217 protein-coding genes, 2 tRNA genes, 2 pseudogenes and 1 riboswitch (2 of these 222 running past the window's edge) are annotated in these 228,579 nt (G+C 62.7%); of the genes and pseudogenes, 102 read left to right on the top strand and 119 right to left on the bottom strand.

Annotated elements, in window-relative coordinates:
- A protein-coding gene (gene betA, locus LB545_RS11605) for a choline dehydrogenase (protein WP_140559420.1) crosses the window boundary here: on the top strand, nt 1-1,128 show its 3' portion. The gene continues 525 nt to the left of window position 1, outside the view; only the last 1,128 of its 1,653 coding nucleotides appear in the window; its start codon lies beyond the left edge, outside the window; it ends in the stop codon at nt 1,126-1,128.
- Between the two features lie 56 nt (nt 1,129-1,184).
- Nucleotides 1,185-2,648: a betaine-aldehyde dehydrogenase gene (gene betB / locus LB545_RS11600; RefSeq protein WP_224705050.1), complete on the top strand. Its 1,464-nt coding sequence runs from the start codon at nt 1,185-1,187 to the stop codon at nt 2,646-2,648.
- 30 nt (nt 2,649-2,678) lie between these two features.
- On the opposite strand, the pseudogene LB545_RS30835 reads toward betB, so the two are convergent.
- Together LB545_RS30835 and LB545_RS30830 are read right to left on the bottom strand one after the other, a co-directional pair.
- Nucleotides 2,679-3,973: pseudogene (locus tag LB545_RS30835) on the bottom strand (AGE family epimerase/isomerase).
- Nucleotides 3,955-4,890: a mannose-1-phosphate guanylyltransferase gene (locus LB545_RS30830; RefSeq protein WP_263493839.1), complete on the bottom strand. Its 936-nt coding sequence runs from the start codon at nt 4,888-4,890 to the stop codon at nt 3,955-3,957. The pseudogene LB545_RS30835 and the gene LB545_RS30830 overlap by 19 nt, the downstream one beginning before the upstream one ends.
- A 368-nt stretch (nt 4,891-5,258) precedes the next feature.
- On the opposite strand from LB545_RS30830, the gene LB545_RS11590 reads away from it, so the two are divergent.
- Nucleotides 5,259-5,335 (top strand) — tRNA-Pro (locus tag LB545_RS11590).
- Nucleotides 5,336-5,467: 132 nt separating this feature from the next.
- Here the strand turns inward: LB545_RS11590 and LB545_RS11585 are convergent.
- Nucleotides 5,468-6,586: a glycosyltransferase family 9 protein gene (locus tag LB545_RS11585; protein WP_224705049.1), complete on the bottom strand. Its 1,119-nt coding sequence runs from the start codon at nt 6,584-6,586 to the stop codon at nt 5,468-5,470.
- A gap of 303 nt (nt 6,587-6,889) precedes the next feature.
- Here LB545_RS11585 and LB545_RS11580 point away from each other — a divergent pair, with 303 nt between their 5' ends.
- The gene (locus tag LB545_RS11580) at nt 6,890-7,234 is read left to right on the top strand and encodes a hypothetical protein (RefSeq protein ID WP_224705088.1); all 345 of its coding nucleotides are present in this window, start codon (nt 6,890-6,892) and stop codon (nt 7,232-7,234) included.
- A 26-nt stretch (nt 7,235-7,260) separates the two neighbouring features.
- Here the strand turns inward: LB545_RS11580 and LB545_RS11575 are convergent, their stop codons facing one another.
- The 4 genes from LB545_RS11575 to LB545_RS11560 all read right to left on the bottom strand — a co-directional run bounded on the left by LB545_RS11575 (nt 7,261) and on the right by LB545_RS11560 (nt 12,680).
- The gene (locus LB545_RS11575) at nt 7,261-8,880 is read right to left on the bottom strand and encodes an ABC transporter ATP-binding protein (RefSeq protein ID WP_140674868.1); all 1,620 of its coding nucleotides are present in this window, start codon (nt 8,878-8,880) and stop codon (nt 7,261-7,263) included.
- Between the two features lies 1 nt (nt 8,881).
- The gene (locus LB545_RS11570) at nt 8,882-10,000 is read right to left on the bottom strand and encodes an ABC transporter permease (RefSeq protein WP_140494797.1); all 1,119 of its coding nucleotides are present in this window, start codon (nt 9,998-10,000) and stop codon (nt 8,882-8,884) included.
- Complete coding sequence (locus LB545_RS11565) at nt 9,993-10,916, bottom strand: ABC transporter permease subunit (RefSeq protein WP_140494801.1); 924 nt, start codon at nt 10,914-10,916, stop codon at nt 9,993-9,995. Before LB545_RS11565 ends, LB545_RS11570 begins: the two co-directional genes overlap by 8 nt.
- Before the next feature lie 171 nt (nt 10,917-11,087).
- Nucleotides 11,088-12,680 (bottom strand): peptide ABC transporter substrate-binding protein, encoded by a 1,593-nt coding sequence (locus LB545_RS11560; RefSeq protein ID WP_140494803.1) that lies wholly within the window; start codon nt 12,678-12,680, stop codon nt 11,088-11,090.
- A gap of 285 nt (nt 12,681-12,965) precedes the next feature.
- Between LB545_RS11560 and LB545_RS11555 the strand changes: the two genes are divergently transcribed.
- On the top strand, nt 12,966-13,412 hold the full coding sequence (locus LB545_RS11555; RefSeq protein ID WP_140580968.1) for a TadE/TadG family type IV pilus assembly protein: 447 nt from the start codon (nt 12,966-12,968) through the stop codon (nt 13,410-13,412).
- Nucleotides 13,413-15,182, top strand: a complete 1,770-nt coding sequence (locus tag LB545_RS11550) for a TadG family pilus assembly protein (RefSeq protein WP_224705048.1) — start codon at nt 13,413-13,415, stop codon at nt 15,180-15,182. It begins immediately after the preceding gene.
- Between the two features lie 20 nt (nt 15,183-15,202).
- On the opposite strand, the gene LB545_RS11545 is transcribed toward LB545_RS11550, so the two are convergent.
- From LB545_RS11545 to LB545_RS11500, 10 genes are all read right to left on the bottom strand, one after another.
- Nucleotides 15,203-16,837: an alpha-glucosidase family protein gene (locus LB545_RS11545; protein ID WP_140494807.1), complete on the bottom strand. Its 1,635-nt coding sequence runs from the start codon at nt 16,835-16,837 to the stop codon at nt 15,203-15,205.
- Nucleotides 16,830-18,833: a glycogen debranching protein GlgX gene (glgX, locus tag LB545_RS11540; protein WP_224705047.1), complete on the bottom strand. Its 2,004-nt coding sequence runs from the start codon at nt 18,831-18,833 to the stop codon at nt 16,830-16,832. The genes LB545_RS11545 and glgX overlap by 8 nt, the downstream gene beginning before the upstream one ends.
- 157 nt (nt 18,834-18,990) lie before the next feature.
- Nucleotides 18,991-20,619 (bottom strand): alpha-D-glucose phosphate-specific phosphoglucomutase, encoded by a 1,629-nt coding sequence (locus tag LB545_RS11535; RefSeq protein ID WP_140494811.1) that lies wholly within the window; start codon nt 20,617-20,619, stop codon nt 18,991-18,993.
- A gap of 3 nt (nt 20,620-20,622) precedes the next feature.
- Entirely contained in the window at nt 20,623-22,068 is a 1,446-nt protein-coding gene (glgA, locus tag LB545_RS11530) for a glycogen synthase GlgA (RefSeq protein ID WP_140494814.1), read from the bottom strand.
- Nucleotides 22,069-22,232: 164 nt separating this feature from the next.
- Nucleotides 22,233-23,498, bottom strand: a complete 1,266-nt coding sequence (gene glgC / locus LB545_RS11525; protein WP_224705046.1) for a glucose-1-phosphate adenylyltransferase — start codon at nt 23,496-23,498, stop codon at nt 22,233-22,235.
- A 2-nt stretch (nt 23,499-23,500) separates the two neighbouring features.
- Nucleotides 23,501-25,747 (bottom strand): 1,4-alpha-glucan branching protein GlgB, encoded by a 2,247-nt coding sequence (gene glgB, locus LB545_RS11520; RefSeq protein ID WP_224705045.1) that lies wholly within the window; start codon nt 25,745-25,747, stop codon nt 23,501-23,503.
- A 104-nt stretch (nt 25,748-25,851) separates the two neighbouring features.
- On the bottom strand, nt 25,852-28,320 hold the full coding sequence (locus LB545_RS11515) for a glycogen/starch/alpha-glucan phosphorylase (RefSeq protein ID WP_224705044.1): 2,469 nt from the start codon (nt 28,318-28,320) through the stop codon (nt 25,852-25,854).
- Nucleotides 28,321-28,452: 132 nt separating this feature from the next.
- Nucleotides 28,453-29,235: an ATP-binding cassette domain-containing protein gene (locus tag LB545_RS11510; RefSeq protein ID WP_224705086.1), complete on the bottom strand. Its 783-nt coding sequence runs from the start codon at nt 29,233-29,235 to the stop codon at nt 28,453-28,455.
- On the bottom strand, nt 29,232-30,293 hold the full coding sequence (locus tag LB545_RS11505) for an ABC transporter permease (protein WP_140494823.1): 1,062 nt from the start codon (nt 30,291-30,293) through the stop codon (nt 29,232-29,234). The genes LB545_RS11510 and LB545_RS11505 overlap by 4 nt, the downstream gene beginning before the upstream one ends.
- Nucleotides 30,294-30,449: 156 nt before the next feature.
- On the bottom strand, nt 30,450-31,427 hold the full coding sequence (locus tag LB545_RS11500) for a sugar ABC transporter substrate-binding protein (protein WP_404927863.1): 978 nt from the start codon (nt 31,425-31,427) through the stop codon (nt 30,450-30,452).
- Between the two features lie 269 nt (nt 31,428-31,696).
- On the opposite strand from LB545_RS11500, the gene LB545_RS11495 reads away from it, so the two are divergent.
- The 4 genes from LB545_RS11495 to LB545_RS11480 all read left to right on the top strand — a co-directional run bounded on the left by LB545_RS11495 (nt 31,697) and on the right by LB545_RS11480 (nt 35,927).
- Nucleotides 31,697-32,923, top strand: coding sequence for an ROK family protein (locus LB545_RS11495; protein WP_140514915.1), 1,227 nt, complete (start codon nt 31,697-31,699; stop codon nt 32,921-32,923).
- Entirely contained in the window at nt 32,924-33,370 is a 447-nt protein-coding gene (locus LB545_RS11490) for an RbsD/FucU family protein (RefSeq protein ID WP_140514913.1), read from the top strand.
- A complete protein-coding gene (locus LB545_RS11485; RefSeq protein ID WP_140580815.1) occupies nt 33,367-34,290 on the top strand; it encodes a carbohydrate kinase family protein in 924 nt (307 codons plus the stop codon). Before LB545_RS11490 ends, LB545_RS11485 begins: the two co-directional genes overlap by 4 nt.
- 494 nt (nt 34,291-34,784) lie before the next feature.
- Entirely contained in the window at nt 34,785-35,927 is a 1,143-nt protein-coding gene (locus LB545_RS11480; protein ID WP_140629351.1) for a DegT/DnrJ/EryC1/StrS family aminotransferase, read from the top strand.
- A 10-nt stretch (nt 35,928-35,937) separates the two neighbouring features.
- On the opposite strand, the gene cysQ is transcribed toward LB545_RS11480, so the two are convergent.
- The 3 genes from cysQ to cysD are packed head-to-tail and all read right to left on the bottom strand — an operon-like array spanning nt 35,938 to nt 39,585.
- On the bottom strand, nt 35,938-36,729 hold the full coding sequence (gene cysQ, locus LB545_RS11475; protein WP_181165144.1) for a 3'(2'),5'-bisphosphate nucleotidase CysQ: 792 nt from the start codon (nt 36,727-36,729) through the stop codon (nt 35,938-35,940).
- Between the two features lie 10 nt (nt 36,730-36,739).
- Complete coding sequence (gene cysN, locus LB545_RS11470; protein WP_181172223.1) at nt 36,740-38,677, bottom strand: sulfate adenylyltransferase subunit CysN; 1,938 nt, start codon at nt 38,675-38,677, stop codon at nt 36,740-36,742.
- Nucleotides 38,678-38,679: 2 nt separating this feature from the next.
- Entirely contained in the window at nt 38,680-39,585 is a 906-nt protein-coding gene (cysD, locus tag LB545_RS11465) for a sulfate adenylyltransferase subunit CysD (protein WP_140494839.1), read from the bottom strand.
- 483 nt (nt 39,586-40,068) lie between these two features.
- Here cysD and LB545_RS11460 point away from each other — a divergent pair, with 483 nt between their 5' ends.
- Together LB545_RS11460 and LB545_RS11455 are read left to right on the top strand one after the other, a co-directional pair.
- Nucleotides 40,069-41,346: an O-antigen ligase family protein gene (locus tag LB545_RS11460; RefSeq protein WP_140514968.1), complete on the top strand. Its 1,278-nt coding sequence runs from the start codon at nt 40,069-40,071 to the stop codon at nt 41,344-41,346.
- 17 nt (nt 41,347-41,363) lie between these two features.
- Nucleotides 41,364-42,311: an NAD-dependent epimerase/dehydratase family protein gene (locus tag LB545_RS11455; RefSeq protein ID WP_224705043.1), complete on the top strand. Its 948-nt coding sequence runs from the start codon at nt 41,364-41,366 to the stop codon at nt 42,309-42,311.
- Here the strand turns inward: LB545_RS11455 and LB545_RS11450 are convergent.
- Together LB545_RS11450 and LB545_RS11445 are read right to left on the bottom strand one after the other, a co-directional pair.
- The gene (locus LB545_RS11450) at nt 42,299-42,838 is read right to left on the bottom strand and encodes a sugar transferase (RefSeq protein ID WP_140494844.1); all 540 of its coding nucleotides are present in this window, start codon (nt 42,836-42,838) and stop codon (nt 42,299-42,301) included. The genes LB545_RS11455 and LB545_RS11450 overlap by 13 nt on opposite strands.
- A gap of 219 nt (nt 42,839-43,057) precedes the next feature.
- Nucleotides 43,058-45,040, bottom strand: a complete 1,983-nt coding sequence (locus tag LB545_RS11445; RefSeq protein WP_181165146.1) for a nucleoside-diphosphate sugar epimerase/dehydratase — start codon at nt 45,038-45,040, stop codon at nt 43,058-43,060.
- Nucleotides 45,041-45,582: 542 nt separating this feature from the next.
- On the opposite strand from LB545_RS11445, the gene LB545_RS11440 reads away from it, so the two are divergent.
- The 10 genes from LB545_RS11440 to LB545_RS11395 all read left to right on the top strand — a co-directional run bounded on the left by LB545_RS11440 (nt 45,583) and on the right by LB545_RS11395 (nt 55,625).
- On the top strand, nt 45,583-47,016 hold the full coding sequence (locus LB545_RS11440) for a phosphomannomutase (RefSeq protein ID WP_224705042.1): 1,434 nt from the start codon (nt 45,583-45,585) through the stop codon (nt 47,014-47,016).
- A complete protein-coding gene (locus tag LB545_RS11435; protein ID WP_140520768.1) occupies nt 47,013-48,428 on the top strand; it encodes a mannose-1-phosphate guanylyltransferase/mannose-6-phosphate isomerase in 1,416 nt (471 codons plus the stop codon). Before LB545_RS11440 ends, LB545_RS11435 begins: the two co-directional genes overlap by 4 nt.
- Nucleotides 48,429-48,508: 80 nt before the next feature.
- Nucleotides 48,509-49,597, top strand: a complete 1,089-nt coding sequence (gene gmd / locus LB545_RS11430) for a GDP-mannose 4,6-dehydratase (protein ID WP_140494852.1) — start codon at nt 48,509-48,511, stop codon at nt 49,595-49,597.
- Between the two features lie 2 nt (nt 49,598-49,599).
- Nucleotides 49,600-50,700, top strand: a complete 1,101-nt coding sequence (locus LB545_RS11425) for a DegT/DnrJ/EryC1/StrS family aminotransferase (protein WP_224705041.1) — start codon at nt 49,600-49,602, stop codon at nt 50,698-50,700.
- A gap of 67 nt (nt 50,701-50,767) precedes the next feature.
- Nucleotides 50,768-51,505 (top strand): ABC transporter permease, encoded by a 738-nt coding sequence (locus LB545_RS11420; RefSeq protein WP_263493875.1) that lies wholly within the window; start codon nt 50,768-50,770, stop codon nt 51,503-51,505.
- Nucleotides 51,502-52,254: an ABC transporter ATP-binding protein gene (locus LB545_RS11415; protein WP_140555895.1), complete on the top strand. Its 753-nt coding sequence runs from the start codon at nt 51,502-51,504 to the stop codon at nt 52,252-52,254. The genes LB545_RS11420 and LB545_RS11415 overlap by 4 nt, the downstream gene beginning before the upstream one ends.
- 18 nt (nt 52,255-52,272) lie before the next feature.
- The gene (locus LB545_RS11410) at nt 52,273-52,671 is read left to right on the top strand and encodes a glycosyltransferase (protein ID WP_140555896.1); all 399 of its coding nucleotides are present in this window, start codon (nt 52,273-52,275) and stop codon (nt 52,669-52,671) included.
- Nucleotides 52,668-53,279 (top strand): acetyltransferase, encoded by a 612-nt coding sequence (locus tag LB545_RS11405; protein ID WP_140897159.1) that lies wholly within the window; start codon nt 52,668-52,670, stop codon nt 53,277-53,279. Before LB545_RS11410 ends, LB545_RS11405 begins: the two co-directional genes overlap by 4 nt.
- Nucleotides 53,280-53,330: 51 nt before the next feature.
- On the top strand, nt 53,331-54,446 hold the full coding sequence (locus LB545_RS11400; protein WP_224705039.1) for a glycosyltransferase family 4 protein: 1,116 nt from the start codon (nt 53,331-53,333) through the stop codon (nt 54,444-54,446).
- 60 nt (nt 54,447-54,506) lie between these two features.
- Nucleotides 54,507-55,625, top strand: coding sequence for a glycosyltransferase (locus LB545_RS11395; RefSeq protein WP_224705038.1), 1,119 nt, complete (start codon nt 54,507-54,509; stop codon nt 55,623-55,625).
- A 76-nt stretch (nt 55,626-55,701) separates the two neighbouring features.
- Here LB545_RS11395 and rfbD read toward each other — a convergent pair whose 3' ends face one another.
- Genes rfbD through LB545_RS11365 form a run of 6 tightly spaced genes read right to left on the bottom strand, consistent with a single transcriptional unit; the run spans nt 55,702 to nt 61,431 of the window.
- Nucleotides 55,702-56,586 (bottom strand): dTDP-4-dehydrorhamnose reductase, encoded by an 885-nt coding sequence (gene rfbD / locus LB545_RS11390; protein ID WP_224705037.1) that lies wholly within the window; start codon nt 56,584-56,586, stop codon nt 55,702-55,704.
- The gene (gene rfbB, locus LB545_RS11385; protein ID WP_224705036.1) at nt 56,583-57,653 is read right to left on the bottom strand and encodes a dTDP-glucose 4,6-dehydratase; all 1,071 of its coding nucleotides are present in this window, start codon (nt 57,651-57,653) and stop codon (nt 56,583-56,585) included. The genes rfbD and rfbB overlap by 4 nt, the downstream gene beginning before the upstream one ends.
- 31 nt (nt 57,654-57,684) lie before the next feature.
- Nucleotides 57,685-58,239: a dTDP-4-dehydrorhamnose 3,5-epimerase gene (rfbC, locus tag LB545_RS11380; protein ID WP_140564241.1), complete on the bottom strand. Its 555-nt coding sequence runs from the start codon at nt 58,237-58,239 to the stop codon at nt 57,685-57,687.
- Entirely contained in the window at nt 58,240-59,121 is an 882-nt protein-coding gene (gene rfbA / locus LB545_RS11375) for a glucose-1-phosphate thymidylyltransferase RfbA (RefSeq protein WP_140514965.1), read from the bottom strand.
- A gap of 19 nt (nt 59,122-59,140) precedes the next feature.
- On the bottom strand, nt 59,141-60,595 hold the full coding sequence (locus tag LB545_RS11370) for an O-antigen ligase family protein (protein WP_224705035.1): 1,455 nt from the start codon (nt 60,593-60,595) through the stop codon (nt 59,141-59,143).
- Nucleotides 60,592-61,431: a hypothetical protein gene (locus tag LB545_RS11365; RefSeq protein WP_224656113.1), complete on the bottom strand. Its 840-nt coding sequence runs from the start codon at nt 61,429-61,431 to the stop codon at nt 60,592-60,594. Before LB545_RS11365 ends, LB545_RS11370 begins: the two co-directional genes overlap by 4 nt.
- A 54-nt stretch (nt 61,432-61,485) precedes the next feature.
- Here LB545_RS11365 and LB545_RS11360 point away from each other — a divergent pair, with 54 nt between their 5' ends.
- Nucleotides 61,486-61,761 carry a hypothetical protein gene (locus tag LB545_RS11360; protein ID WP_224646749.1) on the top strand — a complete coding sequence of 92 codons (276 nt, stop codon included), beginning with the start codon at nt 61,486-61,488 and terminating at the stop codon, nt 61,759-61,761.
- On the opposite strand, the gene LB545_RS11355 is transcribed toward LB545_RS11360, so the two are convergent.
- From LB545_RS11355 to LB545_RS11285, 15 genes are all read right to left on the bottom strand, one after another.
- The gene (locus LB545_RS11355) at nt 61,745-64,123 is read right to left on the bottom strand and encodes a GumC family protein (RefSeq protein ID WP_224705034.1); all 2,379 of its coding nucleotides are present in this window, start codon (nt 64,121-64,123) and stop codon (nt 61,745-61,747) included. The genes LB545_RS11360 and LB545_RS11355 overlap by 17 nt on opposite strands.
- A gap of 47 nt (nt 64,124-64,170) precedes the next feature.
- Complete coding sequence (locus tag LB545_RS11350) at nt 64,171-65,073, bottom strand: polysaccharide biosynthesis/export family protein (protein ID WP_224646752.1); 903 nt, start codon at nt 65,071-65,073, stop codon at nt 64,171-64,173.
- Between the two features lie 21 nt (nt 65,074-65,094).
- Complete coding sequence (locus LB545_RS11345; RefSeq protein ID WP_140494878.1) at nt 65,095-65,592, bottom strand: hypothetical protein; 498 nt, start codon at nt 65,590-65,592, stop codon at nt 65,095-65,097.
- A gap of 107 nt (nt 65,593-65,699) precedes the next feature.
- Nucleotides 65,700-66,185 (bottom strand): hypothetical protein, encoded by a 486-nt coding sequence (locus tag LB545_RS11340; protein ID WP_224705033.1) that lies wholly within the window; start codon nt 66,183-66,185, stop codon nt 65,700-65,702.
- Between the two features lie 339 nt (nt 66,186-66,524).
- Complete coding sequence (locus LB545_RS11335) at nt 66,525-67,694, bottom strand: glycosyltransferase family 4 protein (RefSeq protein ID WP_224705032.1); 1,170 nt, start codon at nt 67,692-67,694, stop codon at nt 66,525-66,527.
- Nucleotides 67,695-67,723: 29 nt separating this feature from the next.
- Complete coding sequence (locus tag LB545_RS11330) at nt 67,724-68,674, bottom strand: glycosyltransferase family 4 protein (protein WP_224705031.1); 951 nt, start codon at nt 68,672-68,674, stop codon at nt 67,724-67,726.
- 185 nt (nt 68,675-68,859) lie between these two features.
- Entirely contained in the window at nt 68,860-70,191 is a 1,332-nt protein-coding gene (locus LB545_RS11325) for a lipopolysaccharide biosynthesis protein (RefSeq protein ID WP_224705030.1), read from the bottom strand.
- The gene (locus tag LB545_RS11320) at nt 70,184-71,428 is read right to left on the bottom strand and encodes a hypothetical protein (protein ID WP_224617640.1); all 1,245 of its coding nucleotides are present in this window, start codon (nt 71,426-71,428) and stop codon (nt 70,184-70,186) included. Before LB545_RS11320 ends, LB545_RS11325 begins: the two co-directional genes overlap by 8 nt.
- A gap of 43 nt (nt 71,429-71,471) precedes the next feature.
- Nucleotides 71,472-72,722 (bottom strand): glycosyltransferase, encoded by a 1,251-nt coding sequence (locus LB545_RS11315; RefSeq protein ID WP_224705084.1) that lies wholly within the window; start codon nt 72,720-72,722, stop codon nt 71,472-71,474.
- The gene (locus LB545_RS11310) at nt 72,604-73,773 is read right to left on the bottom strand and encodes a glycosyltransferase (protein WP_224705029.1); all 1,170 of its coding nucleotides are present in this window, start codon (nt 73,771-73,773) and stop codon (nt 72,604-72,606) included. Before LB545_RS11310 ends, LB545_RS11315 begins: the two co-directional genes overlap by 119 nt.
- 144 nt (nt 73,774-73,917) lie before the next feature.
- Complete coding sequence (locus tag LB545_RS11305; protein WP_181168414.1) at nt 73,918-74,613, bottom strand: class I SAM-dependent methyltransferase; 696 nt, start codon at nt 74,611-74,613, stop codon at nt 73,918-73,920.
- A 103-nt stretch (nt 74,614-74,716) separates the two neighbouring features.
- Nucleotides 74,717-75,742, bottom strand: a complete 1,026-nt coding sequence (locus LB545_RS11300; RefSeq protein ID WP_140494896.1) for an NAD-dependent epimerase — start codon at nt 75,740-75,742, stop codon at nt 74,717-74,719.
- Nucleotides 75,742-77,016: a nucleotide sugar dehydrogenase gene (locus LB545_RS11295; protein ID WP_140494898.1), complete on the bottom strand. Its 1,275-nt coding sequence runs from the start codon at nt 77,014-77,016 to the stop codon at nt 75,742-75,744. The genes LB545_RS11300 and LB545_RS11295 overlap by 1 nt, the downstream gene beginning before the upstream one ends.
- A 41-nt stretch (nt 77,017-77,057) precedes the next feature.
- Nucleotides 77,058-78,335 carry a sugar transferase gene (locus tag LB545_RS11290; protein ID WP_140520791.1) on the bottom strand — a complete coding sequence of 426 codons (1,278 nt, stop codon included), beginning with the start codon at nt 78,333-78,335 and terminating at the stop codon, nt 77,058-77,060.
- Nucleotides 78,336-78,733: 398 nt separating this feature from the next.
- A complete protein-coding gene (locus LB545_RS11285) occupies nt 78,734-79,324 on the bottom strand; it encodes a biotin transporter BioY (protein WP_140494902.1) in 591 nt (196 codons plus the stop codon).
- 117 nt (nt 79,325-79,441) lie between these two features.
- Here LB545_RS11285 and LB545_RS11280 point away from each other — a divergent pair, with 117 nt between their 5' ends.
- On the top strand, nt 79,442-80,350 hold the full coding sequence (locus LB545_RS11280; RefSeq protein WP_224705028.1) for an MBL fold metallo-hydrolase: 909 nt from the start codon (nt 79,442-79,444) through the stop codon (nt 80,348-80,350).
- Nucleotides 80,351-80,360: 10 nt separating this feature from the next.
- Here the strand turns inward: LB545_RS11280 and LB545_RS11275 are convergent, their stop codons facing one another.
- Nucleotides 80,361-81,146: a DUF1499 domain-containing protein gene (locus LB545_RS11275; RefSeq protein ID WP_140494907.1), complete on the bottom strand. Its 786-nt coding sequence runs from the start codon at nt 81,144-81,146 to the stop codon at nt 80,361-80,363.
- 175 nt (nt 81,147-81,321) lie between these two features.
- On the bottom strand, nt 81,322-82,950 hold the full coding sequence (locus LB545_RS11270; protein ID WP_140494909.1) for a fatty-acid--CoA ligase: 1,629 nt from the start codon (nt 82,948-82,950) through the stop codon (nt 81,322-81,324).
- Between the two features lie 305 nt (nt 82,951-83,255).
- On the opposite strand from LB545_RS11270, the gene LB545_RS11265 reads away from it, so the two are divergent.
- Both LB545_RS11265 and LB545_RS11260 read left to right on the top strand, forming a co-directional pair.
- A complete protein-coding gene (locus LB545_RS11265) occupies nt 83,256-83,612 on the top strand; it encodes a hypothetical protein (RefSeq protein WP_140494911.1) in 357 nt (118 codons plus the stop codon).
- Nucleotides 83,613-83,751: 139 nt separating this feature from the next.
- Nucleotides 83,752-84,141 carry a DUF427 domain-containing protein gene (locus LB545_RS11260; RefSeq protein ID WP_140494914.1) on the top strand — a complete coding sequence of 130 codons (390 nt, stop codon included), beginning with the start codon at nt 83,752-83,754 and terminating at the stop codon, nt 84,139-84,141.
- Between the two features lie 38 nt (nt 84,142-84,179).
- Here the strand turns inward: LB545_RS11260 and LB545_RS11255 are convergent, their stop codons facing one another.
- Both LB545_RS11255 and ppdK read right to left on the bottom strand, forming a co-directional pair.
- On the bottom strand, nt 84,180-84,920 hold the full coding sequence (locus LB545_RS11255) for a polysaccharide deacetylase family protein (protein WP_140494917.1): 741 nt from the start codon (nt 84,918-84,920) through the stop codon (nt 84,180-84,182).
- A 144-nt stretch (nt 84,921-85,064) separates the two neighbouring features.
- Nucleotides 85,065-87,743, bottom strand: a complete 2,679-nt coding sequence (gene ppdK / locus LB545_RS11250; RefSeq protein WP_140494920.1) for a pyruvate, phosphate dikinase — start codon at nt 87,741-87,743, stop codon at nt 85,065-85,067.
- 214 nt (nt 87,744-87,957) lie between these two features.
- On the opposite strand from ppdK, the gene LB545_RS11245 reads away from it, so the two are divergent.
- The 3 genes from LB545_RS11245 to LB545_RS11235 all read left to right on the top strand — a co-directional run bounded on the left by LB545_RS11245 (nt 87,958) and on the right by LB545_RS11235 (nt 88,945).
- Nucleotides 87,958-88,302, top strand: coding sequence for a VOC family protein (locus tag LB545_RS11245; RefSeq protein WP_140494922.1), 345 nt, complete (start codon nt 87,958-87,960; stop codon nt 88,300-88,302).
- Between the two features lie 133 nt (nt 88,303-88,435).
- Nucleotides 88,436-88,510: transfer RNA gene (locus tag LB545_RS11240), tRNA-Gln, on the top strand.
- A gap of 66 nt (nt 88,511-88,576) precedes the next feature.
- On the top strand, nt 88,577-88,945 hold the full coding sequence (locus LB545_RS11235; protein WP_140494924.1) for a VanZ family protein: 369 nt from the start codon (nt 88,577-88,579) through the stop codon (nt 88,943-88,945).
- A gap of 78 nt (nt 88,946-89,023) precedes the next feature.
- Here the strand turns inward: LB545_RS11235 and smc are convergent, their stop codons facing one another.
- The 3 genes from smc to LB545_RS11220 form a co-directional block, all read right to left on the bottom strand.
- Nucleotides 89,024-92,482: a chromosome segregation protein SMC gene (gene smc, locus LB545_RS11230; protein WP_224705027.1), complete on the bottom strand. Its 3,459-nt coding sequence runs from the start codon at nt 92,480-92,482 to the stop codon at nt 89,024-89,026.
- A gap of 114 nt (nt 92,483-92,596) precedes the next feature.
- Nucleotides 92,597-93,340, bottom strand: coding sequence for a DsbA family protein (locus LB545_RS11225; protein ID WP_140494928.1), 744 nt, complete (start codon nt 93,338-93,340; stop codon nt 92,597-92,599).
- Nucleotides 93,341-93,482: 142 nt separating this feature from the next.
- A complete protein-coding gene (locus LB545_RS11220; RefSeq protein WP_140555929.1) occupies nt 93,483-93,983 on the bottom strand; it encodes a DUF721 domain-containing protein in 501 nt (166 codons plus the stop codon).
- Between the two features lie 250 nt (nt 93,984-94,233).
- Between LB545_RS11220 and mutY the strand changes: the two genes are divergently transcribed.
- Nucleotides 94,234-95,304, top strand: coding sequence for an A/G-specific adenine glycosylase (mutY, locus tag LB545_RS11215; protein WP_411971080.1), 1,071 nt, complete (start codon nt 94,234-94,236; stop codon nt 95,302-95,304).
- A complete protein-coding gene (locus LB545_RS11210; protein WP_140494934.1) occupies nt 95,297-95,908 on the top strand; it encodes an HAD family hydrolase in 612 nt (203 codons plus the stop codon). Before mutY ends, LB545_RS11210 begins: the two co-directional genes overlap by 8 nt.
- Before the next feature lie 66 nt (nt 95,909-95,974).
- On the opposite strand, the gene LB545_RS11205 is transcribed toward LB545_RS11210, so the two are convergent.
- Nucleotides 95,975-97,108 carry a site-specific DNA-methyltransferase gene (locus tag LB545_RS11205; protein WP_140494936.1) on the bottom strand — a complete coding sequence of 378 codons (1,134 nt, stop codon included), beginning with the start codon at nt 97,106-97,108 and terminating at the stop codon, nt 95,975-95,977.
- Nucleotides 97,109-97,273: 165 nt separating this feature from the next.
- Here LB545_RS11205 and LB545_RS11200 point away from each other — a divergent pair, with 165 nt between their 5' ends.
- Nucleotides 97,274-97,963, top strand: coding sequence for an HAD family hydrolase (locus tag LB545_RS11200; RefSeq protein ID WP_224705025.1), 690 nt, complete (start codon nt 97,274-97,276; stop codon nt 97,961-97,963).
- A gap of 29 nt (nt 97,964-97,992) precedes the next feature.
- Here the strand turns inward: LB545_RS11200 and LB545_RS11195 are convergent, their stop codons facing one another.
- Nucleotides 97,993-98,718 carry a hypothetical protein gene (locus LB545_RS11195; RefSeq protein ID WP_140494939.1) on the bottom strand — a complete coding sequence of 242 codons (726 nt, stop codon included), beginning with the start codon at nt 98,716-98,718 and terminating at the stop codon, nt 97,993-97,995.
- A 128-nt stretch (nt 98,719-98,846) separates the two neighbouring features.
- On the opposite strand from LB545_RS11195, the gene thrC reads away from it, so the two are divergent.
- From thrC to LB545_RS11175, 4 genes are read left to right on the top strand one after another with little or no spacing between them, the layout of a single operon-like run.
- Nucleotides 98,847-100,244 (top strand): threonine synthase, encoded by a 1,398-nt coding sequence (gene thrC / locus LB545_RS11190; RefSeq protein ID WP_140762695.1) that lies wholly within the window; start codon nt 98,847-98,849, stop codon nt 100,242-100,244.
- 14 nt (nt 100,245-100,258) lie between these two features.
- On the top strand, nt 100,259-101,551 hold the full coding sequence (locus LB545_RS11185; RefSeq protein WP_140494943.1) for a M16 family metallopeptidase: 1,293 nt from the start codon (nt 100,259-100,261) through the stop codon (nt 101,549-101,551).
- Between the two features lie 15 nt (nt 101,552-101,566).
- The gene (locus LB545_RS11180) at nt 101,567-102,163 is read left to right on the top strand and encodes a GNAT family N-acetyltransferase (protein ID WP_140494945.1); all 597 of its coding nucleotides are present in this window, start codon (nt 101,567-101,569) and stop codon (nt 102,161-102,163) included.
- A 3-nt stretch (nt 102,164-102,166) separates the two neighbouring features.
- Nucleotides 102,167-105,055: an EAL domain-containing protein gene (locus LB545_RS11175; protein WP_140564257.1), complete on the top strand. Its 2,889-nt coding sequence runs from the start codon at nt 102,167-102,169 to the stop codon at nt 105,053-105,055.
- Nucleotides 105,056-105,077: 22 nt separating this feature from the next.
- Here the strand turns inward: LB545_RS11175 and LB545_RS11170 are convergent, their stop codons facing one another.
- A complete protein-coding gene (locus tag LB545_RS11170) occupies nt 105,078-105,686 on the bottom strand; it encodes a YqgE/AlgH family protein (protein WP_140494949.1) in 609 nt (202 codons plus the stop codon).
- 168 nt (nt 105,687-105,854) lie between these two features.
- Between LB545_RS11170 and LB545_RS11165 the strand changes: the two genes are divergently transcribed.
- The 3 genes from LB545_RS11165 to LB545_RS11155 all read left to right on the top strand — a co-directional run bounded on the left by LB545_RS11165 (nt 105,855) and on the right by LB545_RS11155 (nt 107,711).
- On the top strand, nt 105,855-106,661 hold the full coding sequence (locus LB545_RS11165; protein ID WP_140559385.1) for a protein-disulfide reductase DsbD domain-containing protein: 807 nt from the start codon (nt 105,855-105,857) through the stop codon (nt 106,659-106,661).
- A gap of 85 nt (nt 106,662-106,746) precedes the next feature.
- Nucleotides 106,747-107,229 (top strand): peroxiredoxin, encoded by a 483-nt coding sequence (locus tag LB545_RS11160; RefSeq protein WP_140514835.1) that lies wholly within the window; start codon nt 106,747-106,749, stop codon nt 107,227-107,229.
- Between the two features lie 2 nt (nt 107,230-107,231).
- Nucleotides 107,232-107,711 (top strand): DUF2938 domain-containing protein, encoded by a 480-nt coding sequence (locus LB545_RS11155; protein WP_140520804.1) that lies wholly within the window; start codon nt 107,232-107,234, stop codon nt 107,709-107,711.
- A gap of 171 nt (nt 107,712-107,882) precedes the next feature.
- Here LB545_RS11155 and rnhA read toward each other — a convergent pair whose 3' ends face one another.
- From rnhA to coxB, 12 genes and pseudogenes are all read right to left on the bottom strand, one after another.
- Entirely contained in the window at nt 107,883-108,416 is a 534-nt protein-coding gene (gene rnhA, locus LB545_RS11150) for a ribonuclease HI (protein WP_140580785.1), read from the bottom strand.
- Nucleotides 108,413-109,375, bottom strand: a complete 963-nt coding sequence (locus LB545_RS11145) for a homoserine kinase (protein WP_140878873.1) — start codon at nt 109,373-109,375, stop codon at nt 108,413-108,415. The genes rnhA and LB545_RS11145 overlap by 4 nt, the downstream gene beginning before the upstream one ends.
- A gap of 5 nt (nt 109,376-109,380) precedes the next feature.
- Nucleotides 109,381-110,391: a 4-hydroxy-3-methylbut-2-enyl diphosphate reductase gene (ispH, locus tag LB545_RS11140; protein WP_140494960.1), complete on the bottom strand. Its 1,011-nt coding sequence runs from the start codon at nt 110,389-110,391 to the stop codon at nt 109,381-109,383.
- Nucleotides 110,392-110,478: 87 nt separating this feature from the next.
- Nucleotides 110,479-111,222 (bottom strand): SURF1 family protein, encoded by a 744-nt coding sequence (locus tag LB545_RS11135; RefSeq protein WP_411908937.1) that lies wholly within the window; start codon nt 111,220-111,222, stop codon nt 110,479-110,481.
- A 5-nt stretch (nt 111,223-111,227) separates the two neighbouring features.
- Nucleotides 111,228-111,614 carry a DUF983 domain-containing protein gene (locus LB545_RS11130; RefSeq protein ID WP_140494962.1) on the bottom strand — a complete coding sequence of 129 codons (387 nt, stop codon included), beginning with the start codon at nt 111,612-111,614 and terminating at the stop codon, nt 111,228-111,230.
- A gap of 3 nt (nt 111,615-111,617) precedes the next feature.
- Nucleotides 111,618-111,799 (bottom strand): annotated as a pseudogene (locus tag LB545_RS11125) (L,D-transpeptidase family protein); the annotation flags it as partial.
- Between the two features lie 74 nt (nt 111,800-111,873).
- Entirely contained in the window at nt 111,874-112,752 is an 879-nt protein-coding gene (locus LB545_RS11120; RefSeq protein WP_140494964.1) for a cytochrome c oxidase subunit 3, read from the bottom strand.
- A gap of 1 nt (nt 112,753) precedes the next feature.
- On the bottom strand, nt 112,754-113,386 hold the full coding sequence (locus LB545_RS11115) for a cytochrome c oxidase assembly protein (RefSeq protein ID WP_140564259.1): 633 nt from the start codon (nt 113,384-113,386) through the stop codon (nt 112,754-112,756).
- An 8-nt stretch (nt 113,387-113,394) separates the two neighbouring features.
- On the bottom strand, nt 113,395-113,556 hold the full coding sequence (locus LB545_RS11110; protein WP_140494968.1) for a hypothetical protein: 162 nt from the start codon (nt 113,554-113,556) through the stop codon (nt 113,395-113,397).
- A 2-nt stretch (nt 113,557-113,558) separates the two neighbouring features.
- Nucleotides 113,559-114,503 carry a heme o synthase gene (locus tag LB545_RS11105; protein ID WP_140663053.1) on the bottom strand — a complete coding sequence of 315 codons (945 nt, stop codon included), beginning with the start codon at nt 114,501-114,503 and terminating at the stop codon, nt 113,559-113,561.
- A gap of 72 nt (nt 114,504-114,575) precedes the next feature.
- Entirely contained in the window at nt 114,576-116,228 is a 1,653-nt protein-coding gene (ctaD, locus tag LB545_RS11100; protein ID WP_140494972.1) for a cytochrome c oxidase subunit I, read from the bottom strand.
- A gap of 38 nt (nt 116,229-116,266) precedes the next feature.
- Nucleotides 116,267-117,166 (bottom strand): cytochrome c oxidase subunit II, encoded by a 900-nt coding sequence (coxB, locus tag LB545_RS11095; RefSeq protein WP_140494974.1) that lies wholly within the window; start codon nt 117,164-117,166, stop codon nt 116,267-116,269.
- Between the two features lie 375 nt (nt 117,167-117,541).
- On the opposite strand from coxB, the gene LB545_RS11090 reads away from it, so the two are divergent.
- Nucleotides 117,542-118,087 (top strand): invasion associated locus B family protein, encoded by a 546-nt coding sequence (locus LB545_RS11090; protein WP_140494976.1) that lies wholly within the window; start codon nt 117,542-117,544, stop codon nt 118,085-118,087.
- Nucleotides 118,088-118,251: 164 nt separating this feature from the next.
- On the top strand, nt 118,252-119,664 hold the full coding sequence (tldD, locus tag LB545_RS11085; protein WP_140514821.1) for a metalloprotease TldD: 1,413 nt from the start codon (nt 118,252-118,254) through the stop codon (nt 119,662-119,664).
- Nucleotides 119,665-119,685: 21 nt separating this feature from the next.
- On the opposite strand, the gene LB545_RS11080 is transcribed toward tldD, so the two are convergent.
- From LB545_RS11080 to LB545_RS11070, 3 genes are all read right to left on the bottom strand, one after another.
- Complete coding sequence (locus tag LB545_RS11080; RefSeq protein ID WP_140494980.1) at nt 119,686-119,970, bottom strand: hypothetical protein; 285 nt, start codon at nt 119,968-119,970, stop codon at nt 119,686-119,688.
- A gap of 149 nt (nt 119,971-120,119) precedes the next feature.
- Entirely contained in the window at nt 120,120-121,355 is a 1,236-nt protein-coding gene (locus LB545_RS11075) for a class I SAM-dependent RNA methyltransferase (RefSeq protein WP_140685271.1), read from the bottom strand.
- Nucleotides 121,352-122,116: a TlyA family RNA methyltransferase gene (locus LB545_RS11070; protein WP_140514818.1), complete on the bottom strand. Its 765-nt coding sequence runs from the start codon at nt 122,114-122,116 to the stop codon at nt 121,352-121,354. Before LB545_RS11070 ends, LB545_RS11075 begins: the two co-directional genes overlap by 4 nt.
- Nucleotides 122,117-122,291: 175 nt before the next feature.
- Here LB545_RS11070 and LB545_RS11065 point away from each other — a divergent pair, with 175 nt between their 5' ends.
- A complete protein-coding gene (locus tag LB545_RS11065; protein ID WP_140655750.1) occupies nt 122,292-122,693 on the top strand; it encodes a GFA family protein in 402 nt (133 codons plus the stop codon).
- 25 nt (nt 122,694-122,718) lie between these two features.
- Here LB545_RS11065 and LB545_RS11060 read toward each other — a convergent pair whose 3' ends face one another.
- The 6 genes from LB545_RS11060 to LB545_RS11035 all read right to left on the bottom strand — a co-directional run bounded on the left by LB545_RS11060 (nt 122,719) and on the right by LB545_RS11035 (nt 127,684).
- Nucleotides 122,719-123,012: a hypothetical protein gene (locus LB545_RS11060; protein WP_140514815.1), complete on the bottom strand. Its 294-nt coding sequence runs from the start codon at nt 123,010-123,012 to the stop codon at nt 122,719-122,721.
- A gap of 149 nt (nt 123,013-123,161) precedes the next feature.
- Nucleotides 123,162-125,099 carry a 1-deoxy-D-xylulose-5-phosphate synthase gene (dxs, locus tag LB545_RS11055; RefSeq protein ID WP_224705024.1) on the bottom strand — a complete coding sequence of 646 codons (1,938 nt, stop codon included), beginning with the start codon at nt 125,097-125,099 and terminating at the stop codon, nt 123,162-123,164.
- A 77-nt stretch (nt 125,100-125,176) separates the two neighbouring features.
- Nucleotides 125,177-126,097 carry a pirin family protein gene (locus tag LB545_RS11050; protein WP_224705023.1) on the bottom strand — a complete coding sequence of 307 codons (921 nt, stop codon included), beginning with the start codon at nt 126,095-126,097 and terminating at the stop codon, nt 125,177-125,179.
- Nucleotides 126,098-126,137: 40 nt separating this feature from the next.
- Nucleotides 126,138-126,404 carry a DUF2277 domain-containing protein gene (locus tag LB545_RS11045; RefSeq protein ID WP_010914875.1) on the bottom strand — a complete coding sequence of 89 codons (267 nt, stop codon included), beginning with the start codon at nt 126,402-126,404 and terminating at the stop codon, nt 126,138-126,140.
- Nucleotides 126,405-126,502: 98 nt separating this feature from the next.
- Nucleotides 126,503-126,754 carry an exodeoxyribonuclease VII small subunit gene (locus tag LB545_RS11040; protein WP_140498064.1) on the bottom strand — a complete coding sequence of 84 codons (252 nt, stop codon included), beginning with the start codon at nt 126,752-126,754 and terminating at the stop codon, nt 126,503-126,505.
- 3 nt (nt 126,755-126,757) lie between these two features.
- A complete protein-coding gene (locus tag LB545_RS11035; protein WP_140520810.1) occupies nt 126,758-127,684 on the bottom strand; it encodes a histone deacetylase family protein in 927 nt (308 codons plus the stop codon).
- Between the two features lie 121 nt (nt 127,685-127,805).
- Nucleotides 127,806-127,986, top strand: a riboswitch (cobalamin riboswitch).
- Between the two features lie 48 nt (nt 127,987-128,034).
- Here LB545_RS11035 and bluB point away from each other — a divergent pair.
- Nucleotides 128,035-128,787 carry a 5,6-dimethylbenzimidazole synthase gene (bluB, locus tag LB545_RS11030; RefSeq protein ID WP_140564264.1) on the top strand — a complete coding sequence of 251 codons (753 nt, stop codon included), beginning with the start codon at nt 128,035-128,037 and terminating at the stop codon, nt 128,785-128,787.
- 45 nt (nt 128,788-128,832) lie between these two features.
- Here bluB and LB545_RS11025 read toward each other — a convergent pair whose 3' ends face one another.
- The gene (locus tag LB545_RS11025) at nt 128,833-129,438 is read right to left on the bottom strand and encodes a TetR/AcrR family transcriptional regulator (protein WP_140498058.1); all 606 of its coding nucleotides are present in this window, start codon (nt 129,436-129,438) and stop codon (nt 128,833-128,835) included.
- A 120-nt stretch (nt 129,439-129,558) separates the two neighbouring features.
- Between LB545_RS11025 and LB545_RS11020 the strand changes: the two genes are divergently transcribed.
- Nucleotides 129,559-130,782 carry an MFS transporter gene (locus LB545_RS11020; RefSeq protein ID WP_224705022.1) on the top strand — a complete coding sequence of 408 codons (1,224 nt, stop codon included), beginning with the start codon at nt 129,559-129,561 and terminating at the stop codon, nt 130,780-130,782.
- A 50-nt stretch (nt 130,783-130,832) separates the two neighbouring features.
- Here the strand turns inward: LB545_RS11020 and ribB are convergent, their stop codons facing one another.
- On the bottom strand, nt 130,833-131,933 hold the full coding sequence (ribB, locus tag LB545_RS11015; RefSeq protein ID WP_224705020.1) for a 3,4-dihydroxy-2-butanone-4-phosphate synthase: 1,101 nt from the start codon (nt 131,931-131,933) through the stop codon (nt 130,833-130,835).
- Nucleotides 131,934-132,058: 125 nt separating this feature from the next.
- Nucleotides 132,059-133,180 carry a chorismate synthase gene (gene aroC / locus LB545_RS11010; protein ID WP_224705018.1) on the bottom strand — a complete coding sequence of 374 codons (1,122 nt, stop codon included), beginning with the start codon at nt 133,178-133,180 and terminating at the stop codon, nt 132,059-132,061.
- 182 nt (nt 133,181-133,362) lie between these two features.
- Between aroC and LB545_RS11005 the strand changes: the two genes are divergently transcribed.
- The gene (locus tag LB545_RS11005) at nt 133,363-133,623 is read left to right on the top strand and encodes a DUF1344 domain-containing protein (protein WP_140498049.1); all 261 of its coding nucleotides are present in this window, start codon (nt 133,363-133,365) and stop codon (nt 133,621-133,623) included.
- A 106-nt stretch (nt 133,624-133,729) separates the two neighbouring features.
- On the opposite strand, the gene LB545_RS11000 is transcribed toward LB545_RS11005, so the two are convergent.
- The 4 genes from LB545_RS11000 to LB545_RS10985 form a co-directional block, all read right to left on the bottom strand.
- Nucleotides 133,730-134,317: a histidine phosphatase family protein gene (locus tag LB545_RS11000; protein ID WP_140559375.1), complete on the bottom strand. Its 588-nt coding sequence runs from the start codon at nt 134,315-134,317 to the stop codon at nt 133,730-133,732.
- 52 nt (nt 134,318-134,369) lie between these two features.
- Complete coding sequence (gene fabI / locus LB545_RS10995; RefSeq protein WP_140498045.1) at nt 134,370-135,188, bottom strand: enoyl-ACP reductase FabI; 819 nt, start codon at nt 135,186-135,188, stop codon at nt 134,370-134,372.
- Nucleotides 135,189-135,293: 105 nt separating this feature from the next.
- Nucleotides 135,294-136,241, bottom strand: a complete 948-nt coding sequence (locus LB545_RS10990) for a DnaJ C-terminal domain-containing protein (protein ID WP_140580765.1) — start codon at nt 136,239-136,241, stop codon at nt 135,294-135,296.
- Between the two features lie 98 nt (nt 136,242-136,339).
- On the bottom strand, nt 136,340-136,801 hold the full coding sequence (locus tag LB545_RS10985; protein ID WP_140498041.1) for an RT0821/Lpp0805 family surface protein: 462 nt from the start codon (nt 136,799-136,801) through the stop codon (nt 136,340-136,342).
- Between the two features lie 40 nt (nt 136,802-136,841).
- On the opposite strand from LB545_RS10985, the gene pdxH reads away from it, so the two are divergent.
- Nucleotides 136,842-137,459: a pyridoxamine 5'-phosphate oxidase gene (gene pdxH / locus LB545_RS10980; RefSeq protein ID WP_140498039.1), complete on the top strand. Its 618-nt coding sequence runs from the start codon at nt 136,842-136,844 to the stop codon at nt 137,457-137,459.
- A 140-nt stretch (nt 137,460-137,599) separates the two neighbouring features.
- Here pdxH and LB545_RS10975 read toward each other — a convergent pair whose 3' ends face one another.
- Nucleotides 137,600-138,349: a crotonase/enoyl-CoA hydratase family protein gene (locus LB545_RS10975; protein ID WP_140649075.1), complete on the bottom strand. Its 750-nt coding sequence runs from the start codon at nt 138,347-138,349 to the stop codon at nt 137,600-137,602.
- Between the two features lie 19 nt (nt 138,350-138,368).
- Nucleotides 138,369-140,138: an acyl-CoA dehydrogenase gene (locus tag LB545_RS10970; RefSeq protein WP_140649073.1), complete on the bottom strand. Its 1,770-nt coding sequence runs from the start codon at nt 140,136-140,138 to the stop codon at nt 138,369-138,371.
- 227 nt (nt 140,139-140,365) lie between these two features.
- On the opposite strand from LB545_RS10970, the gene LB545_RS10965 reads away from it, so the two are divergent.
- From LB545_RS10965 to LB545_RS10950, 4 genes are all read left to right on the top strand, one after another.
- Complete coding sequence (locus tag LB545_RS10965) at nt 140,366-140,614, top strand: hypothetical protein (protein ID WP_140498033.1); 249 nt, start codon at nt 140,366-140,368, stop codon at nt 140,612-140,614.
- A 38-nt stretch (nt 140,615-140,652) separates the two neighbouring features.
- Nucleotides 140,653-140,940: a DUF1778 domain-containing protein gene (locus LB545_RS10960; protein WP_224705016.1), complete on the top strand. Its 288-nt coding sequence runs from the start codon at nt 140,653-140,655 to the stop codon at nt 140,938-140,940.
- An 8-nt stretch (nt 140,941-140,948) separates the two neighbouring features.
- Nucleotides 140,949-141,440, top strand: a complete 492-nt coding sequence (locus LB545_RS10955) for a GNAT family N-acetyltransferase (RefSeq protein ID WP_224705014.1) — start codon at nt 140,949-140,951, stop codon at nt 141,438-141,440.
- 127 nt (nt 141,441-141,567) lie between these two features.
- Complete coding sequence (locus tag LB545_RS10950) at nt 141,568-142,683, top strand: glycoside hydrolase family 25 protein (RefSeq protein WP_140580949.1); 1,116 nt, start codon at nt 141,568-141,570, stop codon at nt 142,681-142,683.
- Between the two features lie 24 nt (nt 142,684-142,707).
- Here the strand turns inward: LB545_RS10950 and purD are convergent, their stop codons facing one another.
- The gene (gene purD, locus LB545_RS10945) at nt 142,708-143,991 is read right to left on the bottom strand and encodes a phosphoribosylamine--glycine ligase (protein WP_140520820.1); all 1,284 of its coding nucleotides are present in this window, start codon (nt 143,989-143,991) and stop codon (nt 142,708-142,710) included.
- A 159-nt stretch (nt 143,992-144,150) separates the two neighbouring features.
- Nucleotides 144,151-144,972 (bottom strand): phytanoyl-CoA dioxygenase family protein, encoded by an 822-nt coding sequence (locus tag LB545_RS10940; protein ID WP_140762440.1) that lies wholly within the window; start codon nt 144,970-144,972, stop codon nt 144,151-144,153.
- Between the two features lie 91 nt (nt 144,973-145,063).
- On the opposite strand from LB545_RS10940, the gene LB545_RS10935 reads away from it, so the two are divergent.
- Both LB545_RS10935 and ubiA read left to right on the top strand, forming a co-directional pair.
- On the top strand, nt 145,064-145,975 hold the full coding sequence (locus LB545_RS10935; RefSeq protein WP_140762443.1) for a LysR family transcriptional regulator: 912 nt from the start codon (nt 145,064-145,066) through the stop codon (nt 145,973-145,975).
- A 69-nt stretch (nt 145,976-146,044) separates the two neighbouring features.
- A complete protein-coding gene (ubiA, locus tag LB545_RS10930; protein WP_140558222.1) occupies nt 146,045-147,028 on the top strand; it encodes a 4-hydroxybenzoate octaprenyltransferase in 984 nt (327 codons plus the stop codon).
- A 75-nt stretch (nt 147,029-147,103) separates the two neighbouring features.
- Here the strand turns inward: ubiA and LB545_RS10925 are convergent, their stop codons facing one another.
- The 3 genes from LB545_RS10925 to LB545_RS10915 all read right to left on the bottom strand — a co-directional run bounded on the left by LB545_RS10925 (nt 147,104) and on the right by LB545_RS10915 (nt 150,268).
- Nucleotides 147,104-147,670, bottom strand: coding sequence for a DUF6101 family protein (locus LB545_RS10925; RefSeq protein WP_140498020.1), 567 nt, complete (start codon nt 147,668-147,670; stop codon nt 147,104-147,106).
- Nucleotides 147,671-147,852: 182 nt separating this feature from the next.
- Entirely contained in the window at nt 147,853-149,283 is a 1,431-nt protein-coding gene (locus tag LB545_RS10920) for an FAD-binding oxidoreductase (protein WP_140629214.1), read from the bottom strand.
- A gap of 10 nt (nt 149,284-149,293) precedes the next feature.
- The gene (locus LB545_RS10915) at nt 149,294-150,268 is read right to left on the bottom strand and encodes an L-threonylcarbamoyladenylate synthase (protein WP_140762446.1); all 975 of its coding nucleotides are present in this window, start codon (nt 150,266-150,268) and stop codon (nt 149,294-149,296) included.
- Nucleotides 150,269-150,430: 162 nt separating this feature from the next.
- On the opposite strand from LB545_RS10915, the gene LB545_RS10910 reads away from it, so the two are divergent.
- A complete protein-coding gene (locus LB545_RS10910; protein ID WP_224680888.1) occupies nt 150,431-150,880 on the top strand; it encodes a hypothetical protein in 450 nt (149 codons plus the stop codon).
- A gap of 87 nt (nt 150,881-150,967) precedes the next feature.
- Here LB545_RS10910 and glyS read toward each other — a convergent pair whose 3' ends face one another.
- Nucleotides 150,968-153,268 carry a glycine--tRNA ligase subunit beta gene (gene glyS, locus LB545_RS10905; RefSeq protein WP_224705012.1) on the bottom strand — a complete coding sequence of 767 codons (2,301 nt, stop codon included), beginning with the start codon at nt 153,266-153,268 and terminating at the stop codon, nt 150,968-150,970.
- Nucleotides 153,269-153,694: 426 nt separating this feature from the next.
- Nucleotides 153,695-154,093, bottom strand: a complete 399-nt coding sequence (locus LB545_RS10900) for an endonuclease domain-containing protein (protein WP_140623548.1) — start codon at nt 154,091-154,093, stop codon at nt 153,695-153,697.
- 229 nt (nt 154,094-154,322) lie between these two features.
- Between LB545_RS10900 and LB545_RS10895 the strand changes: the two genes are divergently transcribed.
- On the top strand, nt 154,323-154,502 hold the full coding sequence (locus LB545_RS10895) for a hypothetical protein (RefSeq protein WP_140580745.1): 180 nt from the start codon (nt 154,323-154,325) through the stop codon (nt 154,500-154,502).
- 2 nt (nt 154,503-154,504) lie between these two features.
- On the opposite strand, the gene LB545_RS10890 is transcribed toward LB545_RS10895, so the two are convergent.
- On the bottom strand, nt 154,505-155,425 hold the full coding sequence (locus LB545_RS10890) for a glycine--tRNA ligase subunit alpha (RefSeq protein WP_181165179.1): 921 nt from the start codon (nt 155,423-155,425) through the stop codon (nt 154,505-154,507).
- 210 nt (nt 155,426-155,635) lie between these two features.
- Between LB545_RS10890 and LB545_RS10885 the strand changes: the two genes are divergently transcribed.
- Nucleotides 155,636-156,097 carry a GNAT family N-acetyltransferase gene (locus LB545_RS10885; protein ID WP_140498002.1) on the top strand — a complete coding sequence of 154 codons (462 nt, stop codon included), beginning with the start codon at nt 155,636-155,638 and terminating at the stop codon, nt 156,095-156,097.
- Nucleotides 156,098-156,186: 89 nt separating this feature from the next.
- Here LB545_RS10885 and LB545_RS10880 read toward each other — a convergent pair whose 3' ends face one another.
- The 5 genes from LB545_RS10880 to LB545_RS10860 form a co-directional block, all read right to left on the bottom strand.
- Nucleotides 156,187-157,959 carry a tetratricopeptide repeat protein gene (locus tag LB545_RS10880; RefSeq protein ID WP_140514774.1) on the bottom strand — a complete coding sequence of 591 codons (1,773 nt, stop codon included), beginning with the start codon at nt 157,957-157,959 and terminating at the stop codon, nt 156,187-156,189.
- 159 nt (nt 157,960-158,118) lie between these two features.
- Entirely contained in the window at nt 158,119-158,586 is a 468-nt protein-coding gene (locus LB545_RS10875; protein ID WP_140497994.1) for a DUF1284 domain-containing protein, read from the bottom strand.
- An 8-nt stretch (nt 158,587-158,594) separates the two neighbouring features.
- Nucleotides 158,595-159,176, bottom strand: coding sequence for a biotin transporter BioY (locus LB545_RS10870; protein WP_140497991.1), 582 nt, complete (start codon nt 159,174-159,176; stop codon nt 158,595-158,597).
- A 105-nt stretch (nt 159,177-159,281) separates the two neighbouring features.
- Complete coding sequence (locus tag LB545_RS10865) at nt 159,282-159,950, bottom strand: GntR family transcriptional regulator (protein WP_140497988.1); 669 nt, start codon at nt 159,948-159,950, stop codon at nt 159,282-159,284.
- Between the two features lie 106 nt (nt 159,951-160,056).
- On the bottom strand, nt 160,057-161,073 hold the full coding sequence (locus tag LB545_RS10860) for a polyprenyl synthetase family protein (protein WP_140497986.1): 1,017 nt from the start codon (nt 161,071-161,073) through the stop codon (nt 160,057-160,059).
- 165 nt (nt 161,074-161,238) lie between these two features.
- On the opposite strand from LB545_RS10860, the gene LB545_RS10855 reads away from it, so the two are divergent.
- From LB545_RS10855 to LB545_RS10825, 7 genes are all read left to right on the top strand, one after another.
- Nucleotides 161,239-161,463, top strand: a complete 225-nt coding sequence (locus tag LB545_RS10855; protein ID WP_135901951.1) for a DUF2007 domain-containing protein — start codon at nt 161,239-161,241, stop codon at nt 161,461-161,463.
- Complete coding sequence (locus tag LB545_RS10850; RefSeq protein WP_224705010.1) at nt 161,463-162,263, top strand: methyltransferase; 801 nt, start codon at nt 161,463-161,465, stop codon at nt 162,261-162,263. Before LB545_RS10855 ends, LB545_RS10850 begins: the two co-directional genes overlap by 1 nt.
- A gap of 87 nt (nt 162,264-162,350) precedes the next feature.
- Complete coding sequence (locus LB545_RS10845) at nt 162,351-163,214, top strand: S49 family peptidase (protein WP_224705008.1); 864 nt, start codon at nt 162,351-162,353, stop codon at nt 163,212-163,214.
- 137 nt (nt 163,215-163,351) lie between these two features.
- Nucleotides 163,352-163,537: a hypothetical protein gene (locus tag LB545_RS10840; protein WP_140497980.1), complete on the top strand. Its 186-nt coding sequence runs from the start codon at nt 163,352-163,354 to the stop codon at nt 163,535-163,537.
- A 50-nt stretch (nt 163,538-163,587) separates the two neighbouring features.
- A complete protein-coding gene (locus LB545_RS10835; protein WP_224705007.1) occupies nt 163,588-164,466 on the top strand; it encodes a 4-(cytidine 5'-diphospho)-2-C-methyl-D-erythritol kinase in 879 nt (292 codons plus the stop codon).
- The gene (gene moaB, locus LB545_RS10830; protein ID WP_140564282.1) at nt 164,453-165,007 is read left to right on the top strand and encodes a molybdenum cofactor biosynthesis protein B; all 555 of its coding nucleotides are present in this window, start codon (nt 164,453-164,455) and stop codon (nt 165,005-165,007) included. Before LB545_RS10835 ends, moaB begins: the two co-directional genes overlap by 14 nt.
- Nucleotides 165,008-165,149: 142 nt before the next feature.
- Complete coding sequence (locus LB545_RS10825; protein WP_224705006.1) at nt 165,150-165,575, top strand: GFA family protein; 426 nt, start codon at nt 165,150-165,152, stop codon at nt 165,573-165,575.
- Nucleotides 165,576-165,723: 148 nt separating this feature from the next.
- Here the strand turns inward: LB545_RS10825 and LB545_RS10820 are convergent, their stop codons facing one another.
- Nucleotides 165,724-166,245, bottom strand: coding sequence for a glycosyltransferase (locus LB545_RS10820; RefSeq protein ID WP_224705082.1), 522 nt, complete (start codon nt 166,243-166,245; stop codon nt 165,724-165,726).
- 150 nt (nt 166,246-166,395) lie between these two features.
- Here LB545_RS10820 and LB545_RS10815 point away from each other — a divergent pair, with 150 nt between their 5' ends.
- Together LB545_RS10815 and LB545_RS10810 are read left to right on the top strand one after the other, a co-directional pair.
- Nucleotides 166,396-167,550, top strand: a complete 1,155-nt coding sequence (locus tag LB545_RS10815; protein ID WP_140514951.1) for a PA0069 family radical SAM protein — start codon at nt 166,396-166,398, stop codon at nt 167,548-167,550.
- Between the two features lie 142 nt (nt 167,551-167,692).
- Entirely contained in the window at nt 167,693-168,388 is a 696-nt protein-coding gene (locus LB545_RS10810; protein WP_140514759.1) for a ribonuclease HII, read from the top strand.
- Nucleotides 168,389-168,709: 321 nt separating this feature from the next.
- Here the strand turns inward: LB545_RS10810 and LB545_RS10805 are convergent, their stop codons facing one another.
- The 7 genes from LB545_RS10805 to LB545_RS10775 all read right to left on the bottom strand — a co-directional run bounded on the left by LB545_RS10805 (nt 168,710) and on the right by LB545_RS10775 (nt 174,326).
- Nucleotides 168,710-169,201 (bottom strand): F0F1 ATP synthase subunit B, encoded by a 492-nt coding sequence (locus LB545_RS10805; protein WP_140514758.1) that lies wholly within the window; start codon nt 169,199-169,201, stop codon nt 168,710-168,712.
- A 10-nt stretch (nt 169,202-169,211) separates the two neighbouring features.
- Entirely contained in the window at nt 169,212-169,811 is a 600-nt protein-coding gene (locus tag LB545_RS10800; RefSeq protein ID WP_140497966.1) for a F0F1 ATP synthase subunit B, read from the bottom strand.
- Nucleotides 169,812-169,905: 94 nt separating this feature from the next.
- The gene (locus LB545_RS10795; RefSeq protein ID WP_140497964.1) at nt 169,906-170,130 is read right to left on the bottom strand and encodes a F0F1 ATP synthase subunit C; all 225 of its coding nucleotides are present in this window, start codon (nt 170,128-170,130) and stop codon (nt 169,906-169,908) included.
- Between the two features lie 84 nt (nt 170,131-170,214).
- Entirely contained in the window at nt 170,215-170,973 is a 759-nt protein-coding gene (locus tag LB545_RS10790; RefSeq protein WP_140497962.1) for a F0F1 ATP synthase subunit A, read from the bottom strand.
- An 87-nt stretch (nt 170,974-171,060) separates the two neighbouring features.
- Nucleotides 171,061-171,459, bottom strand: coding sequence for an AtpZ/AtpI family protein (locus LB545_RS10785; RefSeq protein WP_140498124.1), 399 nt, complete (start codon nt 171,457-171,459; stop codon nt 171,061-171,063).
- A gap of 256 nt (nt 171,460-171,715) precedes the next feature.
- Entirely contained in the window at nt 171,716-172,897 is a 1,182-nt protein-coding gene (locus LB545_RS10780) for a cell wall hydrolase (RefSeq protein WP_140671794.1), read from the bottom strand.
- A 100-nt stretch (nt 172,898-172,997) separates the two neighbouring features.
- The gene (locus LB545_RS10775; protein ID WP_140781608.1) at nt 172,998-174,326 is read right to left on the bottom strand and encodes an MFS transporter; all 1,329 of its coding nucleotides are present in this window, start codon (nt 174,324-174,326) and stop codon (nt 172,998-173,000) included.
- 116 nt (nt 174,327-174,442) lie between these two features.
- Between LB545_RS10775 and LB545_RS10770 the strand changes: the two genes are divergently transcribed.
- Complete coding sequence (locus LB545_RS10770; protein WP_140497956.1) at nt 174,443-175,363, top strand: LysR substrate-binding domain-containing protein; 921 nt, start codon at nt 174,443-174,445, stop codon at nt 175,361-175,363.
- A gap of 74 nt (nt 175,364-175,437) precedes the next feature.
- Here LB545_RS10770 and der read toward each other — a convergent pair whose 3' ends face one another.
- Together der and LB545_RS10760 are read right to left on the bottom strand one after the other, a co-directional pair.
- On the bottom strand, nt 175,438-176,871 hold the full coding sequence (der, locus tag LB545_RS10765; RefSeq protein ID WP_140497954.1) for a ribosome biogenesis GTPase Der: 1,434 nt from the start codon (nt 176,869-176,871) through the stop codon (nt 175,438-175,440).
- A 3-nt stretch (nt 176,872-176,874) separates the two neighbouring features.
- Nucleotides 176,875-177,540 (bottom strand): tetratricopeptide repeat protein, encoded by a 666-nt coding sequence (locus LB545_RS10760; RefSeq protein ID WP_140514747.1) that lies wholly within the window; start codon nt 177,538-177,540, stop codon nt 176,875-176,877.
- Between the two features lie 190 nt (nt 177,541-177,730).
- On the opposite strand from LB545_RS10760, the gene LB545_RS10755 reads away from it, so the two are divergent.
- Complete coding sequence (locus LB545_RS10755; RefSeq protein WP_140818474.1) at nt 177,731-178,744, top strand: polysaccharide deacetylase family protein; 1,014 nt, start codon at nt 177,731-177,733, stop codon at nt 178,742-178,744.
- Between the two features lie 36 nt (nt 178,745-178,780).
- Here the strand turns inward: LB545_RS10755 and sbmA are convergent, their stop codons facing one another.
- The 3 genes from sbmA to LB545_RS10740 all read right to left on the bottom strand — a co-directional run bounded on the left by sbmA (nt 178,781) and on the right by LB545_RS10740 (nt 181,593).
- The gene (gene sbmA, locus LB545_RS10750; RefSeq protein ID WP_140497950.1) at nt 178,781-180,040 is read right to left on the bottom strand and encodes a peptide antibiotic transporter SbmA; all 1,260 of its coding nucleotides are present in this window, start codon (nt 180,038-180,040) and stop codon (nt 178,781-178,783) included.
- Nucleotides 180,041-180,155: 115 nt separating this feature from the next.
- Nucleotides 180,156-181,316, bottom strand: a complete 1,161-nt coding sequence (locus LB545_RS10745) for a YbfB/YjiJ family MFS transporter (RefSeq protein WP_140818325.1) — start codon at nt 181,314-181,316, stop codon at nt 180,156-180,158.
- A 76-nt stretch (nt 181,317-181,392) separates the two neighbouring features.
- Nucleotides 181,393-181,593 carry a hypothetical protein gene (locus tag LB545_RS10740; RefSeq protein ID WP_140520836.1) on the bottom strand — a complete coding sequence of 67 codons (201 nt, stop codon included), beginning with the start codon at nt 181,591-181,593 and terminating at the stop codon, nt 181,393-181,395.
- Between the two features lie 93 nt (nt 181,594-181,686).
- Between LB545_RS10740 and LB545_RS10735 the strand changes: the two genes are divergently transcribed.
- From LB545_RS10735 to LB545_RS10725, 3 genes are read left to right on the top strand one after another with little or no spacing between them, the layout of a single operon-like run.
- Nucleotides 181,687-182,679: a LysR substrate-binding domain-containing protein gene (locus tag LB545_RS10735; RefSeq protein ID WP_224705005.1), complete on the top strand. Its 993-nt coding sequence runs from the start codon at nt 181,687-181,689 to the stop codon at nt 182,677-182,679.
- Complete coding sequence (locus tag LB545_RS10730) at nt 182,676-183,932, top strand: aminopeptidase (protein ID WP_224705004.1); 1,257 nt, start codon at nt 182,676-182,678, stop codon at nt 183,930-183,932. Before LB545_RS10735 ends, LB545_RS10730 begins: the two co-directional genes overlap by 4 nt.
- Nucleotides 183,933-183,955: 23 nt before the next feature.
- Nucleotides 183,956-184,309, top strand: coding sequence for a DUF488 domain-containing protein (locus LB545_RS10725; protein WP_140629188.1), 354 nt, complete (start codon nt 183,956-183,958; stop codon nt 184,307-184,309).
- A gap of 186 nt (nt 184,310-184,495) precedes the next feature.
- Here LB545_RS10725 and LB545_RS10720 read toward each other — a convergent pair whose 3' ends face one another.
- The 3 genes from LB545_RS10720 to LB545_RS10710 all read right to left on the bottom strand — a co-directional run bounded on the left by LB545_RS10720 (nt 184,496) and on the right by LB545_RS10710 (nt 186,189).
- Nucleotides 184,496-184,849, bottom strand: a complete 354-nt coding sequence (locus LB545_RS10720; RefSeq protein ID WP_140623566.1) for an ArsC family reductase — start codon at nt 184,847-184,849, stop codon at nt 184,496-184,498.
- Between the two features lie 223 nt (nt 184,850-185,072).
- Entirely contained in the window at nt 185,073-185,426 is a 354-nt protein-coding gene (locus LB545_RS10715) for a nuclear transport factor 2 family protein (RefSeq protein ID WP_140497937.1), read from the bottom strand.
- Between the two features lie 130 nt (nt 185,427-185,556).
- Nucleotides 185,557-186,189, bottom strand: a complete 633-nt coding sequence (locus tag LB545_RS10710; RefSeq protein WP_140520841.1) for a 2'-5' RNA ligase family protein — start codon at nt 186,187-186,189, stop codon at nt 185,557-185,559.
- A 274-nt stretch (nt 186,190-186,463) separates the two neighbouring features.
- Between LB545_RS10710 and LB545_RS10705 the strand changes: the two genes are divergently transcribed.
- From LB545_RS10705 to LB545_RS10685, 5 genes are all read left to right on the top strand, one after another.
- Nucleotides 186,464-187,621 carry a fumarylacetoacetate hydrolase family protein gene (locus LB545_RS10705; protein ID WP_140671786.1) on the top strand — a complete coding sequence of 386 codons (1,158 nt, stop codon included), beginning with the start codon at nt 186,464-186,466 and terminating at the stop codon, nt 187,619-187,621.
- Between the two features lie 272 nt (nt 187,622-187,893).
- Complete coding sequence (locus LB545_RS10700; protein ID WP_140497931.1) at nt 187,894-188,829, top strand: substrate-binding domain-containing protein; 936 nt, start codon at nt 187,894-187,896, stop codon at nt 188,827-188,829.
- Nucleotides 188,830-188,948: 119 nt separating this feature from the next.
- Entirely contained in the window at nt 188,949-189,935 is a 987-nt protein-coding gene (locus LB545_RS10695; RefSeq protein WP_140558252.1) for an ABC transporter permease, read from the top strand.
- Between the two features lie 3 nt (nt 189,936-189,938).
- Nucleotides 189,939-190,730 (top strand): ATP-binding cassette domain-containing protein, encoded by a 792-nt coding sequence (locus LB545_RS10690; RefSeq protein WP_140497927.1) that lies wholly within the window; start codon nt 189,939-189,941, stop codon nt 190,728-190,730.
- Nucleotides 190,731-190,846: 116 nt separating this feature from the next.
- Nucleotides 190,847-191,869 carry a LacI family DNA-binding transcriptional regulator gene (locus tag LB545_RS10685; protein WP_140623572.1) on the top strand — a complete coding sequence of 341 codons (1,023 nt, stop codon included), beginning with the start codon at nt 190,847-190,849 and terminating at the stop codon, nt 191,867-191,869.
- A 336-nt stretch (nt 191,870-192,205) separates the two neighbouring features.
- Here the strand turns inward: LB545_RS10685 and LB545_RS10680 are convergent, their stop codons facing one another.
- Nucleotides 192,206-192,799: a TetR/AcrR family transcriptional regulator gene (locus LB545_RS10680; RefSeq protein ID WP_140497923.1), complete on the bottom strand. Its 594-nt coding sequence runs from the start codon at nt 192,797-192,799 to the stop codon at nt 192,206-192,208.
- A 246-nt stretch (nt 192,800-193,045) separates the two neighbouring features.
- Here LB545_RS10680 and LB545_RS10675 point away from each other — a divergent pair, with 246 nt between their 5' ends.
- The 10 genes from LB545_RS10675 (at nt 193,046) to LB545_RS10630 (ending at nt 206,661) form a co-directional block, all read left to right on the top strand.
- Nucleotides 193,046-193,294, top strand: coding sequence for a hypothetical protein (locus LB545_RS10675; protein ID WP_140497921.1), 249 nt, complete (start codon nt 193,046-193,048; stop codon nt 193,292-193,294).
- Nucleotides 193,288-196,464: an efflux RND transporter permease subunit gene (locus tag LB545_RS10670; protein WP_224705080.1), complete on the top strand. Its 3,177-nt coding sequence runs from the start codon at nt 193,288-193,290 to the stop codon at nt 196,462-196,464. The genes LB545_RS10675 and LB545_RS10670 overlap by 7 nt, the downstream gene beginning before the upstream one ends.
- A gap of 15 nt (nt 196,465-196,479) precedes the next feature.
- Nucleotides 196,480-197,634: an efflux RND transporter periplasmic adaptor subunit gene (locus tag LB545_RS10665; protein ID WP_140514731.1), complete on the top strand. Its 1,155-nt coding sequence runs from the start codon at nt 196,480-196,482 to the stop codon at nt 197,632-197,634.
- 176 nt (nt 197,635-197,810) lie between these two features.
- Nucleotides 197,811-198,503: a GntR family transcriptional regulator gene (locus tag LB545_RS10660; RefSeq protein WP_140497917.1), complete on the top strand. Its 693-nt coding sequence runs from the start codon at nt 197,811-197,813 to the stop codon at nt 198,501-198,503.
- Between the two features lie 29 nt (nt 198,504-198,532).
- Entirely contained in the window at nt 198,533-199,639 is a 1,107-nt protein-coding gene (locus LB545_RS10655; RefSeq protein ID WP_140559342.1) for a mandelate racemase/muconate lactonizing enzyme family protein, read from the top strand.
- The gene (locus LB545_RS10650) at nt 199,636-200,820 is read left to right on the top strand and encodes a mandelate racemase/muconate lactonizing enzyme family protein (protein WP_140649051.1); all 1,185 of its coding nucleotides are present in this window, start codon (nt 199,636-199,638) and stop codon (nt 200,818-200,820) included. The genes LB545_RS10655 and LB545_RS10650 overlap by 4 nt, the downstream gene beginning before the upstream one ends.
- A 233-nt stretch (nt 200,821-201,053) precedes the next feature.
- Nucleotides 201,054-202,718: an ABC transporter substrate-binding protein gene (locus LB545_RS10645; RefSeq protein WP_140497911.1), complete on the top strand. Its 1,665-nt coding sequence runs from the start codon at nt 201,054-201,056 to the stop codon at nt 202,716-202,718.
- Nucleotides 202,719-202,788: 70 nt separating this feature from the next.
- A complete protein-coding gene (locus LB545_RS10640) occupies nt 202,789-203,742 on the top strand; it encodes an ABC transporter permease (RefSeq protein WP_140649174.1) in 954 nt (317 codons plus the stop codon).
- Entirely contained in the window at nt 203,739-204,617 is an 879-nt protein-coding gene (locus LB545_RS10635) for an ABC transporter permease (RefSeq protein WP_140497909.1), read from the top strand. Before LB545_RS10640 ends, LB545_RS10635 begins: the two co-directional genes overlap by 4 nt.
- On the top strand, nt 204,610-206,661 hold the full coding sequence (locus LB545_RS10630) for an ABC transporter ATP-binding protein (RefSeq protein WP_140497907.1): 2,052 nt from the start codon (nt 204,610-204,612) through the stop codon (nt 206,659-206,661). The genes LB545_RS10635 and LB545_RS10630 overlap by 8 nt, the downstream gene beginning before the upstream one ends.
- 22 nt (nt 206,662-206,683) lie before the next feature.
- Here LB545_RS10630 and LB545_RS10625 read toward each other — a convergent pair whose 3' ends face one another.
- Nucleotides 206,684-207,586 (bottom strand): LysR family transcriptional regulator, encoded by a 903-nt coding sequence (locus LB545_RS10625; protein WP_140497905.1) that lies wholly within the window; start codon nt 207,584-207,586, stop codon nt 206,684-206,686.
- Nucleotides 207,587-207,700: 114 nt separating this feature from the next.
- Here LB545_RS10625 and LB545_RS10620 point away from each other — a divergent pair, with 114 nt between their 5' ends.
- From LB545_RS10620 to LB545_RS10590, 7 genes are all read left to right on the top strand, one after another.
- Nucleotides 207,701-209,356 (top strand): ABC transporter substrate-binding protein, encoded by a 1,656-nt coding sequence (locus tag LB545_RS10620; RefSeq protein WP_140649046.1) that lies wholly within the window; start codon nt 207,701-207,703, stop codon nt 209,354-209,356.
- A 173-nt stretch (nt 209,357-209,529) separates the two neighbouring features.
- Nucleotides 209,530-210,399: a DUF427 domain-containing protein gene (locus LB545_RS10615; RefSeq protein WP_140649045.1), complete on the top strand. Its 870-nt coding sequence runs from the start codon at nt 209,530-209,532 to the stop codon at nt 210,397-210,399.
- Between the two features lie 80 nt (nt 210,400-210,479).
- Complete coding sequence (locus LB545_RS10610) at nt 210,480-211,244, top strand: SDR family oxidoreductase (protein WP_140649043.1); 765 nt, start codon at nt 210,480-210,482, stop codon at nt 211,242-211,244.
- 449 nt (nt 211,245-211,693) lie between these two features.
- Nucleotides 211,694-212,668 carry an ABC transporter substrate-binding protein gene (locus tag LB545_RS10605; protein WP_140514717.1) on the top strand — a complete coding sequence of 325 codons (975 nt, stop codon included), beginning with the start codon at nt 211,694-211,696 and terminating at the stop codon, nt 212,666-212,668.
- Between the two features lie 76 nt (nt 212,669-212,744).
- The gene (locus LB545_RS10600; RefSeq protein ID WP_224705003.1) at nt 212,745-213,830 is read left to right on the top strand and encodes a glycine betaine/L-proline ABC transporter ATP-binding protein; all 1,086 of its coding nucleotides are present in this window, start codon (nt 212,745-212,747) and stop codon (nt 213,828-213,830) included.
- Nucleotides 213,827-215,809 (top strand): ABC transporter permease, encoded by a 1,983-nt coding sequence (locus LB545_RS10595; protein ID WP_140629163.1) that lies wholly within the window; start codon nt 213,827-213,829, stop codon nt 215,807-215,809. The genes LB545_RS10600 and LB545_RS10595 overlap by 4 nt, the downstream gene beginning before the upstream one ends.
- A 34-nt stretch (nt 215,810-215,843) precedes the next feature.
- Nucleotides 215,844-216,221, top strand: coding sequence for a GFA family protein (locus LB545_RS10590; RefSeq protein WP_140514715.1), 378 nt, complete (start codon nt 215,844-215,846; stop codon nt 216,219-216,221).
- A 6-nt stretch (nt 216,222-216,227) separates the two neighbouring features.
- Here the strand turns inward: LB545_RS10590 and LB545_RS10585 are convergent, their stop codons facing one another.
- Nucleotides 216,228-217,586 carry an NAD(P)-binding domain-containing protein gene (locus tag LB545_RS10585; RefSeq protein WP_224705001.1) on the bottom strand — a complete coding sequence of 453 codons (1,359 nt, stop codon included), beginning with the start codon at nt 217,584-217,586 and terminating at the stop codon, nt 216,228-216,230.
- A 262-nt stretch (nt 217,587-217,848) separates the two neighbouring features.
- Between LB545_RS10585 and LB545_RS10580 the strand changes: the two genes are divergently transcribed.
- Both LB545_RS10580 and LB545_RS10575 read left to right on the top strand, forming a co-directional pair.
- Nucleotides 217,849-218,571, top strand: coding sequence for a helix-turn-helix domain-containing protein (locus LB545_RS10580; RefSeq protein ID WP_140497887.1), 723 nt, complete (start codon nt 217,849-217,851; stop codon nt 218,569-218,571).
- A 112-nt stretch (nt 218,572-218,683) separates the two neighbouring features.
- Nucleotides 218,684-219,052, top strand: a complete 369-nt coding sequence (locus LB545_RS10575; protein ID WP_224705000.1) for an endonuclease domain-containing protein — start codon at nt 218,684-218,686, stop codon at nt 219,050-219,052.
- A gap of 121 nt (nt 219,053-219,173) precedes the next feature.
- Here LB545_RS10575 and LB545_RS10570 read toward each other — a convergent pair whose 3' ends face one another.
- The 4 genes from LB545_RS10570 to LB545_RS10555 are packed head-to-tail and all read right to left on the bottom strand — an operon-like array spanning nt 219,174 to nt 222,956.
- Entirely contained in the window at nt 219,174-220,214 is a 1,041-nt protein-coding gene (locus LB545_RS10570; RefSeq protein WP_140497883.1) for a heme-dependent oxidative N-demethylase family protein, read from the bottom strand.
- A gap of 9 nt (nt 220,215-220,223) precedes the next feature.
- The gene (locus LB545_RS10565; protein ID WP_140497881.1) at nt 220,224-221,189 is read right to left on the bottom strand and encodes a PDR/VanB family oxidoreductase; all 966 of its coding nucleotides are present in this window, start codon (nt 221,187-221,189) and stop codon (nt 220,224-220,226) included.
- Nucleotides 221,186-221,782: a dimethylamine monooxygenase subunit DmmA family protein gene (locus LB545_RS10560; RefSeq protein WP_140497879.1), complete on the bottom strand. Its 597-nt coding sequence runs from the start codon at nt 221,780-221,782 to the stop codon at nt 221,186-221,188. Before LB545_RS10560 ends, LB545_RS10565 begins: the two co-directional genes overlap by 4 nt.
- A 40-nt stretch (nt 221,783-221,822) precedes the next feature.
- Entirely contained in the window at nt 221,823-222,956 is a 1,134-nt protein-coding gene (locus LB545_RS10555; RefSeq protein ID WP_140497877.1) for an aminomethyltransferase family protein, read from the bottom strand.
- 283 nt (nt 222,957-223,239) lie between these two features.
- On the opposite strand from LB545_RS10555, the gene LB545_RS10550 reads away from it, so the two are divergent.
- The 9 genes from LB545_RS10550 to LB545_RS10510 all read left to right on the top strand — a co-directional run.
- On the top strand, nt 223,240-223,521 hold the full coding sequence (locus tag LB545_RS10550; protein WP_140514705.1) for a hypothetical protein: 282 nt from the start codon (nt 223,240-223,242) through the stop codon (nt 223,519-223,521).
- A 14-nt stretch (nt 223,522-223,535) separates the two neighbouring features.
- Nucleotides 223,536-223,913 (top strand): hypothetical protein, encoded by a 378-nt coding sequence (locus tag LB545_RS10545; protein ID WP_140497873.1) that lies wholly within the window; start codon nt 223,536-223,538, stop codon nt 223,911-223,913.
- 14 nt (nt 223,914-223,927) lie between these two features.
- The gene (locus LB545_RS10540; RefSeq protein ID WP_140514703.1) at nt 223,928-224,089 is read left to right on the top strand and encodes a hypothetical protein; all 162 of its coding nucleotides are present in this window, start codon (nt 223,928-223,930) and stop codon (nt 224,087-224,089) included.
- A 14-nt stretch (nt 224,090-224,103) separates the two neighbouring features.
- Complete coding sequence (locus LB545_RS10535; protein WP_140514701.1) at nt 224,104-225,507, top strand: APC family permease; 1,404 nt, start codon at nt 224,104-224,106, stop codon at nt 225,505-225,507.
- 43 nt (nt 225,508-225,550) lie between these two features.
- Nucleotides 225,551-226,240, top strand: a complete 690-nt coding sequence (locus LB545_RS10530) for a hypothetical protein (RefSeq protein WP_181170958.1) — start codon at nt 225,551-225,553, stop codon at nt 226,238-226,240.
- Nucleotides 226,237-226,566, top strand: coding sequence for a hypothetical protein (locus tag LB545_RS10525; RefSeq protein WP_140497867.1), 330 nt, complete (start codon nt 226,237-226,239; stop codon nt 226,564-226,566). The genes LB545_RS10530 and LB545_RS10525 overlap by 4 nt, the downstream gene beginning before the upstream one ends.
- Before the next feature lie 87 nt (nt 226,567-226,653).
- A complete protein-coding gene (locus LB545_RS10520; protein WP_140685240.1) occupies nt 226,654-227,550 on the top strand; it encodes a class II glutamine amidotransferase in 897 nt (298 codons plus the stop codon).
- Between the two features lie 4 nt (nt 227,551-227,554).
- Nucleotides 227,555-228,286, top strand: a complete 732-nt coding sequence (locus tag LB545_RS10515) for a GXGXG domain-containing protein (RefSeq protein WP_140551135.1) — start codon at nt 227,555-227,557, stop codon at nt 228,284-228,286.
- A gap of 6 nt (nt 228,287-228,292) precedes the next feature.
- On the top strand, nt 228,293-228,579 hold the 5' portion of the coding sequence (locus LB545_RS10510; protein WP_140514697.1) for an FMN-binding glutamate synthase family protein. The gene runs 1,042 nt beyond the window's last position; only the first 287 of its 1,329 coding nucleotides appear in the window; its start codon is at nt 228,293-228,295; the stop codon falls past the right edge of the window.

Below are 228,579 nucleotides of genomic sequence, written 5' to 3'. Positions count from 1 at the left end.
TCCAGGCAAGAGGGGTTCGGCCCGATGGAGCAGACCATTTTCGGCGGCCGCCGCTGGTCGGCGGCATCAGCCTATCTGAGGCCGGCGCTCAGGCGCAAAAACGTAAGCCTGGTCAAGGGCTTTGCGCGACGGGTGATCATCGAGAATCAACGCGCCATCGGGGTCGAAATCGAAGCTCGCAAACAGATTCAGGTCGTTAAGGCGCGACGTGAGGTGATCGTCGCGGCATCGTCGATCAATTCGCCGAAAATCCTGATGCTGTCGGGCATCGGGCCTGCAGAACATCTCAGGGAAAACGGCATCGCGGTGGTGGCCGATAGACCCGGCGTCGGCCGCAACCTGCAGGACCATCTGGAACTTTATATCCAGCAGGAATCGACAAAGCCGATCACGCTGAATTCGGTACTCAACCCGTTTTCCAAGGCGATGATCGGGGCGCAGTGGCTGTTCTTCAAGACCGGCCTTGGCGCTACCAATCATTTCGAGGCGGCGGCCTTCGTGCGCTCGCGCGCCGGGGTCGACTATCCTGATATCCAGTACCACTTCATCCCGGCGGCGGTGCGCTATGACGGCAAGGCGGCGGCGAAGTCGCATGGTTTTCAGGCGCATGTCGGGCCAATGCGCTCGAAGTCGCGCGGCTCGGTGACGCTGCGCTCGCCGGATCCGAATTCGAAACCGGTGATCCACTTCAACTACATGTCGCATCCCGACGACTGGAGCGAGTTCCGCCACTGCATCAGGCTGACGCGCGAGATTTTCGGCCAGAAGGCGTTCGACGGCTTCCGCGGCCAGGAAATTTCGCCCGGCAGCCATGTGCAATCGGACGACGACCTCGACATCTTCATCAGGGATCACGCCGAAAGCGCCTATCATCCCTGCGGCACCTGCCGGATGGGCCGCGCCGACGACGTCACGAGCGTCGTCGATCCGGAATGCCGCGTGATCGGCGTCGAGGGCCTACGCGTGGCCGACTCTTCTATCTTCCCGCGCGTCACCAACGGCAATCTCAACGCGCCGTCGATCATGACTGGCGAGAAAGCTTCCGACCACATCCTTGGCCGCACGCCGCTGGCGCCTTCCAACCAGGAACCATGGATCAATCCCCGCTGGCAGGCGTCCGACAGATAGAGCATGATCGTGCAACCGCACGATCGGCATGCCGCTAAGACGATTTGGAGAAGCCCATGCGCGCCCAGCCAACGGCATCGCACTATGTCAACGGACGCTACATAGACGACGAGCAAGGCGCGCCACTGCCGGTCATCTATCCGGCAACCGGCGAGACCATCGCCCTGCTGCGCTCGGCGACGCCGAACGTGCTGGAACTCGCCATCGAGGCTGCGCGTGCCGCGCAACCGGCTTGGGCGCGGCTGAAGCCGGTGGAGCGCGGCCGCATCCTGCGCCGCGCCGCCGACATCTTGCGCGCCCGCAACGCCGATCTTGCCCGCCTCGAGACGCTCGACACCGGTAAGGCGATTCAGGAAACGCTGGTGGCGGATGCGCCATCGGCCGCGGATTGCCTGGAATATTTCGGCGGCGCGGTTGCAGCTTACAATGGCGAGGCTGTCGATTTGGGCGGGGCCTTCGCCTACACGCGGCGCGAGGCGCTCGGCGTTTGCGTCGGCATAGGCGCCTGGAACTATCCAATCCAGATCGCCGGCTGGAAATCCGCGCCCGCGCTCGCCATGGGCAACGCCATGGTGTTCAAACCATCGGAAAACACGCCATTGTCGGCATTGGCCCTGGCCGAGATCTACAGCGAGGCAGGCCTGCCCGACGGGCTGTTCAACGTCGTGCAAGGCTATGGCGATGTCGGCGCCAGCCTGGTCAGCCACGATGTCGTGGCCAAGGTGTCGGTGACCGGCTCGGTGCCGACCGGCCGCAAGGTGCTGTCGCTCGCCGGCTCGAAGATGAAGCACGCGACGATGGAACTCGGCGGCAAGTCGCCGCTGATCGTCTTCGACGACGCCGATCTCGAGAATGCCGTCGGCGGCGCCATGCTCGGCAATTTCTATTCGACGGGGCAGATCTGCTCCAACGGCACGCGCGTCTTCGTCCAGAAGGGCATCCATGACCGCTTCGTCGACCGGCTCGTCGAGCGAACCAAGAAGATCCGCATCGGCGACCCACTCGATGCCGAAACCCAGATGGGCCCGCTGGCCAGCAAGGCACAGCAGGAGAAGGTCGTCTCCTACATCGCGGCGGGCAAGCAAGAAGGCGCCACGCTCGCCTGCGGTGGCAACGTGCCCTCGCTGCAAGGTTTTGAAGGCGGCTTCTTCGTCGAGCCGACGGTGTTCACCGGGGTGAGCGACAGCATGCGCATCGCGCGCGAGGAAATCTTCGGGCCTGTCATGAGCGTGCTGAAATTCGACGGCGAGGACGAGGTGGTCGAGCGCGCCAACGACACTGAGTTCGGTCTCGCGGCCGGCGTGTTCACGCGCGACCTGTCGCGCGCCCACCGCGTCATCGCCGAGCTGCAGGCCGGCACGTGCTGGATCAACGCCTACAACCTGACCCCGGTCGAAATCCCCTTCGGCGGTGTCAAGCAATCCGGCATTGGGCGAGAAAATTCACTGGCCGCGCTGGCGCTCTATTCGCAGATGAAGGCGGTTTATGTCGAGACCGGGGATGTGGTCAGCCCGTATTGAGCAAAATGTCGTCGGGACAGCGCCTCTTTCTCAGCCGCCCTTCTCGGCAGTCCCATCCAGATACTGCGTCAGCGCGCACACGAGATGATAAAAAATGCTGGCCGGCACATCTGATGCCCGCGAGCGGCCGCGCTCGTCGACGCGGTCGATCCACAGACCCTGCGGCGCCGGTTCGATGTGCCAGCGGAACAGCCGGCCTACGCGTTCCTCGATCTCCGGCTTGAGATCGGGTCCGCCGGAACCGTCCAACGCAATCGCCGCCTTGACCGCTTCGGCCTGTGGCCAACTACGCGAGATCAGGTCCAGCGGCAGACCTTGCCGGGAGACGGCGCCATAGGCAAGGCCTGTGGCGCGGTTGAGGCCATTGGCGATGGCCGAGGCATAGAGTTTCCTGGCGAAGCCACTCAGTTCGGCCTGGCCGCTACGAGCGGCGAAATCGACAAGCAGCGCGGCCCATTCGAAATGATGGCCGGGCTCGGTCCAGGTGCCCTTCTCGCCCGCCACGGGCCTCCAGCCGGCGTCGAAATATTCACCCAGCGTCCAGCTTTCGGGATCGAAGAAGTGGCTGCGGAACAGGTCGATGATGCGCGCCGCGCGGCGCAGATAAGCGCGCTCGCCTGTCGCCTGGTGCCAGGCGAGGAAGGCTTCCAGAAGATGCATGTGCGGATTGGAGCGCCGTGCCCGTCCGAGGTTTCGAGAAAGCCGGTCATGCGGCCATCCTCGAGATGGGCATCGAGGAAGGCGAAGGTCTCTTCGCCGAGCCGCAGCGCATCCGGATGGCCCGATATGTGGGCATGTGCCAGCGCCAGAAGCACGCAGGAATGATCGTAGGCGTCCTCGACCGGGTCGGCGACCGAACCGTCGATGTCGAGGGTGCGTACCCAGCCGCCTCTTGCCGTTCGGCCGCTTCCGGCCATGAAGTCGATGCCGTGGGCGATGAGCCGGTCGGCCGGGCCGTCCCAACCGCGTTGCTTGGCGACCGCGAAGGCGTAGACCTGGCGGGCCTGCGTGCGCATGCGCTTGGGCTTCATCAGCGGCGTGGCGTCGAAGCCAAGCGCCTCGTGGAAGCCGCCATAGCGTTCGTCGACGCCTGACGTCGACCACAGCGGAAGCGTCTCCTGAAACAGCCAGTGATGGACGCGGCGACGCCAGGCGCCGCTTTCGATGACCCGGTCGTGGGCAGGCGTGAAGCGGGTTTCCAGCCGGCCGGATTTTTCGAGCTGCTCGACGATCTTCTTGACGTGCTGGCTGTGGCTGACCGGGGCGACGAAGGTCGCGCCCGATGTCGAGACGATGGCGACATCTCTCATGCCGATGGCCCACAGCAGCCGGCCATCGCTGCGAATGTAGGAATTCTCGCAGTCGATGGCGACGACGTCGCCGGCGATGACATTGCCTTGGCTATCGGCAGGCCCGACATCGAGCAGCGACTGCCAGGAGTGGCCGGCACCATGGCGATGTCCTTTGCCCGCTCCATGATGGCGTAGTCGATCGAGGTCGAAGGAATGGCGCCGTAGAGGTCCAGCGGCATGTAAAAGCCGGAAAGGTCCGATGTCGCAGCCTTGTAGGCAGCTTCGGTCGCCTGCCAGATCTTCGGCTCGAAAGCTGCGAAGGCATCGCGCATGGCGCCGGCGCGAAACAGGAAGATGCCGGTGTTCCAGTGGAAATTGCCGGCTTCGAGATACGCCTGGGCGGTGGCAAGGTCCGGCTTTTCGACGAAGCGCGAGACATCGAACACGCCTGCTCTTTCGGCGGCGACCTCGATGTAGCCATAGCCGGTCTTCGGCTGTGTCGGCTTGAGGCCGAACACCACCAGCCGCCCGGCGCTGGCAGCGGCAGCGCCCGCCTCGACGCTCTGCCAGAATTGCCGCGCGGTCGAAATCTCGTGATCGGACGGCACCACCAGCACCAGTTCGTCGCCGAATTCGGCGAGCGTGCGCAGGCTTGCCAGCGCCACCGCCGCGGCGGTGTTGCGGCCGGTGGGTTCGAACAGCGGCCCACCGCCGGCAAGGTTTATGCCGGCGAGATCGGCATGGACGCGCTCGGCATGGCGTTCGGAAGCGATCATGAAGATGGGCGTATCGCCGCTGGGCCGTGACGCCAGCCGGCGCAAGGTCTTTGCCAGCATCGAGCCGTCGCCCGAAAGGTCGTGGAACTGCTTGGGATTGTCCTCGCGCGACAGCGGCCAGAGCCGCGAGCCGACGCCGCCGCTCATGACGAAACTGACGATGCGCTGGCTCATGATGCCCTTGTCAAAAGATCTGGTTGTAGTCGCCGACTTCCGGACTACGGCGCAGCACCGCGTCGAACGTCTGCCGGCGCCGCTGCGACGATACCGGGCTCTCCACCACCACGACAAGCTCCGGCAATCCGAAACTGTTGGGCCGTGCTTCGCCAACGATCCTGGGGTCAAGACTGGAAATCTCCGGGCGGCTGGAAACACAAATCGCGCAAACGTTTGCCGGGGCCCTACCACGGAAGCCCTTTAAGCGGCGTTTATTCGAGGCGCTGAAACAGGCTCGCGAAGAAAGCTGGCGAAATGCGACAGAAGTGCTGCCATTGACGCTTGCAGGAACCAGATGCGGCGGCTATAAGCCCGCGGTCTGGTCACGGAGTGTAGCGCAGCCTGGTAGCGCACCTCGTTCGGGACGAGGGGGTCGCAGGTTCAAATCCTGCCACTCCGACCAGAAAAACAAAGCGATACGCGTGTTTGTTGTTCCCGCTGCAGCGGCTCGATGTTTGATCGTCGCCTGCTCCAATTCATCGCTTTACGCAATTCCGGACGGAAAAAACCGCTGCGCAGTTTTCCTGGAATTGCTTTAGCTGACGCGTTCTATGAGTTCGATTGCCGCTTTGGTGACGTCGGCGGCGTCAAGCCGTTGAACGCAATAAACGCCCCCTGCATTGCCCACCTTGCAGAGGCCCGGCGCTATGCACTTGCATGGCATCGGAGGCTGCAGCGTACGGTTAGGAACGCCAAGAGGCCCCCAGATGTCAGGTTGGGTCAGACCGAACAGGCCAACGACGGGCGTTTTCATGGCCGCGGCCAGGTGCATGGGTCCGCTTTCGTTGCCCAGGAAGATCAGGGCCTCGCCCAGCAGGGGCAAAAGGGTGGTCAGGGGTGCCTGGCCAACGAGATTCACGATCGGCGATGTTGCCGCATCCAACACCTTGCCTGCGATACCTGCCTCGTCCGGGCCGCCAACGATGACCGCCCGGAGACCCTTTCGACGGTAAATCTCTCCCAGGACCGATGCGAAACGGTCAGGCTGCCAGCAACGGCCTGGGAAACTGGCGCCGGCATGGACGGCGACAAACGACTTCGTTTCCAATTCGTGTCGGGCAAGCAGCTGCTTTGCCTGACGCGAACCGGATTCGGTTGGCTTGAGGGACGGAATAGGATCGGTCACAGGAATGCCAAGGGCAAACAGCGGCGAAAGGTACCGATGCAGATAATGCTCGCCGCCATGGCCGTATGTGGCGGCAAAGATGTTGGCGCTTTGGCGCTCCCAGAATTTCAGGGGCTGCTCCGATGGAACATAGCCTACGCGAAAAGGCGCCTTGACGAAGCGCATCACAAGCCGTGATGTCTTGGAGTCGGACAGATCGATGATAAGATCATACTCCGACTTCCTCAGATCGTGCAGGAGCCTGGTCATTCCGGACATGCGCTCGAAAGGGGAGCCGCGCATTTTGCCGCGATCGAGCGAAACCACGCTGTCGGCGATGCCTTGCTCCAGAACGAATTTCGCCAGCGCCGCCTGGCATAGCATGGTGATCGTCGCGTTCGGAAACTCTGCCCGCAGATGCCTGACCAGAACCGAAGTTAGAACAACATCCCCGATAAACTTCGTCTGATTTATGAGTATTGATTGTACGTTGCCAGCCTTCGGCAGCGCCTTTGCCGGCTCTTTTGAATTCTTGATCCAACTTTTCATGGAATGACTATTCCATTTCAGCCAAAAAGAATCCAAAATTTTCGACAAACGATCGATGTAGGCAATAGCCGCGCAATGACAAGCTCGTTCTGTCCGCTGATATAGGATATCGCCTCAGCCATCAACCAACCAGGAATATTTGTCAACGCAGATGGGGCTCGCAGGCTCTCTTTCAAGGGTTCCGCCGAGGCCGAACTCGTGACCGTCGTGAATGTGAATGACCCCGTTCGTTTCGGCGTACGTACGGATACGGGCATATCGGAGGGTGGCCATGGTCGCTTACGCTGGAGTAAGGTCGTGGACATGAAATTGCAGTCGACCGCCAGCAGGCCGTTCATCCCCGTGCTCCTTCTCGCCCTTGTCGGAGGCTGCGCGTCGACCAGCGGATCGATCGACCCGGCGAATTACGACAAGATGACATGCGCCGAACTGAACAGCGCCATAGGCGAAACCGCCAAAGGCATCTCGCAGACAGCCATCACGCGGGGCAAGGTCGCCAGCACCAGTGTTCCGAGATGGCTGCTGGGCGGCTCAAGCGTCAAGGCCGCGGTCGCCAATCGCGAAACGACCAGGATCGACCGGCTGAAGCAGCAGCAAGCGGCCATGGCCGCCGCCAGGGCGCGCAGATGCCCAAGGCTTGGGAATTGAGCTGAGGCGCCGCTGCCGGGCTCGCCTCACGCACTCAAACGAAACCGCGTGACATCGATTGCGGCGCTCATCAGCGTCTGCGTGTAGCCGGCCTGCGGATTGCTGAAAATGTCTTCCGTCGGCCCTTCCTCGACGATCTTGCCCTGCTTCATGACGATGATGTAGTCGGCCATGGCGCGCACCACGGCGAGATCGTGGCTGATGAACAGATAGGACAGCTCATGATCGGCCTGCAGCTTGCGCAGCAACTCCACGATCTGCTTCTGCACCGAGCGGTCGAGCGCCGAGGTCGGCTCGTCCAGCACCACCAGCTTGGGCTTGAGGATCATGGCGCGGGCGATTGCGATGCGCTGGCGCTGGCCGCCTGAGAATTCGTGCGGATAGCGATTGCGCGAATTGGGATCGAGGCCGACTTCACGCAGCGCCTCGACGGCGCGCTGGTCGCGCTGCTTGCCCGAGAGGTTCGGTTCATGCACCAGCAACCCTTCGGTAATGACCTGGCCGATGGTCATGCGCGGCGACAGCGAACCGAACGGATCCTGGAAGACCAGCTGCAATTGGCGCCGCAGCGGCCGCATCGTCTGGCGGTCGGCGGTCGAGATATCGCGGTCGCCGAAGCGGATCACGCCATCGCTCGGCAACAGCCGCAGCAAAGCGCGGCCAAGCGTCGATTTTCCAGAGCCTGATTCGCCGACGATGCCGATCGTCTGATTGCGCCTCAGCCTGATCGAGATGTGGTCGACGGCGCGCAGCATCAGCGGTTCGCCGGCCAGAAAGCCCCCGCCGATACGGAAGGTGACCTCGACGTTTCTGCCTTCGAGCAGGACGGGCGCATTGGCCGGCGGCGGCGCCTTGGTTCCGGTCGGCTCGGCCGCCAGAAGCATCTTGGTGTAGGCATGCTGAGGACTGGCGAAGATGGCTTGCGCGTCCCCCTCCTCCACCACCTCACCGGAGCGCATGACATAGACCCGGTCGGCAAAGCGCCGGACGATGCCGAGATCGTGGGTGATGAAGACGATCGCCATGCCGAGCTTGCGCTGCAGCTCGGCCAGAAGCATGAGGATCTGCGCCTGGATGGTGACGTCGAGCGCCGTCGTCGGTTCGTCGGCAATCAGGATGTCGGGATCGTTTGCCAAAGCCATGGCGATCATGACGCGCTGGCGCTGGCCACCCGACATTTCGTGCGGATAGGATTTCATGCGCCGTTCGGGATCGGGAATATGCACCAGCCTGAGCAGGTTGAGCGCCTCCTCGCGCGCTTGCGCCGCATTCAAGCCCCGATGCCGGCGAATCGGTTCGATCAGCTGGTTGCCGATCGAATAGAGCGGATCGAGCGAGGTCATCGGCTCCTGGAAGATCATGCTGATCTTGCGGCCGCGGACCTTGTTCAACTCGGATTTGCTTAGCGCCAGAAGATTGCGGCCGCGATAATCGACACTGCCGGTGGCTTCTCCATTGGAGGCCAGCAGGCTCATCGCCGCCATCATCGTCTGGCTCTTGCCGGAGCCGGATTCGCCGACCACGGCGACGGTTTCGCCCGCCTTGACGTGGATGTTGATGCCTTTCACCGCCTCGACCGCGCCGTCGAGGGTGCGGAAGCGCACGCGAAGATCCTTTACGCTGAGAATGGTCTCTGCTGCGTCCATCTTAGCGGTCCTTGGGGTCGAGCGCATCGCGCAGGCCGTCGCCGACGAAGTTCAGGGCGAACAAGGTGGAGACCAGGAAGAAGGCAGGGAACAGAAGCAGCCAGTTTGCAGTGCCGATATTCTTGGCGCCGACCGAGATCAGCACGCCCCAGCTGGTCATCGGCTCCTGGATGCCGAGCCCGAGGAACGACAGAAAGCTCTCCAGGATAATGACCTGCGGCACCAGCAGCGTCATGTAGATCACCACCGGCCCGAGCAGGTTGGGAATGACGTGGCGCAAAAGGATGCCGCGCTGGCCGACGCCCATGGCCTCGGCCGCCTGGACATATTCCTGGCGGCGGATGGACAGCGCCTGGCCGCGCACGATGCGGGCCATGTCGAGCCACAGCACGGCGCCGACCGCCAGGAACATCAGCACGAAGTTGCGGCCGAAGAACACCACCAGCATGATGACGAAGAAGATGAAGGGCAGCGAATAAAGCACGTCGACGATGCGCATCATCACCTCGTCGACCCTGCCTCCGGCAAAACCGGCAGTGGCGCCATAGAGCACGCCGATGGCCACGGCCACGACGCCGGCGAGCAGACCGATGGCCAGCGAAACGCGCCCGGCCATCAGCGTCCGCGACAACAGATCGCGGCCGGTGTTGTCGGTGCCGAAAAGAAAATATTGCTGCTTGACCGAGGCGCTCATCGTCGCTTCGAGGCCGTCAGGCGACTTGCTTTCGATCCTGGTGTCGTCGAAGGCGTCGGACCGGTCGAGATAGCGGATGTTGCGGTCGTCGATCGCCTTGCTGGAGGTGACGGTGACGAAGACGCGATTGCCGTCCTGGCGCCAGTCCTTGATGTCGACACGCATGCGCTTGATCGCCTCATTAAGCGCGGTCTCGATCATGTCCGCCTTCGGATAGGCCGACAGGCTCGGCGGCGTACGCACATAATCACCATAGATGGTGGTGTATTGGTGCGGCACGAACCAGGGCCCGAACACGCTGATCACGGCGATCAGGATCAGATAGTAGAGGCTGAACATGGCAGCGCGGTTGGCCTTGAGGCGCGCCCAGGCATCGCCCCACAGCGAACGGCCGACGACCGGTGCGGCGATCGCGATATCAGTCATAGCGCACCCTCGGATCGACGACGGCATACATGACGTCGACGATCAGGTTGAAGACGATGGTGAAGATGGCGATGACCACCACCGTCCCCATCACCAGCGTGTAGTCGCGGTTGAGCGCGGCATCGACGAAGTAGCGCCCGACGCCGGGAATGGAGAAGATCGTCTCGACGATGATCGAGCCGGTGAGCAGGGCGGCGGCAGCCGGACCGGTGAAGGAGACGATCGGCAGGACGGCGCCGCGCAGCGCGTGCTTGACCACCACCGACCAGTCGGACAGGCCGAGCGCGCGCGCCGTGCGGATGTGATGCGAGCGCAGCGATTCGATCATCGAGCCGCGCATCAGGCGGGCGACGATGGCGATCTGCGGCAGGGCAAGCGTCAGCACGGGACCGATCTTGTTGATAAGCGCACCATCGCCCCAGCCGCCGATCGGCAACAGCTTCCAGGTCAATCCGAACACGAGCTGGATAATCGGCGCGATGACGAAGGTCGGGATGGTGCTGCCCGCGGTTGCCAGCGCAATCACCGTGTAGTCGCCAAGTTTGTTCTGGTTGAGCGCCGCAATGGTACCGAGCACGCTGCCGAGCAGCAGCGCCAAGATCAGCGCGGAGGCGCCGAGCTGAATGGAAATAGGCAAGCCCTTCGCGAAAAGCTCGGTGACGGTAAAGTCCGGCATATTGTAGCTCGGGCCAAAATTGCCGCGCAGGAGATTGCCGAGATAGTGGACATATTGCAGCCAGAGCGGGTCGGCGAGCCCGAACTGGGCTTCAAGATTGGCCCTGATCTCGGGGCTCAGGCCCCGCTCCTGGTTGAACGGGCCGCCCGGTGCGACGCGCATCAGGAAGAACGCCAAGGTCACGATGACGAATAGCGTTGGAATGGCGGTCAGAAGCCGCCTGAAAATGTAGCGTAGCATCGGCGGTGCCCTGCTTCGGCCAGGGTGACGGGCATCCAACCGGACGCCCGCAGCGCTCTGGCACCTCTCATCTTCGCACCATGGCCTGCGAAAATCGATTTCGACTTTCGGGCCCCATGCGACGACAGCTCGAACCGCCGTCCTGAACGGGCGGCGGGTCGATCAAGGTTTTCAATCCTTGGAGATGAAGCGGGACGGATGCACGTCCATGACGTTGTCGACGAAGCCGTGCAGCTTCGGGGAAACGATATCGTGGTAGCTATAGTAGAGAAGCGGGATCTGGCCGACGTCATCGACGAGGATACGCTCGGCGGCGGCGAGTTCCTTCATGCGCTCTTCCGGCTTGCCGCCGGCGGCGGCCGCCTTGTCCATGGCCGCCTCATATTGCGGGCTGTCATAGACCGAATAGTTGTTGCCGCTGGCCTTGCGCGAGATGCCCAGGAAGGTTTCGGGATCCTTGTAGTCGGCAATCCAGGCGGCGCGCGCAACGTCATAGTCACCCCTCTGCTCGAGGAAGGAGTAGTGGGTCTTGGTGTCGGTGTTGAGCAGCGTGACGTCGACGCCGAGCGGCTTCAGCTGTTCCTGGATGGCGACCGCGGTATTCTTGTGGTTCTCCGAGGTGTTGTATCGGATCTCCATCTTCAGCGGATGCTCCGGCGTGTAACCGAGTTTCTCGAGTATCTTCTTGGCTGCGTCCTCGCGGTCGATCTGCGACATGTCGGCATATTTGGCCATCGCCGGCGTGTAGCCCTCGATGCCCGGAGGGACCATCGAATAGCCTGGCAGCATTGAATTCTGCCAGACCTTTTCGGCAATGAAATCGCGGTCGATGGCCATCGAGATGGCATTGCGCAGCTCGACATTGTCCCAGGGCTTCTTGTCGGTCTTGATCGCGTAGTAATAGGTGCCGAGATACGGCCCCACCTTGATCTGATCACCGAACTTGGCCTTGAGGTCGGCGAGCTGCTCGGTCGGTAGATCGTCGTAGCTGTCGAGTTCGCCGGCCTCGAAGCGCTTCATCGCCGAGGAGCGATCCTCTGTCGGGATGTAGTTGACGACGTCGATCTTGACGCTTCCGGCATCCCAGAATTTCGGATTCTTGACCAGTTTCATATGATCGTTGGGAACCCACTCGGCCAGCGTATAGGGGCCGTTGGAAACGAGATTGCCCGGCTTGATCCAGTCGGCGCCGAGCTTGTCCATGGACGCCTTGTTGACCGGATAGGTCGCCTGGTGGGTCAGCATTTCGAGGAAATATGGCGTCGGCGCCTTCAGCGTCACTTCAAGGGTGGTCGCGTCGATGGCCTTGACGCCCATGTCCTCGGGCTTGCCCTTCTTGGTGTTGACTTCCTCGGCGTTCTTGACGGGATAGAGCATCGAGGCATATTCGGCGGCCGTCGCCGGGTCTTCGAGGCGGCGGAAAGCGAAGACGAAGTCTTCGGCCGTCACCGGGCTGCCGTCGGACCACTGGCCGTCCTTCCTGAGCTTGAAGGTGTAAACGGTACCGTCATCCGACACCGTCCAGCTCTCGGCGGCGCCGGGGATGACGTTGGCCTTCTCGTCCTGCATCACCAGACCTTGGAACAGGTCGCGCAAGACGTTGGCTTCATAAACCGTCGAGGTCTTATGCGGATCAACCGACTCGGATTCGGCAGCAGTGCCTCTGTTGTAGACGACCTCGGCAAAGGCCGGCGTGTAGAATGTTCCGGCGGCCAGCGCCATGGTTGTGGCGAATGCCGTCGCCTTCAGCATGTTTTTCAGCATGAAGTTTCTCCCTGTCGGCGCTGCCAACGGCGCGCCTTTGCGTGTTGACGCCCCGGGACCGATGTCTGGCCCCTTTGAGCGCGCCGCCGGTTCCCTCCGTCGGCTGGTGGCAGGAGACTAGACAGGCGGCAAGCTCTTTTCAACCGAGTACTGATTGACCCTAAGTCAATAGCCAGGAATCAAAGAAGCCGCGGCTAAATTAGCGTAGCTTTTCAATCATACACACTTCCAGGTTGCGCCTAGAGTTTTCGCTTTTTGCATGCGAACTTTGGCATGCTCGGCGGCATGGTTCAGAACCTCATTCGCCGGATCCAGGGGCGCCGATTCCAGACAGACACTTCGGCAACTTCGGCGATTGAGTTCGCTCTGCTATCACCGATATTCATCCTTCTCCTGCTCGGAATGGTTGCATACGGTATCTATTTCGGCGCGGCCAATTCAATACAGCAGATCGCGGCGGACGCCGCCCGGACGGCCATCTCGGGGCTGAACCAGACCGAGCGGCAGACGCTCGTGGCCTCGTTTCTCGCCAATAATGCCGGTGGATATCCCTTCGTCGACGCCAGCAAGCTGACTTATCGGGCCAATGACAGCACGGCGGACGGCAATCAGTTCGTGGTGTTGATCCAGTACGATGCCCGAAACCTGCCGATCTGGAATCTCTTTCCGGGCATAGCCATGCCGGGTACCACGATCAAACGCCAATCAACGATCAGGGTCGGGGGCATCTGAATGCTGCTCAGTTCGCGCTTGAAGATCCGCAGGCTTGCACGCCTGATGCTTGGTGACCAACGAGCGAATTTCACGGTGATGACGGCGTTGAGCGCGCCGGTCGCGCTGGCGCTGGCAGCAGTGGCGATCGACGAGGCCTCCATTTACACCGAGCGCCGAGAAGCACAGGCGATGGTCGACCTGGCAGCGATCACCGCGGCTTCGAACATCAACAACGTCCAGACCGCGGTCTTGACCACGCTCACCGACAACGGGATGCCAGGCGTCGTCGTTCAGGGCTCGGGTCAAACCATTCCCGCGGCGGTGGGCAAAACCGTCGTGACGGTCACGCGGGGCCGATATGCAGGGGCATCCTCGGTCAATGTGGATCGACGCTTCCAAGCAGGCGTAACCCCTTACAACGCGGTTCATGTGACCCTGCGCAAGATCCCCAACCGCTATTTCGCAAGCTCGCTGATCCCAACGCCCATCATTGGCACCGAAGCCAACGCCAGCATGACGCCACAGGCCACTTTCTCGGTCGGATCGAGGTTGCTCAGCGTCAATACCAGCAACAGCCCCATCCTCAACGCGCTTCTCGGCGGACTCCTGGGCGGCAACATCTCGCTCAGCGTCATGGACTACAACGGATTGATCTCCGCCGATGTCAGCGTGCTTTCCTTCGTCGATGCCCTGGCGGTGCAATTGAACCTGACGGGCGTGACCTATTCGGACGTTCTGGCCTCAAAGGCTACAGTCGGCCAGATCGCCACCGCCATGGCCAATGTTCCCGGGCTCGGCAACACGGCCAAGGTCGCCTTGCAAACCATGGCAAGCAAATCGACCAACACGGTCAAGATTCCGCTCAGCCATCTCATTGACCTCGGCCCCCTCGGCAGACTTGGCCTCGGGCAGAGGCCGGCCGGCCTTGGCGTTGACGCCAGCGCGATGGGAATGCTGATGGCCGCCGCCGAACTGGCAAACGGTTCGAAGCAGGTCGACCTCGGTCTCAGCACCGGCATACCGGGGGTGCTGTCGAGCACGCTCGCCATCGCCGTCGGCGAACCGCCGCAATCCTCGCCATGGCTGAAGGTTGGCGAAGTCGGCACCATTGTGCGGACGGTCCAGACCCGCATCAAGCTGGTGGTGAAGATCGGAGCCGGCAACAGCAATGTCGGAGGCGGTATTACCCTGGTGTCGGTCAGTCTGCCTCTGCATGTCGAAGTTGCCTATGCCGAGGCCAAACTCACCGACATAAGTTGTCCGACAGGCCCCAGCAGCATCAAGGTGACCATCGCCACCCGTCCCGGTATCGTCGAAGGGCATCTCGGCGACAGCAGCAGCGCCGGCTTTGCCGATTTCACCAACAAGGAGACGTTTTCCAACACGGAAATCGCGAGCGTGAAACTTCTGATCATCCCGGTGCTGTCGGTGGTAGGCTCAGCGGCGTTCGACATGGCCAACAACACGCTAACGACGTTGACTTTCAACAAGGCCGATATCGATGCCAAGACGATAAGGACCGCTTACACCCGAAATTTTACCCAGTCGTTGACTACGTCGCTGGTCAGCGATTTGTCGCTGACGGCGAATTTACTCGGTCTGCCGCTGCTGAATCTGAACACGCTGATCGCAACCGTAAGCCCGCCAGTGGTGGCACTTCTGAACAGCGTAACAGCTCCGGTCGACACGTTGCTTACCAATCTGCTCGGAGCTCTTGGCGTGCGTCTCGGTGAAGCCGACGTCCGGGTCACCGGCGCAACGTGCGGACGTGCCGTGCTTGTCCAGTAAGATGGCCGGCACGCGCTGATCTAGGCAAGGTGTCCAAGAAAGCATCCGAGTGTCGGCAGCAAAAGCACGGCTTCTCCGGCGAGCGAGGCATCGCCGCCAAGTTTCGCAACCGCTCCTAAGTCTTGCGGCAGCGGCCAGTTGGCCGGTTCCCCGGCGAAATTGAAGGCACAAAGCAGCCTCTCATCGCCATGCTCGCGGACAAAGGCCAGCACGTCGCCTTCGGCGTCGAGAAAGCGGATCGAACCGCCGACCAGCGCCGGATGCCGCTTGCGCAAAGCGAGTGCCGAACGGTAGGCGGAAAGTACCGATTGCTCATCGCCGCTCTGTACATCGACCGCGCGAGCGCGATGGCTTTCCGGCACCGGCAGCCAGGGTTTACCGGTGGAGAAGCCCGCATTATCGGCGCCGGACTCCCAGACCATGGGCGTGCGGCAGCCATCCCTTCCCTTCACACCGGGCCAGAAGCGGATGCCTACCGGATCGCGCAGGTCCTCATAGGCAAGTTCCGCCTCCGGCAAACCGAGTTCCTCGCCCTGGTAGAGGCAGATCGAGCCACGCAGGCAAGAGAGCAGCATGATCGAGAATTTGGCCACCACGTCAGGATCGCCGCCCGGCCGCGTCCAGCGGCTGACATGACGCATGACGTCATGGTTGGAAAACGCCCAGCAGACCCAGCCATCTACGACAGCGTTTTCGAAAGCCTCGACACAGCCGCGCACATGCGCCGCCGAAAATTGCGGGCCAAGCAGATCGAAGGTGTAGCACATCTGCAGCTTGTCGCCGCCGGAGGTGTAGGCGGCCAGCGTCTGTAGGGAGCGCCCCTCATCACCGATTTCGCCGACGGCGGCGCGATCCCCGTACTCGTCGAGCAGCGCCCGAAAGCGCCGCAGGAACGCTAGGTTTTCCGGCTGCGTCTTGTCGAACAGGTGCTCCTGGTAGAGGTAGGTGTTGGTCTCGGTGTTGGTGCCTGCAACGCTCGACGCCAAGGGCGGGTTGCTGCGCAGCCAGCGGTCGTGGACGTAGTAGTTGACGGTGTCCAGCCGGAAGCCGTCGACGCCGCGCTCCAACCAGAACCGCACTGTATCCAGGAGCGCGTCCTGGACCTCCGGGTTGTGAAAGTTGAGATCCGGCTGCGAAGCGAGGAAATTGTGCAGGTAGTACTGCCGGCGGGTCGCATCCCATTCCCACGAGGGGCCGCCGAAGACCGACAGCCAGTTGTTGGGCACACCACCATCCGGTCTGGCGTCGGCCCACACGTACCAATCAGCCTTTGGATTGTCGCGGCTGGCGCGGCTTTCGACGAACCATTCGTGCCTGTCGGAGGAGTGCGACAGCACCTGGTCGATGATGATTTTCAGGCCAAGCCGGTGCGCTTCGGCAACCAGTGTGTCGAAATCCTCCAACGTGCCGAACATCGGATCGACGTCGCAATAATCCGATACGTCGTAACCCATATCGGCCATCGGCGACTTGAAGAAAGGCGACAACCAGACGGCATCGGCGCCGAGCGAGGCGATGTGGGCGAGCCTTGATGTGATGCCGGCGAGATCGCCGCTGCCGTCGCCGGTCGTGTCCTGGAAGGAACGCGGGTAGACCTGGTAAATGACGCAGCCGCGCCACCAGTCGGCCGCTCGCTCGGCATTGTCGTCAGTCATCACGACCCTTTCCCTGTCTGGGCCCTTCCGTCCTGCGCTCGATCATGAAATTCACGCTGCGGCCCGGCAGCGCGCGAGAAAGATCAACTGCTTGCGCTTCGATGGCGGAATGCCATCGGAATCCATCTCGCGCGGGCAATGTGAAGATGCATTGGCGGCGATCGCCATTGACCATGACGGCAAGCCGGCCATCCACGCCGCCGAGCAGCATGACGAGGCGATGCCGGGCGGGATCGTTCCACTCCGCCTCGCCGAGCAGCGCCCCCGTCTCGGTGAGCCAGGCGACGTCGGCAGTGTCCGACCCGGCCAGCGGCTGGCCGGTGAGGAAATCTGTATTAGAGAGCGCCGGCACCGCGCGGCGCAAGGCGGCCAGTGCACGCGCGTAGCCTTCCAGCGCCTGGTCACGCCCCTTCCAGTCGAGCCAGGTGATGTTGTTGTCCTGCGCATAAGCGTTATTATTGCCTTGCTGGCTGCGGCTGAATTCGTCGCCGGCCGTCAGCATGATCGTGCCGCGCGAGGCGAACAGCGTGGCGAGCAGCGCACACTGGTCGCTGAAGCGCGCCTTCGCGATTGCCGCGTCGTCCGTCGCGCCCTCGACGCCGTTGTTCCAGGACAGGTTCTCGTTGTGGCCATCGCGATTTTGCTCACCATTGGCCTCGTTATGCTTCTCCTCATAAGCAACGATGTCGGCCAGCGTCATGCCGTCATGGGCCGCGATGAAATTCACCGTGCGGCTGGCGGGCTGGCCGCCCCTGCCGAAAATATCGGACGAACCGGCAAGTCGTGTCGCCAGCGTACCAACCATGCCGGCATCGCCGCGCCAGAAGCGCCGGGCATCGTCGCGATAACGATCGTTCCATTCCAGGAAGCGGGAGGGGAAGTTGCCGAGCTGATAGCCATCGAGACCGATGTCCCAGGGCTCGGCGATCAACACACGGCCGGCCAACAGCGCATCCTCGCGCATCGCCTCCAGCAACGGCGCTTGCGCTTCGAATGTGCCGTTGACGCGCCCCAGCACCGGTGCCAGGTCGAAACGAAAACCGTCGACGCCGGCATGGCGGACAAAATGGCGAAGCGTGTCGAGCACCATTTCCTGCACCGCCGGGTGATCGCAGGCAATCGTGTTGCCGGTACCGGTGTCATTGACCAGCCTGCCATCCGGCTGATGCCGGTAATAAGCCTGATTGTCTAGGCCGCGCAGCGACAATGTCGGACCGAGCCTGTCACTTTCGCCCGTGTGGTTGAAGACGAGGTCGAGAATGGTGCCGATGCCGGCCGCACGCAGCGCGGCAACGGTAACGCGCAATTCGGCTAGGCCGCCAGGGGCCAGGCGCGGGTCTAGTGCCATGAAGGTGACAGGGTTATAACCCCAGGCGTTGCTCAACCCGAGCGGCGGCAGATGCCGCTCGTCGATCGATGCGGTCACCGGCATCAGCTCGACGGCGGAGACGCCGAGCCTTCGCAGGTGCTCGACGATAGCCGGATGAGCAAGCGCGGCGGTCGTGCCGCGCTGTTTTTCCGGCACATCCGGATGCAGCTTGGTGAAGGCGCGCACCGGCACTTCGTAGATCAGGCCGCCGGGACGGAACAGCGGCGGCGGCACAGGCACAGCCGTGAGCAAGGCTTTCGCCACGGCCTTCGGCATCAGCGGCGCGGTATCGGCACCTTCGTTGCGCCGCGCGGCGAGACGCCAGTGATAGGCATAGGGCCGATCGATCTCGACGGCGTAGGGATCGGTCAGCAGCTTGTCGGGGTCGAACCAAAATCCGCGCTCGGGCGCGTAGTCGCCATCGGCGCGGAAACCGTAGCGGGTGCCCTCGGCAAGGCCGGAGACGAAGAGTGCATGCACCCCCTCTCCTTCCGGTTTCAGCTCCAGCCGGTCGAGTTCGCGGTTTCCCTGTTCGTCGAAGATCGAGACCCAAAGGCGACGGGCCGACGACGACCAGGCGGCAAAGCGGATGCCGTCCTGGGTGATGGTGGCGCCTAGTGAGGTCATCGGCGCGTCCTCCACCCTCCCCCTTGTGGGAAGGGTCGCGAACGAAGTGAGCGGGGTGGGGGGTGACGCCGGCAAAGCCCTCTACGAGCACCCCCACCCCGACCCGCTACGCGGATCGACCCTCCCCACAAGTGGGAGGGTGAAGCCACCGCCACGCTCAAGTAATCACGCTCGGCTTGTCACGGCCGGTATGGCTCCTGATTCCCGCGATGTCATCCGCTGCTGCGATCAGATCGGCGAGCGCCTTCTGCGTATCGAGATCGTGCCTGGCCTTGTCCGGCTCGTAGCGCTCGATGTAGACGCGCAAGGTGGCGCCCGAGGTGCCCGTGCCGGAAAGCCGGAAGACGACGCGCGAGCCGCCTTCGAACAGCACCCTGATGCCTTGATGTTCGCTCACCGAACCGTCGACCGGATCGTGATAGGTGAAGTCGTCGGCATTGGCGATCTTCAGGCCGCGCACGCTGGTGCCCGGCAGCGAGCCAAGCTTGGCGCGCAGTTCGTCGACCAGCGCATTGGCGCGCCCGCTCTCGACTTCCTCGTAGTCATGGCGCGAATAATAGTTTCGGCCGTAGGTCGCCCAGTGCTCGGTGACGATCTGCTTACAGCTCTCGCCGCGCGCGGCGAGGATGTTGAGCCACAAAAGCACGGCCCACAGGCCGTCCTTCTCGCGCACATGGTTGGAGCCGGTGCCCGCACTTTCCTCGCCGCAGATCGTCGCCATGCCGGCGTCGAGCAAATTGCCGAAGAATTTCCAGCCGGTCGGCGTCTCATACATGCCAATGCCGAGTTTTTCGGCGACGCGGTCGGCGGCCCCACTGGTCGGCATCGAGCGCGCAATGCCCTTCAGGCCTTCCTTGTAGCCCGGCGCCAGGCGGGCGTTGGCGGCGAGCATGGCGACAGAATCCGACGGGGTGACGAAAATGCCCTTGCCGATGATCAAATTGCGGTCGCCGTCACCGTCGGAAGCGGCACCGAAATCCGGGGCGTCCGGTCCCATCATCTCGTCATAGAGATGTTTGGCATGGACCAGGTTCGGATCCGGATGGTGGCCGCCGAAATCCGGCAGCGGCTTGAAGTTGCGGCAGGTGCCGTCGGGCGCGCCAAGCCGGTGTTCGAGGATCTCCTTGGCGTAGGGGCCGGTCACCGCGTGCATGGCGTCGAAGCGCATGCGAAAGCCCGACTTGAACAGTTTGCGCAGCGCGTCGAAATCGAACAGGCTTTCCATCAGCTCGGCATAGTCGACGACCGGATCGATGATCTCGACCGTCATGCCGGCGGCCTTGACGGTACCGATCGCGTCGATGTCGATCGGATCGATGTCGACGGTCTTGAAGCTGGAGATCGCCTTGGTCCTGGCGAAGATCGCATCGGTCAGCTTTTCCGGCGCCGGGCCGCCATTGCCGGCATTGTACTTGATGCCGAAATCCTCGTGCGGGCCGCCCGGATTGTGGCTGGCTGACAGGATAATGCCGCCGAACGTCTTGTACTTGCGGATGACATGCGAAGCGGCCGGCGTCGACAAGATGCCGCCCTGCCCGACCATCACCTTGCCGAATCCGTTGGCGGCGGCCATGGCGATGGCCTTCTGGATGACCTCGCGATTGTAGAAGCGGCCGTCGCCGCCGATCACCAGAGTCTTGCCCTTGAACCCGTCCAGCGCGTCGAAGATCGACTGGATGAAGTTCTCGGCATAGTGCTCCTGCTGGAACACAGGCACCTTCTTGCGCAGCCCCGAAGTGCCGGGCTTCTGGTCGGAATAGGGTTTGGTGGGAACGGTGCGTATCATGCTTCAAGCAACCCTTTTCGAAAGCAGCAGGCGATAGAGTTCAACGTATTTGTCAGCGCTTCGGTCCCAGGACAGGTCGGTCTTCATGCCCTGGCGCTGGATGGCCTCGAAGATCGCGGGGCTGGCATGGGCCTCGGCCAGGCGGCGGATGGCATGAAGCAGCGCGCCGCCGTCGCTGGGCGCGAACTGGAACCCGGTCGCCACGCCGGCGGCAATCGCCGCCTCGTTGGCGTCGATGATAGTGTCGGCGAGCCCCCCGGTGCGGGCGACCACCGGCACGCAGCCATAGCGCAGGCCATAAAGCTGCGTCAGTCCACAAGGCTCGAAGCGCGACGGGATAACGATGGCGTCGCAGCCGCCCTGCATGACGTGAGACAGGCCTTCGTCATACCCCACGACGACGCCTATACGGCCGCGGTGGCGTGCGGCGGCGGCGAGCAGCGCGCCTTCGAGGCCGGCATCGCCCGAACCCAGAATAGCCAGCCGCGCGCCCGTCGCAACGATGCCGTCGACCGCCGTCGCCAATATGTCCATGCCCTTCTGCCAAGTCAGGCGGCTGACGACGCAGACGATCGGGCTACCGTCGCGATCGAGGCCGAAACGGCCCTCGACAGCGGCCCTGTTGGGCGCGCGCGCCTTGAGCGAGGCGGCTGTATAGTTCGACACCAGATGCTTGTCGGTCTCCGGGTTCCAGATGGCGGTGTCGATGCCGTTGACGATGCCATAGAGATCGCTGGAGCGCATGTTGATCAGGCCGTCGAGACCCATGCCGAATTCCGGCGAGCGGATTTCCTGCGCATAGGTCGGGCTGACGGTGGTGATTGCCCAGGCAGCCTGCAGGCCGGCCTTGAGGAAGCCGACGCCGCCATAATATTCCACACCGTCAAGCGCCATCGCCGCCGTCGGCAGTCCGAGTTCGCCGAAGATGCCGGCGCCGAACTGCCCCTGGAAGGCGAGGTTGTGGACAGTCATCATCGACGGTGTGCCGACCGCCTTGCCATAGCGCATATAGGCCAGCGTCATCGCCGACTGCCAGTCATGGGCATGCACGATATCGGGCATGTAACCGGAGATGGCACCGCCGGCGATGTCGGCGCCGGCCTGGCTGAGCGCTGCGAAACGGCGCCAATTGTCCGGCCAATCGGCACCCGCGGCATTGCCATAAGGACCGCCGGGACGATCGAACAGATGCGGCGCATCGAGCACGAAAAGATCGAGCCCGGCAAGCTGGACAGAATGGACCGAAGCCTTGCCGCCCTGCAGCAGCGGATACTTGTAGACAGACTTTTTTTTCTTGAAGGCGTCCATCACCATGGGAAAACCGGGAATAAGCGTGCGCATGGTCACGCCTTTGGCGGCTAGCGCGACGGGCAGCGCGCCGGTCACATCGGCAAGCCCGCCGGTCTTGATCAGCGGAAAGATCTCGGGCGTGACCGACAGAACCTGCATGCGCTTACCGAACCGCTCCTGGTGCATGTAGCCCAAACCGTGCAGCGGTTCTGGGGCAAGGACATGCACAAACCACCCTAAAGTGACAGCTTGTTGATCAACCCGATCGGATTGACAACTTGTTGATCAACCCGATCGGATTGACAACTTGTTGATCAAACTGATCAGGTTGACAACTTGTTGATCATGTCCTGCGTGATCAGGCAGATGCCCTTTTCCGAAACGCGGAAGCGCTTGGCGTCGAGCACGGGATCCTCACCGACCACCAGCCCTTCCGGTATCCTTACACCGTGGTCGATGACGACGCGCTTCAACGTTGCGTTCCGGCCGACATGGACGTCGGGCAGCATGACGACTTCTTCCAGCGTCGAATAGGAATTGATGCGCGCGCCGGTGAAGATCAGGCTTTTCCTGAGCGTCGCGCCCGAGACGATGCAGTCGCCCGACACAAGCGAGGACACGGCCGAACCGCGCCGTCCATCCTCGTCATGCACGAACTTCGCCGGCGGCTTCAACTCGGCATAGGTCCAGATCGGCCAGTCGCGATCGTAGAGGTCGAGTTCGGGCGTCACGTCGGTCAGGTCGATATTGGCTTCCCAATAGGCGTCGACGGTGCCGACATCGCGCCAGTAGGCCTCATTTTCCGCGGTCGAGCGCACGCAGGACTTGGCGAAGCGGTGGGCGATCGCCTTACCGTGCTCGACGATATAGGGGATGATGTCCTTGCCGAAGTCGCGGCTCGAGCCGGGCTCGGCCGCGTCGCGGCGCAGCTGCTCCATCAGGAACTTGGTCTTGAACACGTAGATGCCCATCGAGGCCAGGGCAAACTCGGGCCTGTCTGGAATGCCGGGAGGGTCGGCCGGCTTTTCGACGAAGGCGATGATGTTGTCCTTGGCATCGACATGCATGACGCCGAAGGCCGTGGCCTCCATGCGCGGCACTTCGAGGCAGCCGACGGTGACATCGGCGCCGGCGTCGACATGCTGGCGCAGCATCAGCTCGTAGTCCATCTTGTAGATGTGATCGCCGGCGAGGATGACCATGTATTCGGGGCCATAGGCCTCGATGATGTCGATGTTCTGGTAGACCGCGTCGGCCGTGCCTTCATACCACTGGGTTTCCGACACGCGCTGGCTGGCCGGCAGGATGTCGAAGCTTTCGTTTCGTTCGGGCCGCAGGAAGTTCCAGCCGCGCTGCAAATGGCGGATCAGCGAATGCGCCTTGTATTGGGTTGCAACGCCAAGGCGGCGGATGCCGGAGTTGAGGGCGTTGGAGAGCGCGAAATCGATGATGCGCGTCTTGCCGCCGAAATAGACCGCCGGCTTGGCGCGCCGGTCGGTCAGTTCCTTGAGGCGGCTGCCGCGCCCGCCGGCCAACACATAGGCCATGGCGTCGCGGGCCAGCGGCTGGGTTCGTTTCGAGTTTGCCATTTCTACCCTCCCAAGTTACCCGGTCTCGACATGGCTTGTTCCGCGACCAGTTCAAGCATGATCGTCGACAGCGGTGGCAAGAGCATCGTTGCGGAGATGCCCCCTTCCTCCGCCCGCGCTTCGACGGCGCCGCCATTGCCCTTGCCGGATCCGCCATATTCGGAAGCGTCCGTGTTGATGATCTCGCGCCATGTGCCGGCTTTCGGCAGCGGCACGCGGTAGTTGTCGCGCGGCACCGGCGTGAAATTGGAGATGATCGCGACCGGATTGCCTCCCGGCGCGCTGCGCAGCCAGGCGAAGACGGAATTCTGGCTGTCGTCGACGATCAGCCAGGAAAAGCCTTCCGGCTCGCAGTCGCGGCCGTGCAGGGCCGGTCGCGAGCGGTAGAGATAGTTGAGGTCGCGCACCACCTGCCAGACACCGCGATGCGAGCGGAAACCGAGAAGATTCCAGTCGAGCGCGCGCGCCTCGCTCCATTCGCGGCGCTGCGCGAACTCCTGGCCCATGAACAGCAGCTTCTTGCCGGGGTAGCCCCACATGAAAGCGTAGTAGGCGCGCAATGTCGCGAATTTCTGCCAGTCGTCGCCGGCCATCTTGCCAAGCAGCGTGCCTTTGCCGTGCACGACCTCGTCATGCGAGAGCGGCAGCACAAAATTCTCCGAGAAGGCATAGACTAGGCCGAAGGTAAGGTCGTTGTGGTGGTGTTTGCGGAAGATCGGCTCCTTGGAGAAATACTCCAGCGTGTCGTGCATGAAGCCCATGTTCCACTTGAAGCCGAAGCCCAGCCCGCCTTCATGGACCGGAGCCGAGACCTTCGGCCACGAGGTCGATTCCTCGGCGATGGTCATGACGCCCGGATGGTGGCCGTAGAGCTCCTTGTTCATCTTCTGCAGGAAGCTGACCGCCTCGAGGTTCTCGCGGCCGCCCTTCTCGTTAGGAATCCATTCGCCTGCCTTGCGCGAATAATCGAGGTAGAGCATCGAGGCGACCGCGTCGACGCGCAGGCCGTCGACATGATATTTTTCGGCCCAGAACAACGCGTTGTTGACCAGGAACGACACCACCTCGCGGCGGCCGAAATTGTAGATCGCGGTGTTCCAGTCGGGATGAAAGCCCTGGCGCGGATCGGCATGCTCGTAGAGCGCAGTGCCGTCGAAATGGACAAGGCCGTGCTCGTCGACCGGAAAATGCGCCGGCACCCAGTCGAGGATGACGCCGACGCCGGCACGGTGGGCGCCGTCGACAAAGCGGGCAAAGCCGGCCGGGTCGCCAAAGCGCGCCGATGGCGCATAGAGGCCTGTCGTCTGGTAGCCCCAGGAGGGATCATAGGGATGTTCGGAGATCGGCATGAACTCGATGTGGGTGAAGCCGGTCTCGACGACATAGGGGATCAGCCGGTCGGCCAGTTCATCCCATGACAGAAACGTTCCATCGTCGCGAAGCTGCCAGGAGCCGGCATGGACCTCGTAGATGGAGATGGCCTCGCGCCGGGGATCGGCATTGCGCCAGAAACTGCGATGCGCCTCGTCGCCCCATTGATGGGCGGGCGACGCAGCGGTCACCGACGCGGTCGCCGGGCGCAGTTCGGACTTGAAGGCAAACGGATCGGCCTTCAGCGGCAATCTCACGCCATCGGGGCCGATGATCTCGTACTTGTAGGGCCTGCCAGCGCCGATATCGGGGATGAATACCTCCCAGATGCCGGTGTCGCGGCGGTCGCGCATCGAATGGCGGCGGCCGTCCCAGTCGTTGAAATCGCCGACCACCGAGACGCGCCTTGCATTGGGGGCCCAGACGGCGAAATGCACTCCGGTGGCGCCTTCGTGCTCGATGACATGCGCGCCGAGCTTGTCGAACAGCCTCAGATGCGAGCCCTCGGCAATGTAGTAATCGTCCATCGGACCGAGCACCGGGCCAAAAGAATAAGGATCCGTCAACCACCAGTCGCCCCCGGCATTCCTGGCGTGATAGCGCAATGGCTGGCGCTTCTTGATCGAAAGCTTGCCTTCGAAAAAGCCGCCATCGTCACGCCTGGACAGTTCACCAGCAATCATGCCGGTCAGCGTATAGGCGGTGACGAACTCCGCATGCGGAACGAAACAGCGGGCAAACAGGTTCTTGCCCACCTCATGGACGCCGAGGACCGCAAACGGATTGCCGTGCGTGCCGGCGACAATCGCCGCGACATCGCTGGCCGGGGCCGATCCGTCCGGCCCGCTTGTCGCAGCGGTCGCGCGCGGTTTCCTCATCGGGCAGTGTCCCTCCCCGGGCACCAAATGTTTGTTTTAAGGTATAAATTCGGCGTTTGAACTCACACCCCGGACTACATCGTTCGTGGCCTCATGCAATCACATCAGGCAGGTACGTTCCAGATGTCTTTCGCGTATTGGCGGATCGTGCGATCGGAAGAGAACCAGCCGACGCGCGCGACGTTGCGGATTGCCCTGGCGTACCAGTCCGGACTGTTGCGCCAGACGGCGTCGACGTCTCGCTGGCAAGTGGCATAGGCGTCGAAATCCGCCGCGACCATGAACCAGTCGCTGTCGTAGAGACCATTGATGAGATCGCGGTAGCGGTTGGGATCATCGGGCGAAAAGACGCCCGATGAAACGGCCGCGAGCGCCTGCGACAGTTCGGGCGATGCCTCGATGACGCCACGCGGATCGTAGCCATTGTTGCGGCGCTCGGCGACCTCCGCCGTGGTCAGGCCGAAGATGAAGATGTTGTCGTCGCCGACGCACTCCTTGATTTCGACATTGGCGCCGTCGAGCGTGCCAATGGTCAGCGCGCCGTTCAGCGCGAACTTCATGTTGCCGGTGCCCGAAGCCTCCATGCCGGCGGTCGATATCTGCTCGGAGAGGTCGGCGGCCGGCATCATGATCTCGGCGAGGCTGACATTGTAGTTCGGCACGAACACCACCTTGAGCAAGCCGCGAACGGCCGGATCGCGGTTGATGACCCTGGCGACGTCGTTGGCCAGTTTGATGATCAGCTTGGCATTGTGGTAGCTGGGCGCCGCCTTGCCGCCGAAGAATTTCACGCGCGGCATCCAGTCGCGCTCCGGGTGCGAGCGGATCTGGTCGTAGAGCGCGACCGCCTCGAGGATGTTCAGGAGTTGGCGCTTGTATTCGTGGATGCGCTTGACCTGGATGTCGAACAGCGCCGAGGGATCAAGCCTGATGCCGAGCCGGTCGGCGACGAGATTGGCCAACTTCACCTTGTTCTGCCGCTTCACTCCGGCGAATTTTTCGCGGAAAGCGGTATCGGCGGCAAAGGCATCGAGCCCCTTGATCGCGTCGATGTCATCCAGGAAGCGGTCGCCGATCGCCTCGCGGGCGAGTGCGGTCAGACCTGGGTTGCACTGGATCAGCCAGCGCCGCGGCGTGATGCCGTTGGTCTTGTTGTTGATGCGGTCGGGGTAGAGCGTGTGCAGGTCGGCGAATACCGTTTCCTTCATCAGCTCGGTATGCAGCGCCGAGACGCCGTTGATCGAATGCGAACCGACGAAGGCGAGATTGCCCATGCGCACGCGGCGGTCGCCATTCTCCTGGATCAGCGAGATGCGGCTGATCTGCTCGCCGGAGAACTGATTGGTGGCGCGCGCCTCGAGCAGCACCTGCGCGTTGATGGCGTAGACGATCTGCATATGGCGCGGCAAAAGCCGCTCGAACAGCGGCACCGGCCAGCTTTCCAGCGCCTCCGGCAGCAGCGTGTGGTTGGTATAGCCGAAGGTGCGTTTGGTGGTGTCCCAGGCCCGGTCGAAATCCATGCCGTGGACGTCCATCAGGAGGCGCATCAGCTCCGGCACGGCGATCGCCGGATGGGTGTCGTTGAGGTGGATTGCCGCCTTGTCGGGCAGCGACTTCAGGTCGCCATATTGGCTGAGATGCCGCTGCACGATGTCCTGCAAAGAGGCGGTGGAGAAAAAATATTCCTGCCGCAGCCTGAGTTCCTGCCCTGCCATGTGGGAATCGGCGGGATAGAGTACGCGCGACAGCGCGTCGGCCTTGTTGCTTTCGGCGAGTGCGCCGATGTGGTCGCCAGCATTGAACTTGTCGAGCAGAATCGGATCGACCGGCATGCCCGACCAAAGCCGCAAGGTGTTGACGCGGTTCCCCCGCCAGCCCACGACGGGTGTGTCGTAGGCGACGGCCAGCACATGCTCGGTCGGCTTCCAGACATGGCGTTCCAGCCGGCCATCCCTGGTGGTGACCGATTCCACCGAGCCGCCGAACCCGACCTCGAACGACCGTTCGCGGCGTTCGAACTCCCAGGGGTTACCGTGATCGAGCCAAGTCTCGGGCAATTCTACCTGCCAGCCGTCATGTATCTCCTGGCGGAACATGCCGTTGGCGTAGCGGATACCGTAGCCATGCGCGGGAATATCGACGGTGGCCATGCTTTCCATGAAGCAGGCGGCGAGCCGGCCGAGGCCGCCATTGCCAAGTGCTGCATCCGGCTCGAGCGTGGCGATGAGGTCGAGTTCCACACCCAGCGACGACAACGCCTCGCGCATGTTCTCCATCAGGCCGAGATTGGAGAAGGCGTCACGCATCAGGCGGCCGATGAGGAACTCCAGCGAGAGGTAATAGACGCGCTTTTCCTGCTGGGCGTAGGCCTCTTTCGTCGCCTGCATCCAGCGATCGACGATGCGGTCGCGCACGACCTTGATCGAGGCGGTCAGCCAATCGTACTGGGTGGCGACGGTGGTGTCCTTGCCGACCCTGTATTTGAGGGCCATCAAGACTTCCCTTGCGAGCGTCTTGGGGTCGGGATTTTCAAGCAGTGGCGGGAGGGGGTCGGATGTCATCGTGCGCGTCATGCTGCCTCTCGTGCGGTTGCCACGATCATACCGGCTTTCATCATTCATCCCAGCCCATGCTACCGCATTGCAGCAAACGTTCAATCGATTTAAGTAAGCCGGAGGCGACTTACCCAGCGGCAATTTGGCAGTTCAGGCCGCCAGCGCCGCCTCCGGCGGCGTCTTTGCCCCGGTCATGAAGGCGACGGCATCGGACATTGTATGTTGTTTGGGATCGATGACGCACAGCCGACGACCCAGCCGATGGATGTGGATGCGGTCTGCCACTTCGAAGACATGCGGCATGTTGTGCGAGATCAGCACGATCGGCAGGCCGCGCTTCTTCACGTCGAGGATGAGTTCCAGCACGCGGCGGCTTTCCTTGACGCCAAGTGCTGCCGTCGGCTCGTCCATGATGACCATCTTGGAGCCGAAAGCGGCGGCGCGCGCCACTGCCACGCCCTGGCGCTGGCCGCCCGACAGCGTCTCCACCGCCTGGCTGATGTTCTGGATGGTCATCAGGCCGAGTTCAGTCAGCTTGTCGCGGGCGCGCTTTTCCATCGCCGGACGGTCGAGCATGCGAAGCCATTGGCCGACAAAGCCGGGCTTGCGTATCTCGCGGCCGAGAAACATGTTATCGGCGATCGACAGCGCCGGCGACAGCGCCAGGTTCTGGTAGACGGTTTCGATGCCGGCTTCGCGGGCCTCCATGGGCGACTTGAAGGCGACCGGATTGCCCTCAAGCCGGATTTCGCCTTCATCGGGCACCACAGCGCCTGAAATCGCCTTGATGAGCGACGACTTGCCGGCGCCGTTGTCGCCGATAACAGCGAGGATTTCGCCGGGGTAGAGGTCGAAATCGGCATTGTCCAAGGCGGTGACGCGGCCGTAGCGCTTGACCAGTCCGCGAGCGGTGAGGATAGGGTCCTGGGTCATGCCGAAACCTTTCTGATCCATTGATCGACCGCCACGGCGCCGATGATCAGCACGCCGGTGAGCAGCACCTTCCATTGCGGATCGGCGCCCAGCATGTTGAGGCCCATGGAGACGACACCGACGATCATCGCGCCGAACAGCGTGCCGAGGATCGAGCCGCGGCCGCCGAAAAGAGAAATACCGCCGATCACCGTGGCGGTAATCGCCTGCAGATTGTAGTCGGTCACGGCGGCCGACGGCGAGATCGACCCATTGCGACCGATGGAGACCCAGGCGGCGAAAGCGGCGATCAGCCCGGCCAGGGTATAGACCGTCATGAGCACCTTCTTGGTCTGGATACCCGACAGTTTCGCCGCCTCCTGATCATCGCCGACAGCGTAGACATGGCGGCCCCATGCCGTGTGATTGAGCACGTACCAAAGGAGCAGCACGAGCGCGACCATCGCAATCACGCCGGCCGTCAGCACAGCGGTGCCGACCTTGAAGCTGAGCGCGAACAGATGCAGCAGCGGCGCCTGAACGTCGACGTCGGTGTCGCGGATCGTCTCATTGGCCGAATAAATGAAGTTCGTCGCCATGACGATGTTCCAGGTGCCGAGTGTCACGATGAATGGCGGCAGTTTCATGTAGGCGACAAGCACCCCGTTGAGCAGCCCGCAGGCAGCACCCGCGGCAAGTCCGATCGCTACGGCAAGGACGCTCGGCAGGCCGTAGCTGACGGCGCAATTGCCCATGATCACGGCCGAAATCACCATGATGACGCCAATCGAAAGGTCGATGCCGGCGGTGAGGATGACCAGGGTCTGGGCGGCACCCAGAATGCCGACGATGGCGATCTGCTGCAGGATCAGCGTCAGCGTGTAGGACGAGAAGAAACGCCCGCCAATGGTGAGGCCGAACACGATGATCGCCAGGACCAGAACGATCAGCGGCACCGCGGCCGGCGTCGAGTGCAGAAAATGCTGGATGCGTCTGACCGCCGATTTATGCTCGTCAAACGCGGCAACGCTCGTGTCGCTGCCCGAGAGAACCTTCTCGAATTCCTGAGCTTGAGACATGTTTCCTCCCCGTAGGGTATCAGCCACGCGGCGACACCCGTCCACGCCTTTCCGGTCTCCTGCCGGGATTGTTCGCGGTCACGCGACCATCGTCCACCCGAAGCGGCCGGGGATCAAGTCCGGCCGCTCCGTTTTTCGTTGCCAGTCAGACCGGCATCAGCCCCAGCACTTGGCGAGGCCTTCCTTGGTGTCGATGGACTTCACGCCATTGGCCGGCTTGTCGGTCACCAGATTGACGCCGGTGTCGAAGAAGTTCTTGCCTTCGGTCGGCTTCGGCTTGGTGCCGTCCTTGGCGAAGTTGGCGATGGCCTCGATGCCGAGCGCCGCCATCTGCAGCGGATATTGCTGCGATGTCGCGCCGATGACGCCTTCGGCCACCGACTTCACGCCGGGGCAGCCGCCATCAACGGAGACGATCAGCACCTGGCTTTCCAGGCCGACGGCCTTGAGCGCCTGATAGGCGCCGACCGCGGCCGGCTCGTTGATGGTGTGGATGACGTTGATGGTGTTGTCCTTCTGCAGAAGGTTCTCCATCGCCTTGCGGCCGCCCTCCTCATTGCCGTTGGTGACGTCATGGCCGACGATGCGCGCGTCATCCTCGTCGCCGATCTTGTTAGGATCCTTCACGTCGATGCCGTAGCCCATCATGAAGCCCTGGTCGCGCAGCACGTCCACGGTCGGTTGCGAGGGGGTCAGGTCGAGAAAGCCGATCTTGGCGTCCTTGGCCTTGTCGCCGAGCGTCGCGGCGGCCCAGGCGCCGATCAGCTTGCCGGCCTCCAAATTGTCGGTGGCAAAGGTCGCGTCGGCGGCGTCGATCGGATCGAGCGGCGTGTCGAGCGCGATCACCAGCAGGCCGGCGTCACGCGCCTTCTTCACGGTCGGCACGATGCCCTTGGTGTCGGACGCGGTAATGAGGATGCCCTTGGCGCCGTCGGCGATGCAGCTCTCGATCGCCGCGACCTGGCTTTCGCTGTCGCCGTCGATCTTGCCGGCATAAGTCTTGAGGTCGACACCAAGCTCCTTGGCCTTGGCGGTCGCACCCTCCTTCATCTTGACAAAGAAGGGATTGGTGTCGGTCTTGGTGATCAGGCAGGCGCCGACACCGGCCGCGGATGCGGACGAGGCGAATGCCATCAGGCCCAGAGCGGCCGCCGCAAAAACGGTGGACTTCAACAGTTTTGTATTGGTCACGATTTTCCTCCCAGTGGAACATTCCGGATGCCGGCCAACCGGCATCCGTACGGCATCCAAGCAACCTCTCCCGGTGGGGATGCCTGCCTCAAATGACACCAGACCAATCTCTCTGTCAATAATTAAATCACTCTTATTTATTATTGACAGCCTTGCGCCGTTCGCACATTCTGTTCCAAAAGCCTCGAGGGGAAATGACGGGAGGAACAGGGGTGGAGACGGCCACTGCCAGGCATGGTTCGCCCGAGGCGAATGAGAGCCTTATTCACCGTGGTACCAACCAGAGCGGCATGCGGGACCACAATGAGCGGCTGGTGCTGTCGCTGGTGCGCCAGCATGGCAGCCTGGCGAAGTCCGACATCGCCCGCATGACCGGACTGTCGGCGCAAACCGTCTCCGTGATCATGCGCGAGCTCGAGGAGGAAAGCCTGCTGCTGCGGCAGGCGCCGCTGCGCGGCAAGATCGGCCAGCCCTCCATCCCCATGGCGCTCAATCCCGAAGGCGCGTTCTTCATCGGCCTGAAGATCGGCCGCCGCAGCGCCGAACTCGTGCTGATCGATTTCCTCGGCAATGTACGTTCGATGCTGCAGCATTCCTACCGCTACCCTGCCCCGCGCGAGACGGTGGAATTCGTCACATCAGGCATGAAGAAGATGCGTGGCGAGCTTTCGCCCGCGCAGGACAAACGCATAGCGGGACTCGGCATCGCCATGCCGTTCGAGCTCTGGAACTGGGCCGATACCGCCGGCGCGCCGCGCGACGTCATGGACGAATGGCGCCATCGCGATATCCGCGCCGACATCCAGGCGCAATGCGATTTTCCGGTCTATCTGCAGAACGACGCCACTTCGGCCTGCGGCGCGGAACTGGTCTTCGGCCAGGCAGGCGCCCCGCGTGATTTCGTCTATTTCTATATCGGCGCCTTTGCCGGCGGCGGCATCGTCCTCAACGGGCGGCTCTTTGGCGGCCCGACCGGCAACGCCGGCGCGCTGGGCTCCATGCCGGTGCCCGGACCGGAGGGAAAGCCGACCCAATTGATCGACGTGGCCTCGATCGCCATGCTCGAAAAGGCGCTCAATGCGCGTGGCGTCGAGGCTTCGCATCTCTGGACGTCGCCCGACGACTGGGGCGAGATCGGCGCCGAGCTCGACGACTGGATCACAAACGCCTCGCGGGCGCTCGCCTATGCCATCGTCGCGGCGTCGTCCGTCATCGACTTCGAGGCGGCGGTGATCGACGGCTGGATGCCGACGCAGGTGCGCCGCAGGCTGGTCGACGCCGTCATCGCAACCATCGACACGATCGATGCCGAGGGATTGAAATTGCCAAACGTCCGCGAAGGCACCGTCGGTATTCACGCGCGCGCTCTCGGCGGCGCCAGCCTGCCACTATCCGAGCGCTTCCTGATCGGTTCGACCACGATTTCCAGGAGCATCTGAATGCTGATCGGAATTCCGGCGCTGCTCGGTCCGGAGCTTCTGGCGATCCTGCGTGCGATGGGGCATGGCGACGAAATCGCCCTGGTCGATGGAAACTACCCGGCCGAAGAGCAGGCAAAGCGGCTGGTGCGGGCCGACGGCCACCATCTCATTCCGGTGCTGGACGCCATATTGAGCGTGCTGCCCGTCGATGACGTCGTGCCGGAGGCGCTGTTTCGCGCCTCGGCCAAGGGCGACCCCTCGCTCGCCGATCCCGTGCATCATGAAATCGAAGTGCTGTGTGCAAAACGCGCGCCCGGGCGCAAGGTGGTTGCGCTGGCCGGTGCCGACTTCTATGCACGCGTCAGGGCCGCGCACGCCATCGTCGCGACCAGCGAACCCAGGCTCTACGCCAACATCATCATCCGCAAGGGCGTGATCCATCCGCCGGAGACGACAAGACAATGATCCTTTGCTGCGGCGAGGCCCTGATCGATATGCTGCCGCGCACGACGACGGAGGGAGAACGGGCCTTCGCACCCTATGTCGGCGGCGCGGTGTTCAACACCGCCATTGCGCTCGGCCGGCTGGGCGCTCCTGCCAGCTTCTTCTCGGGCCTGTCGTCGGACCTGTTCGGCGGCCAGCTCCGCGAAGCGCTCGGGGCGAGCAAGGTCAGTTCCACCTATGCGCACACTTCGCCCCGGCCGACGACGCTCGCCTTCGTGCGGCTGAACGATGGCCAGGCAACCTACACTTTCTACGACGAGAACACCGCCGGGCGCATGCTGACCGGCGAGGATCTGCCGCAACTTGGTCCGGAGATCGAGGCCATGCTGTTCGGCGCCATCAGCCTTATTTCGGACCCGGCGGGCGCCGCCTACGAGGAATTGATGAAGCGCGAGCATGGTCGTCGCGTCATGATGCTCGACCCCAACATCCGGCCGAACTTCATCCCGGACAAGGCAAAGCATCTGAAGCGTATCCGCGAGATGATGGCGATGGCCGATATCGTGAAACTCTCGGATGAAGATCTTCACTGGTTCGACGAAGCCGGCTCGCACGAGGATGTCGTGCGCAACTGGCTCGACCGCGGACCCAAGCTGATCGTCGTGACCCATGGCGCCGAAGGCGCCGTCGGTTACACCAGGGATCACATGGTCAGCGTGACGCCGCAAAAAGTCGAGGTGGTCGATACGGTCGGCGCCGGTGATACGTTCAATGCCGGCATCCTCGCCTCCCTGCACGAACAAGGCCTGCTGACGAAGGCGGCAATCTCCGGGCTGTCGCAGGACGCTATCCGCAAGGCGCTGGTGCTTGGTGCCAAGGCAGCGGCGGTAACCGTGGCGCGGGCCGGCGCCAATCCGCCCTGGCGGCATGAGATCGCCTGAGTGGCGCGCCAGAGGAACGAATCCGAATTAACAGGTTCCTTGGAACCTTCGCCGGCGCGCTGTTGATGAGGTAGTAAAGAAAACCCGCCTGTGCGGCGGGTCCTTGGCGCAACTCAGCACCATGGGCAAATATGTAGCATAGTTGCCTTCACCCAGTCAAGAAAAAATTCCTATCTTCGGATAGCTGCCGCACTGCGGACTGGCCGTTCTCAGGCCTTGGCTGACCCAAGTTCGGGCCGTGGTAAGGCCCAACATGGATTGAGCCGGCCGATCACTTTATGTTTAGCAGGGTCGACTCTGGGGTTATAAGGCCGTAATTGCGCCGCACGAATCCCGGATTTCCGGCATCCGGCTGACCGACACCGGAAAATGCGGTAACAGACTGCCACGACCGGGCAATTTGTCGCTCCGCGCGCCCGGCTTTCTCGGCAGGCGCAATTCTGATACCAGCGGGTCGAGGCCAGACCGCCCGGTTAAAATCGTTTGAGGACGACATGCAGTTCATCGATCTTGGCGCACAGCGCGAACGAATCCGCGACCGGCTGAAGGCCGCGATCGACCATGTCGTCGAGGACGGCCGCTATATCCTCGGTCCCCAGGTAGCCGAATTCGAGAAAAAGCTCGCCGCCTATGTCGGCGTCAAGCACGTCGTGGCCTGCGCCAACGGCACCGACGCACTGCTTTTGCCGCTGTTCGCCGCCGGGATCGGCCCGGGCGATGCCGTGTTCGTTCCGAGCTTCACCTTTGCCGCCACGGCGGAAGTGGTAGCGCTGGCCAAGGCCGAGCCGGTTTTCGTCGACGTCGATCCCAACACCTACAACATCGACATCGCCAGCCTCGAGGCGGCGATCACGATGGTCAAGAAAGAAGGCCGGCTGAAGCCCAGGGCGATCATTCCGGTCGACCTCTTCGGCCTTGCCGCCGACTACGATGCCATCACGGCGATCGCCCACCGAGAAGGCCTGATGGTGATCGAGGATGCCGCCCAATCGATGGGCGGTTCGGCGGACGGCAAGATGTGCGGGTCGTTAGGCACGGTCGGCTCGACCAGTTTCTATCCGGCGAAGCCGCTCGGCTGCTACGGCGACGGCGGAGCGATGTTCACCAACGACGACGCCTTGGCCGACAAGCTGCGCTCCTTCGCCTTCCACGGCAAGGGCGAGACGCAATATGACAACATCCGGGTCGGCATCAATTCACGGCTCGACACGCTGCAGGCCGCGATCCTGATCGAAAAGCTCGCCATTCTCGAGGACGAGATGGTTGCCCGGCAAATGGTGGCGAGCCGTTATGCCGAAGGGCTTGCTGATGTCGTCACGGCAGCCCGCAACCTGGACGGCAGCCGCTCGGCCTGGGCGCAATACGCCATCGAGACGCCCAAGCGCGACGGGCTGAAGGCGCATCTCGGCGAAAAAGGCATTCCGTCGGTCATCTACTATGTGAAGCCGCTGCACGAGCAGATCGCCTATCGCGACTATCCGAGAACGCCGACCGGCCTTGCCGTATCCGAGCAATTGCCCAAGCGCATCCTGTGCCTGCCGATGCATCCTTATCTCAGCGAAGCCGATCAGGACCGGATCATCGAGACGATCCGCAACTATATCGGATCGAACTCGGCGCAGGCCGCGGCCGAGTAACCAGCCGGCTTCAGGCGGAGCTTGCCCCTGCCCTGCCGCTGGCGATGAAATGCGGATTGGCAAAATCCGCATCGCCGCCCTGGTCTCGCTTGCCATACATCAAGGGCTGTCCATCCAACGTGCGCGTGATGCCGCCCGCGGCGCGCAGCACGGCATCGCCGGCTGCGGTATCCCACTCCATGGTACGACCGAAGCGCGGATAAATGTCCGCCTCGCCATTGGCGACCAGACAGAATTTCAGCGACGAGCCGACAGAGACGATCTCGGCGATGCCTAGGTCACGAATATAGGCTTCGGTTTCGGGCGTGTTGTGGGAGCGGCTCGCAACCACCGCCAGCGGCGTCGCAGCCGCCCTCACCGAAATCGGCCGGCGAGAGACGATGCGGAAGTCGCCATCTATTTCGAGGAATTCCGCCTTGCCCGGCAGCCCGGAAAAGAACCGGCCCGTGCAGGGCGCGAAAACGACGCCGACTTCCGGCACGCCGTGGCGGACAAGCGCGATGTTGACGGTGAAATCGGTGCGGCGATTGACGAATTCCTTGGTGCCGTCCAGCGGATCGATCAGGAAGAAAGCCCCGTCCAGGTCCGGCGGCACGATGCCGGCGGATGCTTCCTCCTCGGCCACGCAGGGAATGTCGGGAAAGGCCGCACGCAATCCGGCCAGAATGATCTTCTCGCTCTCGCGGTCCGCCTCGGTCACCGGCGAGGAATCTGATTTCTGGTCGACCGCGCAGCCGGCGTGGAACACACGCATGACCTCGCGGCCGGCCGCCAAAGCGAGCCCCTCGAAAATTTCGAGCATCGACCTGTCGTCAGATGCCGCCGCCATTGTCGTATTGGTCTTCGGCAATGTCACGCTCGTTCAGCCAGTGTTCCAGGGCATCTACCATCTCCTCGGCCGATTTGCCGAGCGTCTTCAGATGGATTTCCGGTTTTTCCGGCGCTTCGTAAGGCGAGTCGACACCGGTGAAATTCTTGATCTCGCCATTGAGCGCGCGGGCGTAGAGGCCTTTCGGGTCACGCCTGGCGCATTCCTCGAACGGCGTGTCGACGAACACTTCGACGAACTCGCCTTCGGCCATCAATTCGCGGGCCATGCGCCGCTCGGCGCTGAAAGGCGAAATGAAGGAAACGATGACGATCAGCCCTGCATCGGCCATGAGGCGGGCCACTTCGGCGACGCGGCGGATGTTTTCGACGCGGTCGGCGTCGGTAAAGCCGAGATCGCGGTTGAGGCCGTGGCGGACATTGTCGCCGTCGAGAATGTAGGTATGGCGCCCGGAGGCGAACAGCTTCTTCTCGAACAGGTTGGCGATGGTCGATTTGCCCGAGCCCGACAGCCCCGTGAACCAGAACACGGCGGGCCGCTGGTTCTTGATGTCGGCACGTACCCGCTTGCCGACATCGAGCGATTGCCAATGGATGTTCTCGGCACGGCGCAGCGAATGCAGGATCATGCCGGCGCCGACCGTGGCGTTGCTGATGCGGTCGATCAGGATGAACGCGCCGGTTGTACGGTTCTCGGCGAAGGTGTCGAAAGCGATCGGCGTGCGCGTCGAGATGTTGCAGATGCCTACTTCGTTCATCTCGAGCGACTTGGCAGCTTCACGGGCGAAGTCATTGACATTGACCCGGTATTTCAGGTCGGTGACCGTGGCGCTGGTCTGGTCGGTCTCGGTGCGCAGGATATAGGAGCGGCCCGGCAGCAGCGCATGTTCGTCGAACCAGACGATGTTGGCGGCGAACTGGTCGGCGACCTGCGGGCGTGCGGCAGGCGCCACCAGCATGTTGCCCCTGGAAATCTCGACCTCGTCATCGAGGACAAGCGTGATGGCCTGGCCGGCCACGGCCTGGGCGAGGTCGCCACCCTGCGCGACGATGCGCCTGACGCGGGAGGATTTGCCCGATTTGGCGACGACGACCTCGTCGCCTTGCGAGATCGCGCCCGAGGCGATCGTTCCGGCGAAGCCGCGAAAATCGAGATTGGGGCGGTTGACGTACTGCACCGGAAAACGGAACGGCAGCTCGGCCGCGGCCTCGTCGACCGAAACGGTTTCGAGATGTTCGATCAGCGTCGGGCCGGAATACCATTCCATCCTGTCGGAGCGGCCGGTGACGTTGTCGCCGTAGCGCGCCGACATCGGGATCGGCACGATGGTCTCAAAGCCGAGATCGCGCGAAAACTGCTGATAGTCCTGCGTGATCCGGTCGAAGACCGCCTTATCGAAATCGACGAGATCGATCTTGTTGACGGCCAGCACGATATGGCGGATGCCGAGCAGCGAGGCGATGATCGAGTGGCGCCTGGTCTGGCGCAGCACGCCTTGCCGCGCATCGATCAGCACGATTGCCAGGTCGGCGGTGGACGCGCCGGTCGCCATGTTACGCGTGTACTGCTCGTGGCCGGGCGTGTCGGCGACAATGAATTTGCGCTTTGGCGTGGCGAAGAAGCGATAGGCGACGTCGATGGTGATGCCTTGCTCGCGCTCGGCTTCGAGACCGTCGACCAGCAGTGCGAAATCGATGTCGTCGCCGGTCGTGCCGTGCTTGCGCGAATCGCGTTCGAGCGCGGCAAGCTGGTCCTCGAAAATCTGCTTGGTGTCGGAGAGCAGACGGCCGATCAGCGTCGACTTGCCATCGTCGACGGAGCCGCAGGTGAGGAAGCGCAGCAGCGACTTCTTCTCCTGCGCCGCCAGATAATCGCGGACGCCGTCGGTAGGTGCGAGGCTCTTTGCCATGATGTGGCGCATGGTCAGAAATACCCCTCGCGCTTCTTCTTTTCCATCGAGCCGGCTTCGTCCCGGTCGATCAGGCGGCCCTGCCGTTCGGAGGTGCGCGCGGTCAGCATCTCGCCGACGATAGCTTCCAGCGTGTCTGCTTCCGATTCGATGGCGCCGGTCAGCGGGTAGCAGCCGAGCGTGCGGAAGCGCACCAGCCGATTCTCGATCGCCTCACCGGGGCGCAATTTCATGCGATCGTCGTCCTTGAGGATGAGCATGCCATCGCGTTCCACGACCGGCCGCTGCTTGGCGAAATAGAGCGGCACGATCGGGATGTTCTCCTGCAGGATGTACTGCCAGATGTCGAGCTCGGTCCAGTTGGACAGCGGAAAGACGCGGATCGATTCACCCGTGGCGATGCGGGTGTTGAAGATCTTCCACATTTCGGGACGCTGGTTCTTCGGATCCCAGACATGCTGGGCGTTGCGGAAGGAAAAGATGCGCTCCTTGGCGCGCGATTTTTCCTCGTCGCGGCGGGCGCCGCCAAAGGCGGCATCGAAACCGTATTTGTCGAGCGCCTGGCGCAGCGCCACGGTCTTCATCACATGGGTGTGCGTGTTCGAGCCATGATCGAAGGGATTGATGTTGTCGCGCACGCCATCCTGGTTGACGTGAACCAGGAGATCGAAACCGAGTTTTTGCGCCATCTGATCGCGAAAGGCGATCATCTCGCGAAATTTCCAGGTTGTGTCGACATGAAGGAACGGAAAGGGCGGCTTGGCGGGATAGAATGCCTTCATCGCCAGGTGCATCAGCACGGACGAATCCTTGCCTACGGAATAGAGCATGACCGGCTTGGCGAAGGCGGCCGCGACTTCACGGAATATGTGGATTGACTCGGCCTCAAGCCGCTGCAGGTGCGTAAGCGCTGTTGTCATGGCCTGTCTAGCGTTCTCTCGTGCCTTCCGACAGAAGACCTGGCATCAAATCATCGGGCTTCCCGCCCGGTTCAAGCTTGCTTCTGGACAATGTTATTCTTGCGGGCGTTCTAGCAGATCGCCGCTGCCCAGAACAATGCAAGACGCGCCTGGCAAGGAGTGGTTCGGGAATGAATTTTCCATCCATGCGTCAAAATGCGGAAATTCCTGCTTGTCACGCCGGCGGCTGAGAAAATGCGGGGGAAAAAATTGCTTGATGAAAAGCACGCAGTCTTCGCCGCGCCCAAATCCGATCGTCTGCCAGCGACTACCGATTTTCGGTGGCAATCGGCCTTGATGCACTTTCAGAAAAAGACCCAAGCCGCTATACCGGCCCCTGAAAGCGGGCAGATGCACGATGCGACACGGGCAATTTCGGCAGGGCTATGTTCGCCGCCGTCAGACAATCCGCCGTGTGAAGCGTCCGAGAATGGTGAGCCGCCCTTGAGCCAGCTTTCATCGATAAGACGGCAGTTCTCGCCCGCGCGGATCAATATCTATTTTTCCATCGCTTGCTTCTTTTTTCCACCGGTCCTGGGGTCTGTGGTGAGCTTCGTGTTCAACGGCGGCGGCCTGTGGTCGGTTCTTTTGATCGCCTCGAAAAAGAGGCGCTTCAACATCGACCGGGCGATGATGGCGCTCACGATCGCGATCTATGCCTATTGCGCGGCAAATCTCCTGGCTTCGCTCGCCAATAACGCAATTGTCAGGGATGCGCCGCATCTGATCCCGCTCGTCACCTTCCTGTTTTTCCCCCTCTCCTATTCAACCTGGAGCATTACGCAGAAAACAACCCTTGTCCGGATCATAATCCTCAGCAGCATGGCCGCCTGTTTCGTCGCGCTGCTGTTGGCGATCATCCAGCAATATTGGATCGGGATGAGGGCGGAGGGCGGAGCGGGAAATGCGATCGTGTTCGCCACGGTCGTCTGCCTTGCAGTGATGGCCTGCGTGGCCGGTGCCCTGTCGGGCATCGAAAGGCACAAGAGTGCGCTGATCTGCGCAGCGCTCGGCGGAACGATCGCCATCATCTATTCCGGCACGCGTATCATCTGGCTGGCGCTGCTGATTTCCGGCATTGCCGTGCTGTTGATCAACCAGCATTGGCTGAAAGGGAAGAATGCCGTCCGTCTGCTGCTTCTGATGGCGGCGATCGGCGTCGCGGTCGCCGCTATCGGATTCCATACGATATCCGACAGATTTGATTTTCTGCGCTCTGATTGGGACGCGCTTGGGGCGCACGGCAATTCCGACACCTCGCTTGGAATACGTGTTGCCCTCTGGGACATCGGCCTGAAGGCATTTCGCGACATGCCCTTGTTCGGACACGGAGTGGGCGCCAACCAGCTCTTGATCAGGCAGGGCTTCCAAGACCTGTTCGCGAAAACGGCAGGTTTCAATCATTTCCACAATGGCTTCCTGACGGCATTGGTACAGGCGGGCATCCTGGGCGCCGTGACTTTGGCGGCGATCTTTGTCGTCGCCGGCAGAAACGCCGCCCTGGTCCTGCGCAACAGCGCCGACCCGATCGAGCGCTTTGGCGCCACCATGGTCGTCGTCATGGTGATCACCTACCTGACGGCTGGGATGACAGGCATCCTGATCGGCCAAGACATCCTGGATTCGGTGTTCATGGTCTTCCTGGTATCCGGGACCTATCTTGCGTCGGGACGTCAGGCCCCGTTGCCGGAAGAGATGCCGCTTCCGCCAGTCACGCAATAGCGGCTCCGGGCAAGGCAATGAAGGTCTTGGTCACAGGCGCATCGGGCTTCATCGGACGCCTTGTCGTGCAAAGGCTTTGCGAGGCAGGGGTGGAGGTTCGCCTCGCCTCGCGCTACCCAGAAAGGCTCGCTTCGGGCAGCGACACCGTTGGCTTGCCGCGTTTCGATGCGCCGGCCGAGGCCTTCCTTGCCATCACCCGTGACGTCACGGACGTCGTTCACTGCGCCGGCTTGAACAATGATCAAGGCGAGGCCACCGAAGCCGACTACCGAGCCGCCAACGCGGAACTGAGCGCGCGGCTGGCGCATGCGGCCGCCATGCAGGCAAGCGGACGCTTCATCCAACTGTCATCGGTTCGGGCCGTGATCGGCGCCCGCGTCAGCGCAACGATCGACGAGCATACGGTCCCCGATCCGCAATGCGCCTACGGGCGCTCGAAACGCGAGGGCGAGATCAGGGTCCTGGACGCCTATGCATCGCACGGCCGCGCCGACGCCGCCGTGCTGCGCCTGCCTGCCGCCTACGCAAGCGGCATGAAGGGCAATCTGGCAATGCTGATGCGCCTGGCCGATACAAGCCTGCCGCTGCCGACAGGTATTCTGACAGGAACCCGCTCGCTAGTGTCGGCCGACGCAGCCGCGCAAGCCGTGCGGCATTTGTTGACTCATCCGGGGCCGCTCAGCCCTGCCTATATAGCCAGCGACGTGCCTCCGGTGTCGGTGGCAGCCGTCGTAAGCGCCTTCCGTAAGGGACTTGGGCGGCCGGTGCGCCTGGCTGCCGTACCGGCCAGCCTGATGCGGATGGCCGCGGTGGCGCTAGGCAAGCGGGCGTTTTGGGAAAGCATGACGGCGACACAGATATGCGACCCTTCCCTGCTCGTCTCGCAGGGCTGGCTGCCGGAAACAGCGACGCTTGATCGTCTAAGCGAAATCGCGGCGCGCAGCAGGCAAGCTCAACCTGGATAAATCGTCGCAAGCAGGATGCGAAGATCAAGGCCGATCGACGCGACCTTGAGATAGTCGGCATCGGTTTCGGCCAATAGGGCCGGGTCCGACATGTCGATGCCCTTGACCTGAGCCAGGCCGGTGATGCCGGGAAGCGCCGATGAAACGCCCAGCCGTCGGCGGCACTCGATCAGCTCGGTTTGCGTCGGCAGACAGGGACGCGGTCCGACCAAGCTCATCTCGCCCTTCAGAACATTCCAGAACTGCGGCAGCTCATCGAGCTTGAACTTCCGCAGGGTCTTTCCGGCCGGCGTCACGGCATTCGCCGGCGCCTCGTGCGAAGGCAAGGATGGCGTGCCGACATACATCGTGCGCAATTTGTGACAGCGAAAGAGCACGCCATCGCGGCCAACCCGCGTTTGAGAAAAGATGGCCGGACCGGGCGACGATATACGAACAGCCAGGACAGCGAGCGCCAGGACTGGGGACGTGACCAGCAGCAGCAGCGCCGCGCCGGCAAGATCGAAGATTTGCTTGGCTGTCTTCATGAACCGCCGATAGTGCTCGTTGCCAAAACCAAAGACGAAAATACGAATCCGCTCGACGTAGCATGAGGCTATCGCTCGACCAAGCTCGACCCCTCGCCTGCTCGGATGCGCCCGCAGAGGAATACCAGCCAGCGCCCCAGGGTCCCGAAGGTCCGCCGATAAATGCCGCTCTTGCGCAGACTGCTCAAGCGCCGAAGAAGGCCAGGGTCTGTTGAAGCATCAGTTCGCCTGCCCGGCCGCTTTCGGGATCACGGCCTCAGGCACGTCCCCTCTTACCTTCTTGGTATGGTCAAGACCTGCAAGCACCGCGAGCGAGGATGCCTTGTCCTGGCTCTTCACGGATTGCTGCAGGGCCGCAAGCGCCGCCTGGACATCGGACCATTCCGCGACATCGGTGCTCAGGCCAAAAATCTTGGAAATGCCGAGTTCGACCAGCTCCTCATCCTCACCATGCAACGTTTCATGGAGTTTTTCACCGGGCCGGATTCCGGTGAAGCGAATGGGGATGTCCGTGTATGGGCTTTTTCCGGACATGCGGATCATCGTCTCGGCAACTTCGAGGATCGGCACCGGTTTGCCCATGTCGAGCATGTAGACGGCGTAGTCGTCGCCGGCTTTCCGCGAGGCGGCATCGGCAGCCGACATGATGACGAGGTCGACGGCTTCGGCCACGGTCATGAAATAGCGCGTCATGCGCCGGTCGGTTATGGTGACCGGACCTCCGGCCTCGATCTGCGCCTGGAATATGGTTGCGACCGAGCCATTGCTGCCAAAGACATTGCCGAACCGAACGGCTATGAACTTGGTGGCGGGGCGCCGCGCGCCGGGCTCGCCGGCGGGCGTTTCATGCAAGGCGCTGACGATCTGTTCGGCCGCCCGCTTCGTCAGGCCCAGCACGGATGTCGGGTCCACGGCCTTGTCGCTCGAAACAAGCACGAATTGCTTGACGCCGCATTTGGCGGCAACCTCGGCACAGACAAGCGTTCCGAAGACATTGGTCTGGATGGCCGAATCCCAGTTTTCCTCGAGCAAAGGCACATGCTTCAGTGCCGCGGCGTGGAAAACGATGTCCGGCTTGAACTCGGTGACGACACGCGTCATCTGGCGCCGGTCGGCGACATCGACAATGCGGACCTTGAGGCGGTCGTGGTCCTTCTCTTCGACATATTGGCTCAACTGGAAAATGCCGAACTCGGAATTATCGGCAACCAGCACCGCCTCCGCGCCCAGTTCCAGTGACCTCTTGACCAGGGTGCGGCCGATGGAACCGGCGCCGCCGGTGACCAGGACGCGCTTGCCGCCGACGAAGGCCCCGATCCGTTCGATGTCGGACGGAACCGTGGGGCGGCGCAGGATCGTTTCCATCTCGACCTCGTCGAGAACGAGCTTTCCTTCCTGGCCAAGCTGCGAAAGCCCCGAGAACTGCACCACCGCTATGTCGCCTTGCCGGGCAACACGGACGAGCTCCGAATACTCCTCGATCTCATGTTCGGCGCCGCTGCCGAAAATCAGCAGGTCCAGGCTTGTCGTACCCTTGGCGTATTCTTCCAGCACCTCGATCAGGCGGGGGCGGGTGGCCACGACGGGAACGCCCTGGATCCGAGTGCCCTGCGGAACACCGTGTTCAATCGCCATAATCCCTGCAATTGAATACTCTACAGGCTGCGTCGTGCGCGTGAAACGGATGATTACGTCGGCCTCGCTCAGCTTGCCGACAAACACCGCTCTCTTGGTCGAAGCCTTGCCGCGACTCAGAATGCGCCAGCTCGCGCCGTCGCGAAAGAACCGGTAGAAAATCCGGGGCGCCGAGATGATCGTGAAAGAAACCAGGAAGAAGACGATGAACTGGCGCTCATTGAGGCCCGCCACCGGCTGAAAGGAACGAACAAAAAGCGAAACACAGTAAAGGACGATGGTCAGTATTGCGCAGCCCTTCAGGATGTTGAAGAAATCCGGCGTCGAGGCGAAGCGCCACACAGTATTGTAGAGGCCGCAATATCTGAATAACAGATGACTAAGAATAATGATGCTCGCCCAGCAAGCGAAACCCGCTGGAGAGAACGCTTCGAACGACAGCCTCGACTGCGATAAAGTCAGGCTAAGCGCCACCGCCACCAAAACCATGGCGATGTCTTGAATCATGATGATGGCGCGACGCATTGTGGGCCGGAGTCCGGGTACAGCTTCTACATAGGATTTCATCGGACGGTACTGAACTCCAGGCGCGAAGACTTCAATACTAAAGTGGCTCTAGAGCGAATACCATCCGTCACCGGCGGCTTCTTTTTAGTACCAAATCTTCGGCCCCCGCCGCGTGTATCGCATAGCGTGGACTTGAAATCATCGCCAGAGATTTTTTCATAGGTTGGCGGGTGAAGAGAAAGTCCGTTTGATCAAGATCTTGCACATCAACTGCAAAGAGCCCTAGAGTCCGACAGCAACTCAGGATAGAGAGAGGGGTCGGCCGGAGAGGTCAATCCTTGACTACTCTTTGCCCTGGTGCGGTCTGCTCTCGACCTATGGCCTATGGTTCCGCAGATATCAAGCGGTTCGAGAATGCCGGCAGCGCGATCGTGAGGCCATCGCTCGGTCCTTGACGCCAGACGGCTCTCACCCTGTCGACGCGGCTGGGAATGCAGTGTGGATAGCTGGAAGGAAAGGTGAACCGCCCGAAGCGATTTTGCGGTTGACAGCCAAGTCTGCTGCAATATGACGGTCTTCCCTTTACCAGCCAAAGCGAAGTGATGAAGTTTGGATCAAGTGGCCTGCGAGGGTTGGCTTCAGAATTAGTCGGGAAACCCAGCGGCCTTTATACGGAGGCTTTCGCTTGGCGTCTCGTTGCCGATGGGGTCCGATCGAAGGCCAAGGTGTTCGTTGGTCGCGACTTGCGCGATAGCAGTCCGACGATCGCCGCCAACTGCATGGCTGCCTTGGCGGCAAGTGGGTTTCAACCGATCGATTGCGGTGCCATTCCAACGCCAGCCTTGGCGTTGTATGCCGGGCAGCATGACGCAGCGGCGCTCATGGTTACGGGTTCGCACATCCCTGCGGACCGCAATGGCATCAAGTTCTATAGCCCGCGGGGCGAGATCACCAAGGCCGATGAAGCCGCTATGGCACACTATGCTGCCGAACGGCTAGACGCCTATTGCCCCCCGCCGCCAATAGGTACGGCTTTGCCGGGGCATCACGACAATGCGATCGCCGCCTATCGCGCGCGCGCTGATGACATCTTGGAGCCAGGGTCCCTTTCGGGCCTGAGGCTCGGCGTCTATCAGCACAGTTCGGTCGCGGCGGATCTTCTGGTGGAGGTTCTCCGATCCTTTGGCGCAGATGTGACACCTGTCGGGAAATCGGAGACCTTCGTACCCGTCGATACCGAAGCCGTTGACGAAACCACAATTGCAAAGTTCAAGGGTTGGGCGCGAGAATTCCACCTCGACGCCATCGTGTCGACCGATGCCGATGCTGATCGGCCACTGATTGCCGACGAGAATGGTGACCTGTTTCGCGGCGACCTGATCGGCCTCGCCACGGCTCTGTTCCTGCGGGCTGACATCGTGGTGACGCCCGTGACTTCGAATTCAGGTATTTCGAAAGCCTTCGGTTTTACGGTTCTGAGAACGAAGGTCGGATCTCCCTTTGTTGTCGAAGCCATGGAAGCCTCACACCACCCCGGGAAAATCGTTGTGGGCTTTGAAGCCAATGGTGGCGTTCTCTTGGGGTCGGACTGTTCGCTACACGGCAAGACATTGACGGCATTGCCGACACGGGATTCACTGCTCCCCATCCTGGCTGTCCTCGGGATGGTCGCATCGACAAGAAAATCGCTGTCAGGTCTGCGCGCGTTGTGGAATCTTCCGGCTTGTGCAAGCGAACGCCTTGAGAATTTCCCGGTGGAGAGTTCGCGCAACTTGATGCGCCGGCTCGCGGATCGGGCTGCACTGCAGCGATTTCTGGCCCCGTTCGGAACTGTTGCTGAAGTTGACGAGACCGACGGCCTAAGGACACAGATGCTGACTGGCGAGATCATCCATCTGCGGCCGTCCGGCAACGCGCCTGAACTTCGCTGTTATTCGGAGGCAGCAGACCCAGGCAGAGCGAGAGCTATTGTGGCGCTGACGCTCGACAGGGCGCTGGCGATCGCATCCACAAACGAAGCAGAGGTCATTTCATGAAAGTGGTTCCCGTCATCATCAGCGGTGGAGCCGGATCGCGACTATGGCCTGCCTCAAGGCAATCGCACCCCAAGCCTTTTCTTAAAGTGGCGGACGGGCATTCGCTTATTCAGCACACAGTGCTGCGCGCCGCGTCGATTGAGGGCGTGGTGGAACTCGTGGCTGTAACGTCCGGGGACCACCTTTTCCTCACAAAGGACGACTTCGACGAACTGGATTCGGTTGTGTTGCCGCGTACGTTTCTGCTCGAGCCGGAAGGCCGGGATACGGCCGCTGCCGTGGCGGCAGCCACTGTCCATGCCAAGGCAACGCAGGGCCCTGATGCGATTCTTTGCGTCTTCCCGGCCGATCACATGATTGGCAACCTGCCCGCATTTCTAGACGTTATGGGCCGGGCCATCGAATATGCAAAACTGGGGCGGATTGCCACACTGGGCATCAGCCCAACCAGACCGGACACGGCATTCGGCTACATCGAAGCCGATGGTGAGAAAGTCGTCCGCTTCGTTGAAAAGCCGGATCTCGACACAGCCAAGGCCTATGTCGCCTCCAAACGCTTCTTCTGGAACGCGGGGATATTCTGCTTCAGCGCGCAACGCATGCTCGACGAGATGGCTTTGCATTGCCCCGAAGTGATCCAGACGGTTTCCGACAGTTATGAGAACGGCCGATTCAGTCAAGGCGAAGGCTTTGCCAAAATCGAACTCGCGCCCGAGCATTTTGGCTCCGCTCCGCGAATCTCTCTCGATCACGCGGTTATGGAGAAGGCAAACAATCTTGCCGTGGTTCCTTGCGACATGGATTGGAACGACATCGGATCTTGGAACGCCATGGCCGATTTGATCGCTCCTGACGAAAGCGGCAACAGGCTGCGCGGCGATGTTCATATGGTCGACACCACCGGCAGCTATGTAAGTTCCGACAAGCGCGTCATCGGCACGGTCGGGGTCAGCGATCTGGTGATCGTCGATTCTCCCGACGCATTGCTTGTCGCCTCCCGCGATCGCGTTCAAGACGTCAAGAAGTTATTCGAGGGCCTCAAGGCTTCCGGGCATGAGGCGCATTTGGTCCACAGCACCGTACATAGGCCGTGGGGCACCTATACGGTTCTGGAGGAAGGCGAGCGCTTCAAAATCAAACGCATCGAGGTGAAGCCCGGCAGACGTTTGAGCCTGCAAATGCACTACCATCGCTCCGAGCACTGGGTCGTGGTCAGCGGGTCCGCGAAAATAGTCAATGGCGACCAGGAGCTGTTCCTGGCGACAAACGAGTCAACCTACATCCCCTGCGGTCATAAACACAGGCTGGAGAACCCGGGCCGGATTGACCTGGTGATCATTGAAGTGCAAAGCGGCGATTATCTCGGCGAGGACGATATCGTGCGTTTTGACGACGTATACGGCCGCGCCTGACGATCCATTGGCTCACGGTGCTGGGGGCGGCAAAGCCTTAGGGGCTGGGCGGACACAAATCGGATACATCGAGAACATTGATGAAAAAAAAAGCACTGATAACCGGCATCACCGGGCAGGACGGCGCCTATCTGGCGGCATTCCTGCTGGAAAAGGGTTATTCCGTTCACGGCGTAAGGCGCCGCACATCCCTTTTTAATACGGATCGCATCGATCATTTGTATCATGATCCGCATGAAAAGGGTGTAGATCTGACGTTGCATCATGGCGATCTGACTGACTCATCAAGTCTGATGCGGATCATTCAGCTCGTCCAGCCGGATGAGATTTACAATCTGGCGGCACAGAGTCACGTAGCCGTTTCATTTGAGGAACCTGAATACACCGCCAACTCCGACGCTCTAGGAGCGTTGAGAATTTTGGAAGCCATCCGAATTCTCGGCTTGGAGAAGAAGGTCCGTTTCTACCAGGCGTCCACGTCTGAACTGTATGGGCTCGTGCAAGAGACGCCGCAAAAGGAAACCACGCCATTCTACCCACGGTCTCCTTATGCCGTGGCCAAATTGTATGCATACTGGATTACGATCAATTATCGCGAAGCATACGGTATCTATGCGTGTAACGGCATTCTGTTCAATCACGAGTCCCCAATGCGAGGTGAGACATTTGTGACGCGTAAGATTACGCGAGCGCTGGCACGGATCAAGCTAGGCATGCAAGAGAAGCTTTACCTGGGTAATCTAGATTCACTGCGCGACTGGGGGCATGCCAAAGACTATGTTGAGATGCAATGGCTTATGTTGCAACAGGAGGCGCCTGAGGATTACGTTATCGCAACTGGCGAGCAGCATTCCGTGCGCGAATTTGTGACCCTGGCGGCTGCGGAACTGGATATTGACGTAAGATGGGAGGGAAAAGGCGTCGACGAGAAAGGGTACGATAACAAAAGCGGTCAATGCATAGTGGCTGTCGATGCGGCTTACTTTCGGCCGACAGAAGTCGAAACGCTTCTTGGCGACGCCAGTAAAGCTCGAAAGAACCTTGGCTGGGAACCTAGGATTAAATTCACCGAGCTGGTCCAAGAAATGATTCGCGAGGACTTTAAGGGTGCCGAGCAGGAAAAGCTGCTTACAACGCATGGCTATCAACGCTTCACTCGCGCAGAATAACCATGGCACGAATTCCAGTATATGAGCCATACCTCAGCGGAAACGTATCGGCGTATGTCAATGAGTGCTTGACTACGGGTTGGATTTCCTCGCGTGGAGCCTTCATATCCCGATTTGAAAAGGCTTTTGCGGAGTATGTAGGCGCGAAAGACGCGACAAGCGTGGCAAACGGCACCGTAGCCATCCACCTTGTGCTGGATGCATTGGGCATCGGTGCCGGCGACGAGGTCATCGTTCCAAGCTTCACATACATAGCGTCGGTCAACACCATTTTGCAGACCGGCGCGACGCCGGTCTACGTCGATTCGTTGGAAGACACGCTGCAGGTGGATCCGCAGGCAATACGTGACGCTATAACCCCGAGAACCCGCGCGGTCATGGCGGTGCATTTGTATGGCCATCCTTGTGATATGGATGCGATCTCGGGCCTTTGCCGCGATCACGATCTTTTGCTCATCGAGGACTGCGCGGAAGGCTTCGGGACCCGGTGGAAAGGCCGGCATGTCGGCACGTTTGGTGATGTTGCCACCTTCAGTTTCTTCGGGAACAAGACAATCACAACCGGCGAAGGCGGAATGGTTCTGGCGCGATCGGCTGAGGTGATGGACAAGTGTCGGCGCCTGAAAAGCCAAGGTGTCTCGCCGACCCGCGAATACTGGCACGACATGCTCGCCTACAATTATCGGATGACCAATATCCAGGCCGCGATCGGGCTTGCCCAGATCGAGATGGCTGAAGAGATCATCCACCGCAAGCAGCAGATCGCAGAGATATACCGGACCCGACTGTCCGGGCTTCCCTTGAGGACCCATGATCCCGTGGGCGACGTTAATCATTCGCACTGGATGTGTTCGATTGTCGTTGACCACGTTGAGGATCGAGATCGGTTGCGTGCGCGTCTTGCCGACGACGAAATCGAGACACGCCCGTTTTTCCCCTTAGCCAGCCACATGCCGCACTGTTATTCTGACCGGGCCTTTCCGAATGGCGATAGCGTAAGCAAGCGTGGCATCAATCTGCCGAGCTACCCCGGACTGACCGAGGAACAGCTGAACCGCATATGTTCTTCGATCATCGGTTATTTCGAGGATCGACCGCGGTGACTTTGCGTTAAGGAAATGGCCTGTGAACGAGTATCTTAGGGGCATTTGGGCCGCGCGATATTTTTGGATGCATCTCGCGATGTCCGATCTGCGCGGTCGCTGGAGAAGGTCCTTCTTCGGTGTCCTGTGGTCGATTATCCAGCCTCTGGGCCTAACGATCCTTATCTCCATCGTGTTCAGTCGTATCTTCGATGCCGCGATCTCGGAATATGCGCCCTACATTCTCTCCGGGGTCATCATCTGGGAGTACATCGTCTTAAATGTAAGTGGAGGCGCATTGGCTTTCGTCCAGGCCGACGCGTACATCAAGCAGACACGTCACCCGTTAGCGATATATACGCTTCGAAACGTTATTTCCGGACTTATAGTGCTTGCCCTGGCCAGCATCAGTCTCATCGGTTGGGTGCTTGTCGTGATGCCGCAGAATTTCGGCTGGTCTTGGCTTGCCGCCCTCACGATTTTCCCGATCATCGGTCTGATTGTCTGGCCGTGGGCGACGATAATGGCATATTTTTCTGCCCGTTTTCGCGATCTCCCGCATGCGCTTGGCCTGATATTGCAAGCCGTATGGTTTGTCTCACCAATCTATTTCGAGACGTCGGTGTTCCGCAAAGGCAATTTGCATGTCCTGCTGGACTACAATCCGATCTATCACCTGCTCCAGATCGTACGCGCTCCACTCCTGCATGGTGAATGGCCCGTCGCTGCCAATTACCTGTGGTGCTTCGGGACTATCGCAGTGCTCGTGCTGATCGCAGCACTCGTGGGCAGGTCCGCCGAAAAAAGGGTGATCTTCTACCTATGACAAACCGGATTCACCTCGAGTCGGTAAACCTCCATTATGCATCCGTCGGCTTCAGCGAGCGGTCATTGAAATCCATGCTGGCGTCGCTGGCGACGTTGAACGGAGGAGGCAAGAAGATCGTCGACATCCACGCATTGAAGGATGTTAGCCTGAACATTGGTCCCGGCGAACGTGTTGGCCTTCTAGGACACAATGGGGCCGGCAAGAGCACGTTCCTCAAGATGGTGGCAGGATTATACCCGACATCTTCCGGGAAGCGCGTGGTCGAGGGGACCGTCCGGTCTTTGTTTGACCTGAGCTTGGGTTTCGAGCCTGATGCCACCGGCCGGGAGAACATCCTGTATCGCGGACTTCTCCTCGGTCTCTCGCCCAAATTCATGCGCTCGATAGAGGATGAGGTTGTCGCCTTTGCCGATATCGGGGAGTTTATCGACTATCCGATCAAAACCTATTCCGCTGGCATGCAGGTGCGCCTCGCCTTCGCGATTTCGACAGCGGTCGGCGGTGACATTCTCCTCCTCGACGAGGTGATCGGTGCCGGTGATGCGAATTTTATGGGAAAAGCGCGCAAACGCATCCTGGATCTTGTCGAGCAGGCGGAGATTCTGTTGCTCGCTTCACACGACTTTGGCACGCTGAGTTCCATTTGTGAGCGAGGTGTTGTTTTTCATCATGGAGCGGTTGCGTTTGACGGCGCAATAGGGCCCGCGATCAAGGCATACAAAAAAGTGAATGGATTGGCGCAGTGATGTCGATGCCCACCCAATCTGTCTTGGTCGGCGTTCATCCCGGGGTCCGGTAGAGCTTGCCGCCTCTACAAGTGCGCTGACCTTGCGGTAAATCCATCGCTTTCCGAAGGTGGAATGCCATTCACGATTACAGAGGCGTTGTCCGTAGGAACTACCGTTGTCATGGGCGACATTGAGGTGACCAGGGAGATTGTTGTCGATCCGGCGCTGCGAGAATCCACCTTGTTCGCCCCATATGATTGGAAGGCAATGGCTGACAAGATCGAATGGGCACTTCAAAACCGGGATGCCCTCTACGCTCAGCAGCGCCAATTTTTTGATGTTCTCGCGAAACGTACGTGGAAGGATGTTGTTAAGGAACATATCCGCATCCTTGATGTCATAGCCGAGCAGAAAGGCATGACGCCGTCACTATGAGCAAAGGTCTTTTCATTCTGGGCTTTGGCGGCCATGCGCGTAGCGTAGGGGATATAGCGCTGTCGTCAGGGTTCGATGATTTGATTTTCATCGATGACCAGGCAAAGGCCGGTGAGGAATTTGCGGGCTTTCCTGCTGTCGCTGTTCTTCCCAGCAATGCCGCCGGCGCCGGTTGGCTCATGTTTCCGGGCTCGGGTGACAATGCGCGGCGACGCGCGCAATGCGGGAGCGCGCTTCTTCCTCTTGCGACGCTCGTCGCACCGACTGCCTCTGTCGGGAGGCAATGTGAGATCGGGCAAGGCTCACTGGTCGCTCATCAGGCCCATTTGGGACCGCTTACAAAGATCGGGCCGGGCGTCATCATCAATAGCGGCGCAGTCGTTGACCACGAATGCGTGATCGGTGATTTTTCGCATATATCGGTCAATGCGACCGTTGCAGGCCGCTGCCGAATAGGCACACAGGTTCTGGTTGGCGCAGGTGCGACCGTGATTGATCGGATCAGCATATGTGACAATGTCATCATCGGCGCTGGCGCAACGGTCGTCCGAGACATTGAAGTGCCCGGCGTGTATACAGGCACGCCGGCCCGTCGAGCCCACGGCTAGACAGCGCCAGCCGCTTTCCTTTCAGGCTCGAACAGAAAAACGGCCCGATTCATGAAAATCGGCATTGATGCCCGCAACCTTGTCCACAATCTCACAGGCATCGGCCGCTATGTGCTGGAGATGTGCCGTGGGTTGGCGGAAGCCGGTCACGAAATCTTTCTGTATCTCCCGGAGCGACCGGTGTCGGATCTGTCTCGTCTATCGGGCGGAACGTTTCGGATATCTGGTCATGCAGGTAATTTCAGGCGCATGGTTTGGGGTCAAACCCTGTTACCCAAACAGGCAGCCCGCGACAAAATCGACATCTTTTGGGGCCCTGCACACAGATTGCCCTTTAGTTTGGATCCGGATATCCCCCGCGTTGTGACCATTCACGATCTCGTATGGCACCATGCGGCATCGACAATGCGTTTGCAGGGCTGGCTCGGCGATCGCTTCCTCATGCGACCTGCAATATTTTCATCGGATAAGATCGTCGCAGTCTCGCGCTCTACGGCCGATGCCATTCGAATGCTGTATCCACAGGTCTCCAAGAAGCTGCACGTGGTGTACCCTGGACTGACGCGCCTGGAGGATGGCGGGACCAACAGCGTGCTTGCGGACAAAGGCATCGACCGCGAATACGCCCTCTTTGTCGGCACACTTGAACCCCGCAAAAACTTGCCAAGTCTCCTGGAAGCCTATGCGCTGCTTCCGGAGCCGGTCAGGAAAAATCTGCTGCTCGTCATAGCGGGGGGTCAGGGGTGGCGTCTCGGCGACCTGCGCGAGCGCATGGTGCGCCTCGAAATCGAATCGGATGTGCGACTTACGGGATATGTCACGGACAGCGATCTCGCTGTCCTCTATCGCCGAGCGAAGTTTCTTGTCATGCCGTCATTATACGAAGGTTTTGGATTTCCAATTATCGAAGCAAATGGGGTTGGGGTGCCTGTCGTAACTTCAAACATGTCTTCCATGCCCGAGGTGGCTGGCGAAGCTGCCCTTCTTGTTGACCCGACCAACGTCCAGGATATCTCCGCCGCGATGGGCCGGATGGCGCTCGACAATGCATTGCGCTCGCGGCTGGCTGAGAAAGCGCCCCTGAACGCGCTCCGGTTCGACTGGAGAAAAAGTGCCTTAGACCTGGTTGCAGTGTTCGAATTGGCCATAACCGCAAGAAGGCGCTGACGTGGAAGGTATGCTTCAGATTTTTGAAGTGGCCATCGAGCGAAGACGGAAGACCAATCTTTGAAAGTGCTGCATTTCTTCAAGACATACTGGCCCGATACCTTTGGCGGGGTGGAGCGGACGATACATGCCATCGCTCAAAGCACCGCCAGCCGCGGCATTGAAACCGAAGTGCTCTCGTTGAGCCGTGCTCCGAACGAGAACACGCAGCATCTCGACGGGCACATGGCCCGAAAAGCCAAGCTGGATTTCGAACTGGCGTCGACCGGGTTTTCGCTCGAGGTCTTTCGGAAGTTCGGGGCGCTCGCTGGGAAAGCCGACCTCATACACTACCATTTCCCATGGCCATTCATGGACATGGTGCATTTTCAATCCCGTCACGGCAAACCGACCATCGTCACCTACCATTCCGACATCGTCAAACAAAGACTTTTGCTGCCTCTTTATCGGCCGCTGATGCTGCGCTTCCTCAGAGATGTGGACGCTATCGTCGCGACATCTCCGAACTATTTGAAATCGAGCCCCGTTCTCAGGGGCTTGGAGGGCAAATCGACGATCATCCCGATCGGCATCGATGAAACCGATTATCCCACGCCGACCGAAGCCGACAACAGATGGTGCCAAGCGGCAGTGGCGGAGCCTTTCGTGCTCTTCGTCGGCGTCCTGCGCTACTATAAGGGGCTGGACGTGCTGGTTCAGGCGGCCGACAGAGTCAGGTGCAAGATCGTTATTGCCGGATCAGGGCCTATCGAAGAGCGCCTGAAGCTTCAGGCCAAGACGTTGCGTCGCAACAATGTGATATTCCTCGGCGAGGTGGCCGAGCGGCACAAGATGGCGCTCCTCCACAACTGCCTGGGGTTCGTTTTTCCGTCAAACCAGAGGTCGGAAGCCTACGGGCTTTCTCTCGTCGAGGCTGCGATGTGCGGCAAACCGATGATCTCTTGCGAGATCGGAACGGGAACAAGTTATGTGAACAAAGCCGGCGAGACCGGGTTGGTCGTACCGCCTTCCGATCCAGCATGCCTTGCCGAAGCCATCAACCAGGTCGTCGATTCGCCGGTCGAGGCAGCGAACTGGGGGCGAGCTGCTCGCGATCGCTACGTTCGCCTCTTTACAGCTGACAGGATGGGAAAAGCATACGCCGAGCTCTATCACCAACTCGATAACCGCCGACGCTGAAATACGGCTTCGCGCTGCGGCAGCCGGTGAATCCCCCGCCGGTTGCTGGTTGTTGATGCAGTCAAAGCCCGTCAGGTCACCTGCTCAGGAGACGACGGACCACCTCCCGCGCCGACTTCTGCAGTACCGGCGCACTCCATCCAAACACGGAGGCAAACTTCGCGCTCGACAGCCGGGAATTGACGGGGCGGCGCGCCTTGGTCGGATAGTCCGTCGCAGCAATATCGCGCACCCGCGCGGAGGGGCCACCGAGCCCACCGCTTATGTCCAGGATATGGCGGGCGAAGCCGCTCCAGTTGGTCTCGCCCGTGCCGGCCAGATGATAGATGCCCCACGCGGCGAAACCCTCGTTGCGGTGCACCCGTGCCGCCGCATGCAGAATCGCGTCAGCAATATCAAGCGCGGAAGTGGGATTTCCCCATTGGTCGGCCACAACCGGTATCTCGTCGCGATCGCTGGCCAGCCTCAGCATGGTCTTGACGAAATTCTTGCCGAACGGGCTGTAGACCCACGCCGTGCGCAAGATCAGGTGGCGCGAATTGGCTGATGCCACCGCCTGTTCGCCGGCAAGCTTGGAGGCGCCGTAGACGCCAATCGGCGCGGTCGCGTCGGTTTCCAGATAGGGACCGTCCTTGGTGCCGTCGAAGACATAGTCGGTCGACAGATGGATGACGGGCACGCCGAGCCGAGCCGCCGCCTGCGCCACCTCGCCGGCGCCGGCGGCGTTCACCGCAAAGGCGAGCTCGGGTTCGTCCTCGGCCTGGTCCACCGCCGTGTAGGCGGCTGCCGACACGACGACATCGGGCATGGCGGCCGCTATGGCGTCGATCACGGTCCCGGGCCGCGCGAGGTCGAGTTGCGGCCGGCCGATGGCGATGACCTCGACGTCTTCGCACCCGCGCCCAGCCTCCAGAAGGCTTGCCGCGACCTGGCCCTCGCGTCCGGTGACAACGAGCCTCATACGGCCGCCTTGCGGGCTTCGCCCAGTCTTTCGCCGGCATAGCGCTGTTCGCGGATCGGTCCCCACCACCATTTGTTGTCCAGGTACCAGTCAACCGTCCTTGCCAGGCCGCTGTCGAAATTCTCCCTCGGCGCCCAGCCGAGCTCGCGGCCGATCTTGGAGGCGTCGATGGCGTAGCGGCGATCGTGGCCGGGACGGTCGGTGACGAAAGAGATCAGGTTACGATGGCTTTTGCCGCCGGCGCGGGGGCGCCTGGCGTCGAGCAGATCGCAGATCGTCTCGACGACGCCCAGATTGGTGCGTTCCGAACTGCCACCGACATTGTAGCTCTCGCCCGGCTGCCCCTTGGTGGCGATCAGTTCCAGCGCGCGCGCATGGTCCTCGACGAACAACCAGTCGCGCACATTGGCGCCGGCGCCGTAGACCGGCAGCGGCTTCTCGTCGAGCGCGTTGAGGATGACCAGCGGGATCAGCTTTTCGGGAAAATGGTAGGGCCCGTAATTGTTCGAACAATTGGACAGCACCACCGGCAGGCCATAGGTCTCGTGCCAGGCGCGCACCAGATGGTCGGAGGCCGCCTTGGAGGCGGAATAGGGCGAGGACGGCGCGTAAGGCGTCTCTTCCACGAACATGCCGCCATCGAAGGGCAGGTCACCGAACACCTCGTCGGTCGAGACGTGATGGAAGCGGAAACGGCCCTTCCTGTCGTCGGAAAGGCCGCGCCAGTATTCCAGCGCTGCATTGAGGATCCGGTAGGTGCCGACGATGTTGGTCTCGATGAAGGCGCCCGGCCCATCGATCGAGCGGTCGACATGGCTCTCGGCGGCGAGGTTCATGACGATGTCGATATCGCCGCGGCGCAATATGTCGAGCACCGCCCGCTCGTCGCAGATGTCGGCCTGGGCGAAGCTGTAATTTCGTGCATTTTCGATCGGCCGCAGCGAGGCCAGATTGCCGGCATAGGTCAGCTTGTCGAGATTGGTCACCCGGTAGGCCGGGTTGGCGCACAGATGCCGGCACACCGCCGAACCGATGAAGCCGGCCCCGCCCGTCACCAGAAAATTCATGCCGCTATCCCCGCGCATCTGGCAATGTTCATCAGGCAAACACCTCGGCGGCGGCGAGCAGCGGCGCCTTGAGGTCCTTGTCAGAAAGCTGAAACCCGCCGGCCGGCGGCGGCCATTCGATGCCGATGGCCGGATCATCGAAACGGATCGAGCGGTCGTGTTCGGGCGAATAGGTGTCGGTCACCTTGTACAGCACCTCGGTATCGGGCACGAGCGTCATGAAGCCGTGGGCGAAGCCCTTGGGCACCAGGATCTGGTTGCCCTTCTCGGCCGAGACCTCGAGGGCAACCCATTTTCCGAATGTCGGCAAGGAGCGGCGGATATCGACCGCGACATCAAGGACACTGCCTCTGACAACGCGCAGCAGCTTGTCCTGGGCGCGTGGCGGCAACTGATAGTGCAGCCCCCTGACGACACCGGCCGCGGCGGAATAGGAGTGATTGTCCTGGACGAAGGCGAGTTCGAGGCCGGCCTCGGCGAAGCGTGCGGCGTTCCAGGTTTCGGTGAAGTAGCCACGGGCATCGCCGTGCCGCTTCGGAATGATTTCGAGCAGACCTTCGATGCCAAGGGGTCTCACCTCCAGCATCTAGTCCTCCGACAACTCGACCACCCGGCGGCGCAGATAGGCGGCATATTCATTTTTTCCCAATCGGGTTGCGCGCTGCAATACTTCGTCAGCCCGCAGCCAGCCCTGTTCGAAGGCGATTTCCTCCGGACAGGCGACCTTGATGCCTTGGCGACGTTCGATTGTACGCACGAACGAAGAAGCATCGTCCAGGCTGTCATGAGTGCCGGTATCGAGCCAGGCATAACCGCGCCCCAACCTATGCACCTGCAACTGGCCACGCTCGAGGTAGGCATTGTTGACCGCCGTGATTTCGAGCTCGCCTCGAGCCGAGGGCCGAATCCTTGAGGCGATATCGACAACCTGGTTGTCGTAGAAATAAAGGCCGGTGACGGCCCAGTTGGATTTCGGCTTCTGTGGTTTTTCCTCAATCGTGAGCGCGGTTCCAGTGGTCTTGTCGAAGGACACCACGCCATAGCGCTCCGGATCCTCGACATGGTAGGCGAACACCGAAGCGCCGCTTTCGCGCGATGCCGCGGTGCGGCAAAGCTTGGACAATCCGTCGCCAAAATAGATGTTGTCGCCCAGTATCATCGAAACGCTGTCCGCGCCGATGAAATCGCGGCCGATAATGAACGCTTCCGCAAGCCCGTTGGGCTGCGGCTGCTCGGCGTAGGACAACTCAAGCCCGAATTCCGATCCATCGCCCAACAGCTCGCGGAAAACCGGCAGGTCCCGCGGCGTGGATATGACCAGAATCTCTCGAATCCCCGCAAGCATCAAAACGCTCAGCGGGTAATAGATCATCGGTTTGTCGTATACCGGGAGGATTTGCTTGGAGACCGCCAACGTTAGCGGATAAAGGCGCGTTCCACTGCCCCCAGCAAGGATAATTCCTTTCAAGAAACTCTCCTTGACATGCCTAAGTCCCCTCCCCTGACACAAGCCACCCGTGCTTAGGTTTCATGCCGTGGCTTGTCAATCTGGTGCCCGACGAAGGGGCCGAGCGAGTGTCCCCGGCCCCCGCCAACCGCCCTTGCCTTGCCGGGCCCGAGGTCCTGGCCGGGACAAGCAGATCGTCTTCATCGTGATGGCCTATCTCGCCCATCTCGCGCCTTTGGTTCAGCCGCTCGGCAAAACCCTTGTGAAAGACGATCGCATTCAAATAGGCAAACGTCATCGCGAGTGCTGCGGTTCGCAAGGGATAGTCGACAAGAGAGTGAACGAGCAAAAACGACACCGACAGAAATGCAGCCTTCTGTAACGGCTCCCGGCGAATCCGGACCGACGAGGCGAAAAGCAATATGGCATACACAATCATTAACAAAACGACCGGTATGCCGCCCTCAAGTGCCAATTCGAGGTAGTCATTGTGGGCATGATTTACATAAGTTCTGAAAATCATTCCGGCTTTTTCGTATATCTGATAGACCTTCGGAAAGCTGCCGAAACCAACGCCAGTCACCCAGTTCTCTTTCATTCCATCGATCGTGGTGCGAGCAAACTCCGCCCTGCCGAAAGCCGGATCGACCACTTTCGCATCGATCTTCGCCCATGCGCCGATCGTGTAGACGGAAAGCCCGATGAAAACCGCAAGAATGCCATATCCGCCCGCCCTTGAGCGAGCGGACAGGAAGACAACTGATATCGCGGTGATCACCAGTCCGATCAGAATGCCGGCGCGCGAGCCGGCTGCCAGAAGAAGCAGCAAGAGCATCGTCAGCCCAAGCGATCCGGACAGAAAATGTCCACGGAACAAGCCATAGTAGACCACGAATGGGATGGAGACGAAGAGCAAGGCCGAAAAGTGATTTTGATTGGCAAACAGGCCCGCATTGATCGTAAACGGCAGCAATCCTTCTATGGCGACGGTATCGGAGAGCGAATACTGGATCGCCGCGGCCAGGCCATTGCAGATGACGCCCATGAAAAAGAAGGGAACAAGGCCGTAGACCTCCTCGGTGCGCAGGCGGGTGACGCCGAGGAAAAATGCCGCGGCGGCGGCGAAATACAACATGCACTCGATCGTGCGCCCGACGCCGACGCTGACGAAGCGCGATTGCGTTTCACCATCCAGCCAGGGTCTGACAAGCAGCACCTCGGGCCGCAACCCGTCCAGCAAGGCCCCGGGCAGCGGAACGATCTGGAAGCAGAACACGGCTAGGCCGAGAGCAATCAGCCACAAGATCGCCCGGGGAATTGTTTGTCCGCTGGGCCGCGACAGGATGGCCGCGGCCGAGAGAATCGCCGCGATCTCGATCAGCGTTTCGGTGTAGAGGCCGCTCGCGGTGCCGCCGCCAATCAGCAGGGACAGGAAAAGAACCGACCCAAGCAGGTATTTGTCCCACTGCCCGGGCTGCCGTGACCGTGCTCTCACGACGACACCCTCTCGATGCTCAATCTGTGCATGACCAGCGTGCCGACGTATCGAAACCGCCAGCTCTCGGCAATTGCGGCTGTTTCCAGCCTCAGCAACTGTATCGGACACGCAGCCGGTCCGACGGTGAAATCCAGGCTCAGGCTTCGCCGGTTGAATGTGCCTTCCGGTATGTTGAAGCGCGCTATCTCGCTTGACGGGTCCGCGCATCTGACGGACCAGAACAGCTGCTTTGGCAGTTTGAGATTTGTTGCGGACACGGTCATGGACATCCGGTAAGAACCGGGGGGCAATTCGACATATTGCTGAAGCGCAGCGTTCTTGACCGGCGTGTTTAGAAATCGAACCGTCGCCCCGCTGTTGCTGTCGCTTTCACTTTCACCCGCGCCCTGCGATCCGGCAAAGGTGATCTCCAGCCCAGATCGGTCGTGTATCACCCAGTCGAACGGCTTGCCGCTGAAGAGCGGCTCGAAGCCGCCATTGAAGATATAGCCGCCCAGCTTCCGCTCCCGATCGGACAGGCTGAAAAGAAACAGCCGATAGGCCGGGCCATAGTCCTTCTGCTTGATGTAACCGGTGATAACGGCGGACAATTCGCTGGATTTCGGGGGCGCATCCGTGCGTCCGAGATCGAGCAGCAGCTGGTTTGCAGGTCCCAGGCTTTGCGGGTTCTGGCCAAGGGCGAGAAAAAGCTTACCACGCCACGGCGCCTCTGCCTCCAGGGCTGCCAGCACGGCCTGATAGCCGTCGGAATTGGAAAGGATGGCAGGCCAGCCTGGGGCGATGGCCGAAAACTGGTCTGGCCACCGGCGCAGCAAGGTGTCGATCTCGCCCACGGCCCTCGCCAGATCGCCTGCCGCGATCGAGCGATCGATGGACCTCTGCAGCGCATGGATTTCAGTCTTGGACAGTTTTCGCGCCTGGTCGAAAAGTTCGAAAGCCTGGGCCTGTTCGCCTTGCCGATATCTGATCTCACCGATCAGGCTGTAGAGACGGGCGTCCGCGACATTGAAGCGAAGCGCATTCTTGGCCTTGGCGGCCAAGGCGCCGAGATCGACGCTCGTTTCGTTCAGCTCGCCGGCAATTTCGTCTATCAAGGCATCTGCGTTCAGCGGGTCCAGTGCCAGAGACACGCTCGGCGTTCCCTCCTCAAGGAGCCGACTTAGCCCGATCGACGAAGCCATCAACACCAGAACGGAGGCGACGAACCAAACGCTTGAACGCAGGAGATTTTGCATGAGAGGGCTGGCCTGCTCCGTCATCGACTTTGCCCTCAATCTTCGGCGTGCCCGCGCCATGTTCGTAATATTGGTAGTTCATGTATTTATAGGCGTAGTTGTAGTCGAACTTGTTCACCGCGAATTTCGACATTGCCGCCCCGATCACGTTCGCTCCGGCTGCGCGCAGGCGTTTCAGCGCCGTCTTGGCCGCCTTGCGCGTCACCTGGTTCGTGGAAATGACCACCAGTGTGCCCTCGGCAAGCCGGCTGAGAATGGGCGCATCGGACAGGCCGACGATCGGCGGAGCGTCGATGATGACGAGATCGAAACGCTTGCCGAGATTGGTGACGATCAGCGCCATCTTCGGCGATGAAAGCAGATCCGCAGGGTTGGGCGGGATCGTTCCGGACGTCAGCACGGTCACGTTGGGATATTTGGTCGTCCTGAATATGCCCGCCACATCTTCCTTGCGCACGGTATCCGTCAGGAGATTGCTCAACCCGATCGTGTTGTCGAGACCGAACAGCCGATGAAGATTCGGTTTGCGCAGATCGCCGTCGATAAGCAAGACCTTCGCACCGAGGGCGGCAAAATCCTGGCCGAGCTTGAACGAGGTCGTCGACTTGCCTTCGGAAGGCTCGGAGCTGGTCACCAGCAGCGAACGCGGCGCGCCCTCCGCGCCGGAGAATTGCAGCGACGTTCGCAGCGAACGATAAGCTTCCGATAGCCCGGACTTCTGGTCGGCGATGCTGGCCGTCAGTTCGCGGTCATCGACGAGCGGCAGGATACCGAGCATGGCCAGCCCCAGCTCCCTTTCGACCTGCTCGGGGTTGGTGAAGGTGTTGTTCAGCAACTCGATGATGTAGATGATCGATGCAGTGAGAGCCATGAACAGCGCTAGCGCGATCGCCAGATTGATGATCAGGCGCGGAGAATAGGGACTTACGGGCAGGGTCGCGAAATCGACGATGGCTGCGCTTTGCGTCTTGAGCTCGGAGCTGACGCCTACTTCATTCAGCTTGGTGATGAGGCTATCATATTGCGACCGGTTGGAATCGACCTCGCGCTTGAGGATGGTGTATTTTATATTCTTGTCATTGAAGACAACCTGCTGCTTTTCCATCTCGGCGAGCTTGGATTTGAGGTCGGCTTCCTTGTTCTGCGCTTCCTGGTACTTCAGGCGCAGCGAATCGGTTATCGCCAGGACGCCGTTGTTATAGAGCCGCGTCAGCTCCTTGATCTGCGACTGGAGTTGCTGCATCTCCGGAAAGCCAGGCTTCAGAATGCTCAGTTTCTGCTGATATTGGCTCTTGAGGTCCGCCAGTTTTTCGCTGAGTTTTTGTAAGCCATCACTCTCCAGAACCGGCGACAGGCTGGAGCCTCGCCCCTTGTCTATCTGGTCCACGACGCGACCGGCATCAAGACGATCCTGGATAGCGGTAGCGAGCGCTGTGTTCAGCGCCTCGATGTTCGATCCGATCAGCGATTTGTCGTCGCCGGTGACGGTGATGCCGGCATCCTTCGCATAGGTGACAAGCTCCTCCTCGGACTTCTGCAGCTTCTGCTTGACCTGCAGGACCTGTTCCTGGATGAACTGTCTCGCCAGATCGGACGTCTCGCTGGTCTGGTCGAGACGTTGATCGATAAAACTCTGCGCGACCTGGTTGGCGACGTCGCTTGCGTATCTGGGCTTCTGGTCGATGAAGGTGATCGACAGCAAGCTGGTGTTGGTCACAAGGTTGACCGTCAGATCCTTCAGAACGCGCTTGATCGCCATTGCCTCTCGCTCTTCGGGGGTCTTTTCCTGGATCGAAGGCGATTTGGAAATTCCGAATGCACGGTAGAGGATGTTGCTGAGCGAGAAGCTCGGGGTTGGGAACAGGAAATCCGGTTTTTCGGAGAGCCCCAACTGAAACACGACGCGCTGGGCCAGCGCACGGCTCTTCAGTTTCTCGCGAGCGGTCAGAAACGCGCGTAAGTCGCTGTTTTCGGAAACCACTTCGATGTCCTGAAAAACCTTTGCCGAAGGGACCAGGACTTCCAGCTGTGTCGTTGCCTGATATTTCGGCGTCTGCATCATTGTCACTATGATACCGGCAACTAGGCCAGCCACCGCCATCATGACAATCAGCCAGCGATATTGCACGACATAGAAAAGCAGCTTGAGCGGATTGAATCTCTCGTCGTGAGCGGCATAGTCTCGACCGTAAGGACTATAATTCTGCGCCCCGTCATAATAGAGGTCCGCTGACAAAGCCTGGCCATGTCGAGGACCGGCGATTTGGGGCTGCCTGTTGCGATCGAGCATGCGCGAGGTGATCCTGGTTGTCCGTACCCTGGCCGGCCAGGCCTCCCTTACGGAATGACCGCAATTCGGGCCGCGCTCGACGCGAGGCCCAGGGCATCCTTCAAATTGTTCATTGCGATTTTCGACTTCGAAGCGAAAACCACGACCACGTCGCCGCCATAGATGCGCGGGTTGCGATTCTTGCCGGCGCGGATTTCCTCGACATTGTAGTTTGCGACCAGCTTGTTTTGACCGACATTGCGGTAGACGAAGACCTTGCCGGCATCGCCGATGGCGTTGAAGCCTCCGGCAAGGGCGATCGCATCCAGCAAGGAGGCGCTGCTGGACACCGGATAGATGCCGGCCCTGTTGACCTCACCGTCGACCGTGATGCGCTGGCCTATCGATTCCTTGACGAAAATCGTCACATCCGGCGATTGCAGATATTTTGCGCCATAGGCTGTCTCGATATCCTTTTCGAGCTGGCGGACCGTCTTGCCGGCCGCTGTCATCGTCCCGATAAGCGGAAGGGAAATCTGGCCGCCGGCGTCCACCTGAACCGTCCTGTTCAGGTTGTCGACCTGGAATACGCTGACTTCGAGTACATCGTTGGCAGACAGGGGCTGCTCGCTGCCGTTTTGTGTATTCTGCGGTGCCGGCAGATCCTTCACCATCTGTAGCGCGCCGCCCCCGGCAAGCGCCGTTGAGGACGATGTCGGCTGCAGCGCATCGACAGAGCTCGTGGACGATGATGAACTGCTCGCGCAAGCAGAGAGGGCGAGCAGTACAAGCAATGCCGGCATCTCCACGCCACTTCCCCCGAGATCGAGAATGCCCATCACAGAGCCCCACTTTTGAACAGCTTGGGCGGCCCATCGAAATGGCCCGCACAGCTGGCTCCCGGCTTCTTCGCTCGTTTTTCCGATGGCGTGAGCAACTGGTTCTGCACTATCGCGCCCGAGCTTGCGCAAACCGGCGAGACCAGACCTTGCCTAGCGGCTGACTGCGTCGTCGTCATCCTGTAGTCCAATAGCCAGTGCGGCGCCGCCACCAACCGCGCCGGCGCCCAACAGCACCGGCAAAATGCCAGGTCCGGAATTGGCAGGTCCGGTAGCAGCTTCCTGCGCATCAAGCGAGACGCACATACCGCCTTGCACCGGATTGATGCTGACGGTCGCGTTGGCCGGAACATCAAGCGCGCAATTGGCGCCGATGGCCAAAGAAGCCGATGCTTGCGGCCCGGTCATGATGCGCGCGCCTGGATAAATCGGCGCTCCCGCGCCCACCCCGGCGTAACCGCCGGCCTGCGACATCTGCACATCACCCCGGACTTGGGTGAACTGGCCGACAATGCCAGACACGGGCGCAGCGGCCAGGCACGAACATGTCTGTGCCGACTGGGCAACAGCATCGGACGCTGTAAACCAGGCACCTCCCCCGGCGAGCGTGATAAAAGCGAAGACAACCCCAACCCGATGACGCCCGGTCATTTCTACCCCCCTTCGAACCAACGACCCGCCCCCGGAACGGATCGCTTACGCACCCCTTCGATCAACAACACTCAAAGAACTCACCAGCACTCACGGTGGTCCGCCCCTCAGCGACTGACCGCTTTGTCGTCATCCTGCGTCGCCGCAAACACACCGCTGGTGACAAGCGCACCGGCGAAAATCCCTTCGGGCAGGCCAAACCCACTTATGCCACCGGACGGCTGGATGGCCGCCGTCCGTTCTGAACCCACGAGTTTCAGACAGATGTTGCCGCCCACGCGTGAAACATCCAGACTGGAGTTCGCCGGTACATTCATGTTGCAGCCGCCAACAAGTACGGATGCCGAACCCTTGGTACCGACTACCACCCGACTGCCAAGGCCGAGAGTGCTTCCCGCCTTTGCAGGACCATAGCCGACCGACTGCGAGACCATCACGTCGCCATCGGCGGAACGAATGGATCCAATCGCACTCGCCGGGCCGCGATAGGCGGCAGCGCAGCTGCAGGATACGTCCTGGGCGAAAGATGAAACCGAAGTGAAACCGCTCGCGGCAACCAACGCGCTCACTGCGGTTCTAATGATGACATTCATCCGTTTCGCCTTTCCTTCAAATCATCCCGGATATGCCAGATCAAAAGGTGGTGACATCAGCGCCTAACATTTTTTTGCCACAATTCCAACCCGTGTCGCACGATGCGGAGAAGTTTGACCTGAACAACGCGCCATTTTAGCAATTACGTATAAATAATCCCGAGCTGTCGGCGATGGATGTCTGGCCCTCCAAAGAGAAATTACGATTCCCTTTTCATCCTGATTACACCGAGCCCAACTTGATCAAAGCCGAGCCCCCTCGAAAGCCGAGTCCCGATCTGCAATGCAGCAAGACAAGCTTAGCGCCTGCTTGAATGCCTGATCTCCTCGGCTCGAACTTCAACCGCGTTCAACTACACGCCGGCCCGGTTCATCGCCTGGCGGGGCATTGAGCTTCCCTATCTGCGTCATGTAGCATTCTATGACGATCCGTTCCGAAAACTGCCGCTCCACTTTGCTTCGGCTCTCCCTGCCCATCCTGTTCCTGGATGCGGCGTCCATCGTTGCGAATTCGAGCATCTTGCTTGCCAGGTCGCCTGCGTCTTTCACCTTGCACAGCAGGCCGTTGACGCCGTGGTCCACCACCTCCCTGCAGCCGGGCACATCTGACGCGATCAGCGGCTTGCCCATCGCGGCTGCTTCCAGCAGCGAGCGCGGCGTTCCTTCCCTGTAGGAGGGCAAGACGACGCAATCGGCCGCGTCCAGGAAGGGACGGACGTCGTCGGTGGTTCCGAGATACTCGACCAGGCCTTCGCCTGCCCATCGCTCGACCTGCGCACGGCTGACCGCTGTGCGGTTCTCGACATCGAGGAATCCAAGAAGCTGGAAGCGCGCGCCGGGCATGTTGCGGCGCATCTGACGAGCTGCCTCGACGAACTCGCCCACGCCCTTGTCCCAGAGAAGCCTGGCCACCAGCAGAAAGACGATCGCGCCGGACGATTGGCTTTGGCGGGGCGCCGGAGAGAAGCGAATAAGGTCGACCCCGGAGCCCGGCAGCAGCGCGGTCAGTTCCTTGCGGACTAGGCGCTCGCCGACGAACAGCATCCTGTCGTCGTCATTCTGAAAGAAGACTATTTTCGAACGGGCCAGCGCCAGCCGGTACAGGACCTTGGCAATTTTCTGGAGAAGGCCGCCACGGACGAAAACCGTGCCGAGCCCTGAAACATTGTTTATGACCGGGATGCCATTGAGGTTTGCCGCCAGCGATCCGAACACGTTGGGCTTGATGGTGAAGCCGACAAACGCCAGCGGCCTCTCGCGGCGCAGCAGGCGCCAGTAGCGCCACAGAAGCACCATGTCGCGAAACGGCGAGGTGCCGGAATTATCCATCTCGATTTCGACATACCGGCAGCCCATCGGGGGGATCAGGCGCGAATACTCGTCCCTGGGCGCCGCAACCACCACTTCATAGCCCCGCCCTTGCAGCGCCTCGATGAGGCCTTTGCGGAAATTGACGACATTCCAGGACGTGTTGATGGAGATGATTATCTTTCTTCCGATCCCAAGCATCGTCCCCGCCTCCCCCAATGCCGTTTCGCTCACCGTCTTGTATGCAGTCGTGCCCTGCCCGGCCCAAAGGTCTCGAACAGCCGCAAGATCTCGTCGTCACTGGCGAGCGATGAGATGCGGGCGAAGCAGGCGTCCCTTGCAGGCCCCAGATCCTGTGGCCGAGCGATCAGCCTCGCGACCGCGCGTGCGATGTCTTGCGGATCGTCGGGGTTGAAATCGAAAGCGGCCCCCTCGGGCATGTAGTGCCTCGTGCCGCTGTCTCGCGACATCAGCACGGCACATCCCGCCCAGGACGCCTCGATGGGAGACACCGCCGCGGGTTCAGCCCGCGAGGGCAGTATCAAGAGATCATGACCGGAGAAGACCGAGATCATGTCGTCATGGGCAATGTTGTTTTGAAACCGAAGCCTGTCCGCCACGCCAAGCGCCTGAGCCTCGCGCCGCAAGGCCTGACAAAAAGCCGTGTCGGCATTCGTTGCCTCCTCGCCGCAGAATGTCAGGGAGAAGGGCATGGATGAAATCGCGGACAACGCCCTCAGAAGCAAACTGTGCCCCTTGCGCTCCCGGTATTTTGCCACCATCAGGATTCGAGGCGGCCACTGCAATGGCCTGCTTTCCAGGCCTTCGATCCGGGCCGGCTCGAAAGGGCTCCCGAATGGCAGGGACATGGCATCGCCGACCCTGAGCGGGCCAGGGTTCGGTGAGAGCCGCGAGGTGAAATGCGGAATGCCCAGCCCCTGAAAGATGGCTCTTCGAACCCAAGTGCCACTCCATGCGCGGGGCTTGGCGTCCTCCTGGTCGTAGATGACCAGTCTGCGCCCTTGCAGGATTGAACAGAGTGCCGCGACCCTGCAAAACCATCGCGTCACTCCGCGGATGATCACCACGTCGGGGTCTTCGGCCTGCAAACGCTTCCAGTAGGAAAAGACGCCGGGAAAGGAAAAAGGCGAATTCGGAATGTTGCTCGAGCGCCGACGCATGATCATCCGGGACAGCGCGGATGGAGCCGTCACGTTGGGAGAAACAAGAGCGTGATTCTCCGTGACGCTCGTTTCGACTACGTCGACCGCAACATGGTGCCCCGCCGAAGTGAGAATGCGAACCCAAGGTACCGCATTGGTGTGGTATCTTGGCAGGCAAAACAAGTATCTCAAAACATCAGCCTTCAGATATCTTCCGCCAGGCGGATCCGCCTTTTCAACAATAAGTGCGAAACCACCATCATCGCCGCATAGACCGCCGCCGATACGAGCAAGCCGGCCCAGGCGATGCCTGAAATTCCGATCCATCCGGACAAAGCCAGGCAAAGCGGAACATAGATGGCGATCGCCAGCGCCGTGATTTTCAAAAGCGGCTTCGTCCCGGCCAGGACCTGGATGAACGGATTGAGATGCATTCCAGCGAGGCCGAAGCATTCGGCCGCGAACAAAATGGCAAAGAGCAGCGAAGCTTCGGCGTAGGCCGAACCGCCAGCCAGAAGGACGATGGGGTTTTGCAGCAACACCCCCCCAACCGCCATGCCGGCGGCGGCGCATGCCGAAACCACGGTGATGCGGGCGTTCAAGCGGTATAGACGAGAAGAAGGCTCTTGCTTCGACAGTTTCGCGATTTCGGGAAAGATCACCTGGTTCAAGGGACCGGTCAGCCGGGAAACCATCGTCGCCAGGCGCGATGCGAGCGAATAAGAGCCCGCGGCGACCTCTCCCAGCAGGCCCGCGACAAGGAACAATGCGAGATGCCGCCTGGCGCTCACAAGCGTCGAGAGCAGACTGGTCCCCGTGGCCATGGCAAGAAACGCCCAGAAGAAACGGCGTTTGGACCGGGAGCGAAGCGGGTTGAGCAGTTCGATGTGCTCCTGCCTGGTATAGAGCAGCATGCGAACGAACAGCGTCAGGTTGTAGAATGCGCCGACCGCTGCCAGCACGATTACATAGGCCGGCAATGAGGCATCGAGGATCCAAAGGACGAGAGAGGCAACCACCACGGCAACCCCTTGCATGAGTTGATTGCCGGCAATGACGTCGTACCGGCCGTTCAGCCGAAGCACACCTTTCGGCGTACCCGAAAGACTCGCCAACAAGGTGAGGCTGTAGATAATCGCCAGAAGGCGATTATCCCGCGACACGCCAACAGCTTCTCCAAACAGCAAGATCCCGCCTATCGCCAGGACCGTGGCGAGAAGGGCGGCTGAAACATCGAGGGCAATTCCGCAAGATGCCGCCGGTCCCAGACGCAAAGGCGACCTCGCGCACAGCCTGATCACGGGCTGCCAGCTCTCGAACGTGCATAGGCCGGAAACGAACGCCACATAGGCCTGAATTACGGCGAGTGTGCCAAAATTCCCCGGACCCAGCGACCGTGCGTTGAGCGCCAGTGCAAGGATGGAGCACAACGCGGCCACTCCGCTTGCGGACGTCGTAAACGTAACGTCGCGGGCAATCCGCCGCGCGCGCATCCATCCGGAAGGCTTGGCGACCGCCGTCACGTCCTCAGCCATTGTCTCGGCGCAAGGCCCGCGCCCCCTGCGGCATCACCTCGGCGGGGGCCGGTGGAAAACACTTCCGGTGCACATAAACCAAGCCAAAAATGAAAAGCGCAACGAGAACGGCTCGCTTGGCGGAGATGAAGGCGCCAAGCAGCTCCTTGCGCTGGATGTAGAATGCGAGATGGACGATGGCCACGATCAGCCCGGCCTTGAGCGTCGCGCTGCGCACATTGCGGATTATCGCCTCGACGGCAACACACACGAGCGACAGAATGACAACGAGCAGCGGAAATCCGGCATACCCGAAATTGGCAAAGAACTCCGCCCAGATGTTTGCAGCGACGCCACCACTGTAACCCGGAAATAGGAACGGCTGAACCTGCTCGTTGTAGGTGCATCCGTCCTTGCCAAAGGCCGTATCCGAGAACGGAAACAGAGAAAGAGGCACCAGCCAAAGATTCGAGCACGGCAAGGTGTAGTCATATTTCACGACCAGATCCAGGTGAGCCAATGTCACGAACTGCTCCAGCCCCACGAGAGCGGAATCGGACAATTGGTCGAATTGTATTTTCTGACCTACAAGTTCAAAATTTCCTGCTTTTATTGCTGCATATACTGCCTTGTACACTGCAAGAAAAAAGAATGCGCCAATTCCTCCAATTATGTATCTTTTCCTGATCAAAAGCAGGGAAATGTTCCTGTACCTTATGTACAAACAAGCTAAAATCGCGATGGCAACCGAAGAGCGATGCCCGATATAGAGCGTAAGCATCAGTCCCAGGCAGCTCAAGATGATGACCAGCCTGGATTTCTTCCACCCCGACAGGGCTCCGAACACCATGCCGATGATGCAGCTGTTGTAAAATACATACTGGATCCGCCCGGTAGATGACAAAACATCGGCCTTTGAGGCCGAAAAAAGTGCCGGATTTGCTATCGAAATCCCACCGAACACCACCAGCATCACAATTATTACGATCGACTCTCCCCGAACGTCGCCTTCGACTTCGAAATCTTGACGCCTTGGCATGAAGACCAGCATCGCGGCAGCAATGCAAGAAAGAGAAAGCGCAATGGCATATCCAGTGCCCGCGTCATATATGAAATCGTACTTCCTTCTGCCGACATCAACATACTGAAATCCCCCGGTGACGAATGGCACAAAGTAGACCAAGCTCGACAAAAGCAACAACATTTGCGGCGTGAGCGCAAATGGCGAAACAAAATAATCTCGTTTGAGGTGCTTCACTTTCGTTCCATCGCCATCTGAATATTCGTATTGTTCTCACCCCTTAGCGGCCCAGGGACGATTTCTCCCACAGCAAGCCATACGAGTGCGCCATCCGCTCAAGCGAGAAATCCGCAGCGATGCGGTCGCGACATGCTTGCCGCCTGCTCGCCCAAGACCTGGTATCCTGAATTTCCGAAACCATAATCTCGATGGAACGCGATAACGCGTCAGGGTTCCGCGGCGGAACGATCAATCCCGTGTTGCCGACAAGCATCGCGATGTCCCCGACGTCCGTTGCCACGCATGGCGTGCCGCATGCCATCGCCTCAGCAACCACGTTCGGAAAGGCTTCGCTGCTGGAGGCCAGCACATGAATGTCGAATGCATTCATCAAACCGGCAATGTCGTCGCTCGGCCCAAGAAGCTTCACCTTGTGGCGAACATCGTAGCGCTCCAACAGCACGGCAAGCGCAGTGTTTTCAGCCGTCATACCCGGGCCGGCAAGAACACATTTGAAGGGAAGGCTCTTGTGCATCGACAGCCTGGACAGGGCAGCGAAGAGATTCTGGTGGTCCTTGTCGGGATGCCAGCGAGCGACGTTTCCGATAACGAACTGGCCATCACCTATCGACCAATCCCGACGGAGCCGCGCGCGCGCCCGGTCGTCCGGCTCGAACACGGCCAGATCGTAGCCATTCGGTATGATCGTCCAGTTCGAGCTCGAATATCCTGCATGGATGTGGCACCGCGATGCATTTTGCGAGCAACTGACAATCCGAGCCGGGATGATACCGGATATGAGAGCGCATATCCTGTCCACTGTCCTGGTCGTAAAGGAGGCCGCCCGCGGATCCAGTCCGCAATTGTGCATCCCCCAAAGAACCGGACTGATGCCGCCAAGCCGCGCCAGGACGCCTCCGACGAGGTTGGCGTGATACATCCAGCACTGAACCACGTCCGGCCGATAGGTCGAGAACACGCGCCTGAGCGAGGCGAGCCCCTTGAGACTCAACCTTCCCTTTGGCATCGCCAGGCAGGCGAGCGGTATTTTGGCCGCGCGAAGCAACGGGCCATATTTTCCGTCACCCGAAAGCGAGACGACAAAATGGGAATGGCTGCGCTCGGCCGTGCACAGGCGGTATAGCGCTGCCTCGGCGCCGCCGTTCTCAAGTCCGGTGATGACGTGCAGGATCTTAATACGACCGCTCCTTCCCCGCGGCGTTCGTGGGATCGACACCCATCGCGAGCAGATAGGCGTCGGCCACTTTTTTGACGCCGAAATCCCGCGCCCGACGCCTGACGTCTGGGGGATCAGTTTCATCAAGGGCGGCCATCACTTGTGCCGCGAAACCCTGGACATCGCCGACCGCGGCGAGGCGCCCCCACTTGCCGTCCTCGAGTATCTCGGCCGGACCGCTTTCGCAGTTGGTGCTCACCACATTGGTCCCGCAAGCCATTGCTTCGATGATCGTGTTTGGAAATCCCTCCCTGCGGGAGGATTGAAGAAACAACGCTGCCCGCCGCATCCACGGGTACGGATTTTTCGAAAAGCCGACCAGAGCGACTGAAGAATTCAGCTCGAGTTCGTCGATCAGTGTTTGAAGCGATCCCCGAAGCGGTCCTTCCCCGACAATGGCCAACTTGACGGGCCTCCTCGTCGCAATCCGCGAGAAGCTGCTTATAAGCGTGGCATGGTCCTTTGCAAAATCAAGCCGCCCAACGGCCACCAACAAAACCCTGCCATCCTCGACCGCGAAGGGGTGATCGAGCGGCTCATCCGCCTGCTCTTCAACATGTTTGATGTCCAGCGGATTGTAGATCGTTTTGACGGAACTCCGGTGGACCCCGATGCTCTGGATCAGGTCTTCCGCGACGCCATGCGATACAGTGATGATCGTGTCGGCACGACCATAGGTCAGCCGCATGAGGAATGGCAGGAACTTCTCACGAACCAGCTTCGTATCAGCGACGGTCCTGGAAAGATTGCTCCTTTCCGATATCACGATCGGTGTCCGGCGCAGCGAGAGCATGGACGAGACGATGCCAACGATATTTGCATGGGGTAACGCCGTCAGCATCACCCGCGGCTGCTCCCGCCTCAAATACCGGATCAAAGCCAATACGGAAAACAGCAACCGCGAGGCTCGGAGGTCCTGTATCCTTATCGTCTTCGGAACCAAAGTGAGATACTCGCCCGTCGCACACCCAAGCACCAGATCGATCGGCAAGCCGCGCCGGCCAAATTCGCTGGCCAGGGTGAGCATTGCCCGCTCGGTGCCGCCAGCACGAAGAGAGGGAATGAAGATAGCAATCCGAGCGTCTGGGCTGCCTGGTGATCTCTTGTCTTGGCGCGTGCACGTCACTCGGTTCGCCACCTTTCCTGGCCGGTCACGGCGAAAGCTTTTTGCTTGTGCCTGACCGTGCGCGATGAGCGATGCTCCACCCGGATACCAGGGAGACAGCCCGTCGCGTTCGGGTCCACCAAAGCGGAGAATATCCTCGGGTGATCAATGTCTTCGCCGAAAGACATAGGCGTAGGTTTCGGCCGCATCCTTCCCAATGAGAAGCGCCGAGAGACCTAGCCAGAGGCGCCAGACAAGGAAGGCCGGCACGAAAGCGTAGAAGTATGAACTCCTCCAGAACAGATGACGCTGGACAAGCTCCAGGCCATTTTGCGCTGCGATCCTTTCCACCTCGCTCGGCAGGCATCTGTCATAGAAGGCTGGGAAGCCGTCGTGCCCCCTGCCCTTGTCCGGATAGACCGCAAACAGCAGGCGACGCTTGATCGCCTCGGGCAAGACCCGATTGAGCCTGGCGAAAACGGCGTTGCGTGAAGGCGAGAAAATGGCGACCGTGCCGCCCGGCCTTACGCAGCTGGCAATGCCGCGAAATGCGCCTTCGCCGTCGCGGACGTGCTCCAGAGTGGCCTGGCATATGACCAGATCGGCATCTCCCTTCCCCCTGAACGAAGTAAGGTCCGCCTCGATCCGCTCGTCATAGATCTCGCCCGGAGCCTTCGACAGTTCCTTGGCATCGCGGTCCACCCCGACGACAACCAGCCCCAGACGACGCTTCTCGGCTAGGCTTACAAGCGGCCTTGCTCCTCCGCCCAGATCATAGACCAGTGCGTTAGGTGTAAAGAGCACCGGTGCGATTTCCGCAGCAAAGGCGTGGTTGCCATCCACGCGCAGCCGTAGCGGCAAGGCTCGGTCCAGACACTCTGAGACCGCCACGTTCGTGCGAACAAAACCCCGCAGCAAAGACGCTATCCCGTCATCGATTTCGTGGACAAGACGTGACCTCCCCCTACCTCCGCTCAAAATAGGCCTGGTACCATTCGACGAACCGCCCGACGCCCTCCGTCACGGACGTGCCGGGACGATAGCCGACCGCCGCCTGCAGCGCCGAAGTATCGGCGAAAGTGTCAGGCACGTCGCCGGCCTGCAGCGGCAAGAGCTCCACGATGGCCTTGCGGCCAAGCGCGTTTTCAAGCGCCTCGACATAGGCGGTCAGCTTCACCGGGTTGTTGTTGCCGATGTTGAAAATGCGCCAAGGCGCGCTGCTCGTCGCAGGATCCGGATGACCGGAATCCCAGGCGGAGTTAGCCGCGGCGGGGCTGTCGCTGGTGCGGATCACGCCTTCGGCGATGTCTTCGACGTAGGTGAAGTCGCGTGTGTGGTTGCCGTTGTTGAACAGCTTGATCGGCTCGCCGGCCAGGATGTTCCTGGTGAACAGGAACAGCGCCATGTCGGGACGCCCCCAAGGGCCGTACACTGTGAAGAAACGCAAGCCCGTGGTCGGCAGCCCGAACAGGTGGCTGTAGCTGTGCGCCATCAGCTCGTTGGCGCGCTTGGTTGCGGCGTAGAACTGCAGCGGATGGTCGGCCGGGCGATGCTCGGAAAACGGCATGTCGGTATTGGCGCCATAGACGCTCGACGTGCTGGCATAGGTCAGGTGGCCGACACGGCTGTTGCGGCAGGCCTCCAGCATGTTGGCGTAGGCGATAATGTTGCTCTCGACATAGGCGTGCGGGTTTTCAAGGCTGTAGCGGACGCCGGCCTGGGCGGCGAGATGGATCACCCTGTCGAAGGCGTGATCGGCAAAGCAGCCGTCCACCACGTTTCGCTCTGCGAGATTACCGTGGATGAAATGGTAGCCCGCATTGGTGTTGCGGCTTGCTTCGGCCAGAAGCCGCAGCCGCGCCTGCTTGATCTGCGGATCATAGTAGTCGTTGATGCTGTCTATGCCGACGACCTCGTCGCCGCGTTCGAGCAGCCGCCTGGCGACGTGATAGCCTATGAAGCCGGCAGCGCCGGTGACCAGAACCTTCATCAGAACCGCCCGTCCGTAACATCCCTGGGGAACAGACCCTTGATGTCGTAGACGACGCTAGGGTCCTTGCAAAGCGCCCGAAGACCGGCAACGCCCAGGGTGTGAAACTGCCCGTGCCCCACGGCGACGACAACGCCATCGTAACGCGCGGCGGGCATCTCTTTAACGCTCGTTACGCCAAAGGCGCGCGCGCATTCCTGCGCATCGACCCAAGGATCCCAGATATCGATGCCGGCATTGTACTGCCTCAGCTGCGCGACAATGTCGGCGACCTTGGAGTTTCTCAGGTCCGGACAGTTTTCCTTGAAGGCCGCGCCCATGACCAGAATCCGGCTGCCAACGACAGGTATGCCCTTGCGCATCATAAGGCGGGCCGTCTGGTCCGCTGCATGCCGGCCCATGCCGTCGTTGATGCGGCGACCGGCAAGAATCACCTCGGGATGATAGCCGAGTTCTTGAGCCTTGTGGGTCAGATAATAGGGATCGACGCCTATGCAGTGGCCGCCGACGAGACCAGGGCTGAAGCGCAGGAAATTCCATTTGGTGCCGGCCGCTTCCAGCACCTCCGACGTGTCGATGCCCAGTTTGCCGAAGATCAGCGACAATTCGTTCATCAAGGCGATATTGAGATCGCGTTGCGTGTTCTCGATGACCTTGGCTGCCTCGGCGACCGCGATGCTCGATGCACGATGCGTGCCGGCGGGAATGATCGAGGCATAGAGGGCGTCGATGGCGTCCGCCACCTCCGGCGTGGAGCCGCTGGTCACCTTGACGATCGTCTGAAGCCGGTGCTCGCGGTCGCCGGGGTTGATGCGCTCAGGGCTGTAGCCCAGGAAGAAGTCTTCGTTGTAGCGCAGCCCCGAATGTTTCTCGATCAGCGGAGCACACACCTCTTGCGTACAGCCGGGATAGACGGTCGATTCAAAGATTACCACCGCACCGGGGGAGATCACCTCGCCGACCGTGGCGGACGCCATGACAAGGGGCTTCAGGTCCGGCCGGTTGGCCCTGTCGATCGGAGTGGGGACAGTGACGATGAAAACTCCGCAATCCCGCAGATCGGCCTTGTCGCTGGTGAACCGCAGCCGCGTGGCGGCATCGATTTCATCTCTGCTGGCCTCAAGCGTGTGATCCTCGCCACGCCTCAGCGCATCCACGCGCGATTGGCTGATGTCGAAGCCGACGACGTCCCTGATCGCTCCGAGGGCCACCGCCAGCGGCAAACCCACATAGCCAAGCCCGATGACAGCTATTTTCCTGGAGCCGAGGTCCATTTGCTTCCTGTCCGGCAAGCCTTAATCAGCCACGGCCTCCGCTATCGCGCACCATGGCCGGTAATCATCGTCTTGATGGTTCTGAGGGTGATGAGAACATCAAGCCAAGGCGAGAAGTTCTTTATGTAGTAAAAATCGTAGTGTAATTTCTCCATCACATCGTCGACCGCCGCAACATGCCCCTGGTTTACTTGCGCCCACCCGCTCACACCTGGCCTGACGATGTGCCGGTAGCGATAGAACGGCAATTCCGCCTCATACCAGTGCGACAGGACGACAGCCTCGGGCCGTGGCCCGATCCAGCTCATTTCGCCGCGCAGGATGTTGATGGCCTGCGGCAGCTCGTCGATCCTGAACTTGCGTAAAAAACGCCCTATCCGGGTGATGCGATCGTCGTCACGTTTCGTGATCGCCTTGTCCTTGTCGCTGCCAATGCCGGCTTGCTGCCTCATCGAACGAAACTTGTAGACCGTGTAGATCCGACCCCTGTAGCCAATGCGGGGCTGGCGAAACAGCACCGGGCCCTCCGAGTCCAGCCGGATCAGCAGCGCGATCAACACCACGAAAGGTGAAAGAGCCACGACCATGACAAGCGCGGAGATCCAGTCGATTGCCTGCTTGATCTTGAGATAGGCCTGGTTCGGATTGAGCGAGCCGAGCGTGTTTTCCGACAGGTGTTCGATCTCGACGCGGCCGGTCAGCGATTCGCTGACCTGCTTGACGTGGTAGACCGGCGTGCCCGAAAGGGCCCGGTCCGCGATGTATCGTTCCCATTCGGCGTCAAGGTCGGCCCGCAGATCGACAACCACGCCATTCGCCCGTTCGATGACGGTGCCAGGCGAAGTGATCCAGAACCAATGCACTCCCGGCAGTGTCCTTAGGCGCTCTACGTTCCCGCCGGGAATGACGACCAGCCGGTACGGTTCGAGATGCCGCGTTATGATGCTCAGGCCAAAATACCAGAGCGTGGACTGGGTGAAGCTGGCAGCCGCCTGAAACCGGCTGTACTCGAAACGAAAAAAGAAAATAGTCAGGAAAACAAGCCCGTAGGACAGCACAAATGTCGGCAGGATGTAGCTGGCAGCGGCCACGCCGGGGAAATTCCCGATACGCCGATAGGCAAGGAAGCCTGCTACATGCGCAATGACCGCGGCAGCGACGGTTACCTGGAGATTGGCGACGTAGACCGCATCGGGTTTGAAGGCGATCCGGATGAGGGCCGGCGCGACGATCGCGAACGTCAGTCCGCCAATAAGTTGAAAGCGAATTCTGAACAGGAAGTGCCGGCTTCCGACAAGAGTTGATGTTGCGACATTCAACTTCTTCCCCCCTCGAAGCTGCCATGTCGGCGATTGCCATTGCAATAATGCGCTTGGCTTGGCCGTTCATTCGCAAAGCGGAATCGGGCCTCTCGCTACTGGCTGTTCGACTCAGTCGAAGATCAAGAGCTACGACACTGTAACGATACCAGCAAGTATCTATTTACACTGTAGCAATCGGCAGGATTTTTTATCAATCGCGTCGCTGAATGCGGTTCAAAAGCTATCGCTAATAAATTGGCTTACTGCCCGCCATCGAGAATGTCTGGACGCATGAAGGTAAATGGATGTTCGTATCTCTGGTGACTGGCTGGCTGCTTGGCCAAGACCTCCCAGTCACATCCGTCCGACCTGGATGAACCAGGTTCTTCCCCGGAATGTCTCAGTGGATCGCTAGTTCAGTTGCGCTTCAGCAGCGACCAGACGGCGGGCACCAGGCTTGCGGCCAGGGCAACCTTGATCAGATCACCGACGATGAACGGCACGACCCCGAACTGCCAGGATTTTTCCGGACCGATGAGCATCGCCAGCCAGGCAAAACCCATGGCCATCATGACGAACTCGGCAACCAGCATCGCGTTGAAAAGCTTGATCGGATGGCGATCCCAGCCGCGATCGGCGGCCCAGCCGGCAATCGCCGCCATGACCACGAAGCCGGCGAGATAGCCGCCGGTCGAGCCGAGCATGTAGGCAATGCCAATTCCCTTTTCCGGCGTGCTCTGGAAGACCGGGAAGCCCATCGCGCCCTCGGCCATATAGAGCAGCAGGGTGGCGACGCCGAGCCGCAGGCCGAAAGCGGCCCCGATCAGCAGGACGGCGAGCGTCTGCATCGAAATATCGACTGGCCCCAGAACCACCTTGGTCTTGGCCGACAGGGTCAGGAGCAATGTCCCGGCTATCGCCAGGAAGAACTGCGTTGCCAGCCGCGCCGCGCCATCTTGCGGCAGAGCCAGAGAAACAAGCGGGCGCATCGTCGTTGCAGTTGCCATGGTCTTCCCCATCCGAGTGCCGCCATCCGATGATCGCGGTCTTGCGTTTTCCTATATTGGCTTGCGTGCTATGCGGCAATCGGTTTTGCCATTCCCGCAACAGGCATCGACACCGTCATGGCCCTCGAATTCGATACCAGCTTCGATCCCTGCTACGGCGGGGGCGTCAGCGTCGCGCCCGACGTGCAGCGCGTCACGGCCCGAAATCCAAGTCCCTTCACCTTTTACGGCACCAACAGCTACATCGTCGGACGCGATACGCTGGCAGTGATCGATCCGGGGCCGGATGACGAAGCTCACCTTCGCACCTTGCTCGACGTCATCGCCGGCAGGCCGGTCAGCCACATCTTCGTCAGCCACACGCATCGCGACCATTCCCCGCTGGCGGCACGGCTGAAGCAGGAGACCGGAGCCCAGGTGATGGCGGAAGGGCCGCACCGGCCGGCAAGGCCATTGCATATTGGCGAGATCAACGCGCTCGATGCCAGCGCCGATACCGCTTTCGTTCCCGATCTCGCGCTGCCGGACGGCGCGCTGGTCGCCGGCGACGGCTGGGCAATCCGCACGGTCCTGACCCCCGGCCATACCGCCAACCACGCGGCATTCGCGCTGGAGGGCACCGGCATCCTGTTTTCGGCCGACCACGTCATGGCGTGGGCGACCTCCATCGTCGCGCCGCCGGACGGGGCGATGGCGGACTACATGGCCTCGCTGGACCGGCTGATCGAACGCGGCGACCGCCTGCTGCTGCCCGGCCACGGCGGGCCGGTGACGGCACCGCGTGGCTTCATGCGCGGGTTGAAGACCCATCGCAAAATGCGCGAACGGGCCATATTTGAGCGGATCCGCGCGGGCGACCGCACGATCGCAGACATGGTCAAGGCGATCTACAGGGATACCGACCCGCGGCTGCATGGCGCCGCCGGGTTGTCGGTGCTTGCCCATCTGGAGGATCTGGTGGCGCGCGGCCTGGTCGCGACAGACGCCGCGCCGGCCATAGACGGCATTTTTAGGCCAGCCCCTTAGGCCCGAGCATCTATTCGGCCGGAGCCGCGCCGACCTGGCCGGCGACTTCCTGGTCCAACTCCGCCAGAAAGTCGGTGATGCGCGCAGCGTTGTCGCCGAGGTCGTAGCGGCCGTAGCGGGAAGCCGACCGCATGTCGACGAGAACCGTATCCCCGTCGTCCGTGATGCGAATTGCCACGTCTGCGGGGAGGCCCAACACGAAGCTCCTGGCGACAGCGGTAATCGTCACGTCGCTTTGCCCGGCGAGTTCGGGATAGGGTCCGGTAAGATCCCAATTGCGGCGGTCGAGCACGGTTTCAACGGCAGTGACGACGGTCTCGAACGGCAGGTCGTAGCTGCGCGCGGTGACAAGCGGATAGCTGTCGGTCTGCAACCGCTGCTCGCCGGGCGTCGGCGGCGAGAGCACGTTCATGTCCTTCGTGCGACCGGTGACGTCGAGTGCCGGCGGTTCGTCGAAATCGGTCGAAATATCCCTGAGCGGCGGAAAGATTGTCGCCCAATAGGCGGCGATGCCATAGGGGGTCAGCACCAGCACTGCCAGCAAGACGCCGACCGTGATGTCGCGGCCGCCATAGTCGCCAAAATTCCACACCCTCGAGAAGGCAAATCCGGCGAACAGCAGCGCCAGCGCCGCCAACAGCGCGACGATAGCCAACACCCACAGGAACACCGGCGTTTCAACGAGGTTGAAATAATGGCCGACGAACACGGTCAGCAAAAGCACCGCCGAAAAAGCAGCGGTGCGCCGCGACCATCCGGCAGCCTTCGACGTTTGCCGTTCCGAAATGCTGACCATGTTTCTCTGCGTCATCCCAAGCCGAAGAAGACTTAGCGCATGGCCACCAAAATCGGAATCGATTTTCGAGGAGGATCGTGCGCCAGTTGGAAATGCTATCGTGCCCTGCCGGAAAGGTGCACGTCGCTGCACTGTCCTTTTACGACCGCATCAGGCCGAGACACGCAATATCGCGTCAATCCGTCGGCAAGCGGTAGTCCCTGAATTGCTGGCGCAAGGTGATCTTCTGGATCTTGCCGGTGGCGGTGTGCGGAATTTCGCCGACGAAGGCGACGTCGTCGGGCATCCACCATTTGGCCACCTTACCGTCGAGAAAACCAAGGATATCGGTTTTGGTCGGTTCCTTCCCCGGCTTGCGGACAACCACCAGCAAAGGCCGCTCGCCCCATTTCGAATGAGGGACGCCAATGGCGGCTGCCTCGGCGACATCGGGATGGCCGACGGCCAGATTCTCCAGGTCGATGGTCGAAATCCATTCGCCGCCGGACTTGATGACGTCCTTGGCGCGATCGGTGATCTGCATATAGCCGCCAGCGTCGATGTGGGCGACATCCCCGGTATCGAACCAGCCATCCTCGTCGAACTGCTCCGAGCCGGCGCCGCCGTAGTAGGCGCTGGCCACCGCGGGGCCGCGCACCTTCAGCCGCCCGAATGTCTTGCCGTCCCAAGGCAGCGCGTTGCCTTCGTCGTCCGTCACCTTCATCTCGACGCCGAAGGGCGGGTAACCCTGCTTGCCCTGGACATCGAGCCGGGCGTCACCCTTAAGGCCTGCATAGTCCGGCTTCAGCGTACACAGTGTGCCGAGCGGCGACATTTCGGTCATGCCCCAGGCGTGGACGACCTGGACATCGTAATTGTCCTGGAATTTCTTGGTGATGATGCGTGGGCATGACGAGCCGCCGATGACAACCTTGTTGAGGTAGGGCAGCTTCCTGCCGGTCTCCTCCAGATATTGCAGCAGCATCATCCACACGGTCGGCACGGCGGCACTGAAGGTTACTTTCTCGGTGTCGAGCAATTCATAGATGGAGGCGCCGTCCATCTTGCAGCCCGGCATGACAAGCTTGGCGCCGATCATCGGTGCGCTCTGGCCAAGGCCCCAGGCATTGGCGTGGAACATCGGAACCACCGGCAGGATCGTGTCGCGCGAAGACAGGCCCATCGCGTCGGGCATGGCGGCGATCATGGCGTGCAGGACATTCGAGCGGTGACTGTAGACGACGCCCTTTGGATCGCCAGTGGTTCCAGACGTATAGCACATGCCGGCGGCGGTGCCTTCGTCGAAGCTCTTCCAGGCGAAATCGCCATCGGCCTCGTCGAGCCATTCCTCGTAGGCGACGACGTTGGGCAGCATGGTCTGCGGCAGATGCGCCCTGTCGGCCAGCACGATCACCTGTTTCAGGGACTTGACCGCGCCGGCGATCTTCTCGAGCAAAGGGAGGAAAGTCAGGTCGACAAAGACCGCCTTGTCTTCGGCATGGTTCATGATCCAGACGATCTGCTCGGGAAACAGCCGCGGGTTGAGCGTGTGATAGATCGCGCCGATGCCCATGATGCCATACCAGGCCTCGATGTGGCGCGCCGTGTTCCAGGCCAGCGTCGCAATGCGGTCGCCCAGCCGATAGCCGTCACGCTCCAGGCGCTGGGAGACCTTCAGGGCGCGACGATGGATGCTGGCGTAGGTTGTGCGCACGATCGGACCTTCGATCGAGCGCGATACGATCTCTCGCGCGCCATGCTGCCGCTCTGCGTTGTCGATAAGCTTATGGCAAAGAAGCGGCCATTCCTGCATCAGCCCCAGCATTCGTTCCTCCCTTACGCTCCTCGCTTTTGTTGCCATTGTGAAGCGAACCGGTGGATTGTCCAGCCACCGCCGGTGGCGAACGAAATCCGAATGCCGGTCGCGCAGGCAAGCGATCGAGTCGTGTCTTTTCTTGGAGGTCCGAATGCCTGGCGCTCATGTCATAGGACCGGCGGCCTTGAAATCCATTATATCAGAGAAGTCTAAATTACTCGACCGAGAGGAGAATCCGCCACAATCCGGCCATCGTCGGCATTAAGTTTCGTTAATGGGCAAAGGGGTGCGATTGGCGACTGAAAGAGGTTCGCATGGACACGCAGCTCGACGATAAGGCACTGGAAAGCACGCTTGCCGAAAGCCTGGGCGATCTGGTGCCGGACACAAAGACTGTTTCCGAAGATGAATTTGTTGAAGTTGTCGGCGGTGCGCTCGAAGCGGTGGGCGGCACGCTGCTGTTCAAGATGTGCGTCCAGAACGAAGGGGAAGGCGAGCACGTCGCCGCGGCATCCGTGGGCGATGGCGGCAATCGTCAATTCCTGCTGCTCACCTTGCCGACCGGCGGCGGCCACTTGAAAGTCGAGACCGCATCCAGGAGCAGCAATCCCGTGGCCGGTATCGCGGCCGCCTATGCCGGCCTGATGGACGCGTTCAGAACCGCGGCCTGAGCCTCGCCGGACAAGGTCATCGCTAAAAATGCCGTCGGCAGCGCCCACGGCTGGAGATTGATTGCGGATTGCTGGCGACCGTCGGCCTTGCGCAAACCACCTCGTCGACACACTTAAAGCTGAGACGAGGAGAAACAGCATGGACAAGATCGCCAACCCGGCACCCGGCTTCCAGCGCAACCCCGATAAGGTCATCACCGTCGAACCGTATAAGGGCACCGTCACCGTGCGTGCAGGCGACACTGTTATCGCCTCATCGACGAACGCCAAGGTGCTGACGGAAGCGCCCTATCCGGCCGCCTTTTACATCCCGTTCGCAGACATCGATTTCAACAAGCTGAGCGGCACGCAATCCTCCACCCATTGTCCCTACAAGGGCGACGCAAGCTACTGGAGCGTGCTGCCTGCCGCCGAGGCAGGCAAGGATGCGATGTGGGCCTATGAGCAGCCTTTCGACGAAATGGCTGAAATCCGCAACCACGGCGCGTTCTACGCAAGCAAGGTCAGCATCGAAGCCAAGCCAGCTTGAACGGACGAACGAGGAGGCCGGACCTGCCGTCCTGCCGATCAGTCGGTGGTGCCGTTATTGCCGAAGCCTCCGGCATCATCGAGCCGCACGAAGGTCAGTCCCTTCTGCTTGAGCGCCAGCAGGCCCTGCACGACGCCCTCCCCGGCGGCATGGGTCGGCTGGTTGATATGGGCGATGATGACGTCGCCATCCTTGGCCGCTTCTATGCGCCTTGTGGTTTCCCTGGCGCCGAGCAGCGAACCGCCGTCGCCATTGATCGAGAAGCCGGCGATCTTGAAGCCCAGCTTGCGGATCATGGCGATCGCCGACGGACTATACTCCGCGGTCGCGCCACGAAACCATTTCGGCGCTGGCTCGCCAGTCCCGGCCAAGGCGACGGCGCCCGACTCGACCTCGGCCAGAACCGCTTCCGGACTGCCGGCGCTGCGTATGCCATAGATCTTCTGCGGCGTGTCGACGGCCGGGATGTGATGGCCGCCGTGGTTTTCCAGTTCGAACAGGTCGGGATGCGCCCGCATGATCTCGACGGCGGCGGCGTTCCGCTTCAGCCAGATGCCGGTGACGAAGATGGTCGCAGGTATCCTGTTTTCCACCAGCGCCGAGAGGATGCGGTTGTCGGTCCGTCCGCCGCAGGCATCGAGGGTCAAGGCAATGCGCCCGGTTCCACCTGCATCCGGCTTGATGTGCAGGATGGGTTCGACCAGCGATGCGGCATGGCCGCTGGACACGACGGCCAAAGACATGGCGACAATGCAGAGATTTTTTTGCAGCAGGCGCATCAAATCCAATTCCAATCGGGCGTTTCACGCAGGCATCCCAAGACCCGCATGAAGGCGAAAATCGGAGCTGGATAGCAGAAAAGCACCAGACGCGACAATCTGACCGTCTTGCGGCAGTTCCTCGTTCCGATCGGCGGCAGGCGCTCAGCCGCGGCCCGCCTTTGCCACCTGAACGGCCGCCTGCGCGGCCGCCAACCTGGCGATCGGCACGCGGTAGGGCGAACAGGACACATAGTCCAGTCCGACCTCCTCGCAGAAGCGGATGGAGGCCGGATCGCCGCCATGCTCACCACAAATGCCGAGCTTGATCCCTGGCCGCGCCGCCCTGCCCTTCTCGGCGGCCATGCGCACCAGTTCGCCGACGCCATGGATGTCCAGCGATACGAACGGATCCTGTTCGATGATGCCTTTCTGGCGATAGGTCTCCAGGAACGAGGCCGCGTCGTCGCGCGAGATGCCGAATGTCGTCTGGGTCAGGTCGTTGGTGCCGAAAGAGAAGAACTCGGCCGATTCAGCGATGACATGGGCGCGGATCGCCGCGCGGGGGAGCTCGATCATGGTTCCAGTCAGGTAGTCGATCTTGACGCCGCTTTCGTCCATGACGCTCTTGGCCACCGCATCGATGCGCGCCTTGACATAGTCGAGTTCCTTCACAAGCCCGACCAGCGGCACCATGATCTCGGGTACCACCAGCGCGCCGGCCTTGCGGCCAGCCTCGACGGCGGCTTCGAAAATGGCGCGCGCCTGCATCTCGGCGATCTCGGGATAGGACACAGCAAGCCGGCAGCCGCGATGGCCGAGCATCGGGTTGAATTCGTGCAGCGCCTCGGTGCGCTGCCTGAGCTTGTCCGGCGCAACATTCATCGCCGCCGCGACTTCGGCTATCTCGGCCTCGGTCTTGGGCAGGAATTCGTGCAACGGCGGATCGAGCAGGCGGATGGTCACCGGCAGACCGGCCATGATCTCGAACAGCTCCAGGAAATCCGCTCGCTGCATCGGCAGCAGCTTGGCAAGCGCGGCGCGCCGGTCCTTTTCGGTGTCGGCCAGGATCATCTCGCGCATGGCGATAATGCGGGCGCCATCGAAGAACATGTGTTCGGTGCGGCACAAGCCGATGCCTTCGGCACCGAAGGAGCGCGCCATGCGCGCATCGAGCGGGGTTTCGGCGTTGGTGCGCACTTTCATGCGCCGCACCGCATCCGCCCATTCCATGATGGCGGCGAAATCGCCGGAAAGCTCGGGCTGGAGCATCGCTACGGCGCCCTTGAGCACCTGCCCGTTGCCGCCGTCGATGGTGATGATGTCGCCCTTGCGGAAGGTCTGCCCCATCGACATCAGCGTAGCTGCCTTATAGTCGACGCGCAGCGAACCGGCGCCCGAAACGCACGGCTTGCCCATGCCGCGCGCCACGACGGCAGCATGGCTGGTCATGCCGCCGCGCGTGGTCAGGATGCCCTCCGCCGCATGCATGCCGTGGATGTCCTCGGGACTGGTCTCGACACGCACCAGGATAGCCTTGCGTCCTTGTGTCTTGAGATCCTCGGCGTCCGCGGAGGAAAAGACGATTTCGCCGGTGGCGGCGCCTGGAGACGCCGGCAGGCCGACACCGATGACGTCGCGTGCGGCCTTCGGATCGATGGTGGGGTGCAGGAGCTGGTCGAGCGAGGCGGGATCGATGCGGGCGACCGCTTCCTCTTTCGAGATCAAGCCGTCCCTGGCCATCTCGACGGCGATCCTGAGCGCCGCCTTGGCGGTGCGCTTGCCGGACCTCGTCTGCAACATCCACAATTTGCCGCGCTCGATGGTGAATTCGAGGTCCTGCATGTCGCGGTAGTGCTTTTCCAGCCTGTCCGAGATGGTGACGAAGGACTGGAAGGCGTCCGGCATCAGTTTCTGCAATGACGGCTTGTCGGAGCCGGCGGCGATGCGGGCCGCCTCGGTGATGTTCTGCGGCGTGCGGATGCCGGCGACGACGTCCTCACCCTGCGCATTCACCAGGAACTCGCCATAGAGCTGCTTTTCGCCGGTCGACGGATTGCGAGTGAAGGCGACCCCGGTGGCCGAAGTTTCACCCATGTTGCCGAACACCATGGCCTGGACATTGACCGCCGTGCCCCAGCTTTCGGGAATATCGTGCAGGCGCCTGTAAGTGATGGCGCGGTTGTTCATCCAACTCGAGAACACGGCACCGATCGCCCCCCAGAGCTGTTCGTGCGGATCCTGCGGGAACGGCCTGCCGAGCTCCTCTTCGACCTTGGCCTTGTAGAGCGCGATGACGCCTTGCCACTCGATAGCTGTCAGTTCCGTGTCGAGTTCATGGCCGAGGCTGGCCTTCTGATCCTCGAGGATCTCCTCGAACACCTCGTGGTCGAGCCCCATGACGACATCGGAATACATCTGGATGAAGCGCCGGTAGCTGTCATAGGCAAAGCGCGCATCGCCGGAATCGGCGGCCAGCGCCTCGACGGTTTCGTCGTTGAGGCCGAGATTGAGCACGGTGTCCATCATGCCAGGCATCGAGGCGCGGGCGCCGGAGCGCACCGACACAAGCAGCAGTTTCGACGGATCGCCGAAACGGCGGCCGGTGAGCCGGCCGATATGGTCCAGCGCCACGGCGACGTCCGCTTCAAGCCCTGCCGGATAGGCGCGGCCGTTGGCATAGTAGGCGTTGCAGACCTCCGACGTGATGGTGAAGCCCGGCGGCACCGGCAGGCCAAGGCTACACATCTCGGCCAGATTGGCACCCTTGCCGCCCAACAGATTCTTGTCGCCAGCCCGGCCTTCGGCCGCACCATCGCCAAAGGTGAAAACCCACTTGGTCATGCTTTGCTCTCCGGTTGCAGGAGATTGGAAAGATTGACGAAACAGAAAGCCCCGCCATATCCCGACTTTCGACGGATATGATGCTGCAATGCGAAAGGCAAGGCGTCGGCAAAGCCGTTTGGCCGCTACAATCGATTAAGCAAAAGCTGCGGCAAAAGGACTTGCCAGTGCAACGGTCCAAGACTAGAACATACAGGGAACGAAGAGGTGCATCATGAAGCTCACCGGAAAACTCGACTATCTGGAACTGCCGGCAACCGGCGCGACGCTGGACAGTGTGAAAGCCTTCTACAGCGCCGCCTTTGCCTGGTCGTTCACCGACTATGGCCCGACCTATTCGGCCTTTAGCGAGGGACTGGACGGCGGTTTCCAGGCCGACAGCGGCGACGCCACCGCCAAGCCGTTGCCGGTGCTCTATTCCCAGGATCTGGAAGAGACGCTGGCCGCCGTCGAGAATGCCGGCGGCACGATCATCAAACCGATCTTTTCGTTTCCGGGCGGCAGGCGGTTCCACTTTGCCGACCCGGCTGGAAACGAGATGGCGGTGTGGGGAGAATAGGCGGCACGACCGGCGCATGAGACGACCGTCGCCAACGGAGTCGTGGATCAGCAGGAAAGTCGCAATCTCCAGGCATTGAGCTTTCCACCGGCACAGCCTATAAGGCCGCGCGCAGTCGACGCATGTCAGCTGCTGGGGCGTCGCCAAGTGGTAAGGCATCGGTTTTTGGTACCGACATTCCCAGGTTCGAATCCTGGCGCCCCAGCCAAGCGCGCAAGGTCCGTTCCGGACACATAGGTTACGGTTTATACCGGAGACATGTTGTTGGAGCAGAATGAGAATCTATTCCGTCGCCGAGCGGATTGCCTTTGTCGTCACGCTCCTGGCCGTCCTCGTTCTCGCGCTGCTGCCGGCACATCGCCTCAAGCAATTCGGAATCGATATCGGCTTCCATTATGACAAGCTCAATCACGCCAGCGCATTCGCCGTGCTGGCTTTCCTGGGCAGCCTCGGCTGGCCGCGGCACAAGCCGGCGCTGATCGTCTTCCTCGCCTTTGTCGGCGCTGCCATAGAAATTCTCCAGGGCACCACGGCGATAGGCCGCGATTTCGACGTGCTCGACTGGGTTGCCGATTGCATTGGCATTGCATGCGGTCTGCTGGCCGCGATCTGGGCGACCTGGATCGTGCAACGCGCAAGGTGAGAAGAAGCCGAACCGACTGCCTTACCGCGAAAGACAACGCTCAAAATCAGGCTTCAGCACGGCACGTTGAAGGTGAAGTCAGCTTGCCTCGCGCATGGCTTCGGCTGCCTGCAGATCGACCGAAACGAGCTGGCTGACGCCCTGCTCGGCCATGGTCACCCCGAACAGCCGGTCCATGCGCGCCATGGTGATCGGATTGTGGGTGATGATGACGAAGCGCGTCTCGGTGGTCTTGGCCATCTCGTCCATCAGATTGCAGAAGCGTTCGACATTGTGGTCGTCGAGCGGCGCATCGACCTCGTCGAGCACGCAGATCGGCGCCGGGTTGGTGAGGAACACGGCGAAGATCAGCGACATCGCCGTAAGCGCCTGTTCGCCGCCGGACAGCAGCGTCATGGTCTGCGGCTTCTTGCCGGGCGGACGGGCAAGGATTTCAAGCCCCGCCTCAAGCGGATCCTCGGATTCGATCAGCTGCAATTCCGCCGTGCCGCCGCCGAAGAGATGCGAAAACAGCCGCTGGAAATGGCCGTTGACCACGTCGAAGGCCGCGAGAAGCCGCTCGCGGCCCTCGCGGTTGAGGCTCTGGATCGCTTGCCGGAGCTTGCGGATCGCCTCGATAATGTCCTCGCGCTCCGAGACGATGGTCTCCAGCCGGTCCGAAAGCTCCTTCTGCTCTTCCTCGGCGCGCAGGTTAACGGCGCCGAGCCGCTCGCGCTCGATCTTCAGCCTGTCGAGCTGGCGCTCGATCTCGGCCATTTCGGGCATCGGATCGTCCGCTTCCAGCCCGGTATGGCGGATGACCAGATGTGGCGGCGTGTTCAGCGTCTCCTGGATGCGCGCCTCGACCTCCAGCCGGCGCTCGTCGGCTGCGGTCAAGCGCTCCTCGGCGCGGACACGAGTCTCGCGCGCCTCGGCCAGCGACTGGATGGCGCCGGTGGCCGCCTTGTCCAGTTCGGCCTGCCTGTTCTCCGCTTCCTGCAGACGGTCGGCTGCCGCCTTGCGCAAGGTCTCGGCTTCGGTGAGCTGTGACAGCAAGGCGCGCCGCTTGGCATCGATCTCGTCGGGTGCGTCGGCCAATCTCTCGCGTTCGGCCTCGGCCTCTGACTTGCGTTCGCCCAGCGAGGCGATCTGCGTCGAAGCGTTCTCGGCGCGCTCCAGCCAGTTGCTGCGCTCGGCGCCGATCGCATCGAGCCGGCGCGAACGCGCCTCGGCCTCCCGCCGCAACCCTTCATGGACGGCACGCGCATCGGCGAGCGTGGCGCGGTCGCGGGCGACATTGGCCGAGGATTGCTCGAGCTGTATCTGCAGGTCGCCGAGATCGGGCGCGTCCTGCAGCAGCATTTCCGCCTCGGCAAAGGCGGCCGAAGTTTCTTCATGACTGTCGACAATACGGGCGCGGGCCTCGTCCAGGGCGGCGCGCCGGCTCGCCAACTCGCCGCCGGCCTTTTCGGCTTCGGCCAGCGCGTTGCGGGCGGCGTCCAGCCCGTGCTGGGCGTCGCGTCCGGCCTGACGCGCGGCGCGCTCGGCCTCGCTGGCCTCGCGAAGCGACTGTTCGGCCTGTGCGAGCACCGCCTCGGCCTCGCGCAGCACAAGCGTCGCCTGCACCGCTTCGGCATCGAGCTCGGCCAGCCGGTTCTTTTGCGCCAGGCGTTGCGCGGCCGCGGTCGGCGCGTCGGCGCTGGCGGTCAGCCCGTCCCACCGCCACAGCGCGCCCTCAGGGCTGACCAGCCTCTGGCCGGGCGCGAGCAGCCCTTGCAGGCGGCGGCCGTCGGCGGCTTCGACAATGCCGATCTGCGCCAGCCGGCGGGCAAGCTGCGCCGGGGCACGCACCACGCTGGCCAGGCTCTTGATGCCTTCGGGAAGCGCGGCGTCACCGGTCTGGATCGCGCTCTCGCCCCAATGCACCGGGGCGCTGCGGTCGAGCGGTACGTCAAGGTCCTCGCCGAGGGCGGCGCCCAAGGCGGTCTCATAGCCGCGCTCCACGCTGATCTGTTCCAGCACGGACGGGAAAAGATCGCCGCTGGCGGCGTTCAGGATCTTGGCCAGCGTGCGGGCTTCGGTCTCGATGCGCGCCAGTTCGGCCCTGGCGTCCTGCAATGGCGGGCGGGCGGCATTTTCGGCGGCGCGCGCCTCGGCGACCGCCTGTTCGGCGGCAATCGCGCCGGCTTCGCTCTCTTCCAGCCGCGCCAGCGCGTCTTCGACCAGAAGTTGCTTCTCGGCCGGGTCGGGTAGGCCCGCGACCTTGGCGAGGATTTCCGACAATTCGCGGTCGACATCGGCGAGTTGGCGGGCGAAACGGTCCCGACGCTCGGCGGTCTCGCGCAGCGTCCGCTCGACCTGATTGCGCGAAGCGGCGGCCTCGGCCCGCTCGGCGGTAAGTGCTGCAAGCCTGGCTTCGCTCTGCGAGAGCGTCGCGGCTGCCTGTTGGAAGGCGGCGCGGGTGGTTGCTTCACGCTCGGCCGCGCCGCCATTTTCGGAGTTGAGCGCTGCTTCCTCGGCGCGCAGGCGTTCCAGGATATCCGCATTGTCGCGCACCATGCGCTCCTCGCGGGCGATGTCACCGTCGAGCTGCTGGAGCCGGCGCTCGAGTTCCGCCTGACGGGCGCGGATGCGGCCGGCTTCTTCCTCGATCTGCGATCTGGCGATCGACAGGCGCTGGAAGGCCGCGGCCGCCGCAGCTTCGGCGTCACGCAAATCGGGCAGCCGATGCGCGCCGATACCTTGCTCCCTGGCGGCCGCCATCTGGGCGGCGGCGCGGTCGCCAACCAGGGCGGTGGCGACGGCCAGCGCCGAACGTGCCTCGCCTTCCTGGGCCTTGGCCAGCGTCCAGCGCAGATGGAGCAGCGTCGCCTCGGCCTTGCGGATGTCGGCCGACAGGTTCTTGAAGCGGGAGGCCTGGCGTGCCTGGCGCTTCAGGCTTTCGATCTGGCTTTCCAGCTCGCCAACGACGTCATCCAGGCGCTCGAGGTTCTGCTCGGCGGCCTTGAGCCTGAGTTCGGCCTCGTGGCGGCGCGTATGCAGGCCGGAAATGCCGGCCGCTTCTTCCAGCAGGGCGCGGCGCGCCTGGGGCTTGGCCTGGATCAGCTCGCCGATGCGACCCTGGCCAACCATCGAGGGCGAACGCGCGCCGGTCGACTGGTCGGCGAACAGAAGCTGCACGTCCTTGGCGCGCGCTTCCTTGCCGTTGATACGGTAGAGCGAGCCCGCCTCACGCTCGATGCGGCGCGAGACCTGCAATTCGTCGGCGTCGTTGAAGGCTGCCGGCGCCGAGCGATCGCTGTTGTCGAGGAACAACGTGACCTCGGCGGTATTGCGTGCCGGGCGCGTGCCCGAGCCGGAAAAGATCACGTCGTCCATGCCGGACGCGCGCATGTTCTTGTAGGAGCTTTCGCCCATCACCCAGCGCAGCGCCTCGACAAGGTTAGACTTGCCGCAGCCGTTCGGCCCGACAATGCCCGTCAGGCCGCGTTCGATCACGAACTCGCCTGGTTCGACGAAGGATTTGAAACCGAGGAGGCGAAGGCGCGAAAACTTCATTCACGCCGCCCTGAAAGCGACTTTTGCGAAAACGCGCCGCGGGTTTGCGGCGGCGCGCAGCACGGCCAAAGGCCACGCATGCCGAAGCGCTGCCGCTTCGGCATCGCCAAGACGTCAGAGCTGAGGGTCGATGATGGCCGACATTTCCTCAATCGACATCGCCCCTTTGTAGGTCTTTCCGTTGATGAAGAAGGTCGGCGTCGAGTCGACCTTGAATTCGTCGGCGCCGCGTTTCTGGACCGCCCTCACATCGTCCAGAAGTTTCTGGTCCGTCAAGCAGGCTTCGAAGGACTCCTGTGTAAAACCGGCGAGCTTGGAGATTTGCAGCAGCGCATCCTTGGTGTTGGACACGCCCACCCAGTTCGCCTGCTGCTTGAACAGGACATCCACCATCGGGAAGTAGTTGTCCTTGGCGCAGCGCGCCAGCATGAAACCGGCCTCGGCGCTCGGATCGAACGGGAATTCGCGCAGAATATAGCGCGCCTTGCCGGTATCGATGTATTTCTTCTTCAATTCCGGAAAGGTGGTTTCGGCAAAATGCGCGCAATGCGGGCAGGTCATCGAGGCGTATTCGACGATCGTGACCTTGGCGTCGTCCTTGCCGAGTTGCTTGTCGGGCAATGCGCCGGGCTTAAGCAGTTCGGCCATGTCGACGGTGCCTTGAGCCTCCGGCGCCTTGACGGCGGCCGGCGTGGCCGATGTCGCGGGTGCGGCGGGAGCGGCAGGCTTCACATCGGCCGCCTTGGCTTCCTCACCAGAGTCGCTGCATGCCGCAAGCACGGCCACCACCGGAATGGCGGCCAGCGAAGACAGCAGGTTTCTGCGGGACAAGCTTTTGCCGAACGGAGGACGGTTCATACGAATCACCTGACAGGGGTTGGATTTTGCAACGCAAAGGCACGAAAAGGCGAGAGTTGGCGCGAATTAAGGCATCGCCGTCCCCAATCCAATCGTGAAACTTGAAGCTTATAATCACGAAATCGCGAGATTGGCGACGGTGCTATGACTTTCTTTGTCCCAGAATAGTGGCGCCGAGCCGCTCCAGAGAGGCACGCAGGCCATCGTCTTCTATCTTGCCGACGATGTGCGACAGTCTTGATTTTTCCGCCTCATTGAGAGGCCTGACGGGTGGTTTCGGCCGCGCCTTTTCACTTAGAACCGGCTTCTGCACTATCCTGATGCGGCCGATGGCCGTGAAGCCGAGAAATGCATTGACGCGATTGATGATCTCGCCGGCCTCATGCTGCAGATGGAGCGCCGCCATGCCCTCGCAGGCGATCACCAGCACGGCCGGCTCGAACGGGTCGTCTTCGTGCAGCCGCCGAGGCCACTGGATCTTTTCAGGGCGCGAATGGCCGGCCAGGCGCGAACCGGCAATCTCTTCCCACGACTGGACCAGGCTGACCGAAATGCCCGCCCGCTTGCGCAGCACCGGGTCGAGGATCGCGGTGGCGAGATCGCTCACCGGAACGGGATTGCCGAAGGGCCTTTTCCCTGCCATGTGCGTTCTCCAGCCACCACCTCCACTCTTCCCGGCCGAGGCCGATACGAGATCAATGGCACCGCACGAGCAGACCCGCAAGGCCATATCAGAGGACAGCAGCAGCAAAGCTGCGTCTAGTGACAGCAGCAAAGCTGCGTCTAGTGACAGCAGCAAAGCTGCGTCTAGTGACAGCAGCAAAGCTGCGTCCGGGGACAGCAGCAGAGCTGCGTCCGGGGACAGCAGCAAAGCTGGCGATACCGCATCCCGCCTGCTCGCATGGTACGACGTGCATCATCGCGAGTTGCCGTGGCGCGTGACCCCGCGCGACAATGCCCGTGGCGTGCGGCCCGATCCTTACCGGATCTGGCTGTCGGAGGTCATGCTGCAGCAGACCACGGTTGAAGCCGTGAAGGCCTATTTTCGCGCCTTTGTCGAGAAATGGCCTGATGTCGCGGCGCTGGCGGCGGCGCCCGTCGAGGACGTGATGAAAGCCTGGGCAGGGCTCGGCTACTATTCCCGTGCCCGCAATCTCAAGGCCTGCGCCGATCTGGTGGCCGGGCGCGACGGCCGGTTTCCGGATACGGAAGCCGGCTTGAAGGAATTGCCGGGCATCGGCGCCTATACTTCGGCGGCGATCGCGGCGATCGCTTTCGACCGGCCGGCTGCCGTCGTCGATGGCAATGTCGAACGTGTCGTGACCCGCCTGTTCTCCATTGCCACGCCGCTCAGCGAAGCCAAGGCCGACATTCGCGCCCGTGTCGAGCGCATGGTTCCCACGACGAGGCCCGGCGATTTCGCCCAGGCGATGATGGACCTCGGCGCCACGATCTGTACCCCGCGCCGACCGCGCTGCATGCTTTGCCCGCTGCGCGAGGGCTGCAGCGCGGTCGTTTCAGGCGATCCTGAACAATATCCCGTGCGCCTGCCCAAGGCCGACAAACCGCTGCGGCGCGGCGCAGCCTTCGTCGCCGTGCGAAGCGACGGTGCCATTCTTCTGCGCAAACGCGCCGACAAAGGGCTGCTCGGCGGCATGACAGAGGTGCCGACGACCGGCTGGACGGCGCGGCTGGACGGCGCGACCACAGCGGCGGCCGCACCCTTTCCCGGCGACTGGCGACAAGCCGGCCGGATCGCGCATGTCTTCACCCATTTTGCGCTCGAGCTCGAAATCTTCCTCGCCCGAAGCACCGGCGAGACGCCCGCCGGGCATTTCTGGTCGCTGCCATCGGACATTTCGGGTGAAGCGCTGCCCACTGTCATGAAAAAGGCAATCGAGGCTGCGATACCCGGCGCGACGAAAAAGCCGTCACCGAACAGTGCAAAGAGGTCCCATGACTGAAATCCGCCACATCGTGTTCGACATCGGCAAAGTGCTGATCCACTACGATCCCAATATCCCGTTCAGCCGGCTTATTCCCGATGCCGAGGAGAGAAAGTGGTTCTTCGACAATGTCTGCACGCATGACTGGAACATCGAGCAGGACCGCGGCCGGACATGGGAAGAGGCGGAAACGCTGCTGATCGCGGACCACCCGGATCACGCGGAAAACATCCGCAATTTTCGCCGCCACTGGCACGACATGGTGCCGCATGCCTATGACGACAGCGTCGCCATCATGGTCGGCCTGATCGACAGCGGCCACGATGTCACCATGCTGACCAACTTCGCCGCCGATACGCTGGCCGAAGCGCGCAAACGCTTCGATTTTCTCAATCGTCCGCGCGGTGTCACCATTTCGGGTGAGATCGGCAAGATCAAGCCGGATCGCGACATCTACGACCATCACGTCGCCGCGTTCGAGCTCGAACCGTCCGCGACGCTGTTCATCGACGACAGCCAGAAGAATGTCGACGGCGCCAAAGCGGCCGGCTGGCAGGCAGTGCTGTTCACCGATGCCAAGACACTTCAAGCAGACCTTGAGCGGCTCGGAATCAAGGCGTGATTTGAATCGCTTCCAGTACTTCGTTGAGACTTTGAACCAACGCCAAGGCCGCGGCAATCGGCAGGGTCAGCCCCCTGCCCTTTCCATGCCGAGACGCGCGATGCGACGCAGTTCGTCGATCGGGGTCAGGCCGCCGCTGCGCTCATAGTGCCAGAAGGTCCAGCCGTTGCAGGCATCCAGGCCCTGAACTTCGGCGCCGATCTTGTGGATCGATCCGGCACTGTCGCCGATCGCCACCGTGCCATCGGCGCGAACCTTGGCCGCCCAGCGCTTCTTGGCGTCGTAGAGCGTAGCACCGGGCGTCACCAGCCCGGTGTCGATCAGGCTGACGAAGGCGACGCGAGGCTCGGCGCGCTTGCCAGTGAGCAGGGTCAGGTCCGCGCCGTCGAGCGGCCGCACCGCGTCGATGCGTTCATTGGCGGCGTCGATATAGGCCTGCTCGCGCTCTATGCCGACAAAATGCCTGCCAAGGCGCTTGGCCACCGCGCCTGTCGTGCCGGAGCCGAAGAAGGGATCGAGCACGACGTCGCCGGGCTTGGTCGAGGCCATCATGACGCGGGCGAGCAGCGCCTCCGGCTTCTGCGTCGGGTGCAGTTTATCGCCATTGTCGTTCTTCAGCCGCTCGCCACCGGTGCAGATCGGGAACAGCCAGTCGGAACGCATCTGTATGTCGTCGTTCGACGCCTTCAACGCTTCGTAGTTGAAGGTATAGCCCTTGCCCTTCTGGTCGCGGGAGGCCCAGATCATCGTCTCATGCGCGTTCTGGAAGCGGCGGCCGCGAAAATTCGGCATCGGGTTGGTCTTGCGCCATACGACGTCGTTGAGGATCCAGAAGCCGAGGTCCTGCATCTTGGCCCCGACCCGGAAGATGTTGTGATAGGAGCCGATGACCCAGATGGTGCCGTTGGGCTTCAGCACCCGGCGCGCGGCCAGCAGCCAGGCGCGCGTGAAGGCATCGTAGGCCTCGAAGCTCTCGAACCGATCCCAGTCGTCGTCGACCGCGTCGACCTTGGATTGGTCGGGCCGGTGCAGGTCGCCGTCGAGCTGCAGATTGTAGGGCGGATCGGCGAAGATGACGTCGATGCATTTTTCGGGCAGCCGGTCGAGCGCCGCGACGCAGTCGCCCTTCAGGATCGTGTCCAGCCATTCGGATTGCTGGGGAGCATGGGAAAGCTCGTCGACAAGACGCACGGCTGACATTTTTACACCCAAGGCACGCGTTACTGTTTACTCCCGGTTATGGTTACCGATCAGCGTAAATATTCGGTGAAGGGCAGCGATCGGACGCCGCCGGTTTGCGCCGACGTGCCCGTTGGTGTATGCCGCGCCGCCTGAAGCCTGCCCGTTCTCATTGCCCGGATCACCATGCCCCAGCCAGACCTTGTCATCTTCGATTGCGACGGCGTGCTCGTCGATTCCGAAATCATCGCCGCGCGCGTCGAGGCCGAGCTCCTGACCTTGTCCGGGTACGAAATCTCGGCCGAGGAGATTGCCGAGACTTATGCGGGGCTGACGTTCAAGGACATTCTGATGCGGGTTGAGGAGAAGTCCAACATCCCGTTCCAGGTTTCGCTGATCGATCGCGCCGAAGAGCTGGTCGACCGGAAACTGCGCAGCGACGTTCGTGCCATCGAGGGCGTGCGCGAAGCGGTCGCCTCGGTGACGGCGCAACGTTGCATCTGCTCCAACTCACGCTCGGAGCGGATAGAATTCATGCTGGAGAAGGTGCATCTGCTGCCATTCTTTGCCGGGCGCATCTTCTCCGCGATGGAGACGCCGACCGGAAAAACCAAACCGGCTCCGGACGTGTTCCTGTTCGCCGCCGAAAAGCTCGGCGCCCATCCGGCAAACACTTTCGTCATCGAGGATTCCGTGCACGGCGTCACCGGCGCAAGGTCGGCAGGACTGCGTGTCATCGGGTTCACCGGCGCCGCCCATAGCTATCCCGGCCATGCCGATGCGCTGACGGAGGCGGGCGCCGAGACGGTGATCCGCCGCTGGGCGGATCTGAGCGGCACGCTGGCCGCCCTATCAGAATGGTCGGCGGACGCGTGAGCGTCCGCATCAAGAGCACCGCCGTGAATTTAGTTGGTCGCGGCGGCTTTCTTCCTGTTTTTCTTCGATTTGTCGGTCGCGGCCTTCGGCGCATTTTCATCATAGCCGGCATAGGCCTGATAGTCCTGCGCCGTCGGCGCTGGCACCACGATGTTGGAATCGGTGAAGACGAACTGCGTGGCGACCGAGGGATCGGTAACCTGGACTTGATATTGGTGGATCTGCGAATAAAGCACCTCGGTGCCATGCATTACCGCGGTGCGGATCGGCATGGTGATGGTGCCGGGCGTGAATTTCGGCCCTGGCACGATCTTGCCGGCGACGGCGATCTTCATCGTCAGCTGTCCGTCGGCGCGGCTGCAATCGCGGGTCACGTCGCTGATCGAGGCCTGATAAATGACCCTCGCCGAATCGTCCGGCGGAGTAGCAGCGGCAGCATCGGCCGCAGCCTGGGCCGCGGCATCCTGCGCGGCGTCGCCGGTCTTCTTGAGCTTGGGCCTGGGCTTCCGGGCTTCGTTGGCGTAGGTGTTGAAGAATGCCGTGCCGTCGCGAAGCATCACCCTCGGGCAATAGGCATTCAACTGGCTGGCCAGAATCTTGGGGTCCTGCGGCGGCGGTGGCGCGGTCGGGTCCTTCTTGCCAAAACCCAGGTTCAGCATACCGTTGTCGCCTGATTGGCAGCCGGCGGCGGCAAGCATAAAGCCGGTGAGCGCAAGACCCGCGAAAAAGCGACCGCTGAATGTATGAAACGCCATGAAACTGCACTTCCCTCTCGCAAAGCTGGTGACGTATATCAACCGCGCGGCAAAAATGCGACTGAGCCAGCGTAGAAATTAACCACCTTGCGTGGGTCGAAAAGCCAAGCAGCAACGGAATTGTGACGATGCAATATGTGAGTACCCGCGGCGAGGCGCCCGCGCTTGGGTTTTGCGATGCCGTCCTGACAGGCCTGGCACGCGACGGCGGGCTCTATGTGCCGCGCCAGTGGCCGCAATTCTCGATGGCCGAGATCCGCGCCATGCGCGGCCTGGCCTATCCCGAGCTGGCCATCCGGGTGCTGTCGCCGTTCCTTGGCGACGAAATCCCGGCTCCCGTGTTCGAGCGTCTGGTGCGGGAGGCCTATGCCACCTTCCGCCACGAGGCTGTCTGCCCGCTGGTCCAGACCGGCCCCAACGCTTTTATCCTCGAACTCTTCCATGGACCTACGCTCGCCTTCAAGGACGTCGCGATGCAGTTGCTCGCCCGGCTGATGGACCATGTGCTCGCCGAACGCAACCAGCATGCCACCATCGTCGGAGCCACATCGGGCGACACCGGCGGAGCAGCGATAGACGCCTTCGCCGGGCGCAGCCGCACCGACATCTTCATTCTCTTCCCGCATGGCCGCGTGTCGCCGGTGCAGCAACGGCAGATGACGACATCGAAGGCTGAGAACGTGCATGCCCTGGCGATCGAAGGCAATTTCGACGATTGCCAGGGCATGCTCAAGGACATGTTCAACGATCACGGCTTTCGCGACCGTGTCTCGCTGTCGGGGGTGAATTCAATCAACTGGGCCCGCATCATGGCCCAGATCGTCTATTATTTCTCCTCGGCCCTGTCGCTCGGCGCGCCCGATCGCCCCGTCTCCTTCACCGCGCCCACAGGGAATTTCGGCGATATCTTTGCCGGCTACGCCGCCAAAAAAATGGGCCTGCCGATCGATCGGCTGGTCATCGCCACCAACGACAACGACATACTGGCACGCACTTTCGCGACCGGCGAATACCGCACCAAGGGCGTGTTCGCGACCACCTCGCCTTCCATGGACATTCAGGTGTCGTCGAATTTCGAGCGCCTGCTGTTCGAGGCGTCGGGCCGCGACCCGGCGACCGTGCGGCGCTACATGGCCGGGCTCAAACAATCCGGCGCCTTCACCATAGAAGCCACGGAAATCGCGGGGATGCGAGCCGAATTCGATGCCGGCCGCGCAGATATGGACGAGGTCGCCGCGACGATCCGCTCGACGCTCGCGGCCAGCAACTACCTGCTTGATCCGCATACCGCGGCAGCCGTGCATGTCGCGGCCGGCAAGGCTTCGAATGCCGTGCCGATGGTGGTGCTGGGCACCGCGCACCCAGCAAAATTCCCGGCCGCCGTCGGGGCCGCCAGCGGCGTGTTACCCGCGCTGCCCGCATGGCTAGGTGGGTTGATGACATCGGAGGAAAAATACACGGTACTTCCATCCGACCTGAAAATGGTGGAAGATTACGTCAGCCGCCGTGCGCGAGCGGCGCGTTAAGGAGTACGAACCATATGGGTGTTGAGGTAAGCCGTCTGTCGAACGGCCTGACAGTCGCCACCGAAACCCTTCCAAGCATCGAATCGGTTGCCCTGGGTGCCTGGGTCAAGTCGGGTGCCCGCAATGAACGTGACGAAGAGCATGGCATGGCCCATCTGCTCGAGCACATGGCGTTCAAGGGCACAAAGCGGCGAACAGCCTTCGAGATCGCCTCGGAAATCGAGGACGTCGGCGGCGAGATCAACGCCGCCACCAGCGTCGAGACCACATCCTACTATGCCAGGGTGCTCTCCGACGACGTGCCGCTGGCCGTCGACATTCTTGCCGACATCCTGCAGGAATCGGAATTCGATCCGCAGGAGCTCGAACGCGAGCAGCACGTGATCCTGCAGGAAATCGGCGCCGCGCACGACACGCCCGATGACATCGTGTTCGACCGGTTCACCGAGACCGCCTTTCGCCACCAGACCATCGGCCGCTCGATTCTGGGCACGCCGGAAACCGTCAAATCCTTTACATCGAAGCAATTGCACGATTTCATCGAGCGCCAATACGGCGCCGAGCGCATGGTGATCGTGGCTGCCGGCGACATCAAGCACGACAATTTCGTGCGCGAAGTGGAAAAGCAGCTCGGCGGCTTCCGCACCAAGGCCGACAACACCATCCCGCAATATGCGCAATATGTTGGCGGCGATTTCCGCGAGGACCGCGACCTGATGGACGCGCAGATCGTGCTGGGCTTCGAAGGCCGCGCCTACCATGTGCGCGATTTCTACGCCTCGCAGGTGCTGTCGATGATCCTCGGCGGCGGCATGTCGTCCAGGCTGTTCCAGGAAGTCCGCGAAAAGCGTGGCCTGTGCTATTCGGTCTATGCCTTCCACTGGGGCTTTTCCGATACCGGCATATTCGGCGTCCATGCCGCGACCGGGCAGAGCGACATCGCCGAACTGGTGCCCGTCATCATCGAGGAATTGCAGAAGGCCGGCGAGAACATCCTGCAGGAAGAGCTGGACCGGGCGCGCGCACAATACCGCGCAGGTCTGATCATGTCGGCGGAAAGTCCGGCCAGCCGCGCCTCGCAGATCGCGCGACAGCTGCTCTTGTTCGGCCGGCCGATCGCCAAGGAGGAACTGATGGAGCGGCTCTCGGCGCTGACGGTCGATCGTTTGACCGACCTGTCGTCACGGCTGTTCTCGACCAAACCGACGCTTACCGCTGTAGGGCCCGTGGGTACGCTGGCGCCATACGAAGCGATCCTCGATTCGCTTCCGGGCACGCCCACCACGGCCCGCAAGCTCGCCGTCTAAGCCCGCACAAGCGCCGTGTTCGCGCTCCCTTTCTTTCGCCGCGACCTGCCGGCACTGAAGGGCGACCGCGTGACGCTGCGCGTGCCGTTCACCAATGACTACCGGGAGTGGTCGACTGTGCGCGGCGAGAGCCGGGCATTCCTCGAACCATGGGAGCCGCGCTGGGCGCCGGACGAGCTTGACCGGGCGGCATGGCGACTGCGCATCAGCCGCTACCGCGAGGACTATGCGCAGGGAACCGCGATCGCCTTCTTCATATTCGAGAAGTCGAGCGGCAGGTTGGCTGGCGGAATTACGCTCGGCAACATACGCCACGGGGTCTCGCAGAGCGGGCATGTCGGCTACTGGATCGGCGAGCGCTTCGGCGGTCGTGGCCTGATGACCGACGCCGTCAAGGTCGTGACCCGCTTCGCCTTCGATACGCTGAGGTTGCACCGGATCGAAGCGGCCTGTATTCCCGACAATATCAGGTCGATCCGTGTGCTTGAAAAAGCCGGATTCCGGCGCGAAGGACTTCTGCGATCCTACCTCAGGATCAATGGCATCTGGCAGGACCACTACCTCTACGCCCGGATCGCGGACGATCCGCCAGGCGCTGGAACGAAGGACTGATTTTTGACGAAATTCCTGCGCAACGGGCCGCTGTTCGCCTTTGTCCTCGCGACGATCCTGACGCTGTGGGCGGCGTCCTCGGCCTTTGCCGTCGAACCGATCAAGATCGCTCGCGACGATGTCGCGCTCGATCTGTCCGGCGCCGTGGAAATCTACCGCAACCAGGGCGAAAACTTCCAGGTTTCGACCGCGCCCGGACCCGACGGCATCGTGCGACGCATCGAGGTCGAGGCCAATGACGCCCGTTCCACCGGCGACTGGGCCGTGTTCGCGCTTGCCAACACCACCGACCAGCAGCTCGACCGGCTGATCGTGGCGCCGCATTTCCGACTGGTCAATTCCGGCATCTTCTGGCCGGATCTCGGCTCGACCCGTATCGCCGCGATCACGCCCAGCGAAGGCTTTGCGCTCGACCGCCAGAGCAGCCCGGACGCCGACGTGTTCCGGGTGACGCTGAACCCGGGAACGGTGATCACCTTCATCGCCGAACTCGCCTCGCCCAAGCTGCCGCAGGTCTATCTCTGGGACCCGGAATCCTACAAGGACTCAGTCAATTCCTACACGCTGTTCCGCGGCATCGTCATCGGCATCGCCGGGCTTCTCGCGCTGTTCCTGACCATCCTGTTCGTGGTCAAGGGAACCTCCATGTTCCCCGCGACCGCGGCACTCGCCTGGGCCGTGCTTGCCTATATCTGCGTCGATTTCGGCTTCCTCAACAAGATCATCGAGATATCGCCCGGCAACGAGCAGATGTGGCGGGCGGGAACGGAGGTGGCCCTGGCGGCGACCTTCGTGGTGTTCCTGTTCGCCTATCTCAACCTCAACCGATGGCACGGCCATTTCAGCTATGGGGCGCTGGTCTGGATCCTCGGGCTGCTCTTGATCGCCGGCGTCGCCATCGTCGACCCGGCGGTCGCCGCGGGCATCGCCAGGCTGTCCTTCGCCGCCACCGCGCTGACCGGGCTCGGCCTGATCATCTTCCTCGGCATACGCGGCTATGACCGTGCCATCATGCTGGTGCCCAGTTGGGTGATGGTGCTGTTGTGGCTATGCGGATCGTGGATGGCGATAACCGGCATGCTCGACAACGACATCGCCCAGCCGGCGCTTGGCGGCGGTCTGATCCTCATCATCCTGCTGATCGGCTTCACCGTCATGCAGCATGCCTTTGCCGGCGGCGCGCTGCACCAGGGTCTGTTCTCCGACCTCGAGCGGCAGGCGCTGGCGGTGGCCGGCTCGGGCGACACGGTGTGGGACTGGGACGTGCTGCGCGACCGCGTCGTCACCAAGCCCGACGTCAGCATCCAGCTCGGCCTCGCCCCCAACAGCCTGGGGGGTGCAGCCCGCAACTGGCTGCCGGTGCTGCATGTCGATGACCGCGACACGTTCCGCACCACGCTCGACGTGGTGCTCGAGCACCGTCGCGGCAAGGTGGCGCAGAACTTCCGGTTGCGCGGCGCCGACGGCCACTATCACTGGTTTGCGCTGCGCGCGCGCCCGGTTATCGGATCGGACGGTGAGGTCATCCGCTGTGTCGGCACCATGGTTGACGTCACCGAGCAGAAAAAATCCGAGGAGAGGCTGCTGCACGACGCGGTGCACGACAACCTCACCGGCCTGCCCAATCGCGAATTGTTCATGAACCGGCTCGAGGCGATCATCTCGATCGCACGGACCGAAGAGAAGGTGCGCCCGACCGTCTTCGTCATCGACATCGACCGCTTCAAGCAGGTCAATGACGGGCTCGGCATCTCGGCCGGCGACACCATCCTGCTCACCATCGCGCGACGCCTGCACCGGCTCTTGAAGCCGAAGGACTCGCTGTCACGCTTCGCCGGCGACCAGTTCGCCTTGATGCTGCTTTCCGAGCAGGACCCGGCCCGCATCGCGGCGGTGGCGGACGCCATCAAGCATGCCATCAACGCCCCGATCACCTTTGCCAAGCGCGAGATCGTGCTGACCGCCTCGATCGGGCTGATCACCTGGACCTCGGCGCAGACCTCGGCCGAGGACATGGTCAAGGACGCCGAGCTTGCCATGCATCAGGCCAAGCGCTTCGGCGGCGACAGGATCGAACCGTTCCGCCCGGCCTTCCGCACCGTCGGCACCGATCGGCTGCAGTTCGAATCCGACCTGCGCCGTGCCATCGAACGGCGCGAATTCACGCTTGCCTACCAGCCGATCGTTCGGCTGGAAGATGGCAGCGTCGCCGGCTTCGAGGCATTGCTGCGCTGGGACCATCCGCGCCGCGGCATGATCCCGCCGGCGGATTTCATTCCGGTCGCCGAAAGCTGCGGGCTGATCGTACAGCTTGGGCTGTTCGCCATGCAGCAGGCCGCCGAGGATCTGGCGGCATGGCAAAAGCAGATCGGCGACGCGCCGCTGTCGGTTTCGGTCAACCTTTCCAGCCGCCAGCTCATCCGCCGCGACCTGGTCAGCGACGTCCGCTCCGTGATTGCGCGGGCCAATCTGAAGCCGCGCTGCTTCCGGCTCGAGCTCACGGAATCGCTGGTTATGGACAATCCCGAGCAGACTGCCCATGTGCTGACCAAGCTGAAGCAGCTCGGCATCGGCCTGTCGCTGGACGATTTCGGTACCGGCTATTCTTCGCTCGCCTATCTGACGCGCTTTCCCTTCGACACGATCAAGATCGACAAGAGTTTCGTGGACGACAGCACGCCCAAACGCGCCGTGCTGCTCAAATCCATGGTCAGCATGGCGCATGAGCTCGGCCTGTCGGTGGTCGCCGAAGGCATTTCGGACGAGCGCGACGCGCTGGAGCTGCGCCAGATGGGCTGCGAATATGTGCAGAGCTTCATGTTCGGCGCCCCGATGCCCGGGGATCAGGTGCTGAAGACGCTGAAGGAACAGTATCCGCTGACGCAGGCGTAGTTGGCTTTCACGCCGCTGGAGCTCAGGCGTGGCCGGCCGCTACACTCAAATGCGCGAGGTCGATGCCGATCGAGGCGAGAATCCGGTCGTATTTGCGCTCGATGTCGGTATCGAACAGAAGCTCCGGAGTGGCCGGACAGGTCAGCCAGCCGTTTTCGGCTATCTCGGTTTCCAACTGGCCGGCGCCCCAACCCGAATAGCCCAGCGCCATCAGCGCGTGACGGGGTCCCCGGCCCGACGATATGGCGCGCAATATGTCGACGGTCGCGGTCAGGCAGACATCGTCGGAAACGGTCAGCGAAGACTCCACCCGGTAATCGCCCGTATGCAGCACGAAGCCGCGGCTGCGGTCGACGGGCCCACCATTGCGAACGACGAAATCACGGGTACGGGCGGGCAACCGGATCGCCTCGTGCTCGTTCATGATGCCAAGTTGCACCAAAAGGTCCGGAAACAGCATCTGCTGCGTCTGGTTGATGATCAGGCCCATCGCGCCCTCATCGCTGTGGGCGCAGATGTAGATGACCGAGCGCGTGAAACGGTCGTCCTTCATGCCGGGCATGGCAATGAGGAACTGATCGTCGAGAAAGCCGCTGCCGGCGGCTGTCTTCTTGTGGCGCAACAAGTCCATGATCAGAGGGTAACGCGTTTCCCGGGCGCCGAAAAGATGTACCGCGCCGGTTTTCGACCAAGCCCGTGCCGCAGGCCGATCATTACCTGCGGCAAAGGTCACGCAAATATGATACCGGCAAGCCCATGAAATCATTGCACGGCCATGAACGGACGATCAAATCATCACATGCAAAGCTTGAAAATCCTGTTGCTCGGCGCCGTTATCGGATCGGCAATCACACTCCCAGCCGCCGCCTCTTCGTCCGCCTGGTACAACAGCGAAGGCGGCAAGGTACGGCTGGTGACGAGCGGCAAGCCCGACGATGCCGGCCGCATCCGAGGCGTTCTCGACATAGCGCTCAAGCCTGGCTGGAAGACTTATTGGCGCGACCCGGGCGACGCGGGCGTGCCGCCGCAACTCGATATCTCGGCCAGCACCAACATTTCCGATGCCAGCCTTTCCTTCCCGGCGCCGAAGCGTCATGACGACGGCTACGGCAAATGGGCGGGCTACGACTATCCGGTCTCGCTGCCGGTGACGTTCACGCTGTCGGCCGCGAAGGATCCGTCCGTCATCGACGCCGACATTTTCCTCGGCATTTGCGAGACGATATGCATCCCTGTGCAGACGCGGCTGACCGTCGACCCCGGCTCCGACCCGGACAATGCCGAGGACGCGGAGCTGGTCAAGGCGAGCTTCGCCGCCTTGCCCGCGCCGGCAAGATCCGACTTCGGCATCAACGTGCTGCCGGGCGACCATGAAACGCTGGTTGTGGAGGCGAGCTTTCCCGGCGATCCGGAAGCGGCTGACTTCTTCGTTGCAGGAGACCGCGATTACATGTTCGGTTCGCCGGCCCGCAGCCAGAAGAACGGCAAGCTGGTCTTCACTGTGCCGATCCTCGACCGGCCATCGACGACCCCCACGGATGGCGGACTTCACTATACACTGACGAGTTCGGCAGGCGCGGTCGAAGGGCTCTTGCCTTTCCCTTGATCCAGCCCTCCGCGATGGTTGCGGGAAACCGCATAGTTCGCTACCCAAGGCTACGTCCTTCCCCATTCTCCCAAGCGAGGAACTCATGACCATTTCCGCTGGCGACAGACTGCCCGATACGACGTTCAAGACGATGACTGCCGACGGTCCCAAGCCGATCACGACGGCCGAGATTTTTGCGGGAAAGAAGGTCGTGCTGTTTGCTGTGCCTGGCGCCTTCACGCCGACCTGCAGCAACAATCATTTGCCGGGCTACCTGGAGAACCGCGACGCCATCCTGGCGCGCGGTGTCGATACGGTCGCCGTGGTTTCGGTCAACGACGTCCATGTCATGGGCGCCTGGGCACGCTTCACCGGCGGTGAAGGCAAGATCCTGTTCCTCGCCGACGGCAATGGCGACTTCGCCAAGGCGATCGGCCTCGACGCCGACTTCTCCGGCGGAGGCATGGGTCTTCGGTCGAAGCGGTTTTCAATGATCGTCGATGACGGCAAGGTCACCGCCCTCAATGTCGAGACCAAGCCCGGCGTCGATGAATCCGGCGCCGCCAAGATCCTCGAACTGCTCTGACCATGACGTTCGACATCGTCTGGCGTAGCGTGGCGATCGGCGTCGGCGCCACGCTGCTGATGGATATCTGGGCCTTTCTTCTCTACAAGATGTTCGGTCAAGCACGGCCGAACTGGGCCCCCGTTGGCCGCTGGGTCTGGCATTTACGGGAAAAAGTCTTTCACGACGATATTGGCGATGCGACGCCCTATGTACACGAATCGGCTTTGGGCTGGGCCTTTCACTATTTTGTCGGCATCGTCTACGGCATCATCCTTGTCGTGGTGGCCGGAGCGGGCTGGCTTGTCGCGCCGACTTTCCTGCCGGCTTTCATCCTCGGCATGGTCACGGTCGGCGCCGGCTGGTTCCTGCTGGCGCCCGGCATGGGCGCGGGCTGGGCAGCGTCGAAGCGGCCCAACCCGATGAAGGTACGGGCGCTGAATCTGGTGTCACACACAGTGTTCGCTTTCGGACTCTACGGTACGGCGCTGCTGATCCGCTGAGGATCTGCGGCTGTGCCGGCCTGCCGATCGGCCGCCACCCGTGGACAATTCGGCGCGCGTCGTCCCATTCCGGCACCGGAATCTTGGCGTCCACCTGAACCTGGGGATGCATCACATAGTGGAGGATCGGCACGATAGAGATCCAGTCTGGGAATGGTGCCGCCCCGGAATTCAATAGCTTTGGGTCGAGCGCCGCACCTTTACCATCGCCGGCTGCTTGGACTGCGCGACCGGCTTCGCTGGGGCAGCAACAAGCTTGACCGCGCCCTTCTTGAACGGCGCCATGCCCTCACGAGCAAGTTCGTCGGCGCGTTCGTTCTCGGTATGGCCGGCATGGCCCTTGACCCAGATCCAGGTGACCTTGTGACGCCGATTGGCTTCATCCAGCGCCTGCCAGAGCTCACCATTCTTGACCGGCTTCTTGTCGGCGGTCTTCCAGCCGTTCTTCTTCCAGCCATGGATCCACTTTGAAATGCCGTCCATGACATATTTGCTGTCGGTGTGAAGATCGACCGTGCAAGGTTCCTTGAGCGCGTTCAGCGCCGAGATGGCGGCAAGCAATTCCATGCGGTTGTTGGTCGTCTCGGCCTCGCCACCCGATAGTTCCTTGGTGGCGCCGTTGAAGCGCAGGATCGCGCCCCAGCCGCCCGGGCCGGGATTGCCCGAACAGGCGCCATCGGTGAAGATCTCAACGTGTTTGCTCATGCCAGCCCATATTCCGAAGCAGATTTGATCGTCCGATGAAACCGCATTCTCCTGATGTATTCGGTCGGATCGCGTTTCATCACCAGCCCGCCATCGGGAACGGTCAGCCAGTCATACAGTCGGGTCAGCATGAAACGCAGCGCCGAGCCCCGTGCCAGCATCGGAAGTGCTGCCTTTTCCTGATTGCTCAGAGGCCGCACATCCTGGTAGCCGGCAAGCAACGCCTTGCCCTTGGTGAGATTGAAGGAAAAATCCTTCTCGAAGCACCAGGCGTTCAGGCATGTGGCGACGTCATAGGCGTAGAGGTCGTTGCAAGCGAAATAAAAATCAATCAAGCCGGAGAGCTTCTCGCCGAGAAAGAACACATTGTCCGGGAAAAGATCGGCATGGATGATGCCTTCCGGGAGACCCTTCGGCCAATTCCGCTCGAAGTCGGCGAAGTCGGCGTCGACTTCGGCCGCAAGGCCCGGCTCGACCTCGTCGGCACGGTCGCGAGCTGCCGACCAGAGCTTGCGCCAGCCGTCGATTGCGAGCGCATTGGGGCGGGTCATCGGAAAGTCGGCACCGGCCAGATGCAGGGAGGCCAGCGCCTTGCCGACCTCGGCGCAATGGATCGATGTCGGCCGCCGGAGCGAGAGACCCTCGAGGAAAGTGATGATGACGGCCGGCCGGCCCGCCAGCGTGCCGATGACGCTGCCGTCATGCGCGGTTACCGGCAGCGGGCAGGACACGCCCTTTTTGGCGAGATGGCCCATCAACCCGAGGAAAAACGGCAGATCCGCCTTTTCGACCCGTCTTTCATAGAGCGTCAGGATGTAGGAGCCGCTGGAGGTGTGCAGCAAAAAATTCGAGTTCTCGGTGCCCTCCGCGATGCCCTTGTAGGACAGGAGATCGCCGACTGGGTAGTGCTTCAGGAATGCGCCGAGTTCGCCTTCCGCAACGTCGGTGTAGACCGCCATGTGCCTTACGGCGCCCCGTTGACGAAAGCCATGTCGGCCGCCGTCAGTTCGACATCGCGCAGTACCCGCATGACGGGAAAATCCTCCGTTTCGGTGGCCGTGATGGCCAGGTCGATCGTGACATCGAAGCGCTGGCGGAACGCATCGATGATCTCGTCGACGATGATCTCCGGGGCGGATGCCCCCGCCGACAGACCGAGCGTCGAGATGTCGCCGATGTCATCCCACGGAATCTCGGCGGCGCGCTGCACGAGAAGCGACATCGCAGCCCCCGCACGCTCAGCCACTTCGACAAGACGCCGCGAATTGGAGGAATTGGGCGCGCCGACGATCAGGTAGAGATCGGCGCCCGCGGCTGTATCCTTGACCGCTTCCTGACGGTTCGTGGTGGCATAGCAGATCGATTCCGCCGCCGGCGCCTTCAGGTCGGGAAAGCGGTCCTGCAGCGCGCGGATGATGCCGGCCGTGTCCTCGACCGATAGCGTGGTCTGGGTGACGAAGCCGAGCGCCTTCGGGTCCGCCGGCGCAAGCCTCGCGGCATCGGCTTCGGTCTCGATCAGCGTTACCGCACCCTCCGGCAATTGTCCCATCGTGCCGATCACCTCGGGATGTCCGGCATGGCCGATCAGGAGCACGTGGCGGCCGAGCCGCTGGTGGCGCATCGCTTGCTTGTGGACCTTGGAGACCAGCGGACAGGTGGCGTCGAGATAGAACAAATTGCGCGCCTGGGCATCCGCCGGTACCGACTTCGGCACGCCATGCGCGGAAAAGACGACCGGCGACTGCCGATGTTCGGCCGGAATCTCGGAAAGTTCCTCGATAAAGACGGCGCCAAGGCTTTGCAGACCCTCGACGACATAGCGGTTGTGCACGATCTCATGGCGGACATAGACCGGCGCGCCATATTTCTTCAGCGCCAGCACGACGATCTGGATAGCACGGTCGACGCCGGCGCAAAAACCGCGCGGCTGGCAGAGGCGGATCGTCAGAGAAGGCTTTGTCGTGGTCTGAAGCATGAATCCGGGCCGTTTGATCAGAGCCGAAATGAGGTGCCTACCCCCGTCCTGTCAAGGGCGATGGCCCTTCAAGCGGGTCGGTCGCGCTCATTCCTCTTTCGCTGGCCTGCGAAGCCGCAGGATGAGAACGGCGGCAAGTGCCGCGGCAAGCCCATACCAGGTCACGGCATATTGCAGATGGCTGTTCGGCAGGTCGATGATGGTGACACCGCCGATGGGCAAACCGCCCGGATTCGGCGTCTTGTCGGCGTCGATGAAGATTGGCACCAGCTTGGCGCTCGCCGGCAAGCCAGCGCTCGCCGCCATCACGTCACGGTCCTTCCAGTAAAAGATGTTCTTCGCCACGTCGTTGTCGGGAAGCATCATCGACGGCTTTGCCGGCAGCGGATTGCGAGCGAGGCCGGTGACCGTGACCTTGCCCGCGACCTGTCCCTTGGCGCGCTTGGCGGCATCCTTCAGATCGTATGGCACGAAACCGCGATTGATCAGGACGAAGCGGCCATCGTCGAGGGCCAGCGGCGTGTAGACGTTGAAGCCGGCTTCGCCTTCCCATGTTGCGTAGAAATGCCGCTCGCCGGAATGCAGGAACGTGCCGGTCACCGTCACCGGCGTGTAGTCGACGTCCCCAGTCGAGGCGAATTGTTTCTCCACCTCGGCCAGCGGGAGCGGCGGCGAGTGGGTGCGCTGGTCGATGGTCTGGATAAGACCTTCCTTCCAGTGCAGGCGCTGGACCTGCCAGGTGCCGAGCGCCAGCAGGATCAGGAGCAGGACGAGGCCAATGCCAAGCAGCAATACCGATCCTGGCCGCGAACGACCGCCCTTGGCGGACATGTCGGTCATTCGCCGCGATCCAGCCGGCCCTCGGCCGCCTTGTTGCGGTACTGCAGCGTAAGCAGCACCCCCTTGATCAGCCGGAGCGCCGTCAGGCACAGCACCAGCGCCAGCGGGATCCAGACCAGCAGATGCAGCCAGAGCGGCGGGCTCAGCGTCACTTCGACCCAGAGCGCCAGGCCGACGATGATGAAGCCGATGATCAGGATGACGAAAACCGCGGGCCCGTCGCCGGCATCGGCATAGGAATAATCAAGACCGCAATTGGTGCAGCGTTTGCCTACGGTGAGAAAGCCGGAAAACAGCCGCCCCTCGCCGCAGCGCGGGCAGCGTCCATGCAAGCCCGCGGAAATAGGGTCGATCGGAGGCCAGATCGCCTTGTCGTCGCTCATTGCTTACCGCTCAATCCTGATGGGTGTTCCATCGATCACCACCGCCCAGACTTCGTCCATGCCGGAGTCCGTAACGGCAATGCCGCCGTCGGTCCAGCCGACCAATTGAAGCAGCCGCCGAATCCGTTCGGCTGGCCGTGGATCATGATCATGCCGCCGGCATCGACACTGCGCGCCCTCGCAGCCGGATCTTATTGCACCGAAAAGAAGAAGGCGGCCACGTTGCCGCAGCCGCCCCTTCAAAGTCATCAGACCGGTATCAATGGGCTTCGATTACCGCGCCGACCGATCCCCAGACATAGATCGAGGCGAACAGGAACAGCCAGACCACGTCGACGAAATGCCAGTACCATGCGGCAGCCTCGAAACCGAAATGCTGCTTGGGCGTGAAATCGCCCTTCATGGCCCGGATCAGGCAGACGGCCAAGAAGATGGTGCCGATGATGACATGGAAGCCGTGGAAGCCGGTCGCCATGAAGAAGGTGGCGCCGTAGATGGAATCCTTGAAGGCGAACGGAGCATGCATGTACTCGTAGGCCTGCACCATGGTGAACAGCATGCCGAGGCCGACGGTCAGCACCAGCCCGTTGATCAGCCCCTTGCGATCGCCGTGGATAAGGGAGTGGTGCGCCCAGGTGACCGTGGTGCCCGACAACAGCAGGATCACGGTGTTATAGAGCGGCAGGTGGAAAGGATCGAGAACCTCCATGCCCTTCGGCGGCCAGACACCGCCGGTGAACGCGGTGCGGGCATATTGGTGGGCTTCGCTCGGAAACAGGCTGGCATCGAAATAGGCCCAGAACCAAGCGACGAAGAACATCACCTCGGAGGCGATGAACATGATCATGCCATAGCGCAGATGCAACGACACGACCCGCGTGTGATGGCCCTCATGCGCTTCCTTGATCGTGTCCGACCACCAGGCGAACATGGTGTAGAGGACGATCGCGAGGCCGATGAAGAACAGCCACGGATTGGCGATGTTGAAGCCGAAGATCGGGAACGAGCCGCCCTTCAGGTATTCCATGAGGCAAACGCCGCCAAAGGCGGTGACGAGCGCCCCTATCGATCCCAGGAAAGGCCACGGGCTCGGGTCGACGAGATGATAGTCGTGATGTTTTGCGTGCGCGTCTGCCATATCAACCCCCGAGATTTCCTTCGGTATTTGAAATTGTCTTGCTGTTGCCCTGGACCGGCTCTGACGATGCGACCGGCTTGTTCTTCTCGACCGGAAACATCGTGTAGGACAGGGTGATCGTCTTCACGTCCTTCAGTTCCGGCACGTTGACGATATCGGGGTCCACGTAGAACAGGACCGGCATGTCAAGCGTTTCGCCGGGCTTCAGCGTGGTGTCGGTGAAGCAGAAGCATTCGACCTTGTTGAAATAGGGACCCGCCAGTTCAGGCTGGACATTGAAGGTGGCGCGGCCGGTGATGGGGCGATCGAACTTGTTGGTCGCCTGATAGTGCGCCTGCACCGTCTCGCCGATCTTCATGGTCATCGAGCGCTGGACCGGCTGGAAATCCCACGGCACGCCGGCGATATTGGCGTCAAAGCGGACGGTGATCTCGCGATCGAGCACGCGGCCGGCATACTGCTTCTCGACGCGTTGCGTCGTGCCGCCATAGCCTGTCGCCTGGCAGAACATCTTGTACAGCGGCACCGCGGCATAGGCCATGCCGATCATGCCGGTGAAGAAGGCAAGGCAGATGGCCGCAACAAGGCGGTTGCTGTTGTGCCCGGCCGGTTTGGCACTCGTGTCGACACCCATCTCCCGCCTCACATCGTGCCAGAGAGGTTATGACCGAACTTCACGATCGTCGCGATATAGAAGATAACGACCAGCACGGCCAAGGCTACGCCGATGGCGACCGAGCGGTTGCGCCGGGCCTTCCGCTGGCGTTCGGTCAAGGTGACCGTTTCGAGCTTGTCTTCGATCATGCTCATGCTCCACCCACCGCAAGTGCACGTTCGACGACGCTGTCGGCGAGATAGACGGCGAAGATGGCGAAGAGATAGAGCAGCGAATAGCCGAACAACGCCTTGGCTGGCTTCATCGCGCGATCGTCGTCGGACATGCCAAGCACTTTCCACGCATACCAGACAAAGCCGAGCCCGAGCAGCAGGGCAGCCACGCCATAGAACGGCGTGGTGTAGCCAAGCAGCCACGGCAGCACACCGACCGGGGCCAGCACCAGAGCATAGGCGAAGATCTGACGGCGGGTCGACGCCGGGCCGGCGACATTGGGCATCATCGGGATGCCGGCGCGTTCATAATCCTGCGACTTGAACAGCGCCAGCGCCCAGAAATGCGGCGGCGTCCACAGGAAGATGATGAGGAACAGGACGACGCTCTCCAGGCTGACCGTGCCGGTCACCGCGGCCCAGCCGATCACTGGCGGGATGGCGCCGGCAGCACCGCCAATGACGATGTTCTGCGGCGTCCAGCGCTTCAGCCACATTGTGTAGACGACGGCATAGAAGAAGATGGTGAAGGCCAGCAGCGCCGCCGACAGCCAGTTGACCAGCACGCCGAGCGTCATCACCGACAAAACCGAAAGCACCAACCCAAAGGTCAACGCCTCGTGGGGCTGGATGCGGCCGGCCGGCACCGGGCGGGTCGCAGTGCGTGTCATCACCGCGTCGATATCGGCATCGTACCACATGTTGAGAGCGCCGGAGGCACCAGCCCCGATGGCAATAGCCAGGATCGCGATCACCGCCAGCAGCGGATTGATGGTCACCGGTGCCGCGACCAGTCCGACAAAGGCGGTGAACACCACCAGCGACATGACGCGCGGCTTCAGGAGGGCGAAGAAATCACCCGCCGTCGCTTCCGACATGCGGAAGCCCGCTTCGTCAATGCTGGTTTCGTCGACAAGGGCCATGCGTACTCAAATCCATATTCCGTTTGGCCGAAACCGCCGGCAGGCCGGCGGTTTCGATTCCGGGCTGCCGCCTTATTTGATCTTCGGCAGCTGCTCCCATTGGTGGAACGGCGGCGGCGACGGCAGCTGCCATTCCAGCGTCGTTGCGCCCTCGCCCCATGGATTGGCGCCAGCGATCCGCTTCTTCTGGAAGGCTTCGAACACGCCATAGAGGAAGATCACCACGCCGACGGCCGAAATGTACGAACCGTAGGACGACACCATGTTCCAGCCCGCAAACGCGTCCGGATAGTCGATGGTGCGGCGCGGCATGCCGGCAAGGCCGAGGAAGTGCTGCGGGAAGAAGACAAGGTTGACGCCGACGAACATGACCCAGAAATGGGTGTTGGCGATGACGGGCGAATACATGTAGCCGGTCATCTTCGGGAACCAGTAGTACCAGCCGGCGAAGATGGCGAACACCGCCCCCAGCGACAGCACGTAATGGAAGTGCGCGATCACGAAATAGGTGTCGTGCAGCGACCGGTCGAGACCGGCATTGGCCAGCTGAACCCCGGTAACACCACCGATCGTGAACAGGAAGATGAAGCCCAGCGCCCACAGCATCGGCGGCTTGAACGATATCGATCCGCCCCACATCGTCGCGATCCAGGAGAAGATCTTCACGCCCGTCGGCACCGCGATGACCATGGTGGCGAAGACGAAATAGCGCTGCGTGTCGAGCGACAGGCCGGTCGTGTACATGTGGTGCGCCCAGACGATGAAGCCGACCGCGCCGATCGCGACCATGGCGTAGGCCATGCCGAGATAGCCGAACACCGGCTTGCGCGAGAAGGTGGAGACGATATGGCTGATGATGCCGAAGCCCGGCAGGATCAGGATATACACTTCCGGATGGCCGAAGAACCAGAACAGGTGCTGGAACAGCAGCGGATCGCCGCCGCCATCGGGAGCGAAAAAGGTCGTGCCGAAATTGCGGTCGGTAAGCAGCATGGTGATGCCGCCGGCAAGGACCGGAAGCGACAACAGCAGCAGGAATGCGGTGACCAGCACCGACCAAGCAAACAGCGGCATCTTGTGCAGCGTCATGCCTGGCGCGCGCATGTTGAAGATGGTGGTGATGAAGTTGATGGCACCCAGGATCGAGGACGCGCCGGCGATGTGAATCGACAGGATCGCCAGATCCATGGCCGGACCGGGCTGACCGGAGGTCGAAAGCGGCGGATAGAGCGTCCAGCCGCCGCCGACGCCGTAGGCGCCAGGCGCGCTCGGCACGAACATCGAGATAAGCAGCAGGATGAAAGCCGGCGGCAGCAGCCAGAACGAGATGTTGTTCATGCGCGGGAACGCCATGTCCGGGGCGCCGATCATGATCGGCACCATCCAGTTGGCAAAACCGCCGATCAGGGCCGGCATGACCATGAAGAAGATCATGATCAGCGCGTGCGCTGTGGCGAAGGCGTTGTACATGCTCTTGCCGCCGTCGATCGCGGCGTCACCGTTCATGCCGTAGACCATCTGCGCCAGACCGCTGAAGATCTGGATGCCAGGCTCCTGCAACTCCATGCGGATGGCGACCGACAGCGCGCCGCCGATGATGCCGGCCATGATCGCGAAGATCAGGTAGAGCGTACCGATGTCCTTGTGGTTGGTCGAATAAACCCAGCGCACCCAACCATGATAAGGCTTGTGGTCGTGCCCGTCGTGAGCTGCAGCGTCTGCCATGTTCCGCTCCGTTCCCTAAATCTTGCTAACCCGCGGCATCAGTTGCCGGCGGCCGCTACCTTGTTCTGGCCATCGACCTCGGCCATCAGCGTCTTGTTGGCGCCGGGCAGATCGGTCTTGGCCGCAGCCAGCCAGGTCTTGAACTGCGCGTCGGAGACGACGCGGATGGCGATCGGCATGAAGGCATGGTCCTTGCCGCAGAGCTGCGAGCACTGGCCGTAGTAGAGGCCTTCCTTCTCCGCCTTGAACCAGGTCTCGTTGGTGCGGCCGGGAATGGCATCGATCTTGATGCCGAAGGACGGCATGGCGAAGGAATGGATCACGTCGGTCGCGGTGACGAGCACCCGGGTCATCGTGTGGACGGGCACCACCATCTCGTTGTCGACGGCAAGCAGGCGCGGATAGACCTTGCGATCTTCCTTGCCGGCGGCGGCACGGTCGCCATCCTGGAGGATCGCCGAGTTGAACGAGAGCGTGTTGTCGGTCTGGTATTCGTAATCCCAGTTCCACTGGTTGCCCGTCGCCTTGACGGTGAGCTTGGCTTCTTCCGGCGGCGTGTACTGCGCGGTCAAGAGCTGGAACGAGGGGATGGCGAGGCAGAGCAGGACGACGACGGGGCCGACAGTCCAGATCACCTCGATCAGCGTGTTGTGGCTGGTCTTGGACGGAACCGGGTTGGCGCTCGCGCGGAATTTCACGATGCAGTAGATCAGAAGGACCAATACTAGGGCGGTGATCGGGATGATGAACCACATCGTGTAGTTTCCGAACCACTCGATCTGGCGCATCATGTCGGTTGCCGGCGCCTGGAAGGTCGTCTCCCACTCGACGGGCTGATCGGCATGGGCGGCCGTGCCGGCGAAAAACGTGGTAACGGCACAAGCGCTTAGAAACTTGGCACTTGCTGGAAGCTTGGCGTTTGCCAGGAAATTTCTCATCGCCCTCTTCGTCTCCCAGTTCCTCGCGGCTGTGTCCACGAGAATAACGAACAATGCCGGGACGGGAATCCCGACTGTCTCAAGCTGGTTCAAACCATACTCTTTTTCCCTCCGCAAGAAAGGAGCGGAGGAAACCGTGCGGCATTTTTGCGCGCAAGCCGGAATGCATCTTTGAAGGCGGCGGCCGCCATGGCGAATCGGCTATGTTCAACGGATCGGCTGCTTCCTGCCGGCCGGCGCGCCTGGCGTCGTAATTCGGGCGAAATTGGCTAGGAAAAGCGCCGCATGGGCATTTTCGTGGCGGCTCGGCCGCTGTCTCGTCCTTTACTTGGCTTTGGCGCGGCTTAAAGTGCCGTGATTCGCAATGGAGCCGTCATGAACTCTTGGCTGTCGGGATTTGGGCTTTCGAGCCCCTTGGCGAAGGTCATCTTTCTCGCCGCCTTGTCCGTCGCCGGCTTGTCGGCCGCCGGCCAGGCCAACGCGGCCCAGCCGAGCGGCACGGTGCGCTCGACCCATGGCGCGTGGTCGATCATCTGCGACACGCCGGCCGGCGCCACGTCCGAACAATGCGTGATGATGCAGAACGTCGTCGCCGAGGACCGCCCCGAGATGGGGCTGTCGGTCGTGGTGCTGCGCACCGCCGACAACAAGGCGGAGATCCTGCGCGTGCTGGCGCCGCTCGGCGTGCTCTTGCCCAACGGGCTCGGCCTCAATGTCGACGGCAAGGATATCGGCCGCGCTTATTTCGTGCGCTGCTTCCAGGACGGCTGCTACGCTGAGGTCATTCTCGAGAAGCCGCTGCTCGATACGCTGAAGACCGGCACGTCGGCCACGTTCATCGTCTTCCAGACGCCAGAAGAAGGCATCGGCATCCCGGTGGACCTCAAGGGTTTTGCTGACGGATTTGCGGCCCTGCCGTAGACTCCCGCGCCTCGACCCGGGAGCTGCCGATCAACGATAGGTTTTCCGGACCTGGGATAGATCCGGGACGCCGCCGCCCTGCATTTGAATGACGATTGGCGATTGTCTGGGCGCGGCTTCGCGCCTACATCCCGGATATAACCATTCATCCACGGACATACGCCATGAACAGCCTTATCGGCCAATTCGATATTTCCGACGATCGCGTCAAGGAGATCGTCGCAGAGACCATCAACGGCGCCGACGATGGCGAGTTGTTCGTCGAATACAGCGAGAGCGAAGCGCTGATGTTCGACAACGGTCGGCTGAAGACGGCCAATTTCAACACCGACCAGGGTTTCGGCCTACGCGCGGTTGCCGGCGAAGCCAGCGGCTATGCCCACTCCAGCGACCTGTCCGAGGCTTCGCTGCGACGCGCGGCTGACGCCGTCTCGACCGTTAAGGGCGGTTATTCCGGAACGCTTGCCGCCGCGCCCGCCCGCACCAACCGCCATCTCTATGGCGATGAGAACCCGATCCCCTCCCCTTCCTTCGAGGCCAAGGCGAAGCTGTTGCAGGAAGTCGACGCATGGCTGCGCGCCGAGGATCCGCGCGTGCGCCAGGTCTCGGCATCGCTGACCTCGTCCTGGCAGCATGTCGAGATCGTGCGCGCCGACGGCCAGGTGGTGCGCGACATCCGGCCGCTGGTCAGGGTGAACGTGTCGGTGGTGGTCGGCGACGGCGACCGCCAGGAAAGCGGCTCCTACGGCATGGGCGGACGCAAGGCGTTCGGCGACTTCCTCGTCGAGGACAGCTGGAAGCACGCCGCCAAGGAGGCGCTGCGTCAGGCGCTGGTCAATCTCGAAGCCGTACCGGCGCCGGCCGGCACTTTCGACATCGTGCTCTCCAGCGGCTGGCCCGGCGTCATGCTGCACGAGGCCGTCGGCCACGGGCTGGAAGGCGACTTCAACCGCAAGAAGACATCCGCTTTCGCCGGCCTGATGGGCCAGCAGGTGGCGGCAAAGGGCGTCACCGTCGTCGATGACGGCACGATCGCGGAACGACGCGGGTCGCTCACCGTCGACGATGAAGGCACGCCTTCGGCGCGCAACGTGCTGATCGAGGACGGCAAGCTGGTCGGTTACATGCAGGACCGCCAGAACGCCCGGCTGATGGGCATGCGGGCCACCGGCAACGGAAGGCGCGAGGGCTACGCGCACCAGCCGATGCCGCGCATGACCAACACCTACATGACATCGGGCGACATGGAGCCGGACGAGATCATCGCCTCGGTCAGGAACGGCATCTATGCCGTCTCCTTCGGCGGCGGCCAGGTCGACATCACCTCCGGAAAGTTCGTGTTCGGCTGCACCGAAGCCTACATGATCGAGAACGGCAAGGTGACGCAGCCGATCAAGGGCGCAATGCTGATCGGTAACGGGCCCGACGCCATGCACCGCGTTTCGATGATCGGCAATGACATGAAGCTCGACAACGGCATCGGCATGTGCGGCAAGGCTGGACAGGGCGTGCCGGTCGGCGTCGGCCAGCCGCACCTCAGAATGGACCAGATGACGGTCGGCGGCACAAGGGTTTGAAGCCGCCTCGTGGCCAGTCTGCTAGGTCTTGCTCACAGACCGGCGCGACGTGGCATACAGGATCAGGAAGCCGATAACGCCGCCGATCGCGTACTGGGTCCATGCACTCAGGTAGTCGACGGTCCCATCATGGCCCGAGACATAGAGCGCAGCGCCGACAAACGTCATGACCGCGACGCCAAGCGCATAGGATGGCACCAGCCCCACACGCGTGAATTTTCTCAAGATCCAAGCGAGCACCGCACCGGTGAGCGCCATGATGAGAGCCGAACCAAAAATCTCGGCAACAAAACCTGGTGAAATCATCTTCTCCCCCTATCCCAATTTGGATTATGCCTTTTTGAGGGGCAGATTCAACTGCAGTGGCGATGATCCACAACTTTAGCGATAAACCTGGCTGAGATTTCGGGGCAGACTGCATGACGCTGCCGGTCTCGCTGAGCAGGGCTAAGCGCCTAGCGTCTTTTCCGCGGCTTCTCCAGCAAGGCAACAGCCTCGACATGGGGCGACCACAGAAACTGATCGATCGGCGTCACGCTTTTCACCGCGTAGCCGCCGTCGATGAGGATGCGCAAATCCCGCGCGAGCGTCACCGGGTTGCAGGAGACCGCGGCAACGAATGGAACATCCGAGCGGGCGATCTGCTTCGACTGATCCTCCGCGCCCGCGCGGGGCGGATCGAAGACAACGCCATCAAAGGCGTTTAACTCCTTGAACGTCAGCGGACGGCGGAACAGGTCTCGGCGCTCGCCGGTCACGCGTTTCAGGCCGGTGGCGAAGCGTGAACCCCGATCGAGCGCCGAAAGTGCGGCCGCATCGCCCTCCACCGCATGCACTTCCGATCTCGCGGCCAACCGCAGGGCGAAGCTGCCGCAGCCGGCGAAGAGATCGGCAATTTTTTTGGCACGTTTCAGATGTCCGCCGACGATATCGGCCATGGTCCGTTCGGCTGCCTCCGTCGCCTGCAGGAAGGCGCCCGGCGGCACCGCGACGGTAACGCTGCCGAACATGACGACAGGCTTCTTCGGCTCGATGATGATCTCGTCATCGATGGACAGTCTGGCAAAGCCCTGCGCAATGACAAAATTGGTGGCGATGCGGCGCTGGTTTTCGCCGAGCTTGCCCGATTCATGCACCGCCACGTCGAGGCCGGAACCCGTCACTGTGACCGCCATGCGAAACGATTTCGGGGTGGCGCAGATCAATTCGGCGAGTGTCCTCAAGCTGTCGAGCGCGTTGACGATCCCAGGCAGCGAGATCGGGCATTCGGAGATGGAAATGATTTCCGGCGACAGATGGCGATTGAAGCCGAGCAGCATGCCTGTTTCGGTGCGCCTGGCGGCGAGCACGACGCGGCGGCGCGTGTGCGGCGCGCAGGCGACCAGACCGCCTATTTCGCAATCGATGCCTCTCAGCGCATGCACGACCTTCTCGCGCTTCCACTGCTGATAGGCTTGCGCCTCCAAATGCTGGAGGGCGCAGCCGCCGCACTCGCCGAAATGTCGGCAGGCGGGTTCGATGCGCAGGGGCGAGGCCTCGATCAGCGCCATCAGCGTGGCGCGATCCCTTTCACGCGCCGCGGTGACGACCTCGCCTGGCAGCGTGAAAGGAATGAACAGATCGCCGCTTTCGGTGTCGGCGATACCATCCCCCTGGGCGCCAAGCTTTTTGATGGTGAAGCGTGCGCTCATCGGTCCTTGACCCCACCAAGCAGGAATTCGCGATTGCCGTCACCGCCCTCGATTGGCGACAGATGCAAGCCGAGCGAGCGCCAGCCGGGCACGGCATCCAGCCAATCCTGCAGCAAGCCGGCGACACGGGCGGCATGATAGGGGTCTTTCAGCAGGCCGCCCTTGCCGATCGCCTCGCGACCCGCCTCGAACTGCGGCTTGACCAGAAACATCGCTGCGGCACCCGGCTTGGCGATGGCAAGCGCAGGCGGCAGGGCCAGTTTCAGTGAAATGAAACTGACGTCGGAGACTATGAAGTCCGGACTCCGGCCGCCAAGATCGGCGGTTGAGAGATCGCGGGCGTTCAGCCCCTCGATGACCGTCACGCGCGCGTCCTTGCCGATATCAGCATGCATCTGTCCGTGACCGACATCGATCGCCGTGACATGGGTCGCGCCGCGTTCGAGCAGGACCTGGGTGAATCCGCCGGTCGAGGCGCCGATGTCGAGCGCCTCACAGCCGGCCGGATCGAGGCCGAAATGGTCGAGCCCGGCGATCAGCTTCAGCGCCGCGCGTGAGACATAGCCTTGGGCCGGGTCATCAACGGCGATGACGCATTCCGGTTGCACGGCCTGACCCGGCTTGCGGCCAATGACGCCATCAACAGTTACCGTACCACGTTCGATCGCGTCACGTGCACGCGAGCGGCTGGAAAACAGCCCACGCGCTACGAGCAGATCGTCGAGCCGCTGGCGCGTGCTGGCTGGCCGGGGAAAATTCATCGGTCTTCCTTGGCGAAAGCCGGCGGCGAAGGCAAGGAGATTGGAGCAGGAGAAGCAACATCGCCGCAGGGCAGCGACCGCAGAGAGCCGCTCGCGGCCAGTCGCATATCGCATCAGGTCGGCCACGATGATAAGGAAGAAACGCCGTTTTGCTGCCGAAGGCGAAGGAGGACGGATGCTTACGGGAACCTGCCATTGCGGTGCGGCCCACTGGACCTTGAAGGGCGATCCCGGGCCGATCACCGCTTGCAACTGCACGCTGTGCCGACGTTACGGCACGCTCTGGGCCTACGACTTTGTCGATGAACGTATCCGCGTCGTGGGGCCGATAAAAAGCTATAAACGTGCCGGCAAGGCCGAACCCATGCTCGAGATCCTGTTCTGCCCGACATGTGCGTGCGTGCTTGCCTGGCGCGGTTTGCGCCCAGCCGAGTCCGGCCGCACGCGGATCGCCGTCAATGTAAGGCTTGCGCCGCCGGAAGCCGTGGCCGACCTGCCGATCGACCATTTCGACGGTCTCGAGACCTACGACGATCTGCCGCGCGATGGCCGCTGCGTGCGCGACATGTGGTTTTGATTTGGGTGGTTTGATTTGGGCGAGATCAGAAGATGGTGCGGGGAGCCTGCCGTTCGACGGCGGGAGACAGGCCGTCATCCCGATCGCGGGCAACTTCCCTGCGCGGGCGCTCGACTGGCGCGGCGGATGCCGATGCGGCGTCCGGCGGGACAATAAGCTGCGGCAGCTGCTTGTAGGAGAAGCCGCCCCTGATATGCCCCATCCTGCTGGCGACTATATCCGCGGCCGCCTTCTCGAGATTGCGGTCGTAGCGCGTTCCGGCGATGGCCGGCGCTGCGATGGCGGTCAGGATCGCCATACCGCATAGAAGCGTCTTCACTTTTGTTGTCTCCCTGCCTGGCCAGAACCTAGCAGCGTGCCGTTGAAAAACGGGCAAGAGACACGGTAAGCAAAACGCCAAACAGCAATGTCAACAATGCGTTACGACATCGAGCCGGCAAACCGATTCAAAACGCTTGATGTGTCGAGTCAGGCGCGCTGGGCGTGGGCCGCCTGCCCGAGGGCGGTGAAAACCGTATGGACGATGCCGGCGGCATCGAGACCGGCATCGGCATACATCTTTTCCGGCTTGGCGTGGTCGGCAAACATGTCCGGCAGCACAAGCGGGCGCACTTTCAGGCCGCTTTCCAGCAGGCCCTCATGGGCGAGGAACTGCAAAACGTGACTGGCGAAGCCGCCGATGGCGCCCTCCTCCACCGTGACCAGAACCTCGTGCGAGCGGGCCAGCCGCCGGATCAGATCCTCGTCGAGCGGCTTCGCGAAGCGCGCATCGGCGACGGTGGTCGAAAGCCCGGACGCGCCCAGTTCCTCGGCCGCGATCAGGCAATCCTGCAAGCGCGTGCCGAAGGAGAGGAGTGCCACCTTGCCGCCTTCCCTGATGATGCGGCCCTTGCCGATTTCGAGCACCGAGCCGCGATCGGGCATGTCGACGCCGACGCCATTGCCGCGCGGATAGCGGAAGGCGATCGGGCCGTCATCGTAGGTTGCCGCGGTGCGCACCATGTGGCGCAGTTCCGCCTCGTCGGCCGCCGCCATGACGACGAAGCCCGGCAGGGAGGCCAGGAAGGTGGTGTCGAAGGCGCCGCAATGGGTGGCGCCGTCGGCTCCGACGAAGCCGGCGCGATCGATGGGGAAGCGCACCGGCAATTTCTGGATCGCCACGTCGTGCACGACCTGATCGTAGGCACGTTGCAAGAAGGTCGAATAGATCGCCGCGAACGGCTTGTAGCCTTCGGTCGCGAGGCCGGCCGCGAACGTCACCGCATGCTGTTCGGCGATGCCGACGTCGAAGGTCCTGGCCGGAAACACTTCGCCGAACAGATCAAGCCCGGTGCCGCCCGGCATGGCGGGGGTGACGGCGACGATGCGCTCGTCCTCCTGGGCCTCCCGGATCAGGCTTTCGGCGAACACCTTGGTATAGGCCGGCGCGTTGGCCGGGGCCTTGGCCTGAGCGCCGGTGATGACGTCGAACTTGTTGACGCCGTGATATTTGTCGGCCGCGGCCTCGGCCGGCGCGTAGCCCTTGCCCTTCTGGGTGACGACATGGATCAGCACGGGGCCCTTGCCATTGTCACGGACATTTTTCAGCACCGGGATCAGATGGTCCAGATTGTGGCCGTCGATCGGACCGATATGGTAGAAGCCGAGCTCCTCGAACAGCGTGCCGCCGGTGACGTAGCCGCGCGCATGCTCGACCGCCCTGGTGATGGCACGGTCGGCACGCTTGCCAAGATACGAGGTCAGTTTCTTGCCGAAGTCGCGCAGGCCGACATAGGCCTTGCCAGAGGCCAGGCGCGCCAGATAGGCGCTCATGGCGCCGGTCGGCGGGGCGATCGACATGTCGTTGTCGTTGAGGATGACGATCAGGCGGGCATCGAGCGCGCCGGCATTGTTCATCGCCTCGTAGGCCATGCCGGCCGACATGGCACCGTCGCCGATGACAGCGATGACATTGTTGCGGCCGCCGGCAAGATCGCGGGCCGCCGCCATGCCGAGGCCGGCCGATATCGACGTCGAGGAGTGGGCGGCGCCAAACGGATCGTATTCGCTCTCGGTGCGGCGGGTGAAGCCGGAGAGGCCGCCCTCCTGGCGCAGGGTGCGGATGCGATCGCGGCGCCCGGTCAGGATCTTGTGCGGATAGGCCTGGTGGCCAACATCCCAGATCAGCCGGTCATCGGGGGTATTGAAGACATAGTGCAGCGCCACGGTCAGTTCGACCACGCCAAGCCCGGCGCCGAGATGACCGCCGGTGCGCGACACCGCGTCGATCAGTTCGAGGCGGAGCTCTGATGCCAATTGCGGCAATTCGCTTTCGGAAAGCGTGCGCAGCTCGGCCGGGATGCGGACCTTGTCGAGAAGCGGCGTATGCGGCGTTGCGTTCACGGGTAGGCCCAAGCTTCTGTTCATGCGCGGGATAGGCCGCCGGCAGGCGAAAGTAAATGCCTGCCAAATGACGCGAAAGGCACGCCCCGTCGTCGACTTCCTCAGCCTTCCGGCAGTGGAATGAACTCTTCCTCATCGCCGGGAACGATGTCGAAGCGGCCGGTCTTCCATTCTTGCTTGGCCTGTTCGATGCGCTCCTTGGAGGACGAGACAAAATTCCACCAGATGTAGCGCTTCGAGCCCAGCGAGGCACCGCCGAAAAGCATGAAATGGGCACCAGCCTGTGAGGATACGACGATCTCGTCGCCGGGCCGGAACACCAGAAGCCGTTCCGCCGGAAACACGTCGCCGGAAATCGAGACCTCGCCTTCCAGCGTATAGATGGCGCGTTCTTCCGCGTCAGCAGGGATTTTCACGCTGGCGCCGGGCGCCAGCTTGAGGTCGGCGTAGAGCGTCTCGGAATCGGCTCGCACCGGGGAACGCAGCCCCTGGAAATCGCCTATAACGATGCGGCCGCTGACGCCTTCCGCGTCGATGTCGGGAAGCCGCGCGACAGCGGTGTTTTCGAAAACCGGCGCCACTTCCTCCTTGCCGTCCGGCAGCGCCAACCATGTCTGCAGCCCCGAGATCGACATCGGCGCGCCGCGCAGTTCTTCCGGCGTGCGCTCCGAATGGACGATGCCGCGGCCGGCGGTCATCAGGTTCACGTCACCCGGCTCGATCACCATCTCGGTGCCGAGCGAATCGCGATGCCTGATCCTGCCGTCGAACAGGTAGGTGACCGTCGACAGGCCGATATGAGGATGCGGCCGGACGTCGAGCGCCTGACCGGCACGTAGGATGGCCGGGCCCATGCGGTCGAAGAAGATGAAGGGACCGACCAGCCGCCTTTTGGCAGTCGGCAAGGCGCGGCGAACCTGAAAACCGCCAATGTCCTTGGCGTTCGGAATGACCATCAATTCGATCTGGTCGCTGGCAAAGGCATCGCCGGCTTCAGGATCCTTCCCGGGAAAGAAGCTCATGAACTCTCCTTGTCAGCGGCCGATGGCTGCTTTGGCCAGATCAGGCAAAGCGGATCGCCGCCTTCGCCCGCAGCTTGGCCGCAACCTCCTCGCGATTGCGCGGATGCTGGTTGGTTTCAAGCGAATCGAGAAGCTCGCGCGCCGACGCCGCGATGGCCTCGACGGCATGGTCGAATGCGTGCTGGTTCTGCTTCGAAGGCCGCGTCGTTCCGCTCAGCTTGCGAACGAATTGAAGGGCTGCATCGCGCACCTCGTCGTTGGTCGCCGGCGGATCAAAATTGAACAGGGTCTTGATGTTTCTGCACATCGCTTCCGTATCTCCTCTTGTCCTGGAGCCGTTTCAATCGGGACGCGTTCTATCCTCAATCATGATCGTGTCAAAAACCAGAGAGACGGCTGCGTGCCTCAATCCGCGTCCAGCGGCTCCGTCCCGACCGGCTTGCCGTCGCGGGACAGCCTGATCTTCTCCACCTTGTCCTCGGCCGCCTTGAGCAGCCGGTCGCAATGCACCTTCAGCGCCTCGCCGCGCTCGTAGATCCTGATCGACTGGTCGAGCGGCACATCGCCACGCTCCAGATCATCGACGATCTTCTCCAGCGCGTCGAGAGCCTGTTCGAAGCTCATCGCCTTGACGTCTTCGTTGGTTTCACCAGCCATCATTCATCCTTTCATCAGTCGCCCGACATGGGCGGCGACCGAAAATGCCAATCCTTGCAGATCGTAGCCGCCCTCGAGCAGGCTGACGAGCCGGTTGCCGCTGTGGCGCGCCGCGCGCTGCATGAGTTGGCCGGTCGCCCAGTCGAAATCATCCTCGGTCAGGTTGATCTCGGCCAGCGGGTCGCGATGATGCGCATCGAAGCCGGCCGAAATGATGATCAGGTTGGGTGCAAAATTGTCGAGCGAGGGCAGCACGCGCGACAGGAAGGCATCGCGGAACGCCTCGCTGCCGGTCTGCGGCGCAAGCGGCGCGTTGACGATGTTGCCGGCGCCGGTTTCGTTCTTTGCTCCGGTGCCCGGGTAGAGCGGCATCTGGTGCGTCGAGCAATAAAGCACGGACGGATCGTCCCAGAAAATATCCTGCGTGCCGTTGCCGTGATGCACGTCCCAGTCGACGATGGCGACACGTTCGATATCGTGTTTGTGCTGTGCATAACGTGCGGCGATGGCCGCCGTGTTGAACAGGCAGAAGCCCATCGCGGTCGCTTTCTCGGCATGATGGCCGGGCGGCCGGGCGGCGACGAAAACGTTGTCTGCCCTGCCGGCAAAGACGTCGTCGACGGCGGCGTTGGCGGCGCCGATCGCGGTGATCGCCGCCTGCCAGCTCTTCGGGCTGGCCGTTGTGTCGGCATCGATGCGGGCGATGCCCGTCTCGGGAATGGCGGCGCGTACCCGCTCGACGAAATCCTCGGGATGCGCGTAGAGAATGGTGGCCTCGTCGCCTTCCGGCGCCTCGAGGCGGTCGAGCGCGGCAAAAGCCTCGTCGTCGAGCACGCGCTCGATGGCGCGCAAGCGGTCCGGCCGCTCCGGATGGCCGGGCGGCGTGATGTGCTCAAGGAAGATCGGATGGGTGTAGAGACGAGTGGCCATGCCCCCTATCTAGTGCCCCGGCGCGGCGATGGCCATGCGTTGCGGCCTGATGGCTGGGGAAAATCGCGCCTGCGTCCATTCGCGTCGCCGCGGGGATTGGCGGCGCAGGGGCTTCGTCGTAAAGTCCCGGCCACTGCCTGGTGCCCGCCGCGAGCGGGAGAATCGGGAACACGGTTTGATACCGTGGCGTGCCCAACGCTGTAAGGGGGACCGCGCCGGTAAATGCCACTGTCGATGACGGGAAGGCGCCGGATGCGGGTTGATCCCGAGCCAGAAGACCGGCCTGGCAGGCATCGTCATCCGCATGGTCAGGCGGACGGCAGTTGATTGCAATCGCAAGGGGACAAGCGATGCCGGACAATATGACCATCCCCGTGGGTGACGGATTCGACCAGATGGCGCGCGATGCGGTCTACCGCGCCATGTTCACGCGGCGCGATGTTCGCAGCCATTTTACATCAGAGGCCGTCGACGACGAGGTCTTGGCGCGGCTGCTGCTTGCCGCCCATCACGCGCCATCGGTCGGCTTCATGCAGCCATGGAATTTCATCGTCATTCGTGGCACCGAACGACGGGAACAGGTGCGCGACCTGTTCCTCGCGGCGCGCGAGCAGGAATTGCCGGCGATCGAGGAAGAGCGGCGGGCGCTCTACCGCAAGCTCAAGCTGGAAGGCATCTGCGAAAGCGCGCTCAACATCTGTATCACCTGCGACCGCCGACGCTCACAGGGTTCGCCGCTGGGACGCTGGCACAATCCCGAGATGGATCTCTACAGCACGGTCTGCGCGGTGCAGAATTTCTGGCTGGCGGCGCGCGCCGAAGGCGTCGGCGTCGGCTGGGTCAGCATTATCGAGGCGCAGGCGTTGAAAGACCTTCTGTCGATTCCCGGGCATGTGACGCCGGTGGCCTATCTCTGTGTCGGCCGTGTCTCGGAGTTCGCGCCGAAACCGGACCTCGAAACACATGGCTGGGGGCGGCGGCTGCCGCTGCCCGAGCTGATCATGAGCGAGACGTTTTGCGGACAGGGCGAAGTTCCGCTCAAATCAACGATCGCACGCCTCAAGGCGGCAACATGCGAAAAGTCTGACAAACCCTTGATTTGATTGCCGATACGGCATGCGCAGCGCGCTGCCGGCGGCCTGCCGTCGTCAGGCGGCTCCGGCATCCTTCCTCAACAATCCTTCGAGCAGTTGCTTGAATGCCGCCACCACGGTCTTCGACGTCGCTTCCGGGTCGTTCGAATTGGCGATCCGCTGCGCCGCCTGGCTGCTCGCCCCGTTGATCAGCCGTGCCGCGGTCTCGGGGTCTACGCCCGGGACAACCACCCCGTCGCCCTGCAGCGTCGTCAGGTGATCGGTCATCGACGCGACGCAGGCATTGGCGTTCGGCCATTGCGCGGGATCCCCCAGCACGGCCGGACCGTCCCGAAACATGATGCGCTGGATTTCCGGCTCCAGCGCCATTTCGATGTAGCTCGTGCATTCGTCGACGAAGCTTTGCCAGCGGGTCGGTGCTTTCGCTGCAACCTCATTCACCCGTGCCGCCATCTCGGCGTCTATCTCGGCGATAACCGCCTGCAAAAGCCCCTTCTTGTCCCCGAAATGATGATAGAGCGCACCGCGCGTCAGCCCGGCCGATGCGGTGAAATCATCCATCGATGCCTCGGCATAACCGATCGTTCCGAACGCATGCCGGGCCGCGGCAATCAATTTGGCGCGCGTTTCGGCGATCATTTCCCTGCGGGGCTTGTGCATCTCTTCTGGCCTTATCCACATACGTCACGTATGTCAATTGACATACGCGACGTATGATCTATTTAGTATTCATACGCATCGTATGTAATTTCCGAATCGCCTTTTGTCGAGGAACGGACCATGCAGAACCCCTATTCCGAGATCTTTCGAGCCCCTGGCGCCAAGGGCTTTGCCGCTGCAGGCTTCATGGCGCGCCTGCCGATCGCCATGGCGCCGATCGGCATCGTGGCGATGCTGTCGCAGACGCGTGGCGAATACTGGCTGGCGGGTGCCGTCTCGGCGACATTCGCGCTGGCCAACGCTTTCCTGGCGCCGCAGATCTCCAGGCTGGTCGACCGCCTCGGCCAGACATGGATCGTCGTGCCCACCACCATCATCTCCGTGCTGGCATTCCTGCTGCTGATTGCGTCGGCCAATCAGGATTGGCCGGTATGGACAATGTTCGTGTCGGCGCTGCTGGCAGCGGCCATGCCCAGCATGCCGGCAATGGTGCGCGCGCGCTGGACCGAGCTTTTTCGCGGCCGGCCGGAGATGAACACCGCCTTCGCCTTCGAATCGGCGGCCGACGAACTGGTCTATATCGCCGGCGCGTCGCTGTCGGTGGGCCTCAGTGCGGCGCTGTTTCCGGAAGCAGGCATGCTGGCGAGCACGTTGTTTCTCGCTTTGGGCTCGATAGCATTCATCCTGCAGCGATCGACCGAGCCGAAAGTGCGGCCGGTGGACCATGGTTCGACTGGCTCGGCAATCCGCCTGCGGCCGGTACAGATCATCACCTTCACCCTGATCTTCATCGGCGCGACCTTCGCGACGACGGAAGTGAGCACCGTGGCGATCACCAAGGAGTTCGGCCAAGCCGGTGCCGCAAGCCTGGTGATCGGCGTCTATGCGCTGGGATCGTTCGTGTTGGGCATCGTGGTCGGCGCGCTCAACCTCAAGACGCCGCTACAGCGCCAACTGGCCGTGGCGGTCGCCATCATCGCGGTCAGCACGCTTTTGCCGCTCACCGCCGACAGCGTGCCGATTTTGGCGCTGACCGTCTTCATCAGCGGCGTGGCGATCTCGCCGACTTTCATCACGGCATTCGGCCTGATCGAACGGCATGTGCCGGAAGCGATGCTGACCGAGGGCATTACCTGGGTGACAACGGGGATCGGCATCGGCATGGCGCTGGGCTCTTTCGCCGCCGGCGCGGTGGTGGATGCGTTCGGCGCCCAGAACGGGTTCTGGGTCTCGGTGGTCGCGGGCGGCATCGCGCTGGTCACGGTGCTGCTCGGCCAGCGCAGTCTTGCCACTCACAAATGCGAGTTGGATGGGTGTGAAGCGGCCGTCGCTGCCGCGGAATGAACCATGACGCGTCCGGTTCAGCGGGTCGGACGCTATTGCCGCCGTCGAACCTAGAGAATCTCGGTCTTGGCGATGTGGATGCCAAAACCTTCGAGGCCGACATAGTGGCGCTCGCGCGAGGCGATCAAATTGATCGAGGAAATGCCGAGATCCTTCAGGATCTGAGCACCGAGCCCGATCTCGCGCCATTCATTCTCGCGGCGGCGCGCCTCTTCGTGGTCCTCCCGGTCGCCGCTCGCCGGCCGGTTGCGCTCCTGGTGGGCGACACCGACCGAGCCCTCGCGCAGATAGACGATGACGCCGCGCTTGCGCTCGCCCATCGCCTTCATGATGGCGTCCAGCCGGTGGCTGGTGCCGAAGACGTCGGTCACCACGTCCTCGGAGTGCAGACGCACAGGCACCTCTTCCCCATCGCGGATGTCGCCGAAGACGACGGCGACATGATGCATGGAATCCCAGGGCAGCGTGTAGGTGAAGACCTGCGCCTTGCCGCCGAGCGTGTCGATCTCGGAGCATGCCACGCGTTCGACCAGTGTTTCCTTGCGTTGCCGATAGGCGATGAGGTCGGCGACCGAGACCTGCTTGAGGCCGTGCTCCTCGGCAAAAGCTTCGACCTGCGGGCCGCGCTTGACGGTGCCGTCATCATTGACCAGTTCCGAGATCACGCCGATCGGCGGCAGGCCGGCGAGCTTGCACAGATCGACGGCCGCCTCGGTATGGCCCGAACGCATAAGCACGCCGCCTTCGCGCGCGATGAGCGGGAAGATGTGGCCGGGGCGGACGAAATCGGAGGCGCCGACATTGCCGTTGGCGAGATTGCGCACGGTCAGCGTGCGGTCGTCAGCTGAAATGCCAGTCGTGGTGCCGTGCTTGAAATCGACGCTAACCGTGAAGGCGGTGGTGTGCGCCGAATCATTGTCGGCGACCATCGGCGCAAGGTTGAGGCGCTTGGCCTCCTCGCGCGGCATCGGCGTGCAGACGATGCCCGAAGTGTTGCGCACGATGAAGGCCATCTTTTCCGGCGTGCAATGGACGGCGGCGACGATCAGGTCGCCCTCGTTCTCGCGCCCGTCATCATCCATGACGACGACGATCTCGCCGCGCTCGAAGGCCCGGATTGCTTCGACGATCTTCTTCTGGTCGTAAGACATGGAAATGCTCGCTTCGCTCGCAAGGGAGTAGGGGAATAGGGCAGTAAGGGAGTAAGGGAGTAAGGGAAAGGAAAAATTGCTCGTCTCGCGGGCAGCTTAACAGACTGCCCTACTGCCCTACTGCCCTACTGCCTTACTGCCCTACTGCCTTCCTTGCCTGTCTGTCCTCGGTGCCGCAGATAATGGTCGGCGATTGCGCAGGCAACCATCGCCTCGCCGATCGGTACGGCGCGAATGCCCACACACGGATCATGGCGACCCTTGGTCATCACTTCGACGTCGTTGCCGTCCTTGTCGATCGACTTCCGGGGCGTCAGGATTGAAGACGTCGGCTTGACGGCGAAGCGGGCGATGATCGCCTGGCCGGTCGAGATGCCGCCAAGGATGCCGCCGGCATTGTTGGACAGGAACACCGGCTGGCCGTCATTGCCGATGCGCATCTCGTCGGCATTCTGTTCGCCGGTGATGCGGGCGGCCTCGAAGCCGTTGCCGATCTCGACGCCCTTGACGGCGTTGATCGACATCAGGCCTGACGCGATATCCTGGTCGAGCTTTGCGTAGATCGGCGCGCCGAGGCCGGCCGGAACGCCGTCGGCGACGATCTCGATCACGGCGCCGACGGAGGAACCCGCCTTGCGGATGCCGTCGAGATAGCTCGTGAAAACGGGAACGGACGCCGGATCCGGCGTGAAGAACGGATTGTCCGCGTCGCCAATGAAATTCCAGTTCCAGTTGGCGCGGTCGATCGACTTCTCGCCCATCGATACCAGTGCACCGCGCACCACCATGCCCGGCACGACCTTGCGGGCGAGGGCTCCGGCGGCGACCCGAGCCGCGGTCTCGCGCGCCGAGGATCGGCCGCCGCCGCGATAGTCGCGCACGCCGTATTTGACGTCATAGGTGTAGTCCGCATGGCCCGGCCTGTACTGGCGGGCGATCTCTCCATAGTCCTTCGAGCGCTGGTCGACATTCTCGATCAGCATGGAGATCGGCGTACCTGTCGTGATCATCGTCTCGCCGTCATCGTCAAGGATGAAGCCCGACAGCACCTTCACTTCGTCAGGCTCACGGCGCTGCGTGACGAAGCGCGACTGGCCGGGCCGGCGCTTGTCGAGTTCGGCCTGGATTTCGTCACGCGTGAAGCGGATGCCGGGTGGGCAGCCGTCGACCACGCAGCCCAATGCGGCCCCATGGCTTTCGCCCCAGGTGGTGACGCGGAAAAGATGGCCGAACGTGTTGTGAGACATCGCAAAGTGCCTTGCCCGGCATCGGAGCCGACTGAAGCCTGCCTTCTATTGGCGTTTTCCACAGGGGTCAAACCGTGATCTTCGGATTTAGTTTTGACACATTCGATTGGTTTCTGCTCTGCTCCATTCGCCGTTGAGGATCCGCCGCTACCCATGCCGGCGCAATACCAAAGAGGACGATGATGCGTACCCTGATTGGCGCTGTTGCCGCCACATTCCTGCTTTGCACCGCCGCTTTCGCCGGGCAGACCGAAGGCCTGATCAAGAAGATCGACAAGGACGCGCTGACCCTGACGCTGGACGACGGCAAATCCTACAAGCTGAACGCGGAAACCGATCTCGACGCGCTGAAGCCCGGCATGGACATCGTCATCGCCTATGACGTGACCAATGGCGAAAACGTGGTCACCGATATGCAGTTGCCTGACAGCGACTCCGACTAGGCTTCCAATGCAAATCGGCTGTTCGGCGTTTGTTGAGCCGTTACAGCCGTTTTATGCACCCCGCAACCGGCAGCCAGCATGAGCCTTCCTGGATCGTGCCGGGTCCCTACAGCCACCCCAGGCTGTCGCCTTCCAGCTTGAGCACGCGGTCCTGCGGTATCGCCAGCTTCGCCGCATCGTTCTCGGCCATGTCAAGCACGAAGCGAAACAAGGTGCGCATGACGCCGCCATGCGTCACGCAGACTGTCTGGCGCTCGAGCGCGTCGAACCACGGCTTTACCCGTTCGAGCAGCATCTGGTAGCTCTCGGCATCTTTGCCCGGCGGCTGAAAGTTCCATTTGTCCAGCGCACGCGTCCTGCTCGCACCCGGAAATTGCGTCTCCAGCTCGGCAAAGGTGAAACCCTGCCAATCGCCGAAATTCACTTCAACAAGGCGGGGGTCGGTCCCATAGGCAGCCGGGTCGAGCTTCATGGCGGCGCGAATGCGCTCCATGGTCTCGCGCGTGCGCCGCATCGGGCTGGCGACGAAATCGAACTCTGCGGGATTGGAGATCAGGTCAGCCAGCCGATGCCCGTTTGCGCTCGCCTGCTCGCGGCCGAGCGCGTTGATGTCGGTATCGGCCTGCCCCTGAAGCCGGAATTCGGCATTCCACGCGGTCTGGCCGTGGCGCACGATATAAACCAGCGGGTACATCAGGTCTTCCGGAGGTCGGGCCAGGGCCTGGGCGGAGGATAGGCGGAGGGAGTTAATCCTTGACCGTCGAAATGTCGGGTGCGTCAACCGCCTTCATGCCGACGACGTGATAGCCGGAATCGACATGATGCACTTCGCCGGTGACGCCGCGCGACAGGTCGGACAGGAAATAGACGCCGGAATCGCCGACCTCTTCCTGGGTGACCGTCTGCTTCAGCGGCGAATTGTATTCGTTCCACTTCAGGATGTAGCGGAAGTCACCGATGCCGGAAGCGGCCAGCGTCTTGATCGGGCCCGCCGAGATCGCGTTGACGCGGATCTTCTTGGCCCCGAGATCGACGGCGAGGTAGCGCACGCTGGCCTCGAGTGCGGCCTTGGCGACGCCCATGACGTTGTAATGCGGCATCACCTTTTCGGCGCCGTAATAGGTCAGCGTCAAAAGCGAACCGCCATCGGTCATCAGCGCCTCGGCGCGCTTCGCGATGGTGGTGAAGGAATAGACCGAAATGTCCATCGTGCGCAGGAAATTATCGCGCGTCGTCTCGACATAGCGGCCGGTCAGTTCGTCCTTGTCGGAAAAAGCGATGGCATGGACGAGGAAGTCGAGCTTGCCCCAATGATTGGCGACATTGGCGAAAACCTCGTCGAGGCTCGCCGGATCGGTCACATCGCAATGGCCGGCGACAAAGGCGCCGAGTTCCGCAGCCAGTGGCTCGACCCGCTTCTTGAACGCTTCACCCTGATAGGTCAGCGCGATCTCGGCGCCGTGGTCGACGCATGCCTTGGCGATGCCGTAGGCGATCGACCTGTTGTTGGCGACGCCGAGGATCAGGCCGCGTTTGCCGGCCATCAGGCCCTGTCCACCCGCCATATGCGTGCTCTCCGCAAGATTTCTTATTTGTGGAGAGCCCTATCGCACAGGCACAGAGCCCCTTCAAGCGCTCAAACGGGACAGTTCGGGGACAAGAGCCGCCAATCAGCCTTTTTGGCTGCGCAACAGCCCTTCGAGCGCGCTGTCGCCGCCTTCTGGCAGCATGATGCGCACATGGGCGTAGAGATCACCGTGGCCGCCGGCCTTTTCCGGCAGGCCCCTGCCCTTCAGGCGCAGGACCTTGTCCGAGCTCGACCAGGCGGGAACGTTGACCGCGAGCTTGCCGGTCGGCGTTTCTACGGCCACCTTGGCGCCAAGCACGGCATCGGCCAGCCCCACCGGCAAATCGGCATGCAGGTCGCGGCCCTCCAGGCGGTAGCGCGGATGCCGGCGGAAGCGGATCTTGACCAACGCGTCGCCGGGCTGGCCCGGCCCTTGCTCGCCCTGCCCCTTCAGCCGGATGGTCTGCCCGTCCTCGACATAGGCCGGCAGCTTGACCGCCACCTTGCGGCCGTCAGGGAACATCGCCGTGACCTTTTCAGCGTTCGCCGCTTCCTCGATGGTGATGTCGAGCGTGACATTCAGGTCGGCGGCGGTTGCCGGCTGGCGGCGGTCACCCATTCCTGCCCCGCTTTGGCCGGGGCCGCGCGAGCCGGAGAAGACGTCGCCAAAAATCTGGCTGAAGATATCGCTGTTGCCGTCGAACGGATCGCCGCCCGGGCGTCCGGAGCGGAACTCGAATCGCGAACCGCCGGCTCCCTGCTGCTGGCGGCGAAAACCGGCGAAGGGGTCACCGCCACCGGGGGCGCCCTCGAAGCCCTGGAAACGCGGCTTGCCGTCGGCGTCGATCTCGCCCCGATCGAAAGCGGCGCGGGTCTTCTCGTCCCCGACGATCTCATAGGCCTGATTGGCCGCGGCAAAACGGTCCTTCGCCTTGGGATCATTCGGATTCTGGTCCGGATGATGCTTCTTGGCGAGTTTGCGGTACGCCGATTTTATGTCCTTGGCCGATGCGTTCTTTGCAACGCCCAGCACCTCATAGGGGTCGCGCATGCTTCCTGCCCTGGAGAAAGAGTGAGTCCATAGTCGCCTCTTATATGCGCTCGCATAGGAAGAAATTCCAGTGCTGGACGTTATTCAAAGGTGGAAGCTCAAAGCGCCCTGAAGTCCTGCATGCGCCAGCCGCCGGCGCTGGCTAGGCAAAGTTCGCCCGCGAACATGGCAACGCCGTCAAAGCTTTCGCGCGAAGCCTTGAAGCGGCGGCAGGTCTGACCCCCGTCCTTCAATTCCGCCAGTTCGGTGATGGAGCCGCGCGAACCCGTACCGGCATTGGCCCACGGCACGGCTTGACCGCCGAGCTGCTCGATGTCGGCGGAGGACACCGCGTTGCCGATCGTCGTCTGGTCGGAATCGCGGTCCGAATCGGCCGACGCGGCTGGAGCCGAAATGCTGCCGGTCAGGATCGAGCGATCGACCTCGGCTTTTTGCAGGCTGAAGCCGCCCGCGCCACATGCGGCAAGCGGCAAGGCAATCATCACGATCGCGGCTTTGGCGCTGGCTGAAGCAAATAGGCTGCCTTGCCTGCTGTCAAAAGCTTGCGCGATACGCGACAATCGGCAACCTCCCCTGTTTGATGAAAATTTGAGAAAAACTATGAGTGAGACTGAGTTAACAAGCGGTGACTTTACCGAGGCCGCCGAGCCGTTTCGCCTTTTTGCCGCATGGCTGGACGACGCCACCAAAAGCGAAATGAACGACCCCAACGGCGTGGCGTTGGCAACCGTCGATGCCGAGGGCATGCCGGATGTGCGGATGGTGCTGCTCAAGGGCTTCGATGAGAGCGGCTTTGTGTTCTACACGAATTTCGAAAGCGCCAAGGGCCGGGAGATCCTAGGCAGCATGAAGGCGGCGATGTGCTTCCACTGGAAATCGCTGCGCCGCCAGGTGCGCGTGCGCGGGCCGGTGGAGATCGTCAGCGATGCCGAGGCCGACGCCTATTACGCGACACGGCCGCGCGGCAGCCGCATCGGCGCCTGGGCCTCGAAACAGTCGCGGCCGCTGGAAAGCCGGTTCGCGCTGGAAAAGGCGGTGGCCGAATACACGGCCCGCTACGCCATCGGCGAGATTCCGCGCCCAAAACACTGGTCGGGTTTCCGCATCGTGCCGAAGACGATCGAGTTCTGGCACGACAGGCCGTTTCGGCTGCATGACCGCGTGGTGTTTTCGCGCAATGCCGGGGGCGGTTGGGAGAAGACGCGGCTTTATCCCTGAGTTTGTAAACTAGCGCCGACATCCTCACTGCGCCTAGCCCGGGCTGGCCAGTGGCGACCGAGGCACGCGGGATAGGTCGGCGCTCCACCCCACCCGACCCTGCGGGCCGACCTCCCCATCTAAGGGAGGCGGGGGCCGAACTATTTTTTTCTGGTCATGAATGCCGTCAGTGCAGCGCGGGCTTCGTCCGATCTCAGCCGCTCGCGAAAATGCTCGCTTTCCACGTTGATGCGGGCGACGAGGTCCTCGCGAGAGCCGCGCATCAGGTCGCGCGCGATCCTGAGCGCCTGCGGCGGCTTGGCGGCGATCTGGCCGGCGGCCGCCAGAACCGACGCCTCCAGCGCTCCTTCCTCGACAACTTCGTAGATCAGGCCAGCGGCCTTGGCGCGTTCGGCCGAGAAGCCTTCGCCAAGGCCGAGCAGCGCGAACGCGCCCTGCTGGCCCAGGATGCGCGGCGCCAGCAGGCTCGATCCCGCTTCGGGCACAAGGCCGAGGTCGACGAAGGGTGTCCTGAACACGGTGCGCGGCGTGGCGAAGGTCAGGTCGCAGTGCAAATTGAGCGTGGTGCCGATGCCGACCGCGATGCCGTCGACACCGGAGACGATGGGTTTTGCGACCCTGGCCAGCGCCATCAGGAAATCCCAGACTTCCGTGCCGCCTTCGCCGCCAGTGGCGACGACCATGAAATCGGCGAGGTCGTTGCCGGAGGAGAAGGCACCGGGCACGCCGAGAAAGACATGGACGCGAATTGCCGGATCCGCATCCCCTTCGGCCAAGGTTTGCGACATCTTGGCGTACATGGCGCGCGTCAGCGCGTTCTTCTTGTCCGGGCGGTTTATGCGGATGATCTGGATGGCGCCCTGGCGCTCGACGAGGATATGGTCTGTCACGGTTCTTTCCTTGTGAACGTCAGGCGGAAATCAATGTCTTGCCGGCAGCGGCGAGGCTTGCGGCGCCGTCGACAACGCGCTCCTTCAAGGCACTTGTCTCGCCGAGCAGGTTTTCGGCGAAAAAGCGGCAAAGGGCGACGCGGCCGTGATCGGCAACGGCGCCCCGCGCCAAGTAGGCGCCGCCGGCTGCAAGCGAGACCAGCCGGAGATAGGGTGTCGCGCCGGCAAGCGCCTCGTCCGTCCGGCCATCGGCCGACAGTTTTTGCAGGAAACGTGTCGCTTGCGTCAGATCGTCGAGCCCGCGGTCGAGAGCATCGGCCGTATGGCCAAACCCTTCGAGATTCGATGTCCGCACGGCGCTGGCGACAGCGGCAAGCTCGGCGATGAAGCCGTGCACATGCTCGCCGCCGCCCAGCGGCAGTTTTCGGGTCACCAGATCGATCGCCTGGATGCCGTTGGTGCCCTCGTAAATCGGCGCGATGCGGGCGTCGCGATAGAGTGCCGCAGCCCCCGTCTCCTCGATGAAACCCATGCCGCCATGGACCTGGACGCCAAGCGAGGCGACCTCGACGCCGATATCGGTGGAAAAAGCCTTGGCAAGCGGCGTCAACAGGTTGGCCCGGTCGCGCCAATGCGCCGCCTGGTCACCAGACGATACGCGCGCCAGGTCGATGGCATGGGCACAGGAATAGCTGATCGCCCGCGCGATCTGCGTCAGCGCCTTCATGGTCAGGAGATTGCGCTGCACGTCGGGGTGATGGACGATCGGCGCCATGCCGGCGCCGGCGTAATCCGCCGCCTTGCCCTGGCGGCGCTCATTGGCATAGGCGATCGCCTTCTGGGTCGCGGCTTCCGCGACCGCCACGCCCTGCATCCCGACGGCGAGGCGGGCATTGTTCATCATGGTGAACATGCAGGCCAGCCCCTTGTTCTCCTCGCCGATCAGCCATCCGATGGCGCCGGGCTTGGCGCCCTGAAAACCGTCGCCATAGATCATGGTGCAGGTCGGCGAGGCATGGATGCCGAGCTTGTGCTCGAGGCCCGAACAGAAGACGTCGTTGCGTGCGCCAGGCGAGCCGTCCGCGCCGACCAGGAATTTCGGCACCAGGAAGAGCGAAATGCCGCGCGTGCCCGCAGGCGCGTCAGGCAGCCGCGCCAGTACCAGATGGACGATATTGTCGGTGAGATCATGCTCGCCATAGGTGATGAATATCTTCTGGCCGAAGATGCGGTAGGTGCCGTCGCGGGCCGGTTCGGCGCGCGTGCGCAAGGCAGCGAGGTCCGAGCCGGCCTGCGGCTCAGTCAGGTTCATCGTGCCCATCCACTCGCCGGAGACGAGCTTCGCGAGATACTTGGCCTTGAGCTCTTCCGAAGCGTGCTTGTCGAGCGCCTCGACCGCACCCATGGTCAGCGTCGGGCCAATGCCGAAGGCCATGGCGGCGGAATTCCACATTTCGAGCGCGGCGACGCCGAGCATGGTCGGAAGCGCCTGCCCGCCATATCCTTCCGGGCCGGAGAGCGCGTTCCAGCCGCCGTCGATCCAGCGGCGATAAAGTTCCTTCCAGCCCGGCGGCATGGTCACTGCCGCGTCCTTCAGCACCGCGCCGTGCTCGTCGCCGATCTTGTAGAGCGGCGCGACCTCTTCGGTGGCGAAGCGGCCGGCCTCGCTAAGAACGGCGTCGACGAGATCCTCGCCGAGATCGCCGAACGTGCCGTCATCGAGGGCAGGCTTCAGGCCGGCCACATGCTTGAGGGTGAACGCGATGTCCTCGACCGGTGCCAGATACATGCCGCTCGCTCCTCCTGATGCATCGGCCAGGCTGATCCTAGGACCTGAGTGGGACCTGCTTGCCACACACCGTATTCGCCTTTGGGCGATCGCCCATCTTCTTTTTACGTAAACGTCAAATTTTGTCACGCTGATTTTGCAATCGCGCCGGCTCGTATTAAATGCGATGGACGCCCGGTCAAAATCGACCGGCAACAGACCAGAACCAGCCGACTGGAAACCAACTCATGCTTGCCAGACCTGACGCCTACCGTTGTATCGAGTGCGGCCTGCCCTACCGGGCGGCGGGGTTCTCATACTATCACGGTGAATTGGAAAACGGCGCCGCCTATTGGTCGGATCGCGGTATATTGTGCTCGCCGAAATGCTCGCTCGCCCATCATCGCAAACGCGCGGCCGAAGGCACGTTGCCGCAACAGCCCGCGCCGGATCCGTTTGAAGTTCAGCCATTCGGCCGCGCTGACCGTCGCACTTGATATGTATTCCCGTACATACCGTGCTAGAGGTGATCGAAATGACAAACCAACTGACCCGTACCTCCCGTCTCGAAGCTCGGATATCCCCGGATATGCTGAGTGTGGTGAAACGTGCCGCCGAAATCCAGGGCCGCAGCGTCAGCGACTTCGTGGTCTCCGCAGCGCAGGAAGCTGCACAACGCACCATTGAGGAGATCGCTATCATCCGCCTGTCCATCGAGGATCAGCTCGCTCTGGTAGAGGCCATTCTCAATCCGCCCGAACCTAATGAAGCGCTGCGCAAAGCCGTCGACGCCTACAAGCGAGTTGTCGTCGAATCCCGGTGAGTCTAGGCTTGATCATCGAGCCGCTGGGCGGATCGTATGATCGTAAGGCATTCAGCTGTGGCGTGCTGGCACTCGGCCAATATCTACACGAGTTGGCAAGCCAGGACGTCAAACGCCGAGTTAGCAACTGCTTTGTCGCCGCGGACCGTGATGTCGATCTCATTGCCGGATACTACACTCTTGCAGCGTCAAGTGTGCCCATCACTTCTCTGCCGGAAGACCTGACAAGACGCCTACCGCGTTACCCGGTCCTGCCCGCCATATTGATCGGAAGGTTGGCAGTCGATACCCGATATCAGGGACAAAGAGTAGGATCGATACTGATCGTGGATGCACTTCGGCGCTGCGCCCAAGCTGCTCCTGCTTCCTTCGCACTGATCGTCGACGCAAAGGACGACATGGCCGCCGCCTTCTATTGCAAATATGGTTTCAGGCCATTTCAAGACCGGCGGTTGTCGCTGTTCCTATCAGTAGCGACGGCATTGAAGCTGTTCGGCTGACGGACCGCATTGCCTTGAAAGCGAATCCTTAACCATAGCGGTCCAGGATTTGCCTTTGATCAACGGGGATTCCTGTTTGAAGAGAACGGCGCATCTTCTTCGCCGCCCAGCGATCGCTCTCGCGGCGATGATGGCGCTGACAACGGCGGCAAGGGTCTCGGATTTCTCCGAGCCGTGGAAAAGTGCCGACCGGGCGCTTGTCGTCGATGCCTACGAATACAATTCCATCGACTGGGCGCAGCTTGCCACGGACAAGCGCGTCGTCGGCTTCATCAACAAAGCCTCCGATGGCATGTCGCCGCCCTATTCCTGCTCCGGAGACGATACCGAGGTCAAACTCTGCAAGGCACTGTGGAAACGCCATGCGGTGACGCGCGAACTGTTCCAGACGCGCAAGGTGGTCGCCAAGGCCCTCGGCCTGAAATGGGGCGCCTATCACCTCGCCCGCCCCGGCAATCCGGTCGAGCAGGCCAATAATTTCCTCGATTTCGCCGATCCCGCGCCGGACGACCTCATGGCCCTCGACATCGAAGGCATTGATCCCGCGCAATGGATGTCGCTCGACGACGCCGAGGCGTTCGTGCGCCAGGTGCATCGGCGCATCGGCCGCTTCCCGGTACTCTACACCAATGGCAAGACCGCCCAGTATATCGCCGACAACAGCTACAAATACCGGCTGCTGTCGCGGCTGCCGCTCTGGTACGCGCGCTACAAGCCTGACATCGACGTGCATTTTCCCATCGGCAACTGGCAAGGCTATGCGCTCTGGCAGTTTTCGGCGCAGGCCAATTGCGGCCGCTTCCGGTGCCCCTACAGGGTAGCCGGCACGCCCGACGACATCGACGTCAACGTCGCGCCGACAGATGCCGCCACGCTGCGCCAGCAATGGCCGTTCGGCGGGCTGATCGACGTGCCGGCGGATTATCTCGCCAGCGTACCGGTGCCGCTCTCGCGCGAAGCCGCTTTGGCCGGCAAGACCACTCTCATCTACGCCGATGTGGCGACGCCGCCGAGTTTCGGGGAAATGGTCGCGGTGCTTGGTTCGCGCTGGTCGAAATTCCGCGACGGGTTCCGCATGCCTGTCGTGAAGACGGTGCCGCGGCGGCCGATCTTCGGCATCGTCCAATATGTCTCCTGGAAGCGCACCGGGCAGCGTACCCCAGCGCAACTCGACGCCGCCTTCGCTGCGGCGGCGGACCCGGTGAGCACCGCTTCTACCGAACCCGACCGCGGCAAACGCTGAAAGCGCGCGACAGGATCCTTGCGGTCAGCTTGCTCCTGCCGCTTCGCGCGCCACGGCCTGCCAGCCAATGTCGCGGCGGCAGAAGCCCTGCGGCCAGTCGATACGGTCGAGCGCGGCATAGGCCTTCTCCTGCGCCTCGCCGACAGTCGCGCCGACCGCGGTGACGTTCAAGACGCGACCGCCATTGGCGACCAGCGCACCGCCATTGATGGCGGTGCCGGCATGGAAAATCTGGGCGCCTTCGCTGGCAGCCTCATCGAGCCCGCGAATGACCGAGCCTTTTTCGGGCGTGCCGGGATAGCCCCTCGCGGCCATGACGACGGTCAGTGCCGCCTCGTCGCTCCAGCGCGCCGATATGTGCGCGAGCTGGCCATCGACGGCGGCATTGAGCAGCACCAGCAGGTCGTCCTTCAGCCGCATCATCAGCACCTGGCATTCGGGGTCGCCGAAGCGGGTGTTGTATTCGATCAGCTTCGGCCCTTCGTCCGTTATCATCAGCCCGGCGAAGAGAATGCCGGCGAAGGATGCACCCGTTAAAGCCATGCCGCGCATGGTCGGTTCGATGATCTCGCGCATCGTGCGCTCCACCATCTGGGGCGTCATCACCGGGGCCGGCGAATAGGCGCCCATGCCGCCGGTGTTGGGGCCGACATCACCGTCGCCGACGCGTTTGTGATCCTGCGCGGTGCCGAAGGGCAGTGCTGTAGTGCCGTCGCACAGGCAGAAGAAGCTGGCCTCCTCGCCGGTCAGAAACTCCTCGATCACCACTTCCGCGCCGGCCGTGCCGAAAGAGCCGTCGAAACAGGCGTCGAGCGCGGCCAGCGCCTCATCCATCGTCATTGCGACCGTGACGCCCTTGCCCGCGGCAAGGCCGTCGGCCTTGATGACAATCGGCGTGCCCATCTTCTCGACATAGGCCTTGGCCGATGCCAGGTCTGAGAAACGGCCATAGGTGGCGGTGGGGATGTCATATCTGGCGCAGAGATCCTTGGTGAAGCCCTTCGATCCTTCGAGCCGCGCCGCCGCACGCGACGGGCCAAAGACGCGGATGCCCCAGCCACGCAGATCGTCTGATATGCCGGCGACCAGCGGCCCTTCCGGCCCAACCACGACGAGGTCGATCTGCTTGTCCTTGCAGAAGGCGGCGACAGCGGAATGATCGGCGATGTCGAGCTTGACCAGCTCCGCCTCGCGGCCGATGCCAGGATTGCCGGGCGCAGCATAGAGCTTGGTCAGCAACGGCGACGCGGCGATCTTCCAGGCGAGCGCATGTTCGCGGCCGCCGGAGCCGAGAAGAAGAACGTTCATGGCCACCTCTTGATGCCTGTAATCTTCCAGAGAACCCGCTATTGCTCTCTGGACGACGGGTCAAGGCATCCGGGCGCTTTGGTCGAAATTGCGCACGGGAACGTTACCCCTGCCCAAGAATCGGCGGCGGAGACCGTCGCCGATTTTCTGGCAAGCGCTTCAGCTCTGGAAAACGATCGGGAACCAGTCTTCGCGCAGCTTCTGCCCCGACTGCATGCCATGGCCATGATAGGGCGGGGAGGTGCGCCCCGGCCGTTCGACATAACGGGCGTCGTCACCGACCCAGCGCAGCGATAGCGCACGCCGCCGCGCCGCGGTCAGGTTGCCGCGCGCGCCATGCGCGGTCCTGAAATCGAACAGGATGGCATCGCCCGGCTCCATTTCCCATTCAAGCACCTCCAGCGAGGGGTCCGTGTCTGGATCCGGCACCGGCAGGTAGTCGCCCTCGTCGGCATAGAAATTGCTGTCGTCGAGCCAGCGCACCGGCAGGATCATCTTGTCCCATTTGTGCGAGCCGGCAATCAGCCGCAGCGTTGCCTCCTTTACAGGGTCGATAGGGATCCAGAAGCTCACCGTCTGCCGGCCGTCGACGAAATAATAGGGGATGTCCTGATGCCAGGGCGTCGGCTTCTGCGTGCCCGGTTCCTTGACAAGGACATGATCGTGGAAGAACTGCGCCGTGCGCGACCGCATCACCGCGGCCGCCAGTTCAGCCGCCGGCGATTCGCCCACCAGCTCGACGAATTCTGGAATGCGTTCCCAGTTGCAGTAGTCGTCGAAGAAGCTGCCTCGCCCATTGGCGATATCCGACGCGGTGGCGCTGCGGTTTTGCATGTTGCGCTCGATGCCGGCGGCGATCGTTTCGACCCAGTCCTTGAAAGCGCCGCGGATGCAGACAGCGCCGTCGCGCTGGTAATCCGCTATTGTCCGCGCATCGATCAAGCCTGTGTCGATCGCGCGAGGTGCGGTCTGGGAAGCCATGGCATTCTCCTTTCAGGGATCGATGCCACTATCGCAAGCCTCTTTCATTCAGTAAAATAATAACTTCTCATCTGTCACATAGTGCCACTCTATGAGTCTGACCCTAACGCAGCTGCGCTATCTGGTTGCCGTCGCTCGCCAGGGCAGCGTTACCGGCGCGGCCAGGTCGCTGAACGTCTCACAGCCGTCCATTTCGGTGGCGATCGACGCGGTCGAACAGGATTTCGGCCAGAAACTCTTCGTGCGCCAGCGCGGAAGCGGCGTTTCGCTGACATCCTTCGGCCGCGCCGTGGTGACCAAGGCGAAACAGGTCCTTGCCGAGACGGACGATCTCATCGGTCTCGGCTCGCGCAAGTCGGCGCTCGGGGGCGAACTGGTGCTCGGATGCTTCGAAGATCTGGCGCCTTATTTCGCGCCGGCCCTGATCCGCGCCTTCTCGGAACGCCATCCTGAGGTTGCAGTGATCGTGCGCGACGAGACCTTCGAGACGCTCGGGCGGCGCCTCGGCGATGCCGCCGTCGACCTCGGGCTCACCTATGATCTTGGGCTGCCTTCGCATTTCGCCCGCATCCTGCTGCATGAGCTCAGGCCGCACGCGCTTTTGCCGGCTGGACACGCGCTGGCGGATCGTCCCAATGTCAGCCTGGCCGATCTGGCCGCCTATCCGCTGATCACGACGGACCAGCCGCATAGCTGGCAGCACATGCTGGACCTGTTCCGCAGCCGTGGCCTGTCGCCGGTCGCCGACAGGCAGACAAGCTCGTTCGAACTCCAGCGCAGCATGGTGGCCAACGGCTTCGGCGTCGCCGTCAGTTACACGAGGCCGCATGGCGACCGCAGCTATGACGGCTTGCCTCTCGTCTGCAAGCCGCTTTCCGATCCGCTGCCCATGCAGCGCATCATCCTCACCCATGACACGCACCAGCGCCTGCCCAATGCCGTGCTGGCCTTCGTCGACGTGGCAAAGAGCTGGTTCTCCGCCCGCGACATCTTCGCCTCCTGAAGCGCTGACGAATGCCACTGCCCTGCTCGCCGCTTGACGGTTTGCGCGGCTGCTGCCACTCCATCGTTCATGGAAACGGTTCAGTCGAAAGCAGCCCAGGGCCGCGTCGCCGACGCGCCGAACGGCCATTGGGTGTACCGCGTGCTGCCGCGGCCGATATGGCCCTATGCGCAGCTTGCCCGATGGGACAGGCCGATCGGCTGGCAGTTGCTTCTGTGGCCGTGCTGGTGGTCCGCGGCTCTCGCGGCCAGCGCCTACCCGCGCCCGGGCGATCCGCTGCCTTCGCTGCTGCCGGCGCCCTTGTATCTCGTGCTGTTCCTGGCCGGCGCCATCGCCATGCGCGGCGCCGGTTGCACCTACAACGACCTGGCTGACGAAGACATCGACAATCAGGTCGAGCGCACGCGCTCGCGGCCGCTTCCGTCGGGCAAGGTCACGCGGCGGGGGGCATGGCTGTTTCTCATCCTGCAGGCACTGGTCGGACTTGCCGTGCTCTTGCAGTTCAACAGCTTCGCCGTCCTGCTCGGCGTCTGTTCGCTGGCCATCGTCGCCATCTATCCATTCATGAAACGGATCACCAACTGGCCTCAACTGGTTCTCGGCCTTGCCTTTTCCTGGGGCGCGCTGATGGGATGGGCGGTTGAGTTCGGCGACCTGGACGGGCCGGCCGTCATGCTCTATCTCGGCTCGATCCTGTGGGTGATCGGCTACGACACGATCTATGCGCACCAGGACAAGGAAGACGACGCCATCGTGGGCGTACGCTCGACCGCGCGCCTGTTCGGCGACAATACCAAATCGTGGCTGGCCGGGCTTTATGGCGGCGCGCTTGTCTGCTTCGCCATCGCCTTCGCTTCGGCGCAGGCCCCTGTCGTGGCTCTGGCCGGACTTATCGCCGCCGGCGCCCACATGGCGCGGCAGATCCTGGTGCTGGATATCGACAATCCGGATCAATGCCTGCGGCTGTTCAGGTCGAACAACCAGGTCGGCTGGCTGATCTTCCTCGGCCTCATCGGCGGCGCGCTGTGGGTGGCGCTGAAGCCGCTGGTATAGTTTTCTTTCCCTTCTCCCCGTTTACGGAGAGAAGGTGGCGGCAGCCGGCGCCAGCCTTCCAGACAGAATTTCAGCCTATTCGCGCGCGATGATCTCCTCGCCGCCGATCACCAGCCTGAGACCGAGGTCACCCGCCCTGCGGCGGGCGAGGAAGCGCGGGCGGCGCATGGTCGAAACGCGGCCCTTGCGGCGATCCTGCGGCGGCAGCGTCTTGATGGCCGCGCCGAGCGATTCCTCCAGCGTGCGGGCGATGCCGTCCGATTCGATCAACAGCATCGGCAGGCGATAGGCGTCGGCCCAGGCGCGCCAGTCGGCGGCGACGTCGTCGAGATCGTCGGCCACCAGCAGCGGCACCGACAGCATCGGATCATTGTGCAGGAGTTCCAAAGTCACCGTGACGTTACCTTCCGGGTCCTCCATCGCGCGGGCGGCAACGCCGCGGAACGCATTGGCGGGCAGAGCGATGATCGCCGGTACGCCGCTCATCTCGAGCAGGCGGCGGATCACGGCGCCACGGTGGTCGATGGTGAAGGTCACGTCGCCATAGTCGTCGCGCGTGGCGTAGCTTACCACCTGCGGCAGGCGGAATGGGTCGAGGCGCATGTTGCGTCCCGCCCAGACTGGCTTCAGTCCAGTGTTCATTGAATGCCTTCCTGTTTCTCCTGAGAGCCGGTGTCCGGTTCTCTCCGGGCCAGTTTTCCCGGCCTCGTTATGGGGAAACAGTAGCGCGGCCTCCTTACCGCCGCGCTTAAGAAAGTCGGTTAAATTTTGCTGATCACGGGGATGGTTATCGGAATGCGACCGAGCGCTTGAATCCGAAAGGATCAGATAACCTTACCAGGATTCATGATGCCGGCCGGGTCGAAGGCCTGCTTGACCCTGCGCATCAGGTCTATCGCCATCGGCGGGGCGGTGGCGATCAGTTCGTCCCGCTTCAACTGGCCGATGCCGTGCTCGGCCGAGATCGAGCCGTGGAAGGAGCGCACGACGTCGTGCACGGCCTTGTTCATGGGGTGGTAGAGATCGAGGAACGCCTGGTCGTCGCCGTCAACTGGCCGCGAGATGTTATAGTGGAGATTGCCGTCGCCCATATGGCCGAAGCAGACCACGCGCGCTCCGGGGCTGACCGAAGCCACCGCGCCGGCGGCCTCTTCGATGAAACGTGGGATCGATGCCACCGGCACCGAAATGTCATGCTTGATCGAGGCGCCCTCGGGCTTCTGCGCATCGGGCAACACCTCGCGGAAATTCCAGAAGGCATCGCCCTGGGCGAGGCTGGCCGCGATCACCGCATCGCCGACGATTTCCTGTTCCAGCCCGGCCCCGAGCACGTCCTCGATCAGGGCCCTGGCATCCTCCGGCGAACGGCCGGACGAGATCTGCATCAGCACATACCACGGCCAATCCTGCGCCAGCGGCCGCACCACGCCCTGGGCATGCGCCAGCGTAAAATCGTAGGGCCGCTTGCCGATCAGCTCGAAGGCGGTGAGCGCGGCGCCGGCGCGGTCCGTCACCAGGCTGAACAGCGACAGCGCCGCCTCGGCCGACGGCAGGCCGACGAACGCAACCTCGCGACCTTTCGGCTTCGGGAACAGTTTCAGCACGGCGGCGGTGATGATGCCGAGCGTGCCTTCGGCGCCGACGAACAGATTCTTGAGGTCGTAGCCGGTATTGTCCTTCTTCAGCTTGCGCAGATCGTCGAACACCTCGCCCGTCGGCAGCACCACCTCGACGCCGAGGCAAAGCTCGCGCGCATTGCCATAGGCCAGCACGCCGGTGCCGCCTGCATTGGAGGAAAGGTTACCGCCGATCTGGCAGGAGCCCTGCGCGGCCAGCGACAGCGGAAACAGCCGGTCGGCGGCATCGGCCGCTTCCTGCAACGTCTGCAAGATGACGCCGGCCTCCGCCGTCACGGTGTTGGACAAGACATCGATCTCGCGGATGCGGTTCAGCCGCGACAGGGACAGCACGATCTCGCGGCCGGAGTTGTCCGGCACCTGGGCGCCGACCAGCCCGGTATTGCCGCTTTGCGGCACGACCGGCGTTGCCGTCTCGGTCGCCAGCCGCATGATCCGGCTGACCTCCTCCACACTGCCTGGCCGCAGCACAAGCGATGTCGCGCCATGCCACAGCCCGCGCCGTTCGGTGATGTAGGGTGCTATATCGCGCTGGTCGCGCAGCGCGTATTTCTCACCGACGATCGCCGCGAAGCGGTCGATGAGAGCGGTGTCGGGAATCTCGGCGATGTCGGTCATGTGCGCGAAACTATGTTGGCGGCAAGCTATTGTCACGCGGCGCGGCGGCCCGCGAAAGCCGATCGTTGATCGCTTCGCCGAGCCCGTCGAAGGGAACGGGTTCGACGGCGATGATCCGCGCGCCGCTGCGATCGAGTTCCTGCATGTAGGCGAAAAGATTGCTCGCCGCTTCGCGCAGGTCGCCAGCCTCGGACAGATTGAGGCAGGCGGCCGCGTTTTGCCAGCCTTCAGCGCGACGTTTGCCGAAGGCCAGCAGCGCCTCGCCTTCGCCGACGGTCCCGGCGTTGAGCCGCACCGCGGCGTCAGGCGCATAGTGCGAGGCAAGCATGCCCGGCGCCTCGACACCGGCGTCGGCGCCGCGCAACAACTCCATGCCGACGACCGCCTCGATTTCCTGGGCGGCAATCCCGCCGGGCCTCAGCAGACGCAATTTTCCCTCTTCGGCCTTGACGATGGTCGATTCCAGCCCGACCGGCGTCGCCCCGCCATCGACGACCAGCTTTATGCGTGCGCCGAGATCAGCCGCCACGGCTTGCGCCGTCGTCGCGCTGATCCTGCCGGAGGAATTGGCGCTGGGGGCCGCAAGCGGCCGGCCGAGCCTTGCAATCAGGTCGCCGCCAAAGCCCCTCGGCATGCGCAAGGCGATCGTGTCGAGCCCGGCGGTGACCAAAGGATGGGTGCCGTTGCCGGGCCGCTGCGGCAGCACCAGCGTCAAAGGACCTGGCCAGAACGCAAGCGCCAATTTCCTCGACAGCGGATCGAACACAGCGATGCGCTCGGCCATCTCCATATCGGCGATATGGGCGATCAGAGGGTTGAAGCGCGGCCGCCCCTTGGCCTCGAAGATGCGCGCCACGCCGATGCCGTTGGTGGCGTCGCCGGCGAGCCCATAGACGGTCTCGGTCGGAATGGCGACCACCTCGCCGCTTTCAAGCAGCGCCAATGCCCGTTCCATCGCCTCGCCGACGGCAAGAATTTCAGCCACTCTGGTCACCTCACGAATGCCGGCTGCGTAGTACGATGGCGTCCAAGGGGCAAGCCCGGCCCTTGGCGATTTAACAATCCCTAAAATGCTACGGTTCCGCGAAAGCCGGCATCAATTCCGACCCGCTATCGTGGGGCTTCCGGGTAATGGGGAGCTTTCATCGTGTCTGTGCGTATTTGGGGAACGCTGGGTGTCACTCTGGCGGCGATGGCCGGCGGGGCCCAGGCCTCGTCACTGGTCTTTCCCGGAACGCCGTCCGCAACGCCGTCCATTGTCACGCTGGAGGCAGCCGACGCTGCCCAGGCAGGCGATACGCGGTCGGTCACCGCACTCGGCGACCCTGACGTCACCTATGAAAAGGTGGCGGCGATCCCGAACGCGCCTGAGGCGCGGCACGGCTTCCTGCAAAACCCGATGATCATTCGCGGCGGTATCGTCGGCAGCGCCTTCTCGACGCCCACGCAGGCCAAGGTGCCGGCCACTGCCCCTGCAACCGCCACCGCTTCGACGGCACCGGCGGCGAATGGGCAGAAGACCCCGGCGACATCACCGGCAGCCGCGCCGGCGGCGGCAGCGCAGCAGCCCGTCCCTGGAGTCGGCAAGCTCAAGTAGCGGCTGTCTTGACGTCGGTCCGGCGTCCGGCACCATTGCCGGACAGGCCGCTTTTGCGCCGTGGACGAGTGTCGCCGCCTGAAGTCTCTAGCCCGCGATCTTGGAGAAATCCGCAACCTGGTCGGTGGCCGCGCGGATGCGGGCGAGCAGCGCCAATCGATTGGCGCGCACGGCCTGATCCTCATCATTCACGAGAACGCGTTCAAAGAATGAATCAACCGGTTCGCGCAAAACGCTAAGCGCCAGCATGGCGGCGGAAAAGTCTTCGTTTTGAATCGCTTCGCCGGCTTGCCTCTCGGCCTGATTCACCGCCGCGAACAGCGATTTCTCGGCATCCTCGCTGAACAGCGCCGGCTCAACGGTTTCGGCGATCGCGGTTTTCTTCTTCTCCTCGGCAGCCAAAATGTTGGCGGCGCGCTTGGTGCCGGCAAGCAGGTTCTTGCCGTCCTCGGTATCTAGGAAAGAGCCCAGCGCCTCGACGCGGCGTACGATCTGCAAGAGGTCATCCGACTGCGGCGTGATGACAGCGTCGATCAGGTCGTGGCGAGCGCCCTGATCACGCAGGTAGACTTTCAAGCGGTCGTGGAAGAAGGCGAGGAGGTCTCGGACCTGATCCGTACTGCCAACCGTGTAGTTCATGGAGGCGCTGCCGAAGATCGCCGTCAGTCCCAATCGAATGCGGTTCTCGACCAAAATCCTCACGACGCCGAGCGCAGCGCGACGCAGCGCGTAAGGATCCTTCGAGCCTGTCGGCTTTTCATCGATGGCCCAGAAGCCGACAAGCGTATCCAGCTTGTCGGCGAGCGCGACGGCGATCGACACCGGATCGCTCGGCACGTAATCGGACGGCCCCTGCGGTTTGTAGTGCTCTTCGATGGCTGCCGCCACGGACGGATGCTCACCCTGAAGCAGCGCGTATTTGCGGCCCATGGCGCCCTGCAATTCCGGGAACTCTCCGACGACTTCGGTGGTCAGATCGGCCTTGGCGAGAACCGCGGCGCGAGCGGCGAGCGCGGGATCGGCGCCGACGAGCGGCGCCAGTTCCTCCGCCAATCGCCTGATCCGCACCACGCGCGCGCCCTGCGTGCCAAGCTTGGCATGGAAGGTCACATTGAGGTGGTCGAGGCGCGCGGTGCGCTGGTCGAGAGGCTTCTTCAGATCAAGCCCGAACTTTCTCGCCGACGCCTCGAGCTCGGCGAGATCAGGCAGATCGCCCTGGTCGGTCGTCCAGAAATAGAGCGCGTCGGAGAGGCGCGCGCGCACCACCTTGCCGTTGCCGTGGGCGATCTCCTTGCCGTCGTCGCTCGCCTCGATGTTGGCGGTGAGGATGAAACGGTTGGAAAGTTCGCTGATCTCCCCCCTTGAGGGGGAGATGCCCGGCAGGGCAGAGGGGGTCGTCTCACGTGGAGCGCCGGCATCCTCTGTGCGCGAAAGGGAGTCGCGTCCGGTCGTGCCGACCCCCTCTGTCGGCTTCGCCGACATCTCCCCCTCGAGGGGGGAGATTGGGCGCGATGTCACAAAGCACTTCTGGTTGGCGCGGATGGTCAGGCGGATCACCTCGGCCGGAATGGCCAGGAAAGCCTCTTCGAACGCGCCCATCAGCACGACAGGCCATTCGACCAGCCCGGACACCTCTTCCAGAAGCCCCTCGTCCTCGACCAGATCCAGCCCGTTGGCGAAAGCGAGATTGCGGGCATCGGCAAGGATGATCTCCTTGCGCCGGTCTGCGTCGAGCACGACCTTGGCCGCTTCCAGCTTGCTTACATAGTCGTCGAAGCGGCGCACGGTGATTTCGCCGGGCGCGTGAAAGCGGTGGCCGTAAGTGACATTGCCCGAACGGATGCCGTCGATCTCGAAATCGACCACGACCGGCTCCTCGGTTTCCGGACCGAAGGTGCACAGGATCGATTGCAGCGGCCGCACCCAGCGCAGCGAGCCGGGCTTGGCCGAGGCCGGCCCCCAACGCATCGATTTCGGCCACGGGAAATTGCGGATGATGTCAGGCACCAGTCCGGCGATGATCTCTTCCGCCGCCCTGCCCGGCTTCGAGACATGGGCGACGTAGAAATCGCCTTTCTTCGGGTCGGAATGGACGTGTGCCTCGACGACCGAGGAAAGCCCGGCCTTGCGCAGGAAGCCCTGGACCGCCTGTTCCGGCGCCGTCGTCGACGGCCCCTTGATCTCCTCGCTGATGTCCTTCGAGCGCGCGGTCAGGCCCCTGATGTCGAGCGCCAGTCGCCGCGGTGTCCAGTACTCGCGCGCCGCCTCGTAGGTCAGCCCTGCCTCGACCAGGCCGTCGGTCAGCATCTTCCTCAGATCGCCAGCCGCCTTGCGCTGCATGCGGGCCGGGATTTCCTCGGAGCGAAGTTCGAGCAAAAGATCCGGCATCAGAGTGTCTCCGCCCGCATGCCATTTTCCTGTTCGCGCGTCCTCGTGCCTCCGGCGCTGCGGGCGCGCGGCTGGGCCGGGATTTCCTCGGAGCGAAGTTCGAGCAAAAGGTCCGGCATCAGAGTGTCTCCGCCCGCATGCCATTTTCCTGTTCGCGCGTCCTCGCGCCTCCGGCGCTGCGGGCGCGCGGCTGGGCCGGGATTTCCTCGGAGCGAAGTTCGAGCAAAAGGTCCGGCATCAGAGTGTCTCCGCCCGCATGCCATTTTCCTGTTCGCGCGTCCTCGCGCCTCCGGCGCTGCGGGCGCGCGGCTGGGCCGGGATTTCCTCGGAGCGAAGTTCTAGAAGCAGGTCAGGCATGGATAGCTCCTCACCCTCCCCTCGATGGGGAGGGTCGGCGCGTCAGCGCCGGGGTGGGGTGGCGGCGTCTCAATCTCTGGCGCCTTCGGCGTCTGGCGGGCGAAGGTCTGGTTTTCGTTCTTCCACCGCCGCATAGATCGTATCGAGGACGGAATCCAGTTCGTTTTTGATTTCGTGGTTCCAGAAACGGATGACACGATAGCCCTGACTTTCGAACCATTTTGTCCGAACTTCATCGTGTCGTTGCTGGCGATCGAAACTGTGGTGAGCGCCGTCCACCTCGATGATCAGCTTCAGGCGGTGCGAGATGAAATCAGGGAAGTAAATACCGACCGACGCCTGCTTGCGGAAATGAGTGCCTTCCACCGGGATGCGCCATAGGTGCCGCCACAAAATGCGTTCCTCGTCGGTCATTGCCGCACGAAGCCGTTGCGACGACCGCAGTTTGAACCGATCGAGTTTCGGCATGAGAAGTCGCGCTGTCACTCCCACCCGCCGCTTCGCGGCGACCTCCCCCATCCAGGGGGAGGTAAAGAGGCCATAGCAACTCGGCTGGCCGCTGTCACCCTTTCCAGAAATTTTGGGCGTCCTGTCGGGACGGGATGATCCCACTCGTCCTTGGATCAAAGATTTCCATGAACCGAACGCAGCGCTGAAGCGACCCACGCTCAGGCAGAGAGCTATTGGCTGAACGACCATGAAAACGGCATCCAGACTTTTGCAAATCCTGGCGCTCATCGCCTGCTTCACCGCTCAGGCCCATGGCGCCTTCTCGATGCCGGGCGTGCGCCAAGCATTGCGTATAATGGCCGGCCCGAGCGGCCAGATTCTATCGCCGATCAACGCTTCCCTCGATTTGATGAGGGAGGGTGCCTGAGATCAGGCCGCCAATCCGCCGGCCTGCGTCTTCAAGAACGCCTCGCCACAGGCTTTCGCCAGATTGCGCACGCGCAGGATGTAGCTCTGCCGCTCGGTGACGGAGATCACGCCGCGCGCGTCGAGCAGGTTGAAGACGTGACTGGCCTTGATGCACTGGTCGTAGGCGGGAAACACCATGCGGTGCACAGGCAGATTGTCGTTCGATGCGGGCGCACCGGCATCGAGCAGTGCCTTGCATTCGGCCTCGGCATCGTCGAAGTGGCGCAGCAGCATCGTCGTGTCGGCGTATTCGAAATTGTGACGCGAATATTCCTGCTCGGCCTGCAGGAAGACATCGCCGTAGGTGACCTTGTCGGCGCCGTCGCGGCCGTTGAAATTGAGGTCGTAGACATTGTCGACGCCCTGCACATACATGGCCAGCCGTTCCAGACCATAAGTGAGCTCGCCCGCAACCGGCGCGCATTCGATGCCGCAGACCTGCTGGAAGTAGGTGAACTGCGACACCTCCATGCCGTCGCACCAGCATTCCCAGCCAAGGCCCCAGGCGCCCAGCGTCGGGCTTTCCCAATCGTCTTCGACAAAGCGGATGTCATGCAGCAGCGGGTCGATGCCGATCGCCGCCAAAGAGCCGAGATAGAGCTCCTGCAGATTGGGCGGATTGGGCTTCAGGATCACCTGATACTGGTAGTAGTGCTGCAGCCGGTTCGGATTCTCTCCGTAGCGGCCGTCCTTGGGGCGGCGCGAAGGCTGGACGTAGGCGGCGTTCCAGCGCCTCGGTCCAAGCGCCCGCAGCGTCGTGGCCGGATGGAAGGTGCCGGCACCGACCTCCATGTCGTAGGGCTGGAGGATCACGCAGCCATAGTCCGCCCAGTAATTGTGCAGAGTCAGGATCAGCCCCTGAAAGGAGCGGCTGGGATGCATATGGGCGGGGATTTCAATCGTCACGGTGGCCTCGGCTGCAAGGGCTGACTTGCGGCCCCGTCCTAGAGACACGGCGGCGAAGCGTCAAGCAAGGCGCGGGCGTCGCGAGGCATGTCGAAAGCTTTGCGAGCGGCTGGCCCATTGCCGGCGATGAGCACGTGCCTTCTGGTGAACGCTCACAACTCCGTCTCGCCAGACAACAGGTCAGCCATGCCCAACTCCATCACCGTCCGCCCGGTCACGCGCCAGGATTTCGCGCAATGGCTGCCGCTGTGGGACGGCTACAACGCGTTTTACGGGCGCTCGGGCGAGACGGCGCTGGCAAGCGAGATCACCGCCATGACATGGTCGCGCTTCTTCGACGCCTATGAGCCGGTGCATGCGCTGGTTGCCGAAAGTGAAGGACGGCTCGTCGGCCTCGTGCACTACCTCTTCCACCGCAGCACCACGGCGGTCGCGCCGAACTGCTATCTGCAGGATCTTTTCACCGACGAGACCTTGCGCGGCAAGGGCATCGGCCGGGCTCTCATCGAGGGCGTCTACGAGCGGGCGCAGGCGGCCGGTTCGGGCCGGGTCTACTGGCTGACGCACGAGACCAATCACACCGCCATGAAGCTCTACGACAGGATCGGCGAACGCTCGGGCTTCGTCGTCTACCGCAAGCTGTTCTGACACGGCTGCCAACGAAAACGGAGCCCGACAAGGGCCCCGTTCGCGAGCAACATCATTTCATCTTAGCCCTTCGGCGCAGCCGGTGCCGGTTAGCCCTTCGGCGCAGCCGGTGCCGGCTTGACCTTGGGGGTTTCCTGCGCCGTGTTGGACTCGATCGGCGGCAGTCCCTTCATCAGCTTCTGCTGCAAGGCGGCAAGCACGTCGGGATCCGGCTTCAGGTCGCGCGCCTGGTTCCACTGGAAGGTGGCTTCCAGCTTGCGGCCGACGCGCCAATAGGCGTCGCCGAGATGGTCGTTCAGCACCGGATCTTCCGGCTTCAGCGACACCGCGCGTTCCATTTCGCGCACCGCGTCATCGTACCTGCCGAGGCGGAAATAGGCCCAGCCCAGCGAGTCGACGATGTAACCGTCGCTCGGCCTGAGATCGACGGCCTTCTGTATCATCGCCAGGCCTTCCTTCAGGTTCATATTCATGTCGACCCAGGAATAGCCGAGATAGTTCAGCACCTGCGGCTGGTCGGGCTGCAATTCCAGCGCCTTGCGGAAATTCGGCTCGGCCTTCGGCCATTCCTTCAGCCGCTCATAGGCGATGCCCCGCTGGTAGAAGATATTCCAGTTGGCGGCGGTCGGCGTCTTCAGCGCCTCGACGGCCTTGTCGTAGAGATTGGCGGCGGAACGGAAATCCTCCTTCGACGAATAGACCCCACCAAGCGCCAGATAGGCGCGCATGTCGTTGGGATGCTTATCGACGAAGGCCTTCAGATGCGTGATCGCCTCGTCATGGCGATCGAGATCGGCCAGGTTGAGGCCAAGCTGTAAGTCCGAAAGCTCCTTCAGCGGCGAGGTATCCGGTATCCGTCGGTAGAGCGCGATGGCCCCCTCGCCGTCCTTCAGCTGTTCGGAAACGGCGGCAAGCTGCACCAGGGCGGCATCGCTGTCGGGTTTCAGCGCCAGCGCATATTGCAGATAGAGCCTGACGAAAGGCTCACCGCCGCCGCGATTGAGCGCGGTTGCCAGATCGAGCAATATCTCGGAGGCGCCGTCGGATGGGCCGGCTATGAAGGGCGGAATCTTGTCGCCCTTGCTGATCCTGTCGCGCAAGGCGACAATTTCCAGCTTGCCCGGCGAAAACGCCTCGGCCTGATCGAGCACCGATACCGCCTTGGCCGTGTCGCCCTTGCGGGCCAGGAACGAGGCATAGGCCTGCGCATTGCGCATCCATGTTTCGGGAGCCGCGCTGCCGGCGGCGGTGTCCTGCATGGTCGCGGCATAGATCGCGTCGGCCTTCTCAGGCATGTTGGACGCGTCGGCGATCAGCGCGCGGTGGAAGGATTTGAACAGGCCGAACCAGTCCGGCCCCTGCAGCTTGTCGATGGATGCCATCGCCTCGCTGGGGTCGCCGGCGCCCTCTTGGGCCCAGCCGGACATGACGCCGGAGATCAGCCGGTCGAGATCGGATTCCAGCGACAGCTTCAACCAATACTGCGCCTTGGAAAAATCCTTCTTGTGGAAGGAATCGACCGCCAGCGCCAGGCGCGAGAACCGTTCGACGTCGGGAACTTCCTTGAGCTTGTCGGCATAGACAAGGGATTCGTCGAAGCGGCCTTGCGCGATCAGCGACAGCATCAGGCTCTGCTGCAGGCCCGTATCGCTTGGATCGAAGGCCAGGGCCTGCTTGTAGTAGGCAATGGCATTATCCAGGTCGTTGTCACCCTCGGCGATCCGGGCAGCCAGATAGGCTCCCGAGAAAGATGTGATCTTCACCGGTTCGGTGGTCTGCTTGGCATAGGCCGGCAGCGCCGAAATCGCCATGCCCGTCACAAGTGCCAGCCTTGTCAGCCAGCGCGCACGTCCCTGCTGCATCGTATCCCTTTCAGCCAGGCGCCATCTCCGCGTCAGCGGGATCGACGTAGATTCGATCTTTCGGAGAAAAGCATGGCCTTTTTGGGGTCACGCTTCAATCCGCCTCGAATTCACAATCGGGTCACCCGATTAACAAACCATGCCGGCAAAGAACGGCTTTCAGCCCGAAACCGGCGCATCGGCGTCAGGAGTGCCCGGAAGACCGGAGGGCCGCAGGCGCGCGCCCTGATATCCGCCTGACGCCACCGCGCTGCACAGGCCGCTCCATTCACAGCCTCGGCAGGCCTCGCGCGTGAGGCCGGCCGAGAAGGCCTGCCGCATCCGCGCCAGCATGTCCGCACCGGGATCGAGGCGCGCACCGGCCCGGATTGGTCGCCCGAGCAAGGCGCCGGCATCGTGGGCGGCAAGCCGGTCCCGCTCGGCGGCGCTGTCCCGCAGGCAATGTGGCTCCTGTTCATCCAGCAACGGTGCGCAGATGTCGTCCGGGCCGGACACGACCAGTATGTCCTCGCCCCGGCCAAGGCGCTGCGCGATACCGTCGTAGTTGGCCGTGAATGCGGGGCTGTATCCCTTGCCCACATAGGTGAGCAGGCAAAGGAGGTGATGAGCGCGCAGCCTTATCGTCACGGCTGGCGCTATTTCGCCTTGCCGCGCGGGAGCGCCATCAGCGTGGCGGCGCCAAGCGCCGACTTGAGCAGGCCACCGAGGACAAACGGCAGGAAGCCGAAGGCAACAGCCTTCTCGGCGCCGATGATGACGGCGAGCCACGCCGTGCCAAGGGCTAGGCACAGCAGGTTGCCGAGCAGCATGGCGGCAAAGGCAAGCACGACCCTGCCGCCGTTCCAACCGCGCTCCGCCAGCCAGCCGACCAGTGCGCCGACAACCGGGAAGGCGAAGAGATAGCCGCCCGTCGGGCCAATAAAATGTTGTACGCCGGCAGCCCCGCCGGCCAGAACCGGGAAGCCGACCGCACCCTCGGCCAGCCAGGCGGCGATGGTGATCGCGCCCAGCCGCCAGCCGTAGAGCGCGCCGACCAGCGTCACGGCAAAGGTCTGCATCGTCACCGGAACCGGCACCATCGGCACCTCGATGTAGGAGGACAGCGCCAGGAACAGGGTACCGAGCACGACGGCGCCCGCCTGCCAGCCGAGCGATCGCTCCTGAAGCCGGAGCGGGCTGAAGGACGGTTTTGCGGACGAGAACGCGATGTCGGTCATAGGGGCTCCCTTGGTCGATCCAAAATTATAGATAATTTTTGCCTTCGATCTATTATCGAAGCCACAATTTTCGGACGATGGCAAGGCACGCCTTGCGCAAGGCGGTTAGCCCACGATCGCGAAGGCCTCTCGCGTGGTGCCGGAGGCTGTCCTGACCGGCTTGCGGCCAATCCATTGCACGTGCCGCCCCAATGTCGCCGCGGCCGATTCGGTGTTGCCCTGCCGCAAGGCGGCCAATATCGCCCGGTGGTCCTGGTCGGTACGGGTCTCCCATTCCGAGCGCCATGCGGCGAACAGGAAACGGGCGCTTGCGGCGTGCAGGTCATCGATGGTGGCGAGAAGACGCGACATGCCGCATGGCGTCAGGATCAACCGGTGAAAGGCGCGGTTGGCTTCTTCCCACGACCTGACGTCCCGGGATTTGTCGCCGGCCTTGCTGGCCTCCTCGGCCCGATCGAGAATAGCGGAGGTCAGATGCGGCGCCGCGTGGCGCAGCGCCAGCACTTCGAGCGCCGCCCGCATTTCGGCGACCTCCTTGACCTCGCCGAGGTCGAAAGCCGCCACGCGCACGCCGCGGCGCGGTTCGCTGACGGCGAGGCCTTGCGCCTCGAGGCGGCGAAAGGCCTCGCGCACGGGCACATGGCTGGTGTTAAACTCCTCGGCGACATGGTCCTGCCGCAACCGGGCGCCCGGCTCGATCGCGCCCGAGATGATGCGATCCGCCAGAACCTTGCCGATGCGCACCGCGATGGTGTCGTCCGTGCCCTTTGCCATGTTTTATAGATAATTTGCAGCCGGGCAGCTTGTCGAGGCGGCGGAGAAGGATTCACGGATTTCTCCCCAGCACGAGCCAGAGGAGAGCTGCGTGAAAGGCAGCGGCTCAGTTCACCCGGCTGATGCAGAAGTCGATGACGTCGATCAGCGCCGATTTCTGCGGCGTCGCCTCCAGCGGCGCCAGCGCGTCGCGGGCGATCTCGCCGAAATGACGGGCGCGCCCGATCGTGTCGGCGATCGCGCCGTGGTGGGTCATCAGCCCGATCGCCTTTCCGAGGCCGGCGTCATCGGTGACATTGTCCTCGATGGCCCGCTTCCAGAAGGTGCGCTCGGCCTTGCTGCCGCGCCGGTAGGCGAGAATGACCGGCAGCGTCACCTTGCCCTCGCGAAAATCGTCGCCGACATTCTTGCCCAGATCCTTGCTGGTGCCGCCATAGTCCAGCGCATCGTCGATCAGCTGGAAGGCGAGCCCGAGATTCATGCCGTAGGAGCGCAAGGCGGCGCGGTCGTTGCGCGTCGCCTGGGCGATGACGGGGCCGACCTCGGCGGCAGCCGAGAAAAGGGCCGCGGTCTTGGCCTTGATGACGGCGAAATGCTCGTCCTCGGTGGTCTCCAGGTTCTTGGCGGCGGCAAGCTGCATGACCTCGCCCTCGGCGATGATCGAGGCCGCGCTCGACAGGATGTCGAGCGCCTCCAGCGAACCGACATCGACCATCATGCGGAATGCCTGGCCAAGCAGGAAGTCGCCGACCAGCACGCTCGCCTGGTTGCCCCAGATCATGCGGGCCGTCTTCTTGCCGCGTCGCATGCCGCTCTCGTCGACGACGTCGTCGTGGAGCAGCGTCGCCGTGTGCATGAACTCGACCGATGTGGCGAGCTTGACGTGGCCCTCGCCGGCATAGCCGAACATCTGTGCGGCGGCGAGCGTCAGCATTGGCCTGAGCCGCTTGCCGCCCGACGAGATCAAGTGGTTGGCGACCTCCGGGATCATCTCGACATCGGATCCGGCCTTCGACAGGATCAATTCGTTGACGCGCCCCATGTCGGCCGCCGTCAGGTCGATCAGATCCTTGATGGAGGCGGGTTCCCGCTTTCCGTTTTCGATGTTGAGAACGACACCCACGACAAACTCTCCCGTCTGATGTAACGCGTGCGACGGCACCCTTAGTTCCGTTACGGACTCTAGGGCGGCGAACGCGGCCACGGCAAGTGGCGAATTGGCGCGGCTTCTCTGGTTTCGGGCCTCGCATGCGTTTACATGAACGCGGCAAACTGAGAGTTTCGTCAGATGATAGAGCTCATTCGCACCAACGACGCGGTCATCATCTCCTTCGTCGAATCGCTGATGCGCGATGCCGGCATCGGCTGCTTCGTGGCCGACCAGAATATGAGCGTGCTCGACGGCTCGCTCGGCATCCTGCCGCGGCGCGTCATGGTCGACGCCGACAAGGCCGACGCGGCGCGGCGCATCCTGACGGATGCCGGCATCGCCAACGAGATCCGCCAAAAATAATGTCCGCCGCGCCAGCCGCCCTCGCCCCGGACACGCCAGCCCACACGGTCGATGCCTTCCATCGCGGCCGGTTCTGGCTGGTGCAGCCCAAGCATGGCGGCCATCGCGCCGGCATGGACGCCATGATGCTGGCGGCTGCCGTGCCGTCCTCCTTCGGCGGGCGTCTCGCCGATTTCGGCGCCGGCGCCGGTGCCGCGGCACTTGCCGTTCTGGCGCGCTGCCCGACGGCCCGGGCCGTGCTGGTCGAACGCGCGCCGGAAATGGCGGCTTTCGCCGCGGCCACGCTCGCGCATCCCGGCAACGCTCACCTCGTCGACCGCGCTTCGGTGCTCGTCGCCAATGTCGCGCTTTCGGGCCGCGCCAGGACGGCGGCCGGCCTCGGCGACAATGATTTCGATTTCGTCATCATGAATCCGCCCTTCAACGCCGCGCAGGACCGCGCCACGCCCGAGCGCTTGAGAAAGGAAGCGCATGTCATGGAGGACGGGCTGTTAGAGGGCTGGATCCGCAGTGCCGCAGCAGTGGTCAGGCCGCGCGGCGGGCTTGCCGTCATCGCGCGGCCCGAGCAACTCGGTTCGCTTCTCGATGCGATCGCGGGCCGTTTCGGCGACGCCGAGATGCTGGCCGTGCATCCCCGTCCCGATGCCACGGCGATCCGCATCATCGTCAGGGCAACGTTCGGGGCGCGCGGCAAACTCGCCATCCGGCCGCCGTTGATGCTTCACGCGCAGACGGGCGACGGCCCGTCGGAACGGACGGAGATGATCAACAACGGCCTCGCCTCCCTGTTCGGAGATTGAACACAAACTGGCCGCGATGGCCGCGGCATTGCCGTTGGCCTTGAAATTCCTACATGCTGGCAACCCATCGAGCGGAGATCGACCTCAGTGAAACGCCTTTTCAACCGCCTGCTGCCGAAATCCTGGCGTTCCACGGTCGTCACCATTCCGGTTATCCGGTTGCACGGCACCATCCTGGCGGGCGGCGGCCCGTTCCGTCCCAGCCTGTCGCTTGCCTCCACCGCCGGGCTGATCGAAAAGGCGTTTTCCTTCGATGCGCCTGCCATCGCCGTCTCCATCAATTCGCCCGGCGGCTCGCCGGTGCAGTCGCGGCTGATCTTCAAGCGTATCCGCGACCTGGCGATCGAGAAGAACAGAAAGGTGCTGGTCTTCGTCGAGGACGTCGCTGCCTCGGGCGGCTACATGATCGCGGTCGCCGGCGACGAGATTTTCGCCGACCCGTCGTCCATCGTCGGCTCGATCGGCGTGGTGTCGGCCTCGTTCGGCTTCCCGGAGCTGATGAAGAAGATCGGCGTCGAGCGCCGCGTCCACACGGCAGGGCAGAACAAGTCGGTGCTTGATCCATTCAAGCCCGAGAAAAAGGAAGACATCGAACGGCTGAAGGCGCTGCAGCTCGAAGTGCACGAAACCTTCATCGATCTGGTCAAGGAGCGGCGCGGCACCAAGCTCAAGGACGATCCCGACCTGTTCACGGGCCTGTTCTGGACCGGCAAGCGCGGCCTGGAGCTTGGGCTTGTCGATGCGCTCGGCGACATGCGATCCGTGCTCAAGACGCGGTTCGGGGCGAAAACCCAACTCAAGCTGATCTCGGCGCCGCGCGGTTTGTTCGGCCGCTTCGGGCTGTTCGGCTCGAGCAAGGGATTTTCGGCGCCCGATATTGCCGCCGCTGCCGCCGGGGGCGTGATCGATGCGGCGCAAGAGCGCGCTTTGTGGGCGCGCTTCGGGCTTTGAAAACCCGGCAAAACCGTCTAGCATGAACCTCGAAGTTCCATGCATGTCGTTTTTCTCCAGAAACCGCCTTTGGACGACATGCGCCAATCGACCCGACCGGCCGCCCTTCGCCGGCCCAGCGTGGGAGGAGTTTTGATATGCCGCAGATCATTTTCTTCGCCGTCGTCGGGATCGCCGCTTATTTTGGCTACCGCACCTTCATCCGCGAGGCCGAGCGCGTAACCGCCAAGGTGCGGCGCACCGAAAAGCAGACGGCAAACGGCGCGATGGGGACGCTGGTGAAGGATCCGAAGACCGGCGAGTACCGGCTGGCCAAGGACTGATCCTCATTTCACTCGCAATCGAGAGCCTGGAATCCGGCCGGCGCGTCCGGATGTGGCCGGCGCCCGCCAAGATAAACCTCGCTCTGCATGTCACCGGCAGGCGCGATGACGGGTATCATCTGATCGAAAGCCTGGCGGTGTTCACGCGCTTTGGCGACAGGATCGAGATCGAGCTTGCCGAGCGAGACGATTTCAGCGTGTCCGGCCGCTATGCGCCGGATGTTCCTCTCGACGGCAGCAATCTGGTGCTCAGGGCGCGTGACGCGCTGCGGCAGGCGGCCGGTCCTCGCGGCACGCCGCCGGTCTCCATCAAGCTCGAAAAGAACCTGCCCGTCGCTTCCGGCGTCGGCGGCGGGTCGAGCGATGCGGCAGCAGTTCTGCGCGGGCTTGCGGCAAGCTGGCAACTCGACATCGACGATGCCGCGCTGGCGCGGATCGGGCTTTCGCTCGGCGCCGACATTCCCATGTGTCTGGCAGCCAGGCCGCTGATTGCACGCGGCATCGGCGAGGAGTTGTCGATCGTGCCGGATTTCTCGGCGCTCGGACTGGTGCTGGTCAATCCCGGCAAGGCGGTCTCGACAACCGACGTGTTCAACGCGCTGTCGCGGCGCGACAATGAAGCGCTTCCGCCGCTGCCGCGCGTGGTCGACTTCCACAGCCTGCGCAACTGGCTGGAGATTACGCGCAACGACCTTGAGCCGGCGGCCCGCGCCATCGAGCCCGCCATCGGCAAGGCACTTTCGGTGCTGAACAAGGCCGGGGCCGGTTTTGCCCGCATGTCGGGTTCCGGCGCCACCTGCTTCGGCCTGTTCGAGACCGGCAACGTCGCCAAGCGCGCGGCCGCCGACATCCGTGCCCGGCAACCCGACTGGTTCGTCGCCGCGACGCGCAGCATGACGGCGGAGGCAGATGCCCATGGCCAGGACTGACGAGAGCCGTTCCTTCATTCCGGTCCGCATCGCGGTGCTGACCGTTTCCGACACGCGCAGCCTTGCCGACGACAGGTCCGGCCAGACGCTGGCCGACCGCATCGCGGAAGCCGGCCACATCCTTGCCGCCCGCGATATCGTCACCGACGATGGAGACAAGATCCGCAACAAGGTGCTCGGCTGGTCGAAGGATGATGGGATCGATGTGGTCATCACCACCGGCGGCACCGGCTTCACCGGGCGCGACGTGACGCCGGACGCGCTGGAGCCGATCTTCGAAAAGCGCATGGATGGTTTTTCCGAGGTGTTCCACCGCATTTCCTACGACAAGATCGGCACCTCCACGATCCAGAGCCGGGCGACCGGCGGCGTCGTCAACGCCACCTTCGTCTTCGTGCTGCCGGGCTCGCCCGGCGCCTGCAAGGATGCCTGGGACGGCATCTTGAAGGCGCAGCTCGACTACCGGCACATGCCCTGCAACTTCGTCGAGATCATGCCGCGCCTGGACGAGCACCTGCGGCGCGGCATGTCGGCTCCGTGAAAGCCGAGGCAAGGCGCTGGTTTCACGCCGCGTTTGCCAGGCAGAACACCGCCTTCGCCTTCGAAAGACCATTCCAAACCGGATGCGGCAGGACGTATCGTCTCGCGGCGGCGGCCATCGCCGTTGAAGACGGGCGGACGCGATGACAGTGCATAATGGCGGGTGCCATTGCGGCAACATACGCCTTCGATTTTCAACCGAGCTCGATCCATCGAAAATCGAGGTTCGCGCCTGCCAGTGCTCGTTCTGTACCAAGCATGGCTCGCGCGCCGTCGCCGATCCGGACGGCAGGCTGATCATCTGGGTCAAGGACATCCAGCGATTGAAGAAATACCGTTTTGGATTGGGGACGGCCGACTACCTGATCTGCGGTGAATGCGGTGTCTATACCGCCGCAATCGCCGGAGAGGACGATGCCAGGGCAATCGTCATCATCAACGCCCTGGACGATCAAAGGTCGTTCAGTCAGGAACCGATCCCGGTCGACTACGACGCGGAAAGCAAGGCAGAGCGTCAAGCCAGACGTCGTCTTCGCTGGATGCCTGTGGAGATGCGTTTTAGCGAATGACCGGCTCGCCGTGGAAGCGCCGGCGCGAGGACCGCGAGACACCGAAACCACTTCCATCATCAGCCGCGGCCGGCGCGCCGCCACCCGCGTGATCGGAAACTAGCTGCGCGTCACATGTGCAACGCACGTAGACAGAGCAGCTGCAAAATCATTTGGACGGGCGGTGCTCTTGTTTTGCCGGAGCGGCCCAGATTTCGGCATCCAGCCGCTTGGTCGCCAGGCCGCGAGCGAGAGCCTCGGCGCTGCCGGCTGTTTTCGACAAGGATGTGGCCTGGCGCTTGCTGATCAGCAGCCCGTCGGCCAAGGCACGGTTTCCCGAGAAGATACGGGCCAGGAATGGCGCGCGGCCGGCGCGTGTGCGTGAAAACCGCGCCGCCATGGTTTGCCTCGTATGCGCAACGACCTCGTCGATCCATCCGTCGACCAGCCGCGCGCCCGGTTCCAGCAGCAACAGCCAATCGCCTTTCGCGTGCCGGATGGCCGCCGCGACACCGTCGGTCGCATACTGGCACCCGGCATGCTCGGCGACGCGATGAGTCTGGTCGGTGGAACCGGTGTCGCAGACGATGACCTCGCGCACCACGCCCTCGACCGCGCCGCCGATCAGCGTCGCCAGGGTGCGAGCGAGGCCCTCCTCGTCATTGTGGGTCTCTATGAGAACGGTGAGCATCATTTGCCGAATAGCGGAAAGCGGAACGCAGCGCCAGTTTTTGCGGCGCACCATAGAAAGTTCTTGCTTTGTTCTCGTTTGGCAAATAGGATTAAATTCATGAGCAGAGCGATTCGAAACAACATGGACAGTCCCTGGGAGCGGGCGAAGATGGAACCGATCATGCGCGCCGACATTGCCGCCTTCGGAGCAGGACGAGCCGAAATGGCCAATGCTATGATCGAGCAGAGCGGCATGCGCGTGCGTCCGGACCGCAACCGCGGCCGGTCGGCAGGCATCAACCCGTCCGGCCGGTTCGAGCCGGTCAGCCGGCATGTCTTCGACGATGGCTGGAACTCGCTGGAGGAACTGCCTCCCTTCAAGACCGAGGTGCAGGTCGAGAAGCCGCGTACCATAATCACCCGCAATGAATCGCCCGACATCTCCTTCGACCGCTCGATCAATCCCTATCGCGGCTGCGAGCATGGCTGCGTCTATTGCTTTGCGCGGCCGACGCACAGTTTCATGGGCCTGTCGCCGGGGCTGGATTTCGAATCCAAACTGTTCGCCAAGCCCGACGCGGCGCGCCTGCTCGACAAGGAACTGTCGAAGGACGGTTACCAGCCGCGAACCATCGCCATCGGCACCAATACCGATCCCTACCAGCCGATCGAGAAGCAGTACCGGATCATGCGCGAGATCCTCGAAGTGCTGGAGGCGCGCGGCCACCCGGTCGGCATCGTCACCAAATCCGCCCTGGTGACGCGCGATATCGACATCTTGTCACGCATGGCTGAACGGGGCCTCGCCAAGGTGGCGTTGTCGGTGACCACGCTCGACCGCATGCTGGCGCGCACCATGGAGCCACGCGCCTCGACGCCGGCCAAGCGGCTGGAGGCGATCAGGCAGCTTGCGGATGCCGGCATCCCTGCTTCGGTCATGGTGGCGCCGATCATCCCCGGGCTGACCGATCAGGAGATGGAACGCATCCTCGATTCGGCGCACCATGCCGGCGCACGCGAGGCGGGCTATGTCGTGCTGCGCCTGCCGCTCGAGGTCAGCCCGATCTTCAAGGACTGGCTGCTGCGCCACTATCCCGACCGCTATCGCCATGTGATGTCGCTGATCCGCTCGATGCGCGAGGGCAAGGATTACGATTCGGAATGGGGCAAGCGCATGAAGGGCGCGGGTCCTTACGCCTGGCAGATCGGCCGGCGCTTCGAAATCACCGCCAAGCGGCTCGGTCTCAATGCCGAGCGGCGCACGCTGCGGACCGACCAGTTCGTCGCCGCCGGCAAGGACCAGGAGCAGTTGATGCTGCTTTGAACGACCGCGGCTGTTTGCCGCCGTGGCGAAAAAATCCCGTCCGGCCTGCCCCGGCCTGCAGACGGTGCCCTCCCGGTCCGGCGCCCCACCCGACCCGGAGGGACTTGCGGAGAATCAGAGCCGATGCGAACCTCGCCGCAACATGGCTCGCGCGCGTTCTGATTCTCCGCCTCTCTTCGAAATCGTCGAGAAACCCGATTTCTCCTTCGAGACGAAGGCGATGGCCGAAGGCCTGTGGCCGGTCGCGGGGATGGACGAGGCCGGACGCGGCCCGCTGGCCGGACCGGTGGTGGCGGCTGCGGTCGTGCTCGACCCTGCCAACATCCCCGACGGCCTCGACGATTCCAAACGGCTCAGCCATTTGCAGCGCGAGGCGCTGTTCGTGCGCATCATCGGCTCCGCGCTCGGCGTGTCGATGGCCTCAGTCAGCGCCGAGGGCATTGACGGCAGCAACATCCTCAAGGCGAGCCTGGAGGCGATGCGCCGTGCGGTCGCCGGCCTGCCGGTGCAGCCGAAGCTCGCGCTTGCCGATGGGCGCGACGTGCCGCCGGGCCTGCCTTGCACGGGGCGCGCGCTGATCAAGGGCGACCAGCGCTCGCAATCCATAGCCGCCGCCTCGATCGTCGCCAAGGTGATGCGCGACCGCATGATGTGCGGCTGCGGCAGCCATCACCAGCACTACGGCTTCGAAGTGCATATGGGCTATGCCACGGTCCGCCATCGCACCGCGATCGAGACGCACGGGCCGGTGGCGCGGCTGCACCGCGTGTCGTTCGCGCCATTCAGGCTTGAAGGTGCCGAGGTGGTGGAAGAAGAGAGCTTCGCCGGGCTGGATTAGGGCGGCTCGATCTATCTTGCGTTGGTAGGATTGGCGAAAGCGGCGGTGACAGCCAATCTCCCCCCTCGTGGGAGAGATGTCCGGCAGGACAGAGGGGGGCGCTGTCCCTCCAGCCTATCAGTTAGTCTTGCCCAGGTTCCCTGCACTATCGGCACCCAATTCAGCTGATTTTGAATCGAGCGCTGGCGTTCCTTCGCGCCCCCCTCTGCCCTGCCGGGCATCTCCCCCACGAGAGGGGAGATCGGCAGCGTTGACCTCCGCGCCACAACAAAAAAGCCGCCGGGTTTCCCAGCGACTTTTTTCATTTCTGTTGTTTTCAGCTCAGTTCAGCTTCGCCTTCACATCGGCGAGCGAGGTCTTGAACAGGTCGGCTCCCGCCTTGGCGTCGATCTTGCCGGCGAGCAGCGTGCGAGCGGCTTCGACGGCGATGTCGACGGCGCTGGCGCGCACTTCGCCGATCGCCTCGCGCTCGGCCTGGCCGATCTTCTGTTCGGCAAGAGCGGTGCGCCGCGCGACGTAGTCCTCGGTCTTCTTGTGCGCCTCGGCGGCGAGCAGTTCGGCTTCGCGCTTGGCCGCGGCGACGATGTCTGCGGCCTCCTGCTCGGCTTCCTTGCGCTTGCGCTGGTATTGGCCAAGCAACTGCTGGGCCTCCTCGCGCAGCCTGCGCGCCTCGTCAAGCTCGCTGCTGATCCTGGCGGCGCGGGCATCGAGCGCCTTGGCGATCAGGCGGGGCACCTTGATGTAGATGGCGATACCCAAAAAGATGACCAGGGCGATCGTGGCCCAGAGCGTTGCAAGAGATGTGGCGTCCATGATGCGCTCCTCACCCGGCCACGGACTTGACCGCGGCCGCGATCTCGGCCTTGCTGGCCTTGCCGCCGACCAGCGCCTCGACGATCGCCGAGGCAGTGTCCTCGGCGATGCTGCCGACTTCCTTCATGGCGTTGGCCTTGATGGAAGAAATGCGCGCCTCGGCCTCGCCGAGCTTCTCGTCGAGCGCGGCCTCGATCTTCTTGCGCGCGGTCTCGGCTTCCGCCTTGGCCGCGTCATTGGCCTGCTGGCCGATGGCGTTGGCGTTCTTCTTGGCTTCCGCCAGCTCCTGCTCGTAAGCAGCAACGGCGGCGTCGGCCTCGCCCTTCAACTTCGCGGCCTGATCGAGATCCTGGCTGATACGGTCGTTGCGGACATCGATGATGCCGCCGACGCGCGGCACCACCACCCTCTTCAGGAAGAGGTAGAAGAGCCCGAACGTGATCGCCAGCCAAAGAAGCTGCGACGGAAACGTCGCCGGATCGAATGGCGGAAACATGCCATGAGCTTCGGCAGGCACGCTGGTGCCGGAATGCGTGTCGCCTTCCGTCGCAGCGTGGCCAGCCTCGGTGGCAGGCGCGGACTCTTGCGCAAAGGCAGATGTCACGAACATGGACTATCCCCTGATATCAGACCCGCCGCTCTCGCGGCCGGCCTGTCCAATCTTCCCATAGCTTAGCCAAATGGCGGCTCAGCCAAACAGGGGCTCAGCCGAACAGGGCCAGCAGCGCGATGAGAAGCGAGAAGATGCCCAGAGCTTCGGTCACGGCGAAGCCGAAGATCAGACGGCCGAACTGGCCATCGGCGGCCGACGGGTTGCGCAGCGCGCCCGAGAGATAGCTGCCGAAGATGTTGCCGAGGCCAATGCCCGCGCCGCCCATGCCGAGGCAAGCGATGCCGGCGCCGATGTACTTTGCTGCTTCTACGTCCATTTGTTCAACTCCTTTGGATCTGAAATTCCGTTGCGATTCCATTCCGGCGGCAATGTTGAAAACTCTTGCGCCGGAAATTTTTTATCAGTGCCCCGGGTGCAGGGCGTCGTTGAGATACATGCAGGTCAGCACCGCGAAGACATAGGCCTGAAGGAAGGCGACCAGCAGTTCGAGCGCGGTCAACGCCACGGCCATCGCCAGCGGCAGCACCGAGCCAGCGACGCCGACCGCGCCCAGCGCCGAGAGGCTGACGACGAAGCCGGAGAAGACCTTCAGCGTGATGTGCCCGGCGAGCATGTTGGCGAACAGACGAACCGAGAGGCTGACAGGGCGCGAGACGAAGGAGATCACTTCGATCAGCACCACCAGCGGCAGCAGGAACACCGGCACGCCTTGCGGCACGAACAGCTTGAGGAAACCAAGGCCGTGCTTGCCGAAACCGTAGACAATCACGGTGCCGATAACCAAGACGGCGAGGCCGAAGGTGACGATGATGTGGCTGGTGACGGTGAAGAAATACGGGAACAGGCCAAGCAGGTTGGCGACCAGCACGAACATGAACAGGGAAAACACGAAGGGAAAGAACTTCATGCCCTGCGTGCCGGCGGCGTCGCGCAACATGTTGCCGACGAATTCATAGGCCATTTCGGAGATCGATTGCAGCCGGCCGGGAACGAGGCTGCGGCTCGACGTCGTCAGAAACAGGAATGCCGCGGCAACGACCACGGTCGCGACCATGAACAGCGCCGAATTGGTAAAGGACAAGTCGTAGCCGCCGATATCGATCGGTATCAGCTTGTTGATATGGAACTGGTGGATCGGATCGACCTTGTCAGCTGCCACGTTCAAACCCCGTCAGTGCCGCATGCGGCCTTGTTACCATGCCGCCCGTCGAAAGGCGGCTATTTCCAAATGCCGCCTGAAGAGCGGTCACTTGCTGTCGTCGCGGCCAGAGCGCGATTTGTCGCCCTGTCCGAATTCCGCCACAACGCCTGCCGAACGCATGACATTGAGCACGCCCGCGCCAAAACCAAGCAGCAGAAACACGATCAGACCCCATGGCGATGTCCCCGCCAGACGGTCGATGATCCAGCCGATGGCGGCACCGACCACCACCCCGGCGATGAACTCGCTGGACAGCTTGAGTGCCTGACCGTACCCGGTCACTGGTTTCGCGTCTTTCCCCTCGAGCCGGTCCGGCCGTCTTGTCGCAAGCGATGCTTCAAGTTCACGCCGGCGGCGCTCAAGTTCGTCGTCGCGGATGGCGGCTTCGTGCTGCTTGCCGCGGCCGGTTTCTCCGGTCCCGCCTGGCCCAGTTTCATCGGCCATCGCAACCCCCCTGCCCGGGCAGACCGTCACCGTCCGTCCGCTTCTAAAGTCGCCGGCAACATAGTTAGAGGGTTTGCGCCCGTCAAGCCACGGGCGGAAGTTCGTTACCATGTATTTTATACAATGAAATCAATATAATAGAGAGGTGCGACATCGTGCCCGCCATGGCGGCGCGGACGCCTTGAGCGAATCCTCCGCGCGACGGCTCTTCGAGAGACCGCGCAGCCGCGCAAAAATATGGACGCCTATCGGGCGTTCAGCTCCAGCCGCCGCCATAGGTGCGGTAGAAGATATGCAGGCCGATCTTGGTCATCTTCTGCATCGTACGCGCCCAGTTGGGATGGACGTAATTGGCATAGTAATGGGTCGACGATCCGACTTCGGGAATGAAGACCTTGCCGGCGGTCACCGCCATGCCGACATCCTGCGCGGTCTTGTAGGCGACCGGGTTGTCGATGCGCTTCTTCCTGCCGTCGCAGGCGAAGGAGAACTGGCAACGGTTGAACCAGCTGTCGTTCTGGTAGACGACGCCGCAGATCGAATTGGGATAGGCCGGATTGCGGACACGGTTGAGGATGACCTGGGCGACGGCGGCCTGGCCGCGCACGGATTCGCCCCGCGCCTCGAAATAGATGCCGTTGGCCAGGCATTTTTGCTCGGGCTTGGAGAAGACGCTCGCCGGAAGTGGATTCTGGATCCACGAATGGTCGCCCTTGGCCATCGGCGGGATGAAACGGCCGCTGTTGGGCTCCTCGTCCTGGAGCAGGGCCTCGAAGGGCGACGCCTTGGCATAATCGGGCGCGGCCTGCGCATAGGCCGTCGCCAGCACATCCGGATGATCGTTGTTGACCAGGGCGGCAAGCATGGGCGACACGCCGGGATCCGGCTTCTTGTCCTCACGCGCGTGGAATGCCGCGGCGATCTGGATTTCCTTGCCTTTGATCTGGGGTTTGGCGAAAGCCATCTTCAGGCCGCTGTCCATGCTGGGCCGCAGCAGGGATGAGGTGCGCTCGAAGATCGAGCCGGCGTTGAAGTTCTTCGGCGGGGCGACGGGAGAGATCTGGACGATGCGGCCCTTCTTGTCGGCGCGCACGATGCGGTCCTCATCAGGCGTAGTGCTGACCTTGCCGCCCTTGCCGCGAAAGGAGACGGCGCCGACGCCGGGCAGGCGCACCCCCGATCCGGAGAGCGAACCCGTCACAGCGTCGTCGACAAACGGCATCTCGGCGGCATGGACCGATCCGGCGACGGATTTCTCGACATAGGAATTCCAGCGGGTCGGCGCCTCGAGGCCGGAAACGAGGCTCGTCATATCCTGGTAGGCGGAAACCGTCGGAAATCCGATCCAGATGCCGAGGCCGACGATGAAAGGTGCCACGAGGCTGCGTTTCTTCTCACCGGCGACGGCAACAAGGCGCGTCAAGACACGTCGATGCACGGAACTCTCTCCAGGAACGCTACTGACCCCACTGGAGAGCAAAATGATGCATTAACCTTGATGGGACGTTAACAGCTTCGATCGGGTTTTCCCGGTCGGCTCAGGCTCGTGGTTGCGAAGTGGGGCGGTTTTGCGGCGGGACGGACATGGAGGCCGGCCGCAGGAAGATGGGCCACGCGATCAACGCGCACGCCGCCGCCGACAACCAAACGCCGGGCCAGGACCAGAGATGCAAGAGCCCCGGAATGGCCACCGGAACCAGGAAGAAACCTATGAAAACGAAGCTGTTGGCCAGGCTGAGCGCGGTGCCGACATGGCCAGCGCCGGCAAGCGTGGCAAGCTCGGTGTAGGCGACGCCATGCCAGGCGGAGACCAGGATGCCTGCGACAATCAGCATCACGGGAAGCGTGGCCATCACGACGGGTTGGCCGCCTGATATGGTCGGGCTGGCCAGGACCAGCAGCCAGAGCAGCGTGAAGGCAAGCGCGCTGAGCGCACTGCACAGGCGCAGGAACGGCCGGCGGTTGCCGTGGCGGTCGGTGAAGCGGCCGCTCCAGACGCGCATCGCCATGGCGCCGGTCTGCACGGCGGCGAGGCTTGCGCTGGTGGCCAGGGTCCCCATGCCGGCGAAGTCGTGCAGGAAGACCGATGCGAAGGTGAGTACGGCCACTTGCGGAAAGCACAGCAGGCCGATGGCCGCTGCGATGCGCCAGACCTCGACATTGCGCAGCGGCGGGGGCCCGGCCAGAACGGTCGGCGCGGCCGAACCCTGCGTCGGCGGTTCGTGCAGCCAGCGCCAGGCGAAGAAGGCGGAGATCACGGAGAAGGCGGCGAGCAGGCCATAGACCGCCGCGAAGCCATGCCTGGCGGCAAGCGAGGGCAGGACAAGAGCGCCCAGCCCGCCGCCAAGCGGCACCGCCGTCTGCCGGATGCTCATGGCGAATCCGCGCTCGCCTTCGCGGAACCAGCCCATGATGGCGCGGCCGCTCGAACCGTTGACGCTGCCGCCGAGCAGGCCGGTGACGAGCAAGGCAGCGGCCAGGACATGAACGCCCGGCTCGCCGGACGAGGATGGAACGATGAGCAACGCCATCAGGAACAGCCACGCCGCCGTGGCGCCGAGCCCGGTCAAAAGCACACGGCGATCGCCCCAGCGATCGGTGAGCAGGCCCCAGGGCAGTTCGCTGAGCGCAACGCCCAGACCGAGAAGGCCAAGCGCCAGGCCGAGCTGAGCATTGCCGAGATGATAGCCCTGCCGCATCAGCACCGCGGTTGCCGGTATGCCGGAGAAAGTAGCGGAAAAACCGGCATTGGCGGCGACGCCGATGCCCAGCACCTTCCAGCGGTGGTTGGGCGCGAAGGTCCTGGAGCCGGAGCCTTCGGCCCGTGGCGTCGACTGACAATCGGTGCGGGTGACGGTGGCGGACATGGTTTCATTCCCGTTTGCGGCCCGGTGACCGGCCTTGACGGCGCATGTCTATCGCCATAGCTTTGTCCATAAAATCAGGAAGTTTTTGACGCACAATCCTAAAAAACGGGATTATCATGCGACGCGTGACATTCGACCTCGACGTCCTCAGAAGCTTCGTCACCGGAATGGAGCTTGGCAGCTTCGCCAAGGCGGCCGACCGGCTTGGCCGCTCGACCTCGGCGGTCAGCGCGCAGTTGAAGAAGCTGGAAGAGCAGGCGGCGACGCCGATCTTCCGCAAGTCGGGACGCGGGCTGGCGCTGACGGAAGCCGGCGAGACCATGCTCGGCTATGCGCGGCGGCTGGTCGAGCTCAATGACGAGGCGGCAGCCGCCATCCATGATGTCGAGCTGGAAGGCTGGGTGCGGCTCGGCCTGCAGGAGGATTTTGGCGAGGCGGTGCTACCTGACGTGCTCGGCCGCTTCGCCCGTGCCCATCCCAAAGTCAAGATCGAGGCCCGCATCGCGCGCAGCCATGAGCTCGCGGAGCGGATCATCTCGGGCAGCCTGGACATCGCACTTGCCTGGCACAGCGGCGCGACGCTGCCATACAGCCAGCATGTCGCCGACGTGCAGATGCGCTGGATCGGCCCGGCAAAGCGCATCGAGACCAGCCTGCGCCATGGCGAGCCGCTGCCGCTGGTGGCGCTGGAAGCACCTTGCCTGTTGCGCACGGTCGCAACCGAAACGCTCGACCGCGCCGGCCTGCCCTGGCGTATGGCCTTCTCCAGCCCGAGCCTTGGTGGCATCTGGGCGGCTGTTGCAGCCGGGCTCGGGCTGACGATCCGCACCGACATCGGCCTGCCGGCCAGCGTCAGCGCGATGACGCCGGAGATTGCCGGTCTGCCGGCGCTGCCCAGGATGACGCTGTTCCTGCACCGCAGGGATGCCGAACCCGAACCGGTGGCCGCCCGCCTCGCCGATATCCTGCTGGAAGCGGCGCGGCAGGCACTACCGGAGGGCGCGCGGACGGATGAGAACCTGCTGAAGGTCGCCTAGGCCCTGGTCGCAACCCCTCTTCGTCATTCCAGGGTCTACACCGCGTCGAAGGGTTGGCACCCTTCCCCCGGACGTCAGCGCTTCTTGGCCCTGCCGGCAAAGGGATTGTCCGAAGTCCTCAACGCCATGCGGATCGGTACGCCCGGCATGTCGAAGGCTTCGCGCAGGCTGTTGGTGAGATAGCGGACATAGGATTGCGGCATCGCATCCGGGCGCGAGCACGAGACGACGAAGCCCGGCGGGCGCGTCTTGGCCTGCGTGACATATTTGACCTTCAGCCGGCGACCGGCAACCGCGGGCGGCGGATGATGCGCAAGAATGCCTTCCAGCCAGCGATTGAGCCTGCCGGTCGAGACGCGGCTGTTCCAGACCTTGTGCGTGCGGATGACGGCTTCCATGAGCTTGTCGAGGCCCCGTCCGGTCTCGGCCGAAACCGTCACCGCCTGCATGCCGCGCGCCTGCGGCAAAAGCCGTTCGGTCTTTTCGCGCAGTTCGGCCAAGAGTTCCTGCGGATTGTCGATCAGGTCCCATTTGTTGAAGGCGATCACCGGCGCGCGGCCCTCGCGGATGATCAGGTCGGCGATCTGGAGATCCTGCTTCTCGAACGGGATGGTGGCGTCGAGCACGATGATGACGATCTCGGCGAAGCGGATGGCGCGCAGGCCATCCTGCACCGACATGACCTCGAGCTTTTCATGGATCCTGGCCTTGCGGCGCATGCCGGCGGTGTCGAACAATTTTATACGGCGGCCGCGCCAGTCCCAATCGACCGAGATGGAATCGCGGGTGATGCCGGCTTCCGGTCCGGTCAAAAGCCGCTCCTCGCCGATCAGCGCGTTGATCAGCGTCGACTTGCCGGCATTGGGGCGGCCGACGACGGCAATGCGCATCGGCTTGGTGTCGTCATAGGCCGGCACCTCGTCGGCGTCGGGATCGGCGATATCCTCGCCGATCAGCACCTCGCTGGAGGCGATCTCCTCGTCGTCGTCCTCATCTTCGCCAAAGGCTCTCGCCTCGCCAAGTGCGGCGATCACCGCGTCGCGCAGGTCGGGCATGCCTTGGCCGTGTTCGGCCGAGACCGGAACCGGCTCGCCAAGCCCGAGCTCCCAGGCCTCCAGCATGCCGCCCTGCGCGCCCTTCGCCTCGGCCTTGTTGGCGACCAGCACGACCGGCTTGCCGGATTTGCGCACGATCTCGGCAAAGGTCCGGTCGTCCGGCAACAGGCCGGATTTGGCGTCGACGGTGAAGAAGATCAGGTCGGCCTCACGGATAGCGATCTCGGTCTGCGCACGCATGCGGCCGGGCAGCGTCGAGGCGGCGGCGTCCTCGAAACCCGCAGTGTCGATGACGTCGAAATGCAGGTCGTAAAGCTTTGCCGCATGGACGCGGCGGTCGCGGGTGACGCCCGGCGTGTCATCGACAAGCGCCAGCTTCCTTCCCACCAGCCGATTGAAAAGAGTCGATTTGCCGACGTTAGGCCGGCCAATGATGGCGACTTTGAAGCTCATATGTCACGACGCGCTGCCCGAGCCGCGGATCAGCTCGGACATCAGGGTCGCCCGTTCACGGGTGTTGCGCGGGGCACCGTCATCGGCGGCGATCTGGTCGAACAGCTTCAGCGCATCCTGGGTCTTGCCTTCCTTCCAGGCGGCCAGCCCGAGCGCCTCGCGCGCGGTGTGGCGCAGCGTGTTGGTGTCCGAGGTCAGGGCCTCGACGCGGCTCGACACATCGGCGAAGGAGCCGTGATCGACCAGCAGCAGCGCCGCCCTCAACCGCGCCATGTCGCGAATGCCCTGGGGAATGGCGGCGTCGGCCGCCACCTCGTCGAAATCCTTGACGGCTGCGTCGACATCGCCCTTGTCGGCCTTGACGGTGGCCGCGCGCATGCGGGCGAGCAGCGGATAGGCGCCGTAGCCATCCTTCTCCAATTGATCGAGCGCGGCCAGCGCCTCGTCGTTCTTGCCGTCATTGGCCAGCTTCAACGCTTGCGAGAAGGCATCGCCCGAACGGTTGGCGCGGGTCTCGTCCCAGTAGCGGTAGCCGACGAAGGCGGCGGTGCCGAGCACGACCAGCACCGCGACCACAAGCAGGGCCGGGCCGAAACGGTCCCACAGCTTCTGCGCCTGTTCGCGACGGATCTCGTCGTTGACTTCACGGATAAAACTGTCGTCGGACATCAATAAAACCATTCCTGCCCCGGGCCGGAGCGTTCGCGAGCCCGCGTTTTAGCGAAATTTTGCCGGCATGGAAGGGGTTCGACCGGAAAATCACCTATTCGCGGGGCAAACGGACGAAAAGGCCACCGCACCCACGCCACATTTGCGCTATAGCGGGGCCAAAACCGCCGGGGGTCAGTAGCTGTTGCCAATATCCTTTTCGTCTCGCGTTGCCGCGTTCTGTCTCGCTTCGCTTGCCACGGCCGGTGCGGCTTTCGCCGATCCACCCGGCTCGCGGGCGCCTTTGCCGGCAAGGCCGAAGCAGGTCGTCATCATCTCCTTCGACAGCGCCCGCGACATCTCGCAATGGAAGCGCAGCCGGGCGCTGGCGAAGCGCACCGGAGCGCATTTCACCTATTTCCTCTCCTGTGTCTTCCTGCTGTCATCGGAAACGCGCAGCCAATACACCGCGCCGGGCAAGACATCGGGCAAATCCAACATCGGCTTCGCCGCCTCGACGCAGGAAGTGAGCCAGCGGCTGGAGCAGATCGGGCTTGCGGCATCGGAAGGCCATGACATCGCCAGTCATGGCTGCGGCCATTTCGACGGCAAGGGCTGGAGCAAGGCCGACTGGCTGAAGGAGTTCGCCTCGTTCGAGCACATCCTCGAAAACGCCTATGCGATCAACGGCATCGAGCCCGAGCCGACCGGCTGGCGCGATTTCGCGCGGCATGCGGTGGTTGGCTTCCGCGCGCCCTATCTGTCGACGAGCAAGGCGCTCTACGAGGCGCTGCCCGCCGCCGGTTACCGGTTCGACGCCAGCGGCGTCTCGCGCGGCCCGGTCCAGCCGCCGACCACCGCCGGCCTCGCGCGCTTTTCACTGCCGCAGATCCCGGAAGGACCGAAATCGCGGCCGGTTATCGCCATGGACTACAATCTCTATGTCAGGCATTCCGGCGGCTTCGAGCGGCCGAGCAAGGCAGGCGAGTTCGCGGACCGCACCTACCGGGCTTTCCGCGCCGCCTTCGAGGATCAATACCGGGGCAAGCGCGTTCCGCTGCAACTCGGCTTCCATTTCGCGCTGATGAATGACGGCGCCTACTGGAACGCGCTGGAGCGTTTTGCCGGCGAGGTCTGCGTCAAATCAGACGTCGAATGCATCAGTTTTCGCGATTATATCTCGCGGCAGGGTGCTGGCCAGAAGCAGGCTTCCGTCGGCGGCTGAGCCGCCGACCCGTTTCGCACCCAGGTCTTTCCTGACTTAAGCGGGATCCTCGGCGCCTTGCCGCGCCAGATAGCGCTGGTCGATTTCCGGCAGCGGCTCGCCCTGCAGCGTCGCCTCGAAGGCGCGCAGGCGCTTATGCACCGATTGCAGTTCGACGATGGTCGACCAGGAGGTGAGCAGGAACTGCAAGGAACCCGTCACCTTGCCGAATGCATTCGAAATCTGGTTCAGCGCGCCGAACGTTATCTTGTGGGCGACCAGCGACGGCCCGAGGATCAGCAGCGAGAAAATATTGTCGGCCTGCAGGTAGGTGTACCGGACGACATTGAAATAGATGTAGTGGAAATACAGCCGGAAATAATTGTGGCGAACATTGGCGAACAGCGCGGCGGTGGTGGCGGGCTGGGCCCGGTCGGCATGATCCTCGCCGTAAACGAGCTCCTTGCGGTAGGCCGCCTCCACGCGCTGGTTGCGGAACTGCAGCCCTGGAAGCTTCATGCCGGCGATCATGACCGAAATCGTTCCGAACAGACACCAGGCCAGTGCCGCGACCACCAATGGCTGGGGGATCGCGCCGATGATCGGCAACTCGGTTATATGGGCCTGCAACTGGATCATGACCGGCAGGAAGGCGATCAGCGTCATGATCGACTGGACGAAGCTGGAACCCAGATCTTCCATGATCTGGGAAAACCGCATCGTGTCCTCCTGGATACGTTGCGAGGCGCCCTCGATGTGGCGCAGCCTGCCCCAGTTCTCGACGAAATAGTTGTTCATCGCCGTGCGCCAGCGGAAGATCCAGTGGCTGACGATGAAGGCGTTGACCACCTGCACGTTCATGCCGACCAGCGCAAGCCACGAGAAATCGGCCAGCCCAATGTAGAATTCGGCGTTGGTCGATTTTCCGGTGCCCGACATCAGCCCCTGCACATAGTCGAAAAAGGGCCCGTACCAGGCATTGACGGCGACGCTGACCTGCACATTGAAATAGATGAAGAACAGGATGACCGCCGTCATCAGGATAGACCAGCGTTGCCACGGATGCGGCGAATACCAGCTCCAGAACGCATAGAAAGCGACCACGCAGAACGCGAAGTAGATGTAGAACCAGAGAAACGGCTTCGAGACGAGGACGGCGATGCCGATAATGGGCGGTGCACCGGCTGCTGCCGGCGGCAGGCCGAAGACGGCGCCCAGTTGCTCACCCCCGAAAAACCAGAACAGGATCGCCGCAAGGCTCCAGACGGCGGCCGAAGAGAAAAACAGCTTCGGCTGCGGGAAGAAGGATACGAACACTGTGGCGAATTCCTCGATTTTTGCGCAAATCAGCTGGGTTCAGCAGGCATAAAGTCACACATTAGGGGGAAAGAAAATGCCCATGCCCGATGCCCGGCACCGAGCAAACCCACAATCATGGCGATTTTGGCGCGGCCGACCATATGATGACGCCGGAGGCGACCAGAACGGCCGCGGCGGCGATCGAGGCAAGGAAGAAATCGCCCGACGCCTGCGCCAGGAGCCCGGCGGCAATCGGGCCGATGATCTGGCCAAGACCGAACGAAGCCGTCATCAAGGCGAAGGTCCGCCGGGGGGCCTGTGGCGCCAGTTGCCGCGCGGTCTGCAGGCCAAGCGCGGTGATGGCTATGAACGTGCCGCCAACGAGCAGGCCGCCGAGCAGCGGCCCGGTGCGCCCGCCTACCGCGACGCTTGCGACAATGCCGACGACCTCGACGAAACATCCCAGCGCATAGGTCGCGTATAGGCCGATCCGCGCCGATATCTTCTGCCAGAGCCAGACCGAGGGAAAGCCGGCAAGACCGGTGACCATCCAGACCACCGCCTCGAACACGCGTCCGCCGCCGCCTTGCCGGACAATGGCGACCAGGAAGGTCGCCGTCACCACGTAGCCGAAGCCGAACAAGCCGTAAGCGACGATCACCTTGGTCAGCGAGCGGTCCTTTGGCAGCGCCGGCTCGCGGCCGGTATCGCCGCTGGCCAGCGGACCGCTGTCCACCAGCAGCGCCACCACGATGAAGCCACAAGCCGAGATCGCCGCCGACCACAGCCAGCCCGCCGCCCAGCCGGCATGTTCGCTGACCAGGACCGCCATCAGCACCGAGGAAACGGCGATGCCGAGGCCGACGCCGCCGAAATGCCACGCCTGCAGATCGTTGCGGCCGGCCGCGGCAAGATGGCTGAAAACAATGCTGGCCAGGAACACCATGACGAAGGCGCTGGCCAGGCCTGCAAGAAAGCGGATGACGAGAAAGGCGGCGATCGTATCCGACAAGCCCATCAGCGCGGCAAGCAAGGCGCTGGCGCCGAGGCCGGCCAGCATCAGCAGGCGCTCGCGTCCATGCGCCCAGCCGCCCGCCGCGGCGAAGGCGCCGGCGAGGTAGCCGAGATAATTGGCTGACGCGATCCAGCCCGCATCGGCCGCCGACAGATGGAGTTCTTCCATCATGCCGGGCAGGATCGGCGTATAGACGAAACGACCAATGCCCATGGCGACAGCCATGGCGATCATGCCGGCGAAAGCGAACCGCAGCGCTGTTGAGGTGGCGGATGTCATCGCGGTGCACAATAAGTGCGAAGACCGGCGACACAACGCGCTTGCGTTGGGCCAGACGCCGGACCGTCAGCACCAATCAGCGGCAGCCCGCTTGCGCCGTCTCGTGGGCGGTGCGTCGCGCCGTCAGCCGGAACGGCATGTCGCCGAGCTCACGCTCCGACATGGCGTCGAGCACGGGATGCGCAAGCGGATCGGCCAGCCAGGCGACCATTTCGCAGCCGTCTGGCGGCTCGTGCACAGGGAATACTATCTTGAGCGACGATAACAGCCTCAACATGTCAGCCTCCGCAGGCCTGTCCCGTGAATAAAGTCTGCGTTTTCGGCATCACTTTCAATTGAGATTTCAGCCCCGCTGGTTTAGAAAAACTCAATGGCCATGCTCAACCGCGTCCACCTCAACGGCCTTCGCGCCGTGGAGACCGTCGCCCGTCTCGGCTCGCTCGCCGCGGCCGCCGGCGAACTCAACGTTTCGGCCAGCGCCGTTAGCCAGCAGATAAAGCGCGTGGAGCAGCAGCTCGGCCAGGCCGTGTTCGAGCGAACGACCAAGGGGCTGGTCCTGACCGAATTCGGCGCCATGTTCGCGATGCGCCTCGGCGCGGGTTTCCGCGAGCTCACCCAGGCCGTGGCGCTGGCCGACGAGGCGCGACAATGCACGCTGGTGGTTTCCGTGGCGCCGGCATTCGCCTCGAAATGGCTGCTGCCGCGGCTGTCGCATCACTTCACCCGGCATCCCAACGTGCTGTTGCGCATCGACGCCTCGGTGCGGCTGGCCGACCTCGACCATTCCGATATCGATATCGCCATCCGGCTTGGCGACGGCACATGGCCGGGCAGCAAGGCGGAGTTGCTTTTGGCACAAGAGGTGTTCCCGGTCTGCGCGCCCTCGATAGCGAAGAAACTGAAATCGATCGAAGACCTTGCCCAGACCTGCGCGATCACCGACGAACGGGCGATGATCAACTGGGAAAGCTGGTTCGCCGCGGCCGGTGTCGAACCCGTCACCTTCCTGAAGGGCGCGCGCTTCACCGATCCGATGCTTTGCCTGGAATCGGCGATTGCCGGCCATGGCGTGATGCTGGGCTGGCAGTTGCTCGCCGCCGACGCGCTGGCCGACGGGCGGCTCGTCGCGCCGTTCGGGATCCGCGCCCAGAGCGGGCTTGGCTATTGGCTGGTGACCTCCGCCGCCAAGGCCGAAAGCCGCAAGGTCCGGGATTTCAAGCTCTGGATCAGGGAAGAGATCGAGGCGACGATGGCGCGGTTCGGCTCCGCGAAGACGGGCACGAGCGACGCGATCACGGTGGAAAGCACCGTGGCGCCGGTCTATGTAGAGTCCGACATCAAACTACGGCAGGCAGGATCATGACCACACATTCGCGCGGCGTTTCCGCAACGATCGACCCGGTGAAGCTCGACAGGCTGGCCGAAGTCGCCATCAAAGTGGGGCTGCAATTGCAGCCCGGGCAGGACCTGGTGCTGACCTCCTCCATCGCCGCGCTGCCGCTGACCCGGCGCATCGTCGAGCATGCCTACAAGGCCGGCGCGGGGCTGGTGACGCCGATCTTCAACGATGACGAGATCACGCTGGCGCGCTTTCGTTATGGCGCGGACGCCGGCTTCGACCGCGCCGCCGGCTGGCTCTATGAAGGCATGGCCAAAGCCTTCTCCAACAATGCGGCGCGACTTGCCGTGCGCGGCGAGGATCCCTCGCTTTTGTCGGCGCAGGACCCGGCGAAAGTGGCGCGCGCCAACAAGGCCAATTCGATGGCCTACCAGCCGGCGTTGGAGAAGATCACCGGCTTCGACATCAACTGGAACATCGTCGCCTATCCCGATCTCGCCTGGGCCAAGCAGGTCTTCCCCGATGATGCCGACGACGTTGCGGTGGCCAAGCTCGCCGACGCCATCTTCGCCGCGTCGCGGGTGGACGTGGAAGATCCGATCGGCAACTGGAAGGCGCACAATGCGGCCCTACGCAGCCGCACCGAATGGCTCAACGGCCATAATTTCCATTCGCTTCATTTCACCGGGCCGGGCACCGACCTGACGGTCGGGCTGGCCGACGGCCATGAATGGATGGGCGGCGCCTCCACCGCCAAGAACGGCGTCACCTGCAATCCCAACATCCCGACCGAGGAGGTCTTCACCACGCCGCATGCACGGCGGGTGGAAGGCCATGTTTCATCGACCAAGCCGCTCTCCTACCAGGGCACGCTGATCGACGAGATCTCGGTGCGTTTCGAGGGCGGCAGGATCGTCGAGGCGAAGGCTTCGAAGGGCGAGGACGTGCTGAAGAAAGTGCTGGACACCGACGAGGGCGCACGCCGGCTTGGCGAAGTGGCGCTGGTGCCGCATTCCTCGCCGATCTCGGCGAGCGGCCTGTTGTTCTTCAACACGCTGTTCGACGAAAACGCCGCCTGCCACATCGCGCTCGGCCAGTGCTATTCGAAGTGCTTCGTCGACGGCGCCTCGCTCAGCCAGGCCGAGATCGCGGAGCGCGGCGGCAACAAGAGCTTCATCCACATCGACTGGATGATCGGCTCGGACAAGATCGACATCGACGGCGTCGGCAAAGCCGGCAGCCGCGTGCCGGTCATGCGCAAGGGCGAGTGGGCCTGACGGGAGCGCACGAAGGAGAGCGGATGGCCTTCGAGATCGCGGTCAAACGGGTGTATGAACCACCCTCGCTCGATGACGGGCAGCGGGTCCTGGTCGATCGTGTCTGGCCACGTGGCGTCAGCAAGGAGCATGCCGCGCTGGCGCTATGGCTGAAGGACATCGCGCCGAGTACCGACTTGCGCAAGTGGTTCGGGCACGAGCCCGAACGATGGGCCGAGTTCCAGAAGCGGTATCGTGCCGAACTGGAAGGCAATGGCGAGGCCGTGGCGCAACTGCGCGCCCTGCTCCGCGACGGCAAGGTGACGCTGCTCTACGGCGCCCATGACGAGGCGCACAACAATGCCGTGGTACTGGCGGGGTATCTGAGAGGACAGTGACCTGTCCCTTCGTCATCCTCGGGCTTGACCCGAGGATCCATGCCGTGACGTCCGTCCGGAAATGCAACGGAGCGGAATCTGCACGGCTGCGACGCCCAAAAGTCACGGCATGGATCCTAGGGTCTGCGCCGCGTCGCTTCGCTCCTTGCTCCGCCCTAGGATGACGAACTGAGAGTGTACCGCGCCCTACTTCCCGACCACCGCCGCCTCATAAACATCCGGCTTGAACCCGACCAGGATGCGGTCGCCAACCTCGAGCACAGGCCGTTTGATCATCGTCGGCTTGGCCAGCATCAGTGCCTTGGCCTTCTTTTCATCCAGGCCCTGCTTATCCTTGTCCGGCAACTCGCGGAACGTGGTGCTGCCCTTATTGAGCAGCTTTTCCCAGCCGAGCTTGCGGACCCAGCCATCCAGCCTGCCCGCCTCGATGCCTTCGGCCCGATAGTCGTGGAACCGGTACGGCACGTCGTGGCCCTCCAGCCAGACGCGGGCCTTCCTGATCGTGTCGCAGGTGGTGATGCCGTACATGGTGATCGTCAAAACAGGTGCCTTCCGGACTTCGAATCTGGCCGCAGATTAAGCAGCCCCGGCGCGCTTTGCCAGCGGCCCGGCAGAACCATCGAAGAGTAAGTTTCTTCAATGGCGGGCGCGCGATCGCCGATCCGTGACGACGATGTGCATCAGGTCGTATAGCGGCCAGGACATGATCCTGATCCTGGCCGCTCAGGATGCGGCGAAATGTGCCGACAGCCGGAAACCCGTCTCAATAATAGAAGCGCTCTTCGGCAATCTTGCCGTTCTTGACCGTGTACAGGCCAACCTCGTCCATGGTGACACGCTGGCCCGTGGCCTTGGGCGTTATGTCAAATGTAAAGCGCACGGCGAACTGGTCGCCGTTGACATAAGGGCCCTCGACCGAGCCGCCATGGACTTCGTTGTTTTCCTGCCACCACTGGCCTTTCTGCTTGACGGCGTCCTTGCCGCGGCAGACGGCCATCGGCCCCTCCATGGCCTCATAGCTGACGATGTCGTCGGCATTGTATTTCTCGGCAGCACTTTCGTAGTCACCGCGCTTGAGAAGCTCCGTGAAATCCTTGGCAATTTCCGTGTTGGTCATGTGTTCCTCCTGTTCAGACGCATTGCAAATAGGGAAAGGTTGGCGGCCTGCCATCGTCGTGCCGTCTGGTAGCTGACATGCCATGTCAGGATGATGGACCGCGCGGACTATGCGAGGACGATGCAGGCTCTCACATGGCGGGCAGTGCATCGTCCTGGCCGGTCAGCCGCCAACGTCCGGGCTGCTTGTAGGCGCCCTTCCCAATGAGACTGTGGATCAGCACAAAATCCCGGACAGTCCAGCCGATCGGATCGATCGACCGCTCGCGAATGCTGGGAACGCCCACTTCATCACGAAGCAATGTAACATGCGGTTCGATGGACCTGGTGAGAAAGGGGTTTAGCGGGCTGTCCGAGATCACCGCCGTCAGATCACGCCAGAATTTCTGCAGCGGCGGATTGCCATCGCTGCCGCGCAGGACCAGTGCACCACCGCCAAAAGCCGACAGGCGATCGAACGATACCTCGAAGGGCTTCGCAACGATCATCGATCCGATATGACAGGCGGCCTCTGCCAGCTCTTGCGGATACTCCTCATGGTCGCCGAGGCCGACAAGCGAGATGTGGATGTGATTTTCCGGAACCAGCCAGCCTTGCAATCCGAACTCACGGTTCAAGGCAATGGCCTTTCGCGCGAGACGACCAGCAATCGCGCTGCCGACGAGGATGGCAAAGAACAGCCGGTGGAAATGCTTCCCGGCCTGTTCCCATCGGAAAAAGGCCTGGCCGTTCTTCGCGGTTCCGAATGCGGGTTGCCCACTCATACTGATCTCGTCCGCCAATTGACTCAGGGCGAGCATATTAGAACAAAACGAGAACAAGCGCAAGCCGAAAAATGATGCAGGCGTTGGGGCTCCCGCACCGCCGCATGCATCCAACCCCTGAAGGAGTGCTTCCTTGCGGTACGCCAATCACCGACGACGCCGGCAGACATGGCGCCTGGCTCACCACAAACGGGATAGACCTTTGACAGGAATCCGGTGAAAGTGCCGCGCCGAACCAGCAAGCCGCATTTTTGATGATCAGAGGACCGCACGCATGACAAACCCGATGCATCTGCCCGCCGAAGGCCTTTTTGTCGGGCGCGCCAGAAGCAGCGACGCCTCGCATCCCCTGGTGGTCACGGTGCGTGATGGCACCGTCTTCGACATCACGTCGAGCACGGCGCCGACCGTGCGCGATATCTGCGAGATGGCCGATCCGGCCGGTTATGTGCGCTCGGCCAAGGGCAAGCCGATCGGCTCGCTCGATGATATCGCGGCCAACAGTTTCGAGGCCGCGCGTGATCCGGCAAGGCCCTATCTCATCTCCCCCGTCGACCTGCAGGCGATCAAGGCCTCGGGCGTCACCTTCGTCGTCAGCCTTTTGGAACGCGTCATCGAGGAACAGGCGCGCGGTTCGGCGGAAAAGGCCGACGCCATCCGCGCCGACATTGCCGGGCTGATCGGCCACGATCTGTCCAAGCTCAAGCCCGGTTCGCCGGAAGCGATGGAGATCAAGGCCAAGCTCATCGCGCGCGGCGCCTGGTCGCAATATCTGGAAGTGGGCATCGGCCCCGATGCCGAGATCTTCACCAAATGCCAGCCGATGGCCTCGGTCGGTTTCGGCGCCGATGTCGGCCTGCATCCCGTCTCGACCTGGAACAATCCGGAGCCGGAGATCGCCGTGATCGCCGCCTCAAGCGGCAGGATCGTCGGCGCCACCATCGGCAACGACGTAAATCTGCGCGATGTCGAAGGGCGCTCCGCGCTGCTGCTCGGCAAGGCCAAGGACAACAACGCCTCCGCCTCGCTCGGCCCCTTCATCCGCCTGTTCGACGGCACGTTCTCCATCGACGACGTAAAGCGGGCCGTGGTCCGGCTGAAAGTGGAAGGTGAGGACGGGTTCTCGCTGGAGGGCGCGAGCTCGATGGCCGAGATCAGCCGCTCTCCCGAAGAGCTCGTAGCGGCTGCCATGGGCGCGCATCACCAGTACCCGGACGGCCTGGCGCTCTATCTCGGCACCATGTTCGTGCCTTCGAAGGACCGCGGCGAGAAGGGCAAGGGGTTTACCCATAAGGTCGGCGACATCGTCACCATCTCGTCGGAGAAATTCGGCGCGCTGGTCAACCGGGTGCGACTGTCGCCGGACTGCCCGCACTGGACCTACGGCGCCAGCCATCTGATGCGCGATCTTGCCAGGGCCGGCCTCCTCTAGCTCTGGGTTCACCCGAGGGCGGTCAATCATCGCTCCGGCGACCCTCGAGGCCGGTATCACCTGCCGCGAAAAATCATCCGAACTGATGCAATCTGATGGGACCGCTGATGGCGCCCCGTCAGGCGCCGACTACGACTGACAGGCGGAGGCTTGCCATTTGTCGAAAAAGAGGATGCTCTGATCATCCAACACGACGTTGGCGGGGAGGACGCGGTCTTGCCCGATCAAGAGGGCGGTTTCGAACTGATCAGTTTCAAACGGGAGGAAATCAAATGCTGACACGGCTAAGAGTGGTTCTATACGGCCTGCTGGTCGCGCTGACGGTCATTCCGGCGGCGGCGCAGGCCAAGACGTTCTACTGGATTTCACATGGCGGCCCGGCCGATCCGGTCTGGACATACTTCCTTGCCGGCGCCAAGCAATGGGCCAAGGACACCGGCAATACCGTCAACACCTCGTTCCACAATGGCGACGTCGCCTCGCAGCAGGAGGCGGTGCGGGCCGCGATCTCGGCCAAGGCCGACGGCATCACCACCACCAGCCCCGATCCGGGCAGCCTTGTCGAGATCGTCAAGGAAGCCCGCGCGGCCAACATTCCGATCATCAATTTCAACACGCCCGATCCCAAGGCCAATTTCAACGCCTATGTCGGCGGCGACAATGTCACCTTCGGCAAGCACTGGGCGCAGTATCTGGTCGACAAGGGCCTGGTGAAGAAGGGCGACTTCGTCTGGATGCCTGTCGAGATTCCCGGCGCCACCTATGGCGTGCAGGAAGAGGAAGGCATCAAGAGCGTGTTCGAGCCGCTCGGCATCACCTATGAGGTGACCGAGGCGACGCTCGATCAGGCCGAGGTGATCAACCGCATGGTCGACTATCTCACCGCCAACAAGGCTAAGGTGAAGGCGATCATCGGCCTTGGCGACCTCGTCACCGGCTCGATCAAACGCGTGTTCGACCAGGTCGGCGTCAAGCCCGGCGAAATCCCCGTCGTCGGCTGGGGCAACTCGCTCGACACCACCCAGGAAGTGCTGAACGGCTACGTCAATGCCGGCCAGTGGCAGGATCCGCAAGCGACCAGCTATGTCGCGCTGTCGCTCGCCAACATGGCCGCAAGCGGCATTCCCCCGGGCTTCAACGTCATCACCGGCGCGCTCTATGAGAAAGACACCGCCGAGATCTACGACAAGATCCTGTCCGGCAAATAGCCCCTGATCTCCAGCGCCGCGCGTCCACCGGGCGTGCGGCGTCCCGCCCTTTCGCCTGGTATCGAGCCGTTTGATGCGGCCCGATGGTCCGGCCCATTCCAACCAGTCGCGGGTTACACGTGGAAAATCGTTCGCTTGTCCAAGGCCTGATCGCGCGGCCGGAATTCGGCCCCTTCGTGCTGCTCGTCGTCGAGATCGCCGTCTTCTGGGGTTTCAACCACGACTTCCTGTCACCCCAGAACATCTCCAACACGTTGGCCTTCACGGTCGAGCTCGGGCTGATCGCGCTGGCGATGACGTTGCTGATGACGTCGGGCGAATTCGACCTTTCCGTCGGCTCGCTGTTCGGCTTCTCGCCGGTGCTGATGTGGACGCTGTTCAACAGCGGCCTCACCTCGCTGGAGATGGGCTTCGTTGTCGCGCTGCTGGTCGCCGCCTTCATCGGCCTGGTCAATGGCTGGTTCGTCACGCAGCTCAAGATCCCGTCCTTTCTGGTCACGCTCGGCATGCTCCTGGTGGTGCGCGGCACCGCGCTGTTCGTCACCGACGGCTTTCCGCAGCGCACCTGGAGCGCCGAGGGCAGTTGGCTGGCGGAGGCGCTGGTCGGCGATTTCTTCATCGGCCCGTTCCGCATCTACATGTCGCTGTTCTGGTTCATCGCCGCGGCCATCGCGCTGGGCTATGTGCTGACGCAAAGCCGCACCGGCAACTGGATCCAGGCCGCCGGCGGCAACCCGAACGCTGCGAGGGCGCGCGGCGTCAATGTCAGCCGCGTCAAGATCGGCCTGTTCGTGCTGTCCTCGGTCATGGCCTCGCTTGCAGGCGTCATCTCCTCGCTGCGCACCTCGGCGGCCAACCCCAACAGCGGCACCGGCTACGAACTCGAGGTCATCGCCATGGTGGTGATCGGCGGCACGGCGCTGACGGGCGGGCGCGGCACCATCATCGGCACCGTGCTCGGCATCCTGATCCTGCGCGTCATGCGCAACGGCATCGTGCTGATCGGCGTGCCCGGCCTTGCCTACAACATCTTCATCGGCGCGATCATCCTTGGCATGATGGCGCTTCATTCATGGCTGGAACGCCGGCATCAGGCAGGGACGTGAACCATGGCCGAGCCACTGATCCGCATGCAGAACATCCGCAAGTCCTACGGGCGCGTGCAGGCGCTGGTGGACGCCAATTTCCATGTCAACGAGCGCGAGATCGTCGGCCTGCTCGGCGACAATGGCGCCGGCAAGTCGACGCTGATCAAAGTGCTGTCGGGCGCGGTGCCGCTGACCAGCGGCGACATCTTCATCCGCGGCAAGAAGGTGAACCTGCGCAACACCAGCGACGCCATCGCCAACGGCATAGAGACCATCTACCAGGATTCGGCGCTGGTCACCCAACTGTCGATCGCCCGCAATTTGTTCCTCGGGCGCGAGCCGATCAAGCCGCCGCGCTTCCTCAACCGCATGGACCAGGAGGCGATGAACACGGTCGCCCGCGACCTGCTCAAGCAGGTCGGCATTTCCAAGAACATTCCGCCGACGACGCCGATCGGCTCGCTCTCCGGCGGCGAGCGCCAGGCCGTGGCGATCGCGCGCGCCATGCATTTCGACAGCGATCTCATCATCCTCGACGAACCGACCAACAATCTTGGCGTCGCCGAAACCCAGGGCGTGCTGAGCTTCGTGCGCAGCGCGCGCGATTCCGGCCATTCCTGCATCTTCATCGCGCACAACATCCACCATGTCTTCCAGGTGGTGGACCGCATCGTCGTCATGCGGCGCGGCAAGGTGGTGGCCGGCGACATCGACCCCAAGACGACCAGCGTGGCGGAGGTTGAACGCGTCATCACCGGCATGTCGGACAAGGAGATCCGCGACGCCATCGCCGATGGCAAGGGGTCGCATTGAGGACGAGCGCAACATCCCTGGCGAAACAGCAGAATGGGCATCCGGGCGATGGGCGCGATCGGCGGCGCTCAAATCGCCCGTCTGGCGTGCCATCGCATCGGCAATAGGGTTGCGGCATGAAAGCCACCGTCTCTGACATCGCCAGGAACTGCGAACTGTCGACGGCGACGGTCGACAGGGTGCTCAACAACCGGAAGGGGGTCAGCGCGGCCAACCGGCAGCGCGTCATGGAGGCCGCCAAGCAACTCGGCTATCTGCCGGTCGCCGACCAGGTAACGCTCCCCTCGCGGCCGGCCAATCTGGAATTCTTCCTGCCGATCGGCAGCAACGCCTTCATGCAGGATCTGGCCAGGCATATCGAGGATTATGCCTCGCGCCTGCCGCTCGTTGCCTCGTGCCGGATCCACAACCTCGCCGGAATCTCGCCGAACGCCTTGCAGACCGCCGTCGAAAACCTGTCGCTGAAAGCCAACGGTGTCGGCGTCATCGCCGTCGATCATCCCAGGACGCGCAACATCCTGCGCGACATCGTCGAGGCCGGCATTCGCCTGGTGACGCTGGTGTCCGATATTCCGGCCGCACCACGCTCGGCCTATGTCGGCATAGACAACCGGGTGGCGGGACGGACTGCCGCACTCCTGATGGGACGCTTCCTCGGCGACCGCGAGGGCCAACTGGCGATGGTGGTCGGCTCGCGCTCCTATCGCGGCCATGAGGAACGCGAGATGGGTTTCCGCTCCGTGCTCGGCGAGGAGTTCCCCAACCTGAGCGTCAGCAGCGCCGTCGAGATCAACGACGAGACCGATGCCAGCTACGCCGAAACCATGAAGGCGCTGCGCAACGAGCCGGAACTGCTCGGCATCTATTGCATTGGAGCCGGACGCTCCGGCATTGCCAAAGCCATCCGGGAGGCCAGGCCCAACCGCAAACCGGTATTCATCTGTCACGACCTGACGAGGGAAACGCGCGGCTATCTCGTCGACGATCTAGCCGACGTCGTCATCGACCAGAATGCCAGGCTGATCGCCGAGCAATCGGTCATCCGCCTGCTTGGCTCGATCGCATCATCGGCGCCCTACCTGACGCGGAAATTCATCGAGCCGCGGCTGATCTTCCGGGAAAACGTCCCGGTGCAGTGACGCGGCCCGCGAGGTCTTCCGGTCACTGTGTTCGCGAGCGATACGGCGAATCTGCACAGCTGCTATGCACGATTCACGATTGCCGAATCATTGGGCAACCCATAGCTTCTGGTTGTCGGCCATCTACTCCTCCCAGATGCGATGCCGACGCTGAGTGGGGTGCACCTCCTCCCGCACCACATTCGAAATCGAGCCCGCTGCCACCTCCTCCCGGCAGCGGGCTTTTTTATTGCATGCCGGACATTTCCGGGAACGGCAGGGAATCCACGCAACATCAAAGCCACGGCAAACCGGAAGCGCACGCGCTGTCCGGCGCCAATGAGCCTTGCCGATGGATCAGCCCGCGGCGGCTCCGCCCCTGAAGGACTGGATCAACCCTTCCGCCATGCGCACCAATTGCGCGCTGGGACCTTCGGTGCCAACGGTCTGCACGCTCACGCGCGCGCCTTCGCACAGCAGCGAAAGCGTATCGGCCAGAAGTTCGGCCTGGCCGATGCCGGCGCCCCGGCAGAGCGCCACCAGGCGCTCGCGCTGGGCTTCCTTGAGTTCCTTGATCACGCGCCTGGCCGGATGGTCGGGTTCAGTCAGCTCAACCGCGGCGTTGGCCATGTCGCAGCCCCGGCAATCGGCCGTAAGCATCTCGGCCGCCTTGCGAACCCAGGCATGCAGTTGCGCGAGCTTGTCGCCCGGGTGCTCGGCTTCGAATGCGTCCCACATCGCGCCGGCCTTTGATGCGGTGGCGCGCAGGCATTCGATGATCAGATCGTCCTTGGATTCGAAATGACGGTAGAGCGTCATCTTGTTCGTGCCGGCAGCCTCGGTGATGGCGTCGACGCCGACGCCCTTGATGCCGTGCTTGTGGAACATGTCGCGCGCCGTCTCCAGGATCCGATCCCGGGGACGAGGACGCTCCACGACGCCGTCTGTCATCATTGATCTCCTTTCGTTTCCAAAAATCCCTCGGCCACCTCTTGACTAGGGTGTTACCGGTCTGTAACTTCCAGAATGTTACTTACTGGTAACACCTATGGCGTCCGCCGTCAATAACAAGACCGTGATCTGGTCCGGCCAGATCGGGGCGGGCGAAAAATTGCATTTCATGCGGCTCCGGCCGGTGAAGAGATGAAAAACGGTTCGCGAGCATGGGCTGCGAATCGACAGACAAGGAGCCGGCCAATGCCACAGCGCCGCGATCTTACCATAGATGAAGCCGTCCGGGATCCGATGATCCGGCTGGTCATGAAAGCCGACGGGGTCGATCCGCGCGCTTTCGAAACAATGCTGCGCACGCTTGCCGGTTCGCAGCGCGGCGAGGTGCCGTTGCTCCGTTCGTCGGAAGAGTTCGGACGCGGCCAGAGGCTGTCCAGGGTTGCCACTGCGTTCGGCAGGGCAAGAGCAGCCGGAGAGGCGTGCGTGTCGTGGTAAACTTCTTCATTCACCGCCCGATCTTCGCCTCGGCGATCGCCATCATCATGGTGCTCGCCGGGACGATTTGTTATTTCCTGCTGCCCGTCTCGCAGTTTCCCGACATCACACCGCCGCAGGTCGTGGTCAGCGCCCACTATCCGGGAGCCAGCGCGCAGGTGGTCGCCGACACTGTGACGACGCCGCTGGAGCAGCAGATCAACGGCGTGCAAGGCATGACCTACATGTCGTCGACCAGCTCCAATGACGGTTCCTCGACGATCACCATCACCTTCGATGTCGGCTATTCCCTGAGCACCGCCGCCGTCGACGTCCAGAACCGCGTCTCGCAGGCTGCCTCGTCGCTGCCGGCGATCGTCAATCAGGGCGGCGTGACGATCAAGAAGCAGAATCCGAACTTTGTCCTCATCGTCAATCTCACCTCGCCCGACGGCTCCGTCGATCCGGTGGCGCTGTCGAACCTTGCCTATCTGCAAGTGGTCGACCCGCTGAAGCGGCTGCCCGGTGTCGGTGACGTGCAGATATTCGGCGAGCGGCGCTATTCGATGCGCGTCTGGCTCGATCCGGACAAGCTCGCCAATCTCGGCATCACCGCTGTCGACGTCCAGAACGCCATTGCCGAGCAGAACGTCCAGGTGGCCGCCGGCAAGATCGGCCAGTCTCCGGCGCCTGCCGGCACCGCTTTCGAGATGCAGGTCAATGCCGTCGGCCGGTTGAGCGATCCCAAGGAGTTCGGCGACATCGTCGTGCGCGCCAACACCACCACCGGTTCGCTGGTGCGGCTGCGCGACGTCGCCCGCATCGAACTCGGCGCCCTGCAATATTCGTCGTCGGCCTTTTTCGGCAAGGACCCGACCGTGGTGCTCGCCGTCTACCAGATGCCCGGCTCCAACGCGCTCGATTTGCAGCAGCGCGTCAAGGACAAGATGCAGGAGCTGTCCGCCCGCTTCCCCAAGGGCGTCAGCTATGCCATGCACTACGACACGACGCGCTTCGTCTCGGCCTCCATGCATGACGTGCTGATCACGCTCGGCGAGGCTCTGGTCCTCGTCGTCGCCGTGGTTTTCATCTTCCTGCAAAGCTGGCGCACCACAATCATTCCGACGATCGCCATCCCGGTGTCGCTGGTAGCGACGCTCGTCGTCATGGAGATGATGGGCTTCTCGCTCAACATGCTCTCCCTGCTCGGCATGGTGCTGGCGATCGGCCTTGTCGTCGACGACGCCATCGTGGTGGTCGAGAATGTCGAACGACAGCTCGAGGCCGGGCTGAAACCGTTGGCGGCTACCAAGGCCGCCATGGCCGAGGTCACCGGTCCGATCATCGCCACCACAGCCGTGCTGATGGCCGTCTTCGTGCCGGTCGCCTTCATCCCCGGCGTTTCGGGACGGCTCTACAACCAGTTCGCGCTGACGGTGGCGATCTCGGTCGGCATTTCCGCCTTCAATTCGCTGACGCTGAGCCCGGCGCTGAGCGCCGCCTTCCTGCGCCATCGCCAAGGCACGCAGTTCGTGCTGTTCCGCTGGTTCAATACGGGCTTTGACAGGCTGTCGCATGCCTATGCCAATGGCGTGCGCATCCTCATCCGTTTGCGCTGGATCATGCTCGGCCTGTTCGCAGCCGGGCTGGTCGCCACCTATTTCGTCTGGGCAAAGCTTCCCTCGACCTTCCTTCCGGTCGAGGACCAGGGCTATTTCTTCGTCGTCATCCAATTGCCCGACGGCGCTTCGCTGGAACGGACCGACGCTGTGGCGCAGAAGGCGCGCGACATCCTGCAGGCGACGCCCGGCGTCGACATCGTCGGCTCGATCAGCGGCCTGAACTTCCTGACCAGCGCGGCGCAGTCGAATTCCGCGGTCGAATTCGCCATCCTCAAGCCGTGGGAGGAGCGCGGTCCCGACCAGAGCGCCTCCAAGCTCGTCGCCGACGTGCGCGGCAAGCTGATGCAGATCCCGGAGGCGTTCGCGCTCTCCTTCGATCCGCCCTCGATCCCGGGTATCGGCACCACGGGCGGCTTCGAATTCGTCGTCGAGGACCTTACCGGCCGCGGCAGCACCGCGCTCAACGACGCGACGCAAGCCGTGATCGCCGAGGCGCGCAAGCAGCCGGAAATCAACCCCCAGCAGCTTTTCTCGCCATTCTCGACCTCGACGCCGCAGTTCAACTACGACCTCGACCGCGCCAAGGCGAAGCTGCTCGGGCTCAACCTGCCTGACGTCTTCAACACGCTGCAGATCTATCTCGGCTCGCTCTATGTCAACGACTTCAACCTGTTCGGCCGCACCTTCCGGGTGACCATCCAGGCCGACAAGGATGCACGCGCGGGTGCGGCCGACATTTCGCGGCTCTATGTGCGCAATGCCTCCGGCGGCATGGTGCCACTCAGCACGCTGGGCAAGCTGGTACCGTTCGTCGGCCCGGAAACGGTGCCGCACTACAACAACAACGCCTCGGCCTCGATCAATGGCGGCGCCGCGCCCGGCTATTCGTCCGGCCAGGCGGTCGCCGCCATGGAACGGGCCGCCGCCACGGCTCTGCCAAGGGATTTCGGCTTCGAATGGACCGGCATCACCTTCCAGGAGCTCAAGGCGGGATCGATCGCGTCGGTCGTCTTCGGCCTCGCCATCGTCTTCGTCTTCCTGATCCTGGCGGCTCAATATGAGAGCTGGGCGATGCCGTTCATGGTGCTGCTGGCAGTGCCGCTCGCCTTGTTCGGCGCGTTCGTGGTGCTGTGGGTGCGCGGCATGCAGATCGACGTCTACTCGCAGATCGGCTTCGTCATGCTGATCGGCCTGGCGGCCAAGAACGCCATCCTGATCGTCGAGTTCGCCCGGCGACGGCGCGAAGAAGGCCTCAGCATCGTCGAAGCGGCGATGGAAGCGGCACGGCTGAGGCTGCGGCCGATCCTGATGACGGCCTTCGCCTTCATCCTGGGCGTGCTGCCGCTGATGTTCGCGACCGGCGCCGGTGCTGCCAGCCGTCAATCGATCGGCACCACCGTCTTCGGCGGCATGGTGGCGGCGACCATCCTGTCGCTGGTGTTCGTGCCGGTCTTCTATGCGGTCATCGAACAGCTGCGCGAACGGCGCGGCGGTGAAGAGCCCGCTTCCCTGCATTCCGAACCAACTGCCGAACCCGCCTTGCCGCCCATGGCGCAAGCGGCCGAATAAGATTGGAGACTGAACATGCGTAAATGGAAAATCGCTTTGGGCGCCGCTGTCGCGCTGGGCGCAATCTCGGTGGCGAGCGTTCACCTGCTCGATATGGGCAGCCTCAGCCTCAATGCCGGCACGGCCGGAGCGGCAACGCCCGCTCCCGCGGCATTCGTCATGCCGGTGCCGGTGACCAGCGTGGTGAAGAAGACGATCCCGATCTATCTCGACTATGCCGCCCGCACCGAACCGATCCGCAGCGTCACGCTGCAGGCCAGAGTGCCGGGCTACCTGGAAGAGCAAGCCGCCGAAGACGGCGCCGACGTCAGGAAAGGCGACCTCCTCTACAGGATCGCGCCGCAGGACTTCCAGGCGGCGCTCGACCAGGCGAAGGCGCAGGTGCAGCGTGATACAGCGACGCTCGACTATGCCCGCTCCAATCTCGGCCGCGGCACCGAGCTCGCCAAGAGCGGCTATCTGGCCAAGGACAGCTTCGACCAGCGCACCAGCACCTTGCGCGAGGCGCAGGCGTCGCTGGCGCTCAACCAGGCGGCGGTCCGCTCGGCCGAGCTCAATTTGAGCTATTCGGAGATTCGCGCTCCCTTCGCAGGCCGCATCGGCCGTAACCAGGCCTCGATCGGCACGCTGGTCAGCGTCGCCGGCACGGTGCTCAACACGCTGGTGCAGCTCGACCCGATCTATGTAACCTTCAATCCGAGCGAGAGCGATCTGGCGCAGATCGAGGAAGCTCGTGCCGCCGGCCCGATCGAGGTCGAGGTGCTGCTCCCGGGCGAGACCGAAGCCCATCAGAAGGGTGAACTCACCTTCATCGACAATACGATCGACCATTCGACCGGCACCATCACCGCGCGCGCCACCATCGGCAACGCCAAGTTCGCGCTGCTGCCTGGCCAATATGTCCGCGTCCGGCTGCACGTCAAACAGCAGCCCGATGCGCTGATGGTGCCGCAGGTGGCACTGGGTTCGAGCCAGCTCGGCAAATATCTCTACGTCGTCGGCAAGGGCAACACGGTCGACCAGCGGCTGGTCTCGACCGGGCCGACCAGCGGCGACCTGGTGGCCATCCTGAGCGGAGTCACGGAAGGCGACCAGGTGATAACAGGCAATCTGCAGAAGATCGGCCCTGGAATGCCGATTTCGCCACTGCCACAGAAACCGGCCACCTGACTCCCCCGCAGGCCCGGTTTCAGCGCGGCGCCCCGGCCTTCCCACAGGTCGCGGGCGCCGCTTTTGGGAGCAGCTCCGCCCGACCAGTACCGGCCATGTGAAAAAAGCCGCAAAAGTCCTTGTTAGATTGTCGACAATCTGCTTGGCTTGCCCTTGTTTCGTCGGGAGTGGCCGGGATGGCAAAGGCGGATTTCAGTCCAATCGCGGATACGACCCGACGCGCGGAGATCGTGGCGCTGCTGCGACGGGCAATCCTGACCGGCCAGTTGGAGCCGGGCCAGAAGCTCAACGAGCTGCGGATTTCCGAGCAGATGCGCGTCAGCCGCGCGCCTTTGCGCGAAGCGATGCGCGAGCTGGTGCAGGAAGGCATCCTGACCAGCATCCCCTATGCCGGCACCTTCGTCATCAATGTCACCGCCAAGGACATCGACGATGTCTACTCGCTCAACAAGGTGCTCGACGAATTCGCCATCGAGCGGACATGGGAGCTGCGCGATCGGCGCTTTTTCGATGAGCTCGACCGGCGCCATGAGGCGGTGAAGCAGGCGACGCGCGACCGCGACACCACAAGGCAGATCGAAACCGCGCTGCAACTGCATGGCCTGATTCACGAATGGGCCGACAATTCCGTTCTTTTGGAAACATGGCAACGGCTGACCAGCCGGTTGCAGATGTATTTTGCCCTGCACCAGCAGGCACGCAACGAAGCGGTGCCTGCCGAGAACGTTCACGAGACTTACGTGCGGCTGCTCAAGGGCGACGACATGCGCGCTGCCCAGCGCCACGCCCGCGAGCATATAGACCACGACTTCGAAGAGCTTCTTGCCTACGCGCGCGCTCTCGAACGGCGCCCGTCGAAAGGCGCTTGATACTTCCCCAGCGGACAACGGACATTAACGTGCAGATCGCAACCATCAAAGCCTACCATGTCGTGCAGCCCTTCGTGGACGGCCCCTACCGCATGTCCAAGGGGCGCGTCGCCGACGCCTTCGACGCGGTGATCGTCGCCATCACCTCGAACGATGGCATCACCGGTTGGGGCGAGATGGCGCCGCTCGGCAATTTCTATTCGGCCGCCTTCCCGGCGGGCGCCCGTGCCGGCGTTATGGAGATCGCCACGCACCTCATCGGCCACGACCCGCGCGGCCTCGCCGGCATCGGCCGGCTGATGGACATCGTGTTCAAAGGGCATCCCTACATCAAGTCGGCGCTCGACATGGCCTGCTGGGATCTCGCCGCGCGCGCCGCCGACGTGCCGCTGGTGACGATGCTGGGCGGCAAGGAGAGCGATACGGCCGAGCTTTACAAGGTCGTCACCCATGGCAGCGTCGATGCCATGGCCGCCCTTGCGCAGCGCATCGTCCAGGACGGCTTCCACCGGCTGCAGGTCAAGGTCGGCGGCAACGTCCGCGACGACATCGAACGCGTCACGGCGGTCGCCGCCTCAGTGCCGAAAGACACTGTCATCTTCTGCGACGCCAATGCCGGCTGGACGCCCTACCAGGCGCGCCAGTTCGCCGATGCGACGCGCTCGATCGATTACACATTCGAGCAACCCTGCACGACGATCGAGGAAAACATGTCGGTGCGCCGCATGCTCGACAAGCCGATGGTGCTCGACGAATCCGTCACCTCGCTCGAGGACATGCTGGAAATCCATCGCCGAGGCGCGGCCGACGGGCTGACGCTGAAGATCTCGCGGCTCGGCGGCGTCGGCAGGACCCGGCTGATCCGCGATGTCGCCGTCGACCTCGGCTTCATGATCACCGTCGAGGATACCGGCGGCGCCGAGATCGACACGGCAGCCATGGCGCATCTGTCGCTGTCGACGCCGCAGGAGCGCCGCCTGCACGCCATCGCGTTCCACGAATGGGTGACGGTGCGCACGGCGTCGAACAAGCCGCCGGTCACCGGCAGCCGCATGGGCGTTCCGGATGGTCCGGGCCTCGGCATCGACGTCGTCCCGGATCTTCTCGGCAAGCCCTTCTTCGAGGTCGGCCGGTGAAAATCCGCGGCATCAAGGCGACGCCGATCAACCTCAGGCTCGAGGCGCCTTATGCCTGGGTGTTCGGTGAACTCGACGGCTTCTCGCCGACCATTGTCGAAGTGGAGACCGAAGATGGCCTGATCGGCCTCGGCGAAGCACCGACGCCGGCAGCAGCCGCGATCATCAACGACATCCTGGCACCGCGGCTCGTGGGCCGCGACGCCTTCGACATCGCGGGCGCCGAGCATGTCTGCCTCCCCTACTGGACCGGCGTGCAGTCGATCAACGACCGCACCCGCATCATGGCCTTCGGCGCGATCGAGATGGCGCTCTGGGACCTGCGCGGCAAGGTGTGGAACCAGCCGCTCTACCAACTGCTCGGCGGCGCCGTGCGCAAGGAGATCCCGTTCACCGATTACTTTTCGCTGCGCGGCGACGGGCCAAGGGTGAAAGGCGAGACGACGCCGGAGGAAGTCGCCGACTACTGCGTCGAGCTTCATGAGACCCACGGAACGACCTTCTTCGAAGGGAAGTTCTCGACGCAGGATCCAAAAATCTCGCTGAAGATGATCGAATTGATCCGCAGGAAGCTCGGCGACGATGCGATGATCCGCATCGATTCCAACCAGGCCTATTCGCTCAGCACCGCCCGGCGACTGGCACGGCCGCTGGAAGAGCTTAGCGTGCGCAATTGGGAGGATCCAGTGGCGACGATCGAGGAGATGCGCGAACTCAGGCGCCATTGCTCGATCCCGTTCTCGACCCACAACATCGACATCGCCCGCGCCATGGACCTCAAGGTGCCCGACGCCTTCGTCGGCAATCCGACGGCGCATGGCGGCATCGGCCGCATGCTGCGCTTCGTCGGCGCCTGCGAGCACGCCGGCACCGATTTCTGGTGCTACAGCGGCGACAGCGGCATCGGCAGCGCCGCTTACCTGCATCTGTGCGCGGCACTCGGCTGGATACGGGAACCGAACCAGTCGCTGTTTCGCATGCAACCGACCGACATCACCGAGGAAGGACCGTTTTGCCCGAGGAACAATGTCGTGCCTGTGCCGGAGGAGCCCGGTCTCGGCATCACATTGTCGCGAGAACGGCTCGCTGCCTGCCATCGCGATTTCGTCGAGAACGGGCCCTGCAACAAATATCATGATCGGGCAAAGCCCGGAACTTACCGTCGTTTGCCGCTGAACTAGATGAGGGCGGCCGGCCAAAACAGAAGAAGCCAGCCACCGCGATCCCGATCGGAAAGGGTGGCCACGGACCAGAGGAAGCAGTGCAGCCCAGAAACCGGCACGTCCACGCCAAGGACTGGATGGACCGGACAAAACCGCGTGCTACAGTCCCGGTCTACAGGCCTCTGGCGACCGGAAACGGTGTAGTCGCGAATTTTCGTCAACCATAAGAAACAGGGGAAAGGGTCAAACCCATGAGCAAGAATTATCGCATTCTCGACCTCATCCGGCGCAACCGCTCGCCGCTCGAAAATCACCTCATCGACGGTCTCGTCGACGGCCGTGTCAGCCGCCGCGACTTCATCCGCCATGGCAGCCTGCTCGGCCTGTCGCTGCCGCTGCTGGGCGGCATCACCACGGCCGCGGGCCTCGGCGCCATGCCGTCGCTCGCCCGGGCGCAAGGCGCGCCAGGCGCCACGATCCGCGTCGCAAGCAGCGTGCCGGCGGCGACGATCGACCCTGTCACCATCGCCGATGCCGGCGGCCTGCTGATCATGCAGCAGGTCGCGGAGTTCCTCTGCGTCGACGGCCCCGATCTCGTGCTCAAGCCGGCACTGGCTGAAAGCTGGAAGCCGAACGACAACGGCTCGGTGTGGACTTTCAAGCTGCGCAAGGGCGTGAAGTTCCACTCAGGCGGCGAGATGAAGGCCGACGACGTGGTGGCCAGCATCGACCGGATCGCCGACCCGGCCAACTCGTCCAACGCACTGTCGGTGTTCACCGGCATCCTGTCGAAGGGCGCCAGCAAGAAGGTCGACGACTACACGGTGGAATTCCACCTCGACGCCCCGAACGGCAACTTTCCCTACATGGTGTCCTCCGATAATTACAACGCCGTCATCGTGCCGGCGAGCTACAAGGGCGACTACGAAAAGAGCTTCGACGGCACCGGGCCGTTCAAGATCGACAAATACACGCCGAAGGTCGGCGCTTCCTTCGTCCGCAACGAAGGTTATTGGGGCGAGAAGGCGCTGCCGGAACGCACCGAATTCACCTTCTTCGCCGACATGCAGCCAATGATCCTGGCGCTGCAGGGCGGGCAGGTCGACATCATCAACCAGATGCCTGTCCTGTCTGGCGTGGCGCTGCTCAACGATCCCAACATCGACATCATCAGCCTGAAATCGTCGGCGCACCAGCAACTGCACCTGCGCTGCGACGACGGGCCGATGAAGGATGCGCGCGTGCGCCGCGCCATCGCGCTCAGCCTGGACCGCGACAAGCTGGTCGCGGGCCTGATGAAGGGGCGCGCCGTGGCTGGCAACGACAGCCCGTTCGCCCCGGTTTATCCCTCGACCGATGCGAGCGTGCCGCAGCGCAAGCAGGACATCGCGCAGGCCAAGCAGCTCATGGAGGCGGCGGGCGCGGGCAAGGGCTTCAAGATGACGCTGACCACCGAGCGCTATCTCGAAATCCCCGAATACGCCCAGCTCATCCAGAACTGGGTCAAGGAAATCGGCATCGAGCTCGAGCTCAACATCCTCGACCAGAGCGCCTATTACGGCGACGCCGTGTTCGGCAAATCGAACTGGCTGGACTCGGAAATGGGCATCACCGACTACGGCCACCGCGGCGTGCCGAACGTCTATCTTGCCGCCCCGCTGAAGAGCGAAGGCACGTGGAACGCGGCGCACTTCAAGAACAAGGACTACGACGCGCTGGCGACCAGCTATATCGCGGCCCTCGATCTCGAAGCGCAGAAGGCGACGGCAGGCAAGATCCAGAAACTTCTGCTCGAGGAGACGCCGGTCATCTTCGGCTATTTCTACGACTATCTGACGGCGACGGCGAAGGGCGTGGCCGGCGTGCAGCCGACCGCGATGTCGCAGCTGTTCCTGGAAAAGGCGTCGAAGGCCTGAGCGGAAGGGAAAGCCAATCCTATAACAGCCAGCTTCCTGACGGGAGCTGGCTACTCAGGGAGTGTTAGCCATTCTCTCCTTCCTTGTCCGGCGCGTCTCGCTTTCGCTCGTCACGCTGTTCCTGCTCAGCATCATGGTCTTTCTGGGCGGACAGGTGCTTCCAGGCAATGTCGGGCGCGCCATATTGGGGCCGTTCGCCGACCAGCGCGCCGTCGATGCGCTCAACCATTCGCTCGGCGTCGACCGGCCACTGCTTGCCCAGTACTGGAGCTGGATTTCAAACTTCGTCCAGGGCGACATGGGCACGTCCTACATCTTCCGCTCGCCGGTCGCCCCCTTCGTCATCGATGCGCTGGGCAATTCGATGAAGCTGGCGGCGGTCGCCTTCGTGCTGGTGGTGCCAATCGGCATCCTTGGCGGCGTCGTCGCGGCCCTCAACCTCAACCGGCCGCTCGACCGCATCATCAGCCTTGGCGGCCTGTCGGTGACGGTGCTGCCGGAGTTCGTCTCCGGCATCATCCTGATCCTGATCTTCGGTGTCTGGCTGCGCTGGCTGCCGATCTCGGCGGCATGGCCGCGTGATGCCGGTTTCTTCACGCAGCTTTACTACCTGATCCTGCCGGCGCTGCCGCTGTTCCTGGTGCTGTTCGGCTATATCGCGCGCATGGCGCGCTCGGGCATGATCGAGGCGCTCGATTCCGACTATACGCGAACCGCGGTGCTCAAGGGCCTGCCCTGGCGCACGGTGATCTGGCGCCATGTGCTGCGCAATGCGCTGCTGCCCACCATCACCGTCATTGCCACCCAGACCGGCTATCTCATCGGCGGCCTCGTGGTGATCGAGACGCTGTTCCGCTACCAGGGTATCGGCTCGCTGATCTTCACCGCTGCGCGCGGCAAGGATTTCCCGATGCTGGAATCAGGCATCCTGACCATCGGCATCGTGTATGCCGTGGCCACCCTTGTGGCCGACTTCCTCTATTCCGTGCTCAATCCACGCATCCGGCTGGGGTCAGAACAATGAGCGCCGTCCAGACCAGTCCCGCCAGACAGGACGACACCCGCCAGCGCAGCCCCCTGGCGGAGGTTTTGTCCTCGCTGCTTCGCTCCGGCACCTTCCTCGTCGGCATCACCATCGTGCTGTTCTGGGTCGCCTGTGCGCTGTTCGGCGAACATTTCGCGCCCTACGATCCGCTCGCCGACGACATCATCAACGCGCTGGCGCCGCCTTCGGCCGAACACTGGTTCGGCACCGACCAGATCGGCCGCGACGTCTTCTCGCGCGTCATCGTCGGCTCGCGCGACATCCTGACCGTGGCGCCGCTGGCGACATTGCTGGCGACGGTGGCCGGCACGGCGCTCGGGCTGCTCACCGGTTACTTCCGCGGTATCGTCGACGATGTCGTCAGCCGCATCCTGGAAGCCTTCATGGCAATCCCGGTGGTGATCGTGGCGCTGCTCGCCATCGTGGCGCTCGGCACGTCCAAGACCACCGTCATCGTGGTCATCGGCCTGAGCTTCGCGCCGATCATCGCGCGCACCGTGCGCTCGGCGGTGCTGGCTGAGCGCGAGCTCGACTATGTCGCCGCGGCCCAGCTCAGGCATGAGAGTGCGCTGCATACGATGTTCGTCGAGATCCTGCCCAACGTCATTCCGCCGATCCTGGTTGAAACGACCGTGCGGCTTGGTTATGCCATTTTCGCGGTTGCCACGCTTTCCTTCATGGGCTTCGGCATCCAGCCGCCGTCGCCGGACTGGGGGCTCTCGATTTCCAGCAATTACGGCATGATCGGCGGCGGCTTCTGGTGGACCGTGCTGTTCGACGCGCTCGCCATCGCCTCGCTGGTGATCGGCGTCAACCTGGCGGCCGACGGCGTGCATGGAGCCTTCAATGACTGAACCCTCCAAGACCCGGAAGGCCAAGGCCCAGAACGCACTCGACCTCGACGACCTGTCGGTCGCTTATCGTGTTTCGGGCCGAAACCGGGCGGTGCTGCGCAATCTCAGTCTCACCATCGGCCAAGGCGAGGCCTATGGGCTGGTCGGCGAATCCGGCTGCGGCAAATCCACAGTCGCCCTTTCAGTCGTGCGCTACCTGCCGCGAAACGGTTCGATATCAGGCGGCGCGATCTCGCTCGACGGCCAGGACGTCATGAAGCTCGATGCCGAGGCGCTCAGGCAAATGCGCGCCGAAAGCGTCTCCATGGTCTATCAGGACCCCGGCAAGGCGCTCAACCCGTCGATCCGCATCGGTCGCCAGCTGACCGAGATCTTCGAGCTTGGGGGCAAAACGGGGCAGGCAGCCGAGGATCGCGCAATCGCCATGCTGAACCGGGTGCGGATCTCCGATCCGGCCAGCGTCATGCAACGCTATCCGCACCAGCTTTCCGGCGGCATGCAGCAGCGCGTGGCGATCGCCATGGCGCTGGCCAACGATCCTTCGATGCTGATCCTGGATGAGCCGACGACCGGCCTCGACGCGACCGTCGAAGCCGAGGTGCTCGACCTGATCGCGCAGCTGCGGCAAGAATTGTCGGCCTCGATCCTGTTCATCAGCCACAATCTCGCCGTCGTCTCCAACATGTGCGATCGCGTCGGCGTGCTCTACGCCGGCATGCTGGTCGAGGAAGGACCGACGGAGGCCGTCTTCAACGATCCGCGCCACCCCTATACGGTAGCGCTGCTGCGCTGCCTGCCACGCGGCGGCCAGCGCAAGGACCAGGGCCGCCTCGACACCATCCCGGGCTTTTTGCCCGGCATCGGGGCCGACATCAAGGGCTGCCCCTTCGCCGACCGCTGCGCTCTCGCTACAGACCGCTGCCGCAACGAGTTGCCGCCGCTCTACGAGCTGGGCGGCCGGCTGTCGCGCTGTCACTATCACGAGAAGGCGCAATCCCTCCCGCGCACGACGCCCAGCGACGCGCCCGCCGCGCCGAAAGCCGCAGCCACGCCGGTATTGCGGGTCGCCGGGCTGAACAAGACCTTTGCCAGCCATGGCCATTCGCTGCGCGCGGTGAAGGACGTGTCGCTCGATCTCAGGCCGGGCGAAACGCTCGGGCTGGTCGGCGAGTCCGGCAGCGGCAAGACCACTTTCGCCAGGCTGCTGCTCGGCCTCGTGCCGCCCGACGACGGCGGCAGCATCGAGCTCGAGGGCAAGGCGCTGGCGCCGCGGCTGGGGGACCGCAGCGACGACCAGGTCAAGGCGATGCAGATCGTCTTCCAGAATCCGGACTCCGCACTCAACCGGTCGCATTCGATAAGGCATCTGATCGGCCGCGCGCTGAAGCGGCTGGCGGGCTTGAGCGGCAAGGCGCTCAAGGCCCGCCTCGACGACCTCGTCCGCTCGGTGCGGCTGACCGACCGGCATCTGGCCGTGAAGCCGCGCCAGCTGTCGGGCGGACTGAAACAGCGCGTTGCCATAGCGCGCGCCTTCGCCGGCGATCCACGCATCGTCGTGTGCGACGAGCCGACCTCGGCGCTCGACGTGTCGGTGCAGGCCGCGATCCTGAACCTGCTCGCCGATCTGCAAGCGAAGGAAGACGTCAGCTACATCTTCATCTCGCATGATCTTGGCGTGGTGCGCTACCTCTCCGACAAAATCGCCGTGCTCTATCTCGGTCGCATCATGGAGCTTGGGCCGTCGGAGGACGTTTTCTCCGGCCCGCATCATCCCTACACCGAAGCGCTGCTGTCGGCCGTGCCCAGGCTCGACCAGACCGAGACGGCGCGCATCCGTCTCGACGGCGAAATCCCCAGCGCCACCAATCCGCCGCCGGGCTGTGTCTTCCACACGCGCTGCCCACGCAAGATCGGCCCGATCTGCGAACAACAGGAACCGCCGCTGGCCGAGGCGCGCCCCGGACACTCGATCCGTTGCCATATTCCCTATGTGGAACTCGCCAGGCTGCAGAGGCCGGCAGCGGTCGACACCGAGCCGGCGTAGCCGAACATACGGCCCCTGCCCTTCACGGATGGCCGGCCATGCTGAAGGACCGGTCGCCCTCGGCAAAGCCCTGCTCGCCGGCCCAATCCCTCGTCAGTGCCCGCAATCCCGCCAAGGCCACGTCGAGCACATCCGACGACGCCGGATTGCTGGGATAGGCAAGATAGATCGGCCGCTGGAACACGGGCGTGTTCGCGACGCGTTTCATTTCGCCGCGCTCGATATGGCCGCTGACGGCGCTGAGCGGCAGATAGGCGGCGGCTTGCTGCGACAGCACGTGCTGCAAACCGATGAAGACCAGGCCGGCCGAAATGGCCGGCTTGACCATGCCGGCAAACGCCCGATCATGCTCGATGCGGAATTCGAGCCCCCAGTCCATCAGTATGTAGTTCTCGGTCCATGGCTTCGTCTGCGCGGCATGCTGGACAAGCACGACCTGATCGACGGCCAGCGTTTCGTAAACGATGCCGGGATGCGGCCGCGGCAGATAGAGGATGCAGATGTCGAGCAGGCCTTCGGCCAGTTGGTCGATCGCCAGATCGGGAAAACTGCCCTCGAGCCGTAACGCAACGTTCGGCCGCTCGGCGCGCATCCATTCGACCCATGGCGAAGTGATGCGCTCCCACAGATAGGCGGGCGCGGTCAGCCGCAGCAGTGTTTCGTAGCCATCGGGAACGGCGATGTCCTGCCTCGATTGCTCCCAGGTGCGGGTGATGGCGGACGCATGCGGCAGGAACTGGCGGCCGGCCGGCGTCAGCGTGATGCCATCGCGGTCGCGGATGAAAAGCCGTCGCCCCAACTGCTCCTCCAGCACTCTTATCCGCGCACTGACGGTGGACTGGGCAAGGTTCAGCCGATTGGCCGCGACGGTGAAGCTGCCATGCTCGGCAATCTCCAGGAAACTGCGCAGGTTTTCGGTGTCCATGCCTTGGCTCTCCGCATCGAAAATTCCGATGCCCCCTATCAAAAAATATCGCTTTCCGCTCGCGGTCAACGATGAACTAGATGGCCTGCCCCAAGACAAGCGAGGATTGCAGCCATGCCGAAGCATTTCGAGAGGATCGATATCGCCCGCCGGAATCTCACTGCAATCGAAAATTCCGCTGTCGACGAATTGCTGGCCGGCCGGCTCGACCGGCGCGATTTCCTGCGCCATGGCAGCGTTCTCGGCCTTTCGCTGCCGTTCTTGGGCAGCCTTGTCGCCGCCGCCGGTCTCGGCACGCAAGAAGCCCGCGCCGAAGGCAAACCGGGCGGCACGGTGCGCGCCGGCGTGGCGCCGCCAGGCGGGGCCATCGATCCCGTCACCTACTACGACAGCGGCAGCTACCAGCTGGTTTTCCAGACCGCCGAATTCCTCTGCGTCACACAGCCGGACCTCACGCTGAAGCCGGTGCTGGCGGAAAGCTGGTCGCCGAACGAGGACGGCAGCGTCTGGACGTTCAAGCTGCGCAAGGGCGTGAAATTCCACAATGGCGAGGACTTCAAGGCCGACGACGTCGTCGCGACCTTCGACCGGCTGGCCGACCCGGACGGGGCCTCGAACGCGCTTTCGGTGTTCAAGGGCCTGCTGTCGAAGGGCGGCACCCGCAAGGTCGACGACCACACCGTCGCCTTCCATCTCGACGTGCCGAACGGCAGCTTTCCCTATTCGGTGTCGATCGACAACTACAATGCCGTCATCCTGCCGGCGAGCTACAAGGGCGACTACGAAAAGACCTTTGAAGGCACCGGCCCGTTCCGGCTGGAGAGCTACACGCCGAAAGTCGGCGCTACCTTCATCCGCAACCCCGATTATTGGGGCGAGAAGGCGTTGCCCGACCGGCTCGAGTTCAAATTCTACGGCGATGTCCAGCCGCGCATCCTGGCGCTGCAGGCCGGCGAAGTGGACATTCTCGACGCCGTTCCGCTCGATGTCAGCCAAGTGGTGCTGAACAGCCCCGACATCACCGTGCTGCGCGTCGCCTCGACCGCGCACCGCCAGCTCCACATGCGCTGCGACATGGCGCCTTTCACCGACAAGCGCGTGCGCCAGGCGCTGGCGCTGTGCATCGACCGTTCCAAGCTGGTGGATGGGCTGTGCCGCGGGATGGCGGCGACCGGCAATGACAGCCCGTTTGCGCCGGCCTTTCCCGCGACCGACAGAACGGTGCCGCAGCGCGCCCAGGACATCGCCAAGGCCAAGCAGCTTATGGAAGCCGTGGGCCTCGGCAGCGGCTTCGACATCACGCTGACGACGCTGCGCTACTCCGACATTCCCGGCTACGCGCAGCTGTTCCAGAACTTCGCCAAGGAGATCGGCGCGCGCGTCTCGCTCAACATCGAGGACCAGGACAAATATTACGGCAAGGCGGTGTTCGGTCAATCGGACTGGCTGGACAGCCCGCTCGGCATCACCGACTACGCCCATCGCAGCGTGCCGAACGTCTTCCTGAAAAGCCCGCTGGTCAGCGACGGCCCGTGGAATGCGGCGCATTTCAAGAGCGCCGCCTATGACGGCATGGTCAATTCCTATCTCAAGGCGCTCGACATCGGTGCGCAGCGGGCGGCGGCGTCAGACATCCAGAAGCTGCTGCTCGACGAGACGCCTGTCATCTTCAGCTATTTTCCCGACCTCCTGGTGCCGGTGCGCAAGAATGTCAGCGGGCTGCCGCCGATCGCCGCCGGCCTGCTGCTCGACCGGGTGTCGCTGGGATAGAGGCTGGATGGACAATTTCTGATTTCGGGCGGCGAGGCTATCCGCCAGCGGGCTGCGAAGGGCGATGGGGGGCCATTGTTCGAGCCGCTCGACTCAGGAGAAGCCCGCCGCCCGGAAACCCACTCCGATACGATGACTCAATCCAGGTCCATCTCGCTTTGCGCGAACACTCGATGACAAAAGAAAAGAAACGGGAGACTACCATTCGCAAGCCTCATTTGCGCGGCCGCGGGCCGCATTTTCCCTTGCTCGACACGATCGTGCAGTATGAGTTCGAGCCCGGCTACGTCGCCTTCACCATGCCGATGCAGAAGCGGCTGCGCGTGCAAGTGGGATCGATGATCGTCGCCGACACGACCAGGGCGCTGGTGTTCTACGAATCCGATCACCTGCCGGTCTACTACTTCCCGATGAGTGACGTGCGCGAGGAGTTCCTGCTGCCGAGCAGGACGACGACGGAAGATCCGTTCAAGGGCCTGGCCACGCACTACTCGCTCAACACCGGCATCACGCTGGTCGAGGATGCCGCCTGGCGCTATCTCGACCCGGTCAAGGGCTGTCCGCCGATCGCGGACTACATGTCCTTCTACTGGCCCAAGATGACGCATTGGTATGAGGAGGACGAGGAGATCTTCGTCCACGCCCGCGACCCGTTCCGGCGGGTCGACTGCCTGCCGTCCTCACGGCGGGTGCAGGTCATCCTGGACGGCGAGCAGGTCGCCGATTCACGGCGCGGCGTGTTCCTGTTCGAGACCGGCCATCCGGTACGCCATTATCTGCCAATCTCCGACACGCGGCTCGATATGTTCGCGCCCAGCCGCTACATCTCGCGCTGCCCCTACAAGGGCATCTCCAACTACTATCACGTGACGACGGGCAAGAAGCGCCACGAGAACCTCGTCTGGTACTATCCGGAGCCGGTGCATGAGGCGGAGCGCATCAAGGGCCTGGTCTGCTTCCATCACGAACTGGTCGACAAGATCCTGGTCGACGGCGTCGAGATCCCGAAAGAAGCCACGGCCGCCTCCAACGGCTATTTCTAGCCGTGTCGCCATGCCCGCGCTGAAGGCTTGATCGGAACGCGGGACAGCGCATACCCTCCCTGAAGCAGGGAGGACTATCGATGGATCTTTTCAAGCTGGACGGCGATGTCGCGCTGGTTACCGGTGCCGGCAGCGGCATCGGCCAGGCAATCGCGATCGGATTGGCGCAGGCCGGCGCCGACGTCGCCTGTTTCGGCCATGCATCGAAGGGCGGGCTGGAGGAGACCGCACAGCGTATCACCGCGCTTGGGCGCAAGGCGCTGGTGCTGACGGGCACGGTGACGTCCGAGGGCGATCTCGCGGCGGCGACCGACCGCGTCGAGAGCGAACTCGGCGCCCTGACGATTGCCGTCAACAATGCCGGCATCGCCGGATCGGAGCCGGCCGAGACAATGGCCCTGGAGACGTGGCGGAAGGTGCACGAGGTCAATGTCGCCGGCGTGTTCCTGTCCTGCCAGGCCGAAGCGCGCAAGATGCTGGCGCGGCGCAAGGGCTCGATCGTCAACATCGCCTCGATGTCGGGCACCATCGTCAATCGCGGGCTGACGCAGGCGCATTACAATTCCTCGAAGGCCGCCGTCATCCACATGTCGAAGAGCCTCGCCATGGAGTGGGCCGACCGCGGCCTGCGCGTCAATGTGGTCAGCCCGGGCTACACGCTGACGCCGATGAACAAGAGGCCCGAGGTGGCGGAGGAGATCAAGATCTTCAAGCGCGACACGCCGATGGGGCGCATGGCGACGCCCGAGGAAATGGTCGGGCCGACCGTGTTCCTGGCCAGCCGCGCGTCGAGCTTCGTCACCGGCCTCGACCTGATCGTCGATGGCGGCTACGTCTGCTGGTAAGGTGGCTCGGCAGGCGGGTTGGGTGCGACCTCGCCTGCGGTCCGAATTATGCATCCAGCAAGCCTTAGTCATTGCGCGCGATAAGTGTTGGTATATATAATTTCATCTCATGAAACGGTTCTGGCGATGGGGCTTGCCGGGCCGATAGCCGAGGTCAGGGGACCCTGATGGCTCGCATTTTGCAGGGCGCCATAAGGCTGGCAATCGACCGGCAGGTGATCGCTGTCGCAGCGATCCGTCGGCAGCTATGACGCCGACCCTCTCAGCACCATTTCCGCAAATCAAAAACTCAGCACAATCCCGCCTGCGCCGGTTTTGGCCGCGCCATGGCGGAAACGGCCTTGCGCAAAGGCAGGTCTTTCCAACACAATCAAGAAAAAACCCAACAAGGGCAGAAAGACGCAAGAAGGGAACGAACGATAACCGTCACAGCTTGAAGGAGAACAAGCATGTCATTTCGGAGCAGAGTTTCTAAACTGTCCCTGGGCGCCGCCGCGCTCGCGGCACTGAGCCTGCCAACGCTTTCCGTCCACGCCGCAGCCCCTGAATCCAACGACCCCATCAAGATCGCGCTGTTCGACTGGACCAGCGTCAACCTCAACGCCAAGATTCTCGGCGGGATTCTCGAAAAGCTCGGCTACACCGTCGAATATCCGACCGCCGACTACCTCTCCAGCCTGACCACCGGTCTCACCAATGGCGACCTCGATATCGGCCTGGAATTCTGGGACACGACCGCCGGCGAGGCGATGAAGGCTTCCGACGCCACCGGCCAGACCGAGCGCCTCGGCAAGCTCGGCCCCAAGGCCAAGGAAGAGTGGTGGTTCCCCGAATATATGAAGGAGAAATGCCCCGGTCTGCCCAATTGGGAAGCGCTGAAGGACCCGAAATGCGCCGAGGCTTTTTCGACAGCCGAGACGGCACCCAAGGGTCGTTATCTCGGCGGTCCGGTGACCTGGGAGGGTTTTGACGACGAGCGCGTCGAGGCACTCAAATTGCCATTCACCGTCATCCACGCCGGCACCGACGCGGCGATGTTCGCGGAGCTGGATTCGGCCTATCAGCGCAAGGCGCCGATCATGCTGTGGATCTATTCGCCGCATTGGGCGCCGGCCAAATACAAGGGCGAATGGGTTGAATTCCCCGAATACACGCCCGAATGCTACAGCGACCCGAAATGGGGCACGAATCCCGACGCCAAATATGATTGCGGCAAGCCGCATGGCGAGATCTGGAAATACGCCTGGAACGGCATGAAGGACAAATGGCCCGTCGCCTACAAGGTGGCCAAGGCCTACACGGTCGACACCGACGAGCTCAACAAGATGAGCGGCGAGATCGACCTCGGCGGCAAGACGCCGGAGGACGTCGCCGCCGCCTGGATCGCCGCCCACGAAGCCGACTGGAAAGCCTGGGCACAGTGATCGCTCCGACTGGAGAATGAGACCCGGCCGTCGATCGGCCGGGCCTCAATCGTCGATATTCCAGAAGGACGCTTGAATGCCTGACAAGACCGAACAGGGATCGAACGCCGCGGGCGCGCCAAAGGATGCCCGCCCGATAAAGCTGGCCTGCCGCAATGTCTGGAAACTGTTCGGTTCGAACGCGGCCAGCTTCATCCGCGAGCGCGACGGCAAGGCCAGCATGGCCGATGTCGCCGCTGCCGGACTGGTCGGGGCGGTACGCGGCGTCGATCTTGAAATCCGCCAGGGCGAGGTCTTCACCATCATGGGGCTCTCGGGGTCGGGCAAGTCGACCCTGGTGCGCTGCATGTCGCGTCTGGTCGAGCCGACGCACGGCAAGGTCGAGTTCGAGGGCAAGGACCTGCTCGAGATCTCGGATGCGGCGCTCATCGAACTCAGGCGCCATCGCATGGGCATGGTGTTCCAGAATTTCGCGCTGCTGCCGCATCTCAACGTGCTGGACAACATCGCCTTTCCGCTCAGCATCCAGGGGCAGGACCGCGCGACGCGCGAAGCACGCGCCCGCGACGTGATCGAGCTTGTCGGCCTGCGCGGCCGCGAGCATTTCTATCCGCGCGAACTTTCAGGCGGCCAGCAGCAGCGTGTCGGCATCGCCCGCAGCCTGGCGACCAAGCCGGAGATCTGGTTCCTCGACGAGCCGTTCTCGGCGCTCGACCCGTTGATCCGCCGCGAGATGCAGGACGAGCTGATGCGATTGCAGACCATGCTGCACAAAACCATCGTCTTCATCACCCATGATTTCGACGAGGCGATAAGGCTGGCCGACCGCATCGCCATCATGAAGGATGGCGAAGTCATCCAGATCGGCACGCCGGAGGAGTTGGTGGTTGATCCCGCGACCGACTATGTCGCCGAATTCACCCGCGACGTCGACCGCGCCAAGGTGATCTCGGCGAAGAGCCTGATGCGCGCCTGCGACGGCGCCGAGCATGGCGGCACGGTGGCGCCAGAGGCCAAGATTGCCAGCTTCTCGGCCAGCATCGTCGCGGCCGGCAGACCGTTCGCGGTGGTCAACGGCAGCGGCAAGCCGATCGGCGAAGTCACGCCGCAAGCGGTGATCGACCTGCTCGCCGGCATCGAGCGGTCAGGAGCCGGTGCATGACAGTAACGGCAAGCGCCAGTGGGACGAGGCCGCGGCCGGCGCAGACCCGGCTGCTGGTCTGGGCCGCAGCGCTTGCCGTGGTGCTGGTCGTGTTCCTGCTCCAGGACAGTCTCCCCTGGGCTGCCAACTATCCGGCCGAGGCGATCGTGCCGGTCGCCGATTGGGTCAGCGCCCTGATGCGCTGGATAAAGATAAACCTGTCATGGCTGACGCGGTCGATCACTGCCGTGCTCGGCGTGCCGCTCGATTTCGCGCTCGACCTTCTGGCAAAGAATTTCAAGATCGGTCACGGCGCCGACGCCTATGTGCTGCCGCGCCTGTCCTGGATCGGCATCTGCGCGGCGGCCTTTGTCGCCGGGCATGCGGCTGGCGGGCGCAAGCTCGGCATGCTGGTCGGCGGCTGTTTTCTCTACATCGCGCTGTTCGGCCAATGGACCAGCGCCATGCTGACGCTGGCGCTGATTTCCATCGCCGTGCCATTCTGCATCGCCACGGGATTGTTCGTCGGCATCTGGGCCTGGCGGAAACCCTGGGCGGAGCGGCTGGTGGTCTCCCCTGCCCTCGATCTGATGCAGACCATCCCGACCTTCGCGTACCTCATCCCGATGCTGCTTCTGTTCGGCAACAGTCCGGTTTCGGCGATGATCGCCACCGCCATCTTCGCCACCCCGCCAATGGTGCGGGCAACGATGCTCGGCCTGTCGCGGGTGCCGTCCGAGATCGACGATTTCAGCGAGATGGCCGGCTGCACGGCGCGGCAGAAACTGTGGCGCGTGCTTTTGCCGTCGGCGCGGCCGACGCTGATGGTCGGCGTCAACCAGGTGATCATGCTGGCGCTGAACATGGTGATCATCGCCTCGATGATCGGCGCCGGCGGGCTAGGCTATGACGTGTTGCTGGCGCTGCGTGCGCTGAAGGTCGGCGAAGCCATGGAAGCGGGGCTGGCCATCGTGGCGCTGGCCGTCGCGCTCGACCGGTTGAGCCAGGCCATCGCCGCCAACCACGCAAAAGGTCACGTCCACCGGCAAGTCCAGCCCGCCTTCTGGCGGCGCTATCCCAATCTGACGCTGGCCGTCGCCATCCTGATCGTCACCACACTGCTTGGCCTCTTCGTGCCTGCCTTTGCGGCGGTGCCGAAGGCGATCACCTTCACCACCGCGCCATTGTGGAAAGCGGCGGTGAATTGGGTGACGATCAACTTCTTCGATGTCATCGAGGCGTTCCGCGTGGCGCTGATCCTTAACGTGCTGAACCCGGTGCGCGCCTTCTGCGAAAGCTTTCCGTGGCTGGGCGCGGTATTTCTGCTCGGCCTTGCCGGCTATCAGCTTTCCGGCCTGCGCCTGGCCGCTCTGGTGGCAGTGCTGACCGCCTTCTGCGCCGTCACCGGGCTGTGGGAAAAGACCATGGCGACCGTCTATCTCTGCGGCATCTCGGCCTTCGTCGCTTGCCTGATCGGGATTCCGATCGGCCTGATGGCCGCGCGCAGCGACCGCGTCGAGAAGGTGATCACGCCCGTCATCGATACGCTGCAGGTACTGCCCTCCTTCTGCTTCATCATTCCGGTGGTGATGCTGTTCCGCGTCGGTGACGTCACCGCGATGATCGCAACGATCGCCTTCGCCGTGGTGCCGGCGATCCGCTACACCAATCACGGTATCAGGCAAGTGCCGCCGGCACTGATCGAGGCGGCCAAGGTTTCGGGCTGCACGCCGCGCCAGACTTTCTTTCGCGTGCAATTGCCACTCGCGCTGCCCGAGATCATGCTGGGCGTCAACCAGACGATCCTGATGGCTTTGGCGATGATCATCATCTGCGCCATGGTCGGCACCCGTGATCTCGGCCAGGAGGTGTTCATCGCGCTGTCCAAGGCCGATTCCGGCCGCGGCATCGTGGCGGGCCTCGCCATCGCCTTCATCGGCATCGTCGCCGACCGGCTGTTCAATGCCTGGACGGCGAAAGCACGGGCGAGGCTGGGTTAAAGCTCAAGCGGCGAACTTATCAAGGGAGGAAGACATGACCAGCAGGATTGCTCGCTGCACCTGTGGCCAATTGCAGATCCGCTGTCCGCAACAGCCGGCCAAAATATCGCTTTGCCACTGCCTGGATTGCCAGCGGCGCACCGGCAGTCCGTTCGGGATAGCGGCTTTCTTCGATGCCGACGCGATCGACATCGACGGCTCATCCCAGACATTCCGGCGCAATTCCGACAGCGGCTTTCCCGTCACTTTCCACTTCTGCGGAAACTGTGGCTCGACGGTGTTCTGGTATCCGTCGCGCAAACCGGAGGCGGTCGCTGTCGCGGTCGGCTGTTTCGCCGATCCGTCTTTCCCTGCGCCGACGCAAGCCGTCTACGGCGAAAGCCGCCACGACTGGGTCGTGTTGCCGGCCTGAAAGCCGCTACTCCGCCGCGACGCCCTTCACCTCCAGATAGCTCTCCATCGAATCGTCCAGCGCCTGCAGCCAGGGCGTATGGTGCAGCGGCGCCATGGTGCCGGTCATCAACGAGCGGTAGGAATGGTCGCGGAAGCTCATGATGTCTTCCACCTTGTGATGCTCCCATTCCATGAAGGTCTGGTTGACCGCCTCGACGTCGAAGCCGGGATAGTCGGTCTGGTCCATCAATTCCTTGGTGTAGTCGCCCTGGAACCAGATCATCTGCTCGGCGTCTTCCAGCGTCTCCTCGCGCGCCCGCCATCTGGCACCGTGCTCGGCCATTGCCTGCGCGGACGGCAGCTTGATGCGGCCCATGATGACGTCGCGCGCGTACCAAGCCTGCGCGTCGAACATGTTGAAAGTGTAGAACTGGTCCTGCATGCCGATGTAGAAAAGCTTCGGGTTCTTCTCCCAAACGACGCCTTCATAAAGATCCAGCGGCCACATGCGGTTGGCGGTCTTGAGCTTCAGGTCGTCGGTGAGGAAGGGGAAGGAATGGAGATAGCCGGTGCACAGGATGATTGCGTCGATATCCTTGGTTGAACCATCCTTGAAATGCGCGGTCTTGCCGACGACCTTCTGCAGCAGCGGCACCTCTTTCCAGTTCTCAGGCCATTTGAAGCCCATCGGCTTGGAGCGGTAGCTCGAGGTGATCGACTTCGCGCCGTATTTGTAGCATTGCGAGCCGATGTCCTCGGCCGAATAGGAGCGTCCGATGATCAGGATGTCCTTGCCCTTGAATTCCATCGCGTCGCGGAAATCGTGGCTGTGCAGGATGCGGCCGTTGAAGGTCGAGAACCCCTCGAAATAGGGAACGTTTGGCACCGAGAAATGCCCGGACGCGACGACGACATTGTCGAACTCTTCCGAATAGGTGACGTCGTTGGTGCGGTCATGCGCGGTGACGGTGAATTTCTTCGTCTCGTCCGAGAAGGTCACCATGCGCACAGGACTGTTGAAGCGCACCCATTTGCGCACGCCTGACTTTTCGACGCGGCCCTTGATGTAGTCCCACAGCACGGCGCGCGGGGGATAGGAGCCGATCGGCCGGCCGAAATGTTCCTCGAACGTGTAGTCGGCGAATTCCAGGCATTCCTTCGGCCCGTTCGACCAGAGATAGCGATACATCGAGCCGTGCACCGGATCGCCATGTTCGTCGAGGCCGGTGCGCCATGTATAATTCCACAGGCCGCCCCAGTCGGACTGTTTTTCGAAGCAGACGATCTCGGGAATGCCTGCCCCTTTGTCGGCCGCCGACTTGAAGGCCCTGATCTGTGCTAGGCCGGACGGTCCGGCCCCGATGACGGCAACGCGAGTGTTCATGTCCGGGCCTCCATTTTTTTGATTTCCCCAGCGAAACAAATTTCACTGCCAGTGACAGTAATTGGCCCTCCGGCACTGTCAACAGCCATCTGCGGGAACGGCGTTTGCGCACGGCGGATTCCTGGCGAAGAACCCGCATTGCCCGAAATCGCGGGATTGGCGCATGCGGCATAAGACGGCTTGCCGACGCGGCTGCGCTCATGTATCGCCACCGAATATGTTCACCTTGAGTGAAATAAATCCGCGAAGTCCGGGGGGCGACATGGCGAAAAACGCTTCAAATCCAAAGGCCGGTGCTGGAGCCGGCGGCGCAAAGGCAAAGCCGCTGCCAAAGGTCTCAGTGGACGGGAAGACCATCCGCGCGCCGCTGACACAGAACCCGCACGCCATCCGCGACACGCGTGAAAAGGTGCTGGAAGTGGCGATCGGCCGCGAGGTGCGCGCGTTCCGCAAAAAGCTCGGCATCACCGTCGCCGATCTGGCGGTCGCCACCGACATTTCGCTGGGCATGCTGTCGAAGATCGAGAACGGCATCACCTCGCCGTCGCTGACCACTTTGCAGGCGCTGTCGCGGGCGCTGGGTGTTCCCGTCACCGCCTTCTTCCGCCGCTTCGAAGAGGAGCGCAGCGCCGTTTTCGTCAAGGCGGGCGAAGGGTTGGACGTCGAGCGCCGCGGCACGCGGGCCGGCCACCAGTACAATCTGCTTGGTCACATCGGCTCGAACACCAGCGGCGTCGTCGTCGAGCCCTATCTGATCACGCTGACCGAGGATTCGGACGTGTTCCCGACCTTCCAGCACGAGGGCATGGAATTCCTCTATATGCTCGAGGGCGAGGTCGTTTACCGACACGGCAGCAATCTCTATCCGATGAAGCCCGGCGACAGCCTGTTCTTCGACGCCGACGCCCCGCACGGACCGGAGCAACTGACGAAACTGCCCATGCGCTATCTGTCGATCATCTGCTATCCGCAGAGCGCGGGGTAAGGGGACTCGATTTCCTTGTTTACAGCATTGGCGATTGGCGAAAGCCGAAGTGGCATCCGATCTCCCCCCTTGAGGGGGAGATGTCCGGCAGGACAGAGGGGGGCGAACCGCGATGACGCATAATCTCGTATCCGCCAACAACCGCCGCAATGCGCGCAGGATGCGCAAGGTGATGACCGACGCCGAACTCAAGCTCTGGAATGAGATCAGGGCACATAGGTTGATGGGACTGGGGTTTCGGCGCCAGATGCCTATCGCCGGCCATATCGTCGATTTTGCATGCCCGGACAAAAAGCTGATCGTCGAGCTTGATGGTTCCCAGCATGGCCAAGCCGAAGCGTTGGAATTGGACGCTGCAAGAACCGCCAAGTTCGAAGCCCTGGGCTGGACCGTCCTGCGCTTCTGGAACGACGATGTTATCCGCGACATCGACAGTGTCTGCCAGCATGTCGTGATTGTGGCCGGGCTGGGCGGCGGGTGAGTTTCGCGGAGCGTTAGAGGTTGGACATTGGGCAAGGCCTGCGCTCCACGGCGCCCCCCTCTGCCCTGCCGGGCATCTCCCCCTCTTGGGGGGAGATTGGCTGCTTGGAGGGCAGCGTCAATCAATCCGGCCCGAATCCCGGGCTCGTCGCACTGCCATCATCCAATTTCGACAGCCACTCGACCAGTGTCGGGCGGTAGCGCGTCAGCCCCTTGTAGGTGGCAAGCTCCTCGGGCAGGTCGCGGACGACGCGGTGCAGGCGGCGCGCCCATTTCGGTTGCGTCACCAGCTCGTCCATCTTGATCAGGTAGCAGCGGATCGGGAAGACGATGGCGTTGGAGCGCGGCAGGCGCCAGAAGCTCTGCAACTCGACGCGCAGATGCACCTTGTCGCCGACATTGTCGGGCGTCACCGTCGCCCGGTCCGGGCCCCATTTGTGATAATTCTCGGGGCTGGTGTCGAGGCGCGGATTGACGGTCATGGTCCAGTTCAGGCGACGCGCCGGCTTGCCCTGCTGGATGTTGATGAGGAACTTCAGCGCCCTGACGAAAATCCCCTTTTCATGTGCCAGCGGTACCGGCGCGTGCCACTCGAAGAAGTTCATGCCGATGTCAAAATCGAGCGACCAGTCGGCCTGGGTGGTGACCATTCCGGCATCCATCCAAAGATTGCCGTCGCGCTGATCGAGGATGCAGAAATCGCCCTGGCTCTGGCGGGTGATGTACTCCATCGGCCCGTAAGGCAGCGTCGTTGTGTCGCCGAAGGTGAAGGTGTCGTCGATGCCGAGCGGCCGGTTGATCCAGCGCCAGCGATCGCCGTCTCGGGTCAGCGTGAAATGCTCGGGATAGCCCAGCGCCTGCTGCTCCATCAGAAGTTCGAGCAGATCCCAGCCGGCGAGCGTCATGTGCGGCAGCGACTGGCAGCGCAACGGATCCTCGGCCAGGACCAGAGCGCGGTCCTGCATCTCGGCGACATAGTGCTCATCGACATCTATCAGGTTTTCCAGCACGCTGCCCTTCGGACCGACGACATGCGGCTCGATGTTGACCGCATACATGTAGCTGTCTTCATGGAACGGAAACGGGAACCGCCTGATGTGCTCAGGGCTGTTCCTGAAGGTGAAGTCGTCGCGAAACGTTTCCTTGCGAAAGGTGATGCCCAAGCTCGCCTCCTATCTTTCCAAGACCAGCGATTTGCCTTCGAAGCGCGACACGCACGGCATGATCTTGCAGCCGGAGCGATGATCTTCCTCGCTCAGCCAATGGTCGTTGTGGATGAACTTGCCGTCGGACGCGATGACGTTGGTTTCGCATTGGCCGCAAACGCCGCCGCGGCAGAGATAGGGCGGATCGACGCCGGCCGCCTCGATCGCCTCGAGCAGGCTCTGCTGCTCGCCGACCCGGATGCTCTTGCCGCTGACGGCCAGCGTCACATCGAAGGGCAATCCCGGTTGCGGCGCCGCGAAATGCTCGAAATGCACGGTCTCCGGTGGCCAGCCAAGCGCGGCGGCGCGCTCGCGCACCCAGCCGATCATGCCTGCCGGACCGCAGACATAGAGATGCGTGCCGAGCGGCTGCGACGACAGCAGCCGGTCGAGGTCTATGCGTTCCCCGCGGTCGTCGTGATAGAGCCGGACCCGGCGGCCGTAGCGCTGTTGCAGCACATCGGCATAGGTGCCGAGCGAAGCCGTGCGGCAGGTGTAGTGCAGTTCGAAATTGCCGCCCTCGCCTGCCAACTGCGCGGTCTGGGCCATGAAGGGCGTGATGCCGATGCCGCCCGCCAGCATCAAATGTTTCTTCGCCCGGAGATCGAGTGAGAACAGATTGACTGGATAGGAGATCACCATCTCCAGGCCGGGCTTGACGCTCCGGTGCATGAAAAGCGAGCCGCCCCGGCCGACATCGTCGCGACGTATCGAGATCGTGTATTCGCGCGTGTCGAGCGGCGAGCCCATCAGCGAATAGGGATTGAGCCTTGTGCGGTCGCCGTCGCGCATCTCGACCACGACATGGGCGCCGCCTGAAAAGGTCGGCAACAGCTCGCCGTCGCGGCGGCGGAAATGAAAGCGGGTGACCAGCTCGTTGACGGGCACAACATCGCTGACGACGACGTCGAGCTTGGTGGTGCCGGTGCTCATCGGAAGACCTCCTCGAACGGAGGAATTTCGCTGCGATCCTCGGCATTGATGCAGACGCCCTGGAACGCCGCCAGCCGCCGCGAATAGTGGTCGCGTACCAGAAGTAGCAGGCCGCAATGCGAGCAGGTGGCGGGTTGCGTCGTTACATTCTCGGTGATGCCCTTGCAATGCACGCACTGCACGCGGCGCGCCAGCGAGCCGCGATGTTCGGTCTGGATCGCGGTGTGGTCGATGCCGGCATCGAGCGCCACCTGCATGGCCTGGCCGATCAGCCCTTCGGTACCGGCGAGATAGAGGCGCAGGCCCATATGCGCGTTATCAAGCGTCTGTTTCAGCCGCGGCAGCAGACTGGCGAAGGACGGCGCCTGGTGGAAGCGCGCCGGTTTCAGCGCTTCGAGAGCGGCGACTTGCCTGTCGTCCGGCCCGGGAATGAAGACGATCTCGGCACCGTCGAAGAACCCGTCCGGAGCCGTTTTGGCCATGTCCGCTATCGCGAGCGCACCCTCGGCATCGGCGATGAAAAGATGGTGCTTGCCGGGCTGCGGAGACAAGGTTCCGTAGACGGGCCGGCTGATGATCGACTTGGCTGCCATTCTCTGCTTCGTGCCTCGAACCCTCGCCTTCGACTATGCCTCAGCCTTTCGCCGTGCGCTTGGTCTTCTTTGGGTCGTCGAACGGCAATGGCTGCGCCGTCGCCTTGATCGATCCGCTCCTGTTGCGGATCTCGAGCCTTGTGTCCTTGACGGCGCAGTCGACGTCGAGGCGGGCGATGCCCATCGATTTCTCGACGAGCGGCGAATACATGGCGCAGGTGACGACGCCGACTTTCTTCCCATCGCGATAGACCGGGGCGCCCTCGTCGGCCGGCTCCTTGCCGTCGAGCAACACGCCATAGATCTTGAAGCGCTCCTTGCCCTTGAGACGGTAGTGCTCCTCGGCGCCGCGAAAGCCGGTCTTGCCCGGGCTGACGGTGAAGTCGAGGCCGAGTTCCCACAGCGTGTCGCCGGGGCCTTCATTCTCGAACGGATATTTCTGCGAATTGTCGTAGGGATAGAACAGGAGATAGCTCTCGACGCGCAGCATGTCGAGCGTGGTGAAGCGGCACGGGATGATGCCGGCGCTCTTGCCCTCGTCGAGGATCCTGTCCCAGATCGTGCCGGCATCCTGGCCGCGGCAGAAGATTTCATAGCCGCGCTCGCCGGTATAGCCGGTGCGCGAGATCATCACCGGAAAACCGAAGAGCTGCGTCTGCATGTGATGGAAATAGTTGAGGTCGCGAATGCCCGGCACGTGCCTGGCAAGATAGTCGACCGCCGCCGGCCCCTGCAGCGAGAGGTCGTGCAGATTGTCGTCGAAGCGCAGCGACACGTCCCTGCCCATCGCCGCCCGCTGCAACTCCTCATGTCCGGTTCCCGAGCCATGCACCACCATCCAGCTATTCGGCCCGGTGCGGTAGAGGATGCAGTCGTCGGTGAATTTTCCCGCCTCGTTGAGCATGCAGGCATAGGCCGATTTGCCGGGATAGATTTTTTCGACGTCGCGCGTGGTGGCGAGATCGATGAGGTGCGAGGCGTGCGGGCCTGTGATGTGGACCTTCTTCAGGCCCGAGACATCCATCAGCCCGGCTTTGGTGCGGATAGCGATGTATTCCTCGTCGGCATCCTTGTCGTAGGTCCAGGCGGTGCCCATGCCGCTCCAGTCTTCGAGTTTCGAACCCAGCGCGCGATGGCGATCCGCCAGGGTTGAAAATCTCCAGGATGCCGTCATCCGATCCTCCGTTCGATATTTTGATTATGTTCCCTGCTCCTGTGCGCGCGGGCTGGAGCTTTGAGCGAATATTGATCGCAAACGCGTGGGGCCTGCAATCCCCTGAAAGCAAATAATTTCATTGTCAGGCAAAATTCGTCATCCGAACAAGGCGGTTAACTCTGCGTAAATTCGCCTTGACAATTTCCGAATTCGGTCTGAATTTATGAAAAAAATTTCACTCTCTTGAAAGAGAACGGCGGGCGGTGGATTCGGAACCGGACGTCGAAAAAGGGGAAAACCGATGTCAGACCTGCAGCAGCGCATCGAGGCGCTGTACCGTTCCGACTTGCGCGGATCCGCGCTCCTGATCGTCTGCCTGTGGGCGACGATCCTCTTCGTCCTCTTCATGACATGGCCGCATATCCCGCATGACGGCATCAAGGCCGTCGTCGCGATTGCCGCCGCCGCGGTGCTGATCTTCAACACGGCGGCGATCCTGGCCATGGTCAACCACTACAAGGAAGACAAGGAGTTCATCTACGGGCTCGACATCAAGAATTACGACCGCAACCGCAAATCCTGAGAGGGGAGAGAAGCATGTCCCGCTACACGCCGCCGCAACAGAGCAAGGCCGGGCAGGTCTTCGATATCGCCGTCGTCGTGGTCGCCATCTTCGTGGCGCTGTGGCTGCCGCTGAAACTGGGATTGGCGGGAGCAGCCAAGTCCATCGATGCGCTCGACGCCAAGACTTGGGAGGCGCTCGGCCAGAACCCGACCATGGCCTCGATCTGGGAAAGGCTCGGCTATACGCCCGAGACCGCGCACGACATCATCCAGAATCGTTTCCACTACATCATCGACTGGCCGACGCTGGTTGTCATGGCAGCCGTGTTGATCGGTTATTTCGTGTTCCTGTTCCGGGCATCCGACCGTGAATATCGCGACGTCATCAACGAGAAGTTCGACGAGAAATAATCCGGGGACAGACCATGTGGATAGTACTCTCTTACGCATGCTGGGGCATCTCGATCGTGCTTGCGCTGTGGATGCTCTACGATTGGTTCAAGGTCGATACGACCTACTCCGAGGATATGCTGACGTCCTCGCGCGAAGGCGAACTTGAAGCCGCTTCCGAAAAACACCGGATCTGAGTGGGGATTGATCGATGACGGTCGTGGTTGAAACTGCGGGTTCGGCAACAAATGGCGACAGGGTCTCGCTGCTTCGGGTGCTTGGCCCGGCCCATGTCTGGGCGTTGGGTGTGGGCATCGTCCTGGTCGGCGAGTTCACCGGCTGGAATTTCTCCGCCGACAAGGGCGGCGCGCTTGCCGCGCTGATTGTCTGCTGGGTCGTCGGGCTGCTCTATACCTCGGTCGCCATGATCGATTCCGAAGTGACGTCGACGGTCGCCGCCGCGGGCGGCCAATATGCGCAGGCCAAGCACATCGTCGGGCCGCTGATGGCCTTCAACGTCGCGCTGTTCCTGGTCTTTGCCTACACGATGCTCGAAGTGTCGGACGCCATCCTGCTCGGCGACACGATCGTCGCCAAGGCGGGCGTCGAGGGTCTCACCCACAACTCCTTCATCGCCGCCACCATCGTCGTCCTGGCATGGCTCAACTATCGCGGCGTGCTGATGACGCTCAACGTCAACTTCGTCATCACCGCGATCGCCTATATCTCCATCGTCATCCTGTTCTTCTCGGTCAGCCCGTGGACGCAAGGCGCGGTGCTGAAGCTCAACGAATTGGTCACCCCGGACAATGCGCTGCCCTATGGCTGGATCGGCGTCATCGCCGCTTTCCAGTTCGGCATCTGGTACTATCTCGGCATCGAGGGCACCACGCAGGCGGCCGAGGAAGTGCGCTCGCCCGCGCGCTCGCTGCCTTATGGCACGATGGCCGGCATGATCACGCTTCTGATCGCCGCCGCCATGACCTGGTATGTCTGCGCCTCGCTGATGCCCTGGGAATATCTCGGCATCACTTATTATCCGCTGTGGGACGCCGGCAAGCTGACCGGCAACCCGCTGCTGGAAAACCTGCTGTTCATCGCCACGCTGCTTGCCGCACTGGCGTCCGCCAATGGCTGCATCAACGACGCGGCGCGCGCCTGGTTCTCGCTCGGCCGCGATCGCTACCTGCCGAGCTGGTTCTCGGCGGTGCACCCGAGATACCGCACGCCCTACCGCTCGATCCTGTTCCTGCTTCCGATCGCGCTCGCCTTCGCCTTTATCGCCGACCTCAACCAGGCAATCACCTTCTCGATCCTGTCCGGCGTGCTGCAATATACGTTCATGAGCATCAACATCATGATGTTCCGGAAGAAGTGGCCTCTGGGTTCGATCCGCCGCGGCTACACGCATCCCTTCCACCCGCTGCCGGCGATCGTCTTGTTCTGCCTGTGCGTGGTCACCTTCTTCGCGATCTTCCTCGGCTTCGGCTCGCAGCTCATTGCCATGGTCGCGTTCTATTTCCTGATCTCGCTGTGGTTCCATTTCTATCGCTACAAATTCGTGCGGCGCGGCGACCAGTTCACCATGCCGTGGCCGAAACCGCAGGGCTATTGATGGGAGTAGGCCCGTCCGAATTGGGCGGGCCTGGCATGACGAAATGTCCGAGGTGACGTCAGCACTGCTTGCCGGGGCGGCTGTCCTGGCTCTCGTCCTGCACTTTGCCTGGCTGGCACGCCGCAGCCGCAACAGGGCTGCCGTGGCGCGCGCCGCCGACCAGGCCAGCATCCGCGCCGTCATTGCCGACGCCGAAGATGTCTCGGACGGTACTGCCGGCGTCATCACCTGGGAAGGCTCGTGGAATGGCCAGCGCGTGCAGTTGCGCACCATCGTCGACACGCTGGCGACGAGAAAGCTGCCGGCGCGCTGGCTCAGCGTATCGATAACGGAGAAAACAGCCGTGCCCGGCACGTTCGACATGATGATGCGGCCGGGCTCGCCGACGACATTCTCCAATTTCGACCATCTCGACCACACGCTGCCGAAGGCGCCCGGCTTTCCCGCCGAGGCGGTGCTTCGAACGGACCGCAGAGGCGTGCGCTTCCCGCAAAACATCATCGCCGACCATCTGGAGCCCTTTTCAGAAGGACGCGCCAAGGAGCTACTGATCACGCCAAAGGGTGTGCGTATCGTCTGGCTGCTGGCCGAAGCCGAGCGGGCCCGCTACGGTGTCTTCCGGCAAGCCGCTTTCGGTGACGCGCAAATCGACCCGGCGCTGATCTCGCGGCTGCTCGTATCCCTTTCGGGACTGCGCGACGCGATCAACAGGAACGAACGGAAAGCGGCATGACCGGCGCAACCCCCTCGCCCGGACCTACCAGCCCATATATCGTCCTGGGCGCGGCAACCCTGCTGCCGGGCAGCGGCCACGTCATGCTGGGCGTTCCGACGCGCGGCCTGCAGTTTCTTTTCTTCATGGTCATCCTGGCCTGGGTGACGGCGAAGATCGCCCCGCCCGACGCCAGCTTTGTCGGCCGCCACGCCGGCGGCTTCCTGATCTATGCGCTGTCGATCCTCGACGCCTACAAAATGGCTCGTATCCGGACCGCCAAATGGGCCCATTCCATGCGCCGACAAGGCGATGGGCCGCCGGATGGGACAAAACACAACGCGTAACGAGAGGAATATTTTTTTCATACCAATTGAATTCCCCGAACTCATTCGATACATCATTTTTTAGCTACAAAGGGTCTGGAGGCTGGCATGTGCGGAATCGTTGGACTTTTCCTCAAGGACAAAGCGCTGGAGCCGCAGCTCGGTGCGATGTTGTCGCAGATGCTGGTATCGCTCAGCGATCGCGGACCCGACAGCGCCGGCATCGCGATCTATGGCGCGCCGTCCCGCAACGAGGCCAAGATCACCATCCAGTCGCCGAGGCCGGAGCGTGATTTCCGTGGACTGGACGCCGAACTCACCAAGGCGCTCGGCGTGCCGGTGAGCGTCATGGTAAAATCGACGCATGCCGTCATCAGGACCACGCCCGAAAAGGTCGATGCCGCGCGTGAGACCATCCAGTCGCTCAGGCCCGACATCCGCATCATGGGTGCCGGCGAAGCCGTGGAAATATACAAGGAAGTCGGCTTGCCCGAGGCTGTGGTCGACCGCTTCGACATCCGTGGGATGACCGGAACGCATGGCATCGGGCACACCCGCATGGCGACGGAATCGGCGGTGACGACGATGGGCGCGCATCCGTTCTCGACCGGCGCCGACCAGTGCCTGGTGCACAATGGCTCGCTGTCCAACCACAACAACGTTCGCCGCGAACTGGTCCGCGAAGGCATGAAATTCGAGACCGAGAACGACACCGAAGTGGCGGCCGCCTATCTCTCCTCCCAGATGGCGCATGGCAAGAACCTCGGCGAGGCGCTGAAGGGCACCCTCTCAGATCTCGACGGTTTCTTCACCTTCGTCGTCGGCACCAAGAACGGCTTCGGCGTGGTGCGCGACCCGATCGCCTGCAAGCCCGCCGTGATGGCCGAAACGGACCAGTATGTCGCCTTCGGCTCGGAATATCGCGCGCTGACCAAACTGCCCGGCATAGACAATGCGAGAGTCTGGGAACCGGAACCCGCAACCGTCTATTTCTGGGAGCATTGAGTTCATGCCGGCAACAAAACTTTCAACCGCGGCGGCGAGCGACCATGCCTCCCGGGTGTTCGACCTGGACCAGATGTCGTTGCGCGAGCTCAACCAGGCACTGCACAATCTGACGCCAGGCTCGAACGAGACCGCCTGGGAAGTGTTGAACCCGAAGGGCAGCCATTCGGTCGCCGTCGGCGTCGACCAGCCGGTCAGCATCGATGTGCGCGGCAGCGTCGGCTATTACTGTGGCGGCATGAATTCCGGCAGTGCCATCACCGTGCATGGTTCGGCGGGACCCGGCGTCGGCGAAAACATGATGTCGGGGTCGATAACAGTCAAAGGCGACGCCAGCCAGTATGCCGGCGCCACCGGCAAGGGCGGGCTGCTCGTCATCGAGGGCAATGCGTCCTCGCGGTGCGGCATTTCGATGAAAGGCATCGACATCGTCGTGCACGGCAATATCGGCCATATGTCGGCCTTCATGGCGCAGTCCGGCAATCTGGTGGTGCTGGGCGATGCCGGCGACGCGCTCGGCGATTCCATCTACGAGGCACGGCTGTTCGTGCGCGGCAAGGTCGACAGCCTGGGCGCCGACTGCATCGCCAAGGAAATGCGGCCCGAACACCTGGAACTGCTGCAGGGCCTGCTCGATCGTGCCGGCGTCACCGGTGTCAAGCCGTCTGAATTCAAGCGCTACGGCTCGGCGCGCACGCTATACAATTTCAATATCGACAACGCCGACGCGTATTGAGGCAGCATGACCTATCGCAACCCGCCGACGACGCCGCGCAAATCCGCGACTTTCGACGACTACACGCTTTCCGAGATCCGCCGCGCCGCGGCCACCGGCATCTATGACATCCGGGGCGCCGGCGCCAAGCGCAAGCTGCCGCATTTCGACGACCTTCTGTTCCTGGGCGCATCGATCTCGCGCTATCCGCTCGAAGGCTATCGCGAGCGCTGCGACACATCAGTCGTGTTGGGCTCACGCCATGCCAAGAAGCCGATCGAGCTGAAAATCCCGATCACCGTTGCTGGCATGAG

Source organism: Mesorhizobium sp. BR1-1-6, from assembly GCF_020165355.1.
Classification (GTDB): Bacteria; Pseudomonadota; Alphaproteobacteria; order Rhizobiales; family Rhizobiaceae; genus Mesorhizobium.
Note: the sequence above shows the minus strand (reverse complement) of the source record. Positions and strands in the feature narration are given on the sequence as shown.

Bases quoted from the DNA above. Each gene is read 5' to 3' on its own strand.
- LB545_RS10890 (WP_181165179.1), bottom strand. From the start codon at position 155,425: ATGCATCCCAGCCGCTCCTTTCAGGGGCTGATCCTGACTCTGCACAAT.
- LB545_RS10600 (WP_224705003.1), top strand. From the start codon at position 212,745: ATGCCTGACAAGACCGAACAGGGATCGAACGCCGCGGGCGCGCCAAAG.
- LB545_RS10735 (WP_224705005.1), top strand. From the start codon at position 181,687: ATGGCCATGCTCAACCGCGTCCACCTCAACGGCCTTCGCGCCGTGGAG.
- LB545_RS10870 (WP_140497991.1), bottom strand. From the start codon at position 159,176: ATGACCGACATCGCGTTCTCGTCCGCAAAACCGTCCTTCAGCCCGCTC.
- LB545_RS11120 (WP_140494964.1), bottom strand. From the start codon at position 112,752: ATGGCAGACGCGCACGCAAAACATCACGACTATCATCTCGTCGACCCG.
- LB545_RS11585 (WP_224705049.1), bottom strand. From the start codon at position 6,586: ATGAAAAGTTGGATCAAGAATTCAAAAGAGCCGGCAAAGGCGCTGCCG.
- LB545_RS11075 (WP_140685271.1), bottom strand. From the start codon at position 121,355: ATGAGCGCACGCTTCACCATCAAAAAGCTTGGCGCCCAGGGGGATGGT.
- LB545_RS11135 (WP_411908937.1), bottom strand. From the start codon at position 111,222: ATGTCCGCCAAGGGCGGTCGTTCGCGGCCAGGATCGGTATTGCTGCTT.
- LB545_RS10610 (WP_140649043.1), top strand. From the start codon at position 210,480: ATGGATCTTTTCAAGCTGGACGGCGATGTCGCGCTGGTTACCGGTGCC.
- LB545_RS10990 (WP_140580765.1), bottom strand. From the start codon at position 136,241: ATGCGCGACCCCTATGAGGTGCTGGGCGTTGCAAAGAACGCATCGGCC.
- glgC (WP_224705046.1), bottom strand. From the start codon at position 23,498: ATGGCAAACTCGAAACGAACCCAGCCGCTGGCCCGCGACGCCATGGCC.
- LB545_RS11325 (WP_224705030.1), bottom strand. From the start codon at position 70,191: ATGGCTGAGGACGTGACGGCGGTCGCCAAGCCTTCCGGATGGATGCGC.
- LB545_RS10745 (WP_140818325.1), bottom strand. From the start codon at position 181,316: ATGACATCCGCCACCTCAACAGCGCTGCGGTTCGCTTTCGCCGGCATG.
- glgA (WP_140494814.1), bottom strand. From the start codon at position 22,068: ATGCAGGTTCTGTCGGTCACGCCCGAGATCTTTCCGCTGATCAAGACC.
- LB545_RS10785 (WP_140498124.1), bottom strand. From the start codon at position 171,459: ATGGCCGATGAAACTGGGCCAGGCGGGACCGGAGAAACCGGCCGCGGC.
- purD (WP_140520820.1), bottom strand. From the start codon at position 143,991: ATGAACGTTCTTCTTCTCGGCTCCGGCGGCCGCGAACATGCGCTCGCC.
- LB545_RS11515 (WP_224705044.1), bottom strand. From the start codon at position 28,320: ATGACGCGCACGATGACATCCGACCCCCTCCCGCCACTGCTTGAAAAT.
- LB545_RS10535 (WP_140514701.1), top strand. From the start codon at position 224,104: ATGACGGTCGTGGTTGAAACTGCGGGTTCGGCAACAAATGGCGACAGG.
- LB545_RS11270 (WP_140494909.1), bottom strand. From the start codon at position 82,950: ATGCTGGGGCTGATGCAGGAATGGCCGCTTCTTTGCCATAAGCTTATC.
- LB545_RS11570 (WP_140494797.1), bottom strand. From the start codon at position 10,000: ATGACTGATATCGCGATCGCCGCACCGGTCGTCGGCCGTTCGCTGTGG.
- LB545_RS11045 (WP_010914875.1), bottom strand. From the start codon at position 126,404: ATGTGCAGAAACATCAAGACCCTGTTCAATTTTGATCCGCCGGCGACC.
- ctaD (WP_140494972.1), bottom strand. From the start codon at position 116,228: ATGGCAGACGCTGCAGCTCACGACGGGCACGACCACAAGCCTTATCAT.
- LB545_RS10685 (WP_140623572.1), top strand. From the start codon at position 190,847: ATGAAAGCCACCGTCTCTGACATCGCCAGGAACTGCGAACTGTCGACG.
- LB545_RS11170 (WP_140494949.1), bottom strand. From the start codon at position 105,686: ATGGACTTGTTGCGCCACAAGAAGACAGCCGCCGGCAGCGGCTTTCTC.
- LB545_RS11265 (WP_140494911.1), top strand. From the start codon at position 83,256: ATGGACACGCAGCTCGACGATAAGGCACTGGAAAGCACGCTTGCCGAA.
- LB545_RS10810 (WP_140514759.1), top strand. From the start codon at position 167,693: ATGGCTCGCGCGCGTTCTGATTCTCCGCCTCTCTTCGAAATCGTCGAG.
- LB545_RS10715 (WP_140497937.1), bottom strand. From the start codon at position 185,426: ATGACCAACACGGAAATTGCCAAGGATTTCACGGAGCTTCTCAAGCGC.
- LB545_RS10840 (WP_140497980.1), top strand. From the start codon at position 163,352: ATGCCGCAGATCATTTTCTTCGCCGTCGTCGGGATCGCCGCTTATTTT.
- LB545_RS11485 (WP_140580815.1), top strand. From the start codon at position 33,367: ATGATCCTTTGCTGCGGCGAGGCCCTGATCGATATGCTGCCGCGCACG.
- LB545_RS11415 (WP_140555895.1), top strand. From the start codon at position 51,502: ATGACAAACCGGATTCACCTCGAGTCGGTAAACCTCCATTATGCATCC.
- LB545_RS10855 (WP_135901951.1), top strand. From the start codon at position 161,239: ATGATAGAGCTCATTCGCACCAACGACGCGGTCATCATCTCCTTCGTC.
- LB545_RS10660 (WP_140497917.1), top strand. From the start codon at position 197,811: ATGGCAAAGGCGGATTTCAGTCCAATCGCGGATACGACCCGACGCGCG.
- ispH (WP_140494960.1), bottom strand. From the start codon at position 110,391: ATGCTTCAGACCACGACAAAGCCTTCTCTGACGATCCGCCTCTGCCAG.
- LB545_RS11560 (WP_140494803.1), bottom strand. From the start codon at position 12,680: ATGCTGAAAAACATGCTGAAGGCGACGGCATTCGCCACAACCATGGCG.
- rfbB (WP_224705036.1), bottom strand. From the start codon at position 57,653: ATGAATTTTCTGGTGACGGGCGGGGCCGGCTTCATCGGTTCGGCGGTG.
- LB545_RS10585 (WP_224705001.1), bottom strand. From the start codon at position 217,586: ATGAACACTCGCGTTGCCGTCATCGGGGCCGGACCGTCCGGCCTAGCA.
- LB545_RS10625 (WP_140497905.1), bottom strand. From the start codon at position 207,586: ATGGACACCGAAAACCTGCGCAGTTTCCTGGAGATTGCCGAGCATGGC.
- LB545_RS10730 (WP_224705004.1), top strand. From the start codon at position 182,676: ATGACCACACATTCGCGCGGCGTTTCCGCAACGATCGACCCGGTGAAG.
- LB545_RS10675 (WP_140497921.1), top strand. From the start codon at position 193,046: ATGCCACAGCGCCGCGATCTTACCATAGATGAAGCCGTCCGGGATCCG.
- LB545_RS11145 (WP_140878873.1), bottom strand. From the start codon at position 109,375: ATGGCGGTCTACACCGACGTTGCGGAAGGCGAACTCGGCGCATTCCTG.
- LB545_RS11300 (WP_140494896.1), bottom strand. From the start codon at position 75,742: ATGAAGGTTCTGGTCACCGGCGCTGCCGGCTTCATAGGCTATCACGTC.
- LB545_RS11210 (WP_140494934.1), top strand. From the start codon at position 95,297: ATGACTGAAATCCGCCACATCGTGTTCGACATCGGCAAAGTGCTGATC.
- LB545_RS10645 (WP_140497911.1), top strand. From the start codon at position 201,054: ATGAGCAAGAATTATCGCATTCTCGACCTCATCCGGCGCAACCGCTCG.
- LB545_RS11455 (WP_224705043.1), top strand. From the start codon at position 41,364: ATGAAGGTCTTGGTCACAGGCGCATCGGGCTTCATCGGACGCCTTGTC.
- LB545_RS10710 (WP_140520841.1), bottom strand. From the start codon at position 186,189: ATGAGTGGGCAACCCGCATTCGGAACCGCGAAGAACGGCCAGGCCTTT.
- LB545_RS10590 (WP_140514715.1), top strand. From the start codon at position 215,844: ATGACCAGCAGGATTGCTCGCTGCACCTGTGGCCAATTGCAGATCCGC.
- LB545_RS11220 (WP_140555929.1), bottom strand. From the start codon at position 93,983: ATGGCAGGGAAAAGGCCCTTCGGCAATCCCGTTCCGGTGAGCGATCTC.
- LB545_RS11040 (WP_140498064.1), bottom strand. From the start codon at position 126,754: ATGGCTGGTGAAACCAACGAAGACGTCAAGGCGATGAGCTTCGAACAG.
- LB545_RS11355 (WP_224705034.1), bottom strand. From the start codon at position 64,123: ATGCTCGATCGCAACAGGCAGCCCCAAATCGCCGGTCCTCGACATGGC.
- LB545_RS10580 (WP_140497887.1), top strand. From the start codon at position 217,849: ATGGCGAAAAACGCTTCAAATCCAAAGGCCGGTGCTGGAGCCGGCGGC.
- LB545_RS11020 (WP_224705022.1), top strand. From the start codon at position 129,559: ATGCAGAACCCCTATTCCGAGATCTTTCGAGCCCCTGGCGCCAAGGGC.
- LB545_RS10760 (WP_140514747.1), bottom strand. From the start codon at position 177,540: ATGTCCGACGACAGTTTTATCCGTGAAGTCAACGACGAGATCCGTCGC.
- pdxH (WP_140498039.1), top strand. From the start codon at position 136,842: ATGAGTGAGACTGAGTTAACAAGCGGTGACTTTACCGAGGCCGCCGAG.
- LB545_RS11490 (WP_140514913.1), top strand. From the start codon at position 32,924: ATGCTGATCGGAATTCCGGCGCTGCTCGGTCCGGAGCTTCTGGCGATC.
- LB545_RS11275 (WP_140494907.1), bottom strand. From the start codon at position 81,146: ATGGTCAGCATTTCGGAACGGCAAACGTCGAAGGCTGCCGGATGGTCG.
- LB545_RS10705 (WP_140671786.1), top strand. From the start codon at position 186,464: ATGACAAACCCGATGCATCTGCCCGCCGAAGGCCTTTTTGTCGGGCGC.
- LB545_RS11505 (WP_140494823.1), bottom strand. From the start codon at position 30,293: ATGTCTCAAGCTCAGGAATTCGAGAAGGTTCTCTCGGGCAGCGACACG.
- LB545_RS10595 (WP_140629163.1), top strand. From the start codon at position 213,827: ATGACAGTAACGGCAAGCGCCAGTGGGACGAGGCCGCGGCCGGCGCAG.
- thrC (WP_140762695.1), top strand. From the start codon at position 98,847: ATGCAATATGTGAGTACCCGCGGCGAGGCGCCCGCGCTTGGGTTTTGC.
- LB545_RS10635 (WP_140497909.1), top strand. From the start codon at position 203,739: ATGAGCGCCGTCCAGACCAGTCCCGCCAGACAGGACGACACCCGCCAG.
- LB545_RS10515 (WP_140551135.1), top strand. From the start codon at position 227,555: ATGCCGGCAACAAAACTTTCAACCGCGGCGGCGAGCGACCATGCCTCC.
- LB545_RS11195 (WP_140494939.1), bottom strand. From the start codon at position 98,718: ATGGCGTTTCATACATTCAGCGGTCGCTTTTTCGCGGGTCTTGCGCTC.
- LB545_RS10540 (WP_140514703.1), top strand. From the start codon at position 223,928: ATGTGGATAGTACTCTCTTACGCATGCTGGGGCATCTCGATCGTGCTT.
- LB545_RS11165 (WP_140559385.1), top strand. From the start codon at position 105,855: ATGCAAAGCTTGAAAATCCTGTTGCTCGGCGCCGTTATCGGATCGGCA.
- LB545_RS11185 (WP_140494943.1), top strand. From the start codon at position 100,259: ATGGGTGTTGAGGTAAGCCGTCTGTCGAACGGCCTGACAGTCGCCACC.
- LB545_RS11445 (WP_181165146.1), bottom strand. From the start codon at position 45,040: ATGAAATCCTATGTAGAAGCTGTACCCGGACTCCGGCCCACAATGCGT.
- LB545_RS10950 (WP_140580949.1), top strand. From the start codon at position 141,568: ATGATGGCGCTGACAACGGCGGCAAGGGTCTCGGATTTCTCCGAGCCG.
- LB545_RS11255 (WP_140494917.1), bottom strand. From the start codon at position 84,920: ATGCGCCTGCTGCAAAAAAATCTCTGCATTGTCGCCATGTCTTTGGCC.
- betB (WP_224705050.1), top strand. From the start codon at position 1,185: ATGCGCGCCCAGCCAACGGCATCGCACTATGTCAACGGACGCTACATA.
- LB545_RS11050 (WP_224705023.1), bottom strand. From the start codon at position 126,097: ATGAGCTTCTTTCCCGGGAAGGATCCTGAAGCCGGCGATGCCTTTGCC.
- LB545_RS10620 (WP_140649046.1), top strand. From the start codon at position 207,701: ATGCCGAAGCATTTCGAGAGGATCGATATCGCCCGCCGGAATCTCACT.
- LB545_RS11235 (WP_140494924.1), top strand. From the start codon at position 88,577: ATGAGAATCTATTCCGTCGCCGAGCGGATTGCCTTTGTCGTCACGCTC.
- cysQ (WP_181165144.1), bottom strand. From the start codon at position 36,729: ATGCTCGAAATTTTCGAGGGGCTCGCTTTGGCGGCCGGCCGCGAGGTC.
- LB545_RS10795 (WP_140497964.1), bottom strand. From the start codon at position 170,130: ATGGACGTAGAAGCAGCAAAGTACATCGGCGCCGGCATCGCTTGCCTC.
- glyS (WP_224705012.1), bottom strand. From the start codon at position 153,268: ATGCCGGATCTTTTGCTCGAACTTCGCTCCGAGGAAATCCCGGCCCGC.
- LB545_RS10935 (WP_140762443.1), top strand. From the start codon at position 145,064: ATGAGTCTGACCCTAACGCAGCTGCGCTATCTGGTTGCCGTCGCTCGC.
- coxB (WP_140494974.1), bottom strand. From the start codon at position 117,166: ATGAGAAATTTCCTGGCAAACGCCAAGCTTCCAGCAAGTGCCAAGTTT.
- LB545_RS10630 (WP_140497907.1), top strand. From the start codon at position 204,610: ATGACTGAACCCTCCAAGACCCGGAAGGCCAAGGCCCAGAACGCACTC.
- LB545_RS11480 (WP_140629351.1), top strand. From the start codon at position 34,785: ATGCAGTTCATCGATCTTGGCGCACAGCGCGAACGAATCCGCGACCGG.
- rfbC (WP_140564241.1), bottom strand. From the start codon at position 58,239: ATGCTGGAGGTGAGACCCCTTGGCATCGAAGGTCTGCTCGAAATCATT.
- LB545_RS10865 (WP_140497988.1), bottom strand. From the start codon at position 159,950: ATGGCAAAGGGCACGGACGACACCATCGCGGTGCGCATCGGCAAGGTT.
- LB545_RS10835 (WP_224705007.1), top strand. From the start codon at position 163,588: ATGTGGCCGGCGCCCGCCAAGATAAACCTCGCTCTGCATGTCACCGGC.
- LB545_RS11280 (WP_224705028.1), top strand. From the start codon at position 79,442: ATGGCCCTCGAATTCGATACCAGCTTCGATCCCTGCTACGGCGGGGGC.
- LB545_RS10900 (WP_140623548.1), bottom strand. From the start codon at position 154,093: ATGCCGAAACTCGATCGGTTCAAACTGCGGTCGTCGCAACGGCTTCGT.
- LB545_RS10850 (WP_224705010.1), top strand. From the start codon at position 161,463: ATGTCCGCCGCGCCAGCCGCCCTCGCCCCGGACACGCCAGCCCACACG.
- rfbD (WP_224705037.1), bottom strand. From the start codon at position 56,586: ATGAGGCTCGTTGTCACCGGACGCGAGGGCCAGGTCGCGGCAAGCCTT.
- LB545_RS11420 (WP_263493875.1), top strand. From the start codon at position 50,768: ATGCATCTCGCGATGTCCGATCTGCGCGGTCGCTGGAGAAGGTCCTTC.
- LB545_RS10530 (WP_181170958.1), top strand. From the start codon at position 225,551: ATGTCCGAGGTGACGTCAGCACTGCTTGCCGGGGCGGCTGTCCTGGCT.
- LB545_RS11360 (WP_224646749.1), top strand. From the start codon at position 61,486: ATGGATTTCAGTCTTGGACAGTTTTCGCGCCTGGTCGAAAAGTTCGAA.
- LB545_RS10555 (WP_140497877.1), bottom strand. From the start codon at position 222,956: ATGACGGCATCCTGGAGATTTTCAACCCTGGCGGATCGCCATCGCGCG.
- LB545_RS11035 (WP_140520810.1), bottom strand. From the start codon at position 127,684: ATGGCCACTCGTCTCTACACCCATCCGATCTTCCTTGAGCACATCACG.
- gmd (WP_140494852.1), top strand. From the start codon at position 48,509: ATGAAAAAAAAAGCACTGATAACCGGCATCACCGGGCAGGACGGCGCC.
- LB545_RS10680 (WP_140497923.1), bottom strand. From the start codon at position 192,799: ATGACAGACGGCGTCGTGGAGCGTCCTCGTCCCCGGGATCGGATCCTG.
- LB545_RS11335 (WP_224705032.1), bottom strand. From the start codon at position 67,694: ATGCTTGGGATCGGAAGAAAGATAATCATCTCCATCAACACGTCCTGG.
- LB545_RS30830 (WP_263493839.1), bottom strand. From the start codon at position 4,890: ATGAGCCAGCGCATCGTCAGTTTCGTCATGAGCGGCGGCGTCGGCTCG.
- cysN (WP_181172223.1), bottom strand. From the start codon at position 38,677: ATGCGCCACATCATGGCAAAGAGCCTCGCACCTACCGACGGCGTCCGC.
- LB545_RS10550 (WP_140514705.1), top strand. From the start codon at position 223,240: ATGTCAGACCTGCAGCAGCGCATCGAGGCGCTGTACCGTTCCGACTTG.
- LB545_RS10970 (WP_140649073.1), bottom strand. From the start codon at position 140,138: ATGTATCTGGCACCGGTCGAGGACATCGCGTTCACCCTCAAGCATGTG.
- LB545_RS11025 (WP_140498058.1), bottom strand. From the start codon at position 129,438: ATGCACAAGCCCCGCAGGGAAATGATCGCCGAAACGCGCGCCAAATTG.
- LB545_RS10895 (WP_140580745.1), top strand. From the start codon at position 154,323: ATGAAAACGGCATCCAGACTTTTGCAAATCCTGGCGCTCATCGCCTGC.
- rnhA (WP_140580785.1), bottom strand. From the start codon at position 108,416: ATGAGCAAACACGTTGAGATCTTCACCGATGGCGCCTGTTCGGGCAAT.
- LB545_RS10615 (WP_140649045.1), top strand. From the start codon at position 209,530: ATGACAAAAGAAAAGAAACGGGAGACTACCATTCGCAAGCCTCATTTG.
- LB545_RS11245 (WP_140494922.1), top strand. From the start codon at position 87,958: ATGAAGCTCACCGGAAAACTCGACTATCTGGAACTGCCGGCAACCGGC.
- LB545_RS10690 (WP_140497927.1), top strand. From the start codon at position 189,939: ATGGCCGAGCCACTGATCCGCATGCAGAACATCCGCAAGTCCTACGGG.
- tldD (WP_140514821.1), top strand. From the start codon at position 118,252: ATGAACAGCCTTATCGGCCAATTCGATATTTCCGACGATCGCGTCAAG.
- LB545_RS10565 (WP_140497881.1), bottom strand. From the start codon at position 221,189: ATGAGCACCGGCACCACCAAGCTCGACGTCGTCGTCAGCGATGTTGTG.
- LB545_RS11580 (WP_224705088.1), top strand. From the start codon at position 6,890: ATGAAATTGCAGTCGACCGCCAGCAGGCCGTTCATCCCCGTGCTCCTT.
- LB545_RS11330 (WP_224705031.1), bottom strand. From the start codon at position 68,674: ATGCGTCGGCGCTCGAGCAACATTCCGAATTCGCCTTTTTCCTTTCCC.
- der (WP_140497954.1), bottom strand. From the start codon at position 176,871: ATGAGCTTCAAAGTCGCCATCATTGGCCGGCCTAACGTCGGCAAATCG.
- LB545_RS10725 (WP_140629188.1), top strand. From the start codon at position 183,956: ATGGCCTTCGAGATCGCGGTCAAACGGGTGTATGAACCACCCTCGCTC.
- LB545_RS11000 (WP_140559375.1), bottom strand. From the start codon at position 134,317: ATGTACCCGCTGGTTTATATCGTGCGCCACGGCCAGACCGCGTGGAAT.
- LB545_RS11535 (WP_140494811.1), bottom strand. From the start codon at position 20,619: ATGATACGCACCGTTCCCACCAAACCCTATTCCGACCAGAAGCCCGGC.
- LB545_RS10575 (WP_224705000.1), top strand. From the start codon at position 218,684: ATGACGCATAATCTCGTATCCGCCAACAACCGCCGCAATGCGCGCAGG.
- LB545_RS11110 (WP_140494968.1), bottom strand. From the start codon at position 113,556: ATGATCGAAGACAAGCTCGAAACGGTCACCTTGACCGAACGCCAGCGG.
- LB545_RS10815 (WP_140514951.1), top strand. From the start codon at position 166,396: ATGGAACCGATCATGCGCGCCGACATTGCCGCCTTCGGAGCAGGACGA.
- LB545_RS11205 (WP_140494936.1), bottom strand. From the start codon at position 97,108: ATGTCAGCCGTGCGTCTTGTCGACGAGCTTTCCCATGCTCCCCAGCAA.
- LB545_RS10940 (WP_140762440.1), bottom strand. From the start codon at position 144,972: ATGGCTTCCCAGACCGCACCTCGCGCGATCGACACAGGCTTGATCGAT.
- LB545_RS10920 (WP_140629214.1), bottom strand. From the start codon at position 149,283: ATGACCGACATCGCCGAGATTCCCGACACCGCTCTCATCGACCGCTTC.
- LB545_RS11115 (WP_140564259.1), bottom strand. From the start codon at position 113,386: ATGGGTGTCGACACGAGTGCCAAACCGGCCGGGCACAACAGCAACCGC.
- LB545_RS10770 (WP_140497956.1), top strand. From the start codon at position 174,443: ATGCGACGCGTGACATTCGACCTCGACGTCCTCAGAAGCTTCGTCACC.
- LB545_RS10525 (WP_140497867.1), top strand. From the start codon at position 226,237: ATGACCGGCGCAACCCCCTCGCCCGGACCTACCAGCCCATATATCGTC.
- LB545_RS10700 (WP_140497931.1), top strand. From the start codon at position 187,894: ATGCTGACACGGCTAAGAGTGGTTCTATACGGCCTGCTGGTCGCGCTG.
- LB545_RS11260 (WP_140494914.1), top strand. From the start codon at position 83,752: ATGGACAAGATCGCCAACCCGGCACCCGGCTTCCAGCGCAACCCCGAT.
- LB545_RS11555 (WP_140580968.1), top strand. From the start codon at position 12,966: ATGGTTCAGAACCTCATTCGCCGGATCCAGGGGCGCCGATTCCAGACA.
- LB545_RS10605 (WP_140514717.1), top strand. From the start codon at position 211,694: ATGTCATTTCGGAGCAGAGTTTCTAAACTGTCCCTGGGCGCCGCCGCG.
- ribB (WP_224705020.1), bottom strand. From the start codon at position 131,933: ATGTCTTACGACCAGAAGAAGATCGTCGAAGCAATCCGGGCCTTCGAG.
- LB545_RS11160 (WP_140514835.1), top strand. From the start codon at position 106,747: ATGACCATTTCCGCTGGCGACAGACTGCCCGATACGACGTTCAAGACG.
- dxs (WP_224705024.1), bottom strand. From the start codon at position 125,099: ATGAACAGAAGCTTGGGCCTACCCGTGAACGCAACGCCGCATACGCCG.
- smc (WP_224705027.1), bottom strand. From the start codon at position 92,482: ATGAAGTTTTCGCGCCTTCGCCTCCTCGGTTTCAAATCCTTCGTCGAA.
- LB545_RS10965 (WP_140498033.1), top strand. From the start codon at position 140,366: ATGCTTGCCAGACCTGACGCCTACCGTTGTATCGAGTGCGGCCTGCCC.
- LB545_RS11130 (WP_140494962.1), bottom strand. From the start codon at position 111,614: ATGAGCGACGACAAGGCGATCTGGCCTCCGATCGACCCTATTTCCGCG.
- LB545_RS10740 (WP_140520836.1), bottom strand. From the start codon at position 181,593: ATGTTGAGGCTGTTATCGTCGCTCAAGATAGTATTCCCTGTGCACGAG.
- LB545_RS10825 (WP_224705006.1), top strand. From the start codon at position 165,150: ATGACAGTGCATAATGGCGGGTGCCATTGCGGCAACATACGCCTTCGA.
- LB545_RS11345 (WP_140494878.1), bottom strand. From the start codon at position 65,592: ATGACCGGGCGTCATCGGGTTGGGGTTGTCTTCGCTTTTATCACGCTC.
- LB545_RS11425 (WP_224705041.1), top strand. From the start codon at position 49,600: ATGGCACGAATTCCAGTATATGAGCCATACCTCAGCGGAAACGTATCG.
- LB545_RS10820 (WP_224705082.1), bottom strand. From the start codon at position 166,245: ATGCTCACCGTTCTCATAGAGACCCACAATGACGAGGAGGGCCTCGCT.
- LB545_RS11575 (WP_140674868.1), bottom strand. From the start codon at position 8,880: ATGGACGCAGCAGAGACCATTCTCAGCGTAAAGGATCTTCGCGTGCGC.
- LB545_RS11090 (WP_140494976.1), top strand. From the start codon at position 117,542: ATGAACTCTTGGCTGTCGGGATTTGGGCTTTCGAGCCCCTTGGCGAAG.
- LB545_RS11070 (WP_140514818.1), bottom strand. From the start codon at position 122,116: ATGAATTTTCCCCGGCCAGCCAGCACGCGCCAGCGGCTCGACGATCTG.
- LB545_RS11340 (WP_224705033.1), bottom strand. From the start codon at position 66,185: ATGAATGTCATCATTAGAACCGCAGTGAGCGCGTTGGTTGCCGCGAGC.
- aroC (WP_224705018.1), bottom strand. From the start codon at position 133,180: ATGTCTCACAACACGTTCGGCCATCTTTTCCGCGTCACCACCTGGGGC.
- ubiA (WP_140558222.1), top strand. From the start codon at position 146,045: ATGGAAACGGTTCAGTCGAAAGCAGCCCAGGGCCGCGTCGCCGACGCG.
- LB545_RS10665 (WP_140514731.1), top strand. From the start codon at position 196,480: ATGCGTAAATGGAAAATCGCTTTGGGCGCCGCTGTCGCGCTGGGCGCA.
- LB545_RS11550 (WP_224705048.1), top strand. From the start codon at position 13,413: ATGCTGCTCAGTTCGCGCTTGAAGATCCGCAGGCTTGCACGCCTGATG.
- moaB (WP_140564282.1), top strand. From the start codon at position 164,453: ATGGCCAGGACTGACGAGAGCCGTTCCTTCATTCCGGTCCGCATCGCG.
- LB545_RS10560 (WP_140497879.1), bottom strand. From the start codon at position 221,782: ATGGCAGCCAAGTCGATCATCAGCCGGCCCGTCTACGGAACCTTGTCT.
- LB545_RS10800 (WP_140497966.1), bottom strand. From the start codon at position 169,811: ATGTTCGTGACATCTGCCTTTGCGCAAGAGTCCGCGCCTGCCACCGAG.
- LB545_RS11500 (WP_404927863.1), bottom strand. From the start codon at position 31,427: ATGGCATTCGCCTCGTCCGCATCCGCGGCCGGTGTCGGCGCCTGCCTG.
- LB545_RS11435 (WP_140520768.1), top strand. From the start codon at position 47,013: ATGAAAGTGGTTCCCGTCATCATCAGCGGTGGAGCCGGATCGCGACTA.
- LB545_RS11545 (WP_140494807.1), bottom strand. From the start codon at position 16,837: ATGACTGACGACAATGCCGAGCGAGCGGCCGACTGGTGGCGCGGCTGC.
- LB545_RS10805 (WP_140514758.1), bottom strand. From the start codon at position 169,201: ATGGACGCCACATCTCTTGCAACGCTCTGGGCCACGATCGCCCTGGTC.
- ppdK (WP_140494920.1), bottom strand. From the start codon at position 87,743: ATGACCAAGTGGGTTTTCACCTTTGGCGATGGTGCGGCCGAAGGCCGG.
- LB545_RS11510 (WP_224705086.1), bottom strand. From the start codon at position 29,235: ATGACCCAGGACCCTATCCTCACCGCTCGCGGACTGGTCAAGCGCTAC.
- LB545_RS11155 (WP_140520804.1), top strand. From the start codon at position 107,232: ATGACGTTCGACATCGTCTGGCGTAGCGTGGCGATCGGCGTCGGCGCC.
- LB545_RS11200 (WP_224705025.1), top strand. From the start codon at position 97,274: ATGCCCCAGCCAGACCTTGTCATCTTCGATTGCGACGGCGTGCTCGTC.
- LB545_RS10545 (WP_140497873.1), top strand. From the start codon at position 223,536: ATGTCCCGCTACACGCCGCCGCAACAGAGCAAGGCCGGGCAGGTCTTC.
- LB545_RS10960 (WP_224705016.1), top strand. From the start codon at position 140,653: ATGACAAACCAACTGACCCGTACCTCCCGTCTCGAAGCTCGGATATCC.
- LB545_RS11400 (WP_224705039.1), top strand. From the start codon at position 53,331: ATGAAAATCGGCATTGATGCCCGCAACCTTGTCCACAATCTCACAGGC.
- LB545_RS11565 (WP_140494801.1), bottom strand. From the start codon at position 10,916: ATGCTACGCTACATTTTCAGGCGGCTTCTGACCGCCATTCCAACGCTA.
- LB545_RS11450 (WP_140494844.1), bottom strand. From the start codon at position 42,838: ATGAAGACAGCCAAGCAAATCTTCGATCTTGCCGGCGCGGCGCTGCTG.
- LB545_RS11405 (WP_140897159.1), top strand. From the start codon at position 52,668: ATGAGCAAAGGTCTTTTCATTCTGGGCTTTGGCGGCCATGCGCGTAGC.
- cysD (WP_140494839.1), bottom strand. From the start codon at position 39,585: ATGACAACAGCGCTTACGCACCTGCAGCGGCTTGAGGCCGAGTCAATC.
- LB545_RS11285 (WP_140494902.1), bottom strand. From the start codon at position 79,324: ATGGCAACTGCAACGACGATGCGCCCGCTTGTTTCTCTGGCTCTGCCG.
- LB545_RS11225 (WP_140494928.1), bottom strand. From the start codon at position 93,340: ATGAACCGTCCTCCGTTCGGCAAAAGCTTGTCCCGCAGAAACCTGCTG.
- bluB (WP_140564264.1), top strand. From the start codon at position 128,035: ATGCCGGACAATATGACCATCCCCGTGGGTGACGGATTCGACCAGATG.
- LB545_RS10520 (WP_140685240.1), top strand. From the start codon at position 226,654: ATGTGCGGAATCGTTGGACTTTTCCTCAAGGACAAAGCGCTGGAGCCG.
- LB545_RS10925 (WP_140498020.1), bottom strand. From the start codon at position 147,670: ATGAACACTGGACTGAAGCCAGTCTGGGCGGGACGCAACATGCGCCTC.
- LB545_RS11005 (WP_140498049.1), top strand. From the start codon at position 133,363: ATGCGTACCCTGATTGGCGCTGTTGCCGCCACATTCCTGCTTTGCACC.
- glgB (WP_224705045.1), bottom strand. From the start codon at position 25,747: ATGAGGAAACCGCGCGCGACCGCTGCGACAAGCGGGCCGGACGGATCG.
- LB545_RS11105 (WP_140663053.1), bottom strand. From the start codon at position 114,503: ATGGCCCTTGTCGACGAAACCAGCATTGACGAAGCGGGCTTCCGCATG.
- LB545_RS11065 (WP_140655750.1), top strand. From the start codon at position 122,292: ATGCTTACGGGAACCTGCCATTGCGGTGCGGCCCACTGGACCTTGAAG.
- LB545_RS11295 (WP_140494898.1), bottom strand. From the start codon at position 77,016: ATGGACCTCGGCTCCAGGAAAATAGCTGTCATCGGGCTTGGCTATGTG.
- LB545_RS11080 (WP_140494980.1), bottom strand. From the start codon at position 119,970: ATGATTTCACCAGGTTTTGTTGCCGAGATTTTTGGTTCGGCTCTCATC.
- glgX (WP_224705047.1), bottom strand. From the start codon at position 18,833: ATGACCTCACTAGGCGCCACCATCACCCAGGACGGCATCCGCTTTGCC.
- LB545_RS11440 (WP_224705042.1), top strand. From the start codon at position 45,583: ATGAAGTTTGGATCAAGTGGCCTGCGAGGGTTGGCTTCAGAATTAGTC.
- LB545_RS10880 (WP_140514774.1), bottom strand. From the start codon at position 157,959: ATGCAGCAGGGACGTGCGCGCTGGCTGACAAGGCTGGCACTTGTGACG.
- LB545_RS10775 (WP_140781608.1), bottom strand. From the start codon at position 174,326: ATGTCCGCCACCGTCACCCGCACCGATTGTCAGTCGACGCCACGGGCC.
- LB545_RS10885 (WP_140498002.1), top strand. From the start codon at position 155,636: ATGCCCAACTCCATCACCGTCCGCCCGGTCACGCGCCAGGATTTCGCG.
- fabI (WP_140498045.1), bottom strand. From the start codon at position 135,188: ATGGCGGGTGGACAGGGCCTGATGGCCGGCAAACGCGGCCTGATCCTC.